The 224,351-nt window shown below is 66.2% G+C and carries 212 protein-coding genes, 1 tRNA gene and 1 pseudogene; 110 read left to right on the forward strand and 104 right to left on the reverse strand.

Annotated features, from left to right (window positions below):
* Positions 1 to 76: 76 nt before the first annotated feature.
* The gene (locus ACZ5BH_RS05145) at positions 77 to 769 is read right to left on the reverse strand and encodes a response regulator transcription factor (protein ID WP_464890844.1); all 693 of its coding nucleotides are present in this window, start codon (positions 767 to 769) and stop codon (positions 77 to 79) included.
* Positions 770 to 928: 159 nt separating this feature from the next.
* On the opposite strand from ACZ5BH_RS05145, the gene ACZ5BH_RS05150 reads away from it, so the two are divergent.
* From ACZ5BH_RS05150 to ACZ5BH_RS05190, 9 genes are all read left to right on the forward strand, one after another.
* Positions 929 to 1,816 (forward strand): TRAP transporter TatT component family protein, encoded by an 888-nt coding sequence (locus ACZ5BH_RS05150; RefSeq protein WP_464890845.1) that lies wholly within the window; start codon positions 929 to 931, stop codon positions 1,814 to 1,816.
* 9 nt (positions 1,817 to 1,825) lie between these two features.
* Complete coding sequence (locus ACZ5BH_RS05155; RefSeq protein ID WP_464890846.1) at positions 1,826 to 2,827, forward strand: TRAP transporter substrate-binding protein; 1,002 nt, start codon at positions 1,826 to 1,828, stop codon at positions 2,825 to 2,827.
* A 13-nt stretch (positions 2,828 to 2,840) separates the two neighbouring features.
* Positions 2,841 to 3,332, forward strand: coding sequence for a TRAP transporter small permease (locus ACZ5BH_RS05160; RefSeq protein ID WP_464890847.1), 492 nt, complete (start codon positions 2,841 to 2,843; stop codon positions 3,330 to 3,332).
* Positions 3,329 to 4,600, forward strand: a complete 1,272-nt coding sequence (locus tag ACZ5BH_RS05165) for a TRAP transporter large permease (RefSeq protein ID WP_464890848.1) — start codon at positions 3,329 to 3,331, stop codon at positions 4,598 to 4,600. Before ACZ5BH_RS05160 ends, ACZ5BH_RS05165 begins: the two co-directional genes overlap by 4 nt.
* Positions 4,601 to 4,677: 77 nt before the next feature.
* A complete protein-coding gene (locus ACZ5BH_RS05170) occupies positions 4,678 to 5,796 on the forward strand; it encodes an OmpA family protein (RefSeq protein WP_464890849.1) in 1,119 nt (372 codons plus the stop codon).
* Positions 5,797 to 5,832: 36 nt separating this feature from the next.
* Positions 5,833 to 6,489, forward strand: a complete 657-nt coding sequence (locus ACZ5BH_RS05175; RefSeq protein WP_464890850.1) for a hypothetical protein — start codon at positions 5,833 to 5,835, stop codon at positions 6,487 to 6,489.
* Complete coding sequence (locus ACZ5BH_RS05180; protein WP_464890851.1) at positions 6,486 to 7,895, forward strand: hypothetical protein; 1,410 nt, start codon at positions 6,486 to 6,488, stop codon at positions 7,893 to 7,895. The genes ACZ5BH_RS05175 and ACZ5BH_RS05180 overlap by 4 nt, the downstream gene beginning before the upstream one ends.
* A gap of 3 nt (positions 7,896 to 7,898) precedes the next feature.
* The gene (locus ACZ5BH_RS05185) at positions 7,899 to 8,303 is read left to right on the forward strand and encodes a hypothetical protein (RefSeq protein WP_464890852.1); all 405 of its coding nucleotides are present in this window, start codon (positions 7,899 to 7,901) and stop codon (positions 8,301 to 8,303) included.
* Positions 8,300 to 9,496, forward strand: coding sequence for a hypothetical protein (locus tag ACZ5BH_RS05190; protein ID WP_464890853.1), 1,197 nt, complete (start codon positions 8,300 to 8,302; stop codon positions 9,494 to 9,496). Before ACZ5BH_RS05185 ends, ACZ5BH_RS05190 begins: the two co-directional genes overlap by 4 nt.
* Before the next feature lie 5 nt (positions 9,497 to 9,501).
* Here ACZ5BH_RS05190 and ACZ5BH_RS05195 read toward each other — a convergent pair whose 3' ends face one another.
* Positions 9,502 to 10,671, reverse strand: coding sequence for a class I SAM-dependent methyltransferase (locus ACZ5BH_RS05195; protein WP_464890854.1), 1,170 nt, complete (start codon positions 10,669 to 10,671; stop codon positions 9,502 to 9,504).
* A gap of 68 nt (positions 10,672 to 10,739) precedes the next feature.
* Here ACZ5BH_RS05195 and ACZ5BH_RS05200 point away from each other — a divergent pair, with 68 nt between their 5' ends.
* Positions 10,740 to 11,474, forward strand: coding sequence for a pteridine reductase (locus ACZ5BH_RS05200; RefSeq protein WP_464890855.1), 735 nt, complete (start codon positions 10,740 to 10,742; stop codon positions 11,472 to 11,474).
* Positions 11,475 to 11,558: 84 nt separating this feature from the next.
* On the opposite strand, the gene ACZ5BH_RS05205 is transcribed toward ACZ5BH_RS05200, so the two are convergent.
* The 3 genes from ACZ5BH_RS05205 to folB all read right to left on the reverse strand — a co-directional run bounded on the left by ACZ5BH_RS05205 (position 11,559) and on the right by folB (position 14,599).
* Positions 11,559 to 13,583, reverse strand: coding sequence for a methyl-accepting chemotaxis protein (locus ACZ5BH_RS05205; protein WP_464890856.1), 2,025 nt, complete (start codon positions 13,581 to 13,583; stop codon positions 11,559 to 11,561).
* A 164-nt stretch (positions 13,584 to 13,747) separates the two neighbouring features.
* Positions 13,748 to 14,239 carry a 2-amino-4-hydroxy-6-hydroxymethyldihydropteridine diphosphokinase gene (folK, locus tag ACZ5BH_RS05210; RefSeq protein ID WP_464890857.1) on the reverse strand — a complete coding sequence of 164 codons (492 nt, stop codon included), beginning with the start codon at positions 14,237 to 14,239 and terminating at the stop codon, positions 13,748 to 13,750.
* A gap of 3 nt (positions 14,240 to 14,242) precedes the next feature.
* Positions 14,243 to 14,599 (reverse strand): dihydroneopterin aldolase, encoded by a 357-nt coding sequence (folB, locus tag ACZ5BH_RS05215; protein ID WP_464890858.1) that lies wholly within the window; start codon positions 14,597 to 14,599, stop codon positions 14,243 to 14,245.
* Between the two features lie 116 nt (positions 14,600 to 14,715).
* Here folB and plsY point away from each other — a divergent pair, with 116 nt between their 5' ends.
* Positions 14,716 to 15,315: a glycerol-3-phosphate 1-O-acyltransferase PlsY gene (gene plsY / locus ACZ5BH_RS05220; RefSeq protein WP_464890859.1), complete on the forward strand. Its 600-nt coding sequence runs from the start codon at positions 14,716 to 14,718 to the stop codon at positions 15,313 to 15,315.
* A 184-nt stretch (positions 15,316 to 15,499) separates the two neighbouring features.
* On the opposite strand, the gene tsaD is transcribed toward plsY, so the two are convergent.
* Positions 15,500 to 16,516 carry a tRNA (adenosine(37)-N6)-threonylcarbamoyltransferase complex transferase subunit TsaD gene (tsaD, locus tag ACZ5BH_RS05225; protein WP_464890860.1) on the reverse strand — a complete coding sequence of 339 codons (1,017 nt, stop codon included), beginning with the start codon at positions 16,514 to 16,516 and terminating at the stop codon, positions 15,500 to 15,502.
* A 118-nt stretch (positions 16,517 to 16,634) separates the two neighbouring features.
* Here tsaD and rpsU point away from each other — a divergent pair, with 118 nt between their 5' ends.
* The 5 genes from rpsU (at position 16,635) to ACZ5BH_RS05250 (ending at position 21,354) form a co-directional block, all read left to right on the forward strand.
* Positions 16,635 to 16,850 carry a 30S ribosomal protein S21 gene (gene rpsU, locus ACZ5BH_RS05230; protein ID WP_464890861.1) on the forward strand — a complete coding sequence of 72 codons (216 nt, stop codon included), beginning with the start codon at positions 16,635 to 16,637 and terminating at the stop codon, positions 16,848 to 16,850.
* A gap of 43 nt (positions 16,851 to 16,893) precedes the next feature.
* Positions 16,894 to 17,340, forward strand: coding sequence for a GatB/YqeY domain-containing protein (locus ACZ5BH_RS05235; protein ID WP_464890862.1), 447 nt, complete (start codon positions 16,894 to 16,896; stop codon positions 17,338 to 17,340).
* 54 nt (positions 17,341 to 17,394) lie between these two features.
* Entirely contained in the window at positions 17,395 to 19,212 is a 1,818-nt protein-coding gene (dnaG, locus tag ACZ5BH_RS05240) for a DNA primase (RefSeq protein ID WP_464890863.1), read from the forward strand.
* Positions 19,213 to 19,373: 161 nt separating this feature from the next.
* Positions 19,374 to 21,197, forward strand: a complete 1,824-nt coding sequence (gene rpoD / locus ACZ5BH_RS05245; protein WP_464890864.1) for an RNA polymerase sigma factor RpoD — start codon at positions 19,374 to 19,376, stop codon at positions 21,195 to 21,197.
* 80 nt (positions 21,198 to 21,277) lie between these two features.
* Positions 21,278 to 21,354, forward strand: a tRNA-Ile gene (locus ACZ5BH_RS05250).
* Between the two features lie 114 nt (positions 21,355 to 21,468).
* Here the strand turns inward: ACZ5BH_RS05250 and ACZ5BH_RS05255 are convergent.
* Positions 21,469 to 22,296 (reverse strand): phosphate/phosphite/phosphonate ABC transporter substrate-binding protein, encoded by an 828-nt coding sequence (locus tag ACZ5BH_RS05255; protein ID WP_464890865.1) that lies wholly within the window; start codon positions 22,294 to 22,296, stop codon positions 21,469 to 21,471.
* A gap of 222 nt (positions 22,297 to 22,518) precedes the next feature.
* On the opposite strand from ACZ5BH_RS05255, the gene ACZ5BH_RS05260 reads away from it, so the two are divergent.
* Positions 22,519 to 24,246 carry a hypothetical protein gene (locus ACZ5BH_RS05260; RefSeq protein WP_464890866.1) on the forward strand — a complete coding sequence of 576 codons (1,728 nt, stop codon included), beginning with the start codon at positions 22,519 to 22,521 and terminating at the stop codon, positions 24,244 to 24,246.
* A gap of 51 nt (positions 24,247 to 24,297) precedes the next feature.
* Here ACZ5BH_RS05260 and ACZ5BH_RS05265 read toward each other — a convergent pair whose 3' ends face one another.
* Entirely contained in the window at positions 24,298 to 26,157 is a 1,860-nt protein-coding gene (locus ACZ5BH_RS05265; protein WP_464890867.1) for a thioredoxin domain-containing protein, read from the reverse strand.
* 115 nt (positions 26,158 to 26,272) lie between these two features.
* On the opposite strand from ACZ5BH_RS05265, the gene ACZ5BH_RS05270 reads away from it, so the two are divergent.
* From ACZ5BH_RS05270 to ACZ5BH_RS05285, 4 genes are all read left to right on the forward strand, one after another.
* Positions 26,273 to 26,842 carry an RNA polymerase sigma factor gene (locus ACZ5BH_RS05270; protein WP_464890868.1) on the forward strand — a complete coding sequence of 190 codons (570 nt, stop codon included), beginning with the start codon at positions 26,273 to 26,275 and terminating at the stop codon, positions 26,840 to 26,842.
* 14 nt (positions 26,843 to 26,856) lie between these two features.
* Positions 26,857 to 27,531, forward strand: a complete 675-nt coding sequence (locus ACZ5BH_RS05275) for an anti-sigma factor family protein (protein ID WP_464890869.1) — start codon at positions 26,857 to 26,859, stop codon at positions 27,529 to 27,531.
* Between the two features lie 45 nt (positions 27,532 to 27,576).
* Positions 27,577 to 28,053, forward strand: a complete 477-nt coding sequence (locus ACZ5BH_RS05280; protein WP_464890870.1) for a hypothetical protein — start codon at positions 27,577 to 27,579, stop codon at positions 28,051 to 28,053.
* Positions 28,054 to 28,340: 287 nt separating this feature from the next.
* Positions 28,341 to 29,648 carry a tetratricopeptide repeat protein gene (locus ACZ5BH_RS05285; RefSeq protein ID WP_464890871.1) on the forward strand — a complete coding sequence of 436 codons (1,308 nt, stop codon included), beginning with the start codon at positions 28,341 to 28,343 and terminating at the stop codon, positions 29,646 to 29,648.
* A 195-nt stretch (positions 29,649 to 29,843) separates the two neighbouring features.
* On the opposite strand, the pseudogene tatC reads toward ACZ5BH_RS05285, so the two are convergent.
* From tatC to hisB, 10 genes and pseudogenes are all read right to left on the reverse strand, one after another.
* Positions 29,844 to 30,602, reverse strand: a pseudogene (gene tatC, locus ACZ5BH_RS05290) (twin-arginine translocase subunit TatC); the annotation flags it as partial.
* Positions 30,583 to 31,092 carry a Sec-independent protein translocase protein TatB gene (gene tatB / locus ACZ5BH_RS05295; RefSeq protein WP_464890872.1) on the reverse strand — a complete coding sequence of 170 codons (510 nt, stop codon included), beginning with the start codon at positions 31,090 to 31,092 and terminating at the stop codon, positions 30,583 to 30,585. The gene tatB and the pseudogene tatC, both read right to left, overlap by 20 nt.
* A gap of 34 nt (positions 31,093 to 31,126) precedes the next feature.
* Positions 31,127 to 31,348, reverse strand: a complete 222-nt coding sequence (gene tatA, locus ACZ5BH_RS05300; protein ID WP_464890873.1) for a Sec-independent protein translocase subunit TatA — start codon at positions 31,346 to 31,348, stop codon at positions 31,127 to 31,129.
* A 35-nt stretch (positions 31,349 to 31,383) separates the two neighbouring features.
* Entirely contained in the window at positions 31,384 to 31,722 is a 339-nt protein-coding gene (locus tag ACZ5BH_RS05305) for a histidine triad nucleotide-binding protein (RefSeq protein WP_464890874.1), read from the reverse strand.
* Complete coding sequence (locus ACZ5BH_RS05310) at positions 31,719 to 32,039, reverse strand: phosphoribosyl-ATP diphosphatase (RefSeq protein ID WP_464890875.1); 321 nt, start codon at positions 32,037 to 32,039, stop codon at positions 31,719 to 31,721. Before ACZ5BH_RS05310 ends, ACZ5BH_RS05305 begins: the two co-directional genes overlap by 4 nt.
* A gap of 181 nt (positions 32,040 to 32,220) precedes the next feature.
* Positions 32,221 to 32,607 carry a phosphoribosyl-AMP cyclohydrolase gene (gene hisI, locus ACZ5BH_RS05315; RefSeq protein ID WP_464890876.1) on the reverse strand — a complete coding sequence of 129 codons (387 nt, stop codon included), beginning with the start codon at positions 32,605 to 32,607 and terminating at the stop codon, positions 32,221 to 32,223.
* Between the two features lie 190 nt (positions 32,608 to 32,797).
* Positions 32,798 to 33,565: an imidazole glycerol phosphate synthase subunit HisF gene (gene hisF / locus ACZ5BH_RS05320; protein ID WP_464890877.1), complete on the reverse strand. Its 768-nt coding sequence runs from the start codon at positions 33,563 to 33,565 to the stop codon at positions 32,798 to 32,800.
* Between the two features lie 170 nt (positions 33,566 to 33,735).
* Positions 33,736 to 34,479, reverse strand: a complete 744-nt coding sequence (gene hisA / locus ACZ5BH_RS05325; protein WP_464890878.1) for a 1-(5-phosphoribosyl)-5-[(5-phosphoribosylamino)methylideneamino]imidazole-4-carboxamide isomerase — start codon at positions 34,477 to 34,479, stop codon at positions 33,736 to 33,738.
* Positions 34,480 to 34,504: 25 nt separating this feature from the next.
* The gene (hisH, locus tag ACZ5BH_RS05330; protein ID WP_464890879.1) at positions 34,505 to 35,155 is read right to left on the reverse strand and encodes an imidazole glycerol phosphate synthase subunit HisH; all 651 of its coding nucleotides are present in this window, start codon (positions 35,153 to 35,155) and stop codon (positions 34,505 to 34,507) included.
* Positions 35,156 to 35,168: 13 nt separating this feature from the next.
* Positions 35,169 to 35,762: an imidazoleglycerol-phosphate dehydratase HisB gene (gene hisB / locus ACZ5BH_RS05335; protein ID WP_464890880.1), complete on the reverse strand. Its 594-nt coding sequence runs from the start codon at positions 35,760 to 35,762 to the stop codon at positions 35,169 to 35,171.
* A 280-nt stretch (positions 35,763 to 36,042) separates the two neighbouring features.
* On the opposite strand from hisB, the gene fnr reads away from it, so the two are divergent.
* The 10 genes from fnr (at position 36,043) to ACZ5BH_RS05385 (ending at position 43,940) form a co-directional block, all read left to right on the forward strand.
* Positions 36,043 to 36,816, forward strand: coding sequence for a fumarate/nitrate reduction transcriptional regulator Fnr (fnr, locus tag ACZ5BH_RS05340; protein WP_464890881.1), 774 nt, complete (start codon positions 36,043 to 36,045; stop codon positions 36,814 to 36,816).
* Positions 36,817 to 37,025: 209 nt separating this feature from the next.
* Entirely contained in the window at positions 37,026 to 38,441 is a 1,416-nt protein-coding gene (ccoN, locus tag ACZ5BH_RS05345; protein WP_464890882.1) for a cytochrome-c oxidase, cbb3-type subunit I, read from the forward strand.
* 13 nt (positions 38,442 to 38,454) lie between these two features.
* The gene (ccoO, locus tag ACZ5BH_RS05350; protein ID WP_464890883.1) at positions 38,455 to 39,081 is read left to right on the forward strand and encodes a cytochrome-c oxidase, cbb3-type subunit II; all 627 of its coding nucleotides are present in this window, start codon (positions 38,455 to 38,457) and stop codon (positions 39,079 to 39,081) included.
* A gap of 2 nt (positions 39,082 to 39,083) precedes the next feature.
* The gene (locus ACZ5BH_RS05355) at positions 39,084 to 39,263 is read left to right on the forward strand and encodes a cbb3-type cytochrome oxidase subunit 3 (protein ID WP_464890884.1); all 180 of its coding nucleotides are present in this window, start codon (positions 39,084 to 39,086) and stop codon (positions 39,261 to 39,263) included.
* Positions 39,256 to 40,146, forward strand: a complete 891-nt coding sequence (gene ccoP / locus ACZ5BH_RS05360; protein WP_464890885.1) for a cytochrome-c oxidase, cbb3-type subunit III — start codon at positions 39,256 to 39,258, stop codon at positions 40,144 to 40,146. Before ACZ5BH_RS05355 ends, ccoP begins: the two co-directional genes overlap by 8 nt.
* Positions 40,147 to 40,206: 60 nt before the next feature.
* The gene (locus ACZ5BH_RS05365; protein ID WP_464890886.1) at positions 40,207 to 40,329 is read left to right on the forward strand and encodes a hypothetical protein; all 123 of its coding nucleotides are present in this window, start codon (positions 40,207 to 40,209) and stop codon (positions 40,327 to 40,329) included.
* A 125-nt stretch (positions 40,330 to 40,454) separates the two neighbouring features.
* On the forward strand, positions 40,455 to 41,858 hold the full coding sequence (gene ccoG / locus ACZ5BH_RS05370; protein ID WP_464890887.1) for a cytochrome c oxidase accessory protein CcoG: 1,404 nt from the start codon (positions 40,455 to 40,457) through the stop codon (positions 41,856 to 41,858).
* Between the two features lie 14 nt (positions 41,859 to 41,872).
* Positions 41,873 to 42,367: a FixH family protein gene (locus tag ACZ5BH_RS05375; RefSeq protein ID WP_464890888.1), complete on the forward strand. Its 495-nt coding sequence runs from the start codon at positions 41,873 to 41,875 to the stop codon at positions 42,365 to 42,367.
* A gap of 172 nt (positions 42,368 to 42,539) precedes the next feature.
* The gene (locus tag ACZ5BH_RS05380) at positions 42,540 to 42,812 is read left to right on the forward strand and encodes a hypothetical protein (RefSeq protein WP_464890889.1); all 273 of its coding nucleotides are present in this window, start codon (positions 42,540 to 42,542) and stop codon (positions 42,810 to 42,812) included.
* A 108-nt stretch (positions 42,813 to 42,920) separates the two neighbouring features.
* Positions 42,921 to 43,940 carry a thioredoxin family protein gene (locus ACZ5BH_RS05385; protein WP_464890890.1) on the forward strand — a complete coding sequence of 340 codons (1,020 nt, stop codon included), beginning with the start codon at positions 42,921 to 42,923 and terminating at the stop codon, positions 43,938 to 43,940.
* A 44-nt stretch (positions 43,941 to 43,984) separates the two neighbouring features.
* Here the strand turns inward: ACZ5BH_RS05385 and rhlB are convergent, their stop codons facing one another.
* Positions 43,985 to 45,304 carry an ATP-dependent RNA helicase RhlB gene (gene rhlB, locus ACZ5BH_RS05390; protein ID WP_464890891.1) on the reverse strand — a complete coding sequence of 440 codons (1,320 nt, stop codon included), beginning with the start codon at positions 45,302 to 45,304 and terminating at the stop codon, positions 43,985 to 43,987.
* Positions 45,305 to 45,417: 113 nt separating this feature from the next.
* On the opposite strand from rhlB, the gene trxA reads away from it, so the two are divergent.
* The 6 genes from trxA (at position 45,418) to ACZ5BH_RS05420 (ending at position 50,226) form a co-directional block, all read left to right on the forward strand.
* Positions 45,418 to 45,744: a thioredoxin TrxA gene (gene trxA, locus ACZ5BH_RS05395; RefSeq protein WP_464890892.1), complete on the forward strand. Its 327-nt coding sequence runs from the start codon at positions 45,418 to 45,420 to the stop codon at positions 45,742 to 45,744.
* A gap of 211 nt (positions 45,745 to 45,955) precedes the next feature.
* Entirely contained in the window at positions 45,956 to 47,212 is a 1,257-nt protein-coding gene (gene rho, locus ACZ5BH_RS05400) for a transcription termination factor Rho (protein ID WP_464890893.1), read from the forward strand.
* A 219-nt stretch (positions 47,213 to 47,431) separates the two neighbouring features.
* Entirely contained in the window at positions 47,432 to 47,767 is a 336-nt protein-coding gene (locus ACZ5BH_RS05405) for a DUF3135 domain-containing protein (RefSeq protein ID WP_464890894.1), read from the forward strand.
* Positions 47,768 to 47,889: 122 nt separating this feature from the next.
* A complete protein-coding gene (gene rpmE / locus ACZ5BH_RS05410; RefSeq protein ID WP_464890895.1) occupies positions 47,890 to 48,096 on the forward strand; it encodes a 50S ribosomal protein L31 in 207 nt (68 codons plus the stop codon).
* A gap of 4 nt (positions 48,097 to 48,100) precedes the next feature.
* Positions 48,101 to 48,892: a thermonuclease family protein gene (locus ACZ5BH_RS05415; RefSeq protein WP_464890896.1), complete on the forward strand. Its 792-nt coding sequence runs from the start codon at positions 48,101 to 48,103 to the stop codon at positions 48,890 to 48,892.
* Between the two features lie 65 nt (positions 48,893 to 48,957).
* Positions 48,958 to 50,226 carry a malic enzyme-like NAD(P)-binding protein gene (locus tag ACZ5BH_RS05420; protein ID WP_464890897.1) on the forward strand — a complete coding sequence of 423 codons (1,269 nt, stop codon included), beginning with the start codon at positions 48,958 to 48,960 and terminating at the stop codon, positions 50,224 to 50,226.
* A gap of 375 nt (positions 50,227 to 50,601) precedes the next feature.
* On the opposite strand, the gene ACZ5BH_RS05425 is transcribed toward ACZ5BH_RS05420, so the two are convergent.
* Positions 50,602 to 51,213: a hypothetical protein gene (locus tag ACZ5BH_RS05425; RefSeq protein ID WP_464890898.1), complete on the reverse strand. Its 612-nt coding sequence runs from the start codon at positions 51,211 to 51,213 to the stop codon at positions 50,602 to 50,604.
* A gap of 163 nt (positions 51,214 to 51,376) precedes the next feature.
* Positions 51,377 to 53,977, reverse strand: a complete 2,601-nt coding sequence (locus tag ACZ5BH_RS05430) for a penicillin-binding protein 1A (RefSeq protein WP_464890899.1) — start codon at positions 53,975 to 53,977, stop codon at positions 51,377 to 51,379.
* A 189-nt stretch (positions 53,978 to 54,166) separates the two neighbouring features.
* Between ACZ5BH_RS05430 and ACZ5BH_RS05435 the strand changes: the two genes are divergently transcribed.
* The 19 genes from ACZ5BH_RS05435 to ACZ5BH_RS05525 all read left to right on the forward strand — a co-directional run bounded on the left by ACZ5BH_RS05435 (position 54,167) and on the right by ACZ5BH_RS05525 (position 76,113).
* Entirely contained in the window at positions 54,167 to 55,237 is a 1,071-nt protein-coding gene (locus tag ACZ5BH_RS05435; RefSeq protein ID WP_464890900.1) for a pilus assembly protein PilM, read from the forward strand.
* Positions 55,237 to 55,800 (forward strand): PilN domain-containing protein, encoded by a 564-nt coding sequence (locus tag ACZ5BH_RS05440; protein WP_464890901.1) that lies wholly within the window; start codon positions 55,237 to 55,239, stop codon positions 55,798 to 55,800. Before ACZ5BH_RS05435 ends, ACZ5BH_RS05440 begins: the two co-directional genes overlap by 1 nt.
* Positions 55,797 to 56,432: a type IV pilus inner membrane component PilO gene (locus ACZ5BH_RS05445; RefSeq protein WP_464890902.1), complete on the forward strand. Its 636-nt coding sequence runs from the start codon at positions 55,797 to 55,799 to the stop codon at positions 56,430 to 56,432. The genes ACZ5BH_RS05440 and ACZ5BH_RS05445 overlap by 4 nt, the downstream gene beginning before the upstream one ends.
* A gap of 17 nt (positions 56,433 to 56,449) precedes the next feature.
* Positions 56,450 to 56,986 (forward strand): pilus assembly protein PilP, encoded by a 537-nt coding sequence (locus tag ACZ5BH_RS05450; RefSeq protein WP_464890903.1) that lies wholly within the window; start codon positions 56,450 to 56,452, stop codon positions 56,984 to 56,986.
* A 21-nt stretch (positions 56,987 to 57,007) separates the two neighbouring features.
* Positions 57,008 to 59,095, forward strand: a complete 2,088-nt coding sequence (gene pilQ, locus ACZ5BH_RS05455) for a type IV pilus secretin PilQ (RefSeq protein ID WP_464890904.1) — start codon at positions 57,008 to 57,010, stop codon at positions 59,093 to 59,095.
* Between the two features lie 51 nt (positions 59,096 to 59,146).
* Positions 59,147 to 59,665 (forward strand): shikimate kinase AroK, encoded by a 519-nt coding sequence (gene aroK / locus ACZ5BH_RS05460; protein ID WP_464890905.1) that lies wholly within the window; start codon positions 59,147 to 59,149, stop codon positions 59,663 to 59,665.
* Positions 59,666 to 59,714: 49 nt separating this feature from the next.
* A complete protein-coding gene (aroB, locus tag ACZ5BH_RS05465) occupies positions 59,715 to 60,821 on the forward strand; it encodes a 3-dehydroquinate synthase (protein WP_464890906.1) in 1,107 nt (368 codons plus the stop codon).
* On the forward strand, positions 60,814 to 61,965 hold the full coding sequence (locus tag ACZ5BH_RS05470) for a deoxyguanosinetriphosphate triphosphohydrolase (RefSeq protein ID WP_464890907.1): 1,152 nt from the start codon (positions 60,814 to 60,816) through the stop codon (positions 61,963 to 61,965). Before aroB ends, ACZ5BH_RS05470 begins: the two co-directional genes overlap by 8 nt.
* 205 nt (positions 61,966 to 62,170) lie before the next feature.
* On the forward strand, positions 62,171 to 62,425 hold the full coding sequence (locus ACZ5BH_RS05475; protein ID WP_464890908.1) for a WGR domain-containing protein: 255 nt from the start codon (positions 62,171 to 62,173) through the stop codon (positions 62,423 to 62,425).
* Positions 62,422 to 64,611, forward strand: a complete 2,190-nt coding sequence (locus ACZ5BH_RS05480) for an SPOR domain-containing protein (RefSeq protein ID WP_464890909.1) — start codon at positions 62,422 to 62,424, stop codon at positions 64,609 to 64,611. Before ACZ5BH_RS05475 ends, ACZ5BH_RS05480 begins: the two co-directional genes overlap by 4 nt.
* Before the next feature lie 102 nt (positions 64,612 to 64,713).
* Positions 64,714 to 65,217, forward strand: a complete 504-nt coding sequence (locus ACZ5BH_RS05485; RefSeq protein WP_464890910.1) for a hypothetical protein — start codon at positions 64,714 to 64,716, stop codon at positions 65,215 to 65,217.
* Between the two features lie 236 nt (positions 65,218 to 65,453).
* Positions 65,454 to 69,923 (forward strand): glutamate synthase large subunit, encoded by a 4,470-nt coding sequence (gene gltB, locus ACZ5BH_RS05490; RefSeq protein WP_464890911.1) that lies wholly within the window; start codon positions 65,454 to 65,456, stop codon positions 69,921 to 69,923.
* Between the two features lie 187 nt (positions 69,924 to 70,110).
* Positions 70,111 to 71,517, forward strand: a complete 1,407-nt coding sequence (locus ACZ5BH_RS05495; protein WP_464890912.1) for an FAD-dependent oxidoreductase — start codon at positions 70,111 to 70,113, stop codon at positions 71,515 to 71,517.
* Positions 71,518 to 71,840: 323 nt separating this feature from the next.
* Positions 71,841 to 72,911, forward strand: coding sequence for a uroporphyrinogen decarboxylase (gene hemE / locus ACZ5BH_RS05500; protein ID WP_464890913.1), 1,071 nt, complete (start codon positions 71,841 to 71,843; stop codon positions 72,909 to 72,911).
* Between the two features lie 377 nt (positions 72,912 to 73,288).
* On the forward strand, positions 73,289 to 73,588 hold the full coding sequence (locus ACZ5BH_RS05505; protein WP_464890914.1) for an FHA domain-containing protein: 300 nt from the start codon (positions 73,289 to 73,291) through the stop codon (positions 73,586 to 73,588).
* Positions 73,589 to 73,661: 73 nt separating this feature from the next.
* Entirely contained in the window at positions 73,662 to 74,483 is an 822-nt protein-coding gene (locus ACZ5BH_RS05510) for a DUF2797 domain-containing protein (RefSeq protein WP_464890915.1), read from the forward strand.
* A 4-nt stretch (positions 74,484 to 74,487) separates the two neighbouring features.
* On the forward strand, positions 74,488 to 75,153 hold the full coding sequence (locus ACZ5BH_RS05515; RefSeq protein WP_464890916.1) for a Crp/Fnr family transcriptional regulator: 666 nt from the start codon (positions 74,488 to 74,490) through the stop codon (positions 75,151 to 75,153).
* An 89-nt stretch (positions 75,154 to 75,242) separates the two neighbouring features.
* The gene (locus ACZ5BH_RS05520) at positions 75,243 to 75,455 is read left to right on the forward strand and encodes a YgaP family membrane protein (protein ID WP_464890917.1); all 213 of its coding nucleotides are present in this window, start codon (positions 75,243 to 75,245) and stop codon (positions 75,453 to 75,455) included.
* A gap of 502 nt (positions 75,456 to 75,957) precedes the next feature.
* Complete coding sequence (locus tag ACZ5BH_RS05525) at positions 75,958 to 76,113, forward strand: DUF3644 domain-containing protein (RefSeq protein WP_464891197.1); 156 nt, start codon at positions 75,958 to 75,960, stop codon at positions 76,111 to 76,113.
* Positions 76,114 to 76,190: 77 nt separating this feature from the next.
* Here ACZ5BH_RS05525 and ACZ5BH_RS05530 read toward each other — a convergent pair whose 3' ends face one another.
* Entirely contained in the window at positions 76,191 to 77,711 is a 1,521-nt protein-coding gene (locus ACZ5BH_RS05530; protein ID WP_464889836.1) for an IS5 family transposase, read from the reverse strand.
* A 48-nt stretch (positions 77,712 to 77,759) separates the two neighbouring features.
* Here ACZ5BH_RS05530 and ACZ5BH_RS05535 point away from each other — a divergent pair, with 48 nt between their 5' ends.
* Positions 77,760 to 78,545, forward strand: a complete 786-nt coding sequence (locus ACZ5BH_RS05535) for a DUF3644 domain-containing protein (RefSeq protein ID WP_464890918.1) — start codon at positions 77,760 to 77,762, stop codon at positions 78,543 to 78,545.
* A gap of 63 nt (positions 78,546 to 78,608) precedes the next feature.
* Positions 78,609 to 79,646 (forward strand): IS481 family transposase, encoded by a 1,038-nt coding sequence (locus ACZ5BH_RS05540; RefSeq protein ID WP_464889278.1) that lies wholly within the window; start codon positions 78,609 to 78,611, stop codon positions 79,644 to 79,646.
* A gap of 327 nt (positions 79,647 to 79,973) precedes the next feature.
* Here the strand turns inward: ACZ5BH_RS05540 and xerC are convergent, their stop codons facing one another.
* The 5 genes from xerC to lptM form a co-directional block, all read right to left on the reverse strand.
* Complete coding sequence (xerC, locus tag ACZ5BH_RS05545) at positions 79,974 to 80,888, reverse strand: tyrosine recombinase XerC (RefSeq protein ID WP_464890919.1); 915 nt, start codon at positions 80,886 to 80,888, stop codon at positions 79,974 to 79,976.
* On the reverse strand, positions 80,885 to 81,601 hold the full coding sequence (locus ACZ5BH_RS05550; protein ID WP_464890920.1) for a DUF484 family protein: 717 nt from the start codon (positions 81,599 to 81,601) through the stop codon (positions 80,885 to 80,887). The genes xerC and ACZ5BH_RS05550 overlap by 4 nt, the downstream gene beginning before the upstream one ends.
* Positions 81,598 to 82,428, reverse strand: coding sequence for a diaminopimelate epimerase (gene dapF, locus ACZ5BH_RS05555; protein WP_464890921.1), 831 nt, complete (start codon positions 82,426 to 82,428; stop codon positions 81,598 to 81,600). The genes ACZ5BH_RS05550 and dapF overlap by 4 nt, the downstream gene beginning before the upstream one ends.
* A gap of 319 nt (positions 82,429 to 82,747) precedes the next feature.
* Positions 82,748 to 83,992 (reverse strand): diaminopimelate decarboxylase, encoded by a 1,245-nt coding sequence (gene lysA / locus ACZ5BH_RS05560; RefSeq protein WP_464890922.1) that lies wholly within the window; start codon positions 83,990 to 83,992, stop codon positions 82,748 to 82,750.
* A 3-nt stretch (positions 83,993 to 83,995) separates the two neighbouring features.
* Positions 83,996 to 84,142: an LPS translocon maturation chaperone LptM gene (gene lptM, locus ACZ5BH_RS05565; RefSeq protein WP_464890923.1), complete on the reverse strand. Its 147-nt coding sequence runs from the start codon at positions 84,140 to 84,142 to the stop codon at positions 83,996 to 83,998.
* A gap of 299 nt (positions 84,143 to 84,441) precedes the next feature.
* Here lptM and ACZ5BH_RS05570 point away from each other — a divergent pair, with 299 nt between their 5' ends.
* From ACZ5BH_RS05570 to ACZ5BH_RS05610, 9 genes are all read left to right on the forward strand, one after another.
* Positions 84,442 to 85,089, forward strand: coding sequence for a hypothetical protein (locus ACZ5BH_RS05570; RefSeq protein ID WP_464890924.1), 648 nt, complete (start codon positions 84,442 to 84,444; stop codon positions 85,087 to 85,089).
* Between the two features lie 31 nt (positions 85,090 to 85,120).
* Positions 85,121 to 87,061: a sensor histidine kinase gene (locus ACZ5BH_RS05575; RefSeq protein ID WP_464890925.1), complete on the forward strand. Its 1,941-nt coding sequence runs from the start codon at positions 85,121 to 85,123 to the stop codon at positions 87,059 to 87,061.
* Positions 87,058 to 88,428 (forward strand): sigma-54-dependent transcriptional regulator, encoded by a 1,371-nt coding sequence (locus ACZ5BH_RS05580; protein ID WP_464890926.1) that lies wholly within the window; start codon positions 87,058 to 87,060, stop codon positions 88,426 to 88,428. The genes ACZ5BH_RS05575 and ACZ5BH_RS05580 overlap by 4 nt, the downstream gene beginning before the upstream one ends.
* Positions 88,429 to 88,435: 7 nt before the next feature.
* Positions 88,436 to 90,178, forward strand: coding sequence for a chloride channel protein (locus tag ACZ5BH_RS05585; protein ID WP_464890927.1), 1,743 nt, complete (start codon positions 88,436 to 88,438; stop codon positions 90,176 to 90,178).
* Positions 90,179 to 90,247: 69 nt separating this feature from the next.
* Positions 90,248 to 90,511, forward strand: a complete 264-nt coding sequence (locus ACZ5BH_RS05590) for a hypothetical protein (RefSeq protein WP_464890928.1) — start codon at positions 90,248 to 90,250, stop codon at positions 90,509 to 90,511.
* 149 nt (positions 90,512 to 90,660) lie between these two features.
* A complete protein-coding gene (gene soxY / locus ACZ5BH_RS05595; RefSeq protein WP_464890123.1) occupies positions 90,661 to 91,125 on the forward strand; it encodes a thiosulfate oxidation carrier protein SoxY in 465 nt (154 codons plus the stop codon).
* Between the two features lie 31 nt (positions 91,126 to 91,156).
* Positions 91,157 to 91,474 carry a thiosulfate oxidation carrier complex protein SoxZ gene (gene soxZ, locus ACZ5BH_RS05600; protein WP_464890929.1) on the forward strand — a complete coding sequence of 106 codons (318 nt, stop codon included), beginning with the start codon at positions 91,157 to 91,159 and terminating at the stop codon, positions 91,472 to 91,474.
* Between the two features lie 103 nt (positions 91,475 to 91,577).
* Positions 91,578 to 91,901, forward strand: coding sequence for an iron donor protein CyaY (gene cyaY / locus ACZ5BH_RS05605; RefSeq protein WP_464890930.1), 324 nt, complete (start codon positions 91,578 to 91,580; stop codon positions 91,899 to 91,901).
* The gene (locus ACZ5BH_RS05610; protein ID WP_464890931.1) at positions 91,898 to 92,557 is read left to right on the forward strand and encodes an alpha/beta hydrolase; all 660 of its coding nucleotides are present in this window, start codon (positions 91,898 to 91,900) and stop codon (positions 92,555 to 92,557) included. The genes cyaY and ACZ5BH_RS05610 overlap by 4 nt, the downstream gene beginning before the upstream one ends.
* A 299-nt stretch (positions 92,558 to 92,856) precedes the next feature.
* On the opposite strand, the gene ACZ5BH_RS05615 is transcribed toward ACZ5BH_RS05610, so the two are convergent.
* Positions 92,857 to 93,462 carry a DUF938 domain-containing protein gene (locus ACZ5BH_RS05615; RefSeq protein ID WP_464890932.1) on the reverse strand — a complete coding sequence of 202 codons (606 nt, stop codon included), beginning with the start codon at positions 93,460 to 93,462 and terminating at the stop codon, positions 92,857 to 92,859.
* A 132-nt stretch (positions 93,463 to 93,594) separates the two neighbouring features.
* On the opposite strand from ACZ5BH_RS05615, the gene ACZ5BH_RS05620 reads away from it, so the two are divergent.
* Both ACZ5BH_RS05620 and ACZ5BH_RS05625 read left to right on the forward strand, forming a co-directional pair.
* Positions 93,595 to 94,653, forward strand: a complete 1,059-nt coding sequence (locus ACZ5BH_RS05620; protein WP_464890933.1) for a c-type cytochrome — start codon at positions 93,595 to 93,597, stop codon at positions 94,651 to 94,653.
* Complete coding sequence (locus tag ACZ5BH_RS05625) at positions 94,650 to 95,093, forward strand: hypothetical protein (protein ID WP_464890934.1); 444 nt, start codon at positions 94,650 to 94,652, stop codon at positions 95,091 to 95,093. The genes ACZ5BH_RS05620 and ACZ5BH_RS05625 overlap by 4 nt, the downstream gene beginning before the upstream one ends.
* Before the next feature lie 6 nt (positions 95,094 to 95,099).
* Here ACZ5BH_RS05625 and ACZ5BH_RS05630 read toward each other — a convergent pair whose 3' ends face one another.
* Positions 95,100 to 97,940: a class I adenylate cyclase gene (locus tag ACZ5BH_RS05630; protein WP_464890935.1), complete on the reverse strand. Its 2,841-nt coding sequence runs from the start codon at positions 97,938 to 97,940 to the stop codon at positions 95,100 to 95,102.
* 150 nt (positions 97,941 to 98,090) lie between these two features.
* On the opposite strand from ACZ5BH_RS05630, the gene ACZ5BH_RS05635 reads away from it, so the two are divergent.
* From ACZ5BH_RS05635 to ACZ5BH_RS05645, 3 genes are read left to right on the forward strand one after another with little or no spacing between them, the layout of a single operon-like run.
* The gene (locus tag ACZ5BH_RS05635) at positions 98,091 to 98,885 is read left to right on the forward strand and encodes a sensor domain-containing diguanylate cyclase (protein WP_464890936.1); all 795 of its coding nucleotides are present in this window, start codon (positions 98,091 to 98,093) and stop codon (positions 98,883 to 98,885) included.
* A 45-nt stretch (positions 98,886 to 98,930) separates the two neighbouring features.
* The gene (locus ACZ5BH_RS05640; protein WP_464890937.1) at positions 98,931 to 99,173 is read left to right on the forward strand and encodes a FitA-like ribbon-helix-helix domain-containing protein; all 243 of its coding nucleotides are present in this window, start codon (positions 98,931 to 98,933) and stop codon (positions 99,171 to 99,173) included.
* Complete coding sequence (locus tag ACZ5BH_RS05645) at positions 99,170 to 99,571, forward strand: type II toxin-antitoxin system VapC family toxin (RefSeq protein WP_464890938.1); 402 nt, start codon at positions 99,170 to 99,172, stop codon at positions 99,569 to 99,571. Before ACZ5BH_RS05640 ends, ACZ5BH_RS05645 begins: the two co-directional genes overlap by 4 nt.
* A gap of 137 nt (positions 99,572 to 99,708) precedes the next feature.
* Here ACZ5BH_RS05645 and argH read toward each other — a convergent pair whose 3' ends face one another.
* A complete protein-coding gene (gene argH / locus ACZ5BH_RS05650) occupies positions 99,709 to 101,118 on the reverse strand; it encodes an argininosuccinate lyase (protein ID WP_464890939.1) in 1,410 nt (469 codons plus the stop codon).
* Positions 101,119 to 101,181: 63 nt separating this feature from the next.
* On the opposite strand from argH, the gene ACZ5BH_RS05655 reads away from it, so the two are divergent.
* The 3 genes from ACZ5BH_RS05655 to ACZ5BH_RS05665 are packed head-to-tail and all read left to right on the forward strand — an operon-like array spanning position 101,182 to position 103,512.
* Complete coding sequence (locus ACZ5BH_RS05655) at positions 101,182 to 102,252, forward strand: sensor histidine kinase (RefSeq protein ID WP_464890940.1); 1,071 nt, start codon at positions 101,182 to 101,184, stop codon at positions 102,250 to 102,252.
* Positions 102,230 to 102,964, forward strand: coding sequence for a LytR/AlgR family response regulator transcription factor (locus ACZ5BH_RS05660; RefSeq protein ID WP_464890941.1), 735 nt, complete (start codon positions 102,230 to 102,232; stop codon positions 102,962 to 102,964). Before ACZ5BH_RS05655 ends, ACZ5BH_RS05660 begins: the two co-directional genes overlap by 23 nt.
* Positions 102,961 to 103,512, forward strand: a complete 552-nt coding sequence (locus ACZ5BH_RS05665) for a DUF1415 domain-containing protein (RefSeq protein WP_464890942.1) — start codon at positions 102,961 to 102,963, stop codon at positions 103,510 to 103,512. The genes ACZ5BH_RS05660 and ACZ5BH_RS05665 overlap by 4 nt, the downstream gene beginning before the upstream one ends.
* Positions 103,513 to 103,803: 291 nt before the next feature.
* On the opposite strand, the gene ACZ5BH_RS05670 is transcribed toward ACZ5BH_RS05665, so the two are convergent.
* The 7 genes from ACZ5BH_RS05670 to ACZ5BH_RS05700 all read right to left on the reverse strand — a co-directional run bounded on the left by ACZ5BH_RS05670 (position 103,804) and on the right by ACZ5BH_RS05700 (position 109,510).
* Positions 103,804 to 104,250 (reverse strand): NfeD family protein, encoded by a 447-nt coding sequence (locus tag ACZ5BH_RS05670; RefSeq protein WP_464890943.1) that lies wholly within the window; start codon positions 104,248 to 104,250, stop codon positions 103,804 to 103,806.
* On the reverse strand, positions 104,247 to 105,170 hold the full coding sequence (locus ACZ5BH_RS05675) for an SPFH domain-containing protein (RefSeq protein ID WP_464890944.1): 924 nt from the start codon (positions 105,168 to 105,170) through the stop codon (positions 104,247 to 104,249). The genes ACZ5BH_RS05670 and ACZ5BH_RS05675 overlap by 4 nt, the downstream gene beginning before the upstream one ends.
* 30 nt (positions 105,171 to 105,200) lie before the next feature.
* On the reverse strand, positions 105,201 to 105,818 hold the full coding sequence (locus ACZ5BH_RS05680) for an ABC-type transport auxiliary lipoprotein family protein (RefSeq protein WP_464891198.1): 618 nt from the start codon (positions 105,816 to 105,818) through the stop codon (positions 105,201 to 105,203).
* Positions 105,818 to 106,711 (reverse strand): MlaD family protein, encoded by an 894-nt coding sequence (locus tag ACZ5BH_RS05685; protein ID WP_464890945.1) that lies wholly within the window; start codon positions 106,709 to 106,711, stop codon positions 105,818 to 105,820. Before ACZ5BH_RS05685 ends, ACZ5BH_RS05680 begins: the two co-directional genes overlap by 1 nt.
* A 4-nt stretch (positions 106,712 to 106,715) precedes the next feature.
* On the reverse strand, positions 106,716 to 107,486 hold the full coding sequence (locus tag ACZ5BH_RS05690; RefSeq protein ID WP_464890946.1) for an ABC transporter ATP-binding protein: 771 nt from the start codon (positions 107,484 to 107,486) through the stop codon (positions 106,716 to 106,718).
* Entirely contained in the window at positions 107,486 to 108,601 is a 1,116-nt protein-coding gene (locus ACZ5BH_RS05695) for an ABC transporter permease (RefSeq protein WP_464890947.1), read from the reverse strand. The genes ACZ5BH_RS05690 and ACZ5BH_RS05695 overlap by 1 nt, the downstream gene beginning before the upstream one ends.
* Positions 108,602 to 109,015: 414 nt before the next feature.
* Positions 109,016 to 109,510, reverse strand: a complete 495-nt coding sequence (locus ACZ5BH_RS05700; RefSeq protein ID WP_464890948.1) for a thioredoxin family protein — start codon at positions 109,508 to 109,510, stop codon at positions 109,016 to 109,018.
* 101 nt (positions 109,511 to 109,611) lie between these two features.
* Between ACZ5BH_RS05700 and hemC the strand changes: the two genes are divergently transcribed.
* From hemC to ACZ5BH_RS05755, 11 genes are all read left to right on the forward strand, one after another.
* The gene (hemC, locus tag ACZ5BH_RS05705) at positions 109,612 to 110,538 is read left to right on the forward strand and encodes a hydroxymethylbilane synthase (protein ID WP_464890949.1); all 927 of its coding nucleotides are present in this window, start codon (positions 109,612 to 109,614) and stop codon (positions 110,536 to 110,538) included.
* Positions 110,528 to 111,274, forward strand: coding sequence for a uroporphyrinogen-III synthase (locus ACZ5BH_RS05710; RefSeq protein ID WP_464890950.1), 747 nt, complete (start codon positions 110,528 to 110,530; stop codon positions 111,272 to 111,274). Before hemC ends, ACZ5BH_RS05710 begins: the two co-directional genes overlap by 11 nt.
* The gene (locus tag ACZ5BH_RS05715) at positions 111,271 to 112,401 is read left to right on the forward strand and encodes a uroporphyrinogen-III C-methyltransferase (RefSeq protein ID WP_464890951.1); all 1,131 of its coding nucleotides are present in this window, start codon (positions 111,271 to 111,273) and stop codon (positions 112,399 to 112,401) included. The genes ACZ5BH_RS05710 and ACZ5BH_RS05715 overlap by 4 nt, the downstream gene beginning before the upstream one ends.
* On the forward strand, positions 112,398 to 113,633 hold the full coding sequence (locus ACZ5BH_RS05720; protein WP_464890952.1) for a heme biosynthesis HemY N-terminal domain-containing protein: 1,236 nt from the start codon (positions 112,398 to 112,400) through the stop codon (positions 113,631 to 113,633). Before ACZ5BH_RS05715 ends, ACZ5BH_RS05720 begins: the two co-directional genes overlap by 4 nt.
* Positions 113,634 to 113,749: 116 nt before the next feature.
* The gene (gene rsmB, locus ACZ5BH_RS05725; RefSeq protein ID WP_464890953.1) at positions 113,750 to 115,051 is read left to right on the forward strand and encodes a 16S rRNA (cytosine(967)-C(5))-methyltransferase RsmB; all 1,302 of its coding nucleotides are present in this window, start codon (positions 113,750 to 113,752) and stop codon (positions 115,049 to 115,051) included.
* On the forward strand, positions 115,023 to 115,604 hold the full coding sequence (locus ACZ5BH_RS05730) for a DUF4390 domain-containing protein (RefSeq protein ID WP_464890954.1): 582 nt from the start codon (positions 115,023 to 115,025) through the stop codon (positions 115,602 to 115,604). The genes rsmB and ACZ5BH_RS05730 overlap by 29 nt, the downstream gene beginning before the upstream one ends.
* Positions 115,586 to 117,820 carry an ATP-binding protein gene (locus ACZ5BH_RS05735; RefSeq protein ID WP_464890955.1) on the forward strand — a complete coding sequence of 745 codons (2,235 nt, stop codon included), beginning with the start codon at positions 115,586 to 115,588 and terminating at the stop codon, positions 117,818 to 117,820. Before ACZ5BH_RS05730 ends, ACZ5BH_RS05735 begins: the two co-directional genes overlap by 19 nt.
* Complete coding sequence (locus tag ACZ5BH_RS05740) at positions 117,807 to 119,213, forward strand: sigma-54-dependent transcriptional regulator (RefSeq protein WP_464890956.1); 1,407 nt, start codon at positions 117,807 to 117,809, stop codon at positions 119,211 to 119,213. Before ACZ5BH_RS05735 ends, ACZ5BH_RS05740 begins: the two co-directional genes overlap by 14 nt.
* Before the next feature lie 74 nt (positions 119,214 to 119,287).
* Positions 119,288 to 120,661 carry a Trk system potassium transporter TrkA gene (trkA, locus tag ACZ5BH_RS05745; protein WP_464890957.1) on the forward strand — a complete coding sequence of 458 codons (1,374 nt, stop codon included), beginning with the start codon at positions 119,288 to 119,290 and terminating at the stop codon, positions 120,659 to 120,661.
* A 139-nt stretch (positions 120,662 to 120,800) separates the two neighbouring features.
* The gene (locus ACZ5BH_RS05750) at positions 120,801 to 122,255 is read left to right on the forward strand and encodes a TrkH family potassium uptake protein (protein ID WP_464890958.1); all 1,455 of its coding nucleotides are present in this window, start codon (positions 120,801 to 120,803) and stop codon (positions 122,253 to 122,255) included.
* 4 nt (positions 122,256 to 122,259) lie between these two features.
* Positions 122,260 to 123,708, forward strand: coding sequence for a TrkH family potassium uptake protein (locus ACZ5BH_RS05755; RefSeq protein ID WP_464890959.1), 1,449 nt, complete (start codon positions 122,260 to 122,262; stop codon positions 123,706 to 123,708).
* Positions 123,709 to 123,865: 157 nt separating this feature from the next.
* Here ACZ5BH_RS05755 and glmS read toward each other — a convergent pair whose 3' ends face one another.
* The 19 genes from glmS to ACZ5BH_RS05850 all read right to left on the reverse strand — a co-directional run bounded on the left by glmS (position 123,866) and on the right by ACZ5BH_RS05850 (position 141,527).
* Positions 123,866 to 125,695, reverse strand: coding sequence for a glutamine--fructose-6-phosphate transaminase (isomerizing) (gene glmS / locus ACZ5BH_RS05760; protein ID WP_464890960.1), 1,830 nt, complete (start codon positions 125,693 to 125,695; stop codon positions 123,866 to 123,868).
* 183 nt (positions 125,696 to 125,878) lie between these two features.
* The gene (glmU, locus tag ACZ5BH_RS05765) at positions 125,879 to 127,225 is read right to left on the reverse strand and encodes a bifunctional UDP-N-acetylglucosamine diphosphorylase/glucosamine-1-phosphate N-acetyltransferase GlmU (protein ID WP_464891199.1); all 1,347 of its coding nucleotides are present in this window, start codon (positions 127,223 to 127,225) and stop codon (positions 125,879 to 125,881) included.
* Positions 127,226 to 127,286: 61 nt separating this feature from the next.
* Positions 127,287 to 127,772 carry an FKBP-type peptidyl-prolyl cis-trans isomerase gene (locus tag ACZ5BH_RS05770; RefSeq protein WP_464890961.1) on the reverse strand — a complete coding sequence of 162 codons (486 nt, stop codon included), beginning with the start codon at positions 127,770 to 127,772 and terminating at the stop codon, positions 127,287 to 127,289.
* A gap of 167 nt (positions 127,773 to 127,939) precedes the next feature.
* Positions 127,940 to 128,371, reverse strand: coding sequence for a F0F1 ATP synthase subunit epsilon (locus ACZ5BH_RS05775; protein WP_464890962.1), 432 nt, complete (start codon positions 128,369 to 128,371; stop codon positions 127,940 to 127,942).
* A 21-nt stretch (positions 128,372 to 128,392) separates the two neighbouring features.
* A complete protein-coding gene (atpD, locus tag ACZ5BH_RS05780; RefSeq protein WP_464890963.1) occupies positions 128,393 to 129,769 on the reverse strand; it encodes a F0F1 ATP synthase subunit beta in 1,377 nt (458 codons plus the stop codon).
* A 44-nt stretch (positions 129,770 to 129,813) separates the two neighbouring features.
* Entirely contained in the window at positions 129,814 to 130,674 is an 861-nt protein-coding gene (atpG, locus tag ACZ5BH_RS05785; protein WP_464890964.1) for a F0F1 ATP synthase subunit gamma, read from the reverse strand.
* Positions 130,675 to 130,724: 50 nt separating this feature from the next.
* On the reverse strand, positions 130,725 to 132,266 hold the full coding sequence (gene atpA / locus ACZ5BH_RS05790; protein WP_464890965.1) for a F0F1 ATP synthase subunit alpha: 1,542 nt from the start codon (positions 132,264 to 132,266) through the stop codon (positions 130,725 to 130,727).
* A gap of 33 nt (positions 132,267 to 132,299) precedes the next feature.
* A complete protein-coding gene (locus tag ACZ5BH_RS05795; RefSeq protein WP_464890966.1) occupies positions 132,300 to 132,836 on the reverse strand; it encodes a F0F1 ATP synthase subunit delta in 537 nt (178 codons plus the stop codon).
* Between the two features lie 12 nt (positions 132,837 to 132,848).
* Positions 132,849 to 133,319 carry a F0F1 ATP synthase subunit B gene (locus ACZ5BH_RS05800; protein ID WP_464890967.1) on the reverse strand — a complete coding sequence of 157 codons (471 nt, stop codon included), beginning with the start codon at positions 133,317 to 133,319 and terminating at the stop codon, positions 132,849 to 132,851.
* Positions 133,320 to 133,362: 43 nt separating this feature from the next.
* Positions 133,363 to 133,599 carry a F0F1 ATP synthase subunit C gene (gene atpE / locus ACZ5BH_RS05805; RefSeq protein ID WP_464890968.1) on the reverse strand — a complete coding sequence of 79 codons (237 nt, stop codon included), beginning with the start codon at positions 133,597 to 133,599 and terminating at the stop codon, positions 133,363 to 133,365.
* 45 nt (positions 133,600 to 133,644) lie between these two features.
* Positions 133,645 to 134,532, reverse strand: coding sequence for a F0F1 ATP synthase subunit A (gene atpB, locus ACZ5BH_RS05810; protein ID WP_464890969.1), 888 nt, complete (start codon positions 134,530 to 134,532; stop codon positions 133,645 to 133,647).
* Positions 134,533 to 134,573: 41 nt separating this feature from the next.
* Positions 134,574 to 134,984 carry an ATP synthase subunit I gene (locus tag ACZ5BH_RS05815; RefSeq protein WP_464890970.1) on the reverse strand — a complete coding sequence of 137 codons (411 nt, stop codon included), beginning with the start codon at positions 134,982 to 134,984 and terminating at the stop codon, positions 134,574 to 134,576.
* 152 nt (positions 134,985 to 135,136) lie between these two features.
* Positions 135,137 to 136,012: a ParB/RepB/Spo0J family partition protein gene (locus ACZ5BH_RS05820; protein ID WP_464890971.1), complete on the reverse strand. Its 876-nt coding sequence runs from the start codon at positions 136,010 to 136,012 to the stop codon at positions 135,137 to 135,139.
* 237 nt (positions 136,013 to 136,249) lie between these two features.
* A complete protein-coding gene (locus ACZ5BH_RS05825) occupies positions 136,250 to 137,044 on the reverse strand; it encodes a ParA family protein (RefSeq protein ID WP_464890972.1) in 795 nt (264 codons plus the stop codon).
* A gap of 19 nt (positions 137,045 to 137,063) precedes the next feature.
* Positions 137,064 to 137,696, reverse strand: a complete 633-nt coding sequence (gene rsmG / locus ACZ5BH_RS05830; RefSeq protein WP_464890973.1) for a 16S rRNA (guanine(527)-N(7))-methyltransferase RsmG — start codon at positions 137,694 to 137,696, stop codon at positions 137,064 to 137,066.
* A gap of 187 nt (positions 137,697 to 137,883) precedes the next feature.
* Positions 137,884 to 138,345 carry a DUF302 domain-containing protein gene (locus tag ACZ5BH_RS05835; protein ID WP_464890974.1) on the reverse strand — a complete coding sequence of 154 codons (462 nt, stop codon included), beginning with the start codon at positions 138,343 to 138,345 and terminating at the stop codon, positions 137,884 to 137,886.
* Positions 138,346 to 138,402: 57 nt separating this feature from the next.
* Entirely contained in the window at positions 138,403 to 140,301 is a 1,899-nt protein-coding gene (gene mnmG / locus ACZ5BH_RS05840; RefSeq protein ID WP_464890975.1) for a tRNA uridine-5-carboxymethylaminomethyl(34) synthesis enzyme MnmG, read from the reverse strand.
* 238 nt (positions 140,302 to 140,539) lie between these two features.
* On the reverse strand, positions 140,540 to 140,959 hold the full coding sequence (locus tag ACZ5BH_RS05845; RefSeq protein ID WP_464890976.1) for a hypothetical protein: 420 nt from the start codon (positions 140,957 to 140,959) through the stop codon (positions 140,540 to 140,542).
* The gene (locus tag ACZ5BH_RS05850; RefSeq protein WP_464890977.1) at positions 140,952 to 141,527 is read right to left on the reverse strand and encodes a nucleotidyltransferase domain-containing protein; all 576 of its coding nucleotides are present in this window, start codon (positions 141,525 to 141,527) and stop codon (positions 140,952 to 140,954) included. Before ACZ5BH_RS05850 ends, ACZ5BH_RS05845 begins: the two co-directional genes overlap by 8 nt.
* Before the next feature lie 141 nt (positions 141,528 to 141,668).
* On the opposite strand from ACZ5BH_RS05850, the gene ACZ5BH_RS05855 reads away from it, so the two are divergent.
* Positions 141,669 to 142,235, forward strand: coding sequence for a chalcone isomerase family protein (locus ACZ5BH_RS05855; RefSeq protein ID WP_464890978.1), 567 nt, complete (start codon positions 141,669 to 141,671; stop codon positions 142,233 to 142,235).
* A 13-nt stretch (positions 142,236 to 142,248) separates the two neighbouring features.
* Here the strand turns inward: ACZ5BH_RS05855 and ACZ5BH_RS05860 are convergent, their stop codons facing one another.
* On the reverse strand, positions 142,249 to 142,494 hold the full coding sequence (locus ACZ5BH_RS05860) for a DUF6316 family protein (protein ID WP_464890979.1): 246 nt from the start codon (positions 142,492 to 142,494) through the stop codon (positions 142,249 to 142,251).
* A 393-nt stretch (positions 142,495 to 142,887) separates the two neighbouring features.
* Positions 142,888 to 144,342: a cardiolipin synthase gene (gene cls, locus ACZ5BH_RS05865; RefSeq protein WP_464890980.1), complete on the reverse strand. Its 1,455-nt coding sequence runs from the start codon at positions 144,340 to 144,342 to the stop codon at positions 142,888 to 142,890.
* A 149-nt stretch (positions 144,343 to 144,491) separates the two neighbouring features.
* On the opposite strand from cls, the gene ACZ5BH_RS05870 reads away from it, so the two are divergent.
* Complete coding sequence (locus tag ACZ5BH_RS05870) at positions 144,492 to 145,769, forward strand: DNA polymerase Y family protein (RefSeq protein ID WP_464890981.1); 1,278 nt, start codon at positions 144,492 to 144,494, stop codon at positions 145,767 to 145,769.
* 225 nt (positions 145,770 to 145,994) lie between these two features.
* On the opposite strand, the gene ACZ5BH_RS05875 is transcribed toward ACZ5BH_RS05870, so the two are convergent.
* From ACZ5BH_RS05875 to ACZ5BH_RS05960, 18 genes are all read right to left on the reverse strand, one after another.
* A complete protein-coding gene (locus ACZ5BH_RS05875) occupies positions 145,995 to 148,232 on the reverse strand; it encodes a hypothetical protein (RefSeq protein WP_464890982.1) in 2,238 nt (745 codons plus the stop codon).
* Positions 148,233 to 148,521: 289 nt separating this feature from the next.
* Positions 148,522 to 151,671, reverse strand: coding sequence for a winged helix-turn-helix domain-containing protein (locus ACZ5BH_RS05880; protein WP_464890983.1), 3,150 nt, complete (start codon positions 151,669 to 151,671; stop codon positions 148,522 to 148,524).
* Positions 151,672 to 151,789: 118 nt separating this feature from the next.
* On the reverse strand, positions 151,790 to 153,190 hold the full coding sequence (ntrC, locus tag ACZ5BH_RS05885) for a nitrogen regulation protein NR(I) (RefSeq protein WP_464890984.1): 1,401 nt from the start codon (positions 153,188 to 153,190) through the stop codon (positions 151,790 to 151,792).
* A 16-nt stretch (positions 153,191 to 153,206) separates the two neighbouring features.
* Positions 153,207 to 154,265, reverse strand: a complete 1,059-nt coding sequence (gene glnL, locus ACZ5BH_RS05890) for a nitrogen regulation protein NR(II) (protein WP_464890985.1) — start codon at positions 154,263 to 154,265, stop codon at positions 153,207 to 153,209.
* Positions 154,266 to 154,738: 473 nt separating this feature from the next.
* Positions 154,739 to 155,326, reverse strand: a complete 588-nt coding sequence (locus ACZ5BH_RS05895; RefSeq protein ID WP_464890986.1) for a DUF4124 domain-containing protein — start codon at positions 155,324 to 155,326, stop codon at positions 154,739 to 154,741.
* 205 nt (positions 155,327 to 155,531) lie between these two features.
* A complete protein-coding gene (gene glnA, locus ACZ5BH_RS05900; protein WP_464890987.1) occupies positions 155,532 to 156,938 on the reverse strand; it encodes a glutamate--ammonia ligase in 1,407 nt (468 codons plus the stop codon).
* 184 nt (positions 156,939 to 157,122) lie between these two features.
* A complete protein-coding gene (locus ACZ5BH_RS05905) occupies positions 157,123 to 158,277 on the reverse strand; it encodes a cation diffusion facilitator family transporter (RefSeq protein ID WP_464890988.1) in 1,155 nt (384 codons plus the stop codon).
* Positions 158,278 to 158,343: 66 nt separating this feature from the next.
* Positions 158,344 to 158,577, reverse strand: coding sequence for a sulfurtransferase TusA family protein (locus ACZ5BH_RS05910; RefSeq protein ID WP_464890989.1), 234 nt, complete (start codon positions 158,575 to 158,577; stop codon positions 158,344 to 158,346).
* On the reverse strand, positions 158,574 to 159,617 hold the full coding sequence (locus ACZ5BH_RS05915; RefSeq protein ID WP_464890990.1) for a tRNA (5-methylaminomethyl-2-thiouridylate)-methyltransferase: 1,044 nt from the start codon (positions 159,615 to 159,617) through the stop codon (positions 158,574 to 158,576). Before ACZ5BH_RS05915 ends, ACZ5BH_RS05910 begins: the two co-directional genes overlap by 4 nt.
* A 75-nt stretch (positions 159,618 to 159,692) precedes the next feature.
* On the reverse strand, positions 159,693 to 160,262 hold the full coding sequence (locus ACZ5BH_RS05920) for a hypothetical protein (RefSeq protein ID WP_464890991.1): 570 nt from the start codon (positions 160,260 to 160,262) through the stop codon (positions 159,693 to 159,695).
* A 139-nt stretch (positions 160,263 to 160,401) separates the two neighbouring features.
* Positions 160,402 to 161,655 (reverse strand): class II fructose-bisphosphate aldolase, encoded by a 1,254-nt coding sequence (locus ACZ5BH_RS05925; RefSeq protein ID WP_464890992.1) that lies wholly within the window; start codon positions 161,653 to 161,655, stop codon positions 160,402 to 160,404.
* A 360-nt stretch (positions 161,656 to 162,015) separates the two neighbouring features.
* The gene (locus ACZ5BH_RS05930) at positions 162,016 to 162,372 is read right to left on the reverse strand and encodes a hypothetical protein (protein WP_464890993.1); all 357 of its coding nucleotides are present in this window, start codon (positions 162,370 to 162,372) and stop codon (positions 162,016 to 162,018) included.
* 49 nt (positions 162,373 to 162,421) lie between these two features.
* Complete coding sequence (locus ACZ5BH_RS05935; protein ID WP_464890994.1) at positions 162,422 to 162,730, reverse strand: hypothetical protein; 309 nt, start codon at positions 162,728 to 162,730, stop codon at positions 162,422 to 162,424.
* The gene (locus ACZ5BH_RS05940) at positions 162,727 to 163,587 is read right to left on the reverse strand and encodes an ion transporter (protein WP_464890995.1); all 861 of its coding nucleotides are present in this window, start codon (positions 163,585 to 163,587) and stop codon (positions 162,727 to 162,729) included. Before ACZ5BH_RS05940 ends, ACZ5BH_RS05935 begins: the two co-directional genes overlap by 4 nt.
* A 12-nt stretch (positions 163,588 to 163,599) precedes the next feature.
* Complete coding sequence (locus ACZ5BH_RS05945) at positions 163,600 to 165,930, reverse strand: nitric oxide reductase activation protein NorD (RefSeq protein WP_464890996.1); 2,331 nt, start codon at positions 165,928 to 165,930, stop codon at positions 163,600 to 163,602.
* Positions 165,931 to 165,980: 50 nt separating this feature from the next.
* Positions 165,981 to 166,790 (reverse strand): CbbQ/NirQ/NorQ domain-containing protein, encoded by an 810-nt coding sequence (locus ACZ5BH_RS05950; RefSeq protein ID WP_464890997.1) that lies wholly within the window; start codon positions 166,788 to 166,790, stop codon positions 165,981 to 165,983.
* 143 nt (positions 166,791 to 166,933) lie between these two features.
* Positions 166,934 to 167,344 (reverse strand): ribulose bisphosphate carboxylase small subunit, encoded by a 411-nt coding sequence (locus ACZ5BH_RS05955; RefSeq protein ID WP_464890998.1) that lies wholly within the window; start codon positions 167,342 to 167,344, stop codon positions 166,934 to 166,936.
* An 87-nt stretch (positions 167,345 to 167,431) separates the two neighbouring features.
* Positions 167,432 to 168,853 (reverse strand): form I ribulose bisphosphate carboxylase large subunit, encoded by a 1,422-nt coding sequence (locus ACZ5BH_RS05960; protein ID WP_464890999.1) that lies wholly within the window; start codon positions 168,851 to 168,853, stop codon positions 167,432 to 167,434.
* A 179-nt stretch (positions 168,854 to 169,032) separates the two neighbouring features.
* On the opposite strand from ACZ5BH_RS05960, the gene ACZ5BH_RS05965 reads away from it, so the two are divergent.
* The 7 genes from ACZ5BH_RS05965 (at position 169,033) to ACZ5BH_RS05995 (ending at position 176,191) form a co-directional block, all read left to right on the forward strand.
* On the forward strand, positions 169,033 to 169,941 hold the full coding sequence (locus ACZ5BH_RS05965) for a LysR family transcriptional regulator (RefSeq protein ID WP_464891000.1): 909 nt from the start codon (positions 169,033 to 169,035) through the stop codon (positions 169,939 to 169,941).
* 60 nt (positions 169,942 to 170,001) lie between these two features.
* Entirely contained in the window at positions 170,002 to 170,928 is a 927-nt protein-coding gene (gene glyQ, locus ACZ5BH_RS05970; RefSeq protein ID WP_464891001.1) for a glycine--tRNA ligase subunit alpha, read from the forward strand.
* Between the two features lies 1 nt (position 170,929).
* Positions 170,930 to 173,005 (forward strand): glycine--tRNA ligase subunit beta, encoded by a 2,076-nt coding sequence (glyS, locus tag ACZ5BH_RS05975; protein ID WP_464891002.1) that lies wholly within the window; start codon positions 170,930 to 170,932, stop codon positions 173,003 to 173,005.
* A 179-nt stretch (positions 173,006 to 173,184) separates the two neighbouring features.
* Positions 173,185 to 173,514, forward strand: a complete 330-nt coding sequence (locus ACZ5BH_RS05980; RefSeq protein ID WP_464891003.1) for a MazG nucleotide pyrophosphohydrolase domain-containing protein — start codon at positions 173,185 to 173,187, stop codon at positions 173,512 to 173,514.
* Between the two features lie 235 nt (positions 173,515 to 173,749).
* Complete coding sequence (gene gmhB / locus ACZ5BH_RS05985) at positions 173,750 to 174,292, forward strand: D-glycero-beta-D-manno-heptose 1,7-bisphosphate 7-phosphatase (protein WP_464891004.1); 543 nt, start codon at positions 173,750 to 173,752, stop codon at positions 174,290 to 174,292.
* Positions 174,289 to 175,005 carry a lysophospholipid acyltransferase family protein gene (locus ACZ5BH_RS05990; protein WP_464891005.1) on the forward strand — a complete coding sequence of 239 codons (717 nt, stop codon included), beginning with the start codon at positions 174,289 to 174,291 and terminating at the stop codon, positions 175,003 to 175,005. Before gmhB ends, ACZ5BH_RS05990 begins: the two co-directional genes overlap by 4 nt.
* A gap of 148 nt (positions 175,006 to 175,153) precedes the next feature.
* Positions 175,154 to 176,191 carry a class 1 fructose-bisphosphatase gene (locus tag ACZ5BH_RS05995; RefSeq protein WP_464891006.1) on the forward strand — a complete coding sequence of 346 codons (1,038 nt, stop codon included), beginning with the start codon at positions 175,154 to 175,156 and terminating at the stop codon, positions 176,189 to 176,191.
* 222 nt (positions 176,192 to 176,413) lie between these two features.
* Here the strand turns inward: ACZ5BH_RS05995 and ACZ5BH_RS06000 are convergent, their stop codons facing one another.
* From ACZ5BH_RS06000 to dnaA, 7 genes are all read right to left on the reverse strand, one after another.
* On the reverse strand, positions 176,414 to 177,379 hold the full coding sequence (locus tag ACZ5BH_RS06000) for a class I SAM-dependent methyltransferase (protein ID WP_464891007.1): 966 nt from the start codon (positions 177,377 to 177,379) through the stop codon (positions 176,414 to 176,416).
* 121 nt (positions 177,380 to 177,500) lie between these two features.
* Positions 177,501 to 177,698 carry a DUF2283 domain-containing protein gene (locus ACZ5BH_RS06005; RefSeq protein ID WP_464891008.1) on the reverse strand — a complete coding sequence of 66 codons (198 nt, stop codon included), beginning with the start codon at positions 177,696 to 177,698 and terminating at the stop codon, positions 177,501 to 177,503.
* A complete protein-coding gene (locus ACZ5BH_RS06010) occupies positions 177,695 to 177,967 on the reverse strand; it encodes a DUF4258 domain-containing protein (protein WP_464891009.1) in 273 nt (90 codons plus the stop codon). Before ACZ5BH_RS06010 ends, ACZ5BH_RS06005 begins: the two co-directional genes overlap by 4 nt.
* A gap of 77 nt (positions 177,968 to 178,044) precedes the next feature.
* On the reverse strand, positions 178,045 to 180,462 hold the full coding sequence (gyrB, locus tag ACZ5BH_RS06015) for a DNA topoisomerase (ATP-hydrolyzing) subunit B (protein WP_464891010.1): 2,418 nt from the start codon (positions 180,460 to 180,462) through the stop codon (positions 178,045 to 178,047).
* Positions 180,463 to 180,489: 27 nt separating this feature from the next.
* A complete protein-coding gene (gene recF, locus ACZ5BH_RS06020; RefSeq protein ID WP_464891011.1) occupies positions 180,490 to 181,569 on the reverse strand; it encodes a DNA replication/repair protein RecF in 1,080 nt (359 codons plus the stop codon).
* Between the two features lie 9 nt (positions 181,570 to 181,578).
* Positions 181,579 to 182,679, reverse strand: coding sequence for a DNA polymerase III subunit beta (gene dnaN, locus ACZ5BH_RS06025; RefSeq protein ID WP_464891012.1), 1,101 nt, complete (start codon positions 182,677 to 182,679; stop codon positions 181,579 to 181,581).
* A 257-nt stretch (positions 182,680 to 182,936) separates the two neighbouring features.
* Positions 182,937 to 184,259 carry a chromosomal replication initiator protein DnaA gene (dnaA, locus tag ACZ5BH_RS06030; protein ID WP_464891013.1) on the reverse strand — a complete coding sequence of 441 codons (1,323 nt, stop codon included), beginning with the start codon at positions 184,257 to 184,259 and terminating at the stop codon, positions 182,937 to 182,939.
* A gap of 337 nt (positions 184,260 to 184,596) precedes the next feature.
* Between dnaA and rpmH the strand changes: the two genes are divergently transcribed.
* The 6 genes from rpmH to ACZ5BH_RS06060 are packed head-to-tail and all read left to right on the forward strand — an operon-like array spanning position 184,597 to position 190,153.
* On the forward strand, positions 184,597 to 184,731 hold the full coding sequence (rpmH, locus tag ACZ5BH_RS06035; RefSeq protein ID WP_464891014.1) for a 50S ribosomal protein L34: 135 nt from the start codon (positions 184,597 to 184,599) through the stop codon (positions 184,729 to 184,731).
* A gap of 2 nt (positions 184,732 to 184,733) precedes the next feature.
* On the forward strand, positions 184,734 to 185,105 hold the full coding sequence (rnpA, locus tag ACZ5BH_RS06040) for a ribonuclease P protein component (RefSeq protein ID WP_464891015.1): 372 nt from the start codon (positions 184,734 to 184,736) through the stop codon (positions 185,103 to 185,105).
* Complete coding sequence (gene yidD / locus ACZ5BH_RS06045) at positions 185,090 to 185,326, forward strand: membrane protein insertion efficiency factor YidD (protein WP_464891016.1); 237 nt, start codon at positions 185,090 to 185,092, stop codon at positions 185,324 to 185,326. The genes rnpA and yidD overlap by 16 nt, the downstream gene beginning before the upstream one ends.
* Positions 185,326 to 187,002, forward strand: a complete 1,677-nt coding sequence (yidC, locus tag ACZ5BH_RS06050) for a membrane protein insertase YidC (protein WP_464891017.1) — start codon at positions 185,326 to 185,328, stop codon at positions 187,000 to 187,002. Before yidD ends, yidC begins: the two co-directional genes overlap by 1 nt.
* Positions 187,003 to 187,033: 31 nt before the next feature.
* Positions 187,034 to 188,386 (forward strand): tRNA uridine-5-carboxymethylaminomethyl(34) synthesis GTPase MnmE, encoded by a 1,353-nt coding sequence (mnmE, locus tag ACZ5BH_RS06055; RefSeq protein WP_464891018.1) that lies wholly within the window; start codon positions 187,034 to 187,036, stop codon positions 188,384 to 188,386.
* 18 nt (positions 188,387 to 188,404) lie between these two features.
* Positions 188,405 to 190,153 (forward strand): hybrid sensor histidine kinase/response regulator, encoded by a 1,749-nt coding sequence (locus tag ACZ5BH_RS06060; protein WP_464891019.1) that lies wholly within the window; start codon positions 188,405 to 188,407, stop codon positions 190,151 to 190,153.
* Here the strand turns inward: ACZ5BH_RS06060 and ACZ5BH_RS06065 are convergent.
* On the reverse strand, positions 190,133 to 190,741 hold the full coding sequence (locus ACZ5BH_RS06065; protein WP_464891020.1) for a response regulator: 609 nt from the start codon (positions 190,739 to 190,741) through the stop codon (positions 190,133 to 190,135). The genes ACZ5BH_RS06060 and ACZ5BH_RS06065 overlap by 21 nt on opposite strands.
* Positions 190,742 to 190,976: 235 nt before the next feature.
* On the opposite strand from ACZ5BH_RS06065, the gene ACZ5BH_RS06070 reads away from it, so the two are divergent.
* A complete protein-coding gene (locus ACZ5BH_RS06070) occupies positions 190,977 to 194,777 on the forward strand; it encodes a LamG-like jellyroll fold domain-containing protein (protein ID WP_464891021.1) in 3,801 nt (1,266 codons plus the stop codon).
* Positions 194,778 to 195,090: 313 nt separating this feature from the next.
* Here ACZ5BH_RS06070 and ACZ5BH_RS06075 read toward each other — a convergent pair whose 3' ends face one another.
* The 3 genes from ACZ5BH_RS06075 to ACZ5BH_RS06085 are packed head-to-tail and all read right to left on the reverse strand — an operon-like array spanning position 195,091 to position 198,966.
* Positions 195,091 to 197,076, reverse strand: a complete 1,986-nt coding sequence (locus ACZ5BH_RS06075; RefSeq protein ID WP_464891022.1) for a transglutaminase TgpA family protein — start codon at positions 197,074 to 197,076, stop codon at positions 195,091 to 195,093.
* On the reverse strand, positions 197,073 to 198,026 hold the full coding sequence (locus ACZ5BH_RS06080) for a DUF58 domain-containing protein (RefSeq protein WP_464891023.1): 954 nt from the start codon (positions 198,024 to 198,026) through the stop codon (positions 197,073 to 197,075). The genes ACZ5BH_RS06075 and ACZ5BH_RS06080 overlap by 4 nt, the downstream gene beginning before the upstream one ends.
* A 4-nt stretch (positions 198,027 to 198,030) precedes the next feature.
* A complete protein-coding gene (locus ACZ5BH_RS06085; RefSeq protein ID WP_464891024.1) occupies positions 198,031 to 198,966 on the reverse strand; it encodes an AAA family ATPase in 936 nt (311 codons plus the stop codon).
* A 62-nt stretch (positions 198,967 to 199,028) separates the two neighbouring features.
* Here ACZ5BH_RS06085 and ACZ5BH_RS06090 point away from each other — a divergent pair, with 62 nt between their 5' ends.
* Complete coding sequence (locus tag ACZ5BH_RS06090) at positions 199,029 to 200,093, forward strand: aminopeptidase (protein WP_464891025.1); 1,065 nt, start codon at positions 199,029 to 199,031, stop codon at positions 200,091 to 200,093.
* 147 nt (positions 200,094 to 200,240) lie between these two features.
* Here the strand turns inward: ACZ5BH_RS06090 and ACZ5BH_RS06095 are convergent, their stop codons facing one another.
* The 11 genes from ACZ5BH_RS06095 to ACZ5BH_RS06145 form a co-directional block, all read right to left on the reverse strand.
* Positions 200,241 to 200,573 carry a DUF5335 domain-containing protein gene (locus ACZ5BH_RS06095; RefSeq protein ID WP_464891026.1) on the reverse strand — a complete coding sequence of 111 codons (333 nt, stop codon included), beginning with the start codon at positions 200,571 to 200,573 and terminating at the stop codon, positions 200,241 to 200,243.
* Between the two features lie 171 nt (positions 200,574 to 200,744).
* Positions 200,745 to 203,456, reverse strand: a complete 2,712-nt coding sequence (locus ACZ5BH_RS06100; RefSeq protein ID WP_464891027.1) for a DUF6701 domain-containing protein — start codon at positions 203,454 to 203,456, stop codon at positions 200,745 to 200,747.
* 1,113 nt (positions 203,457 to 204,569) lie between these two features.
* Complete coding sequence (locus ACZ5BH_RS06105; protein ID WP_464891028.1) at positions 204,570 to 205,040, reverse strand: hypothetical protein; 471 nt, start codon at positions 205,038 to 205,040, stop codon at positions 204,570 to 204,572.
* 160 nt (positions 205,041 to 205,200) lie between these two features.
* A complete protein-coding gene (locus ACZ5BH_RS06110; protein ID WP_464891029.1) occupies positions 205,201 to 205,995 on the reverse strand; it encodes a PilW family protein in 795 nt (264 codons plus the stop codon).
* Positions 205,995 to 206,519, reverse strand: a complete 525-nt coding sequence (locus ACZ5BH_RS06115) for a prepilin-type N-terminal cleavage/methylation domain-containing protein (RefSeq protein ID WP_464891030.1) — start codon at positions 206,517 to 206,519, stop codon at positions 205,995 to 205,997. Before ACZ5BH_RS06115 ends, ACZ5BH_RS06110 begins: the two co-directional genes overlap by 1 nt.
* Positions 206,513 to 206,950, reverse strand: coding sequence for a pilus assembly FimT family protein (locus ACZ5BH_RS06120; protein WP_464891031.1), 438 nt, complete (start codon positions 206,948 to 206,950; stop codon positions 206,513 to 206,515). Before ACZ5BH_RS06120 ends, ACZ5BH_RS06115 begins: the two co-directional genes overlap by 7 nt.
* A gap of 59 nt (positions 206,951 to 207,009) precedes the next feature.
* Complete coding sequence (locus tag ACZ5BH_RS06125) at positions 207,010 to 207,582, reverse strand: pilin (RefSeq protein ID WP_464891032.1); 573 nt, start codon at positions 207,580 to 207,582, stop codon at positions 207,010 to 207,012.
* A complete protein-coding gene (locus ACZ5BH_RS06130; protein WP_464891033.1) occupies positions 207,564 to 208,142 on the reverse strand; it encodes a type II secretion system protein in 579 nt (192 codons plus the stop codon). Before ACZ5BH_RS06130 ends, ACZ5BH_RS06125 begins: the two co-directional genes overlap by 19 nt.
* Positions 208,143 to 208,251: 109 nt before the next feature.
* Positions 208,252 to 209,478 carry a type II secretion system F family protein gene (locus tag ACZ5BH_RS06135; protein ID WP_464891034.1) on the reverse strand — a complete coding sequence of 409 codons (1,227 nt, stop codon included), beginning with the start codon at positions 209,476 to 209,478 and terminating at the stop codon, positions 208,252 to 208,254.
* Positions 209,479 to 209,482: 4 nt separating this feature from the next.
* Positions 209,483 to 211,225, reverse strand: a complete 1,743-nt coding sequence (locus tag ACZ5BH_RS06140; RefSeq protein ID WP_464891035.1) for a GspE/PulE family protein — start codon at positions 211,223 to 211,225, stop codon at positions 209,483 to 209,485.
* A gap of 185 nt (positions 211,226 to 211,410) precedes the next feature.
* Complete coding sequence (locus tag ACZ5BH_RS06145; RefSeq protein WP_464891036.1) at positions 211,411 to 212,376, reverse strand: dihydroorotate dehydrogenase; 966 nt, start codon at positions 212,374 to 212,376, stop codon at positions 211,411 to 211,413.
* Between the two features lie 287 nt (positions 212,377 to 212,663).
* Between ACZ5BH_RS06145 and trmL the strand changes: the two genes are divergently transcribed.
* Together trmL and ACZ5BH_RS06155 are read left to right on the forward strand one after the other, a co-directional pair.
* Positions 212,664 to 213,125, forward strand: coding sequence for a tRNA (uridine(34)/cytosine(34)/5-carboxymethylaminomethyluridine(34)-2'-O)-methyltransferase TrmL (gene trmL / locus ACZ5BH_RS06150; protein ID WP_464891037.1), 462 nt, complete (start codon positions 212,664 to 212,666; stop codon positions 213,123 to 213,125).
* Positions 213,126 to 213,220: 95 nt separating this feature from the next.
* Positions 213,221 to 214,249, forward strand: a complete 1,029-nt coding sequence (locus ACZ5BH_RS06155; protein ID WP_464891200.1) for an IS110 family RNA-guided transposase — start codon at positions 213,221 to 213,223, stop codon at positions 214,247 to 214,249.
* Between the two features lie 658 nt (positions 214,250 to 214,907).
* On the opposite strand, the gene ACZ5BH_RS06160 is transcribed toward ACZ5BH_RS06155, so the two are convergent.
* The 6 genes from ACZ5BH_RS06160 to ACZ5BH_RS06185 all read right to left on the reverse strand — a co-directional run bounded on the left by ACZ5BH_RS06160 (position 214,908) and on the right by ACZ5BH_RS06185 (position 218,044).
* A complete protein-coding gene (locus ACZ5BH_RS06160) occupies positions 214,908 to 215,903 on the reverse strand; it encodes an NAD(P)H-dependent glycerol-3-phosphate dehydrogenase (RefSeq protein WP_464891038.1) in 996 nt (331 codons plus the stop codon).
* Between the two features lie 2 nt (positions 215,904 to 215,905).
* On the reverse strand, positions 215,906 to 216,373 hold the full coding sequence (gene secB, locus ACZ5BH_RS06165; protein ID WP_464891039.1) for a protein-export chaperone SecB: 468 nt from the start codon (positions 216,371 to 216,373) through the stop codon (positions 215,906 to 215,908).
* 84 nt (positions 216,374 to 216,457) lie between these two features.
* Positions 216,458 to 216,892 carry a thioredoxin TrxC gene (trxC, locus tag ACZ5BH_RS06170; RefSeq protein ID WP_464891040.1) on the reverse strand — a complete coding sequence of 145 codons (435 nt, stop codon included), beginning with the start codon at positions 216,890 to 216,892 and terminating at the stop codon, positions 216,458 to 216,460.
* A gap of 7 nt (positions 216,893 to 216,899) precedes the next feature.
* Entirely contained in the window at positions 216,900 to 217,157 is a 258-nt protein-coding gene (grxC, locus tag ACZ5BH_RS06175) for a glutaredoxin 3 (RefSeq protein WP_464891041.1), read from the reverse strand.
* A gap of 36 nt (positions 217,158 to 217,193) precedes the next feature.
* Positions 217,194 to 217,619 (reverse strand): rhodanese-like domain-containing protein, encoded by a 426-nt coding sequence (locus tag ACZ5BH_RS06180; RefSeq protein ID WP_464891042.1) that lies wholly within the window; start codon positions 217,617 to 217,619, stop codon positions 217,194 to 217,196.
* A gap of 98 nt (positions 217,620 to 217,717) precedes the next feature.
* Positions 217,718 to 218,044: an ArsR/SmtB family transcription factor gene (locus tag ACZ5BH_RS06185; protein WP_464891043.1), complete on the reverse strand. Its 327-nt coding sequence runs from the start codon at positions 218,042 to 218,044 to the stop codon at positions 217,718 to 217,720.
* A 250-nt stretch (positions 218,045 to 218,294) separates the two neighbouring features.
* Here ACZ5BH_RS06185 and gpmI point away from each other — a divergent pair, with 250 nt between their 5' ends.
* The 5 genes from gpmI to ACZ5BH_RS06210 all read left to right on the forward strand — a co-directional run bounded on the left by gpmI (position 218,295) and on the right by ACZ5BH_RS06210 (position 224,134).
* On the forward strand, positions 218,295 to 219,896 hold the full coding sequence (gpmI, locus tag ACZ5BH_RS06190) for a 2,3-bisphosphoglycerate-independent phosphoglycerate mutase (protein ID WP_464891044.1): 1,602 nt from the start codon (positions 218,295 to 218,297) through the stop codon (positions 219,894 to 219,896).
* 285 nt (positions 219,897 to 220,181) lie between these two features.
* Positions 220,182 to 221,369: a murein hydrolase activator EnvC family protein gene (locus ACZ5BH_RS06195; RefSeq protein ID WP_464891045.1), complete on the forward strand. Its 1,188-nt coding sequence runs from the start codon at positions 220,182 to 220,184 to the stop codon at positions 221,367 to 221,369.
* A gap of 116 nt (positions 221,370 to 221,485) precedes the next feature.
* Entirely contained in the window at positions 221,486 to 222,814 is a 1,329-nt protein-coding gene (locus tag ACZ5BH_RS06200) for a S41 family peptidase (protein WP_464891046.1), read from the forward strand.
* A 16-nt stretch (positions 222,815 to 222,830) separates the two neighbouring features.
* On the forward strand, positions 222,831 to 223,727 hold the full coding sequence (locus ACZ5BH_RS06205; RefSeq protein ID WP_464891047.1) for a divergent polysaccharide deacetylase family protein: 897 nt from the start codon (positions 222,831 to 222,833) through the stop codon (positions 223,725 to 223,727).
* Complete coding sequence (locus tag ACZ5BH_RS06210; protein ID WP_464891201.1) at positions 223,640 to 224,134, forward strand: DJ-1 family glyoxalase III; 495 nt, start codon at positions 223,640 to 223,642, stop codon at positions 224,132 to 224,134. The genes ACZ5BH_RS06205 and ACZ5BH_RS06210 overlap by 88 nt, the downstream gene beginning before the upstream one ends.
* Positions 224,135 to 224,351: the final 217 nt, after the last annotated feature.

A 224,351-nucleotide genomic window follows, 5' to 3' on the forward strand; every position in this document is an offset into this window, starting at 1 on the left:
TTGCTACTCGCACAGAGCCCTTGAGGCGTACCGGAAGCTGGATCAAGCGTCCAAAATGATCGGGAGTTCGGAACGGCTATCTGGCCACGACCTGTTCCAGGCGATAGCCCTGGTGATAGACGGAAGCCAGGCGCCAGCCCTGTTCCGGCACCAGTTGCAGTTTCTTGCGGATGCGGCTGATGTGGGTGTCGATGGTCCGGGTGTTGACGTCGGCCTCGTAGCCCCAGACCGAGGCCAGGATCTGCTCGCGGGTGAGCAGGCGGCCGAGATTGCGAAACAGGAAATGGGCCAGCTCGAACTCCTTGTCGGTGAGCCGGATCGGTTCGTCGCCGCGGCGGATGCGGCGCGCCGCCACGTCGATATCGTAGGGACCGATGCGCAGCCGCCCGCCGTTCTGGCGGCCAGGCAACCGCCGCGCCACTGCCCCGACCCGCGCCAGCAGGGCCCGCTGGCTGACCGGCTTGACCAGGTAGTCGTCGGCGCCCTGGTTGAGGATCCGCACCATGTCGTCCTCGGTATCCCGGGCGGTGACGAAGATCACGGCGAGGTTGCCCACCGGCTGGCGGCGCAGCCAGTGCAGAAGCTGTTCCCCGTCGAGCCCCGGCATCACCCAGTCGAGCAGCACGATGTCGAAGTTTTGGTTGTCGAGGATGGCGCGCCGGAAGTCCTCCGCCTCGTGAAAGGCCTGGCAGACGTGCCCGGCCTGCTCCAGCCACAGGCAGATCAGGGCCGCCAGTTCCTGGTCATCGTCAACGACTGCGATATTCACGCCTCATCCCGACCCCCGGCAGGGGAAATCCTTCTTCTTGCTTGTTGTTGTGGAGACAGAAAAACATATACCAGAAAGTCCCACCGCCCCCCATAGGTAAATCGTCTGAGGGCCCTGCCGCAGGATGTCCGCTGTCGGGTTTTGGTGCAGAATACGGCCATGGACGCCGCCCGCTCATCAGGATCCCCCCTGCTGTCCCGCCTGCGCTGGCTGTTCGTCCTGCCATTTCTGATCGGCCTGCCCGGCTGCGGTTCGCTGATCGCCCAGGCCACCGGCGACATGGCCGACCAGCTCGGCCAGGCGCTGCTCGATCACGACGATCCGGCCACCGTGGCCAGCGCCCTGCCGGCCTACCTGGTGTTGCTCGACAGCCGCGTGCGCCAGAACCCGGACGATCCGCGCCTGCTGCAGTCGGCCTCGGCCCTCTATGGGGCCTATGCCGGCGTGTTCGTCCATGATCCCGACCGGCGCCGTCGCCTGGCGGCCCGCGCCCTCGACTATGCCCGGCGCGGTGCCTGCCTCTGGCAGGAACGCCTCTGTGATCTGCAGACCCTGCCCTTTGCCGAACTGGCGCCGCGCCTGGCCGCGCTGGTACGGGCCGATTTGCCCGCCCTCTACACCCTGGGCAGCGCCTGGGCCGGCTGGATCGAGGCCAATACCGGCGACTGGACGGTGATCGCCGAGTTGCCGCGGGTCAAGGCCCTGATGCAGCGGGTGATCGAACTGGACGAGGGCTGGCAACACGGCAACGCCCACCTGTATCTGGGCGTGATGGCCTCTCTGGTGCCGCCGGCCATGGGTGGCAAGCCGGAGGAAGCCCGGGCCCACTTCGAGAAGGCCATCGCGCTGTCGGGCGGGCGCAACCTGACGGCCCGGGTGCTCTATGCCCGCTACTATGCGCGGCTGGTCTTCGACCGGAAGCTGTATGAACGGCAACTGCACAGGGTGCTCGAAGCCGATCCGTACGCCCCCGGCCTGACCCTGCTCAACATGCTGGCCCGCCAGCAGGCCCGGCGCCTGCTGGCCGAGGCCGAGGACTATTTCTGAGGAAACGCCATGCGCCCGATCCGGATCCTGCTCGTCCTGGCCCTGCTCCTGCCCCTGGGCCTGACCCACGCGGCCACCTTCAAGATCGCCACCCTCTCGCCCGACGGCTCTTCCTGGATGCAGCAGTTCCGCGCCGCGGCCAAAACCATCCGCGAGCGCACCGGCGGGCGGGTGAAGTTCAAGTTCTACCCGGGCGGGGTGATGGGTGACGACAAGGCGGTGCTGCGCAAGATCCGCGTGCGGCAACTGCAGGGCGGCGCGGTGGCCTCGGGCGCCATCAGCGCCCTGTATCCCGACAGCCAGCTCTACAACCTGCCCATGCTGTTCCGCAACCTTGAGGAAGTGGATGCGGTGCGCGCGAAACTCGACGGGCCCATCCTCGCCGGCCTGGAGAAGCGGGGCTTCGTCAGCTTCGGCATCGCCGAAGGCGGCTTCGCCTACCTGCTCTCGCAGGCGCCCGTCACCACGGTGGCCGAGCTGCGCCGGCACAAGGCCTGGGTGCCGGACATCGATCGCATGTCCCGGGAGGCCATCGAGGCCTTCGACATCCAGCCCATTCCCCTGCCCATGGGCGACGTGCTCACCGCCCTGCAGACCGGCCTGGTGGACACGGTGGCCGCGCCGCCCATCGCCGCGCTGGCCCTGCAATGGCACACCCAGGTGAAATACCTGCTGGATCTGCCGCTGCTCTACAGCTATGCCCTGATGATCATCGACCAGCGCGCCTTCGCTCGCCTCAGCCCCGGTGACCAGGCCATCGTGCGCGAGGTGATGGGCCAGACCTTCCGCGAAATCGATCGCCGCAACCGCCAGGACAACCATCAGGCGCTGACCGCCCTGCGCCAGCAGGGCATCACCTTCCTCACCCCCTCCCCCGAGGCCCGGCGGGAGTGGGAAACCCTGGCCGCCCGGGCCCGCGACCACCTGCGCCGCGCCGAGCACTTCGATCCTGCCCTGATGCGCCTCCTCGAGGACACCCTGGCCGCAGTGCGCCGCGGCGCCGCGCCCTGAACCGGTCATCCCCGTGGCACCCTCCCTGCAACGGCTGCACCGCCTGCTCTGGCGCCTGGAAGGGGCGGTGCTGGTGTCGATTCTCACCGCCACCATCGGCTTCGCCGTCACCCAGGTGCTGCTGCGCAACTTCCTCCACTCGGGGCTGGCCTGGGGCGATCCCCTGGTGCGAATCCTGGTGCTGTGGCTGGGCATGGTGGGCGCCATGATCGCCAGCCGCCGCCATGAACACATCCACATCGACGTGTTCGCCCGCCGCCTGCCCCCGCGCGGGCGGGAAATCGTGCACCGCCTCACCGATCTGTTCACCGCCGCCGTCTGCCTGATCGTGGCCTGGCACGCCGGGGAGCTGGTGCGCATGGAGTTCGCCGACGGCTATCCGGCCTTCGCCGCCGTGCCCGTGTGGCTGACCGAGGCCATCATCCCCTTCGGCTTCACCGTGATGGGCCTGCGCTACGGCCTTTCGGCCCTGCGCGGGCGGCCACCCGCGGAGCCCGTGGCATGATCGGCCTGGCGGTGCTGCTGCTGGTGCTGCTGGCCCTCTCGGGCGCGCCCCTGTTCGCGGTGATCGCCGCCGCCGCCCTGCTCGGCTTCTGGAGCAGCGAGGTGGATCTGTCGGTGATCGCCATCGAGATCTACCGCCTCACCGACACCCCGCTGCTGGTGGCCCTGCCGCTTTTCACCTTCGCCGGCTATCTGCTGGCCGAGAGCCGCACCTCCCATCGCCTGGTGCGCCTGTCGCGCAGCCTGCTGGGCTGGATGCCCGCGGAGCTGGTCACCGTGACCCTGTTCGCCTGCGCCCTGTTCACCGCCTTCACCGGCGCCACCGGCGTGACCATCGTGGCCCTCGGCGCCCTGCTCTACCCGGCCCTGCGCGAGGTGGGCTACGGCGACCGCTTCAGTCTGGGCCTGGTGACCTCCGCCGGCAGCCTGGGCCTGCTGCTGCCGCCCTCCCTGCCGCTGATCCTGTATGCGGTGGTGGTGCAGCAGCTCGACATCGGCGCGCCCTTCTCCCTGGGCCAGCTGTTCGTGGCCGGCATCCTGCCCACCCTGCTGATGCTGTTCCTGCTCGGGATCTGGAGCCTGTGGAGCACCCGCCACGACGTGATTCCCCTGCAGCCCTTCGACCGCCGCGCCGCCTGGGCGGCGCTCAGGGACGCCCGCTGGGAACTGCCCCTGCCGCTGGTGGTGCTGGGCGGGATCTACGGCGGCTGGTTCGCCGTCTCGGAAGCGGCGGCCATGACCGCCCTCTACGTGCTGCTGGTGGAGGTGTTCGTCTACCGCGAGATTCCGCTGCGCGCCCTGCCGCGGATCATGCGCGAGTCGATGATCGTGGTGGGCGGCATCCTGCTGATCCTCGGCGTGTCGCTGGCCTTCACCAACTTCCTGGTGGACGCCGAGGTGCCGGTGAAACTGTTCGAATGGACCCGCGCCCACATCGACGACCGCCTCACCTTCCTGCTCCTGCTCAACCTCGTGCTGCTGATCCTCGGCGCCTTCCTCGACATCTTCTCGGCGCTGGTGATCATGGTGCCCCTGCTGCTGCCAGTGGCCCTCGGCTACGGCATCAGCCCCGTGCACCTGGGGATCATCTTCCTGGCCAACATGCAGCTCGGCTACCTCACCCCGCCGGTGGGCCTGAACCTGTTCATCGCCAGCTACCGCTTCGGCCGCCCGGTGGAAGACATCTACCGCGCCACCTTCCCCTTCCTGCTGGTGCTGCTGGTGGCGGTGCTGCTGATCACCTACCTGCCCCTGCTGTGGTACGGTTGAAGGAGGCTTGCAAAGCCCCTGCGGCAGCCCCATTCCTTGCCGTGCAGGTTGTGGAAAAACAGCAAAGGAGAACCCGCATGCTGCAACGACTGCTCCCGCTCCTGAGCACGCTCCTGTTCCTGCCCCTGACCGCGGCGGCTACCGGCATCGAGGGCGCCGCCGAACGCTATGCCTATCAGCCCGGCGACAAGGTGTTGTTGCAGACCGATCTGCGCCGCTGCCCGGTCGGTGAGCTGCTACCGGAGATGGGGGTGGTGAAAGGGGCCTACGAATGCGCCCGCTTCCAGAACCGGATCTGGATCCGACCCCTGGACATGGGCACGATTCTCTCGCTGGCTTTCCCGAAGACACTGCCGAAAGACTTCAGCCTCGAATTTCCCGTGTGGGTGGCGGCGCAGGGTTGCCCCTACGTGGAATTGCGCCTGCACTCGGCGGATCAGATGCTGCGCATGAACGAGGCCATGGCCTATGCCTATGGCAGCCTGGCCGGCGCCCATCTGGCCTGCGACAAGGCCCGCTTCGGCCTGCGTGACGATCCCGGCCAGCTGCGCTTCGATCTGTCGGCCCCGCTGGCCCGGGAAACCGTCCACCGCATCGCCATCCAGGTGCGTCGCGGCCTGCTGCGTTTTTACGTGGACGGCAAGCGGGTGGCCCAGCGGCCCTTTCATCCCCGCCGGCCCATCGGCGGCCTGAGCCTCTATTTCTATCGCACCTACGGCACGCCAAAACCTTACGCCGAGGCCCCCGCCCTGGTGGGTGATCTGCGCCTCGCCACCTACAGCCAGGCGGAAGCCGTGCCGCAGGCGGAACGGGATCTGATCCGGGATCTCGGCGCGGTGAAGACGCCCGAAGGCCTCAAGATCACCCTCAGTGAAGCCATCCTGTTCGACTTCGGCAAGTGGCAGCTCAAGCCCGCCGCCCAGGCGACCCTAAAGAAACTCGCCCGGCTGGCGAACCTGCGCAAGGGCCGGATCCGCGTCGAGGGACACACGGACGACGTGGGTCCCCCCCGCTTCAACCTGGTGCTCTCGGAGCTGCGGGCCCACGTGGTGGCCCTGGCGCTGGCGCGGCTGGGCGTGGACGCCCGGCGACTGGCCCCCAAGGGCTTCGGTGAAAGCCGCCCGGTGATGCCGAACGACTCCGACGCCCACCGCGCCCGCAACCGGCGGGTGGAGGTAATCCTGGCCCGGCGCTGACTTTATCCCACATCCGGATACGCGAGGCACGCGACCATGAACATCCGCATCGTTCTGCTGCTGCTCGGCCTGCTGGCCGGCACGCCCGGCCTGGCCCTGGAACGCTTCAGTTATTGCGGTGAGCTGCAACTGGCAGAAACCCCGGCCATGCCGATGCCCATGGCCAGCGGTCCCCTGTACGTGGGGCCGCTGGGCGTCACGCCCTTCCCGCCCCGATCCTGCGCCTACGTGCGGCTCGGCAAGCCGGTCGATGGACACTACACTCCCGCCATCGTGGTCTGGTCCGACGTGCCACCGCCGATGCCCTATCACGCCGACATCTATTCCGACGCCCAGCGCATCTGGGGCCACCGGCAGGGACAACCCTCGGCCGGCGATCCGGCCCGCAACCGGGAGATGGAAGTCTATCTCGATGCCGCCGCCGGCACCCCGGTGCTCGAGGCCGTACTCGACGCCCTCGGCCAGGGCCGCGACACGGCGGAGCTGGAACGGGCGCTGCCGGTGGCCATGCCCTTCGCCGGCGGGGAGAGCCTGCGTCTGAAGGTGCACTACCGGCTGTTCGACATTCGCCGCGATGCCCCCTTCCCGGCCGAAGTGCAGCAGCTGATCCGCGAAGCCCGTCGCCAGCACAGCCCCCATACCCCGCAATGGCAGGCCATCCGCATTCCCGTCCGCCGGGTTCCCGGCAAATGATCCGGATCGCGATCCTCGCCATCCTGGTCTGGACGTGGCCGGTGGCGATCCGCGCCGAAGCCCTGCTGGTGCTGGAAAACGTCGCGCGCCTCGATGCCCTGGCCTGCGACGGCCAGACCCTGGCCTTTGCCGTGGCGCCTCCGCCACCCCGCCAGCCAGCCGGCGCGCCACCCCGCTTTGTGGCGGTGACCGCCGGCGCGGCCCGCCAGGCGGCGAGCCTGGTGCTCGGCCTCTGGCGAGGAGGAGACGAACCCGCCTGGCTCGGCGCCCTGCCCGACGATGCCACGCACGGCGGCCACAGCGTATACGCCGCCGCTGCGCTGGCCTTCCAGCACGACAGCCTGTGGGCCCTGGGCGGGCGCAACAGTGACAACGAACCGATCGGCCGCTTCTGGCTGGCACGGATCGATGCGGCCACCGGCAAGATTGTCGATCTGCGCCGGGATCGCGGCCCCGCCGGCGACAGCCTGGCCACCGGCGGGGCCACCCTGTACTTCACCCGCATGGCGCCCCGCGCCGGTGCCAGCGGCGCCGATGGGACCGCCCATCTCGAACGACTCGATGGCTGGCAACTGCCGATCCGCACCGGCCCCGGCAATGCTGCCCCCGCGGTCATCGCCCTGAGCCAATTCTTCTGGCAGAGGCACGGCCTTGCGGCCGCCGACGCAGGGGTATGGGCGGTCGGCACCTTCAGCGGCCGGGTCGGGATCGGTGATCGGACCTTGGACAGTCCCCGGCCCGGCGAGCTGCCCCTGACGGGCACGTTTCCGCCAGGCATGCGCGAGAGCGTGGAACGGATGTTCCGCAGCCAGCCCCTGCCGCCGCTGGCGGCCCTTGCGATCCTCCACGCGAGCAGTGAAGGCCGGTTGCGCTGGGTGGCCAGCGTGGCGCCCGCCGAGGCCCGCTTCGGCGGCGCCGGCGGCCTGGATCTGGCCCGTGTGGAAGGCGGGCCCCTGCTGATCGATGCCCGGGGCCACAGCTATCTGCTCGGCCGCTACCACCTGGCCATCCGCAGCGGTGACCTGCGCCTCGCCCGGGTGGGCGAAGAGCGGGACGGCTGCTTCCTGGCCACCTGGGACGCCGACGGCCGGCCCCGCTGGCTGCGGGATCTGCCCTGTGACGGCAGCGAACTGCTGACCCTCGCCCGCCATGGCGAAGAGCTGGTGGCAGTGAACGCTCATCAGATTCTGCGCCTCTCGGCCCGCACCGGGGAACTGCGCAGCCAGCAGGCCCTGCCTGCCGGCGAAGTGCGCCAGGGCCCCGGCCTCCGCTGGCAGCAGGCCTGCGTGGCGGGCGGACGGCTCTACCTGGGCGGTGTGGCGAGCGGCGAGGTGAGTCTTGCAGGGCGCCGCCTGGGCACGCCGGGATCGGATGCCGTTCTGCTCGCCCTGCCGCTGCAGGACTGACCGATGGCACCGGGCCGGATCCTGCTCCTGGTGCTGCTGCCGCTTTCCCTCTGGGCGGCGTGGCGCATGGCCCCGCTGTTCGGTCCCGGTGCGATCCTGCCCCTCACCGTTCCGCTCCTGGCCTGGGCCGCGCTACGGACCGCCGGCGCGGTGCGCCCGGCCCGCCTCCTCGCCGGGCACCTCGTTGGGCTGCTGGTGGTGACGCTAAGCCTGCAGGGAGCGGGTTACCTGCACCTGCCCCTGCGCCTGCAACTCGTGGCGCTGGTGCTGGCCCTTCCCCTCCTGTTGCTGGCCATGGCCGGCGGCCGGAAGCTGCGCCCGTCTGCCCTGCTGCTGCACTGGCTGACCTGGCAGGCCTTCTACTGGTCGGCGTGGGGGGCGTTGTTGTCACCGGAGGGCATGGCATGAACCACCGCCTCGCGACCGCGCTGGCGATTCTGCTCCTGCTCGCGGGCTGTTCCTGGCCGGTCCCGCCCGGCGCCCGCGTGGAACTGCTGCATCCTCCCGCCGGCAGCATCACGGGACCCGAGGTGATGCTGCTGATCCGGGCCGTGGCCTGGGGGCCGGGCATGGCCGGCGACTGGGGCGACCCGGTGGGCGGCAACCAGCCGGTCTCCAGCGTGGCGATCCATCCCCTGGCCGTGGCGCTCGAGGTCGACGGGAAGCCCTACCGTGACCTGCACGGGGCCAATCTCTACCGCGTGCGTCTCCGCCTGGCGCCCGGGCACCACCGGATCCGGGTTCACGGCGCGGGGCGTGCAGCCGAAACGACGGTGGAGGTGCGGGATCCGCCGCCCCTGGCCTTTGTTCCCGCGCCGCCGGAAGAACCCCTGCCGGCGGCTCTGGAAGACCGTCTGCACAAGGCCCTGGCCGGGCCCGGAGACATCCTGCGCCTGACGCGTGACGGCGATAGCCTGCTGGTGGCGGTGCTCCACGGGCGCTACTGGCGGCTGTGGCGCCTGCCGCTGGCCACCGAGGCACCGCCCGCGGCCCCGGCGCTGCTGGAAGTCGAACCCAACCCCACGATCCCTTTCCCCATTCCACAGGAGAGCCTGGCCATCGCCGCCTGCGGCAACGGTTTCGCCGTCGCTGCCTGGCCGGCGGGTGAAGACGTGCTGCAGATCTGGCGCATCCCCCGGCACGGCGACCTCCGCCAGCAGGCCCGGCTGCCCCTCGCCAGCCTGGCTGCGGCCTTCGTGCAGAAGCAGGGCGCCTTCGATGCGCCCTCGCTGCTGGCCAGCCTGCGCTGCGCCGGGGACTACACGCTGCTGGGGCTGGCGGATCGGGTCCACCTGCGCATCGGCGCCAACGGTCAGTGGCGAGTCACGGATGATGCCGGCCCCCTCCTGCCTCTGCCCGACGGGCGCTGGCTGCTGCTCGACCCGGCCCGGGGCATCCTGCGCGACACCGACAAGGGGCAGGCCGTCGCCCTTCCCCTGCCATCCCGCGAGAGGCAGTGGCGGCTGCAGGAGCCTTTCCTGCCAGGGCGGATCTTCAACCGCCGTCCGCAATGGTCACTGGCACCCGGACAGCCCCCGCGGCTGCAATTCACCAGCCTCTATCCGGAAGACGACGGGGTGTTCACCCTCATCGCCAACTGAACCCCTCACAACAGGTGACGCAGATCCCGCAGGGCGAAACCGGGCTGCGGCGCGTCGAGTGCCTTCGTCAGCAGCATGACCTTGACCGTCTCGCCCATCTCCTGGGGCAGGGTGAGGCGGCGGATCGCATTGGCCGTGGCCAGCTGCTCGCGGGGATCGTCGACGAAGCCGGCCAGTTCCGGCAGGCCGCTGCCGAGCAGGAAGTGGGCCTGGGTGGTGTAACCGGCCACCCTGAAACCGGCGGCCAGGGCGGCGTCGGCGATGGCGGTGAAGTCCACGTGGCAGGTGATGTCCTGCAGGCCGGGGAAGCGAAAGGGATCGGCATGGCGGCGGTGGCGGTAGTGACAGGCCAGGGTGCCTTCGCGCCGTTCGGGATGATAGTACTCGCGCCGGCCGTAGCCGTAGTCGAGCAGCAGCACGGCGCCCTGGCGCAGGCGCGCGCCGAGGGTGGCGATCCAGTCTTCCGCGGTCAGGTTGATCTCGCTCACGTAAGGCTCGGGCAGGCCGGCGGCCGCGATGGCCGCCATGCGCGGCGCGAGGCGCGGATCGCTCAGGGGGCCGCTGCGCCAGGCGAACGCCTCGCCTTCCCGGGCCACCCAGGCTTCGCGGTGCTCGCCGTCCTGCCAGATCACGCGGTGCGCCGGCAGGGCGTCGAGCAGTTCGTTGGCCAGCACCACGCCGGTGAAATCCGCCGGCAAATCCTCCAGCCAGCATACGCGATCGGCCTGTTCCGCCAGGGTCGCCTGCTGGCGGGCGCGCAGCTCGGCGCTGCGCTCGAGGATGGCGTAGCCGGGCGCCATGCCCTGGCGCGCCAGTTCGGCCAGCAGATCGGCGGCCATGCGGCCGCTGCCGGCGCCCACCTCCAGCAGGCCGGCGTCCTCCGGCAGGGCCGAGAGCCAGGGCGCGACGGCCCGCGCCAGGGTGCGCGAGAACAGCGGCGAGATCTCCGGCGCGGTGACGAAATCACCCTCGGCGCCCAGTTTGCGGCTGCCGGCGCTGTAATAGCCCAGCCCCGGCGCGTAGAGCGCCAGCTCCATGAACTGCCGGAAGGGAATGGCGCCGCCGGCCGCCTCGATGGCTTCGGCAAGATGCGCCGTGACGCGCTCGCCGTGCGCCCGGGCGTCCGGATCGGGCGCGGGCAGTTGGCAGTCGGGAAGGGCGGCGGGAGGCGGCATGCGCAGGGGAAGCGGGGTTTGGGGTAAAGTAGCGCCCTTGCGGACACGGCCCGAAGGATAGCACACCCATGCACGAACACCCGACCGTTCTCATCACCGGCGCGGCCCACCGGATCGGCGCCACCACCGCCCGCTTTCTGCATGCGGCGGGCATGAACATCGTCATCCACTACCGCGGCTCGCGCGCGGCGGCCGAAGCCCTGCAGGCCGAACTCGAGGCCCGCCGGCCCGCTTCGGTGGCCCTGGTGCAGGCCGATCTGCACGACACGGGGCTGCTGCCCGCCCTGGTGGAACAGGCCGCCGAAGCCTGGGGGCGGCTGGACGTGCTCATCAACAACGCCTCGAGCTTCTACGCCACCCCCATGGGCAAGGTCACCGAGGCCGAATGGGACGATCTGCTCGGCTCCAACCTCAAGGCGCCCTTCTTTCTCGCCCAGGCGGCGGCCCCCTTCCTGCGCGCGGCCGGCGGCTGCATCGTCAACATCGTGGACATCCATGCCGAGCGGCCGCTGCGCGAATTTCCCGTCTACAGCATCGCCAAGGCGGGCCTGGTGATGCTCACCAAGGCCCTGGCCGCCGAGCTGGGGCCCGAGGTGCGGGTCAACGGCGTGGCCCCCGGCGCCATCCTCTGGCCGGAGCACCTGGACGAGGCCAGGCGGGAGAAGATCGTCTCGCGCACCTTCCTCAAGCGTCAGGGCGCGCCCGAGGACATCGCCCGGGCCATCCGCTACTTCATCCAGGACGCCCCCTACGTGACCGGGCAGATCCTGGCGGTGGACGGGGGGCGGAGCCTCAACAGCTGACAGGGAGGGAGTTGCCGGCATCTCGGGCACAAGCCCGGCCGGCGGCCTCCCGGCCCGTGACGCGGCGAGACAGACACTGGCCGCTCAGATCCGGAACTGGCTGGTGCGCTCGCGCAGGCCGCCGGCAAGTTCCCGCAGGCTTTCGCTGCTGGCCGAGGCGGCGCGGGCTTCCTCGGCCGTGGCTTCGGCGATTTCCCGCACGTTGATCACGTTGCGGTTGATCTCTTCGGCCACGCAGCTCTGCTCTTCGGCGGCGCTGGCGATCTGCTGGGACATGAGGGCGATCTTCTCCACCGCGCCGGTGATGGCCAGCAAGGCCCGACCGGCTTCCTCGGCCTGGGCCACGGTGCGCCGGGAACGCTCGTCACCCTGTTCCATGGCCGCGACGGCGGCGCGGGCGTTCTCCTGCAGGCGCCCGATCATGGCCTGGATCTCCTCGGTGGAACTCTGGGTCCGGCTGGCCAGGGTACGTACTTCGTCAGCCACCACCGCGAATCCCCGGCCCTGCTCGCCGGCCCGCGCCGCCTCGATGGCCGCGTTGAGGGCCAGCAGGTTGGTCTGTTCGGCGATGTCGCGGATCACGTCCAGCACCTTGCCGATCTCGTTGACGTCACTGTCCAGCCGCCGGATCACGTCGCTGGCCGAGACCAGCACTTCCGACAGATCCGCAATCGCCGTCACCGTTTCCTGGACCACCTGCTGTCCCCGTGCGGCTTCGGCTTCCGCCTCGCGGGTGGCCTCGGCGGTGCTCCCGGCATTGCCGGCCACTTCCTGCACGGTGGCCGACATCTCGTTCATGGCCGTGGCCACCTGTTCGATTTCCTGGTTCTGGCGCTCGATGGCCTCGCGGGTGCGGGAGGCGATACCCGCCCCCTCGTCTGCGGCCTGATTCAGGGCATCGCTGGCCGCCACCACGTCGGCAATCATCGCCCGCTGACGTTCGATCATGGCGTTCATGTCCCGGGCAATGACCTGCATCTCGTCCCGCGAATCGATGTGCAGGCGCGACGTCAGATCATGTTCGGCCAGCGCGCCCACCGTCTCCTGCACTCGACCGATGGAGGTGGTCAGGCTGCGCTTGAAGCCCATGAAGAGATAGATGGCCAGCAACAGCAGCACGGCGACGATCACGATCTCGGTGATCATCGCCTGGCGGGCCGCATCGCCCCGCATGAACAGAATGGCAGCCAACTGCCCCGTGGCCGCGTCGACCAGCTCGAGGGAGCGCTGGATGGCCTGCGTGCCCGCCGCAAAGACCGCTTCCGCACTCACCCGGGGCGGCGAGGCCTGCAACAGGCCGCCATCGACCTGGTCGACGAAGCGGTCGATGGCCTCCAGGGCCGACTGGCGATACGCTGCCAGCACCGCGGCATCGCCCGGCGCGGCTTCGGTCAGCATGTCCAGGGCATGATCCACGGCCGCGCGCTCGTCGCGAATGGTCTGAAGATGCGCCCCCAGGCGCAGGGCCGCAGCCGGCGCAAGCGCACCCCGCGCAGCGCCACCGGAGCCCAGTCCGCGGGCCTGGCCAAGGGTCTCGGCAAGGCGGGGGATGTGCTGGCTGACCATTTCCATCAGAAAATGGCTGCCCAGTTGGGGATCGATGAGCAGGCCCGAGCGTTCCACCACGGCCCGCAGCAGCTCCAGAACCTGGCCGATGAGTGCCGTATGTTCAGCGAAAACCCGATCCGCCGGTCCCTGAAAGGCCCGCTTCTGGAGCGCCTGCCAGTCGCGCCGCAGCGACTCGGCCCGGTTCCGGGACAGGGCGCGGCCTTCCTGACGCGACGCCAGCGACACCAGCCGATCCAGATGGCCGGCCACCGATTCGCGCAGGGCCGCGATGCGAGGGGCGAATTCCGCCTTCCCGGAGAGATAGGCGTGGGTCATGCCCCGCACCCTGGCCATTTCCTCATACAGCGGCCGCAGGGCCTGCAGGCTGGTCAGGCCGTCGATTTCGGCCTGGGCGTGCTGGATGTTGCGGGCGTGATCCCGCACATCGTCGACCACCAGATACAGCAACGGGGCCATGAAAATCGCCAGAATCAGCAGAAACTTGTGCGCAAGGCGCAGACGGTCGAGCAGCTTCATGGCCGGGACGAACAGCAGGTTCATGAACAGGGTTCCTCGCAAAGTGGGTGGAGCGGATGAGGCTGGCGGCCACCGGCGAACCGGTTCGGCCTGGCTCTGTTCTCGTCCCGGAAGGGTCAGACTTTAGTAGTAGACGTCGAAAAAGCCGCTCATTCCCCCTCGGGCTGATCCAGATCAACGGGAAGATGTCACCAGGAGAAAGGTATCGGCCAGATCCGCTGGCGGCTCTTGTCGAAATCGGCCCACAGTTCAGCCATGCTGCGGGCCGCGGTGGGATGGCGCAGCGTGGGGGCGATTTCCGCCAGCGGCCAGAGCACGAAGGCGTTTCGGGTGATTTCCTCGCGCGGCAGTTCGGGGCCCGGTTCGGGGCCCTGGACCACGTCGTCGTAGAGGAGCAGATCGAGGTCGAGGGTGCGGGCCGAGAAGCGCGGGCCGCTGCGCACGCGGCCGTTGGCATCCTCGATGCGATGCAGGATGTCGGCCACCTCGGCAATCGGCAAGTCGGTGTCGAGGCCGGCCACCAGGTTCAGGAAGTTGTCGCCGGCGAAGCCCACAGCCTCGCTCTCGTACACGGAAGACAGGGCCAGTTCGCCGAAGTGTTCGCGCAGGGCGGCCACGCCGGCGCGCAGGTGGCGCGGGGCGTCGATGTTGCTGCCGAGACTGATGTACACCCGGGCCACGGTTCAGGCGCGCGTGCCGCGCTCGATGATCACCCCCACGTCCCGCGCACCGCGCACCGCGCCCTGCTTGTTCACCCGCACCCGCACCCAGGGTACACCGAACTCCTCGAGCAGAATCCCGGCCACCCGCTCGGCGAGGGTCTCCACGAGCTGGAACTCGCTCTCGCCGACGAACTGGATCAGCCGCTTGGCCACCGCCTTGTAATTCAGGGTGTCGTCGATGTGATCGGACGCCGCGGCCTTGCGGATGTCGGCGCCCATTTCCAGATCGAAGCTGACCGTCTGCTTGATGCGCCGTTCCCAGTCGAAGATGCCGATGACCGTGTCGATGCGCAGATCGTTGAGGTAGATGATGTCCATGTTTTTCAAGATACAAGAGAAAAGAGAAACGAGACAAGCACGTTTCCTGCCGGCCAGCCGGCTTTTGTCCCCGTTCCGTCTTGCCTCGTTTCTCTTTTCTCTTGTATCTTCCTGCCATGCCCACCCTCGACATCCTTTTGATTCTCGGCGCCTACCTGCTGGGTTCGGTGTCCTCCGCCATCGTGGTCTGCCGGATGATGGGATTGCCCGATCCGCGCCAGGAAGGCTCGGGCAATCCCGGCGCCACCAACGTGTTGCGGGTGGGGGGCAGGAAACCGGCCGCCATCACCCTGGCGGGGGACATGCTCAAGGGCCTTTTGCCGGTGCTGGCCGGCCAGGCGCTGGGCGTCTCGCCACTGGTGCTGGGCCTGACCGGCGCGGCGGCCTTCCTCGGCCACCTGTATCCGGTGTTCTTCGGCTTTCGCGGCGGCAAGGGCGTGGCGACCCTGCTCGGGGTGCTGTTCGGCTTCCACTGGGCGGCGGGCGCCGCCACCGCCGGCACCTGGCTGCTGGTGGCCAAGGGCTTTCGCATCTCCTCCCTCGCCGCCCTCATCGCCACCGCCGTCGCCCCTCTGTACCTCTGGCTCCTGCTCGGCCCCCAGTGGGATCTCATCGGCATCACTGCCGCCATGGTCGTGCTCCTGTTCTGGCGCCACCGCAGCAACATCCAGCGTCTGCTGAGCGGGGAGGAGAGCCTGATCGGGAAGCAGGGCTGAATCTTCTTTCGAGGGGTTCTGGAAAGGAACACGGAGGGCACGGAGAAACGGAGAACACGGAGTGGATGAAGCCGACATGTCGGGCTAAAGCCCGACCTACCGCACAGATTTATTGCAACGATCAGGCTAACTCAAAATCCTCTGTGTTCTCCGTTTCTCCGTGCCCTCCGTGTTCCCTTCCACCTCACCCAACAGGTGTCAGCGATTCCAGATCCCAGCGGGCGCGGGCGGTGAAGGCGGGGCCTTCGTGCTGGCCGGCGGTGAGGCGTTGGCAACCGGCGTAGGCGATCATGGCGCCGTTGTCGGTGCAGAAGTCGAGGCGGGGATAGCGGACGGTGAACCCCTGCTTTGCGGCCAGGGCGTCGAGGCGCTGGCGCAGGCGGCGGTTGGCGGCCACGCCGCCGGCCACCACCAGGGTGGAAAATCCGGTTTGCTCGATGGCGCGGCGGCACTTGATGGCCAGGGTGTCGGCCACCGCCTCCTCGAAGGCACGGGCGATGTCGGCCCTGGCCTGTTCCGAACCGTCGGATGCCTGCAGGGTGTTGAGGGTGAAGGTCTTCAGGCCCGAGAAGCTGAAGTCGAGACCGGGGCGATCGGTCATGGGGCGGGGGAAACGGTAACGCCCCGGATCACCCTGCTCGGCCAGCGCCGCCACCGCCGGGCCGCCGGGGTAACCGAGGCCGAGCATCTTGGCGGTCTTGTCGAAGGCCTCGCCCACGGCATCATCGAGGGTATCGCCGAGCACCCGGTAGCGGCCGATGCCGCCCACGTCCACCAGCATGGTGTGCCCCCCCGAGACCAGCAGGGCCACGAAGGGGAAGGCCGGCGGCGCGGGTTCGAGCAGCGGCGCCAGCAGATGGCCTTCCATGTGGTGCACCGCCACCGCCGGGATCCCCAGACCGAAGGCCAGGCTGCGGCCGATGGCCGCGCCCACCAGCAGGGCGCCGATCAGCCCCGGCCCGGCGGTGTAGGCCACGCCGTCGAGGTCCGCGAGCGTCAGACCGGCCCGGGACATCACTTCCCGCACCAGCGGCAGGGTCTTGCGCACGTGATCCCGCGAAGCCAGCTCGGGCACCACGCCGCCGAACTCGGCATGCAGGGCCACCTGGCTGTAGAGCGCGTCGGCCAGCAGGCCCTGCTCGCTGTCGTAGAGGGCGACGCCGGTCTCGTCGCAGGAGGTCTCGATACCCAGAACGCGCATGCCGGTTTCCTTGAAAATGGCTGAAAAAAACCCATTTGGCCCTTTGCATTTGGCCGGGCAGGGTATTAAACTTGCGCGCCTTGCCCAATTCAACCGTTATTTTTGAGGTGAAGCCTGCATGCCTGCAGTCCGTGTAAGAGAGAACGAACCCTTCGACGTGGCCCTGCGCCGCTTCAAGCGCGCCTGTGAAAAGGCCGGCATCCTCTCCGAAGTCCGCCGCCGCGAGTACTACGAGAAGCCGACCGCCGTGCGCAAGCGCAAGCTGGCTGCCGCCATCAAGCGCCACCAGAAGAAGCTGGCCCGGGAACGCGCCCGCACCCAGCGCCTGTACTGATCGCCCCTTCCGTTCCGCCTTGCTGCGGAACCGGCCAGCCGCCATGAGTCCGCTCCACCAGCGCATCCAGGACGACGTGAAGGCCGCCATGAAGGCCAAGGACAAGGCGCGCCTGGGCGTGCTGCGCCTCGTCACCGCGGCCATCAAGCAGAAGGAAGTGGACGACCGCACCGAGCTGAACGACGATCAGGTGATCGCCGTGCTCGAGAAGATGGTCAAGCAGCGCAAGGATTCCATCGCCCAGTACGAGAAGGCCGGCCGCACCGAACTGGCCGAGCAGGAAGCCTTCGAGATCGGCATCATCCAGGAATACCTCCCCGAACCGCTCACCGAGGCGGAAATTTCGGCTCTCATCGACCAGGCCATCCAGGAAACCGGCGCCGCCGGCATGCAGGACATGGGCAAGGTCATGGGCTGGCTCAAGCCCCGCCTGGCCGGCCGCGCCGACATGGGCCAGGTCAGCCAGACCCTCAAGCAGCGCCTGGGCTAACGCGCGACCCGCGCGCCCCTTTTCTCCTTTCGCCTTTCTCTTGTATCTTGGGCCATGGCCCGCATCCCCCAGTCCTTCATCGACGAACTGATGAACCGCGTCGACATCGTCGAGGTGATCGACGCGCGGGTGCCGCTGAAGAAGGCCGGCCGGGAATACGCCGCCTGCTGTCCCTTCCACAACGAAAAGACTCCCTCCTTCTACGTCAGTCCCGTCAAGCAGTTCTACCACTGCTTCGGCTGCGGCGCCCACGGCACGGCCATCGGCTTCCTGATGGAGTACGACCATCTCGCCTTCCCCGAGGCGGTGGAGGAACTGGCCCGGCAGGCCGGCCTGGAGGTGCCCCGGGAGGGGCGGGAATCCTCCCGCCCCCGGCGCAAGGACGAACCCGATCTCTACGCGCTGCTGGCCCGGGCCGATCGCCAGTACCAGGGCTGGCTGCGTCAGCATCCCGAGGCGAGGCGGGCGGTGGCCTACCTGAAGCAGCGCGGCCTCTCCGGGGAAATCGCCGCCGAATACGGCCTGGGCTTCGCCCCGCCGGGCTGGGACAACCTGCGCCGGGCCCTGGCCGATTCGCCCGACGCGGAAAAGGCGCTGGTCACCGCCGGCATGCTGATCCCGAAGGAGACCGGCGGCGCCTATGACCGCTTCCGGGACCGGATCATGTTTCCGATCCGCGACCGGCGCGGCCGCACGATCGCCTTCGGCGGGCGGATCCTGCCCGATACCAGCGAAAACGACGACAAAAAGCCGGCAAAATACCTGAACTCCCCGGAAACCCCGCTTTTCCACAAGGGCCGGGAACTCTACGGCCTGTACGAGGCCCGCCAGGCGCTGCGCGACATTCCCCGCCTGTTGGTGGTGGAAGGTTACATGGACGTGGTTTCGCTGGCCCAGTTCGGCATCCGCTACGCGGTGGCCACCCTCGGCACCGCCACCACCGCCGAGCATCTGCACCGGCTGTTCCGGGTGGCGCCGGAAGTGGTGTTCTGCTTCGACGGCGACCGGGCCGGCCGGGAAGCGGCGGTGCGGGCGATGGAGAACGCCCTGCCGGTGATGCGCGAGGGCCGCCAGATCCGCTTCATGTTCCTGCCCGAGGGCGAGGATCCGGACACCCGCATCCGGGCCGTGGGCCGCGAGGCCTTCGAGGCGGAAATGGCGAACAGCGCCCCCTTTTCCGAATTTTTCTTTCAACATCTGACCCAGGCGGCCGATACTGCCACCATCGATGGGCGTGCCAAGCTGGTGGATCTGGCCCGGCCCCTGCTGGACCGGATGCCCCCCGGAGTGTTCCGTCACCTGCTGCTGCAGCAGCTCGGGCGGCTGGCCCGGCTCGACCCCGAGGCACTGGAGAGGCTGCTCGCCAGCCCGGACAAGCCGGCCCGGGCCGCCCAGGCGAAGCGCCCCGCGTGGCACAAGGCCGCCCCGGCGCCGCTCAGCCCCGTGCGCGTGGCCCTGATGCGGCTGCTGCACCGGCCGGCGCTGGCCAGCGAGGCGGGCGATCCAGCGCGGTTTGCCGAGCTGGATCTGCCGGGCCTGGATTTGTTGCAGGAAGTCATTGAAATCCTGCAGAAAAACCCCCATCTGAATACCAGCGCCCTGATCGAGCGCTGGCGGGAGAGCCCGCACTTCCCGCACCTCGAGAAACTGGCCCTGTGGCAGCCCGAGGTGGACGATGCCGAAGGCCTGCGGGCCGAGTTCCTCGGTGCCCTGGCCCGGCTCGACCAGCAGCGCCTGGAACACCGCTATGACCGGCTCCTGGCCCGCTCCGAACAGGGGCGCCTGAACGACGAGGAAAAGCAGGAACTAAAGACCCTGTTTGCCACTCTAAACCGTGACAAACGTTTGAATCCCGGTGGTATTTCCGAATAAATCCCCGATTTTCAAGGCATTTTCCAAAAACCCGTCTACACTTGTCCGGTGAGACGGCGGATCGGAAAAAGGTCTTGCCTGTGGTATAATTTTTCGGTTTCACGCCCCACTTCGTGAACTAGAGCACACGACCCGACATGAACCCAGCCAGAAATCACGCAATGGATCAGAACCAGCAGCAATCCCAGCTCAAGCTCTTGATCGCCAAGGGCAAGGAACAGGGCTACCTGACCTACGCCGAAGTCAACGATCATCTGCCGAGCGACATCGTCGATCCGGAACAGATCGAAGACATCGTCTCGATGATCAACGACATGGGCATCCAGGTCTACGAGACCGCGCCCGACGCCGAAACCCTGCTCGAGGCCAATCCCAACGTGGACGAACTGGCGGCCGAGGAAGCCGCCGCCGCCCTGGCCTCGGTGGAGAACGAATTCGGTCGCACCACCGATCCGGTGCGCATGTACATGCGCGACATGGGCGCCGTGGATCTGCTCACCCGCGCCGACGAGATCGAGATCGCCAAGCGCATCGAGGACGGCCTGAACCAGATGCTCTCGTCGCTGGCCATGTTCCCCAACGCCGTGGCTGAACTGATCGGCCTGTACGACGAAGTGGCCGAGGGCAAGCGCAAGCTCACCGATCTGCTCACGGCCTTCATCGATCCCAACGCGCCCGACAACATCCCCACCCCGGCGGAAGTGGCGGCGGCCAATGCCGCCAAGGCCGAGAAGGCCGCCAAGGGCGAGACCGAGGAAGTGGTGGACACCGGCCCCGATCCGGAAGAGGCCGCCGCCCGTTTCGACAAGATCCGCAAGCTGCACAAGCGCCTGGTCAACGCCACCAAGAAGCACGGCCACCGTGACAAGAAGGTGGAGAAGATCCGCCAGGATCTGATCGCCCAGATCATGGAGCTGAAGCTCACCCCCAAGGTGGTGGATCAGCTGGTGGGCAGCATGCGCGATCTGGTGGCCCGCATCCGCCAGCACGAAAAGGTGATCATGGAGCTGTGCGTGGACACCGCCAAGATGCCGCGCAAGGAGTTCATCACCTCCTTCCCCGACAATGAAGCCAACCTGGACTGGCTCGATGAACAGATCGCCTCGGGCGCCAAGTATGCCAAGGTGCTGGCCAAACACCGCGAGGAGATCCTCAAGGCCCAGCAGAAGCTGGCCGAAATCGAGGAATGGTCGGGCATCACCATTGCCGACATCAAGGACATCAACCGCAAGATGTCCATCGGCGAGGCCAAGGCCCGCCGGGCCAAGAAGGAGATGGTGGAAGCCAACCTGCGCCTGGTGATCTCCATCGCCAAGAAATACACCAACCGCGGCCTGCAGTTCCTGGATCTGATCCAGGAGGGCAACATCGGCCTGATGAAGGCGGTGGACAAGTTCGAATACCGCCGCGGCTACAAGTTCTCGACCTATGCCACCTGGTGGATCCGGCAGGCCATCACCCGCTCCATCGCGGATCAGGCCCGCACCATCCGCATCCCGGTGCACATGATCGAGACCATCAACAAGCTCAACCGGATCAGCCGCCAGATGCTGCAGGAGATGGGCCGCGAGCCCACCCCCGAGGAGCTGGCCGAGCGCATGGACATGAGCGAGGAGAAGGTGCGCAAGGTGCTCAAGATCGCCAAGGAGCCCATCTCCATGGAGACCCCCATCGGCGACGACGAGGACTCCCATCTGGGCGACTTCATCGAGGACACCAACGCCGTCTCGCCCATCGACTCGGCCACCGCCGAGGGCCTGCGCGAGGCCACCCAGGAAGTGCTCGAGGGCCTCACCGCCCGCGAGGCCAAGGTGCTGCGCATGCGTTTCGGGATCGACATGAACACCGACCACACCCTCGAGGAAGTGGGCAAGCAGTTCGACGTGACCCGCGAGCGCATCCGCCAGATCGAGGCCAAGGCCCTGCGCAAGCTGCGCCACCCCAGCCGTTCGGATCAGCTGCGCAGCTTCCTGGATCTCGACTGATCCCATCCAGCCCGATCGAAAAAGCCGCTATCCCCCGATAGCGGCTTTTTTCTTGCCAAGCTATAATTTTCGCCGTTGCCGGGCCTATAGCTCAGTTGGTTAGAGCAGGGGACTCATAATCCCTTGGTCCCAGGTTCGAGTCCTGGTGGGCCCACCAGATTCAGGGACGAGTGGCGAGTGGCGAGTGGCGAGGAAAAACCACGATATTCGCCATCTCGAGACGCGCTGACCTATCCCCGCCAAACAGCAGGTATCGGCCGATGCGCCGGCCTCACCAACCAAAGATCACGCCTTCCAGCAAGCGGTTGTAGCCGCGGTATTCCTTGTCCTCGGTCACCACGAAACCCTTGGCCTTGGGGGCGAAGCGTTTGCGAATCGGCTCGACGGCCTGTTTGCCCTCGCTGCGCACGGTGAGCCACTCGCGCAGGGTTTCCCGTTCGGCATCGCTGATCCGGTGACCCGCGACGGTCAGGGCCTGGTTGGGCATGGCCGGCGACGTGTAGAGAATCCGCATCTGCGCCTGCAATGCCGGCTTGACCTTCTTTCGGTAAAAGGCCGAGCGCAACACGAAGGCATCACACTTCCCGTTGTGCAGGCCGGCCTCGAGCACCTTGCCCATGCCGCCCCGGATGCCCTTGATCCGCGGTTGTCGCACCGGATTGTGGTAATGGGCCAGGATGCTGAGGGTGGAAAGATGCGGTGGTGAAATGCCGCAGATGACCCGACCGACCAGATCGTCCGGTCCCTGGATGTTCTCGTTGTCGGCACGGGTCAGCAGCAGGAACCGCAGTTTGCCCGGCAACCTGACCAGCGGATGATGGTCGAGATGGGCGATGCGCCAGGAAACGAAATGGGGGCCATCGAAAACGATGTCCAGGCGGCCTTCGCGCATGTCCTGCTGGTACTTGAACCAGCTCCCCGGATATTCGTAACGCACCGGCCGCCCCAGTGTCCGTGTCAGGAGGGCAGCCAGCGGCGCATACAGTTTCCTGGCCGCTTCGGGCGACTCCCTCGGCGGAGCCGACAGGATCAGATCCGCCGCTCGGGCCACCCCGGCAAGGGTCATGGACATCACCACTACCACCAACATCACGCGCATCATCCATTTCCTCTTCGTTGTCCGAAACCGGCCGTTCCGGGTTTTTGCTCCCCTGACAATGGATAGACGTCCGTGCCGCTGGATTTATTCAAAAACAGGATTGGCCCGCCCCTGCCCTATGCGCTTGGACATACCCCTTGCGCAATGCAAGCCGTGACCCGGTAAATTGTATTCCGCCCGCAAGTCTGCTACTAATGACGCAGATCAGGAGGTATCACGAGCGTGCACAATTCCCCTCGCGCGGGCGACGCCGGACCGGTGTTGCCCAGTCTGCGCGTACCGCCTCACGAACAGGCCCCCCGGCCACGTCCCTATTGGCGGGTGCGGGATCTGCGCCAGTGGCTGCTGGGCCTGCCTCGCGGCGATCTGCCGCGCGCGGTGGAGGAATTCAACAACCGCCTCGAAGCCATCAACAATTCGCGCTATCCGCTTCACGAACGCATCCAGCTGATGGATGCGCTGCGCCCGCCGGCGCGGCAGTTCCTCCTTTCCCTGAAACAGCAGTTGAAGAAGGCGCCGATCCCCCTCGGTCACCGGGATCGCGATGCCTGGCATCTGACCCAGCGGCTGCTTTCGGAAATGGCGGTGGGCTACAAGATCATCACCCGTGAACTGATCCTGCGCGGCCGCCTCAAGGAACACGATGAACTGCAGCTGCGCGAGGCCATCTACGTCAGCATGCAGTACCTCTCGCGGCAACTGGTGGAGGCCTACCTGGTCTATGCGCCGGAACCGGCGGGCGTCTGGCACGAGCTGCATCAGCTCTACCAGTATGCCGAGGAACATGCCCTGCTGATCCTGCCGCTGGACGACCCCTGGCCCGACTTTTCCCTGCCCGGCCACTACACCATCGATCTGGCCTACAAGCGGATCCTGCTGCTGGCCCTGGCGGAGCCCTATCACATGATGCACGGCGAGGCCGACGACATCTACTACCTGCTCTCGGCCTGGACCGGCCTGTGCCACATCCTGCCCGGCCTCAACGCCCCGGCCGAAGGCGAATACGCCGTGGACATGGCCAGCGATCGCGGGCCGCGCTACGTGGCCGAAGCCCTGCCCTGGAAACCGCTGCAGGCCCGGATCATCGATCTGGACGAGGTCAGGAAGCGGCTCGACGTGCACCTGCAGCGGATCCTGCGTTCCAGTCTCGAAACCCTCGATCACGACGGCCAGCAGAGCCTGGTGGAACGCCGCCAGCGCGACATGCTGCTGCGCCTGGCCGAAGCCTGGCACGGGGATCTGCAACGCCGCTCCCCGCGGGAGCCGGTGGCCAAGCAGGTGCGCATGACCACCGGCCTCGGCGCCGCCCATTACCACCTCTCCGGCGGCGCCGACTTCACCCCGGCACTCGACGAACTGCGGCTGCGTTCCAGCACCATCGAACCCACGGTGTTCGCCACCGCCTACGAACAGGCCGTGGAAAAGGACGAATTCCACCTCAAACAGCACTACGACATCCGTCCCTGGTGGCAGCACAACGCCAGCGAACAGGGCGTGGCGCTGACCTGCAACGCCGACTGCGATCGCGGTCATGTCACGGTAGGCGAAGTGGTGGCCTTTCGCGACACGGATCGGCCCGATGCCCGCTGGGAGGTTGGCGTGATCCGCTGGCTGCGCACGGGCAACGACAACAGCCTGGAAATGGGCATCATGAAGCTGGCCAGTTCCGCCGTGCCGGTGGCCGTCAAGGGCGTGCGCGGCGCCGGCAAGGGCACCGATTATTTCCGCAGCCTGCTGATTCCCAAACAGGTCTCGCTCTTCCAGACCCGCTCGATCCTGGTGCCCAGCGCCCTGTACGACGTGCACTCGATCCTGGCCGTGAACATGAAGCAGCGGCTCTTCCACATCCGCCTCGAGCGCCTGCAGCGGGCCACCAACGCCTTCAGCCAGTTTACCTTCGAGGTGCTCGAGCAGGCGCCGGTCGATGCGGACGAGGGACTCGGGATCTGAACCCGGGGCGCCCTCCTGTCTGGCTGACGCCACACCCCCTACACCGTCTTGTTACCGAATACGCCGGCGCACCACGTCGATGTGGGTGGCGTACCAGAAGGGCGAGTCCAGCACCACTGCCTCGCCGGCGCCAAGCAAACGACGCGCCCGTTGTCGACGGGGGCCGGCTTTCCCCGCCAGCGTCGCATCGAGTATCAACGCCGAGGGTGACGGCATGACCCCGTCCGCCAGCACGGGCTCCCCCTGGCCGAACTTCAGCCAGCGCTGCCGGCTCAGGCGCCAGCCGTCGGGCCCAAAGAAGTCACTCCACGCCCGCTCGAGCAGTTTGCGCAGCGGGGCCGCATCCATGTCCGGTTCGACGTGACGCCGCCAGTCGTCCAGCCCCCGGATCACGTAGGCATAATCCTCGATGCCCGCTTCGCCGATCGCGCGGCCACCGGCCCAGGCCCGGATCAGCCGGCCCTCCCGCCACAGATGCGTGAGCAGGAAGTCCCGCAGTCGCCTGCCCGCCAGCCGATACTTTGCGCCCTCGGGCAGCCGGGCAGCCCGGGCCAGCGCCGACAACAACAGGCCGTTCCAGCCACTGATGATCTTGTCGTCCCGCGGCAGGCCGCGCCGGCTGCGGGCTGCAAGCAGCTTGCGGCGGGCCGAATCGCGCAACCGCCCGGCTTTCTGCAGCGACAGGTTCAGCTCCCTGGCAACCGATTCGAGTGGTTCGGCAATCCGCAAGTGGAATCCCGCGGCCAATTCCGATACGCCTTCCAGCCCCCAGTGGGGCCGCACCACGGCCAGCTCCGCCGGCGTGAGCATGCGTTGCAGCGTCTCCATCGACCACAGGTAATATCCCCCCTCGATCCCCTGATCGTCGATGGCGGAGAGACTCGCGGCATAGCCGCCGCCTGGCACCGCAAACGTCTGCAGGACGAAATCCAGCGTCTCGCGCGCCACCTGGCGGTAGCGCGGCACCTCGAACACCTCTGCCGCCTGCAGGTAGAGCCCGGCAAGCAAGGCGTTGTCGTAGAGCATCTTCTCGAAATGGGGGATCTGCCACTGGGGATCGACCGTGTAGCGGAAGAATCCGCCTGAAAGATGATCGCGCAGTCCCTGGCTGGCCAGGCGATCCAGCGTCAGGCGCAGAAAGTCGGCCAGGCGCCCATCCGCCTCGCGTTTCACTTCCGCCAGCAGAACCTGCAACTGGGGCACGGAGGGGAACTTGCTCTGCTCACCGAAGCCACCGGACAGCTCGTCGGCCAGGCTGAGGGCCTGCCCGCGCAGGGCTCGGGCATAACGCATCCCTAGATCCGGGGGCACCGATTCGGGCAGTTCCCTGGGAGGCGGTGCCATCGCCTCACTGGCGTCCCGGGCCAGCGCCGCCAGTTCCTCGCCCCGCGTCTGCCACTGTTTCGCCAGGTCACGCAGCAATCCGGCAAAGCGCTCAGGGGGCAGGTACACGGTGCCGACGAGCGGATGGCCATCCGGGGTGATGAACACGTTGAGCGGCCAGCCGGCCTGGCCCCGGGTCCGTTCGACGAAATCGATCAGGCGCGCGTCCAGCGCCGGTTGCAGCTCCCGGTCCACCTTCACCGGGATGAAATGGCGGTTCAGCAGCGCCGCGATTTGCGGGTCGCGATAACTTTCCCGCTGCATCACGTGACACCAGTGGCAGGAGAAATAGCCGCTGGAGACGAACAGCAGCTTGTTCTGCCGCCTCGCCGCCTGCCAGGCCTCCGGCCCCCAGACCTGCCAGTGCACCGGATCCTGGCCATGCATGGCCAGATAGGGGGAAGGATGGTCGGCCAGCCGGTTGCGCAGCGGAACCTCGGCCCAAAGCACTCCGGCCAGCGCCGTCAGCAGCCAGACGGCCCCCAGAAAGATCGGCAGATGGCGGATTCGGAAACGCCTTTTGACCATGATCGGGTTGTGTCCCTGGAAGGGGGATCGTGAATTGTCTCACGGTTTGGTCCATTTTCCCGCCAGCGGCGCATAATGGGGGAACCTTTTCCCACCGCGGAGCGTGTCAACGGATATGGCTGCCAATTCCCCCCTTCCCTTCCGCCGCCGCGATGCCGACGATTTCGAGCAGCGCGTGGGCCCCCACGTGGACGGTCTGTACCGTCTGGCCTACCGCCTCACCGGCAACCGCCACGATGCCGAGGATCTGGTGCAGGAACTGCTGCTGCGGCTGTTCGACCGCCGGCGCAAGCTGCGCGAGATCGCCGAACTGCGGCCCTGGCTGGCCCGCAGCCTCTACAACCTATATATCGATACCCTGCGTGCCCACCGCCGCACCCCTTTCGCCAGCCTGGATGGCGAAGGCGAAACCCGGCTGGAACACCTGCCGGACACCCACAGCCCCGAGCACGATGATCTCGACGTGTCCTTGCAGGCCGCGCTCGACCGGCTCAACGAGAACCAGCGCAGCCTCATCCTCTTTCACGACGTGGAAGGCTATACCCTTCCCGAGCTGAGCCAGATCCTTGCCCAGCCCATCGGCACCCTCAAGTCCCGCCTGCACCGGGCCCGGGCCCGCCTGCGCGAACTGCTGCGGGAAAAAGCGGTGGAACCTTTTGCGCCCGGACGACGTGTTAACGGGTAAGAGGAGACGACACCATGCACTGCACCGAAGCCCGCAACCTGCTCGACGATCACCTGGACGGCCTGCTGGATCAACCGCACGGCGAGGCCCTGGCGGCGCACCTGCAGAACTGCGCCGACTGCCGGCGCGAGCTGGCCGACCGCCAGGCGCTGCTGGCACGGCTGCGGGAACTGCCCCTGGAAGCGCCGGCCCCCGGCTTTGCCGCCCGCGCCCTGCACCGGACCCGCCAGAAGCATGCCCAGCGCGTCCGCGGCTTCGCCACCGGTTTCGGCAGCGCGGTGGCCGCGGGCCTGGCCCTGTGGGTCGCCGCCGGCTTCTGGCAGCCGGCCGAAGAAGCTTCGACCCCCCACGTCCAGGCCATCACCCTGAATGTCCAGCAACCCCGCACGGTGAATCTGGCCTTCAACGTGCCGGCGCAGGATCGCTACGAACAGGTCCGCTTCCGCCTCATCCTGCCCCCGGGCGTCTCGCTGGCCGGTCGGCCCGGCAAGCGCGAGATCGCCTGGGAGGATCGCCTGGAACCCGGTCGCAACCTGCTCAGCCTGCCGCTGGTGGCCGAGCCTGGCTCCACGGGCGAGCTGATCGCGCAAATCGAGATCCAGGGTGTGAAAAAAACATTCCGGATTCCCGTCCGCACCACCGCCCAGGGGGCCTGGCGCGGACCCGAAAACCCCGCCACGCCTGTCTGAGGCGCGGTGGATCGTCAACCCGTTTCAACCAGAAGGAGTACGACCATGAACAAGCCCCTCGCCCTCTTTTCCGCCATCGCTTTCAGCGCCATGCTCAGCAGCACCGCCTTCGCCTCACCCGACGACATCACCATGGACGTCATCGATCCCACCGCCGATTCGGTGGACGACGTGACCCGACACATCGAACTGCGTGACGAGGATCACCGCAGCGAAACCGCCAACGAACACGCTCAGGACGCCGATCATCGCCAGGACGACGATCACGAGGCAGACGACGACAAGGAAGAGCACAAGGACGACATGGATGACGACAAGAGCGACTCGCGCGACGACATGGACGAAAGCAAGGATGACATGGAGGACAGCAAGGACGACATGGAGGACAGCAAGGACGACATGGAGGACAGCAAGGACGACATGGAGGACAGCAAGGACGACATGGAAGACAGCCGCGACGACATGAACGATGGCAAGGAAGACATGGACGACAACAAGAGCGACGGTCACGACAACAGCTGAGTTCGCCACCAAAACGTGAATCCGGCAGGGCCCGACTTCGGGCACCTGCCGTATAATCGAGGCCCCCGCCCGTTGGCGGGGGCTTTTGTGCTTGCCGGCACGAAATTGCAAACTTCGTTAACAGGCTGTTAACCCGGATATTGCACCACGGCGCCGGATGATGGCGGTCTTTGCAACCGCGCTCGGTTGCGCCGGTTTCATCCTGCGTTCAGGATGACCTGACAGACTGATGCGACCGGCCATCCGGGCCGGAACGACGCCATGGCAACTTCAAGGGAGGAAATACCATGAAACTTCTGTATCGCGGCGGACTGTGGATCACGCTGCTGTTCACACTGGGCACCACGGCGCTGACCGCCGCGCCCGCGGACGACTTCCGCCAGGGCCAGCAGGCCTTTCGCCAGGGGCAGTACGAACAGGCGCTGCACTGGTTCGAGAAGGCCCGCAAGGCCGGCATGAACAATGCCGCCATCCATTACAACCTGGGCGTCACCCATTACCGGCTGGGGCGCTACAGCGAGGCGGAGAAAGCCTTCCTGCGCACGGCCCGCTTCCGCAAGATGGCACCACTGGCCTGGTACAACCTGGGGCTGGTGAAACTTCGGCAGGGGGATCGGAAGGCCGCGGCAGGCTGGTTCCGCAAGGCGAAGGACGCCACCCGCGATCCCAAGCTGCGCACCCTGGCCGAACAGCAATTCAAGGCGGCCAGCCGTTCCCGCTGGCGCGCCTATGCCTATGCCGGCATCGGTTACGACGACAACATCACGCTCACCTCGGACGTGCTGAACCTCCAGACCGGCAAGTCCGACAGCTTCATCGAACTGTTCGCCACCACGCGCGGCATCCTCTCCGGCTCCCTGCGCAATGGCGTCATCCTGCGCGCCAGCGCCTTCGGGGATCTCTATTTCAGCCAGAGCGACTACAACTATACCGAGTTCAATGCCGGTCTCTACAAGAGCCTGCCGCTGGGCCGCTGGAACACCGAGAGCGGTGTGCGCCTGTCCCGCTCGAATTACGGCGGCACGGGCTATCTGCAGATCGCTAGCCTCGACCTGCGCGGCATGCGGCGCCTGAACCGTACCACCCGGCTCGATCTGCGCCTGCGGTTTCGCAGCCTGGATGCCATCGATCCGCGCTTCGACTACTTCAGCGGCAGCAGTTACGATCTGCGCATCGGCGGCCGCTGGCGCACCGGTGCAGACAGCGCGCTCCGGGCCTATTACCAGTACCAGGACAACGACCGCAACGACATCCGCAACGGCGCCGACTTTCGCAGCGTCTCCCCCCAACGGCACCGCCTGCGCCTGACCTGGCGCGGCCGGCTGACCCGGAACTGGAAGATGCACCTGGCGGGGGAATACCGCCTCAGCGACTACAAAGACGAAAACGTTTACTCTGCTGTCCCACGCACCATCCGCCGCAAGGACACGCGCTGGCGCGCCCTGGTCGAGGTCTCGCGGCGGCTCTCGAGCAAAACGGATCTGGTCTTCAGTTACACCTACACCAACAACGACTCGAACCTCACCATCCCCAACGTGGCGGATTACGATTACACCCGCAACGTCCTCCTGGCTTCCGTCCAGGTGGCGTTCTGAGGACGAGGGAAGAGGAAAGAGGAAAGAGGGACCGTCCCGCCTCGACGAACGTTGGTCAAGGTCACTATGCGAGGTCGTTCGGGATGGTCACTCCGGCTTGCCGGGCTTGTCGGCCACGTCGAGGCGCTCTTCTTCGGCAATGGCCTTGTCCAGCTCGTCTTCCATCTCGGCCTCGCTCAGCTCCCGCTCGGCGGCATCCTGTTCGCGGCGGCGCAGCAGCACACGCGAGAAGAACACGCCGATCTCGAACAACAGCCACATGGGCACGGCCAGCAGGGTCTGGGAAATGACGTCGGGCGGCGTCAGTAGCATGCCCACCACGAAGGCGGCGACGATGATGTAGGGCCGCTTGGCGGTGAGGCTTTCGGGGGTGGTGACCCCCGCCAGCACCAGCAGGATGGTGGCGATGGGCACCTCGAAGGCCACGCCGAAGGCGAAGAACAGCTTGAGCACGAAATCCAGATACTGGCTGATGTCCGGCGCCTGCACCACCCCTTCGGGCGTGGTGGTGGCCATGAACCCGAAGACGAGGGGAAACACCACGTAATAGGCGAAGGCCATGCCCAGGTAGAAGAGGAACACGCTGGAGACCAGCAGCGGAAAGGCGATGCGCTTTTCGTGCCGGTACAGTCCCGGCGCGATGAAGGCCCATACCTGGTAGAGGATGAAGGGCATGGCCAGGAAGATGGAGGCCACCAGCGCCAGCTTGAACGGCGTGAGAAAGGGCGAGATTACCCCGGTGGCGATCATGGTCTGCCCTTCGGGCAGCTTGGCCAGCAGGGGCGCAGCCAATAGGTGGTAGAGATCGTTGGCGAAGGAAAACAGGCCGAGAAAGATCACCAGGACCACGATCACCGCGCGCAGCAACCGATCCCGCAGCTCCACCAGATGGGCGAGAAACGGCTGCTCCTGTTCGGGGGCGGGGCTGTCGGGATCAGGACGGCTTGCGTTCATCGTCCTTCGGACTCGTGCTGTCGTCGCTCTCGCCGGCCGCGAGCGGGGGAGCCGGCTCGAAGGGCTCCTCGGCCAGATCGGCGTGACCGGAATCGTTGTCGAAGCCTTCTTCCTCGTCGTCGGCCGCCCTCGGCGCTGTCGTCTCCGCTGCCTGCAGGCGCTCGGCCAGGGCCACCGGATCCTGCCCCGCTTCGGTCGCCGGCGCGGCGGCCGGCGTTGGTTTCGGGCGATCCTCTTCCTCGAGCACGAAGGCGTCAGTGTTCATGATCTGCTTGATCTCGTCGAGCCCGGCGTTGCGCTCCAGGGCCTTGCGCAGCTCTTCCTGGCGCAGCTCGCGGTCGATGTCGGCCTTCACGTTGGTCACGAAGCGGCGCATGCGACCGACCCACATGCCGGCCTTGCGCGCCACTTCCGGCAGGCGCTCGGGCCCGATCACCAGCAGGGCCACCACGGCAATCAGGGTCAGTTCCCAGAAACCGATGTCAAACACGGTCCGGCTCGCGGCTCAGGAAATCAGTGCCGGCTCAGGACTTGTCTTCCTGCTTGACCCGGGCCTCGCCCTCGATGACCTTGTCGGCCGTCTCCAGCTTCTCCGGCTCGGCTTCTTCCTCTTCCTTGACCGCCTTCTTGAAGCCCTTCACGGCGGCGCCCAGATCGGAACCCACGTTGCGCAGGCGCTTGGCGCCGAACAGCAGCAACACGATGACCAGAATGATCAACAACTGCCAGATGCTGATACCACCCATGTTTCTCTCCTCCAGCGGATGCTTCCGCTTGTCGTTCAACCAAAACCCGGCAGCCCTTCGCCGCCGAGCAGATGCATGTGCAGATGAAAGATCACCTGCCCCCCGCCGGGACCGGTATTGATGATGGTGCGATAGCCTTCTTCCAGCCCCTGATCCGCGGCCAGCTTTGCCGTCAGGCGCAGCATGTAGCCCAGCAGTTCATCGTGTTCCGGCGTCACCTCGTTCAGGCTGGCCACATGCGCCCGCGGAATCAGCAACAGGTGCACGGCGGCCTTGGGATTGATGTCCTTGAACACCACCACCCTGTCGTCCTGGTAGACGATATCCGCCGGCACCTCGCCGGCAGCAATCCGACAGAACAGGCAATCGCTCATGTCTTGCTCCGTTGCGCTTTCTCTTCCAGCCCCGAAAGCCCGAAGCGGCGCTGCAGCTCGGCCAGCACATCGTCCGGCCCCAGGCCTTCGCGGGCCAGCAGCACCAGGGTGTGAAACCACAGATCAGCCACCTCGTAGACGATCTGCCGCGGCTCCCCGTCCTTGGCCGCCATCACCGTCTCCGTGGCCTCTTCGCCGATCTTCTTCAGAATCGCATCCAGCCCCTTCGCATACAGCTTCGCCACGTAGGAACTGTCGGGATCGGCCCCCTTGCGCGCTTCGAGCACGGCGGCCAGCTCGGTCAGGACGTCATTCATGGGCCAACGATCCTCCTTGCCGGCGCCACTGCAAAGAACGCAGAGGGCGCAGAGACGCAGAGGGCACAGAGGTTTTTCATTTCGTCTGTGGCCACCCGTTTCATTTCACTGAATCCTCACTATCAACATTCTCTGCGTTCTCTGCGTCTCTGCGCCCTCTGCGTTCCTTCCACCAACCCACTTACTTGTAAATCTCGTTCGGGTCGCGCAGGACCGGCTCCACCTCGACCCACTGGCCGTCGCGCAGTTGGCGGTAGAAGCAGTGGTGGCGGCCGGTGTGGCAGGCGATGCCGCCCTGCTGCTCGACCTGCAACAATACCACATCGTTGTCGCAGTCGAGGCGGATGTCCTTCACCAGCTGCACGTGGCCCGATTCCTCGCCCTTGCGCCACAGCTTCTGCCGCGAGCGGGACCAGTAGATGGCCCGCCCCTCCTGCACCGTCAGCGCCAGCGCCTCGCGGTTCATCCAGGCCAGCATCAGCACCTGCCCGGTGGACGCCTCCTGGGCAATCACCGGCACCAGGCCGTCCTCGGTCCACTTTATTGCATCCAGCCAGTTTTCGCTCATGACGGGTTCCCCTGGAAAAAACACGGAGGGCACGGAGACACGGAGTGCACGGAGTTTTTGGGTGTCATGAGCGCAATGTGGCCATCACGGAAACAGCAGGGCCTCATCAAACCTGAAATACAAACACGCCGTGTCCTCCGTGTCTCCGTGCCCTCCGTGTTCCTTCCACGATAGCCAATCAAGGCCACCGTCACAGCCGCACCTCGATGCCCGCCTCGGCCAGGCGGCGTTTGGCCTGTTCGATGGTGTATTCGCCGAAGTGGAAGATGCTGGCGGCCAGCACGGCGTCGGCGTGGCCTTCGCGGATGCCCTCCACCAGGTGGTCCAGGTTGCCCACGCCGCCGGAGGCGATCACCGGCACGGTGACGGCGTCGGCCACGGCGCGGGTCAGGGCCAGGTCGAAGCCGGCCTTGGTGCCGTCGCGGTCCATGCTGGTGAGCAGGATTTCGCCGGCGCCGTAGTCCACCATGCGCCGCGCCCAGTCGATGGCATCGATGCCGGTGGGCTTGCGGCCGCCGTGGGTGAAGATCTCCCAGCGGGCGGGATCATCACCCACCTGCTTGGCGTCGATGGCCACCACGATGCACTGGGAGCCGAACTTCTGCGCCGCCTCCTGCACGAATTCGGGGCGGTGCACGGCGGCGGTGTTGATGGCCACCTTGTCGGCGCCGGCGTTGAGCATGCGCCGGATGTCCTCGACCTTGCGGATCCCCCCGCCCACGGTGAGGGGAATGAACACCTGTCCGGCCACCTCTTCCACCACGTGCACCATGGTCTCCCGATCCTCGTGGCTGGCGGTGATGTCGAGAAAGGTCAGCTCATCGGCCCCCTGCTCGTCGTAGCGCCGGGCGATCTCCACCGGGTCGCCGGCATCGCGGATGTCCACGAACTGCACGCCCTTGACCACGCGGCCGTTGTCCACGTCGAGACAGGGAATGATGCGTTTTGCCAGAGCCATGATCCGTTTACCCGGCCATCTGCAAATAACGCCAAGGGCGCAGAGGCGCAGAGGACGCCGAGTATTGTGAGGGGAACCCTCTGTTCCGATCATTCGGTGCCGCCATATCCACTTCAGAAAACCTCTGTGTTCTCTGCGTCTCTGCGCCCTCGGCGTTTTTTCCAGTGCGCTCAATCATTGCCCGTCAACTCGTCGGCCAGTTTCTGACCTTCGGCGAAGTCCAGGGTGCCTTCGTAGATGGCCCGCCCGGTAATGGCGCCCATGATGCCCTCGTCGGCCACTTCGCACAGGGCGCGGATGTCGTCGAGGTTGGTGATGCCGCCGGAGGCGATGACCGGGATGTGGATGGCCTGGGCGAGCTTGACGGTGGCCTCCACGTTGACGCCGCTCATCATGCCGTCACGGCCGATGTCGGTGTAGATGATGGCCTCCACGCCGTCGTCCTCGAAATGCTTCGCCATGTCGATGACATCGTGCCGGGAGAGCTTGGACCAGCCGTCGATGGCCACCTTGCCGTCCTTGGCGTCGAGGCCGACGATGATATGGCCCGGAAACTCCAGGCACAGATCGTTGACGAAATGGGGCGCGCTGACCGCCTTGGTGCCGATGATCACGTATTGCACGCCGGCATCCAGATAGGCCTGCACCGTGTCCTCGTCGCGGATCCCGCCGCCGAGCTGGATGGGCAGGTCCGGATAGGCCTCGGCGATGGCCCGCACCACCTCCGCGTTGACCGGCCGGCCCTCGAAGGCGCCGTTGAGATCGACGATGTGCAGGCGCCGGGCGCCGGCCTCCACCCACTGGCCGGCCATGGCCACCGGATCGTCGGAGAAGACCGTGGCCTCGTCCATGCGCCCCTGGCGCAGGCGCACGCACTTGCCGTCCTTGAGGTCGATGGCGGGGATCAGAAGCATGGCGTGTCTCTTCGGTTGTGCGGATTCAGATCGTGCCATTCCAGCGCAGGAAATTGGCATACAGTTGCAGGCCCGCCTGCTGGCTCTTCTCCGGGTGGAACTGCACGGCGAAGACGTTGTCGCGCGCCAGGGCCGAGGCGAAGGGCTGGCCGTACTCGGTGGTCGCGGCCACCAGGGCCGGATCGGCGGGTTCGGCGTAGTAGCTGTGCACGAAGTAGAAGCGGGCGTCCTGGGGGATGTCGGTCCACAGGGGATGAGACCGGGTCTGGTGGACCTGGTTCCAGCCCATGTGGGGGATCTTGAGGCGCTCCCCGCTGGCCGGGTCGCGCAGATCCGGGCCGAAGGGGAGCACCTTGCCCGGCAGCAGGCCCAGGCAGTCGGTGCCCTCGTTCTCGGCGCTCCATTCGAGCATCGCCTGCATGCCCACGCAGACCCCCAGCAGGGGGGTGCCGGCGGCCGCCACCTGGCGCACCGTCTCGTCGAGGCCCAGGCGGCGGATCTCGGCCATGCAGTCACGGATCGCGCCCACGCCCGGCAGCACCACGTGGCTGGCGGCGCGGATGGCGGCGTGCTCGGCGGTCACCTGCACCTGCGCCGCGACCCCGGTGTGCTCCAGGGCCTTGGCGACCGAGTGCAGGTTGCCCATGCCGTAATCGATGACTGCGACCGTGCTCATGCCAGGGCTCGGATCAGAGGCTGCCCTTGGTGGACGGGGTCATCTCGCCCATGCGCGGATCCGGCGCCAGGGCCATGCGCAGCGCCCGGCCGAAGGCCTTGAACACCGTTTCGGCCACGTGATGGGCATTGCGCCCGCGCAGGCTGTCCACGTGCAGGGTCACCCGGGCATGGTTGACGAAGCCCTGGAAGAACTCGGCGAACAGATCCACGTCGAATTCGCCGATCCGGGCCCGCGGAAAATCCACGTTGAACACCAGGCCGGGCCGGCCGGAGAAGTCGAGCACCACCCGGGAGAGGGCCTCGTCCAGGGGCACGTAGGCGTGGCCGTAGCGGGTGATGCCGCGCTTCTCGCCCACGGCCTCGGCGAAGGCCTGGCCCAGGGTGATGCCGATGTCCTCGACCGTGTGGTGGGCGTCGATGTGCAGGTCGCCGCTGGCCTGGATCCAGAGGTCGATCAGGCCATGCCGGGCCACCTGCTCGAGCATGTGCTCGAGAAAGGGCACGCCGGTGTTGAATTCGCACGTGCCCAGCCCGTCGAGGTTGAGGGTGACCTCGACCCGGGTTTCGAGGGTTTCGCGCTGGACCGTGGCCGTGCGCTCAGCCATGGGCGGTTCTCCGGTTGGCGGAAGTCGGAAAGGCCGGTACCCGGACGATGATCAGGGACATCGGCCCGATCCGGCAGACGGGGCATTATAGCCCAAAAGGCCGGCCGGACGCCGAATCGGGCAAATCCTTCCCATTCTCCCCGTCCCGGCCCCGGCCTGCCCTGATACCGATCAAGGGAACGGAAAATTCTGTTTTTACTGGGTCAAATCACGTATAGTTGACAGGGTATCGCCCGGCGTCCCCCCTCCCGCGGACGGAACGAATCGAGAAGGCCGTTGCATGTCCAAGTCCCGCGTCGTCAATCTGGATGAACTCCGCTCCCACTGCCAGAAATGCAGCCTCTACCGGCTGTGCATGCCCATGGGCCTGGAACAGGGGGATCTGGACCGGCTGGACCGCATCATCCACCGCCGCCGGCCGGTGGAAAAGGGCGAATACCTGTACCGGATCGGCGATCCCTTCCAGTCGGTGTTCGCCCTGCGCGCCGGCTCCCTGAAGACCTTCACCACCAATCACGAAGGCCATGAGCAGATCATCGGCTTCCATCTGCCGGGCGAGCTGCTCGGCCTCGACGCCATCGCCGGTCGGGTGCATGTCACTTCTGCCAGGGCCCTGGAGACGGTCAGCGTCTGCGAGCTGCCCTTCGAGCGCCTCGAGGAGCTGAGCCTGCAGATCCCCGGCCTGCAGCGCCACCTGCTGAGCCTGATGAGCGAGGAACTGCAGCACGAGCACTGCCACCTGGCCGTGCTGGCCCGGGCCCCCGTGGAATCCCGCCTGGCCAGCTTCCTCTGCCAGCTCTCGGATCGCTTCCGAGCCCGCGGCTACTCGGCCACCGATTTCAACCTGAGCATGTCCCGCAACGACATCGCCAACCTGCTGGGCATGGCCGTGGAGACCATCAGCCGCCTGTTCAGCCAGTTCCAGGAACAGGGCCTGCTCCAGGTGGAACGCAAGCACGTGCGGATCCTCGACCTGCCGGGCCTGCAGGCCCTGGCCAACCGCTGCAACCCCGACGCCCGCGGCGAATCGGCCCTCAACCGCCAGGAACAGTAGCCGGCCAAACGGCCCGCGCCCCCCGCCCGCCTCGCCCTCGCGCGCGGCAGTATCCGCCGTTTGGCCGGAAGTTCCGTCTGGCCAGAAAAAACTCCCTGATTCTTTGATCTGGATCAAACTGCCGACTAGAGTTAGTCCAGGTCGAGCCGGTAACGTATGGCCGTCAAGCTACCCTCACCCTCCCAATAACAAACCGGAAAGGATGGTCTATGGACACTGCAGACACCTACAACTACAAGGTCGTTCGCCAGTTTGCCGTCATGACGATCGTCTGGGGCATCGTCGGCATGACCGTCGGCGTCTACATCGCGGCGGAACTGGTCTGGCCTCAACTCAACTTCGACATTCCCTGGCTGACCTTCAGCCGCCTGCGGCCGTTGCACACCAACGCGGTGATCTTCGCCTTCGGCGGGTCGGCCCTGTTCGCCACCTCCTATTACGTGGTGCAGCGCACCTGCCAGACCCGGCTGTTCTCCGACGGGCTGGCCGCCTTCACCTTCTGGGGCTGGCAACTGGTGATCGTGCTGGCCGCCGTGACCCTGCCGCTGGGCATCACTTCCTCCAAGGAATATGCCGAGCTGGAATGGCCCATCGATCTGCTGATCACCGTGGTCTGGGTGGCCTACGCCATCGTCTTCTTCGGCACCATCGTCAAGCGCAAGGTCAGTCACATCTACGTGGCCAACTGGTTCTACGGGGCCTTCATCCTGACCATCGCCGTGCTGCACATCTTCAACAACCTGGAATACCCGGTCTCCCTGACCAAGTCCTATTCCATCTACCCCGGGGCCATCGACGCCATGGTCCAGTGGTGGTACGGCCACAACGCGGTGGGCTTCTTCCTGACCGCCGGCTTCCTGGGCATGATGTACTACTTCATTCCCAAGCAGGCCCAGCGGCCGGTCTACTCCTACCGCCTGTCGGTGGTGCACTTCTGGGCCCTGATCTCCACCTATATCTGGGCCGGCCCGCACCATCTGCACTACACCGCCCTGCCCGACTGGGCCCAGTCCCTGGGCATGATCTTCTCCCTGATCCTGCTGGCGCCTTCCTGGGGCGGCATGATCAACGGCATGATGACCCTCTCCGGGGCCTGGCACAAACTGCGTGACGATCCCATCCTCAAGTTCCTGATCGTCTCCCTGTCCTTCTACGGCATGTCCACCTTCGAGGGCCCGATGATGGCCATCAAGACGGTCAACTCCCTGTCCCACTACACCGACTGGACCATCGGTCACGTCCATTCGGGCGCCCTGGGCTGGGTGGGCCTGGTCTCCATCGGCTCCATCTACTTCCTGGTGCCGAAACTGTTCGGCAAGGAGCGGATGTATTCGGTGAAGGCCATGGAGGCCCACTTCTGGATCGCCACCGTGGGCATCGTGCTGTACATCGCCTCCATGTGGATCTCGGGCGTGATGCAGGGCCTGATGTGGCGCGCCGTGAACGACGACGGCACGCTCACCTACAGCTTCGTGGAAAGCCTCAAGGCCATGTATCCCTATTACTTCGTGCGCTTCCTGGGCGGCACCCTGTTCCTTTCGGGCATGTTCATCATGGCCTGGAACGCCTGGAAGACCATCAGTGGCGCCACCCCCGCCACCGCTACCGCCACCCAGAGCGCCTGAAGGAGGAATCACCATGAGTCATGAAGCTGTCGAAAAGAACACCGGCCTGCTGATCCTGTTCATCGTGCTGGTGATCAGCGTGGGCGGGCTGGTGGAAATCGTGCCCCTGTTCTTCATGAAGGACACCACCCAGCCGGTGGAGGGGCTCAAGCCCTATTCGGCCCTGCGCCTGGAGGGCCGGGACATCTACGTCCGCGAAGGCTGCTACGTCTGTCATTCGCAGATGATCCGGCCGTTCCGGGCCGAGACCGAGCGTTACGGCCACTATTCGGTGGCCGGCGAGTTCGTCTATGACCATCCCTTCCAGTGGGGCTCCAAGCGTACCGGCCCCGATCTGGCCCGGGTGGGCGGCCGCTATTCGGACGACTGGCATCGGGTGCACCTGATCAATCCGCGTGACGTGGTGCCCGAGTCCAACATGCCCGGCTTTCCCTGGCTGGCCGAGAACAAGCTGGACGGCAAGCTCACGGCCAGGAAGATGCGGGTGATGAACACCCTGATCAGCGCCACCTGCAACGGCTGCGAGCTGTACAGCGAGGAGGAAATCGCCAAGGCCGCCGACGAGGTCCGGGGCAAGACCGAACTGGACGCCCTGATCGCCTACCTGCAGGGCCTCGGCACCGCCCTGAAGGGGAAATGAGCATGGATCTGAACGACATTCGCGCCTGGTACACCGTGGTGCTGTTCGTGACCTTCATCGGCATCTGGGTCTGGGCCTGGAGCGGCAAGCGCAAGGCCCGCTTCGACGAAGCCGCCCGCCTGCCCCTCGAAGAGCCTGAAGCACCACGCACCGACAAGAACAAAGGAGACCATCATGAGTAGCTTCTGGAGCTGGTTTGTCGCCATTCTCTCGGTCGGCAACATCCTGGCCTGCTATTGGCTGATCAAGTGGGCCAGCAAGCCACGGCCGGGCGAGGCCGCCTCCGGCGAGGTGACCGGCCACAAGTGGGACGAGACCCTGGAGGAATACAACAACCCCCTGCCGCGCTGGTGGCTGTGGATGTTCTATGCCACCATCCTCTTCGGCCTGGTGTACCTGTTCCTCTATCCGGGCCTTGGCAACTACCAGGGATATCTGGGCTGGAGTTCGGCCGGGCAATACGAGAAGGAGGTGGAACAGGCCAAGGCCAAGTACGATCCCATCTTCGCCGCCTTCGCCAGCAAACCCGTCGAGGAACTGGCTAGGGATCCGGCCGCACTCAAGGTGGGCGAGCGGCTGTTCCTCAACTACTGCGCCTCTTGCCATGGCTCCACCGCCAGCGGCGCGCCGGGCTTCCCCAACCTGACCGACAACGACTGGCTGTGGGGCGGCGATCCCCAGACCATCAAGACCACCATCCTCGATGGCCGCACCGGTGCCATGCCGGCCTGGGGTGACGCCCTCGGCGCGGACGGGGTGGACAAGGTGGCCGAGTACGTGCTCAGCCTCAGCGGCCGCAGCCACGATGCCGACAAGGCCGCTGCCGGCAAGGAGATCTTCCAGAACATGTGCGCGGCCTGCCACGGCCCCGACGGCAAGGGCAACCCGGCCCTGGGCGCCCCCAACCTGACCGACAACGTCTGGCTCTATGGCGGCTCGCCCGGCACCATCCGGCAGACCATCACCAAGGGCCGCAACGGCCACATGCCCGCGCACCGCGACTTCCTCGGGGAGAACAAGGTGCACGTGCTGGCCGCCTACGTCTACAGTCTGTCACATCGATGAAACCGGCCGCGGCGGTCTCTCCGCGAGGCCGCCGCGCCCCTGTCGCAAGGAGAATCCTGCATGTTTTTCGACATGATCTTCAGCAGCTGGGCCGGCATACTCACCTTCGGGATCGGGCTTTTCATGCTGGGCATGCTGCTCGTCCTGTTTTATATTTTCTTCATTCGCCCCCCCAGGGACTGAATCCGGGACCGGTCCTGCGGCCGGTATCCCCTCTGCCAGGACGCCACCCCGCCGGGGTGGCGTTTTCGTAACGGCGCAACCGATCTGCGCCACTTCTGACAACCCGCTGTCCCGGACGAGACACCATGAATCGACCCGCCAAACCCGATGCCACCAACGGCGAAACCATCGAGTTCTACGCCAAGCACCAGAAGGTCTATCCCCGCAAGGTCACCGGCCTGTTCGCCACCCTGCGCGTTCTGGGCGTGCTGGTGCTGCTCGGCCTCTATTACCTGGTTCCCTGGTTCCAGTACGACGGCCACCAGGCGGTGCTGTTCGACCTGCCGGCCCGCAAGTTCTACATCTTCGGGCTGGTGTTCTGGCCCCAGGATTTCTTCTACCTGGCGCTGCTGCTGATCATCGCCGCCCTGGCGCTGTTCTTCTTCACCACCCTCGCCGGACGCCTGTGGTGCGGCTACGCCTGCCCCCAGACCGTCTGGACCGAGGTGTTCCTGTGGATCGAGCAATGGCTGGAAGGGGATCGCAACAAGCAGATCAAACTCGACAAGAGCCCCTGGACGGCCCGCAAGATCCGCATCAAGGCCACCAAGCACCTGCTCTGGTTCCTGTTCGCGGCCTGGACCGGCTTCACCTTCGTCGGCTACTTCACGCCCATCACCACCCTCTGGCAGGAGCTGACCACCTTCTCGCTCGGCCCCTGGGAAACCTTCTGGATCCTGTTCTACGGCTTCGCCACCTGGGGCAATGCCGGCTTCCTGCGCGAACAGGTGTGCATCTACATGTGCCCCTACGCCCGCTTCCAGAGCGCCATGTTCGACCGCGACACCCTGATCATCTCCTACGACGAGAAACGGGGCGAACCCCGCGGGCCCCGGCGCAAGGGCGTCGATCCGCGGGAACTCGGGCTCGGCGACTGTGTGGACTGTACCCTCTGCGTACAGGTCTGTCCCACCGGCATCGACATCCGCAATGGCCTGCAGTACCAGTGCATCGGCTGCGCCGCCTGCATCGACGTCTGCGATCAGGTGATGGAAAAGATGAACTACCCCAAGGGCCTCATCCGCTACACCACGGAAAACGCCCTGGAAGGCAAGCCGACCCATATCCTGCGTCCGCGGGTGATCATCTACGGCCTCCTGCTGGCCTTTCTCACCGGCCTGCTGTTCTACAGCATGGCCACCCGCACGCCGCTGCGCATGGACATCATCCGCGATCGCAACGTGCTGTATCAGGAAACCACGGAAGGGCTGGTGGAGAACACCTACATCCTCAAGATCATCAACATGGACGAGAAACCCCATGTCTACCGCCTGCGCGTGGACGGCATCGAGGGCCTGCAACTGGTCATGCGGGAGGCCGGGATCACGGCACCAAGCGGCAAGGTCATCACCATTCCCGTGCGGGTACGGGTGGATCCGGTGAACCTGCACCGCACCAGCTCCGAAATCCGTTTCCACCTGCAGGCGGAAGATGATCCGGAACTTTCCATCACCGAAACCGGTCGATTCCTTGGACCGATGAGCCACTGAGGCAGGAGACCTGCATGCAACCGACCCGCACGCCCTGGTATCGCCAGTTCTGGCCCTGGTTCATCATGGCCTTCCCGGCCAGCGCCGTCGTCGCCGGCATCGCCACCGTGATCATCGCCGTGAAGAACCCCGACGGGCTGGTCGACGACGACTACTACAAGGCCGGGCTGGCCATCAACAAGGTCCTGGCCCGTTCCGAGCAGGCCGCCCGCCTGGGACTGCGGGCGCAGGTGCAGTGGCAGCCGGACGACGCCTCGCTGACGGTGGCGCTGCACGGCCAGGGCACTTGGCCCGACCGCCTGCGCCTGCGCCTGGTCCATCCCACCCGGGCCGGCTTCGACGAGGAAGTGCCGCTGCTGCGCCAGGCCGACGGCCGTTACCGCGGCCTGCTCACCCGCCGCCCGCCCCCCGGCAACTGGCACCTGCGCCTGGAACCGCTCGACGCCGCCTGGCGGCTGAGCGGCCGCGCCCGGCTGCCCGAGACCACCGCCTGGCAGCTTGCACCCTGAGACGGGGCTGCTATAACTTGCAGGGAGTCCGGGCGCAAACGCGTCCGGGGTCGGCGACGGTCACCAAAGCACCGGCACAGGTTGCGGTGATCGTCCACACCACGCCGACAAATACAACGGCATGCCCTGCCCGATCAGGGCCATGCCCCAAGCGAGTCATGGAGATGCCCCAATGTCCCGTACCCCTGCGGCGGTCCCGCGCATCCAGATGGTGGTGGCCATCCTCTGGCCCTCGTTCCTGACCTCGGGCCTGGCCACCATCCTCTTCTTCACCCTGTTCGATCCGGTGCTGCTGGCCAACATGGCCGGCCTGCCCCCGGTGTCCCATCTCGGCGGCTATACCCTCGGCTTCTTCGCCTTCTGGCTGCTGACCGCCCTCACCAGCGCCCTGACCTGCTATTTCCAGCAGCCCTGCCACACCGCCGGCACGGCCGAACCCGGCTGATCCGCGCCTGCCGCCACCGCTCGAATCCGGCGGTCGCCTGCCGGTATAATCCGGGCTGAGCCGACCCTTTCAAGGGGAAAGGGCTGGCCGCTGACCATGGAGGCCGGCATGTGCCTGCGCGCCCTTTTCATCCTGTTTCTCGGTATCACGCTGTGCTGGCCGGCGCTGGGCGCCAGTGATACGGACACGGATCTGATCTTCGACGACACCCCGCTCAGTGAGCCCCTGACCCTCCCGGACTGGTTCAAGGTCAGCTTCCTGGACCTGCCCGAAGATCTCGACGAGGCGGTGGCCGCCGGCAAGCGCGGCCTCATTCTCTATTTCGGTCAGAAACGCTGCCCCTACTGCAAGGCCCATCTGCAGAACAACTGGGGCCAGAAGGACATCGTCGACTACACCCGCAAGCATTTCGACGTGATCGCCATCGACGTGCGCGGGCAGAAAACGGTGATCGGCCTGGACGGCAACGAATACACGGAAAAGGAATTCGCCATCAAGTACAACACCAACTTCACGCCCTCCCTCGTGTTCATCGACCGCCGCGGGCAGATGGTGCTGCGCCTGCGCGGCTACCGTCCCCCCTACCAGTTCCGCGCCGCGCTCGAATACGTGGCCGACGCCCACTACCGCGAGGAGTCCTTTGCCGACTATCTGGCCCGTGCCGAAGGCGCCTTCGGCTACGGCAAGGATGTGCTCAACCAGGAAGACTTCTTCCAGCCGCCGCCCTTCAACCTGGATCGCAGCCGCCTGGCCGGCCAGCGCCCGCTGGTGGTGTTCTTCGAACGGCGCCGCTGTCACGCCTGCGACGTGCTGCACGCCGGCCCCCTGGCCGATCCGCGGATCCGCAAGCAACTGGATCAGCTCGATGCCGTGCAACTGGACATGCGCAGCGACACCCCGGTCATCACCCCCGCCGGCAAACGCACCACCGCCCGGAAGTGGGCCGCAGCGCTGGAGCTGGACTACGCCCCCACGCTGATCTTCTTCGACGAACGGGGGAGGGAGATCATGCGCATCGATTCGGTGGTGTGGTTCTACCGCCTCAACAACGTGCTGACCTACGTCATCGAAAAGGGCTATACCCAGTTTCCCACCTTCCAGGCCTGGCGCCAGCATCACCGGCGGTGATGCTGGCGCCAGGCCTGGAGGGACGAGGGAATGCGGAAAAGCAGTCAACCCTTTCCGGCCTGCGTCCCCGCCTTGCGTCTTGAACGAGAACGGGAACGGCGGCGTTCCCTCGCCCCTCGTCCCTCGCCCCTCGTCCCTGCGCCGCGGCGGCCGCCGCGGCGCCTGCGGGGTTCGAACACCGGCGGCTTGGGCGCCACCAGCAGGTCGGCGTCGATGGCCTCCACCGGGATCTTGTGGCCGATGTAGTCCTCGATCTCCGGCAGGGAGAAGACGTATTCCTCGCAGGCGAAGCTGATGGCGGTGCCGGAGGCACCGGCGCGGGCGGTGCGGCCGATGCGGTGTACGTAGTCTTCCGCATCCTGGGGCAGGTCGAAGTTGATCACGTGGCTCACGGCCGGAATGTGCAGGCCGCGGGCCGCCACGTCGGTGGCCACCATGATGTTCAGCTCGCCGTCGGTGAAGGCCTGCAGCAGGCGCAGCCGCTTCTTCTGCGGCACGTCACCCGAAAGCAGGGCCACGCCGTAGCCGTTGCCCTTCAGATAAGCTTCCAGCCTTTCCGCCACCCGCTTGGTATTGACGAAGATCAGCGCCCGCTCCACCTTCTCCCGCTGCAGCAGGCCCAGCAGCAGGGGGATCTTCTCCTCCTTGGCCGGATAGTACATGCGCTCGACGATCTGCCCGGCAGTGACCTTCTCCGGTTCGATCTTCACCGCCTCGGGATTGTTCATGTGCTCGTAGGCCAGCTCCTGCACCCGCAGGGAGAGGGTGGCCGAAAACAGCAGGTTGAGCCGTTTCTCCGGCTTCGGCATGCGCCGCAGAAGGTAGCGGATGTCCTTGATGAAGCCCAGGTCGAACATCCGGTCGGCCTCGTCGAGCACCATGACCTGGATCCACCTGAGGTCGAAGATCCGCTGCTTGAAGTAGTCGATGAGCCGGCCGGGGGTGCCGATCAGGATGTCCACCCCGGCCTGAAGCTGCTCCCGCTGGGCCTCGTAACCGGTGCCGCCGTAGACCAGCCCGAGCTTCAGGCCGGTGAAACGCCCCAGGGTCTCGGCATCGCGGTGGATCTGCACCGCCAGCTCTCGGGTGGGGGCGAGGATGATGGCCCGCGGCGAGGTGGGCGGACGATTGGCCGGGGCCGGATGCCGCAGCAGGTGCGCGTAGGTGGCGATCAGGAAGGCCGCCGTCTTGCCGGTGCCGGTCTGCGCCTGACCACTCACGTCCTGCCCGGCCAGGGCCAGGGGCAGGGTTTCGGCCTGAATCGGGGTGCAGCGGGAAAAACCCGCGGACTCAATGCCTTGCAACAGTTCGGCGGGAAGATCGAAATCCTGGAAACGGGTATCCGTCAGATGGGCATCGCTCATGGCGGTCTAGAATAACAGATCGCCGCAGGCGATGGGCTTGCAATCCCTTCCCGGTTGGGCTCAAATGTGCGCAAGCGGCCCCGGTTGGCCGGCACAACGTGGGAGACACAACCTTGAGCGATAAAATTGTCCATGTCACTGACGACACCTTCGAAGAAGAAGTCCTCAAAGCCGACATGCCCGTCCTGGTGGACTACTGGGCCGACTGGTGCGGTCCCTGCAAGATGATCGCCCCGATCCTCGACGAAATCGCCGAGGAATACGCCGGCAAGCTGAAAGTCGCCAAGCTCAACATCGACGAGAACCCCAACACGCCGCCCAAGTTCGGCATCCGCGGCATTCCGACCCTGATGCTGTTCAAGAACGGCAACGTGGAGGCCACCAAGGTGGGTGCCGTGTCCAAGTCCCAGCTCGCCGCCTTCATCGACAGCAATCTCTGAACCCCCGCCGGGCGGGCTGGACACCCGCCCGGTCAACTGTTAATCTTCCCCTTACAACCACAAAGATCCCGGCAGGCCCGCCGACTTCCCGGCGCGCTTCCAGACAACCCCAGACCCGAACATTCCTTACCGTCGTCACCGTCCGCGCAGCGTCCGCTGTGCCGGCGTCGAATCCGGCATTACCCACTTTTCCGATCAAAGACCCACACCCATGAACCTGACAGAACTCAAGAAGACTCCGGTCCCGGAACTCATCGAGCTGGCCACCGCCAACGGCATCGAGGGCATGTCCCGCGCCCGCAAGCAGGACATCATCTTCGCCATCCTCAAGGCCCACGCCAAGAGCGGCGAGGACATCTACGGCGACGGGGTACTGGAGATCCTCCAGGACGGCTTCGGCTTCCTGCGCTCCCCCGACAGCTCCTACCTGGCCGGCCCCGACGACATCTACGTCTCGCCCAGCCAGATCCGCCGCTTCAACCTGCGCACCGGGGACACGGTCTCGGGCAAGATCCGGCCGCCCAAGGATTCGGAACGCTACTTCGCCCTGCTCAAGGTCTCGGAGATCAACTTCGAGCCGCCGGAGAACGCCAAGAACAAGGTCCTGTTCGAGAACCTCACGCCGCTGCACCCCACCGAGCGCCTCAAGCTGGAGATCGGCAACGGCTCCACCGAGGACATCACCACCCGGCTCATCGATCTGGTGGCGCCCATCGGCAAGGGCCAGCGCGGCCTCATCGTCTCGCCGCCCAAGGCCGGCAAGACCATGATGCTGCACGACATCGCCCATTCCATCACCCACAACTACCCGGAAGTGCACCTGATCGTGCTGCTCATCGACGAGCGGCCCGAGGAAGTGACCGAGATGGCCCGCTCGGTGCGCGGCGAGGTGGTGGCCTCCACCTTCGACGAACCCGCCTCCCGCCACGTGCAGGTGGCCGAGATGGTGATCGAGAAGGCCAAGCGCCTGGTGGAGCACAAGAAGGACGTGGTGATCCTGCTCGACTCCATCACCCGCCTGGCGCGCGCCTACAACACCGTGATCCCCTCCTCCGGCAAGGTGCTCACCGGCGGCGTGGACGCCAACGCCCTGCACCGGCCCAAGCGCTTCTTCGGCGCGGCGCGCAACATCGAGGAGGGGGGCTCCCTGACCATCCTCGCCACCGCCCTGGTGGAGACCGGCTCGCGCATGGACGACGTGATCTACGAGGAATTCAAGGGCACCGGCAACATGGAGATCCACCTCGACCGGCGCATCGCCGAGAAGCGGATCTACCCGGCCATCAACATCAACCGCTCCGGCACCCGCCGCGAGGAGCTGCTCACCAAGCCCGACGAGCTGCAGATGATGTGGATCCTGCGCAAGGTGGTCCACGACATGGACGAGGTCGCCGCCATGGAATTCATGCTCGACAAGCTCAAGGCCACCAAGACCAACGCCGACTTCTTCGACTCCATGAAGCGGTAACCCGCGCGCATTCAACGCAAAGGCGCGAAGACGCAAAGGGCGCCCCGACAAGAAACACAAATCGCCTTCGCGTTCTTTGCGCCTTCGCGCCTTTGCGTTAGATTTTCTTTTTTATCAAAATCTTACACAAATCTCCCGGACTTTGACTTTCCGGCCGGATCGGCGGATCATTGAAATGTGGCGTTTTGCACGCCATATCTCGTTGACGAGGTATCCGCCATGAGTCAGGCCAAGCCCGCCAGCCGCATCGACTTCGACCAGTGGTCGCAACTGGCGAAGCGCGATCCCGAATCCTTCGAGCGCCAGCGCAGCGCCCTGCTGGACGCCTGCATCGCCCGCGCCTCCCGCAGCCACCAGGATCGCCTGCGCCGCCTGCAGTGGCGCATCGACCGGGTACGGGACACCGCCAGCAACCCCATGGCCGCCTGCGTGGCCATCTCCGACATGATGTGGACCACCTTCCACCAGCTCGGCGAGGCCTATCAGCAACTGGCCGAGGAGCGCCCCGCCCCGCCCCGCCGCAGCGCGCGCATCCTGCCCTTCCGCCGGCCCTGACCGGCGCCGGAAAGCCCTTGCCGCCTGCGGCCGATTTCCGTATGATCGCCGGCCCTGTTGCAAGCGTGTGGTGCCCGGAGAGGCCGGGAGAGCGACACGCCCCCTTGGAGACCTGAGCCATCATGAAAGCCGACATCCATCCCGACTACTGCGAGATCACCGTCACCTGCAGTTGCGGTAACACCTTCCAGACCCGTTCCACCGCCTGCCGCGATCTGAGCATCGAAGTCTGCGCCCAGTGCCATCCGTTCTACACCGGCAAGCAGAAGCTGGTGGACACCGCCGGCCGCGTGGACAAGTTCCGCCAGAAGTACGGCATGAAGAAATAAGGCGATGCCCTGGCGCATCGGCGGAAAAGGGGCGCTGCGGGCGCCCCTTTTCGTTTGCCTGCTGCTGGCCGCCACGGCCTGCACGGGCCGCGGTCACTGCCCGGCGCCCGCCGACGCCCGGCCGGTCGAACTGGCCGAGGTCATCGACGGCGACACCATCCGCCTGGCCGACGGGCGGCACGTGCGTTTCATCGGCCTCAACACCCCCGAACGGGCCCGCGACGGCCGCCCCGCCCAGCCGCTCGCCGAGGCCGCCACCGCCCGCCTGCGCAGCCTGCTCGCGGACGGGCGGCTGCAACTGGAGATCGGCCGGGATCCGACCGATCACTACGGCCGTCTGCTGGCCCATCCCTTCCTGCCCGACGGCACCAACGTCACGGCCCGGTTGCTCGAGGCCGGCCTGGGCTTCCAGGTGGTGGTGCCACCCAATCTGCGCCATGCCGACTGCTATGCCGAGGCCGAGGCCCGGGCCCGGCAGGCCCGCCGCGGCGTCTGGCGCGAGGCCGCCTTCCGGCCCGTGCCGGCGGACCGCCTCGGCCCCGCCGACACCGGCTTCCGCCGCGTCACCGGCACCGTGTCCCGGGTGGGCGAGAGCCGCACCGCCTTCTGGCTGAACCTCGGACCGGGCTTCGCCCTGCGCCTGCCGAAGAAACACCGGCATCATTTTGCCCGCCATCCCCGCGACTTCGCCGGCCGCCGCCTCACCGTGCGCGGCTGGGTCTATTACGTGAAAAACCGCCGCGAACTGCGCATGAACCTCAACCATCCCGGCATGATCGAATCTTCCCAACCCTGAGGCGACTCGTCCCGCCGCCCAGCCACAAGCTACAATCGCCCCGATCACTCACACCCGGAACCATCATGAACGAGCAAACCGACGACACCCTCACCCGCGCCGCCCTGCGCTATCACGCCGAACCCGTCCCGGGCAAGATCGGCACCCTGCTGACCAAGCCCTGCCAGACCCAGGACGATCTCAGCCTGGCCTACACCCCCGGCGTGGCGGCGCCGGTGCGGGCCATCGCTGCGGATCCCGCCAGCGCGGCGCGCTATACCAACAAGTCCAATCTGGTGATGGTGGTCACCGACGGCACCGCCGTGCTCGGCCTCGGCAATACCGGCCCCCTGGCCGCCAAGCCGGTGATGGAAGGCAAGGCCGTGCTGTTCAAGCGCTTCGCCGACGTGGACGCGGTGGACATTGAGGTGGATGCCGAGGACAGCGAAGCCTTCGTCGATACGGTGCGACGCATCGCGCCCGGCTTCGGCGGCATCAACCTGGAAGACATCGCCGCCCCCGCCTGTTTCGAGATCGAGCAGGCCCTCAGCCGGCAGGTCGACATACCGGTATTTCACGACGATCAGCACGGTACGGCCATCATCATCGCCGCCGGCCTGCTCAACGCCCTGGAGATCGCCGGCAAGCCGCTGGCCGCGGCGCACATCGTCTGCGTGGGGGCCGGGGCTGCCGGCATCGCTGCCATGCGCATGCTCCGCCATCTGGGCGCCCGCCGGATCTACCTGGTGGATCGCCGGGGCGTGGTCCATCACGGACGGGATCACGTGAATCCCTGGAAACACGAATTCTCCCGCGAAACCACGCGCCGCACCCTGGCCGATGCGGTGCGCGGCGCCGACGTGTTCATCGGGGTCTCCGGCCCCGACCTGCTCACCCCCGCCATGCTCCAGACCATGGCCGAGCGGCCCATCGTCTTCGCCCTCTCCAATCCCGATCCGGAAATCGATCCGGCCCTGGCCAAAGCCACCCGCGACGACGTGATCCTGGCCACCGGGCGCTCGGACCACCCCAACCAGGTGAACAACGTGCTGGGCTTCCCCTACATCTTCCGCGGCGCGCTGGACGTGCAGGCCACCTGCATCAACATGGCCATGAAGGTGGCCGCGGTGCACGCCCTGGCCGAACTGGCCCACGAACCGGTCCCCTCCGAAGTGCTGGACGCCTACGGTCTCGACCATCTGGAATTCGGCCCCGACTACCTGATTCCCAAGCCCTTCGATCCGCGCCTGAGGGAGAAGGTGGCCGGCGCGGTGGCCGAGGCAGCCATTGACACGGGCGTCGCCCGTGTCAGGGACGGGGGACGAGGGACGAGGAACGAGGACGGGAACGACTAAATACACCTTCCAAATATCCGTCCATGATGCAATGGGTGCACTGAGCCCTGCGGGCCAGGGAGGCGTTTCGTGACCTTCGGCCGCAGGGATGCGGCCGTAGAGCCTACAGGGACGTATTCACGGCGTGTCACGAAATGCCTCCCTGGCCCGCAGGGCGGTGGCGGAGGCGAGATCCCCGTGTGTCTGGTCTGACATTTGGAACTTCCATCCAGACGCGTTCAGAAAGCGCCGTTACACGACTTCGATAGAATTCGGAATCATTGCGGGAAATATCGGAACAGCTCTTTCCTCGGCCCTCGTCCCTGGCTCTGGCATCCTGCTTCGCTCTACCTCCTACATCCCTGTAGTCGTCGGCCCTGTCCCGTGGTCACCTGATCACGCCCCGGCCAGAAGCGCCTCCACCTCTTTCCGATCAGCGCGCTTCATGGGCTTGCCGTCCACGGGACTCAGCGGCGCCTGACGGGAGCCGTCGAGGGGGAAGACCACCACCTCGAGTGGCGTGTCCTCGGCCAGGAAACGGTACAGGGGCAGGGTCTGGTAACGATCGGCGCCGAAGCGCAGGCGCTTCTCGCCGGTTTCGAACGGGATGCCCCGGTCGAGCAGGAACAGATCGATCTCCTCGGGCGTGCCCGCATACAGATGCAGGCTGATCACCGAATGCTCGTCGGCCGTGCCGCGCAACACGCTGCCCACCAGCCGCGGCCGGAAATCGGCGAAGAACCGCATGGCCTCCAGGGCCACCTCGCGCAGATGGCGCAGGGCCCGGGGCTGGCTGTCGGCACGGAAAATCCGCTGGTGGGTGACCAGGGCCAGCTCGATCTCCGCATTGCTGGGCATGTTGCGGGTGTCCATGGCCCCGAGCCGTTCGGCGGCCTTGCGCTTGGCGGCATAGAAATCGCGGGTGCCGGATTCGAGCAGGATGCGCGCGGCCTCCTGGGCGAGACGTTCGCGCATCTGGCGTTCGCGGCCGTGGCGGGCTCCGGTCATTTCTGGACTCCTCTATCGCCGGTAGCGGTTGACAGACCGCTCGATTTGTCCGGCAAGCATCTCGGCGTATTGACCCTGCTTGCCGGCTCCGCTGCGCTTGAGCCGGCCTACACATGCTGCACCGCACACAGGGTGTCGAAAAACGGTGTTTTTCATCACCCTGCTAGAACAGCTCTTCGGTGATGTCGCCCACCGGCGCGCCCGTACTTCCGTCGCTTGCCACCGGGGGTGAGGCCTCCGCCTCGGCCTCGCGGGTCGGCACGTGATCGGCGCGGAAAAATTCGAACAGGGTCTCCGGGCTGTCGGCCCCGGCCAGCTCGCCGGTGCGGGCGTCGATGCGCACCGAGACGATGCCCGGCGGCTGTTCCAGGGGAATTTCCGGCGTGTCGCGCAGCGCCGCCCCCATGTAGCTGATCCACATGGGCAGGGCGGCGCGTGCGCCGGTCTCGTGACTGCCCAGGGGCCGCGGCTCGTCGAAGCCGACCCAGGCGATGGTCACCAGGGCCGGGTTGAATCCGGCGAACCAGGCATCGCGCTGGTCGTTGGTGGTGCCGGTCTTGCCGGCCAGATCCGTACGGCGCAGCACCAGGGCGCGGCGACCGGTGCCGAAGCGGATCACGTCGCGCAGCATGGTGTTCATGATGAAGGCCACCTGGGGCGAGAGCACCCGCGGGGCATATTCGGGCTGGCGGGGCCCCTGCAGCACCTGCTCCCGTTCCTCGGGGGGCATGGCCGCAAGCTGCGCCTCGGCCGCCTCGCGCCGCGCCGCGTCGGCCTCGGCCCGGGCCTTTTGCGCGGCCAGTGCCTCGGGCGAGGGTTCGGGCTCGGACTCGCCCGCCTCGCGCCGGGCCTGCGCGGCTTCCTGCGCCTGGCGGGCCCGCTCCTCCTCGGCATCGGCGCAAGCCGCACAGACCGTGCGCGGACGGGTCAGCATCACCACCTTTCCCTGGCTGTCGAGCACGTGATCGATGAGCCAGGGCGTGATCCGGTAACCGCCGTTGGCGAACACCGCATAGCCGCGGGCCAGTTCCAGGGGCGTCAGCTCGCCACTGCCCAGGGCCAGGGAGAGATCCCGGCGCAGGCTCTCGTTGCGGAAACCGAAACGGCGCACGTAGCGCACCGCATAGCCGATCCCGATGTCGCGCAGCAGGCGGATGGAGACCAGGTTGCGCGACTTGATCAGGGCCTGGCGCAGACGCGTGGGGCCGTAGAAGTGGCCGCTGTAGTTTTCCGGCCGCCAGGTGTCCTCGAGGCCGGGCGCCTCGAACACCACCGGCGCATCGTTGATGATGCTGGCCGCCGTGTAGCCCTTGTCCAGGGCCGCCGTGTAGATGAAGGGCTTGAAGGCCGAGCCGGGCTGGCGCCGCGCCTGGGTGACCCGGTTGAACTTGCTGGCATAGTAGTCGAAACCGCCCACCAGGGCGTCGATGCGCCCGTCCTGCGGCTCCAGGGAGATCAGGGCGCCGGCCACGGTGGGTTTCTTGGCCAGCCAGCTGCAGCCGCGCCCGGCACGGGCCACGTAGACGATGTCGCCCTCGCGCAGGATCTCGTCGGCCCGCGCCGGTTCCGGGCCGAGATGGTTGTCGTCCACGTAGCGGCGGGCCCAGGAGAGCTTCGACCAGGGCAGCCAGGCCACCCGGCCGTCGGCGGTCCAGGCCCAGGCCGCCTGGTCCTCCAGGGCGAAGATCACCGCCGGTTCGAGATTGCCGCTGGGCCGGTAGTCGGCCAGCGCCGCCTCCCAGTGCGCCATGTCGTCGCTGTCGGCCTCGGCCAGCGGCGCCACGTGCCCTTCGACGCCGCGATAGCCGTGACGGCGGTCGTAGGCCAGCAGATCGTTGCGCAGGGCGGCATTGGCGGCCCGCTGGCGGGCCGCGTCGATGGTGGTGTAGACCTGATAGCCCTCGGTGTAGGCGGCGCTGCCGAAGCGGCGGACCATCTCGTTGCGCACCATCTCGGCCACATAGGGCGCTTCCAGGTCCACTTCCTGGCCGTGCACCTCGGCGTGCACCGGATCGGCCAGGGCCGCGCGGTACTCCTCCTCGCTGATGTATCCGAGACTGCGCATGCGGCCCAGCACGTAGTCACGGCGCAGGCGGGCCCGCTCGGGGTTGACCACCGGATTGTAACGGGACGGGGCCTTGGGCAGGCCGGCGATCATGGCCATCTCCGGCAGGCTCAGCTCGTCCGGGCGCTTGCCATAGTAGACCTGGGCGGCAGCGGCAAAGCCGTAGGCCCGCTTGCCCAGGTAGATCTTGTTCAGGTACAGCTCGAGGATCTGGGGCTTGGTGAGTTCGTCCTCGATCTTCAGCGCCAGCAGGATCTCGTTGAGCTTGCGCAGATAGGTCTTCTCGCGGCTGAGGAAGAAGTTGCGGGCCACCTGCATGGTGATGGTGCTGCCGCCCTGGCCCTTGCGTCCGGTGCGGATCAGGTTCAGGGCCGCCCGCAGCAGGCCCTGGTAGTCGACGCCCGGGTGCTCGAAGAAGCGATCGTCCTCGGCAGCCAGAATGGCCTGGATCAGCCGCGGCGGGAATTCCTCATATTTCATGGGGGTTCGCTTCATTTCGCCGAATTCGGCGATCAGCGCCCCTTCGCGGGAATAGACCCGCAGGGGCACCTGCAGTTTCACGTCCCGCAGCGAGTCGATGTCGGGCAGCCGGGGGGTGAGATAGAGCCAGGCCCCGAGCAGACCAAGGGCGCCCAGAAGGGCCAGGGTGAGGGTGACGGCCACCGAAAATGTGACCAGTTTCTTGAAAATGGGCTTCATTTACGTCTTTTGGATAAAGAACCGCGCGGAGGGCTCCGATACTGAAGGAATCGTGAGTATACTGCCTGGGGCGAGTCGACACTATACGAGATATTTGTATTTATTCATTACTTGACCTATAGTTGACTCTAAAACCTAAAGTAGTTATACACCTATTTCACCTAACCCCTAGTCACGCAAAGAGAAAATATGGGCCTGGCCGACCTCTTCAAGCCGAAAAAGCCACCCGTTCTCGGGCTCGACATCAGCTCCACCGCGGTCAAGCTGCTGGAGCTGGGCAAGAGCGGAGACCGCCTGCGGGTCGAGAGCTACGCGGTGGAACCCCTGCCCCCCAATTCGGTGATCGAGAAGAACATCTCGGACGTCGAGGCGGTCGGCGAAGCCATCAAGCGGGCGGTCAAGCGCTCCGGCAGCCGCACCAAATTCGCGGCGGCAGCGGTGGCCGGTTCCGCGGTCATCACCAAGACCGTGTCCATGCCCGCCAACCTCAGCGAGGATGAGCTGGAGCAGCAGATCCAGCTGGAAGCCGATCAATATATTCCCTACCCCCTCGAGGAAGTGAACCTGGACTTCGAGGTGCTCGGCCCCACCGAGAACGACCCGGAACGGGTGGACGTGCTGCTGGCCGCCTCCCGCTCGGAAAACGTGGACGTGCGGGTGGCGGCCATCGAGCTGGCCGGGCTGAAGGCCAAGATCATCGACGTGGAAGCCTACGCCATCGAGAACGCCTTCCAGCTGCTGGCCCCCCAGCTGCCCGAACAGGGCATCGACCAGACCATCGCCGTGGTGGACGTGGGCGCCACCATGACCACCCTCAACGTGATGCACGATCTGAAGAACATCTACACCCGGGAACAGGTGTTCGGCGGCAAGCAGCTCACCGAGGAGATCCAGCGCCGTTACGGCCTCTCCTACGAGGAGGCCGGCATGGCCAAGCGCCAGGGCGGCCTGCCCGACAACTACGTCCCGGAAGTGCTCGAGCCCTTCATGGAGGCCATGGCCCAGCAGGTCAGCCGTTCGTTGCAATTCTTCTTTTCGGCCAACCAGTACAGCAGCGTGGATCACATCGTGCTGGCCGGCGGCAGCGCCATGATTCCCGGCATCGACGAGCTGATCGCCGACAAGCTCGGCGTGCACACCTCCATCGCCAACCCCTTTGCCAACATGACCCTCGCCTCCCGGGTCAAGGCACAGAGCCTGAGTAACGACGCCCCGGCCCTGATGATCGCCTGCGGCCTGGCCCTGAGGAGTTTCGACTGATGGCCCGTATCAACCTGCTCCCCTGGCGCGAAGAACAACGCAAGGAACAGCTCCGGCAGTTTCTCACCATCCTGGGCCTCTCGGCCCTGCTGATGCTGGCGATCATCGCCCTGGTGCACATCCAGATCGCCAACCAGATCCAGAAACAGCAGTCCCGCAACGATTTCCTGAAGAAGGAGATCGTCAAGGTCGAGAAGCAGATCAAGGAAATCGACAACCTGGCCAAGGAACGCAAACGGCTGCTGGCGCGCATGGAGGTCATCGAGCAACTACAGCGCAACCGCCCGGAAATCGTCCATCTGTTCGACGAAATCGCCAAGATCATGCCCGAAGGCACCTATCTGGTCAGCCTCAAGCAGCAGGGCAAGAACCTGATCCTCGAAGGCCGCGCCCAGTCCAACGCCCGGGTCTCGGCGCTGATGCGCAACATCGAGGCCTCGCCCTGGCTGGCCAATCCGCAACTGCAGGTGATCAAGAAGGATCCCAAATCGGATAGCGATGAACGCAGCTTCGTCCTGCGTGCCGTCCAGCTTCGCCAGGCGGAAGAGAAGAAAGCCTCATGAAAGACATCGATCTGAACAACCTGGACTTCAGCAATCTGGGCGCCTGGCCGGTGCCGGTCAAGGCCGGTCTGATCGTGGTGGCCTGCATCCTGATCCTGGTGGCCGGCTACTTCCTCGACATCCAGGGCCAGCTCGACGACCTGGAACGCGCCCGGGCCCAGGAAACCCGCCTGAAAAAGGAATTCGAGCAGAAGCAGTCCAAGGCCGCCAACCTGGACAAGTACAAGGCCCAGCTCGAGGAAATGAAGAAGTCCTTCGGCGCCATGCTGCGCCAGCTGCCGAGCAAGACCGAGGTCGAGGATCTGCTGGTGGACATCTCCCAGACCGGCCTGGCCGCCGGCGTGGAGTTCCAGCTCTTCCAGCCCGGCCAGGAACGCCAGATCGAGTTCTACGCCGAGCTGCCCATCAAGATGAAGATGACCGGCACCTATCACCAGTTCGGGCGCTTCGTCAGCGGCATCGCCGCACTGCCGCGCATCGTCACCCTGCACGACATCAACATCAAGCGTGACAAGAACAACAAGCTGGTGATGGAGGTCACGGCCAAGACCTACCGTTACATGGACGAGGCGGAGATCGCCGCCGCCCGCAAGAAGAAGGCCAAGAAACGCAAAGGCCGCAGACGCAGATAAACCGGTAAAGTACTGATATGGCAGGCAATCGAACCCGCATCCCGCTCGCCCGGCTCCTGCTGCTGGCCGCCCCCCTCCTGGTGGCCGCCTGCAGCGGCACCGAGCATGACGATCTCCGGGCCTGGGTGGACAAGGTCAAGGCCCGGCCGGGCGGCAAGATCAAGCCCATCCCCGAGGTCAAGCCCTACGACACCTTCGTCTACGTGGAAGACGACCGGCGCGATCCCTTCTCGCCCTATTTCGAGGAAGTGCGCCAGCCGCAAGCGAATCCGGGCCTGCGGCCCGACATGAACCGCAAGCGCGAAGCGCTGGAGGAGTTCCCCCTGGACAGCCTCAAGTATGTCGGCACGCTGGAGAAGAAAGGCAAGCTGTGGGCGCTGATCGCTGCCCCGGACAACACGGTCTACCGGGTCCAGGTGGGCAACCACCTGGGCAAGAACTTCGGCGAAATCGTCGAAATCGGCGAGAACCAGATCAAGATCAAGGAAATCATCCCGAACGGTGCCACCGGAGGCTGGGTCGATCGCGAGGCGACCCTCACGCTGGCCGAGTAGGACCTGATGGAGAACACGACAATGAGAACAAACCCTGCTCCCTTCACTCTCTGGCTGCGCAGTCTGATCCACGGCCTGCTCCTGCTCACCCTGCCGGCCGTGGTCTGGGCCAACACCCTGGAGGACATCCAGTTCACCACCCTGCCCGGCGAGCGGGTCCAGATCCGCCTGAAACTGGCCGAAGCGGCGCCGGAACCCTCCACCTTCACCATCGACAACCCGGCCCGTATCGCCCTGGATCTGCCCAACACCCGGTTGGGCCTGAAACAACGCTACAAGGACATCGACGTGGGCGTGGCACGGCGGATCACCGCCGTCGAGGCCGGCGGCCGCACCCGGGTGGTGGTCAACCTGGCCCGGCTCATCGGCTATGAAACCCGGGTACAGGGCAACGAAATCGTCCTCACCCTGACGGACAAGTCGGCCCGCGGCGGCTTCACTGCCGTGGCCGCCAAGGGTACACAGGCGCCCACGCTCTCTGCAGCCGACGTCAACGTGGCCGACATCGACTTCCGGCGCGGCCTCAAGGGCGAGGGCCGGGTCGTGCTCACCCTGGTCGATCCCAACACCCCCATCGACATGAAGAAGCGGGGCAAGCAGCTCATCGTCACCCTCAAGAACAGCAAGCTGCCGGAAAAACTCGAACGCCGGCTCGACGTCACCGACTTCGCCACCCCGGTGCGCACCGTGGACGCCTTCAACCACGGCAACGACGTGCGGCTGGTCATCAGCGCGGCGAACGATTTCGACCACATCGCCTACCAGGCCAACGAGAAGCTGACCATCGACATCAAGCCCAAGCCCAAGAAGGAAGAACTGGTGGGCAAGGAGAAGCGCAAGTTCCCCTACACGGGTGAGCGCCTGTCGCTAAACTTCCAGAACATCGACGTGCGCGCGGTCCTGCAGCTGATCGCCGACTTCACCGGCCTGAACATGGTGGTCTCCGATTCGGTCAGCGGCAACCTGACCCTGCGCCTGAAGAACGTGCCCTGGGATCAGGCCCTGGACATCATCCTCAAGACCAAGGGCCTGGCCAAGCGGGTCTCCGGCAACGTGATGCTGATCGCGCCGGCCGAGGAGATCGCCGCCCAGGAAAAACTGGAACTGGAGGCCGCCAAGCAGGTGGTGGAACTGGCGCCGCTGGTCAACGAGACCATCCAGGTCAACTACGCCAAGGCCGAGGAACTGGCCAAGCTCATCAAATCCAAGGAGCAGGGCCTGCTTTCTGCGCGCGGCTCGGTGACCGTGGATCAGCGCACCAACAAGCTGCTGGTCACCGACACGGCCGATCACATCGACGAAGTGATTGCCCTGGTCAAGGAGCTGGACATTCCCATCCGCCAGGTCCTGATCGAATCGCGGGTGGTGCTGGCCGGCACCACCTTCAGCAAGGAGCTGGGCGTGAAGTTCGGCGTCTCCACCACCAAGGCCGCCAACGGCCAGATCACGACCTCCGGTTCGCTCAACTCGGCCGACAGCTTCAACCAATTCAGCACCACGCCCCAGCTCGACCAGCGCCTGAACGTCAACCTCCCGGCCACCTCCCCGACGGCCGGCCGCATCGGCCTGGCCATCGCCAGGCTGCCCTTCGGCACCCTGCTGGATCTGGAACTGTCCGCCGCCCAGGCCGAGGGCAAGTCGGAGACCATCTCCAGCCCGCGGGTGATCACCGCCAACCAGCAGGAGGCCACCATCGAGACGGGCACCGAGATCCCCTACCAGCAGGCCGCTTCCAGCGGCGCCACCTCCATCTCCTTCAAGAAGGCGGTGCTGAGCCTCAAAGTCACGCCGCAGATCACCCCGGACGAGCGGATCATCATGGATCTGGAGGTCACCAAGGACAAACCGGACTTCTCGCGTGAAGTCCTCGGCGTACCCCCCATCGATACCAACAAGGTCACCAGCCAGGTGCTGGTGGACAACGGCGAGACCATCGTCCTCGGCGGCGTCTACGAGCAATCCAAGACCCAGAACATCAACCGGATCCCCTTCTTCGGCGATCTGCCTCTGGTGGGCGGGCTGTTCCGCAACCGGGCCGAACAAGACAGCAAATCGGAACTGCTGATCTTCATCTCCCCCAAGCTGCTCAAGGAAGAAACTCGCCTCTGAGTTCCGTCAGGCCCATCCGGCGACAACGCCGGATGGGCCGCCTTTCCTGACATGGCCTCACGACCCAACATCTTCCTCGTCGGGCCCATGGGCGCCGGCAAAACCACCATCGGCCGCAAGCTGGCCGAGGCCCTGGGCATGGACTTCGCCGATTCGGATCAGGAAATCGAGACCCGCACCGGGGCTACGATTCCCTGGATCTTCGACGTGGAAGGGGAAGCCGGTTTCCGCAAGCGCGAGAAGGCCGTCATCGACGAGCTGACCCGCCGCCCCAATCTGGTGCTGGCCACCGGCGGCGGCGCCGTGCTGGACCCGGAGAACCGCCGCCATCTGCAGGCCCGCGGCACCGTGATCTACCTCCACGCCAGCCTCGACGAGCTGCTGGCGCGCACCGGCAAGGACCGCAACCGCCCCCTCCTGCAGACCGCCGATCCCCGGGCCCGGCTGGAGGCCCTCCTGCGCGAGCGCGAACCCCTCTACCGCGAAGTGGCCGACATCGTCTTCGAGACCGGTCAGCGGGGCATCCGCCAGGCGGTCCAGGCCCTGCTTCGCCAGTTGCAGGCGCAATGACGCCATTGCCGATATAATTAGGCAACCGCTCCCGCAACCCGGCAAGGCCATGAAGACCCTCACCGTCGACCTCGGCGATCGCAGCTATCCCATCCACATCGGCCAGAACCTGCTCGGCCGCGCCGAACTGATCCGCCCGCACGTGCGCGGCACCCAGGTCCTGATCGTCAGCAACGAGACGGTCGCCCCCCTGTACCTCGACAAGGCCCGCCAGGCCTTCGCCGATTTCGAGATCGAGACGGTGATCCTGCCCGACGGCGAGCAGTACAAGACGCTCGAGACCGTGGATCGGATCTACGATGCCCTGCTGCGCGCCCGCTTCGACCGCCACTGCACCCTGGTGGCCCTCGGGGGCGGGGTGGTGGGCGACATGACCGGCTTCGCCGCCGCCACCTACCAGCGTGGCGTCGACTTCCTCCAGCTTCCCACCACCCTGCTGGCCCAGGTGGACTCCTCGGTGGGCGGCAAGACCGGCGTCAACCATCCCCTGGGCAAGAACATGATCGGCGCCTTCCACCAGCCCCGCTGCGTGGTCATCGACACCGATACCCTCGACACCCTGGAAGATCGCCAGCTCTCGGCGGGCCTGGCGGAGGTAATCAAGTATGGCCTGATCCGCGACGAGGCCTTCGTCACCTGGCTGGAAGCCAACATGGCCCGGCTGCTCGCACGGGAGCCGCAGGCCACCGCCGAGGCCATCGAAACCTCCTGCCGGCACAAGGCCGAAGTGGTGGCCGCCGACGAACGGGAAAGCGGCCAGCGCGCCCTGCTCAACCTCGGCCACACCTTCGGCCATGCCATCGAAACCGGCGCCGGCTACGGCAACTGGCTGCACGGCGAGGCCGTGGGCACCGGCATGTTGATGGCCGCCGATCTCTCCGCCCGGGAAGGCTGGCTGAGCCCGGCCGACGTGGCGCGGGTGGAGCGCCTCATCGCCAGCGCCCGCCTGCCGACCCGGGCCCCGGCCTTCATGGACTACGACCGCTTCATGGAAATCATGGCCGTGGACAAGAAGGTCCGCGCCGGGCGCATCCACCTGGTGCTGCTGCGTGCCCTCGGCGAGGCCTTCGTCACCGACCGGTTCGATCCCGGGCACCTGCGCGAGACCATCGAGGCGCTGCGCGCCGCGGATGCTGCCGACAGCCGTCATGCCTGATCTGGCGCCCTGGGCCGCAAGACCGGAAAGCAGCCGCGGGCGGCACTATCCCGAACCGCCCCCCGAATACCGCAGCGAGTTCCAGCGCGACCGGGATCGCATCGTCCACTCCGCCGCCTTCCGCCGCCTGGAATACAAGACCCAGGTCTTCGTCAACCACGAAGGCGACATGTTCCGCACCCGCCTCACCCACTCCATCGAAGTCGCCCAGATCAGCCGCTCCATCGCCCGCATCCTGCACCTGAACGAGGATCTGGCGGAAACCATCGCCCTGGCCCACGATCTCGGCCACACCCCCTTCGGCCATGCCGGCCAGGACGCCCTCAACGCCTGCATGCGCGACTACGGCGGCTTCGAGCACAACCTGCAATCCCTGCGCGTGGTCGACACCCTCGAGGAACGCTACGCCGACTTTCCCGGCCTCAACCTCACCTTCGAGGCCCGTGAAGGCATCCTCAAGCATTGCTCGCCGCGCCACGCCGAAAGCCTCGGCGAGGTGGGCCGTCGCTTCCTCGACAAGACCCAGCCCTCCCTCGAGGCACAACTGGTCAACCTGGCCGATCAGATCGCCTACAACAACCACGACGTGGACGACGGCCTGCGCTCCGGCCTGATCCAGATGCCGCCGCTGCTGGAGATCACCCTGTTCCGGGAACAGTACGAGGAAGTCACCGCGCGCCATCCCGACCTGCCGCAACGCCGGCTGATCCACGAAATCATCCGCCGGCTCATCAACCTGCAAATCATCGATCTGGTGGAAACCAGCCAGCGCACCATCGAAGCCGCGGCGCCAGCCGATATCGACGCGGTCCGCGCCCATCCCGAACCCCTGATCCGTTTCAGCGAAGCGATGCGCGCCGCCAACCAGGAACTCAAACGGTTCCTGCGCCGGGAGCTCTACCAGCACTACCGGGTCCACCGCATGACCCGCAAGGCCAGCCGCATCCTGCAGGAACTGTTCGATGCCTTCTTCCAGGATCCGAAACTCCTCAAGCCGGAACACCAGGCGCGGATCCGCCAACTGGAAGAACGCGACGGCCAGGCCGGCCGCGCCCGCGCCGTGGCCGACTACATCGCCGGCATGACCGACCGCTACGCCATCGCCGAACACCGGCGGATCTTCGATGCCGGGGAGTTGACGTAAATACAGGGACGAGGGACGAGGAACGAGTGGCGAGGGGAAACAAACAAGAACCGAACCACGGTGACAACATCATGATTGAGTCATCTGTTTTCAAAGCCTTGTTTGCCGAATCCTCCACACATCGCCATTTGCACAGCAGTGTTCACAGCCCCTGCACCAACGCCGTCCCTCGTCACTCGCCACTCGTCCCTCGCCACTAATTCTCATGCGCATCTACCTGCAAATCCCCGCCCTCGACGGCAAGCCGCCGCGCTTCTATCACCTGGCGCTGCAACCGGATCTGCTGGGCGGCTGGAACCTGGTGCGGGAGTGGGGCATGCAGGGATCGCCAGGGCGGGTGAAGAAGGATCACTTCGCGGATCGCGACACGGCCCTGGAAGCGCTGTTGCGGGTGCGTGACACCCAGCTCAAACGCGGTTATAAAGTGGTCTTCATGCAGGGACAGGAAGCGCCGCCATGACCGAATACGATGTCGCGCAGCTCGCCCGGCTCGAACCCGCCTATCAGGAGCGGCTCGGTCTGAACACCGCCCCCTTCCCGCCCACCCACGAAGATCGCTTCCTCTTCCTCGACGCCGAACGCCGCCAGCGGCTGCAGATGCTGCAGCACCTGACCCAGTATTCCAACCTCCTCCTGCTGCTGATCGGCGAACGCGGGATCGGCAAGACCAGCCTGCTGGATCGCTTCGCCGCCGAGGCCCGCCCCGAGTGGGCCCTGTGCCGGATCCAGGCCCACCCGCTGATGGACGCCGACCGCCTGCTGCTGGCCATCGCCGAGGGCTTCGGCCTGCCGGCCCCGCCCCACGACCCGGCCGCCCTGCAGGAGGCCCTGTTCCAGCATCTGCTGAAACTGCGCGAGCAGGATCGCACGCCCATCCTGATCATCGACGATGCCCACGAACTGCCCCGCGACGCCCTGCTCGCCGTGTTCCACCTGGCCGATGCGGAAGCCGCCGAAGGCAACCTGTTGCGCTGCATCCTCGCCTGCGAACCCCAGATCGAAACCATGCTGGAGGATCCGGCCATCGCCGCCCTGCGCGAACGGATCACCCACAGCATCGACGTGCCGCCCCTCGACCGCGACACCCTCGGCGACTACCTGGCCCACCGCCTGGCCGTGGCCGGTCACCAGGGGCCCAGCCCGTTCACCGACAAGGCGCTCGATCAAATCTGGCGCACGGCCCAGGGCAATCCGGCCCGCATCAACGAAGCGGCCCACCTGTGGCTCAGCGACGGGGACACCGAACTCCCGCCGCCCCTGGACGAAGCCGAGGCGGAAGACGATACGCCCTCGGCCTGGCGTTACCGCAGCCGCGGACAGGTGGTGGCCGCCGCCGGCGTGGCGCTGGTTCTGATCACGATCCTGATCTTCCAGGATCGGATCAACGCCCTGTTCGAAGCCTCACCGCCGCCCCGCACGGAAACCCCCGGCACGCCCGAACCGGCCACGCCTGAAACGGCAGGGGCAACCCCGACCGCACCTTCCTCCACCCCCAAACCGGCACCGGCCCCGGCCACCGAAGCGCCGCCCCCGGCACCCGTCAACCCCCTGCCCGAAACCGCATCCACGCCAGCGGCCGAAAGCGCTTCCCCCACCGAACCGCCCGGCGACGTACCGCCACCACCGCCTGCCCCCCGTCTCCTGCGCATCAAGCCCGACACGCTCACCGGCAGCCGTGAACCGGTCACCCTCACCCTGCACGGCGAAGGCTTCACCGCCGACAGCCGGATCGAGCTGATCCGCACGCAAGCGCGCCGCTTCCTGCCACCCGAACGCATCACCTGGATCGACACGCGCACGGCCCGCATCACGTTCGTGCCCGGCATCGACGCCGAGACCGTGCAGGTGCGAGTCCACGGGCCGGGCGATCGGGTGTCCGACGCCGGCACCATTCGGATCAACGCCGCCCCCCGGCCACGCACCACGCCCGGCCCGTCAGCCACCACCGGGGCCCCTGCCAAATCCGCCAAACCCAGGCCACCGGCGCCCGCAAACCTCTGGGACACGGACTGGATCAACAGGCAACCCGCAACGCATTACACCCTGCAACTGCTCGCCACCCGCCAGCGTGACAGCGTGCAACGCTTCGTCCGGCAACATGGGCTCGAGGGCCTGGCCGTGGCCTTCGCCAACCCGCGCAACGGACAGACCTGGTACACGGTGATCGTCGGCAGCTTTCCCGATCGGCAAAGCGCGCAACGCGCCTTCCGCCAACTGCCCGCCAGCGCACAAGAGCGCAAGCCCTGGATTCGCCGCTTCGACGGCATTCAGGCCGCGCTCGCCCACACGCCGACGCGCCCCGTCGAGACACTGCCGCTGCATCGTCCGCCGCCGGCAAACCTCGATCGGCATGATCACCTGTCATGGCTGTGGAACCGTGATCCCAGTCACTATGCCCTGCAACTGCTCGCCGGTCGCGACGAAGCCGGCATCCGCCGTTTCCTGCGTCAGCATCAGCTTCTCGGCAAGGCTGTCTACTATCGCACCCGGCGTGGCGAACAAACCGTTTACGTGATCGTTCAGGGGGATTATCCGAGCCGGCAAGACGCACGCAAGGCGATCACCGAACTGCCTGCGGCCTTGCAGAAACTGCGTCCCTGGCCACGCCGTTTCGCCGACATCCATGCCGAACTCGAAGCGCACTGAAACCGCGTTTCCCACCCCATGGCAAAACCCGCTTGCCCTTGTTTCCATACCGTGAATTAGACGCTATACTCGAACACACCGAACACGCTCAGGGGGAATACCATGGCTGCAAAGAAGAAAACCGCACGTCGCAAGACCGCCACCGCCGCCAAGAAGAAAGCGGCCAAGAAAAAAGTGGCGCGCAAGAAGGTGGCGAAGAAAAAGACCGTCGCCCGCAAGACCGCAACGGCCAAGAAAGCTGCCAAGAAGAAAGCGGCTGCACGCAAGAAGGCTGCCGCGGCCAAGCGCAAGGAACTCGATGCCAAGCGCCGCGCCCTCATCGCCAAACTGCGCGAAGATCTGAAAGCCTCCAAGGAAGCGCTGCGCGAAGCCCGCGCCGCCGCCAAGGAAGAAATCCGCATGGCCCAGGACGCCGCCAAGGCGGAGATCGCCCAGCTCAAGGAACAGCTCAGCCTCCTCGCCAAGCGCGAACAGGCCCTGCTCAAGCTCGGCGAGAAGAAAGCCAAGGCCATCGCCGCCGCCGTCGAGCGCTGGGAGAAGAAACAGGTCGCGGCCATCATGAAGAAGGTCGGCAAGAAGAAGCGCCGGCGCAAGGCCACGGCCTGAGCAAGACGAAAGAACGGCCCTGCGGGGCCGTTCTTGCATTCCAGCCTCCGTCTCTCTCCTTTCCGCCATTCCCGCCTGCCGGGAAGGCAACCCCCCTGTGTGGCCGGCCTGCCTGCCCTGCGAATTGAAGACGCCCGCCGCGGGCTGTATACTGCCACACCATTTTGCCCGGGCTTTTTTTGCGCTCGGTCAGCAAAATCAATCATTTGCAGGCAAAAAAGACGGTTCGACTGACAGTGAGCACACCCAAGATCCCCCACCCCGGCCTGTACCGCCCCGAATTCGAACGGGACAACTGCGGGTTCGGCCTGATCGCCCAGATGGACGGCAAGCCCAGCCACTGGCTGCTGGAAACCGCCATCGGCGCCTTGGCACGCCTGACCCACCGCGGCGCCGTGGCCGCCGACGGCAAGACCGGCGACGGCTGCGGCCTGCTGCTGAAAAAGCCCGACAACTTCCTGCGCGGCGTGGCCGGCGAGCTGGGCATCACCCCTGCCGAACGCTACGCCGCCGGCATGGTGTTCCTGAGCCCCGATCCGCAGAAGGCCACCGCGGCGCGCCAGCGCCTCGAAAAGGAACTGAAGGCCGAAGGCCTGCATCCCGCCGGCTGGCGCAGCGTCCCCGTCGATCCCGAAGCCTGCGGCGAGGAAGCCCTGCGCACCCTGCCCACCATCGAACAGATCTTCGTCGACGCCCCCGCGGACATGGACGAGACGGCCTTCGAACGTCACCTCTACATCGCCCGCCGGCGCACCGAGAAGGCCATCGAGCCCCACGACGACTATTTCTATATCCCCAGCCTCTCCGCGCGGGTCATCTCCTACAAGGGGCTGGTGATGCCGGAGAACCTGCCGATCTTTTACCGGGATCTGGCCGATCCGGCCATGGCCTCGTCACTGGCGGTATTCCACCAGCGCTTCTCCACCAACACCTGGCCCCAGTGGCGCCTGGCCCAGCCCTTCCGCTACCTGGCCCACAACGGCGAGATCAACACCATCCAGGGCAACCGCAACTGGTCGGTGGCGCGCGGCCACAAGTTCGAGACGCCCGAACTGCCCATGGAAGACGTGCGCCCGCTGGTCTCCATGACCGGGTCCGACTCCAACAGCCTCGACAACATGCTCGAGGCCCTGCTGGCCGGCGGCATGGACATCTTCCGCGCCATGCGTCTGCTGATCCCGCCGGCCTGGCAGAACGTGGCCGAGATGGACGCGGATCTGCGCGCCTTCTATGAATACAACTCCATGCACATGGAGCCCTGGGACGGCCCGGCCGGCATCGTGCTCACCGATGGCCGCTATGCCGCCTGCTCCATGGATCGCAACGGCCTGCGCCCGGCCCGCTGGGTGATCACCCGGGATCGTCACATCACCCTGGCCTCGGAGATCGGGGTGTGGGACTACGCCCCCGAAGACGTGGTCATGAAGGGCCGCCTCAAGCCCGGCCAGATGATCGCCGCCGATACCGAGACCGGCGAACTGCTGCTGCCCGAAGACATCGACCAGCGGCTCAAGAACCGCCATCCCTACAAGCAGTGGCTGGCGGAACACGCCATGCGGCTGGAATCGAAGCTGGAGGAGGAATCCTGCGAATCGACCCTCTCGCCGGAGGCCATCGACACCTACCAGAAGCTGTTCCAGGTCACCTATGAGGAACGGGATCAGGTGATCCGCGTGCTGGCCGAGGCCGGCCAGGAGGCGGTCGGTTCCATGGGCGACGACACCCCCTTCCCGGTGCTCTCGCGCAAGATCCGCTCTCCCTACGACAACTTCCGCCAGCAGTTCGCCCAGGTCACCAACCCGCCCATCGATCCCATCCGCGAGCAGGTGGTGATGTCGCTGGAAACCTGCTTCGGCCGCGAGCGCAACATGTTCGAGGAGACTCCGGAACACGCCGCCCGCCTGCTGGTGGACTCGCCGGTGCTCTCCACCTCCAAGTTCAACCAGCTCAAGACGCTGGGCGCGAGCAACCCCGACTATGCCTGCGCCACCATCGCCCTCAACCGCGACGGCGGCACGGATCTGAAAGCGGCCATCGAGGCCATCTGCGACGAGGCGGAAGCCGCCGTGCGCGCCGGCAAGGTGATCCTGATCCTCTCGGATCGCGACATCGCCCCCGACCGCCTGCCGGTGCACGCCCTCTACGCCACCGGCGCCGTGCACCACCGCCTGATCCGCGCCGGGCTGCGCTGCGACGCCAACATCGTGGTGGAAACCGGCACCGCCCGCGATCCCCATCACTTCGCCGTGCTGCTGGGCTATGGCGCCACCGCCATTTACCCCTACCTGGCCTACGAGGTGATCCGCGATCTGATCCGCGACGGCGCCATCGACGACAAGGACGCCTGCACCCTCGACGCCCAGTACCGCAAGGGCATCAACAAGGGCCTGTACAAGATCACCTCCAAGATGGGGATCTCCACCATCTCCAGCTACCGGGGCGCCCAGCTCTTCGAATGCGTGGGGCTCGCCCAGGAAGTGGTGGATCTGTGCTTCGCCGGCACCACCAACCGCGTGGAAGGCAGCCGCTTCGCCGAGCTGGAAGCGGATCTGCGGGCACTCGCCCGCCTGGCCTTCAACCCACGCAAGCCGGTGGAACAGGGCGGTCTGCTCAAGTTCGTCCACGGCGGCGAGGAACACGCCTACAACCCCGACGTGGTGCGCACCCTGCAGGACGCGGTGCAAAGCGGCGACTACGCCAAGTACAAGGAATACGCCGCGCTGGTCAACCAGCGCCCGGTGCTGGCCCTGCGCGACCTGCTGGCCCTGCGTGACGACGTGGCCCCCATTCCCCTCGAGGAGGTCGAACCGGCCGAAGCCATCCTCAAGCGCTTCGACTCGGCGGCCATGAGCCTCGGCGCCCTCTCGCCCGAGGCCCACGAAACCCTCGCCGAAGCCATGAACACCCTCGGCGGGCGCTCCAACTCGGGCGAAGGCGGCGAGGATCCGAAGCGTTACGGCACCATCAAGCGTTCCAAGATCAAGCAGGTGGCCTCGGGCCGCTTCGGCGTCACCCCCGCCTACCTGCGCTCGGCCGAGGTGCTGCAGATCAAGATCGCCCAGGGCGCCAAGCCCGGCGAGGGCGGCCAGCTGCCCGGGCACAAGGTCAACAAACTCATCGCCGAGCTGCGCTACTGCAAACCCGGCGTGCCGCTGATCTCGCCGCCGCCCCACCACGACATCTACTCCATCGAGGATCTGGCCCAGCTCATCTACGATCTCAAGCAGGTCAACCCCGATGCCCTGGTGTCGGTGAAACTGGTGGCCGAGGCCGGCGTGGGCACCATCGCCGCCGGCGTGGCCAAGGCCTATGCCGATCTCATCACCATCTCCGGCTACGACGGCGGCACCGGCGCCAGCCCCCTGACCTCGGTGAAGTATGCCGGTGGCCCCTGGGAGCTGGGCCTGACCGAAACCCACCAACTGCTGCGCGCCAACGATCTGCGCGACAAGGTGCGCCTGCAGACCGACGGCGGCCTCAAGACCGGCCTCGACGTGGTCAAGGCCGCGATCCTCGGCGCCGAGAGCTTCGGCTTCGGCACCGGCCCCATGATCGCCATGGGCTGCAAGTACCTGCGGATCTGCCACCTCAACAACTGCGCCACCGGCGTGGCCACCCAGGACAAGGTCCTGCGCCTGGAACACTACCGCGGCGAAGTGCAGTGGGTGATGAACTACTTCCGCTTCATCGCCGAGGAAGTGCGCGAGCTGCTGGCCAGCCTCGGCTGCCGCAAGCTCACCGATCTGATCGGCCGCACCGATCTGCTGCGCATCCTCGAAGGCAGCACCGACAAGCAGCGCCACCTGAACCTGGAGCCGCTGCTCTCCGACGGCGGCGTGCCGGCCGACAAGCCGCGCCACTGCACGGTGCCGAAGAACGAACCCTTCGACAAGGGCGAGCTGGCCGAGCAGATGGTGCGCGACGCCCTGCCGGCCATCGAGAACAAGACCGGCGGCGAGTTCGCCTATGCGCTGAAGAACATCCACCGCTCCATCGGCGCGCGCCTGTCGGGCGAGATCGCCGCCCGCCACGGCAACACCGGCATGGAAGCGGCACCCATCGTGCTGCGCCTCACCGGCACCGCCGGGCAGAGCTTCGGCGTGTGGAACGCCGGCGGCCTGCACCTGTACCTGGAAGGCGACGCCAACGACTACGTGGGCAAGGGCATGGCCGGCGGCAAGCTGGTGCTGCGTCACCCCGCAGGCGCGGCCTACGATCCAACCACCACCCCGATCATGGGCAACACCTGCCTGTACGGCGCCACCGGCGGCAAGCTGTTCGCCGCCGGCACCGCCGGCGAGCGTTTCGCGGTGCGCAACTCGGGCTGCCACGCGGTGGTCGAGGGCGTGGGCGATCACGGCTGCGAATACATGACCGGCGGCCTGGTCACCGTACTCGGCGCCACCGGCAGCAACTTCGGCGCCGGCATGACCGGCGGTTTCGCCTACGTCTACGATCCCGAACACCGCTTCGCCGAGCGCATCAACGCCGACGTGGAGATCGCCCGCATCGGCACCGAGCAGATGGAAGCCTACCGCAACCACCTGCGCAGCGTGATCGAGGAGTTCGTGCAGGAGACCGGCAGCGCCCGCGGCCAGGCCATACTCGACGACTTCGCCGGCGCCATCGGCGACTTCTGGCTGGTCAAGCCCCGCGCCGCCAGCCTCGAAAGCCTGCTCGAAGACCTGCAGGAACGGGCCGCCTAGCCGCCTGCGAAAGGGCCGAAGGACGAGTGGCGAGGAACGAGGAAAACCCGCCCCCGCCTCGGCCCGGAACCGAATCGAAGCCGGTCTCCTTGTCGAAGCCGGCGAACGCCAACAACCGGAGAAACCGGACGACGCCAGGAACCCGCCGTTCCTCGCCACTCGTCCCTCGCAACTCGCCACTGACATCATGGGAAACAACTTTCAATTCATCCAGGTCCCCCGCGTCGATCCCGACAAGAAGCCGGCCGACGTGCGCAAGAAGGAATTCGCCGAGATCTACGGCCGTTTCGATCCCGAGCGCGCGGCCCAGCAGGCGGATCGCTGCCTGGCCTGCGGCAATCCCTATTGCGAGTGGAAGTGCCCGGTGCACAACTACATCCCCGACTGGCTGAAGCTGATCGCCGAGGGCAACCTGCTGCAGGCCGCCGAGATCTCCCACCGCACCAACTCCCTGCCGGAGATCTGCGGCCGGGTCTGCCCCCAGGACCGACTCTGCGAGGGCGCCTGCACTCTCAACGACGGGTTCGGCGCGGTGACCATCGGCGCCGTGGAAAAATACATCTCCGACAGCGCCTTCGATCAGGGCTGGCGGCCGGATCTCTCCCACGTGCAGGACACCGGCAAGAAGGTGGCCGTGATCGGCGCCGGCCCCGCCGGCCTCGGCTGTGCCGACGTGCTGGTGCGCAACGGCGTCAGGCCGGTGGTCTATGACCGCTACGAGGAGATCGGCGGCCTGCTGACCTTCGGCATCCCCGAGTTCAAGCTGGAGAAAGCGGTCGTGCGCCGCCGCCGCGAAATCCTCGAGGGCATGGGCGTGGAGTTCCGCCTCAACACCGAGGTGGGCAGGGACGTCAGCCTGGACGATCTGCTGGCCGAATACGACGCGGTGTTTCTCGGCACCGGCACCTACACCTTCATGAAGGGCGGCTTCCCCGGCGAGGACAAGCCGGGCGTGTACGAGGCCCTGCCCTACCTCATCTCCAACGTGCGCCGCTGCCTGGGCCTGGAGAAGGATCCGGCCGAGTTCATCGACATGGCCGGCAAGCACGTGGTGGTGCTCGGCGGCGGCGACACGGCCATGGACTGCAACCGCACCGCCATCCGCCAGGGCGCCGCCTCGGTGACCTGCGCCTACCGCCGCGACGAGGCCAACATGCCCGGCTCGCGCCGCGAAGTGGCCAACGCCAAGGAGGAGGGCGTGCAGTTCCTGTGGAACCGCCAGCCGGTGGAGATCGTCGGCGACGACCGGGTGGAAGGCGTGAAGGTGGTCACCACCCGCCTGGGCGAGCCCGACGAGCGCGGCCGCCGCCGCCCCGAACCGGTTCCCGGCTCCGAAGAGATCATCCTCGCCGATGCCGTGATCATCGCCTTCGGCTTCCGTCCCAGCCCCGGCGACTGGCTCGAAGCCGCCGGCATCGACACCGACGAGCGCGGCCGCGTGATCGCCCCGCCGGATCAGAAATTCGCCAAGCAGACCACCAACCCCAAGGTCTTCGCCGGCGGCGACATGGTCCGCGGCTCGGATCTGGTGGTCACCGCCGTCTACGAGGGCCGCGAAGCGGCACAGGGGATCCTCGACTTTCTCGAGGTCTGATTGCGACAGGGAAAATCCAACGCGAAGGCGCAAAGACCGCGAAGAGGAAATTCGATAACCGCCATATTAATCGTCTCAAAATGGTTTTACCGCCCGCCCGTAGGGCGGCTCAAGCGTAGCGGAGCCGCCATGTCGGGATGACAGGATTTTTGCCGGCTTGCAGGTCAGCCTCAGCGTGCCCCTTGGGTATCAGGCCGACATGTCGGGCTAAAGCCCGACCTACCGCGCGGATTTACTGCAACGATCAGGTTAATATGTCGGTGTAGGCGCGATTGAAACAGACCACTCACCAAAGATTGCGCCTTCGCGTTGAAACAACCAACATGACTGAACTGAAAAACGACCGCTTCCTCCGCGCCCTGCTCCGTGAACCGGTGGACGTGACGCCCGTCTGGATGATGCGCCAGGCGGGGCGTTACCTGCCCGAGTATCGCGCCACCCGCGAGAAGGCCGGGGACTTCCTCACCCTGTGCAAGACCCCTGAACTGGCCACCGAGGTCACCCTCCAGCCGCTGGAGCGCTTTCCCCTCGACGCCGCCATCCTGTTCTCGGACATCCTCACCATTCCCGACGCCATGGGCCTGGGCCTGTACTTCGCCGAGGGCGAGGGCCCGCGTTTCGAAAGCCCGGTGCGCAGCGCCGCCGACGTGGCCCGCCTGGGCGTGCCCGACATGCAGCAGGATCTGGGCTACGTGATGGACGCCGTACGCATGATCCGCCAGGCCCTGGACGGCCGGGTGCCGCTGATCGGCTTCTCCGGCAGCCCCTGGACCCTGGCCACCTACATGATCGAGGGCGGCAGCGCCAAGGACTTCGCCAGGGCCAAGGGCATGCTCTACGAGACGCCCGAGACCCTGCACCGGCTGCTCGACGTGCTCGCCCGGGCCGTCACCGACTACCTCAACGCCCAGATCGACGCCGGCGCCCAGGCGGTCATGATCTTCGACACCTGGGGCGGCGTGCTCACCACCCGCGACTACGAAGCCTTCTCGCTGGCCTACATGCGCCGCATCATCACCGGCCTGACCCGCGAACACGAAGGCCGCCGGGTGCCGGTGATCCTCTTCAGCAAGGGCGGCTGCCAGTGGCTCGAGGCCCAGGCCGACAGCGGCGCCGACGCCCTGGGCCTGGACTGGACCCTGGACATCGGCCGCGCCCGCGCCCGGGTCGGCGACCGGGTGGCCCTGCAGGGCAACATGGACCCCTGCGTGCTCTACGCCTCCCCCGAGCGGATCCGCGAGGAAGTGGCCTTCATCCTCGAAAGCTACGGCAAGGGCTCAGGCCACGTCTTCAACCTCGGCCACGGCATCCACCAGCACGTAAACCCCGACCACGCCGCCGCCTTCATCGACGCCGTGCACGAACTCTCCGCGCCCTGGCACCGGGAGGAGTGAACGGCAGCCTCCAGCCGCGCTGAAAAGAAACCCGGGTAACCCTGTAGGAGCGGCGCCTCGCCGCGACCAGCCTCGCCACCCACCACCCATCATCGCGGCTTGCGCCGCTCCTACAGCCAAACATCCGCTTTCGATTGGCCGTTCTGCTTCGGCTTCGCCACCCCACTCTCATCAGGGTCTTTTTTACAAAATTCATCCTTTGGCCTATGGCCATTCCCCCGCCGGTGGCGTAGCCTCGAAGGCAAACGCAGGACCGATTCTCGCCCCCGGATTCGGCCGTCGTACCTGGCACCCATATTGCATCTTTCCCGGCGCTACACGGAAAACCGGATGTAAACGTCACTATCGTGACGGGTAGGAACGACAAGGAGAATCCCATGCCCAGAATCACCGTCTTTCAGGAAACCGATCCCATCGAAACCATCCAGCTCGCCGCCGGCGCGGTGTCCATCGGCCGGGCGCCCGACAATGATCTGCGTCTGGACGACATCACCCTCAGCGCCCACCACGCCCGGATCTACACCTACTTCGACACCTCCTACATCGAAGACGTGGGCAGCACCAACGGCGTGTTCATCAACGGCAAGCGGGTGAAGAAACACCTGATCCACCCCGGCGACGTGGTCCAGCTCGGCAAGACCTGGCTGCGCATCGAGGACGATCCCCGCGCCGCCTGATCCCACCGCCGGACGGCTCCGCCCCCGGCCGTCCGCCCTTTGCCGCACCGCAAACATCCGGTATCCTCGCCGGATGACGCACACCGGCCACCTGCGCAAGCTGCGCACCGCACTCGACGACCCCGTCACCTATCACCTGCCCCTGGACGAGACGGACATCCCGCTCAATCCGCTCATCGGCAGCAAAATCGCCCTTGTCCACGAAGGCGAGATCCACTGCATCGCCTGCGGTCGCAAGACGAACAAGAGCTTCAACCAGGGCTACTGCTATCCCTGCTTCCGGGATCTGCCCGAATGCGACAGCTGCATCGTCAAGCCGGAAAAGTGCCACTACGCCGCGGGCACCTGCCGGGATCCGGCCTGGGGCGAACAACACTGCCTGCAGGATCATATTGTCTACCTGGCCAACTCCTCCGGCCTGAAGGTGGGCATCACCCGCGCCAGCCAGGTGCCCACCCGCTGGATCGATCAGGGCGCCACCCAGGCCCTGCCGGTGTTCCGGGTGGCCGACCGGCTGCTCTCGGGGAAGATCGAGGTGATCCTCAAGCAGCACGTGGCCGATCGCACCGACTGGCGCAAGATGCTCAAGGGCGTGGCCGAGCCCCTCGACCTGCCCGCCCGGCGTGACGCCCTGCTGGCCCGGTGCGCCGCCGAACTCGACGCCCTGGAGGCCGACGAGGGCGAAGGGCGCATCGCGCGGCTGCCCGACGCCGAACCGCTGACCCTCCACTATCCGGTCACGCAGTATCCCGCCAAGGTCGCTTCCCTGAACCTGGACAAGACGCCGGAGATCGCCGGCACCCTGCTCGGCATCAAGGGCCAGTACCTGATCCTCGACAGCGGCGTGCTCAACGTGCGCAAGTTCGCCGGCTACCGCGTCACGCTCAGCGCCTGACGCCATGACGAGTCAGGACTGGCACGACCTGTTCCCCTATTTCACCGCCTCCGGCACAGAACCGGACCGCGACATCGCCCGCGCCGTGCGGGAGATCACCCTCCCCCAGGGCGCCGCGGCCTTTCGCCAGGGCGATGCCTGCGGCCACTATCTGCTGGTGATCGAAGGCTGCATCCGGGTCATCGCCCGCAGCGAATCGGGCCGGGAGATCGTGCTCTACCGGGTGCGCCGCGGCGGCTCCTGCGTGCTCACCACCACCTGCCTGCTCTCCCAGGGCCGCTATCCGGCCGAAGGCATCGCCGAGACGGCGGTGCGGGCCCTGGCCCTGCCGGCGGCCGCCTTCGAGCGCGGCCTGGACAGCTCGCCCGCCTTCCGCCGTTTCGTCTTCGCCGCCTACGGCCAGCGGCTGGCCGAAGTTATCCGGCGCATCGAAGAGCTGCGTTTCGGCAACCTGCGCAGTCGCCTGGCCCGCCACCTGCTCGCTCGCGCCCGGGACGGCCATCTCCACGCCACCCACGCCGAACTGGCCGCCGAACTGGGCAGCGCCCGGGAAGTGATCAGCCGCCAGCTCAAGGAACTGGAACAGCAGGGCTTGATCCGCCTGGGCCGCGGCCACATCCTCCTGCACGACCCGGCCGGCCTGAAAACGCTCGCCGAGGAGGATGTGTGATATGGTCACCGACAAGCCGGAGCCAATACCGGCAGACTGGGATGCAGACAACATCCCGTAACGCCACTGCAAGACAAGGAGGAAGTGCCATGAAAATCAACGAAGGTGGTATCGACCGCACCCTGCGGATCATCGTGGGCATCGCGCTCATCGCCCTGGTCTTCGTCGGCCCCAAGACCCCCTGGGGATGGATCGGCCTGATTCCGCTCATCACCGGCCTGGTGGGGATCTGCCCGCTGTACGCCATTCTGGGCATCAACACCTGCAAGTCCTGCAAGGACGACCCCTCAACCACAAGCTGATCCCGAACGGCGGCCCCCTCAACGGGGGCCGTTGTCCCCCATCCCAATCCCGAGAAACCGGACCACTCCCCACCTTCCACAGCCCCGAATCCACGCAAACCCGCCGCCCCGCATCCGGCCAAATATCGCCACCCATTCCAGATAACCCGTCAACAGATCCTGTCTATGCCGGCTCTGCCAGACCGGCTCACTTCCGAGTCTACGTGTTCACACACCTGCGACAATACGCCCGAGCAACCGGGGAGATACGACAAGTGACTCATCGGAAAAGAATATTGCCCAGAGACAGCATTCCCCCAGGCCTCCACACAACAACACTTGTATGCGCGGTTCATCCTGACTATTCTTGAGGTTGACGGGAATACCCTGCTTCTACCCAAGATCTCCGGAATGGATCTGCCACCATTCCATCAGATCCGGATCTCGATTTTTCCAGCCAATCAACTGTTAGCTGAATATGAAATCGAGATCACGCAACTTAGCAGACAAATCAATTGATGCCATGCTGGCTGCAATTGAGATTTATAACAAACCAAGTTTTGCATATAGGGAGGAGTCATTCTCGATTCTTGCCATAAATTCCTGGGAATTATTGTTAAAAGCTAGAATCTTGCAGCTATCCAATAATAAAGTTAGTTCAATACTTAGGGTTTCCTGAAAAATCGTTATCCCGCTATCGACCCGCTCCCACAGGCGTAGCTCACTCGCGCCTGCGCACCGGAAAGACGATGGTGGTCAGCGTGCCAGGCACGCCACACCTGCCCCTCCTCGGCCCTGTGCGCCAATTCGATGGGCACAGAGCAACGAAATCCAGGCCAAAAAAATCTGCCGCAGGCGTTTCTCCAAGTTCATCACGATGAAGATGATGGCAATGCTCGCCTCGCTGGTGCGTGGCAGCTTGGCCATGATGCGGCCCAGTCCAAAGCGCCGCTTGGCCTGTCCAAATTTCCCCTCAATCGGGATGCGGGCCACTTCGTCCGCATGCCGTTGCCGGGCCTGTTCGCGCAATTCGGCTTCATTGGCCTCCGACGGTTTGGGTCGTCGACCCAGCGGTGGCCCGCTCAGACGGATACCCCGCTCCTTGCAATACGCCCGGTTGGCCCGGGTACGATACAGCTTGTCAACGTGCACCGATTCCGGGTAATGACCAAAGCGCCTGCTGTAGGCTTCCACCTGCGCAATCAGGTCGCCCGATTCATTGTAGGCGTTCCAGTCCAGGCGGTCGAGAAAGGCGAATCCGTCCACCTGACTCACCGACAGCTTGCTTCCGAATTCGGTCGGCGAGGCCGCCTTGCCGCGCACGATCGGCCGAATGTGCGGCTGGCTGATACTGACGATGCGGTCGGCAATCCGCCGGCTGCCATGGTCGTACATCCATTGCTGCTGACGATACAGCTCCCGTATCACCAGCAGGTTTCGATACTGATGGGGGCTCAGCAGCGTCAGCGATGCCTCTTCGCTCAGCGCGTCAATAATCGACAGATTCCGGTTCAGATAGCCCAGTTGACGCCGCAGCGCCTTGCGCCGTGCGCGTCCATTGCGGCGCCCCGATTTGATGAAGGCCACATACGCACGACGCGCTTGGCGACGGTAGGTCCGCGGCTTGCGACGGGTGCCCCTCAGGGGCTCGAACAGCGTATCAATGATTGCTTCGGTCTTCTTCCGCGCTTCGTTGAGCAGGTCAATGTCGGTCGGATAACGAATGTCCGCCGGGGCGCAGGTGGCATCCAGCAGCAGCTTGCCGCGGTTGCCCGGGTGGGATGACGAAGACCTGCCTTGCGAACCGTCTTCGCCTGACGAACCCCCTGTGTCGTCGTCTCCACCCTCATCATCCGCAGCGGTTTCCTCCAGGCTCAGGCCGCCGCTCGCGATGATTTCGTTGAGCCGGTTCAAGTCTTCCAGGGAAAAGCGTCTGCGAAAGTACACGAACATGGAGGGGTCGAACGGCGGCTCGTCGCGGAAACCGTGAAAACCCAGAAAGTATTGCAGGTACGGGTTCTCCCGGATCTGCTCCACCGTCTCTTCGTCGCCAAGTCCCAGTCGCTCCTTGATCAGCAAGGCCCCAAAGGCCATGCGGGCCGGCTTGGCCGGTGCGCCCGCCTTTTCCGAAAACTGTTTCGCGTAAACGGCCTCGACCTCTTCCCACGGCACCAGCTCCGCCAGGCGGACCCACCGGTTTTCTCCGTTCAGCTTGCCGCCAAACGGCAGGTCAAAGTTTTCTAACGTGAGCTGATTGGCAGGGGGCTTGCGGTACATGGCGCTTCTTCCAGGTGCAAGGGTTTTGGCAGGATTCGGTGGGTTTCCTTGCACATTTTAGCGGAAAATTCGTGGTTTCTCTATTCAGATCAATCGGTTAGGTTTTTTCAGGAAGCCCTACTTAAGTATGAAAAACGCAGGAAAGCAGACGGAAAACTTTCTGATAAAAAATACCGGGTGAAGAATAGGTCGGGAACCTATATGTCAATAGGTTTATTCCGCGCAATGGATCTTTTAGAGTCAGAATATGGAGATAAAATCGGGCCTCAAGTACGAAAGAATATAGAGCTCCTGTGTGAGGTGAGAGACAGTGCCGTTCACTTTGTAAATAAAGGTTTTGATTTAAAACTACTTGTACAGCAGTTAGGTACAGCATCTCTTCGTAACTATTTGATCGCTATTCGCCGATGGTTTGCTATTGATCTGTCCAAGTACAATTTTTTTCTAATGCCATTAGCATTTTTCGGTTTGGAGGCTAGTGCGCAAGGAGTTTCGCTAAATGCGGAGGAGAAACGGCTCTCCGAATATCTAAAGCAAGAGACGAACATAGGCGATGGGCAAGACCCTGACGAGTTCAATGTGGCATTAACTGTAAATGTACGTTTTACAAAGTCAAAGGCAGAGGATGCTGAATTGGTTCGGATTTCAAACGATCCGAATGCTACCCCAATAAAATTAACGGAAGAGGATATAAGGGAAAGATACCCATGGGATTACAAGATTCTTACAACAAGACTCCGTAAGCGTTATACAGATTTTAAGGAAAATAAAAAATATCATGACTTACGTGTATTAGTTCAGACCCGATCTGACACCTCACAGTTGAAAAAGTGAGGGTTACCGGTTTTGATGGGGGTGCGAACCCAACCCAATCAAAACACGACGGAGGTAACCCTCATGTTGCATAGTAGCGAACGAATCATCAAACACAAACTCGGCTTGCTGAATCTGGCCGAGGAATTGGGAAACGTCTCTCGAGCCTGCAAGATCATGGGGCTGTCCCGAGATACCTTCTACCGGTATCAGAAAGCGGTCGAGGAAGGCGGAATCGATGCCCTGCTGGAGCCGGACCGTCGGCGCCCGAACCCCAAGAACCGGGTGGCGCCGGAGGTCGAAGAGGCGGTGGTGGCGTATGCCATTGATTTTCCGGCCCATGGCCAGGTCCGAGTCAGCAACGAACTGCGCAAACGGGGGATCTTCGTCTCCCCCACCGGCGTGCGCAGCATCTGGCTGCGCCACGAGCTGGCCAACTTCCGGAGCCGCCTGAAGGCCCTGGAGGCGAAGATGGCCGCCGAAGAAGGGCTGATTCTGACGGAAGCCCAGGTCCAGGCGTTGGAGAAGAAGAAACTCGACGAGGAGAACCACGGCGAGATCGAAACTGCCCATCCCGGCTACCTGGGCTCACAGGATACCTTCTACGTGGGCACCCTCAAGGGGGTAGGCCGTATCTACCAGCAGACCTACGTGGACACCTACGCCAAGGTGGCCCACTGCAAGCTGTACACAACCAAGACGCCGATTACGGCCGCCGACCTGCTGAATGACCGGGTACTGCCCTTCTACGAAGCCCAGGGCCTGCCTGTCCTGCGGGTCCTCACTGACCGGGGTACCGAATACTGCGGCAGGCCCGACACCCATGACTATGAGCTGTTCCTGGCGGTCAATGATATCGACCACACGAAAACCCGGGCCAAATCTCCGCAGACCAACGGGATCTGCGAGCGGTTCCACAAGACCATTCTCCAGGAGTTCTATCAGGTGACCTTCCGGAAGAAACTCTATGAGAATCTGGCATCGCTCCAGGCCGACCTGGATGAATGGCTGGAGTACTACAATACGGAACGAACCCACCAGGGCAAGATGTGTTGTGGGCGTACCCCCATGGCAACGCTGGAGGACGGCAAGAAAATCTGGCAGGAGAAGTTCGTAGGCTGAGCTTGACCTGACAGTCGCCCCCGGAAAAACCGGTAACTGTCAGATCAAGTCTGAACTACTACAACTTACGTAAGTCGCTGGAGTCTAACTCGAAATACTGCAATAAGCGCTTCCTGGATCCAGTCCAAAAAACTGGTATTGGAAAGTGTTTTTATAATCCAAATATCGTAAAAGAATTCGATGCTCACTACACAAAAGCAGCTAACAATTAGCTCCAGTGGACAGCAAAAAGCGCCGCTCGTTCCTCGCTTTGCTTTTTGCTGCCACTGAGCATGGCGTTGCCATCCCAACAACCTTTCACCATTGGCCAGGCGACCGGCACTTGCGTTACGCCGGCTTCCCTCGCTTGCGGGCCCGGGGATGGGCCTGATCGTAGACCTGCGCCAGGTGCTGGAAGTCGAGGTGGGTGTAGATCTGGGTGGTGCCGATGTCGGCGTGGCCGAGCAGTTCCTGCACCGCCCGCAGGTCGCCACTGGACTCGAGCAGGTGGCTGGCGAAGGAGTGGCGCAGCATGTGGGGATGCACGCGGCCCTCGATGCCCTGCTGGCGGGCCCGCTGGCGCAGCCGCTGCTGGACCGCCCGGGGCGAGAGCCGCCGCCCGTCGCGTGACAGGAACAGCGCCGGCTCGCCGCGCCGATCCAGCGCCGGCCGTGCCTGCAGCCAGGCCTCCAGCGCGGCGATGGCCTTGCGGCCCACCGGCACCTCCCGGGTCTTGCGTCCCTTGCCGATGACCCGTACCCGTCCCTGGCGGATGTCGGCCACCGCCGCCTGGTCGAGCGACAGCAGTTCCGCAAGACGCAGCCCCGAGGAGTAGAACAGCTCGAGAATGGCGCGGTCGCGCACGTCCAGCGGCCCGTCGCCGGGGAAGCTCACCAGACGCGCCACCTGCTCCACGTCCAGGGTCCCGGGCAGGGGGCGGGCGGCCTTCGGCGCCTGCACGTCGGCGGCGGGATTGTGATCCACCACGCCCTGACGCAACAGGTGGCGGAACAGGCTGCGCAGGGCCGACAGTTCGCGCTGCAGGCTGCGGCTGCCGAGGCCCCGGCGATGGCGCCGGGCCACGTGGCGGCGCACGGTCTCGGCATCCACCGCCTGCCAGTCGCCGATCCCGTGCTCCTCGCAGAAGGCGGTAAAGCGGTCCAGATCCCGGCGGTAGGCGTCGAGGGTGCGGGGCGAGAGGTGGCGCTCGTCGCGCAGGGCGCGCAGGAAACCGTCGAGCTGGCGCCGGGCCTGCGGGGTCACGGGGCGGCCGGCTCCAGGTGTTTCTTCAGTACCCGGCTGAGGATCTTGCCGAGCTGGGAGAGGAACACGGTGCCCATGTCGGCGCGGAAGCGGTTGCGATCCTGGCTGCCGATGGCCAGCAGGCCGTAGCACTTGCGGCTGCTGGCGCTCTCCACCAGCGGGATCAGCGCGGCGGAGGCGATGTCGTCGGCCGTCTCGGAAAACAGGGCGTCGAGCTGACCCGGCTTGAGAGCGCCGCACACGGGCCGCCGGCCGGCGATCACCTTCTCGAAGGCGCCGAGCACCGGCTCGCTCCAGTCCACCAGCTCCGGCAGGCGGGCCATGGCCGGATGATCGGTGCGGAACAGACGCACCACCACCGCCTCGGCGTCGAAATCGGCCGCCAGGCGGCCCTGCACGATCTGCAGCACCTCTTCCAGCGACGCGGCATCCAGCAGGGCCAGCACCAGGGCGTTGACGTGATTGTTGAGCTCCTCGTTCTTCTGGGCGTTGCGGATCAGCTGCCGGAGCTGGGCGCGCACGTCGTCCCGCTGCGCGCGCAGCACCGCCACCTGGCGCTCCACCAGCGACACGGCCGGACCGGTCTCGTGGGGCAGGATCATGTCGGCCAGCAGATCACGATGGCGTTCGAAGAAGTCGGGATGATCGCGCAGATAGCGCACCACTTCCCGTTCGAAATCGGCCAGCGCCTCGCGACTGTCCTGCATGGTCATAGCTTCATCCTGCCTTCGAACACGCTCACCGCCGGGCCGGTCATCAGCACCGGCTCGCCCTCGCCCGCCCAGCGGATCACCAGTTCCCCGCCCGGCAGACGCACCGTCACCTTATCATCCAGCCACCCCCGCTGGCGACCCGCGACCACTGCGGCACAGGCACCGGTGCCGCAGGCCAGGGTCTCGCCGCTGCCCCGCTCCCAGACCCGCAGGCGAAGGCGACCGCGATCCACCACCTCCATGAAGCCCACGTTGACCCGCTCGGGAAAGCGCGGATGGTTTTCGATGGCCGGCCCCAGCTCGGTCACCGGCGCCGTGTCCACGTCCTCCACCCGCAGCACCGCGTGGGGATTGCCCATGGAGAGGACGCTCACTTCGACCCTACCGCCGTCCACTTCCAGCGAATAGGTTTCGCTGCGCGCCGGTGCGGCAAAGGGAATCTCCGCCGGTTCGAAGCGGGGCGTGCCCATGTCCACCGTCACCTGTCCGTCGGGCTCCACCCGCAGCTCGATGGGCCCGCCCGCCGTGGCCACCCGGATCACGTCCTTGTCGGTCAGCCCCTTCTCGCGCACGAACACCGCGAAACAGCGTGCCCCGTTGCCGCACTGCTCCACCTCGCCACCATCGGCGTTGAAGATCCGGTAGGTGAAATCGAATGCCGGCGAGGGCGGCGGTTCCACCACCAGCAACTGATCGCAGCCGACCCCGAAATGGCGATCGGCGATGAAACGGATCTGCGCCGGCGACAGCTCCACCGGCTCACGGGTGGCATCGATCACCACGAAATCGTTGCCGAGGCCGTGCATCTTGGTGAAGGTCAGCTCCATCGGGTCAGTCTAGCATCGTCCCGGGGGCTTCGACAGGCTGACTGGAAAGGAACACGGAGAACACGGAGACACGGAGGAGGATGGCTCCCTCACCCCATTTGGCTGCACAGTTTGCCCACACGTGTAGGAGCGGCGCAAGCCGCGACAATGCGGTAGCTGGTGACGGGTAGCTGGTAGCAGGGACAATCCTGTTACGTTTTCCCCAGCTAACGCCGCATCGCGGCTCGCGCCGCTCCTACAGGTGGGCCATCCCATCTCATTGCGCAGTGACGCAAAGACGGCTATTCACCGTGCCTTCCGTGTTTCCTTCCACCCCCCTTCAGTCGATCAACTGCTCGCCCGCGAACAGCGATTCGAGGCTTTCGCGCTGGCGCACCACGTGCATGCGGTCGCCGTCGACCATGATTTCGGCGGCGCGGGGGCGGGAGTTGTAGTTGGAACTCATGGTGAAGCCGTAGGCGCCGGCGGAGCGCACGGCGAGCAGGTCGGCCGGCTCGAGGTTCAGCAGGCGCTCCTTGCCCAGGAAGTCGCCGGTCTCGCACACGGGGCCCACCACGTCGTAGAGGCGGCCTTCGCCGCCGCGGGGGGTGACGGGGATGATCTCCTGCCAGGCGTCGTAGAGGGCCGGGCGCATGAGGTCGTTCATGCCGGCATCGACGATGGCGAAATCCTTGTGGGCGGTGTGCTTCAGGTACTCCACCCGGGTCACCAGGATCCCGGCGTTGCCGGCGATGGCCCGGCCGGGCTCGAGAATGACCTGCAGTTGCCGATCCCCCAGCCGTTCGCGCAGGGCGGCGGCATAGTCGGCCGGCGCCGGCGGCTCCTCGCCCTGGTACCGGATCCCCAGGCCGCCGCCCAGGTCCAGGTGGCGGATCTCGATGCCCTTCGCCGCCAGGCGATCGACCAATGCCAGCACCCGGTCGAGGGCGTCGAGGAACGGCGCCAGCTCGGTGAGCTGGGAACCGATGTGGCAGTCGATGCCCTGCACGTCGAGGTGATCCATTTCGGCCGCGCGGGCATAAACCGCCTCCGCCGTGTCCATGTCGATGCCGAACTTGTTCTCCTTGAGGCCGGTGGAGATGTAGGGATGGGTCTTGGCATCCACGTCCGGGTTGACGCGGATCGATACCGGCGCCGTCACGCCCTGCTCCGCCGCCACCCGTTCCAGCCGCTCCAGCTCCGGCTCCGACTCCACGTTGAAGCAGTGAATGCCCGCCGCCAGGGCCCGGCACATCTCGTCGGCCCGCTTGCCCACGCCCGAGAACACCACCTTCGCCGGATCGCCCCCCGCCGCCAGCACCCGCTCCAGCTCCCCCACCGAGACGATGTCGAAGCCGGCCCCGAGCCGCGCCATCACCTGCAGCACGGCCAGATTGGAATTGGCCTTCACCGCATAGCAGATCAGGTGATCGAGCCCCGCCAGGGCCTCGTCGAAGGCCCGGAAATGGCGTTCCAGGGTGGCGCGGGAATAGACGTACAGGGGCGTGCCGTGCAGGGTGGCGATGTCGGCCACCGGCACCTTCTCGGCATGCAGGGTGCCGTTGACGTAAGCGAAGTGATCCATGCCTCAGGAATCCGGTTGCGTGGTGACGACGGCCGCCCGGCCGTCGGGAAGATAGAGCGGCCCCTTCTTGCCACAGCCGGCCAGCAGGCTGGCCGTGCCGAGCACGACCACCACGAGAATCCACAGCAGGAACGACGGGCAGGGACGCATGGGAATTTCTCCGTTGAACAGGCGGCGATTATACCCCGGCACCGGCCAACACGCCTTTGCATGCGCTACACTGATTGCAACAGATGTTCCTGTTTGATCCCCGTAGCCGGTCCGCCCTCGGGGTCGGGGTGCCGTTGCGGGACACGCCGTGAATACATCCCTGTAGGCTCGACGGCCGCATCCCTGCGGCCGACGGTCCCGCAACGGCACCCCGACCCCGAGGGCTACGTGCAAAACTCCGCCGGGTACCGCCGTTCCAACACCATTGCCCCGAAACCAACCAAACAACGCGTATTTCCGTGTCTCTCGATCTCCTCGCCCTGCTCCTTGCCGCCATCGGCCTGTTCCTGTTCGGCTTCGGCATTCGCCGCATCTGGCGCTGGCGCATGGTTTCCGGTGCCGCGGCGGGCGGGGCGGGGATCGTCCTGATCACCCTGGCCATGCTGCTGGCCGCCGTGGCCGGCAACCTGCACACCTGGCAACGCCTCACCCACGAAGCCGCGGTGGCCACCCTGCGCTTCGAGCGCACCGGCGAGCAGACCTTTCGCGCCTATCTCACCACCCCCGACGGGCGCACCCGCCTTTTCGACCTGCGCGGCGACGAATGGCAGCTCGACGCCCGGGTGCTCAAGTGGCACGGCCTGGCCAACCTGTTCGGCCTGGATGCCGGTTTCCAGCTCGAACGGCTGCAGAGCCGCTGGCGGAACCCGGCACGGGCGGCCCGTGAGGCGCCCGACGTGCACGATCTGCGCCCCGCCGGCGGATTCGATCTGTGGGCCTTCGCCCGCCGTCATCCCGGCTGGATCCCGTGGGTGGACGCCGTGTACGGCAGCGCCGTCTATCTGCCCATGGCCCATGGCGCCATCTACACGGTGCACATGACCCAGAGCGGCCTGGTGGCGCGGCCCCAGAACCCGGCGGCAGAGGCGGCGCTGCGCGGCTGGTGAGGCGCCCGCAAGCATCGGGTATCCTGAGCCCATGCGCATCCGCAGCCACATCTTTCTCTGGGTCCTGCTCGCCGCCGTGCTGCCGCTGACGGCCCTGACCCTGGGGATGACCTACTACAGCCAGGCCAGCTACCAGCGGGACGTGGACCGGGAGATCCTCACCCAGCTCGAGCACCTCTCGGGCACCCTCAGCCGGCAACTGGCCGCCGGCCGCGAACTGGCCCTGGGCATCGCCCGCACCCCGGCGGTGCAGGAGGTCCTGCCGCTGCTCGGCGCGCTCGCCGACGGCCGCACGCCGGCGGATCTCGCGCCCCGGCGCGCGGCCCTGAACCGCGACTTCGAAGGCTTTCGCACCCTCGTTCCGGGCGTGTTCGTGCTGCGCCTGCTCGACGCCCAGGGCAACAGCCTGGTCAAGGTGACCCGCCAGCACACCGGCCGCCCGCTGTACGAAAGCCTGGGTGGCCTGCGCTACGTGGAGCAGGAGATCGTCGATCCCGACTTCCTGCGCAGCCTGCGCGAGGCCCCGCCCGACGAGGTCGCGGCCCTGTACCTGCCCCACAACCGCAACGAACTCAACCATTCCTTCCGCCTGCGCGACGCCGTGGTGCCGCTCCATCACCAGGGCCGCTTCGTCGGCGCCGTGGCCCTGACCCTGCTCGGCGATCAGCTCGACAAGATCCTCGATCACACGCCGCGGCTCTACGATGGTGAACTGCTACTGATCGAATCGGACCCGGATCGCCATCCCGACGGCCCCACGGTGCTCTACAGCGACGCCCGCGAGCGGCGCTTCGCCCAGTTGCGCGCCGGCGTCGACTACTTCCAGGCCCCCTGGAAGGACGCCTGGCTCGACCGCCTGGAAGCCCGGCCGGAAGGGGTCTGGCATGACGGCGCGGGACATCTGGTGCACTACACCACTTGGCTGCCCTGGCCCAACCAGCTCACCGAATGGCACCTGGCCCTGCGCAGCGACGCGGCGCTGATGGCCGCGCCCTTCGAGCGCATCCGCCTCGGCATCGCCGCCTTCGCCTCCACCGCCCTGCTCCTGACCCTGCTGCTGTCGGCCCTCGGCGCGCGGCGCATCGCCCGCCCCCTGCGCACCCTGGCCGGGCGCATCGAACGCTTCGCCGACGGCGAGCACCGCCAGCACGTGGCCACCGATCAGCCCATCGACGAAGTGCGCGAACTGGCCCGGGCCTTCAACTACCTGAGCGACACCCTCGACGCGGCCGAAGCCGAGCGCGACCGGGCAAGGCGCATGGCCCTGCAGAGCAACAAGCTGGCCAGCATCGGCCAGATGGCCGCCGGCATCGGCCACGAGCTGAACAACCCCCTCAACAACATCCTCAGCTATGCCCGACTCATCGAACGGGATCTGCAGAGCGCCGACGGCCGCCTCGACCCCGAGACCGTCCGCCAGTTGCAGGCCGACCTGGCCTCCCTGCGCGAGGAGACCCTGCGCGCCTCGCAGATCGTGCAGGGGATCCTCAACTTCGCCCGCCAGGTGCCGCCCACCTACGGCCCCATCGAGGTCTGCCCCTGGCTGGAGAAGACCCTGGCCCTGGTGCGCCAGGCGGCGCGGGCCCGCCACGTGGCGCTGCGCCTCGACTGCACCGCCGACGAACTCGAGGGCGACGCCCACCAGCTCCAGCAGGCCCTGGTGAACCTGCTGCTCAACGCCATCCAGGCCAGCGCCGACGGCGGGGCGGTGACGGTGACGGCCACCGAGCAGGGCGAGCGGCTTATAATCACCGTCCGGGACCGGGGCGAGGGCATCGCCGCCGCCGACCGCGACCGGATCTTCGATCCCTTCTTCACCACCAAGGCGGAGGGCGAAGGCAGCGGGCTCGGCCTGTCCATCAGCCTCGGCATCGTCGAGCGCCACGGCGGCACCCTGCACCTGGACAACCACCCCGAGGGCGGCGCCGAGGCCCGCCTGGAACTGCCCCGCAAGGCCCGCAGGCAAGCATGACCGAACGCCCCCGCATCTTCTTCGTCGACGACGACCCCAAGGCCGGCGAACTGCTGCTGCGCTTCACCCGCGGCGCCCCCTTCGCCGCCGAGGTGTTCCGCGATCCCCGGGAGGCGCTTGCGGCCTTCCGTGAACGGGGCGCCGATCTGGTGGTGAGCGATCTGCGCATGCCGGGCCTGACCGGCATCGAACTGCTGCAGGCAGTGCGCGAGATCGACGCCGATGTGCCCTTTCTGATCATCACCGGTTACGCCAACGTGGACGACGCCATCGAGGCCCTGCGCCTCGGCGCCAGCGACTTCATCAAGAAGCCCTTCGACATGGAGGAGCTGCAACGGCGCATCGAGCACACCCTGGAACACCGCGCCCTGCTGGCCGAGAACCGCCGCCTGCGCGCCGCCCTGGCCGAAACCCGCACCGAACTGCCCGAGGGCATGATCGGCCAGGCGCCCGCCATGGCCGCCATCGCCCGGCGCATCGACAAGATCGCCGACATCCGCTGCCACGTGATCATCGAGGGCGAGTCGGGCACCGGCAAGGAACTGGTGGCCCGCGCCATCCACCAGCGCAGCCACTTCGCCGACACCCCCTTCGTGGTCATCGACTGCGGCGCGCTGAGCGAAACCCTGCTCGAGTCGGAGCTGTTCGGCCACGAAAAGGGCGCCTTCACCGGCGCCACCGAGCGGCGCACCGGCCTGCTCGAGAGCGCCCGCGGCGGCACCGTGTTCCTCGACGAAATCGGCAACATCTCCGAGGCCATGCAGGTCAAGCTGCTGCGGGTGATCCAGGAACAGCAGATCACCCGGGTGGGCGGCAACACCCCCATCGACATCGACGCCCGCTTCATCGTCGCCACCAACCGCAGCCTGGAGACCATGGTGCGGGAGGGCCGCTTCCGCGCCGATCTCTACCACCGCCTCAACGTGGTGCGCTTCGCCCTGCCCCCGCTGCGCGAGCGGCGCGAGGACATCCCCGCCCTGGTGCGCCACTTCGTCGCCCGTTTCGCCCGCCAGTACGGGCGCGACGTGAGCGGCTTCGACGCCGCCTCCATGCGCCGCCTGCTGGCCCACGACTGGCCCGGCAACGTGCGCGAGCTGCAGAACCTGGTGGAGCGCCACGTGGCCCTGGCCGACGGCCCGCGCCTGCACCTGGAGGAACTGGACGATCTGCGCCAGAACGCCGACCCGACCGCCATCGACGCCGATCTACCCACCCTCGATGAACTCGAACGGCGTTACATCGAAAAGGTCCTCGCCCGCTTCTGCGACAACCGCGGCAAGACCGCCGAGACCCTCGGCATCAGCCCCTCCACCCTCTACCGCAAGCTGCAGGCCTGGCAGGCCCGGGACGCGGAAGAGGCCGAATGACGGCGTCATGAGCCGCCTGCAACGCGCCTTCGCCCGCCGCCTGCACCACTTCCGGGTGGCGCTGGCCCGGCCCGATGCCATCCTCGCCCTGTCGCTGCTCGGCATCGTGGCCGGGGTGCTGGCCGCGGCCACCATCATCGCCCTGCGCCTGCTGGTGGAGTGGGGCCAGCGCCGGCTGCTGCCCGGCGTGCCGCCCGAACACTACGAACAGCTCGACCCGCTGCTGCGCCTGCTGGTGCCCCTCGGCGGCGGCGTGCTGATCGCCCTGCTGTTCCGGCTCACCCCGACCGACAGCCACCGGGTCGGGGTCACCCACATCCTCGAACGGCTGGCCTACCACCAGGGCCGCCTGCCCTGGCGCAACGCCCTGGTGCAGTTCGTCGGCGGCGCCATCAGCATGATCAGCGGCCACTCGGTGGGCCGCGAAGGCCCCAGCGCCCACCTGGGCACCGCCTCCTCCAACCTGCCCGCCCAGGCCCTGGCGCTGCCCAGCAACAGCCTGCGGGTGCTGGCCGCCTGCGGGGCCGCCGCCGGCATCGCCGCCTCCTTCAACACGCCGCTGGCCGGCGCCGCCTTCGCCATGGAAGTGCTGTTGCTGGAATACACGGTGGCCGGCTTCGCGCCGGTGATCCTGGCCACGGTGAGCGCCACCACCCTGACCCGCGCCGTGTTCGGCAGCGATCTGGCCTTTGCCGTGCCGCCCCTGACCCTCGGCCATCTCACCGAGCTGCCCTGGATCTTCCTCGGCGGACTGCTCGCCGGGCTGGTGGGGGCAGGCTTCAATGCCCTGTTCCGCACCGTGGCCCGCGAGGGCGGCCGCCTGCCCGAATGGCTGCGCCCGCTGCTCGGCGCCCTGCTGGTGGGGCTGTGCGGCCTGGCCATGCCCGAGGTGCTCGGCATCGGCGACGACACGGTGGACCGGCTGCTGCACGGCGAAAACCTGCTGTGGACCTCGCTGCTGGCCCTGCTGGGGCTGAAGATCCTGGCCACCACCGGCGGCATCGGCCTCGGCCTGCCCGGCGGCGCCATCGGCCCCATCCTGTTCATCGGCGCCACCTTCGGCGCCCTGTTCGGCGTGATCGGCGCCGCCCTGGGCTTCAACGAGACCGCCTCCATCGGCCTGTACGCCATGATCGGCATGGGCGCCATGATGGCCTGCACCCTGCAGGCGCCCATGGCCGGCCTCATCGCCATCCTCGAGCTGACCGGCAATCCCAGCTTCATCCTGCCCGGCATGCTGGCGGTGGTCACCGCCACCATCACCGCCGGCCACGTGGGCCGCCGCGAATCCCTGTTCATGGGCCTGCTGCGCAGCTGGGGCATGGACTACCGCAACGATCCGATCAGCCAGTCCCTGCGGCGGGTGGGGGTGGCCAGCGTCATGGATCGCCGGATTGCGGTCCTGCCCCGCGAAGCGACGGCCGAAGCGGTGGACAAGGTCCTCGCCGAGGCGCCCCTGTGGGTTCTGGTCCGCGATGAAAAACAGCCCGACACCCTGCTGCCGGCGGTGGATCTGGCCCGGGCACGCAAGGAGGCCCCCGATACCGAAACCTACGATCTGCTGGCCATCCCTGCGGATCGCCGCCAGGGCGCGGCCATCGATCTGGGTGCCAGCCTGCTCGAAGCCCAGCAACGCCTGGCCGAGAGCGGTGCCGATTTGCTGTACGTGATCAGCCAGACCGTGCCGGGCGTACCCCGGGTGTACGGCACCCTCTCCCGCGACGACATCGAGCGCGCCTACCGCCTGTGAGCCGCCCACGGCTTGCAATCGGCCCCCGCCAACCCCACTACCGGAATACCCATCAGAGGAGGCTGATCCATGGAACCCGACGACAAGCTGGAATCCCTGCTCGGCGATCTGAAACAGTACCGGGACGAGCTGCGGGTGCAGATGCACCTGGCCAAGGCCGAACTGCGCGACGAGTTCGAGGCGCTGGAAACGCAGTGGGAAAAGCTCCAGCCGCGCTTCGAGGCCGCCGCAAGGGACGCCGCCGAGGCCGGCAGGGAGGCCCTGGATTCGCTGACCGAGGCCGGCGAAGCCCTCCTGAAGGGCTTCAAGCGGATCCGCGACGACCTCAAGTGACTCCCGTTTTGCACGATCCATCGTGCAAATTGCACGATGCAAGGGCCTTATTGCGTTTCCAGTTCTGCGTAAGCCATTGATTTATCAATTCCTCCAAACTGGCCCGTTCCTTGCCATGGAAGCGGGACAACCGTTAAGGAGGAACCCACATGCAACGCAGAACTTTCCTGAAAGGCTCGCTGGCCGGCACCGCCGTGGCCGTGGCCGTGGGCGCCGGCCTGCTGACTCCGCGCGCCGTACTCGCCGCCTGGCCCAAGAGCGCCTTCGAGGCCAAGAAGATCGATGACGCCCTGGCCAAGCTGTTCGGCGCCGCCGACAACACCCCCAGCGACAAGATCGCCATCAAGGCCCCCGACATCGCCGAGAACGGCGCCGTGGTCCCCGTCTCCGTCAAGGCCAGCCTCGACGGCGTCGAGTCCATCGCCATCCTCGCCGCCAAGAACGCCAACCCCCTGACCTCCAGCTTCACCCTCGGCAACGGCGCCCTGCCCCAGGTCTCCACCCGCATCAAGATGGGCAAGACCTCCGACGTCATCGCCGTGGTCAAGGCCGGCGGCAAGGTCTATTCCGCCCGCAAGAACGTCAAGGTCACCATCGGTGGTTGCGGTGGCTGAGGCCACGCTTTAACGAAGAGGATTCAACACAATGGCTAGCAAAACCATCAAGCTCCGCGCCCGCGCCAAGGGGGACACGGTCACCGTCAAGTGCCTCATCAAGCACCCCATGGAGACCGGCCTGCGCAAGGACAAGAAGACCGGCAAGGTCATCCCCGCCCACTTCATCCAGGAAGTCGTCGCCAAGCACAACGGCAGCACCGTGCTCACCGCCGACTGGGGCCCCGCCGTCTCCAAGAACCCCTACCTGTCCTTCGCCTTCACCGGCGGCAAGCCCGGCGACACCGTCTCCATCAGCTGGGTCGACAACACCGGCGACAAGGACAGCGCCGAAGCCAAGATCAAGTAAGTCTGACTCCCGCAATCCCTGCGGTCCCGGCGAAGGTGCTCCCCGGCACCTTCGCTTTTTTTTGCCTTGGCGTAGAATGGCGCTCGTCAATCAGGAGGGAAAAATGGACGAATCGGAATTCCACGACCGGGTCGATGATCTGCTGCTGGCCCTGGAGGACGCCGTCGAGGAGAGCGGCGCCGACATCGACTACGAAACCGCCGGCGGCATCCTCACCCTGCGCTTCGCCGACGGCAGCCAGATCATCGTCAACCGGCAGACCCCGGTGCGCCAAGTCTGGGTGGCCACCCGCAGCGGCGGCTTCCACTTCGACTACGACGAGTCCGGCGAGCGCTGGGTACGCGAAGGCGACGGCAAGGAGCTGTTCGCCGCCCTGAGCGAATGGTGCAGCGAACAGGCCGGCGAGACGGTGACCCTCGAGCCGTGAGCGAAGCGCTGCTGCCCGCCGTGGAGATCGGCCCGGCCGACGCCGAGGCCAGCGTCATCTGGCTGCACGGCCTCGGCGCCGACGGTCACGACTTCGAGCCGGTGGTGGCGGAACTGGGCCTTGCCGGCGTGCGCTTCGTCCTGCCCCACGCCCCGCCGCGCCCCGTCACCATCAACAACGGCTACGTGATGCCGGCCTGGTACGACATCCTGGGCATGGACTTCACCGCCGCGGAAGACGCGGCGGGCATCGAACAGTCACGGCAGCGCATCGAGGCCCTGATCGCCCGCGAACGGTCGCGGGGCGTGGCGGCCGGGCGCCTCGTCCTGGCCGGCTTCTCCCAGGGTGGCGCCATCGCCCTGCACACCGGCCTGCGCCATCCCGAACCCCTGGCCGGGATCCTGGCCCTCTCCACCTACCTGCCCCTGGCCGATCGCCTGGCCGACGAGCGCCATCCGGCCAACGCCGACACCCCCATCTTCATGGCCCACGGCCTGCACGACCCGGTGGTGCCCCTGCCCCTCGCCGCAGCCAGCCGCCAGCGCCTCGACGCCCTCGGCTATCGCATCGAATGGCACACCTACCCCATGGAACACAGCGTCTGCCCCGAAGAGATCGCCGACCTCCGCGCGTGGCTGATGCAGGTGCTGGGGTAGCTGTGGTCGTGCTCGGTGGAAGGAACACGGAGTTTGTTTGAGATGAGGCGCTGGTACGCTTTGGTTGCGATGTGCACTTGCCTGTAGGAGCGGCGCGAGCCGCGATTCTGCAATCGCAGGGAACAGGTTGCGGATAACGCCACTCGGACAAGGTTCAGGCGGCAACACGATCTGCGTATCGCGGCTTGCGCCGCTCCTACAGATGGATCACCTCGCCTCACTGGGCAATGACTCAAGCCCACACACTCTCGGTGTCTCCGTGCCCTCCGTGTTGTTTGCAGTCCACCCGAAAACATTCCTCACCGCTCGATGACGCGACACTTCTGCCAGACCACGAGCTTGTTGTCGGCCGGCATGTCGTGCAGGGCGATGCGCAGGAGGTCGTGTTCGCTGGCCAGGGTGTCCAGATCCTCGAGGTTGCGCACACCCATGCCGGGGTCGCGCGCCTTCAGCCAGGCGTCGAAGCGGCGGTTGCTCTCGGCGGTGTATTCGCCGCCGATGTTGAAGGGGCCGTAGAGCAGGAAGCGGCCTTGGGGCGGGAGCAGGCGGCCGATGCCGGCGAACATCCGTTCGACCACGGGCCAGTGCATGATGTGCACGGTGTTGGCGGAGAACACCGTGTCCACCTCGCGCACCGGCCAGGCCTCGCGCGTCACGTCCAGTTCCAGCGGGCCCTGGAGGTTGGGCAGATCGGCCTCGGCCAGCCAGGCGCGGATCCCGGGGTGGTTTTCGGCCACGTCGCTGGCCAGCCAGGTGAGATGGGGGAAGGCGGCGGCGAAGTACACGGCGTGCTGGCCGGTGCCGCTGCCGATCTCCAGCACCCGCCGCGATTCGGGCAGGTACTGTTCGAGCACGTCGCGGATGGGCCGCTTGTTCTGCTCGCAGGCTTCGGAACAGGGTTTCATGGCTTTTCCCGTCGGATCCACGCCGGAAGCGGCCTGGATCGGTCAAATATTAGCGTTGTTTGATATTCGTCAATGGCCCTCGGCCCGCAGGCAGTTTACAATCAATCCAACCCGAACCGAGGATCGAGATCGATGCGCGCCATTCGCCTGCTGTTGCTTCTCCTGCTGTTGCCACTGGCCGGCGTCGTGCTTGCGAAGGACGCCGAACTCGAACGGGGCGAGGCCCTGTTCCGCCAGCACTGCGCCGCCTGCCACGGCTACGACGGCAATGGCGGCGTGGGCGTGCCGCTGGCCCTGCCCGACTTCCAGTACTCGGTGACCAACCGGTTCCTCGAGACCACCATCCGCATGGGCCGGCCGGGCCGGATCATGCCGGCCTTCAAGAGCCTCAGCGATGCCGACGTCAAGGCCATCGTGAAATACGTGCGCCGCTGGGCGCCGGGCAAGCCCTACCGCTATCCGGTGGAGCCGGTGCGCGGCGATCGCGAGCACGGCAAACAGCTCTACGCCAAATACTGCGCCGCCTGCCACGGCCCCAACGGCGAGGGCGGCAAGGGCACCGGCGTGACCTTCTCCCGACCGCGGGATCTGCCCATCATCCCGCCGGCCCTGAACAATCCCGGCTTCCTGGCCGCCGCCTCGGATCAGTTCATCAAGGCCACCCTGATGAACGGCCGCGAGGGCACGCCCATGGTCTCCTTCCTCAAGCAGGGCCTCTCGGAGCAGGACATCAACGATCTGGTGGTCTTCGTGCGCTCCTTCGAGGACAACCCGCTGCCGGTGCACCAGCAGCCCATCGAGACCGATCAGGCCACCATCGTCTACGATTCGGAATACGATTTCCAGACCACCATCAACAATCTCAAGGACGCGGCGGTCGGCAACAACTTCATCATCATTCGCGAACAGAAACTGGAGACCGGCTTCGTGCCGCCCGGCCAGGAGAACCCGAAGCAGCACATCATCTATTTCTGCAACTTCGGCTTCCTGAACAAGGCGCTGGCCATCGATCCGCGGGTGGGCCTGTTCCTGCCCTGCCGGGTGACGGTGGTGGAGAAGGAGGGCAAGGTCAAGGTCTATGCCATCAATCCCACCCGTCTCTCGCGGCTGTTCAACAACGTGGAGCTGAACCGGCTGTGTCATGAGATGAACGACACCTACGTCTCCATCATCGAGGACGCCACCCTATGATCCGCAAGCCCCTGTTCCTGCTTCTGCTGTGGCTGCTGGCCGCGCCGGCCCTGGCCGAGGATCTGCTCATGGCCCGCATTCCCATGACCTTCCCCGAGGCCATGCTCAAGCTGCAGAACGTGCTCAAGGCCCACGGCCAGACCCTCTCCCGGGTGCAGCGGGTCGACATCGGCCTGACCTCCAAGGGCTACAAGACCGACAAGTACCGTGTGGTGTTCTTCGGCCGCCTGGACGAGATCCGCGAGGTGAGCGAGAAATACCCCATGCTCATCCCCTACGTGCCGCACAAGATCGCCATCTTCGCCGAAGAGGACGAAACCCTGATCGTGGCCGCCAACCCCGAGCGCCTGTTCCCGGAGAAGGATCCGGCCCTGCAGAAGTTCGTGCGCACCTGGAAGGCCGATCTCGAGGCCATCTTCCACGACATGCGGGAAGAGTAAGGCGCCTCAGACGAGTTCCGCCAGGGCCGCCTGCAGGCGGCTTTCGATGCGCTGCTTGCACTCGAGATAGCGCACGGTCTGCACGTGGCCGCCGTCCTCGGCGAGGAGGCGGGGGGCGAGATCCACGTCGGTGACGTGGATGGGATAGGCTTCGCCGTCGCGGCGCAGGGCGAGGATGTGGCGGGCCACGGCCCGGAACAGATCCGCGCCGTGCTCGAGGCTGGAGAACTCCTGCTCGCCGCACACCAGGGTGTAGCTCGGCTCCCCGTCGATGCGATCCACGATGGCCTGCAGGCGCAGGTAGGGGGCCGAGCGCAGAAAGGCATTGAGGCTGTGCTGGACCACGGTGCGCCGGCCCTCGCTGTCGCGCTCGATGCGGTAGAAGTGCACCGCCTCCACCCCGACCTCCGCCGCCGGGCCGTCCGCGCCGCGCAGCCGCGGCAGGGTGGCGTCGAAGAACTCCCGGTACTGGCGCACCAGGCTGACCACGTCGTAGAGGGGATGGGTCTGCTCGGCCAGGCTGCCCCGTTCGTCCACCACCCACACCTGCACGCTGTCGCCACGGCGCTCGTAGAAGCACTGCACCCAGCCGGGCCGGTCGTGGCGGTAGATCAGGGGCAGGATCTGATCGGCCGGGGTCTCCTCGTCGAACACGGTGGGGGCATGCCGGGCCCGGGGCCGGCCCAGCCAGGCCTTCAATTCATCCAGTTCGCCGGGGTTGGCGTAGCGCAGTTCGCCATCGGCCTGCCAGAGCACGAAGTAGTCCCATTCGATGCCGAGCACGAAGCGGGTGCCGGGCACGGCCCGCGTGCGGTCGAAGACCGCATACAGGGTGGCGAAGAGGGCTTCGATGCGCCGGGCGATGGCCGGGCCGCGGTAGGTGGAATGGCACACGGCGTTCAGCGGCGGCGGCCGCCGGCCATCGGGCGGCGCCCAGCGCATGAAATCCTGCAGGCACTGCATCAGCCCCTCCGCCCCGCTGTAGCGGAAGGTGAGCACCTGCTGCCAGCTTGTCACCAGCACCTGGTCGAGGCTCAGGGCCAGGTTCTCGAGCCGCCCGCCGTACTTGAGCGCGTCGGTGCGGCTGGAGGTGAGGTGCTCGCCGCGCCGGGTGTGCGTGGCGAAGGGATCCAGACCCAGATCGATCACCGTGAGCACGGCGCGGATCCGCTCCGCTCGGCGCAGATCCTCGGTGCGCGCCGGCTGGGGCTGGCCGTCGGGGAAGATCCGGCACAGGTGATCGACGATCTGCAGCAGCTCCCGCTCGCTCAGATCCGTGCCGGAGGAATACAGGGCGATGACGGTGCGCCGGTCGATGATCCGGTTGAAGTGGCACCAGGCCAGCAGGGCCATCAGGCTGTAGTCCCGCTTCAGGGGGGCGTGCAGGCCCACGTCGGCGGGCGGGACCACGCCGGAGAAGACCATCCAGTGCCGCCGGCCGTCCTCCCGGGTCAGCTCGTGAAAGCTCACGTGGCTCTCGTGCAGATCCGGCGTGATGCCCTGGTAGACGATGTCGATCTTGCCGGCCTTGCGTTCGAAGGCGGCGTACAGCTTGCGCCCCAGCACCGTGAGATCCCCGGCGCGGATGGCGTGGCCCTCGCTCTTGGTGCGGGCGAACAGGGAGAGATAGCGGTAGGTCTGGGTGAACTCGCGGATCAGCTCGCGGCGTTCGGCGAGCACCGCTTCCAGTTTCCACTGCGCACGGGTATCCAGCCGCACCAGTTGCGAGGGATGCCAGCCCCAGCCATCCACCCGCGCCTGCAGCAGGTCCCGCCGCCAGCCGCCACCGCGTGCCTCGCTCAGCTTCAGGCCCACCTTGAAGTAGAAGCTGCGCCGGGCCAGTGCCAGGCGCTCCGGCTGGCCGGCGCGGGTCAGGTAGTCCTCCACCTTGTCGAGCATCATCAGGTAGGGGTCGAGCTTGTCGATGTCCGCCTCGCCGGCATACACCGCCTGCTTGAAGCGCAGGCCGAGCAGATCGGCGCGGGGATACTCGGTGGCGTAGGCCTCCATGAGGAGGATCTTCAGCAGCGACTTGTAGGGCGCATGGATCGACTTGTACAGCAGCCACAGGGTGGCGCCGTAGAACTCGTCGGCGCGCACCCGGTTGAGTCCGCCCAGATCGATGTGCTCGCGGGCGTGGACCAGGCGCTTGCGCTTGATGTCGGCGGCCACCGTGTCGTAATCGGCCTCGTCCTCGGGCGGCACCAGCCACCACAGGGGCGTGCGTCCGGCCAGCAGCACCGAGGTGCGGTAGAACTCGTCCAGCAGCAGGTAGTGCAGGGCCGAGCCGGTGTTCTCGGGGCCGAGGGGGCCGTGGTCGCCGGCGCGGAAGGCGGCCGGGTCCACCAGGAACAGGTTGGCCTCCACGCCCTGGCCGCGGGCCCACTGCTCGATGGCGGCCGCCTTCACCTCCAGGCGCTTGACCTGCTCGGGGGCCAGATCCTCGGCGTGGCAGATCCAGATGTCGAAGTCCGAGCCTTCGGAGAAGGCGATGGTGCCGGTGCTGCCCATCATGAACAGCGACTGGATCTCGAAGCGCCGGTAGGCCCGCTTGCGCCAGGCGAAACTGCGGAACCGGCGGCGCGCGCTGCGCAGCACCCCGGCCGCGGGCGAGAAGTCCGGCAGCCCGGCGGGGGTGTCCCTGTCCACGTAGCCCGGCAGGGCCGGGTGGTTGACGTGGAACAGCAGCGGCAGCAGGTCGAGAAACTCCCGTTCCGGCGTGCGCAGATCGGCCCGTGCCCGGCGCAGGCGCTGGCGGTTCAGCTCGACGAAGCGGGCCTTGATGGCCCGGAAATCGTGCTCCCGGGCGTCCTCGAGGCGAGGGGTGTGGCGGACGAAACGGCTCATGGTCATGGAAATATCGGCCAGCGGGGCCAAAACTCCACCATGAAAAAGTGGCGAGGGACGAGGGACGAGGACCGAGGGGAGCGGGGAAGGCCTTGCGCTGGAGGGCGGGGGCGGGGTAGTTTTGGTGGCCCCCCGGACGAGAAGGCCGTCATGCTCGAAACCCTGGATACCGACACCTGCCGCGAGCTGCTCGCCGCCTGCCCCCTGGGCCTGCTGCTGATCGATCCCGAGGGGCGCGTGGAATGGATGAACGACCGCCTGCGGGAGTGGCTGGGCGATGCCGCCACCGTGATCCAGGGGCACGGCGCCGAGGCCGCCCCCGAGGGCCTTGCGGCCCTGTGGGACGACGAACCCTCGGTGGCGATTCCGCCCCACGGCGAACAGGCGGAGACCCGCTGGCTGCTCGGCCACACCCACCGCCTCGCCGACGGCCGCCGGCTGCAGTATTTCAGCGATGCCAGCCCCATGAAACAGCTGCTGGCCGAGCGTGACGACCTGCTCGCCGAGCTGGACGAGCTGACGGTGACCGACCCCGACACCGGCATGCCCAACCGCCGGGCCCTGTCGGCCCAGCTGGCCACCGAGGTGGCCCGCAGCCGGCGCTACGGCAACCCCCTGTCCGCCATCGTCATGCGCCTGGAAGGCCTGGAAGGCTCGGCCGAGGCCATCCGCCAGGTGCTCGTGGCCATCCGCAACCTGCTCAACGAACAGCGCCGCTGGGCCGACACCATCGGCCGCCTGGACGAGGACGAGTTCCTCTTCATCCTGCCCGAAACCGGCCTCGAGGCCGCCCGCCACGTGGCCACCATGACCCGCGAACGGCTGGACAGGCTGGCAACCGAGAACCCCGCGATGAAAGTAAGCGCCCGCTTCGGTGTGAGCGAATGGCGCAAGGGCGACGACGTGGGGCTGATGATGCAACGGGCGCGGGAGGAGCTGGACTGAGCAGGTCCTCTTGAAAAACCACCGAATTGCCACCAGAATGGTGGCATGGCTTCCATCACCATCAAGAACATTCCCGACGATCTCTATGCGCGGCTCAAGCAGGCCGCCAGGGCCCATCACCGTTCCGTGAACGGGGAGCTGATCCACTGTCTCGAATCGGTCCTCAAACCGGAAAATGTTCCACCGGCGGAACAGCTTTCCCGGCTGCGACGCCTGCGTGAAGGCATCCCGGAAGAGGGCATCACGCCCGAATCGATTCGCCAGGCCATCGATCAGGGTCGGGCGTGATCGTCGCCGATACCAATCTCATCGCCTGTCTGGCCCTGCCCACCGTCTGGACCGAATCCGCCGAACGGCTTTTCGCCCGCGATCCCGAATGGGTGGCGCCACTCCTGTGGCGCAGCGAGTTCCGCAACGTGCTGGCGCAGCACCTGCGCAAGGGCCTCCTGCGTTACGAACAGGCGCTGGCGCTTCAGGAAGAAATGGAATCCCTGTTCCGTGGCCGGGAGTACGAGGTGACTTCGCTCGACGTGCTGACCCTGGTCAACGAAAGCGACTGTTCCGCCTACGACTGCGAGTTCGTGGCCCTGGCCCGGCATCTGGGGGTGCCGCTGGTGACGGGGGATCGCAGGCTGGTACGCTGCTTCCCGGAAACGGTCCGGCATCTGGAATCCGCTGCTGGATAGCAAAACGGCAGCACCGCGGCGCTCGAGCCACCCTGCGCGCACCGCCGCAGGTCGGCCTGAAGGCCGACAAGGGTTTTGTGCCGATCCATGTCGGCCTGAAGGCCGACCTACCTGGCGCGCCTTGTCGTTGAAGCCCTTCAGCGGGCCAGGGGGAAGTCTTCGAGCCGCCGGCGGGCCCGTTCGATGGCGGCGCGGACCTGTTTGGGGGCGGTGCCGCCGAGGTGGTCGCGGGCGGATACGGAGCCTTCCAGGGTGAGCACGTCGTACACGTCCTCGTCGATGGCGTCCGAGAAGCGGCGCAGTTCCTCGAGGGGCATCTCCGAGAGATCCCGGCCCGTGTCGAGGCCGAGGCGCACGGCCTTGCCGACGATCTCGTGGGCGTCGCGGAAGGGCACGCCCTTGCGCACCAGGTAGTCGGCCAGGTCGGTGGCGGTGGAGAAGCCGCGGCGGGCGGCTTCGCGCATCTGCTCACGCCTGACCACGATCTGCGGCATCATGTCGGCGAACAGGCGCAGGCAGCCCTTGACGTTGTCGAGGGTGTCGAACAGGGGCTCCTTGTCTTCCTGGTTGTCCTTGTTGTAGGCCAGCGGCTGGCTCTTCATCAGGGTCAGCAGGCCCATCAGGTGGCCGTAGATCCGGCCGGTCTTGCCGCGCACCAGCTCGGGCACGTCGGGGTTCTTCTTCTGCGGCATGATGGAGGAGCCGGTGCAGAAACTGTCGCCCAGATCCACGAAGTCGAACTGCGCCGAACTCCACAGCACCAGCTCCTCGGAGAAGCGGGAGAGGTGCATCATCAGGGTGGCGCAGGCGGCCAGCAGGTCGATGGCGAAGTCGCGATCGGAGACGGCATCCAGCGAGTTTTCGCAGATGGCCTCGAAGCCCAGTTCGCGGGCGGTGAACTCGCGGTCGATGGGATAGGTGGTGCCGGCCAGGGCGGCGGCGCCCAGGGGCATGACGTTGACCCGCCGGTGGGCGTCGCGCAGGCGGTCCTGATCCCGCATCAGCATCTCGCACCAGGCCAGCATGTGATGGCCGAAGGTCACCGGCTGGGCGGTCTGCAGGTGGGTGAAGCCGGGCATGATGGTCTCGGCCTCGCGCTCGGCCAGCCCCAGCAGGCCTTCCTGCAGGCGGCGTAGCTCGCGGGCCAGCTCGCGGATCTCGTCGCGCAGATAGAGACGGATGTCGGTGGCCACCTGGTCGTTGCGCGAGCGGCCGGTGTGGAGCTTCTTGCCCACCTCGCCGATCCGCTCGGTCAGGCGCGCCTCGATGTTCATGTGCACGTCCTCGAGGGCCGTGGACCAGGTGAACTCGCCCCGCTCGATCTCGCCGCGGATGGCCTCCAGGCCCGCGACGATCTGCCGGCATTCCTCCTCGCTGAGCACCCCCACGTGGGCCAGCATCCGCGCATGGGCGATGGAGCCGGCGATGTCGTGCCGGTAGAGGCGGCGGTCGAAGCCCACCGAGGCGGTGAAGGCCTCGACGAAGGCATCGGTGGGGGCGGTGAAGCGGCCCGCCCAGGGCTTGTCGATGGAGTGCTCTTCGCTCATGCAAGGGATACCGGATGGGGAAAACCGGCGGCAAGTATACCGGTTTTGGGCAATAATGCCCTCATGGCCCTGCTGCCCAAGCCCCGCCAATGCCCGGATCTGTTCCTGCCGGACCTGTGCGCCATGCGCGCGGTGTTCAACGTGATCCTGATCGCCGAGCTGGCGGCCTTCGTGCTGGCCCTGGCGCCGCTGGAGATCGGCGCCGCCGAACGCTGGGAACGCCTGGGCATGATCTCCCTGTTCGTGCAGTGGTGCGCGCTGCTGAGCTGCCTGGCTCTGTGCCTGGCCCGCCCCTGGCTGTGCCGGCTGGACAACCGCCGCGCCGGCTTCATCGCCTACGGCCTGGTGCTGGTGGTCGTGGCGATCGTCACCGAACTGGCCTACTGGCTGGTCCACGCCCCGGCCTATGCCCTGGATCTCGACTGGCACTGGCGCTTTCTCGGCCGCAACCTGCTGATCGCCGCCCTGCTGACCGGGCCGGTGCTGCGCTATTTCTACGTCCAGCATCAGTGGCGGATGCGCCTCGAGGCCGAGAACGCGGCCCGCCTGCAGGCCCTGCAGTCGCGCATCCGGCCCCACTTCCTGTTCAACAGCATGAACACCATCGCCTCCCTGGTGCACGGCGATCCGGACCGGGCCGAGGCGGCGGTGGAGGATCTGGCGGATCTGTTCCGCGCCTCCCTGAGCGACAGCCGCCAGCGCATCCCCCTGCGCGACGAGCTGCAGCTGTGCCGCCGCTACCTGGCCATGGAGGCCCTGCGCCTGGGCGAGCGCCTGCAGGTGGAATGGCGGCTTGACGATCTGCCCGACGACGCCCTGCTACCGCCCCTGCTGCTGCAGCCGCTGCTGGAGAACGCCGTCTACCACGGCATCGAACCCCTGCCCGAGGGCGGGCGGATCACCATCGAGGGGCGCCTGGAAAACGGCCGGGTGCGGATCCGGGTGCACAACCCCTGTGCGCGCGGCGGCCACGCACGCCAGGGCAACCGCCTGGCCCTGGACAACATCCGCGAGCGGCTGCGCGCCCTGCACGGCGAGCGCGGCAGCCTGACCGTCGACGCCGGTGAAACCGGCTACACTGTGGAACTGGGCTTCCCCTACCAGAGCGAAGATGAAGATCCTGATCGTCGATGACGAAGCGCCCGCCCGCCTGCGGCTGCGCAGCATGCTCGAACGGCTTCCCGATACCGCGGTGATCGGCGAGGCCCACAACGGCCTGGCGGCGGTGGAGGCCTGCCGCCGCCGGCTGCCCGACGTGGTGCTGCTGGACATCCGCATGCCGGGCATGGACGGGCTGGAAGCGGCCGGCCACCTGGCCCGCCTCGATCCGCCGCCGGCCATCATCTTCACCACCGCCTACGACGACTACGCCCTGGCCGCCTTCCGCAGCCACGCCGTGGACTACCTGCTCAAGCCGGTGCGCCGGGAACAGCTCGAGACCGCCCTGCAGGCCGCGCGCCGCCCCAACCGGGCCCAGCTCGAGGCCCTGGCGGACGCGGCGCACGGCGACGGCGAGCCCGGCCACATCAGCGCCCGGGTGCACGGCAACATCGTGCTGGTGCCGGTGCCCGAGATCCGCTACTTCCAGGCCGAGCACAAGTACGTGACCGTGGGCCACGCCGACGGCGAAGTGCTGATCGAGGACTCGCTGGTGCAACTGGAGAAGCGCTTCGGCGAGCGCTTCCTGCGCATCCACCGCAACGCCCTGGTGGCCCGCCAGTATCTGCAGGCTCTGGAAAAGCAGGCCGACGGCCGCTGCCACGTGCGCCTGGCCGGCGTGGACAAGACCCTGGAGGTGAGCCGCCGCCACCTGCCCACGGTGCGCCGGATCATGAAGGAAGGATGAACGACGCGGCCGCCATCGACGCCATGCGCGCCTGGGTGGAGACCGTGGTGGTGGGCGAGAACTTCTGCCCCTTCGCCCGGGGCGTGCTCGCAGGCGAACGTCTGCGCTACGCGGTGGCCGACGGCAGCGATGCGGAAGCGGTGCTGCAGACCCTGGTGGCCGAATGCCGGCATCTCGATGCCCACCCCGGCACCGAGACCACCCTGCTGCTGGTCCCGCGGGGCTTCGACGACTTCGACGCCTTTCTCGATCTCACCGCCCTGGCCGACGATCTGCTCGAAACCCTGGGTCATGCCGGCACCTACCAGCTCGCCCACTTCCATCCCCGCTACCGCTTCGCCGACTCCCTGCCCGACGATCCGGCCGACTACACCAACCGCGCCCCCGTGCCCGCCCTGCACCTGCTGCGCGAAGCCAGCCTGGCCCGGGCCGTGGACGCCCACCCCGATCCGCAGGGGATCCCGCAACGCAACGTGGCGCATGCCCGCCGTCTCGGCCTCGAACACCTGCGCGGCCTGCTCGCACGCTGCCGTGGAGAGGAAAAGTAGGCCGGCTCCAGCGCAGCGGAGCCGGCGTGCTGGCCAAGCCTTCCGTGTCGCGTCGGCTCCGCTGCGCTTGAGCCGACCTACCCGACGGGGATCCTTGGTGAATTTGGCACATTCCCCTGTAGGAGGAGCGGCGCAAGCCGCGAATCATGCAGGGACGAGTGGCGAGGGACGAGGGCCGAGGAAAAACGTGGTTGGTTGGCTTCGACAACCTCGGCCCTCGCCACTCGTCCCTCGGCCCTGTTCTTCGCGGCTTGCGCCGCTCCTACAGGGACGTGCCAGCCGCCATCCCGTTCATTCCCCCTCGGCCGCTTCCACGCGCAGCACGGTGCCGTCCACGCCGGTGACCAACACCGTGCTGCCGGCGGGCAGGTCCGGGCCTTCGATGCGCCAGCGGGTGTCGTCCACCCGCAGGTGGCCGACGCCGTTGACGATGGGATCGTCGAGGGTGAAGCGCCGGCCCACGTACTGTTCGCCGCGGCGGTTGAGGGCGGGCTGATCGGTGCGCACCGGGCGGCGCTTCTCGTACAGCTTCCAGGCGACGATGTTCACCACCGAATCCACGGCGAAGACGATGATCTGGTATTCGATGGGCATGGCCGGCCACAGCCAGACCAGCAGGCCGACGAATCCCGCGGCCACGCCCATCCACAGGAAGAAGGTGCCGGGCACGAACATCTCGAGGATCAGCAGCACCAGGCCGCCGATCCACCAGTGCCAGAAATCCGCAACGAAACTCATGCGCCCTTGCCCGCCTGGGCCATGGCCTGCTTGGCCAGTTCGGCGATGCCGCCGATGGCGCCGACGATCCCGGAGGATTCGAGCGGCATGAACACCAGCTTCTCGTTGGGCGCCGAGGCGATCTGCTGCAGGGCATCCACATACTTCTGGGCCACGAAGTAGTTGATGGCGTTCACGTCACCCTCGGCGATGGCCCGGGAGACCATGGCGGTGGCCTTGGCTTCGGCCTCGGCCAGCCGTTCGCGGGCCTCGGCCTCGCGGAAGGCGGCCTCCTTTTCCCCTTCGGCGGTGAGGATGGCGGCCTGTTTCTCGCCCTCGGCCTTGAGGATCTCGGCCTGGCGTTCGCCCTCGGCCTCGAGGATGGCGGCGCGCTTGTCCCGCTCGGCCTTCATCTGCCGGGCCATGGCGTCCACCAGATCCCGCGGCGGGGTGATGTCCTTGATCTCGATGCGCGTGACCTTCACGCCCCAGGGCGTGGTGGCCTCGTCCACCACCGACAGCAGCCGGGCGTTGATGGCATCGCGCTGGGAGAGCAGCTCGTCCAGATCCATCGAGCCCATCACGGTGCGGATGTTGGTCATGGTCAGGTTCAGGATCGCCACCTCCAGCCGATTGACTTCGTAGGCGGCCTTGGCCGCGTCGAGCACCTGGTAGAAGACCACGCCGTCCACCTGGACCATGGCGTTGTCCTTGGTGATCACTTCCTGGGAGGGTACGTCGAGCACCTGCTCCATCATGTTCATCTTGGCGCCGACCCGATCGATCACCGGGATGATGAAGTTCAGACCGGGCCGCAGAGTGCGGATGTAGCGGCCGAACCGTTCCACCGTGTATTCCATGCCCTGGGGCACCGACTTGACCCCGAGGAACACGATGACCAGCAGCAGCGCCGCAAGGGCGATGGCGAATTGCAGAAACATGGCAGCTCCTTGTGCGTTGAGGGTTGTCCGTCAGTGATCTTCGTCGTCGCGCGCCAGCGCGGCCTCCACCCCTTCGGCGAGATCCCGGGTCACCGCGGCAAAAGCCCGATCGAAGGCCGCGGTGATGGCCTGCAGGCGCCGCTCGGCGGCCGCGGCCTCCGCGGTGGCGCGGATCACCGTCTCGCGCCGGGGCGCCACTTCGTCCAGGCGCTGAAGCACGGCGTGGAGGCGCACGCGGACCCGCGGAGCGGCGTCCTGGCGGGCCGTGGCAGCCTGGAAGTCGAGCAGTTCCAGGCGCAGCTGGTAGTTGATCCCGCCGGGGACCGGGGCATCGCTCACGTGGCGGAAGGCGCCGCTGCGGCTGAAAGCGCGGATGAGCTGCTGCTGCACGTAGGCCGGCAGGGGGGCGGGCCAGCGGGCGTTGGCGATGCGGTCGAGGCGGTGGCCTGGCAGTTCGAGGACGATGGCCTCGGAGGCGATTTCCGGGGCCACGTAGGCCATGTGCACCACCAGATGCACGGGCCGCCGGGCGGCCGCCGGCGGCAGGGCCGGCACCTGGAGGCGGCAGGTGGTGGTCGGCGGCAGTTCCGCGCTCGGCAGGGAGCAGCCCGCGAGGCCGGCGGCCAGCAGCAGGACGCCCAGGCGCATCACGGGGCGATCTCCACGCCGTGCGGCCGGGGCCGGGTGATGAGCAGCGCGGGATTCTCTTCCAGCTTGCGGGTCAGGCGCCGCAGGGCGCCCACCAGGGCGCGGCCTTCTTCCAGCAGACGCGCCATGTTCTGGGTGCTGTTGCCGAGCGTGGCGTTGAGCGCGGCGCTGTTGTGGGCGTACAGGGCCTCGGTGCGGCGGGTCATGGCTTCCAGTTCCGCGCTCACCTGGTTGAGGCGTTTCAGCACGGCCACCAGATCCGGGCGCACCTCGTGCGCGGCGCGGGCGTATTCGGCGAAGGTGGCATCGACCTGCCTGACCAGTCCCGGCAGTTCATGGCTGGTGACGGCCAGTTCGCGCATCAGGGTGGTAAAGTTGTTGAGGTTCTGATCGTTGAGCAGATCGGTGGCGCGATCCACCAGCTCTTCGGCGGCATCGAAGAGATCGGGCAGGGAGCGGGCCAGTTTTTCCAGATCCGAGTCGGCGGCCCGGATGCGCGGCAGTTCGCCCGGCGGCGGCGGGGGCAGCGGTTCGCGGCCCGGCCCTTCCTTGCGCAGTTCCACGAAGGAGATGCCGGTGATGCCCTGCAGTTGCAGCTTGGCGATGGTGTTGCCGTAGATGGGCACCTCCTTCTTCACTTCGATGATCACGCTCACTTCCCGGGGCTGGTCGGGCACCAGGTGGATGTTCACCACCTTGCCCACCTTGACCCCCAGATAGCGGACCTCGCCGCCCACGTCGAGGCCGGCCACCGAGCCGGTGAAGCGGACTTCGTAGCGCTGCGTCTCGGCGGTGGCCTGGCGGCCGCTGATGATGGCGACGAACAGCACCAGCAGGCCCACGGCCAGCACCACGAAGGCCCCCACGGCAATGTAGTAGCCTTCCTTCTCCATCGCTTCAGCCCGCCTCCCCGCGCGCGGCTCGCGCCCGCGCGCCATGAAAGTAACGGTGGATCCAGGGATGGGCACTGGCCAGCATCTCCTGCAGGTTGCCCACCTGAAGCCGCCTGTCCACCAGGACCGCGATACGATCACAGATATTGAACAGGGTGTCCAGATCGTGGGTGATCATCACCACGGTGAGGCCGAGGTTGTCGCGCAGATACGCCAGCAGCTGGTCGAATTCGCTGGCGGCGATGGGATCGAGGCCGGCGGTGGGTTCATCGAGAAACAGCAGCACCGGATCGAGCGCCAGGGCGCGGGCCAGGGCGGCGCGCTTGATCATGCCGCCGGACAGTTCGGCGGGATACTTGTTTGCCGCTTCCGGCCCCAGGCCCACCATGCGGATCTTCAGCCGCGCGAGGGCCTCGCGCCGGGCCGGGTCCAGGGCCAGGTATTCGTGCATGGGCAGCAGGATGTTGTCGAGCACGCTCAGGGAGGAGAACAGGGCGCCGCTCTGGAACAGCACGCCCCAGCGTTTCTGGATGGCGAGGAAACGGCGCCGGTCCATGCGCGTGATGTCCTCGCCCTCGATCTCGATGGTGCCGGCGGTGGGCTTGCGCAGGCCGATGATGCAGCGCAGCAGCACCGACTTGCCGCTGCCCGAGCCGCCCACCAGCCCCAGGATCTCGCCGCGACGCACGTCCAGATCCAGCCCGTCGTGCACCACCTGATCGCCGAAGCGGTTCACCAGCCCGCGCACCCGGATGAGGACGTCGGTCGTGACCATCAGAAGTCCAGCCAGGAGAAGACGATGGAGAACAGGGCGTCGGCCAGGATCACCATGAAGATGGACTGCACCACCGCATTGGTGGTCTGGCGGCCCACGCTCTCGGCCGAACCGGCGACCTGCAGGCCGCGCATGGTGCCGATGAAGCCGATCAGGAAGGCGAACACCGGGGCCTTGATCACGCCCACCAGGAAGGTGTTGAGCCCCACCGCCTCCACCGCGCGCAGATAGTACTGCTGCAGGGTCATGTCGAGGGTGAACACCGCCAGCAGCGCCCCGCCCAGCAGGCCCATCAGATCCGCCAGCACCGTGAGCAGGGGCAGCACGAGGATCAGGGCGATGACCCGCGGCACCACCAGGATCTCGTAGGGCTCGAAGCCCATGGTGCGCAGGGCGTCCACCTCCTCGTTGATCTTCATGAACCCGATCTGCGCGGCAAACGCGCTGCCGGAACGGCCGGCAACCATGATCGCGGTCAGCAACACGCCCATCTCGCGCAACTGGGAGATGGCCACCAGATCCACCGTGTACACGGTGGCGCCGAAGCGGGCGAGCTGCGACGCCCCCTGGTAGGCCAGAACGATGCTGATCAGAAAGGCGATGAGGGCCACGATGGGGATGGCATGGATCCCCGTCTCGTACATGTGGTGGGAGATGTCCCGCAGGCGCAGGCGCCGGGGGCGCGCCAGCACCCGCAACAGGTGCACCACCAGACGGCCGAGATAGGCCAGGGTGGCCTGGATCTGGCGGCGCTCGCCCACCACCGTGCGCCCCAGCAGCAGCAGAAAGCGCCGCAGCAGGGATTCGGCCGGCGGCGCCGGGGACGGGGTCTCGGGCGGCAGCGCCGCGAGGAAACGGAAGTGGCGGGTCCGGAAGCCGGTCAGCTGCACCGGGTGGCCGGCGGCCTCCAGGCGGGCCTGCAGATCCCGCAGCAGCCAGGCGCCGGTGAGATCGAGCCGCCCCAGCCGCCCGGGCCGGATCACCACCGGCCGCCCCGGCGGCAGGGACAGCCCGGCCAGGGCCGCCTCCATCTGCGCGGCCCGCTCCACGCTCCAGTCGCCGTCGAGCTGCAGCTCGACGGCCTCCCCGGCGCTCTCTACGCGTACTGCGGTCAAGCGGTATCCCCGTCCGGCGGCCGGCAGGCCGCAACGGGATCGACTATAGCAGAGTCGGGGTAGCGGGTGGCTGGGGGTGGGTGGCTAGGAAAAGCCGGGGTCTTTTCGACCAGCCCTGTGCTGCCGCCATCGATGGGCGCCGTGAATTCCGGGTTACACGCCTGGCGCAGGTACAGAGCCCTTGGGGTCGGGGAGACGTTTCGTGACCGTCGGCCGCAGGGACGATGTCCAGGACGGACAAGTGTCGCGAGAGGGCAGGATGCCCGAAGCGACTGCGGCCGTCGAGCCTACAGGGACGTATTCACGGCGTGTCACGAAATGTCTCTCCGACCCCAAGGGCGTATCGGTTGCTGAACCAATAGCCAAACGTGTCACGGATGTCGGAGCGGCTGTTTGTCGCGGCTTGCGCCGCGCCTACCGGGCCGTGCCCCGGAAGGCGAGCTTGCGCAGGCGGGTGCGGGCCTGGTCGATGGCCTCGTCGAGGTAACCGCCGTAGAAGTCCACGGTGGTGATGCCCACCAGGCGGGGCGCCAGTTCGTGGCCGTCGGGGTCGAGGAACACCACGGTGGGCGAGAGGGTGGCGTCGTAGCGCTGGGCCACGTCCAGGGCGCTGCGGGTGTGGCCGTCGAAGTCGGTGATGGGGGTCTCGTCGGCTTCCACCTCGGCCATGATCACCTTGTCGGCATAGTCGCCCGAACGCAGCATGGGCTTGAGGAACTCCTCGCGCACGATCATGCAGTAGGGGCAGTGGGCCGAGGAGAACATCACCAGCAGCGGCAGACCGCGCGCCCGGGCCTGATCGCCCAGGGCCTGCAGATCCGTGGCCTGGGGCAGGCGCACGGCGGGCAGCTCGGCCGCCTGCAGGGGCAGGCTCAGCAACAGCAGCAGGGCGAAGAGGTGACGGATCATGGCGACGGGGGTGGCTCCGAATTGGTGTATTATAGCCTTCGATACGGGGGACGCCCGGCGGTTCCCCTTTATTCCCCACCATCCCCGGCGGCCCGAACACCATGACCGACACCCTGCGCATCGCCACCCGCAAGAGCCAGCTCGCCCTGTGGCAGGCCGAATACGTCCGGGCCCGGCTCATCGAACTGCATCCCGATCTCGAGGTGGAGCTGGTCACCTTCACCACCCAGGGCGACAAGATCCTCGACACCCCCCTGGCCAAGGTGGGCGGCAAGGGCCTGTTCGTCAAGGAGCTGGAGAACGCCATGCTGCGCGGTGAGGCCGACATCGCCGTGCATTCCATGAAGGACGTGCCGGTGGAGCTGCCCGAGGGCCTACACCTGGCCGTGATCTGCCCGCGCGAGGATCCCCGCGACGCCTTCGTCTCCAATCATTACGAGACGCTCGAGGATCTGCCCGAGGGGGCGCGCCTGGGCACCTCCAGCCTGCGCCGCCAGTGCCAGCTCGCCGCCCTGCGCCCGGATCTGGACATCATCAGCCTGCGCGGGAACGTCAACACCCGCCTGCAGAAGCTCGACGACAACGACTACGACGCCATCATCCTTGCCGCCGCGGGCCTCCTCCGCCTGGAGTTCGCCGATCGCATCCGCGAATACCTCTCCCCCGAGGTCTGCCTGCCGGCCATCGGCCAGGGCGCGGTGGGCATCGAATGCCGCGAGGACGACGACTGGGTACACGAAATCATCGCGCCCCTGGCCGATCCCGACACGACCCTGTGCGTGCGCGCCGAGCGGGCCTTCAACCAGCGCCTGCAGGGCGGCTGCCAGGTGCCCATCGGCGGCTACGCCATCCTCGATCACGGCGTGATCCTGCTGCGGGGCATGGTGGGCGCGGTGGACGGCTCGGAACTGGTGCACGGCGAGATTGCCGGCCCGCCCGAGGACGCCGAATACCTGGGCCGGGTACTGGCCGAGGATCTGCTCTCCCGCGGCGCCGACCGCCTGCTGGAGGCGCTGCATGCCGAATGAGCCGGCAGGCTGCCGCCTGCTGGTGACCCGGCCCGCCGCACAGGCCGCGCCCCTCGCCCGACGCCTGCGCGAGGCGGGGCACCGGCCCGTGCTCCTGCCCCTGCTCGAGATCCGCCCCCTGGACACGCCGCCCCCCGTCCTGGCCCCCGGCAGCCTGCTGATCTTCGTCAGCCCCAGCGCCGTGCGCCACGGCCTGCCCCGCCTCCTGCCCATACCGGAAGGCGTGCAACTGGCCGCGATTGGCCGGGGCACCGCGCGGGCCATCGAGACGGCCCTCGGCCGCCCGCCCGACATCCTCCCGGCCAGCCGCTTCGACTCGGCCGGCCTGCTGGCCGAGCCGGCCCTGCAGGCGGTGGCCGGGCAGCCGGTGCTCATCGTGCGCGGTCGGGGCGGCCGGGAGGAGCTGGCCACGGGCCTGCGCGAACGGGGCGCCAGGGTGGACTATCTGGAAGTCTACGAACGGCGGCGCAACGCGGCGGCCGCCGCGCTGGCGCGCCTGCTCGACGAGAAGGCCCTCGACGCGGTGCTCGCCACCTCCGGGGAGATCCTCGAGGCCCTGCTGGACCAGGTCAGGGGCGAGCGGCGCGACCGCCTGCTGGCCCTACCCCTGGTGGTGATCCATCCCCGCCAGGCGGCCCTGGCGCAAAATCTGGGCTTCGCGCGCATCATTTCCGCCACCTCGGGCAGCGATGAGGCTATCATTGAGGCCCTGCAACGCCTGGAATCCGCCCCATGAGCGAAACGCCCGCCGAAATCCCGGCCCCGGAGAACGCCGGCGACACCGAAACCGCCGCGCAGACGCCCGAATCCGCCGCCCGCAAGCCGGCCGGCCAGGCCGGCAGCGCCCGCGCGGCCCTGCTGATCGGCGGCCTGGCCCTGCTGCTGGCCCTGGGCGGGATCGGCGGCGCCTGGCAACTGTACCGCCAGCAGCAGGCCGTGGAGGCACGCCTGGCCGGGCTCGAGCGCCGCACCACGGGCGATCTGACGGCGCTGAAAGCGACCCTCGACGGCCTGCGCGAACAGAACGGCCGCCTCGAGGAACGGCTGGCCAGCCTGGGCCGGGAACAGCAGGATCTGGCCGGGGCCCTGCAAGAGCTGCTGCGCCGCAACACCCACCTGCAGCAGACCTGGCTGGTGGCCGAAGCCCGTTACCTCATCCGCCTGGCCGGCCAGCGACTGGCGCTGGCCCGCGATCCCGCCACCGCCATCGCCGCCCTCGAGGCCGCCGACGCGCGGCTGAAGGACGTGGCCGATCCGGCCATCCTGCCGGTACGCAAGGCCCTGGCCGAGGACATCGACGCCCTGCAGAAGGTGTCCATGCCCGACGTCACCGGCCTGGCCCTGCGCCTCGGCGCGCTGATCCGCGACGTGGATCACCTCCGGCTGCTGCGCGTGCGCGAGGAAACGAAGACCCGATCCGACGCGGCCGGCACGGACGCCAGCGAAACCCCGGCCCCGGTGAAGGACTGGCGCGAGCTGCCCGCCGCCCTGTGGCGCGACATGCAGAAGCTGATCGTGATCCGGCGCCACGACGGCCCGGTCAAACCGCTGCTGACGCCGGAGCAGCACTTCTTCCTGGTGCAGAACCTCAAGCTGCAGCTCGAACAGGCCCGCCTGGCCCTGCTGCAGGGCAACGCCGATCTGTGGCGCGACAGCCTCGACACCGCCCGGCAGTGGCTCGAGGCCTGGTTCGACCCGGCCGATCCGGCCACCGCCCACCTGGCGAACCGCCTGGGCGAACTGGCCGGCATCGACATCGCTCCCGCCCTGCCCGCCCCCACCCGCAGCCACGAGGCGATCAGCCGCTACGTGGCCGAACACGGCATGGCAACGGCCGCGCCGGACGCAGGAGCCGGCGCGTGAGACTGCTGTTCGGCTTCCTGGCGATCCTTCTGGTGGGCGTGGTGGCCGGCCTGCTGGCCTACGAGGATCCGGGCTACGTGCTGATCGGCCGCGGCAACCTGACCATCGAGACCACCCTGTCGCTGTTCCTCGTGCTGCTGCTGGCGGCCTTCGCCGCCGGCTACGCCCTGGTGCGGCTGATCGTGCGCACCTGGACGCTGCCCGAGCGCCTGCGCCACTGGCGCGCCGAGCGCCGCCGCCGGCGGGCCCGGCGCAGCCTGCGCCAGGGCCTCATCGAGCTGGCCGAGGGCCACTGGCGCAAGGCCGAGCGGATCCTGGTGCGCCACGCCCGCGACAGCAGCACCCCGCTGCTCAACTATCTTTCCGCCGCGCGCGCCGCCCAGAAACAGGACGCCCCGGAACGCCGCGATCACTACCTGGCCGAAGCCCTCAAGTCCATGCCCGACGCCGACGTGGCGGTGGAACTGACCCAGGCCGAGCTGCAACTGGCCCACGGCCAGCTCGAACAGGCCCTGGCCACCCTCGAGCACCTGCGCGCCATGGTGCCCAATCACGCCCACGTCCTGCTGCTGCTCGCCCAGGTCCACGAGCGCCTGCAGAGCTGGGAGGATCTGCGCAAGCTGCTGCCCCTGCTGCGCAAGCACAAGGTACTCGAAGAGAAGGACTGGCAGGCGCTGGCGGTACGCACCTGGCGCGCCCTGCTGGCCCGGCAGGCCGAAACCGGCGACGCGGCCGCCCTGCAGGCCTTCTGGAAGACCGTGCCGAAGGAGCTGCGCGGCGACCGGCAACTGCTGACCGACTACATCCGTGCCCTGATGCAGCTGGGCGAGGACGACAGCGCCGAGCCCCTGCTGCGCGAGGGCCTGCGCCAGCACTGGGATCCCGAGTGGGTGCGGCTCTACGGCGAGCTGCACACCCGCCACCCCGAGCGGCAACTGGCGGTGGCCGAGGAATGGCTCAAGGGCCACGAGAACAATGCCATGCTGCTCCTCACCCTGGGCCGGATCTGCCTGCGCAACCAGCTCTGGGGCAAGGCCCGCAGCTACCTGGAGGCCAGCCTCGGCAGCCAGCCCCTGCCCGAGACCTGGCGCGAACTGGGCCTGCTGCTGGAGCGCCTGGACGAACCCGAAGCCGCGGCCGAGGCCTTCAAGCAGGGCCTGCTGCTGGCCACCGGCGGCGAATCCGGCGAGGCGCCCACCGCGCCCGCGCAGCCGGCCCGCCTGGCTTCGTGATCCGCGCCCGCCGCGCCTTTGCAGGGCACCGCCGCCCGGCCCCGAAAGCCCATGCAACGCCTTGATTTTTCTGGCACGATCCCCAGATCCCATTCGATTCCGGAAACGCTCCCGCCATGTCCCGTCTCGCCGCCGTCAAGGCGCTCGCCCTGCTGATTCGCGAACGGCGCAGTCTCACCGACGCGCTGGCCGTCTCGCTCGCCACCGAGACCGAGCCCCGCGAGCGGGCCCTGGCCCGGGCGCTGGCCTATGGGGTGGTGCGCGACTGGTACCGGCTGGAGGCCCTGGCCGGGGCGCTGCTGGACAGGCCGCTGCGGGCGAAGGATGCCGACGTGCGGGCCGCGCTGCTCACCGGACTGCACCAGATCCTGGCCATGCGGGTGCCCGATCACGCCGCGGTGGACGAGACCGTGCGCCTGGCCGGCCGCCTCGGCAAGCCCTGGGCGCGGGGCCTGCTCAACGCCCTGCTGCGGCGCTTCCTGCGCGAACGGGCGGCGCTGCTGGCCCGGGTGGAGCAGGATCGGAACGTCGCCACCGGCCATCCGGCCTGGCTGCGCGAGCGCCTGTGCTCGGCCTGGCCGGAACAATGCACCGGGGTGATGGCGGCCAATCTGCGCCAGGCCCCCATGACCCTGCGGGTGGACGGCAGCCGCCTGACCCGCGAGGAATACCGCGAACAGCTCGCCGCCGCGCACCTTGCGGCCCGTCCGGCCACGCACACCGACGGCGGCCTGATCCTCGCCGCGCCGGTCGACGTGGGGGCGCTGCCCGGCTTCGAGCGCGGCCTGGTCTCGGTGCAGGACGCCGCCGCCCAGCTGGCCGCGCCGCTGCTCGATCCCCGGCCGGGCGAGCGGCTACTGGACGCCTGCGCCGCGCCCGGCGGCAAGACCCTGCACCTGCTGGAACGCCAACCGAAACTCGGCGAACTGGTGGCGCTGGACGCCGATCCCGAACGCCTGGACAAGGTGCGGGAAAACCTGGCGCGGGCCGGCCGCGAGGCCACCTGCCTCGCTGGTGACGCCGCCGAACCGGACAGCTGGTGGGACGGCCGGCCCTTCGACCGCATCCTGCTCGACGCCCCCTGCTCGGCCAGCGGGGTGATCCGCCGCCATCCCGACATCCGCCTGCTGCGGCGCGACGCCGACATTCCGGCCCTGGCCGCCACCCAGGCCCGCCTGCTCGACGCCCTCTGGCCCCTGCTGCGGCCAGGCGGTATGCTGCTGTATGCGACCTGTTCGGTCCTGCCCGAAGAGAACGACCGGCAGATCGCCGGCTTCCTCGAACGCACGCCCGGCGCGCGGGAAGCGCCCATCCACGCGGACTGGGGCCGGCCCCGCCCGGTCGGCCGCCAGATCCTGCCGGGAGACGACGATATGGACGGTTTCTACTATGCCTGTCTGCGCAAGCCGGCCAACTGATCGCCGCCGCTTCTGGGCGGCGCTGCTGCTGCTCGGCTGCCTGGCCCTGCCGGCCCAGGCCGCGGAACACGACTTCGTGGTCAAGTCCATCGAGACCGCCCTCGAGGACGGCGTCTACCGCCTCGATGCCCGCATCGACTACCGCTTCTCCGAGGCCGCCCTGAACGCCCTCAAGAACGGCGTGCCGCTGCTGATCCAGCTCGACATCCAGGTGCGCGAGCAGCGCTGGTACTGGGACCGGACCCTGGCCGAGCTGCAGCAGGGCTACCTGCTGCTGTATCACGCCCTTTCGGGCACCTTCATCATCCACAACCTCAACAGCGGCACCCAGGAGCACTATCGCAACCTCGCCACGGCCCTCGACGCCCTGGGCCACGTGCGCAACCTGCCGCTGATCGACGCCAAGCTGCTGGAAGCGGGCAAGGACTACGCGGTGCGCCTGCGCGCCCACCTGGACATCGAGTCCCTGCCGGCGCCCATGCGGCCCATGGCCTACATCTCCGCCGACTGGGATCTCGACTCGGGCTGGTACACATGGCCGCTCACCCGCTGATCCGCCGCCTGTTCACCGGCAGCGCGCCCATCGTCGCGCTGTTCGTGCTGCTGCTCGTCTCCCTGTGGCTGATGAGCGACGCCACCCACAACTCGACCCTGTTCGGCCAGCTCTACACCCTGCTGCTGGGCGTCAACCTGCTGGCCATCGCCCTGTTCATCGTCCTCATCGGCCGCAGCGTCTGGCACCTGCTGCTGCAATACCGCCGCCAGGTGGCCGGCTCCCGCCTCACCGCGCGGCTGGTGGTGATGTTCGTGATTCTGTCGGTCACGCCGGTCTCGGCGGTGTACCTGTTCTCGCTGGACTTCATCAAGCGCGGCATCGACTCCTGGTTCGACGTGCGGGTGGAGAACGCCCTGAACGACGCCCTGGAACTGAGCCAGGCCGCCCTCGGCGTGCGCATGAACGAGCTGCTGCGCGACACCCGGGCCATGGCCCCGGCCCTGCGCGAGGTGGAGGGCGAGATGGCCGCCCTCACCCTCAACGATCTGCGCACCCGCAGCGAGGCCTACGAGCTGACCCTGTTCAGCCTCAAGGGCGACATCGTCGCCGCCAGCTACGGCGAGGCCGAACGCCTGCTGCCCATGCGCCTGGACACCGTCAGCCAGATGCTGGTGCGCCAGGGCAAGACCGACGTGGAGCTGGTGCCGGTGCAGGGCACCGGGCTGTTCATCCGCGTGGCGGTGCCGGTCCCGCCCGGCGGGCCCGGCGGCCAGCCGCGCATCCTCCAGGCGCTGTATCCGGTGCCGGCGCGCCTCAACGAACTGGCCGCCTCGGTGCAGTCGGCCTTCGGCCGCTACCGGGAGGTGGCCTATCTGCGCGTGCCGCTCAAGTACAGCTTCATTCTCACCCTGTCGCTGGTGCTGCTGCTGTCGATCCTGATGGCCATCTGGGCCGCCTTCTTCGCCGCCCGCCGGCTGGTGGCGCCCATCTCGGATCTGGTGGAAGGCACCCGCGCGGTGGCCGCCGGCGACTACGAGAAGCGCCTGCCCCTGCCGGGGCGCGACGAGCTGGGCTTCCTGGTGCGCTCCTTCAACGAAATGACCCACCGCATCGCCCAGGCCCGCAACCAGGCCCGCGCCAGCCAGCAGCGCGCCGAGGCCCAGCACGCCTATCTGGAAACCGTGCTGGCCAACCTCTCCTCGGGGGTGATCACCCTCGACGCCGGTCATCGGCTGCGCACCTGCAACCGCGCCGCCAGCCAGATCCTCGACCTCGATCTGGACCGCCAGCAGGGCCAGGCCCTCGCCGCCCTGGGCGAGGCGCAGCCGCGCCTGCAACCGTTGCTCGAGAGCCTCGAGGAAGCCCTGCAGGAACCCTTCGCCGACTGGCAGGAGGAGATCACCCTGTTCGGTCCCGGCGGGCGGCAGGTGCTCATGTGCCGGATCACCGCCCTGCCCGACCAGGCCGGCCACGTGGTGGTGTTCGACGACATCACCGCCCTGATCCAGGCCCAGCGCAATGCCGCCTGGGGCGAAGTGGCCCGGCGCCTGGCCCACGAGATCAAGAATCCGCTCACCCCCATCCAGCTCTCCGCCGAGCGCCTGCGCCACAAGTACCTGCACAAGATGGCACCGGAGGACGCCGGGGTGCTGGATCGGGCCACCCACACCATCGTGCAGCAGGTGGAAACCCTCAAGGGCATGGTCAAGGCCTTCTCCGACTATGCGCGCATGCCGGCCCTGGAACTCGAGGAGGTGGATCTCAACGCCCTGATCCGCGAAGTGCGCGAGCTGTACCGGGGCGGCGACATGCGCACCCGCATCCGCCTGGAACTGGACGCGGCCGCGCCCCACCTCGAGGCCGACGTGGGCCGCCTGCGCCAGCTGCTGACCAACCTGCTGAAGAACGCCCTGGAGGCCGTGGACTACGGCGAAGGCGAGATCACCATCAGCACCCGCTGCGCCGAGGAACACGCCTGCCGCTACGTGGAGCTGAAGGTGGAGGACAACGGCCCCGGCATCCCCGAGGAAATGCTGACCCAGCTCTTCGAGCCCTACGTCACCAGCAAGCCCCGCGGCTCCGGCCTGGGGCTCGCCATCGTGAAGAAGATCGTCGAGGAACACGGCGGCATGCTGCTGGCCCGCAACCGGCCCGAAGGCGGCGCCTGCATCCTGATCCGCCTGCCCGTGATCGGCGCCGCCGCGCTCGCCGAAACCGACGCCCCACCATCCCGAGAGACCCGTGATGATGACGACGACCATGCCGCAGCCTGAATCACCCGACAAACCGCTCCTGGCCAGCGCCCCCTACCTGCTGGTGGTGGACGACGAGCCGGACATCCGCAGCCTGCTCAAGGAGATCCTCGAAGACGAGGGCTACGAAGTGGCCGTGGCCGAGAACGGCGAGGCCGCCCGCCAGGCACACCGGGCCAGGCGGCCCGATCTGGTGCTGCTCGACATCTGGATGCCCGACGTGGACGGCATCACCCTGCTCAAGGAGTGGGCCGAGGACAGCGGCCTGCCGATGCCGGTGATCATGATGTCCGGCCACGGCACGGTGGAGACCGCCGTGGAGGCCACGCGCCTGGGCGCCTACGACTACATCGAAAAGCCCCTGTCGCTGGCCAAGCTGCTTTTGACCATCGAGCACGCCCTGGAGGCCGACCGCCTGCAGCGCGAGAACCAGGGCCTGCGCCGCCATCACATCGTGCCCGGCGAGCCGCCCGGCAGGAGCGCCACCATGCAGCGCCTGCGCGAGCAGCTCAAGCGCATCGCCGAACACGACAGCTGGGTGCTGCTGACCTCCGAGCCGGGCTGCGCCATCGACGTGGCGGCCCGCTACCTGCACGCCCACAGCGCCCAGAAGGACCGCCCCTTCATCGAGGTCAACGTGGCCGCCCTCAGCCCCGAGACCTCGGCCCGGGAGCTGTTCGGTTACGAGGACGGCGAACAGGTGCACTACGGCCTGCTGGAACAGGCCAACGGCGGCACCCTGCTGCTGCACGACGTGGCCGACATGGATCTGGCCACCCAGGGCAAGCTGTTCTCGGCGCTCAACTCGGGCAGCTTCCAGCGCACCGGCTCCGACACCACGGTCAACCTGCGCATGCGGATCATCGCCGGCTCCCACCATGATCTGGCCGCCTGCGTGGACGAGGGGCGGTTCCGCAAGGATCTCTACTTCCTGCTCAACGTGGTGCCGGTGCACCTGCCGCCGCTGCGCGAACACCGCGAGGACGTGCCGGAACTGCTCTCCTGGTTCACCAACCAGTACGTGGAGCACGAAAACCTGCCCTACCGCCGCTTCAGCACCGCGGCCCAGAACCGCCTGCGCAACCACCACTGGCCCGGCAACCTGCGCGAGCTGATGAACCTGGTCCAGCGCCTGCTGATCGTGGGCAGCGGCGACGAGATCAGCCTCGAGGAAGTGGAAGCGGCCCTCGGCAGCAGCCGGCCGGCGCGCCCGGTGCCGGCCGGCGAGGGCCGCATCCACTACGAACTGCCCCTGCGCGAGGCCCGCGAACAGTTCGAACGCGACTACCTCATCCACCAGCTGCGCGAAAACGGCGGCTCGGTGGGCAAGGTGGCCAAGATCATCGGCCTGGAACGCACCCACCTCTACCGCAAGCTGCGCAACCTCGGGATCGATCCCAAGAACCTTGGGTAGCGGGTGACGGGCAGCTACCCGCCACCCGCGACCTGTCATATACTCCGCGCCATGACCCGCGGCGGACAGCAGCCATGAAAATCCTGATCCTCGGTGCCGGCCAGGTGGGCAGTTCCCTGGCCGAGAACCTGGCCTCCGAGGCCAACGACATCACCATCGTCGATCGCAACGAGCAGGTGCTGGATCAGCTCCGCGAACGCCTCGATCTGCGCACCATCACCGGGCGCGGCTCCCATCCCGACGTGCTGCGCGCCGCCGGCGCCGAGGACGCCGACATGCTGGTGGCGGTCACCGACTCGGACGAGACCAACATGATCGCCTGCCAGGTGGCCTACACCATCTTCCACACCCCCACCAAGATCGCCCGGGTGCGGGCCGTCGAATACCTCAGCTACGACAAGCTGTTCGCCCCCGAGGCCCTGCCCATCGATTTCCTGATCAGCCCCGAGCAGATCATCACCGAATACATCCAGCGCCTGATCGAGCACCCGGGCGCCCTGCAGGTGCTCGACTTTGCCGACGGCAAGGTGCAACTGGTGGGGGTCAAGGCCTACTATGGCGGGCCGCTGGTGGGCCACGAGCTGCGCACCCTGCGCGAGCACATCCCCGGCGTGGACATGCGGGTGGCCGCCATCTACCGCCGCGACCGGGCGATCCTGCCCGAGGGCCACACGGTCATCGAACCGGGCGACGAGGTCTTCTTCATCGCCGCCAGCCGCGACATCATGAAGGTGATGGCCGAGCTGCGCCGCCTCGACAAGCCCTACCGGCGGATCCTGATCGTCGGGGGCGGCAACATCGGCAAGCGCGTGGCGCGGGCGCTGGAGCGGCGTTACCAGGTCAAGCTCATCGATCACAACTTCGAACGCACCCGGGCCCTGTCCAACGAACTGGATCGCACCATCGTCCTGCACGGCGATGCCGCCGACGAGGAACTGCTGCTCGAGGAGAACATCGACAAGACCGACGTGTTCTGCGCCCTGACCAACGACGACGAGGCCAACATCCTCTCGGCCATGCTCGCCAAGCGGCTCGGCGCGCGCAAGGTCATGAGCCTGATCAACCGCGCCGCCTACGTGGATCTGATCGAAAGCGGCGACATCGACATCGCCATCTCGCCCCAGCAGGCCACCATCGGCAGCCTGCTCACCCACATCCGCCGCGGCGACGTGGTCAAGGTCTACTCCCTGCGGCGCGGCGCTGCCGAAGCCATCGAGGCCATCGCCCACGGCGACCGCAACACCTCCAAGGTGGTCGGCCGCCGCATCGAGGAACTCAAACTCCCCCAAGGCACCACCATCGGCGCCATCGTCCGCGGCCAGGACGTGATCATCGCCCACCACGACACCGTCATCGAGTCCGAAGACCACGTCATCCTGTTTCTGGTGGACAAGTCGAAGATCCGCGAGGTGGAAAAGCTGTTTCAGGTGGGAATCACGTTTATCTAGTGACGAGGGACGAGGGACGAGTGGCGAGGTGAAATGCAATATGCTCTTTTCAGACGAACAAATACTAACGCAAACGGATCCGGTTTCCGACAATCCTGTTTTCCTCGTCCCTCGGCCCTCGGCCCTCGGCACTGCCTGAATGCAGCTCCTCGTCATCCAGCGCATTCTCGGCATTCTGCTGATGATCTTCAGCAGCACGCTGGTGCCGCCGATGGTCGTGTCGGTGATTTATGCCGACGGGGCGTTGGAGCCGTTCTTCTGGGCCTTTGCCGTGACCCTGATCACCGGCATCGTGCTGTGGCTGCCGGTCAAGTCCCAGCGCCGGGAGCTGCGTCTGCGTGACGGCTTTCTGGTGGTGGTGCTGTTCTGGACGGTGCTCGGCAGTTTCGGCGCGCTGCCGCTGCTGCTTTCCGAACAGCTCGACATCCGGCCCATCGACGCCTTCTTCGAATCCATCTCCGGGCTGACCACCACCGGCGCGACGGTGCTCACCGGCCTCGATCACCTGCCCAAAGCCATCCTCTACTATCGCCAGCAGTTGCAGTGGCTGGGCGGCATGGGGATCATCGTGCTGGCGGTGGCCATCATGCCCATGCTCGGCATCGGCGGCATGCAGCTCTACAAGGCCGAGACCCCCGGTCCGGTGAAGGACACCAAGCTCACCCCCCGGATCACCGAATCGGCCAAGGCCCTGTGGTACATCTATCTCACCCTGACCGTGGCCTGCATGCTGGCCTACCGGGTCGCCGGCATGGACTGGTTCGACGCCCTGGCGCACAGCTTCTCCACCGTGGCCATCGGCGGCTATTCCACCCACGACGCCAGCATGGGCTACTTCATTGCCACGCCGGCGGTGGAAGTGGTGGCCATCGTCTTCATGTTTCTCTCGGCCATCAATTTCTCGCTGCACTTCGTGGCCTGGCGCCACCGCAGCCTGCGCGGCTATCTCCAGGATTCCGAGTTCCGGGCCTATGTCTCCATCCTGCTCGTGGTGGGCGTCATCACCTCGGTCTATCTCTATCACCAGGGCGTGTTCGACACGCCGGGACAGACCCTGATCAACAGCATCTTCCAGACCGTTTCCATCGGCACCACGACCGGCTTCACCACCCACCAGTACCATCTGTGGCCCGGCTTTCTGCCCGCCCTGCTGCTGTTCACCAGCTTCATCGGCGGCTGCGCCGGCTCCACCGCCGGGGGCCTGAAGGTGATCCGCTTCGTGATGCTGCTCAAGCAGGGACGGCGCGAGGTGATGCGGGTCATCCATCCCCATGCCGTGGTGCCCATCAAGCTCGGCGGCCACCCGGTCTCCAACCGCATCCTCGACGCGGTGTGGGGCTTCTTCGCCGCCTACGTGGGCCTGTTCTCCATCATGCTGCTGCTGTTGATGTTCGACGGCATGGATCAGATCACCGCCTTCTCGGCGGTGGCCGCGTGCATGAACAACCTCGGGCCGGGGCTCGGCGAGGTGGGCAACAACTACGCCGGGATCAGCGACTTCGCCAAGGGCCTGCTGAGCTTCGCCATGCTCCTGGGCCGCCTGGAAATCTTCACCCTTCTGGTGTTGCTGACGCCGGCCTTCTGGCGCACCTGAGCCGATGCGCCGCCTGCGCCTCATCCAGCGACTGATCGGGCTGTTCACCCTGCTCTACAGCCTCACCCTGCTGCCGCCGCTGCTGCTTTCGCTGCTGTACCGCGACCAGGCGCATCTCACCTTCCTGCTGTGCCTGGCCCTCACGGCCGTGATCGGCTTCGTGCTGTGGTGGCCGGTGCGCCGTTTCCGGCGCGAACCGAAAACCCGCGACGGCTTCATCATCGTGGCCCTGTTCTGGGTCGTGCTCGCCCTGCTCAGTTCCCTGCCCTTCCAGCTCGGCACCCATCTGAGCCTGACCAACGCCTTCTTCGAATCGGTTTCGGCCTTCACCACCACCGGCGCCACGGTGATCACCGGGCTCGACCGCCTGCCGCCGTCGATCCTCTTCTACCGCCAGCAACTCCAGTGGTTCGGCGGCATGGGCGTGATCGTGCTGGCCGTGGCCATCCTGCCCATGCTCGGCATCGGCGGCCTGCAGCTCTACAAGGCGGAAACGCCGGGCCCCTTCAAGGAAGAGAAGATCCTGCCCCGCCTGGCCCAGACCGCCCGTTCCTTCTGGCTCATCTACCTGGGCCTGACCATCGCCTGCGCGCTGGCCTACTGGCTGGCCGGCATGAGCCTGTTCGACGCCGTCGCCCACAGCCTCAGCACCATCTCCACCGGCGGCTTCTCCACCCACGATGCCAGCCTGGCCTGGTTCGACTCGCCACTCATCGAGGCCATCGCCATCCTCTTCATGGCCCTGGGGGGCATCAACTTCAGCATCCACTTCATCGCCCTGCTGCGCCGGCGGCCGCTTGTCTACCTGACGGACATCGAAGTGCGGACCTACCTGATCTACATGAGTGTGGCCGCCCTGCTGATCGCCGGCGAACTCTATCGCACCCACTACCACGACGACTTCGCCTCGGCCCTGCGCTACAGCCTGTTCCAGACCGTCTCGGTCATCACCAGTACCGGTTTCGTCACCGAAGACTTCTCCCGCTGGCCCGACTTCGTTCCGGTGCTGCTGTTCTTCCTCAGTTTCGTCGGCGGCTGTGCCGGCTCCACGGCCGGCGGCATGAAGGTGATCCGCTTCCTGCTCATGGTCAAGCAAAGCCCGCGCCTCGTCATGCAACTCGTCCATCCCCGCCTGGTCCGCCCCATCAAGCTCGGCAGGCGGGTGGTGCCGCAACGGGTCGTCGAAGCGGTGTGGGGCTTCTTCTCCCTGTACATCGCCACCTTCGCCGTGATCATGCTGCTGCTGATGGCCACCGGCCTCGATCAGATCACCGCCTTCTCCGCCGTGGCCACCAGCATGAACAACATGGGCCCCGGCCTCGGCGCCGTGGCCAGCAATTTCCAGGGCATCTCCGACACCGCCAAGTGGCTGCTGGCCCTGGCCATGCTCATGGGCCGGCTGGAGATCTTCACCGTGCTGGTGCTGCTGACGCCGGAATTCTGGCGAACCTGAGACGAGAACGCGATTTCAACACAAAGGCGCAGTCCGTAGGGCGACTCAAGCGTAGCGGAGCCGCCATCTCGGGATGACACGATTTTTGCCGGCGCCGCTGCGCTTGAGCCGGCCTACAGCCACTGGCGACAAGAGCAGGTGTGGCAACCGGGCGCCGCTATTCGACGGTCACGGACTTGGCCAGGTTGCGGGGCTGATCCACGTCGGTGCCCTTGATCAGGGCCACGTGGTAGGCCAGCAGTTGCAGGGGAATGGTGTAGATGATGGGGGAGACGGCCTTGTCCACCGGGGCCACGGTGAGCACGGTCATGCCCTCGGCCGGTTCGATGCCCGATTCGCTGTCGGCGAACACGAACAGTTCGCCGCCCCGGGCGCGCACTTCCTGCAGATTGCCCTTGAGCTTGTCCAGCAGTTCGTCGTTGGGGGCCACGGCCACGATGGGGGTCTTCTCGTCCACCAGGGCCAGGGGGCCGTGCTTGAGTTCGCCCGCCGGGTAGCCCTCGGCGTGAATGTAGGAGATCTCCTTGAGCTTGAGCGCGCCTTCCAGGGCCACGGGGAAGTGGGGGCCGCGGCCGAGGAACAGGGCGTTGTGGCGATCCCCGAAGCGCGCGGCCAGGGCGGCGATCTCGCCGTCCAGCTCCAGCACCCGCTCGATGGCGCCGGGCAGTTCGCGCAACTGGCGCACGATGTTGGCCTCGGTCTCGGGCGCCATGCCCCGGCGCCGGCCCATGGCGGTGATCAGCAACAGCAGGGCCACCAGCTGGGTGGTGAAGGCCTTGGTGGAAGCCACACCAATCTCGGGGCCGGCGCGGGTCATCAGCACCAGATCCGACTCCCGCACCAGCGAACTCTCGGGCACGTTGCAGATGGCCAGGGTGTGGGCGTAGCCCATGCCCTTCGCCGCCCGCAGGGCGGCCAGGGTGTCGGCCGTCTCACCCGACTGGGAAATGGTGAGGAACAGGGTATCGGGCAGGGCCACCGGCTGGCGGTAGCGAAACTCGGAGGCCACTTCCACCTGGCAGGGGATCCCGGCCAGGGCTTCGAATCCGTAGCGGGCCACCAGCCCCGCATGATAGCTGGTGCCGCAGGCAACGATCTGGATGGCCTTCACCTTGTCGAGAATCGCGCTCGCGCCCGGGCCGAAGGCCGCCTCCAGCACCGTGCTCTCGCCCAGGCGGCCTTCCAAGGTCTCGGCAATGGCCGTCGGCTGCTCGTGGATCTCCTTGAGCATGTAGTGGCGGTATTCGCCCAGCTCCACCGCGTCGGCGGAGAGCTGGCTCTCCTTCACCGGGCGCGTCACTTCCTTGCCCTCGGCGTCGTGGATCCGCAGCCCGTCCACCGTCAGCTCGGCGATGTCACCCTCTTCCAGGAAGATGAACTGCGACGTCTCGCTGAGCAGGGCGGCCACGTCGGAGGCAATGTAGTGGCCGTCCGCGCCGATGCCGATCACCAGCGGACTGCCGCGCCGGGCGGCGATCAGCCGCTGCGGCTCGTCCGGGCAGATCACGCCGAGGGCGTAGGCCCCTTCCAGCTCGGCCACGGTGCGGCGCACCGCTTCCAGCAGATCGTTCCCCGCTTCCAGGTGATGACAGATCTGGTGCACCACCACTTCCGTGTCGGTCTCGGAGGTGAAGCGGAAACGCGCCTCCTGCCCGGCCTTCAGGGCCTCGAAGTTCTCGATGATTCCGTTGTGCACCACCGCCACGCGGTTGTTGCACACGTGGGGATGGGCATTGGCCTCGCTGGGCACGCCGTGGGTGGCCCAGCGGGTATGGGCGATGCCGATGTTTCCGGCGGCCGGCTGCCGTTGCAGCGCCGCTTCCAGCGCGGCGATCTTGCCCGGCGTGCGCACCCGCCGGATCGTGCCGTCGTCCGCCAGCACGGCCACCCCCGCCGAGTCATAGCCCCGGTATTCCAGCCGCCGCAACCCCTCCACCAGGGTGGCGGTGACGTCTTTTCTGGCAATGGCGCCGACGATGCCGCACATGATCAGGGACGAGGGACGAGGGACGAGGGACGAGGGGAAGGGTTCATGGGATTACAGGAATTCGTTGTGTTTCGTTTCATGTGTATAGCTTACCGAGCTTGCCGACGGGTGTAACTATGCAAAAAATTCTGGATGGATCAATACATCACTGTCGGGCTGAAGCCCGACCTACGGTGCACACAACTATCCCTCGCCACTCGTCCCTCGTCCCTCGTCCCTCTTCCTGGATCTTTTCCAGCCCGGGATGGACTTCTGTTTCGTCCGGCTCAGGGTGAGCTGGCCGGGCGGGGCGTCGTTCGTCAGGGTGGTGCCGGCGCCGAGGGTGGCGTGCGCGCCGACGGTGACGGGGGCGACGAGCTGGGTGTCGGAGCCGATGAAGGCGCCGTCGCCGATCACGGTGCGGTGCTTGTTGGCGCCGTCGTAGTTGCAGGTGATGGTGCCGGCGCCGATGTTGACGCCGGCGCCCATGTCGGTGTCGCCGATGTAGCTCAGGTGGTTGACCTTGCTGCCCTCGCCGATCCGGCTGTTCTTCACTTCCACGAAGTTGCCGATCCGCGCATCGCGCGCCAGATCGGTGCCGGGACGCAGGCGGGCGAAGGGACCGATCTGGGCCTGCGGGCCGATGGTCGCATCCTCGATGACGCTATAGGGGCGGATCTGCGTGCCGGGGCCGATCTCGGCATCGCGGATCACGCAGCCGGCGCCGATGGTCACGTCGTCGCCGATCTCCACCCGGCCTTCGAGGATCACGTTGACGTCGATGAACACGTCCTGCCCCGTGCTCACCTCTCCGCGCACGTCGAGGCGGGCGGGATCGGCCAGGGTCACGCCGGCGTCCATCAGCCGAACGGCCTGGGCCTGCTGGTAGTGGCGCTCCAGTTCCGCGAGCTGCCGGCGGCTGTTGACCCCCAGCACCTCGAACAGGTCGTCGGGCGTGACGGTGGCCACCTCGAGGTCCTCGGCCACGGCCATGGCGATGGTGTCGGTCAGGTAGAACTCGCCCTGGGCGTTGGCGTTCTCGAGGCGGCCCAGCCAGCGGCGCAGATCCGCGGCGCGGGCGCAGAGGATCCCGGTATTCACCTCGCGGATGGCCTGCTCCTCCACGGTGGCGTCCTTCTGCTCGACGATCCGCGCCACCCGGCCCGACTCGTCACGCACGATGCGCCCGTAACCGGTGGGGTCGTCGAGGCGCACGGTGAGCAGGGCGAAGCCGGTGCGCGCTGCCTGGGCGACCAGGTCGGCGAGGGTCTCGGCCCGCACCAGCGGCACGTCGCCGTAGAGCACCAGCACGAGGTCCTCGTCGGGCAGGGCCGGCATGGCCTGCTCGACGGCATGGCCGGTGCCGAGCCGTTCGGCCTGCTCCACCCACTGCACGTCGGCGGCGGCCAGGGCCTTCGGCACCTGCTCGCCACCGTGGCCGTAGACCACGAGAATGCGCGACGGCGCCAGGGCCCGCGCGGTGTCGAGTACGTGGGCCAGCAGGGGCCGGCCGGCCAGGGGATGCAGCACCTTGGGCCGCTTCGATTTCATGCGCGTGCCCTGGCCGGCGGCCAGGATCACGACGGAGAGGGCGCTGGCCGTGCTCACGGGATCAGTTGAGGGTCGTGCTGCCGGCCTCGGCGAGGCCGAGCCGTTCCATGGGCGTGGCATCGCGGATGTCGAGGATCCGCACCTTGTAGGTGAGGGTCTTGCCGGCGAAGGGATGGTTGCCGTCCAGGTGCACCTGGCCGTTTTCGACCCGCACCACGGTCATGGTGAGGGATTCGCCGCGATCGTTGTGGAACACGGCCTGGGCGCCGATCTGGCGGTACTGCGGGGGGACGTTCTCGATCCTGTCGCTGAAGGTCTTGGCCGGATCGCGCTCGCCGAAGCCCTCCTCGGGCGGCAGGGTGACTTCCACCTCGTCGCCGATCCCCTTGCCTTCGAGGGCCTTCTCGATGAGGGGAAACATGGGGCTGTCGGCGGCGCCGTGCACGTAGCTGACCGGCACGTCGGACTGCTCGCACAGGCCCGATTCGTCCCGGATCACGTAGGTCAGGGTCACGACCTTGTCCTTCTCGACCCGCTTTTCGCTCATGAGCGCTTCATATCCTGCAAAGAAGAAAGGGCAGTATATCAACTGCCCTTGCTGCAATCACTATGACCAAAGAACGGTCCGAGGTGCCGGCTCCGCTGCGCTTGAGCCGGTCTGCGCAGGCCACGCCGTGCGTGAGATGTGACGAACGCAGATCCTCGGCCCTTCTGTCAGCGGGCGATCTTCTTCTTGCGCAGGTTCTGGATGGCCCGGAGCTGGGCGAGGGCCTGGGCCAGCTTGGCCTGGGCGGCAGCGACTTCTTCCTCGCTGAGCTGTTCCTGCAGGGCTTCCTCGGCGGCCTTCTTGGCCTCCAGGGCGGCGGCTTCGTCCAGATCCCGGGCGCGCACGGCGGTGTCGGAGAGCACGGTCACCACGTGGGGCTGGACCTCGAGGATGCCGCCGGAGACGTAGATGGACTCTTCTTCCTGACTGCCCTCGCGCACGAAGCGCACCTCGCCGGGCTTGAGGGGCGTGAGGAGCTGGGTGTGGCGGGGATGGATCCCCACCTCTCCCATCTGCGCCGGGGCGATCACGACCTCGACGGTGCCGGAGAAGATCTCCTGCTCGGCACTCACGATGTCCAGATGCATGGTCATGGCCATGATAGGGTCTCCTTCGCCCGCTTAGAGCGACTTTGCCTTTTCCACGGCCTCGTCGATGGTGCCGACCATGTAGAAGGCCTGCTCGGGCAGGTCGTCGTACTCGCCCTCGACGATGCCCTTGAAGCCGGCAATGGTGTCCTTGAGGGGCACGTACTTGCCGGGCGCACCGGTGAAGACCTCGGCCACGAAGAAGGGCTGGGAGAGGAAGCGCTGGATCTTGCGCGCCCGGGCCACGATGAGCTTGTCCTCTTCCGAGAGCTCGTCCATGCCGAGAATGGCGATGATGTCCTTGAGCTCCTTGTAGCGCTGCAGGGTGCCCTGCACGGCGCGGGCCACGTTGTAGTGTTCCTCGCCGATCACCAGCGGGTCGAGCTGGCGGGAGCTGGAGTCCAGCGGATCCACGGCGGGGTAGATGCCCAGCTCGGCGATCTGGCGCGAGAGCACCACGGTGGCATCCAGGTGGGCGAAGGTGGTCGCCGGCGACGGGTCGGTGAGGTCGTCGGCGGGCACGTACACCGCCTGGATGGAGGTGATGGAGCCGGTCTTGGTGGAGGTGATCCGCTCCTGCAGGGCGCCCATTTCCTCGGCCAGGGTCGGCTGGTAACCCACGGCGGAGGGCATGCGGCCGAGCAGAGCCGAGACCTCGGTGCCGGCCAGGGTGTAACGGTAGATGTTGTCGATGAACAGCAGCACGTCGCGGCCTTCGTCACGGAAGGCTTCGGCCATGGTCAGGCCGGTGAGGGCCACGCGCAGGCGGTTGCCGGGCGGCTCGTTCATCTGGCCGTAGACCAGCGAAACCTTGTCGAGAACGTTGGACTCCTGCATCTCGTGGTAGAAGTCGTTGCCCTCACGGGTCCGCTCGCCCACCCCGGCGAATACCGAGTAGCCGCTGTGCTCGATGGCGATGTTGCGGATGAGCTCCATCATGTTCACGGTCTTGCCCACGCCGGCGCCGCCGAACAGGCCCACCTTGCCGCCCTTGGCGAAGGGGCAGACCAGGTCGATCACCTTGATGCCGGTCTCCAGCAGTTCGGTGGCCGGAGAGAGTTCCTCGTAGGCCGGGGCCTTGCGGTGGATGGGCATGCGCTTGTCTTCGCCGATGGGCCCCTTCTCGTCGATGGGCCGGCCCAGCACGTCCATGATCCGGCCGAGGGTCTTGGTGCCCACCGGCACCGAGATGGGCGCGCCGGTGTTGGAGACACGCATCTCGCGCTTCAGACCGTCGGAGCTGCCCATGGCAATTGTGCGCACCACGCCGTCGCCGAGCTGCTGCTGCACCTCCAGGGTCAGGCCGGCGTCGTCGACCACCAGGGCGTCGTAGATTTTCGGCATCTGCTCGCGCGGGAACTCCACGTCGATCACCGCGCCGATGATTTGAACGATTTTTCCGGAACTCATTGGCTCTTCCTCAAATTTTCAGTCGATTCTGTACGGGGCGGTGCTCAGACCGCGGCGGCGCCGGCGACGATTTCCGACAGCTCTTGGGTGATGGCCGCCTGGCGGGCCTTGTTGTAGGCCAGCTGCAGTTCGTCGATCAGGCTGCCCGCGTTGTCGGAGGCGCTCTTCATGGCCACCATGCGCGCGGCCATTTCACAGGCGATGTTCTCGACCACCCCCTGATAGACCAGGGACTCGATGAAGCGCATCATCAGGCCATCGACCACGGCCTTGGCATCGGGCTCGTAGATGTAGTCCCAGTGATGCTTCAGCTCGGCGTCGTAGTCCTCGTGGGGAATGGGCAGAAGCTGTTCGATGACCGGCTTCTGGGTCATGGTGTTGACGAATTCGTTGTACACCAGGTACAGGCGATCCAGCTCGCCGGCATCGTAGGCGTCGAGCATCACCTTGATGGTGCCGATCAGATCGGTCAGCGCCGGGGCATCGCCGAGATGGGTGGCCTGGGCCTTCACCGAACCGAGATTGCGGAAGAACACCGTGGCCTTCTGACCAATGGTGCACAGGGCGATGCTGGCGCCCTGGCTCTGCCATTGACCGATGTCCTTGAGCAGGTCCCGGAACAGGTTGTTGTTCAGGCCGCCACACAGGCCGCGATCCGAGGAGATCACGATGTAACCGATGTTCTTCGGCTCGCGATCCAGCAGGTACGGATGCTTGTACTCGGGATGGGCCTGGGCCAGATGGTGGATCACGTTGCGCATCTTCTGCGCGTAGGGCCGCGAGGCCGCCATGCGATCCTGGGCCTTGCGCATCTTGGAGGCGGCCACCATCTCCATGGCACGCGTGATCTTCTGGGTATTCTTGATACTCTTGATCTGCGTGCGAATCTCTTTACCGCTTGCCATGTCTGTTCACCTTCGATTGCGTCCCCGCCGGGGGCGGGGACGGTCAGCCCTTACCAGGTGCTGGTGGCCTTGAACTTCTCGATCGCGGCGATCATCTTCGCCTCGATCTCGTCGTTGAAGTCGCCGGTGCGGTTGATTTCCTCGAGCAGCTCGGCTTCGTTGGACTTCAGATAGGCCTGCAGGGCCTCTTCGAAGTCCACCACCTTGCTCACTTCCACGTCGTCCAGGTAGCCCTTGTTGGCGGCCAGCAGCGAGAAGGCCTGCTGGGCCACGCTCATGGGGCTGTACTGCTTCTGCTTCATCAGCTCGGTGACGCGCTGGCCGCGCTCGATCTGCTTGCGGGTGGACTCGTCCAGATCCGAGGCGAACTGGGCGAAAGCCGCCAGCTCCCGATACTGGGCCAGGTCCAGGCGCACGCCGCCGCCGAGCTTCTTGATGATCTTGGTCTGGGCGGCGCCGCCCACACGGGAGACCGAGAGGCCGGCGTTGATGGCCGGGCGGATGCCGGCGTTGAACAAATCGGTCTCGAGGAAGATCTGGCCGTCGGTGATGGAGATCACGTTGGTCGGCACGAAGGCGGACACGTCGCCGGCCTGGGTCTCGATGATCGGCAGGGCGGTCAGCGAACCGGTCTTGCCCTTCACCTCGCCGTTGGTCATCTTCTCCACGTATTCGGCATTGACCCGCGCGGCGCGCTCCAGCAGGCGCGAATGCAGGTAGAACACGTCACCGGGATAGGCTTCACGGCCCGGCGGGCGACGCAGCAGCAGGGATACCTGGCGGTAGGCCCAGGCCTGCTTGGTGAGATCGTCGTAGATGATCAGGGCATCCTGGCCGCGGTCGCGGTAGTACTCGCCCATGGCGCAACCGGCGTAGGGGGCGATGAACTGCATGGCCGCGGCGTCGGAGGCGGTGGCGGCGACGATGATGGTGTGCTCCAGGGCCCCGTGCTCTTCCAGCTTGCGCACCACGTTGGCGATGCTCGAGGCCTTCTGGCCGATGGCCACGTAGATACAGGTGATCCCCGTTCCCTTCTGGTTGATGATGGCGTCCACGGCCACCGCGGTCTTGCCGGTCTGGCGGTCGCCGATGATCAGCTCGCGCTGGCCGCGGCCGATGGGCACCATGGCGTCCACCGCCTTGAGGCCAGTCTGCACCGGCTGATCCACCGACTGGCGGGCAATCACGCCGGGTGCGATCTTCTCGATGGGCGAGGTTTCGCTGTATTCGATGGGGCCCTTGCCGTCGATGGGGTTGCCGAGGGCATCCACCACCCGGCCCTTGAGGCCGTCACCCACCGGCACTTCGAGGATGCGGCCGGTGCACTTGACCGTGTCCCCTTCGGTGATGTGCTCGTAGGCGCCCAGCACCACCGCGCCCACGGAGCCGGTTTCGAGGTTGAGGGCCATGCCGTAGGTGTTGCCGGGGAACTCGATCATCTCCCCCTGCATCACGTCGGCCATGCCATGGATGCGGACGATACCGTCGGTGATGCTCACCACGGTGCCCTCGTTGCGGGCCTCGGTCACGGCTTCGAAATTCTCGACCCGCTTCTTGATCAGTTCACTGATTTCGGAAGGATTCAGTTGCATTGTCTTCGATTCCTGTAATTGGATCGCTTGCGCTCAGTGCATCAGCGTATTCGCCAGCTGCTCGAGCCGACCGGTTATGGAGGCGTCGATCACCAGATCCCCGGCGCGCACCAGCACACCGCCGATCAGCGACTCGTCGATCTTCACGCGCAGGTTCACTTCCCGCCCCAGGCGCCGCTTGAGGGCCGCGGCCAGCTGTTCCTGCAGCCCGGCATCCAGCGGGAACGCGGAGATCACCTCCACGTCCACCGTGCCTTCGGCCTCGGCGCGGCGCGCTTCGTACAAATCGGCAATCTGCGGTGCCACCTCCAGGCGCTTGTTCTCGATCAGCAGGCGCACGAGGTTGCGCCCCTGTTCATCGAGACCGTCACCGCAGATCTCGAGAAACAGCGCCTCGAGCCTGCTGCGCTCGAACTCGGGGTTGCCGATGAGCTGCCGCATGGTGGGATCTGCCGCCACCACGGCGATGAGCTGCAGCATGCCGGACCACTTCGCCAGCTCGCCCTGTTCGCGGGCGAGCTGGAAGATGGCGTTGGCATAGGGACGGGCAAGGGTGCTTTTTTCTGCCATGCTTGCCGCCCCTTACAGTTGCGCAACCAGATCTTTGAGCAGTGCCTCGTTGGCCTTTTCGTCGATCTCTTTCCGGATGAGCTTGCTGGCGCCGGCCACGGCCAGGGTGGCCACTTCCTTGCGCAGCTGCTCCCGCGCACGGTTGGCTTCCTGTTCGATTTCGGCATTGGCCGCCGCCAGGATGCGTTCACTCTCGGCCCGCGCCTGTTCCTTGGCCTCGTCGACGATCTCGCCGGCCCGCTTGTGGGCCAGGTTGATGATCTCCTGGGCCTGCTGCTTGGCTTCGTGCAGCTCCTCGGTGGCGCGCTTGCGGGCGAGCTCCATCTCGTGCTCGCCACGCTCGGCGGCGGCGAGACCGTCGGCGATCTTCTTCTTGCGCTCTTCGAGCGCGTTCATGATCGGCGGCCACACGAACTTCATGCAGAACCACACGAACACGATGAAGGTGATCGTCTGCCCAATCAGGGTAAGGTTGATATTCATGCTCGAACCTGTCTACGTTGTTCGGGTGAAACGTTTCTCCGGGTTACGCCACCGCGAAGAGCACGTACAGGGCGATACCGACAGCGATCATCGGCACCGCGTCCACCAGACCCATGACGATGAAGAACTGGGTGCGCAGCATGGGGATCAGTTCCGGCTGGCGGGCAGCGCCTTCCAGGAAACGGCCGCCGAGGATGCCGATGCCCACGGCCGCGCCGAGCGCGCCCAGGCCCATCATCAGGGCGCCGGCGATGTAGAGCAGAGCTTGTGCAAGTTCCATGGTCTTCTCCTGTATTTCTGTATTAAAAGTGGAAAGATTGAAGAATCAGTGTTCGTGATGCGCCATGTCCAGATACACGATGGTCAGGGTCATGAAGATGAACGCCTGCAGCGTGATGATCAGGATGTGGAAGATGGCCCAGCCCAGTTGCAGCAGGCCGCCGAAGATCCCCATGCCGATCCCGGCGCTGAACATCAGCGCGATCAGGATGAAGATCATCTCCCCGGCGTACATGTTGCCGAACAGTCGCAGGGAGAGAGAGATGGGCTTGGAGATCAGGGACACGAACTCCAGCACGAAATTGATCGGAATGAACAGGGCCTGGATCAGCGGGTTCTTCGCCTGGAAGGGCTGCAGGGTCAGCTCACCGGTGAAGCCGCCGATGCCCTTGATCCTGATGCTGTAGTAGAGCACCAGGAAGAACACCGCGAAGGCCATGCCGAAGGTGGCGTTGGGATCGGTGGAGGGCACCACCTTGAAATAGACATGGTGGGGATCCATGCCGAACAGGTTCGAGCCGATGAGGGCCGCCAGTTGGGGCAGCCAGTCCACCGGCACCAGATCCATCAGGTTCATCAGGAAGATCCAGACGAAGATGGTCAGCGACAGGGGGGCCACCAGGCTGTTCTTCGCCGTGAAGGAGCCGCGCACCGAACTGTCGATGAACTCGACGATCCATTCGGCGAAGTTGACCACGCCGCTGGGCACGCCGGCATCGGCCTTCTTCGCCGCACGCCGGAACAGCCACAGGAACAGCAGGCCCAGCGTGATGGACCAGAACATGGTGTCCACGTGGATGGCCATGAAACCCATTTCCTTCGCCTCGGCGGCGCTATGGGCGAATCCCCAGGTTCCGTCGGGATGCTTGCCGAACGTCCAGTTCTGCAGATGGTGCTTGATGTAATCCGTCGATGACAGCGCTTCACTAGACATGATGACTCAATCCAAATTTTCAGAAATTCGGGTCGTGCCGTTCAGCGGGCCCGTTGCGGGCGACCGAAGACGAAGCCGGCCGTGGCCACCACGAAACCGATGAGCAGGGCCGGGCCGTGCAGCCGCAGCATCCCCAGCCCCAGCACCAGCAGGGCCAGGACGACGACGAAACGCAGGGCAGCGCTCTGGTAGAAACCGGCGGCACCGGCCATCTCGCCACGGGCCAGGGCGGCATCGTCTGACCGGCCGGTGACCCTCTGCAGCCGCCACGCGGCGGCCAGGGTTCCGGCCAGGCTGGCCGCGCCGCCATACAGCAGCGCCAGCACGAAATCGTTCCCTTGCAGCGGGAAGGCGACCCCGGCCGCGAGGGCCACCAGGATCGCTTGAATCAGGAGCAACCGGTTGCGGGTGCGGCGGAAGGCGAGGTCTTGCAGACTCCGGCTGGCGGACATGGACGCAGCCCTCCCACAGGCCCATCGATTGCAGGGGCGCGAAGTATAGCGGCCCCACCCTACAGGGTCAATGATGAGGGCATAAAGGAATTTTTAACCGATTTTAGATGGCAGATGCCGGCAGAATCAATGGAATATCAATATATTAGAATCTACTTGATATGGTGCAGGATGCCATCCAGCTCATCCACGCTGTTGTACTGGATGATCAGTTTTCCCTTGCCCTTTGGCGAATGCTGGATCTGCACCTTCGCGCCGAGCTTCTCCGACAGATCCTCGGCGAAGCGCTGGATGTCCGGATCGACTTTCGGCGCCGGCTTTTTTTCCGCCGGCTTGAGCAGGCGCCGCACCAGCTGTTCGGTTTCGCGCACCGACAGGCCGCGCTTCGCCACCTCCTCGGCGGCGCGGATCTGGGCCGGCCCCTCGAGGGACAGCAGGGCCCGGGCGTGGCCCATTTCCAGCCGGCCTTCCTCGAGCATCTGCTTGACCTTCGGCTCCAGGCTGAGCAGGCGCAGCAGGTTGGAGACAGCGGCACGGGAGCGGCCCACGGCCTCGGCGGTCTCCTGGTGGGTGAGGCCGAACTCCTCGATCAGGCGATGCAGGGCCGCGGCTTCCTCGATGGGGTTGAGTTCCTCGCGCTGGATGTTCTCGATCAGGCCCATGGCCATGGCGGCCTGATCCGGCACATCGCGCACCACCGCGGGGATCTCGTGCAGGCCGGCGAGCTGGGCCGCGCGCCAGCGCCGCTCGCCGGCGATCAGCTCGTACTCGCCTCCGCCCTCGGGCAGGGGCCGAACCACCACCGGCTGGACCACGCCCTGGGCGCGGATGGAGTCGGCCAGCTCCTGCAACGCCTCCTCGGCGATCTCGTGGCGGGGCTGGAAGCGGCCCTTGCGGATCCGATCCACCGGCAGGTTGCGCAGATCGCCCTCGGCGGCCGACTCCGACGCCGTTTCCCCGGCCTTTTCCGCCGGAATACCGAGCAACTGGTCCAGGCCGCGGCCCAGACCCCGTTTCTTGCTTGCCATGGCTAATGTTTTCCCCAAGATGTCGAAATGAAACCTGAACCCGGGAACCAGACCATCGAGTGCGCACGGCGCCCTCGAGGCCGGGCGCTGAATCATCAAGCGTCTCTTGACCTAAATTTGCCGATCCCGCCCTGTAGGAGCGGCGCACGCCGCGAAAGGAAGTGCGTTTTCGCGGCGTGCGCCGCTCCTACCATAACCCCTTCGAGTCGAAACAATTCCGAGGCATTCATCAACCCGTCAGACGGCGGAACCTGCCAGATTGATGAATTCCTCGTCCTTGCGCAGGATCTCGCCGGCCAGGGCCAGGTAGGCGAGCGCCCCGCGGGACTTGCGATCGTAGCGGATCACCGGCATGCCGTGGCTGGGTGCCTCGGCCAGGCGCACGTTGCGCGGGATCACGGTGCGATAGACCTTGTCGGGGAAGTGCACGATGAGCTGGCCCGAGACGTCGTTGGCCAGGTTGTTGCGCGGGTCGAACATGGTGCGCAGCACCCCCTCCACCCGCAGTTCGGGATTCACGGTGCTGCGGATCCGCTCCACCGTATTGAGCAGCGCCGAAAGGCCCTCGAGGGCGTAGTATTCGCACTGCATGGGAATCATCACCGACTGGGCCGCCACCAGGGCGTTGACGGTGAGCATGTTGAGCGAGGGCGGGCAGTCGACCAGGATGTAGTCGTAGTCCTCGCGCACCGGGGCCAGCGCCTGACGCAGGCGATCCTGGCGATCCGGCAGTTCCATCAGGGCCACTTCGGCGGCGGTCAGCTCGCCGTTGGCCGGCAGCACGTCGTAGCCGGCCTCTTCCGGGCTCTGGCGCACGGCGGCGAAGTCGGCCTCGCCCAGCAGCAGCTCGCAGGTGGTCAGCTCCAGGGCATTCTTGTCCAGCCCGCTGCCCATGGTGGCGTTGCCCTGCGGATCCATGTCCACCAGCAGCACGCGGCGTTTCGTGGCCGCGAAGGAGGCCGCCAGGTTGATGCAGGTGGTGGTCTTGCCCACCCCGCCCTTCTGGTTGGCGATGGCGATGATGCGACCCATGTTCGTGTCCTCGTGCGTGTCAGCTTGCGGCCCGCACCACCAGCAGGTGGCGCTCGGCGTCCAGGCCCGGGATTTCGAGCCGGTGCACGGCCTCGATGGCCCAGTCCGCCGGCAGGGCCGTCGCTTCCGCTTCCGGATAGACGCCCTTCATGAACAGGAAGCGCCCGTCCGGGGCCAGCAGGTGCGCGGCCTGGCCGATCAGCTCGGCCATGCCGGAAAAGGCGCGGCTGACGATGCTCTCGAAAGGCTGTGCCGGCCGGAAATCCGCCACCCTGCACTGTACCACATCCACGTTGCCCAGCCGAAGTTCCGCCACCGCCTGGATCAGGAAGCGCACCTTCTTGCCGTTGCTGTCGAGCAGGGTGAAATGCCGCGCCGGCGCCGCCAGGGCCAGCGGAATCCCCGGCAGGCCGGCCCCGCTGCCCACGTCCAGCACCCGCTCGCCCACCAGATACGGCCGCACCGCCAGCGAATCGAGCAGATGCCGCACCACCATCTGCGCCGGCTGGCGCACCGCGGTCAGGTTGTAGGCCCGGTTCCACTTCGCCAGCAGGGCCACGTAATCCAACAGTGCCGCCTGGACGTCCAGCGGGATGTCCAGGTGCAGGGCAGCGAGGCCGTCGGCGAGTTTCTGTGCAAGATTTTCGGGCATGGGTTCAGACGCCACTGCAAATGACGCAGAGGGTGCAGAGACGCAGAGGACGCCGAGTTTTTCTGTTGATTACGGCCATCTTTCTCCTTATCAGAGCGCTTCATCGCCACAAAAAATGCTGGCCACTATCCAGCTTCTCCATGCTCTCTGCGTCTCTGCGCCCTCTGCGTTCCTTCCACCGGCCCGGCTATTTGCCAACGGCAATGTCGGTCAGCCTGTCGAGGGCGCCGCGCATCTTCGCCACGACGGCGGCGCGATCTTCGATGTCGTGGCGTTCGGCGAGGTAGCCGGGATCATTGTAGCCAAGCCAGACCCGGCCCTTTTCGTCCTGCCAGGCCAGGGCCTTCATGGGCAGGTCGATGCCGGCGGTCTGTTTGGAGGTGAAGAAGTGGCTGCCGAGCTTCGGGTTGCCGAACACCAGCAGTTCGGTGGGCCGCAGTTCGATGCCGGCGGCCCGGGCCCTGGCGGCGTGATCCCAGCGCAGGGCGATGGTGATGCCCTTCTTCTTCAGGGCCGATTCCAGGCGATCCAGGGTCTGTTTCACGCTGTAGGGGCTGCGCTTTACGATCAGGCCCTCCACGTCTTCGTCTGCCTGGACGGGCGGCAGGGCAAACAGCAGGGCGGCGGCGAGGATCAGCAGTAGTTTCATGGCAAACCTTCCTTGTGTCGTGTCTGACGTTGGGGCGGGTCCCGCAAGGGGAAGACGTCAGCCGGTGCGTTTCTGTTCCATCCGGCCCCGGTGCTTCTTCAGGTGCACCAGCAGCAGCGAAATGGCCGCCGGGGTCACGCCGGGAATGCGCGCGGCCTCGCCGAGGGTGGCGGGGCGGCGGCGCTGCAGCTTCTCCAGCACTTCGGCGGAGAGGCCGCGCACGCCGCTGAAATCGAAATCCTCGGGTACCGGGGTGCCGGCATGGCGCCGGGTGCGCTCGATCTCTTCCCGCTGGCGGTCAATGTACCCTGCGTAGCGGGCCTGGATCTCGACCTGTTCGGCCACTTTCGCATCCGCCACCGCCGCGCCGGCGCCGGGCAGGCCCATCAGGGCGGCGTAGTCCACGCCGGGGCGGCGCAGCAGCTCCAGCAGGCTCGCCTCGCGGGACAGGGGCTGGCCGAGCACGGCCGTGGCCGCCTCCGGCGGTACGTCCTCCGGACGCAGGCGGGTGGCGGCGAGGCGCGCGGTTTCCCGCTCGATGGCCTCGCGCTTTTCACAGAAGGCCGCCCAGCGGGCGTCGTCCACCAGCCCCAGTTCGCGGCCCTTTTCGGTCAGGCGCAGATCGGCGTTGTCCTCGCGCAGCAGCAGACGGTATTCGGCACGGCTGGTGAACATGCGGTAGGGCTCGCTGGTGCCGAGGGTGATGAGATCGTCGATCAGCACGCCGATGTAGGCCTCGTCGCGCCCCGGCGTCCAGGGGGCCTCGCCGCGGGCGGCGCGGGCCGCGTTGAGGCCGGCGATGAGCCCCTGGGCGGCCGCCTCCTCGTAGCCGGTGGTGCCGTTGATCTGGCCGGCGAAGAACAGGCTCGCCAGGTGGCGCGTCTCCAGCGAGGGTTTCAGATCCCGCGGGTCGAAGAAGTCGTATTCGATGGCGTAGCCGGGGCGGGTGATGTGGGCGTTCTCGAAGCCGCGGATACTGCGCACGAACTCGAGCTGCACGTCGAAGGGCAGGCTGGTGGAGATGCCGTTGGGATAGACCTCGCGGGTGTTCAGCCCTTCGGGCTCGACGAAGATCTGGTGCGACTCGCGTTCGGCGAAGCGCACCACCTTGTCCTCGATGGAGGGACAGTAGCGCGGCCCCACGCCCTCGATGACACCGCTATACATGGGCGAACGGTCCAGGCCGCCACGGATGATCTCGTGGGTGCGCGCCGTGGTGTGGGTGATGTGACAGGGAACCTGTTCCGGGTGCTCGTCGGGCGAGCCGAGGAAGGAGAACACCGGCACCGGCGTGTCGCCCGGCTGGGGCTCGAGCCTGCGCCAGTCGATGCTGGCCCCATCGATGCGCGGAGGGGTGCCGGTCTTGAGCCGTTCGACCCGGAAGGGCAGCTCGCGCAGGCGCGCGGCCAGGGCGTTGGCCGGCGGATCGCCGGCCCGCCCGCCCTCGTGGGAGGCCAGCCCCACGTGGATCCGCCCGCCGAGGAAGGTGCCCACGGTGAGCACCACCGCCCGGGCCCGGAAGGTGATTCCGAGCTGGGTAATCACGCCGGTGACCCGGTCGCCTTCCACCACCAGATCCTCCACCGCCTGCTGGAAGAGGGTGAGATTCGGCTCACGCTCCAGCGCCTCGCGCACCGCCTGGCGGTAGAGCTGGCGGTCGGCCTGGGCGCGGGTGGCGCGCACCGCCGGCCCCTTGGAGGCATTGAGGATCCGGAACTGGATCCCGGCCCGGTCGGTGGCCCGCGCCATCAGCCCGCCGAGGGCGTCGATCTCCCTGACCAGGTGCCCCTTGCCAATCCCGCCGATGGCCGGGTTGCAGCTCATCTGGCCGAGGGTGTCGAGGTTATGCGTCAAAAGCAGTGTGCGCGCGCCGCTCCGGGCTGCGGCCAGGGCCGCCTCGGTGCCGGCATGGCCGCCGCCGACCACGATGACGTCGAAGGTATCCGCGTAGATCATGCGCCAGGGGAATCCTTGGGGGAGAGGGCGGGTATTGTACGGGGATGGTTACATTTTCGCCAACCCGGAAGCCCCTGCGCCCGGGCCCCTGGGGCAGCGGGAAGAAATACAAGCGCTGCTGCCTGCATTGACCGGACAGGAAAGGATCGCCCGGACAGCAGGGGTGTTGACAGGCAGTTGAAAAACACCGTTTTTCGACAGCCTGTCAGGGACAAACCTGTCACATCAATTGGGCCGCTCAATCACCGGCAAGCGCCTTGACCCACGCTGCCACCTGACGAGCGACACGCAAGGTGGCAGCGACCAGTTGTTCGTCCACATCCATATACCCTTCGTATTCGGCCAGGTTGCGCTTGCGGTGAGCCTGATCGAGCACGCGCCACTGCTCAACAGGCAGATCCACCGTATGCCGGAGACACTGGAACACCAGGTAACGGGACTCCGAACGAAAGCCCCGAAGTCGCAACGCTGCAAGCGCCAGGGCATGGGCCGCGTTGTAGGCCAGATCGAAACGGCTTTCGAGACTGAGTTCCGGACGTTCCGCGTCGTCCAGCCGACGCAGGCCTGAATGTACCAGGCCCTGAATTTCAGCTTCTGCCGGCGGCTCGGTCTTGAGCTGACCGATACGGACCAGGTTTTCGAGCTGCTGGTCACCCATTTTCGGCTCCTGTCAGCACGATATGGTCACCCGACAGCACACGGCAAAGAAACGGGTTGCCGCGCTCTTTCCGGTCTTCGAATTCGTTCAATGTATACAGAGTGGGGTTGATCTTGCGGCCCAGGGCTTCCTCCACGGGCGCAAGCACATGGTACACCTCCTCCAATGTGACACCATCGGCAACGATCAGCAGATCGATGTCACTGGCGGCCGTATCCACTCCCCTGGCGACAGAGCCATAGATCGTGGCAAACCGGATGCGGTCTGCCAACGGCTCCAGGGATTCGCGGATCGGTTCGGCCAGGCCCACGGTCTTTCTCACCAGGCCGCACAGCTCCCTGAACACCGGTGATTCAGGGTTTGCCTGGTAGTGCTTCTGATTGCCGATGCGCTTGACGGTCACCAGGCCGCTCTCGGCAAGGCGCCTGAGTTCGCGCTGGACGGCGCCGGAACCGGCGCCGATGCGGTCGATCAGCTCGGAGGTGTAGAAACTGCGCCCGGGCTCGCCGAACAACAGTGCCAGGACCCGTTGCTGGGTCTTGGTAAACAGGGCATCAGCCAGACTCATGGGCGCAGGGTTGTCTGCGGCCCCCTTGCGGCGTGTTGACCGTGAGTGCCTGGCTGTTGACAAATTACCCATAACGAGCAGTATAGTACCCACAGTGGGTAATCCACAAGCCGTCACCACCATCATACGGAGGGGATCGCCATGATTCGCCGCTTGCCGCTGCTGTTCGCCTTGCTGCTCGCTCTGCCGTCACAGGCGCGGGAGGTGGCCGGGGTTGCGTTGCCCGAAACAGTCACGCTGCGCGGCGACGCCACGCCGCTGGTGCTCAACGGGGCCGGGGTGCGGCGCAAGTTCTTCTTCAAGATCTACGTGGGCGCGCTGTATCTGCCCGGGCCGGTGTCCACGCCCGAAGGCGTGTTCGCCGCGGCGGGGCCGAAGCGGGTGAGGATGGTCTTTCTCTACGACGAGGTGGCGCGGGAGAAGCTGATCAGGGGCTGGAACGAGGGTTTCGAGGCCAATCAGCCGGAAGCGGCCCTGGCCGGGCTGCGCGCCCGGCTGGATCGCTTCAATGGGCTGTTTCCGGACGTGAAACGGGGCGACGTGATCGATCTCGACTACCTGCCGGACCACGGAACGCAGGTCTGGATCAACGGCAGGCTGGCCGGCACCATCGAGGGGGCCGACTTCAACCGGGCACTGCTGGCGGTGTGGCTGGGCGAGGCACCGGCCGATGCGGATCTGCGCGAGGCGCTGCTCGGGGGGAAATGATCGCCGCCCCGGCTCACCAGCGCGTGGCCAGGGCGGGGTGACGGCCGAAGCGGCGCTCACGGCGTTGCCGCTGGACCTCGAGCTGCTCGGTCAGAAACCGCTCCAGCGCGGCTTCCGCCTCCGCCCGGCTGGCGAAGGGGCCCTGATCGGGGCCGCGCCGCACGGCGAAGTACCACTGCCCGTTCTCGCAATGAAACCGATCCGACCGAAACGGCGGATAGGGGGGATTGCGTTCCGGCTGGCTGTCTTTGCCTGTCATGCCTGTTCCTCCTCTTTCCCTGTCTTTTCCGTCATTCCTTCGATTCCAGCATAGATCACGGCACGCCCGCTGCCTGTCGGCGCGTGCGGAAAGCGGTGTAGGACAAGGATTACGGTAACGAACAGGCGGTTCGCTTCTGCCAGTTCCCGAACGCCCTTGGCCATTGATCCAACATCAGGCACGCCCTGGAGGTTGGGGGACGCGTTTCGTGACACGCCGTGAATACGTCCCTGTAGGCGCGACGGCCGCATCCCTGCGGCCGACGGTCACGAAACGCGTCCCCCAACCTCCAGGGCTCCATGCTCACATAAAACCATGACAAACATCCCGGGCTGCCATGCCGGCTCCGCTGCGCTTGAGCCGGCCTGCATGGACGGGACGGCTACCCGCCACTCACAACACGGGCGCAAACAGCCTTGCCACCCGGGCGCCGAGGCGGAAGAGCCAGGGGCGATGTTCGAATTCGCGCATGTCGAGTTCGCGGCACTGGCGGAAATCCGCCTCCAGCATGGCCTGCGTGTCGCGCACGAAGGCGGCGTCGGCGAACAGCAGGAAGATCTCGAAGTTGAGGCGGATCGAGCGGTTGTCGAGATTCGCCGTGCCCACGCCGGCCAGGGTGTCGTCCATCAGGAACACCTTCTGGTGCAGGAAGCCCCGGCGATAGCGGAAGATCCGGATCCCCACCGGCAGGGTTTCCTCCAGGTAGGCGAAGCTCGCCATGTACACCAGGCGGTGATCGGCCTTCTCGGGAATCATCAGGCGCACGTCCACCCCGCGCAGGGCGGCGAGTTGCAGGGCGCTGACGATGGTGTCGTCGGGCACGAAGTAGGGGCTGACGATCCACAGGCGCTTGCGGGCCATGTGGATGATCTCGGTGAACATCAGGCCGCAGGTCTCCAGATCGTCGGCCGGACCGCTGGGCAGCACCAACACCCGCTGGTTCTCCGGCCGGGGCGCCACGTCCCAGGCCAGCGCCGGGATCTCTCCGGTCATGGCATGCCAGTCCTCCAGGAAGGCGAGCTGGATCCCCAGCACGGCAGGGCCGTGGATTTCCACGTGGGTGTCGCGCCAGGGGCTGAGGTCGGGATCCCGGCCCAGGTATTCGTCGCCCACGTTGTGGCCGCCCACCCAGGCGGACAGGCCGTCGGCCACCACGATCTTGCGGTGATTGCGGAAGTTGAGCTGATAGCGGTGGGGATGACGCCGGGTGCGGCCGTGAAAGGCCTGCACTGCGATGCCCGCCTGGCGCAGACGGGCCAGGTAGGCCTCGGGCAGATCGAAACTGCCGATGGCATCGTACATGAAGTGGATCCGCACCCCGGCCTGCGCCCGGGTGATCAGCCGCGCCTGCAGTTCACGGCCGATTTCGTCGTCGTGAACGATATAGAACTGCACCAGCAGGTAGTCCTGCGCCGCTGCGATGCCGGCGAAGATGGCTTCGAAGGTCGCCTCGCCGTCGATCAGCAGCCGGCCCCGGTTGCCCACGGTGAAGGGCATGGCCGCCAGTTCCTCGAATACCGACAGATCCCGCGCCCGGCCGCGGAACTCCGCCTTCAGCGCCGGCAGGTGCCGCGCCGCCACCGACCGGGCCAGCGCCTGCAGGGGCTGGCGCCCGGCCCGGCGGGCGCGCACGTAGCCGACGAACTTGCGCTCGCCGAAGACGAAATACACCGGCAGCCCCAGCACCGGAAACATCACCAGGAACAGCGACCAGGCGATGGCCCCCTGGGGGGTGCGCGCATTGAGCAGGGCCACCACCGCCATCACCAGCCCGGTGAGGTGCAGCACGGTCACCAGCACCGCGAGCACCGGCGAAAGCTGGGCGAGATAGAAGTCCAGTTCCGTCATTGACGGCCATCATCGCGCCAAAACCGGCGAGCCACAAGCGGCTTGATCGTTCTCTCAAGGTTCTCTATTATGGAGAACGTAAGGAGAACGACAGTTCGGCCTCCTTTCTTCGATGCGAGTACTCACCAACCATACATTCCCCTGAACCCATGAGTCCGTCCCGTTTCTGGAAACGTGCCATCGTGCTCCTGGACATGAACGCCTTCTTCGCCGGCATCGAGCAGCGCGACGATCCGAACCTGCGCGGCCGGCCCGTGGCCATCACCAACGGCACCACCGGCACCTGCATCATCACCTGCTCCTACGAGGCACGGGCGCACGGGGTGCATACCGGCATGCGCCTGCGCGAGGCCCTGGAACGCTGCCCGGATCTGATCCAGCGCCCGGCCCGGCCCGAGCGCTATGCCGAGGTGTCCCGCGCCATCATGCAGGCCCTGCACGACGTGTGTCCCGACGTGGAGATCTTCTCGGTGGACGAGGCCTTCGTGGACGTGACCCGCTGCCAGAAACTGCACGGCCCGCCGGAGCGCATCGCCCGGCTGCTCAAGGCGGCGGCCATGGCCGCCTCCGGCGTGCCCTGCTCGGTGGGGCTCTCCGGCGACAAGACCACCGCCAAGTACGCCGCCAAGCTGCGCAAGCCCGACGGCTTCACGGTGATTCCGCCCTGGGAGGCCCGGGCCGCGCTGCGCGAGGTGCCAGTGACCGAATTGTGCGGCATCAACAGGGGAATCGGCGACTTCCTCGCCGCCCGTGGCGTGATCACCTGTGGCGACATGGCCCGCCTGCCCATCGGCGAACTGGCGCGGCGCTTCGGCAATCCGGGGCGGCGGGTCTGGCTGATGTGCCAGGGGCTCGACAGCGAGCCGGTGCGCACCGACGTGCCGCCGCCGAAGAGCATCGGTCACGGCAAGGTGATGCCGCCGGACACCCGCGATCCGCGGGTGCTGCGGGTGTTTCTGCTGCACATGAGCGAGAAGGTGGGCGCGCGCCTGCGCCGCCACGCCATGCTGGCACAGACCTTCTTCATCGGCCTGGCCACCCGCGACAGCTGGCTGGCCGATCACTACCGCAGCGAAGCGCCCACCGACGACGGCCGGCGGATCTACCGCCTCGCCCGCCGCCTGCTGCACGACCAGTGGCGCGGCCAGGGCATCTTCCAGGTGCAGATCCGCGCCCTCGATCCCCGCCCCGCCGACGGCCAGCTCGGCCTCTTCGACACCCCTGCCCATGGCCCCGGCAACGCCGTGATGGACGCCATCAACGCCCGCTACGGCGAATTCACCCTCGCCCCCGCCACCCTGCTCCGGCGCTCCGACATGCCCAATGTAATCGCCCCCTCATGGAAACCGTTCGGGCACCGGGAGACGATTCTGCATGGTTTCGTTCAGGGTCGGAGTAGGGAACACGAGGGTAAACACATGACTTAAACTTTCGCGAGACTTACACTGCGCAGGAACCAATTTTGAGTGAATTGCATGTTCGTCAAAGAATAGCTTTCGCAGGGCATGACTCCTTGGCCTTGTGTGGAGTAACTTTTAGCACATATATCTGTAACATGAAACTCTGCGTGGCCCATGCCACGCAGAGTTATCATCAAGGTCAGAGCGCATCACGCTTTGGCATTTTTCAATAAAGTTTTCCTCGCGATTCCATCAATTTACAAGCCCACCAGCTGGAACAACCCATTTCATAGGCAATGGGTTAGCGTCATCTCCAGGCTGCGGCGTCTCTTCATTGTTGCGACTTGAAACATCCCCAAATACAGCAATCCCCACACTTGCTTGAGTAACAGACCATGTTGTCGACAAATCCATTTCGACTCTATCCGGGTATTGACCAAAAACGGTAACGTGTAGCGAATCGCTGACTCCTGTTGTAGAAACACTGCACGAGGCAGAACCTACAACACAATCAAGTTCCCATCCACTTGTTGATTCAAAAAAACCAGGATACCCACTAATACCAATCACCCTAGCATTTGAGATATTTCCATTATCCCCACCAACATACATAGAGACAGCAATTGACGATGCATTTAGATAATCCACATCGAATGCCCTTGACAATGTTGCATTCTGATCTGGTGTTTTAGCGATGGGTGACCAGAGCCTGTTGGCCAACTCATGAATCGGCCTTAGATATTCATTATACCATGCATAGTCCATCTGATGATGCCATAGATAGGAATTCATGACCGTCAATTGCTCATTGAAACCATTATAAAATTGCCAGTCAACCTTCCACAGATCCGCAGTATTTACAGGACCAGACAAAATCGCACCTGAAGCATACAGACCAGAATATAATTGAACAGCAAACCATGCGAGCAAACCTCTCCGTGCAAAGCTTTTTGTAACAAGCCAATGCTCAGGCGAGAAATCATATTCACCAGGCGGCAATAATGTCCCGATAGGCAGAGCATGATAATTCCATGCCCCAGAACCCGCTGTCAATATAGCAAGATGGTGTTCAGGGTGCGGATCTTTCGTGACGAACCTCATCACACCATCAGCACTAATACTTGCTTCTATGGATAGATCCAGGGCCTCACCGAAACGCACATCAAAAAAACCGGGCCTTGAAAACAATGATTCAGCATTCCACGACCAAGAAGCAATACCGTTAGCAACCGTTACTGTCGAGCCAAGTGGATAAACTGCTTGCTGAAGGCCTTGCTCTACCAACCCAAGATCCACTGTAGCGCCAGTATATACCTCTAACACAAAAGCGTCAGATATCGAAGCTGATGCTGGAGGAACAGCAGAAGCTGGCACAGTTACATTCACAACCTTTGTAATGCCAGACAAATCCTGACCTTGCGGACCAATTGCCTTGATTTTGTAAAAATATTTTTTGCCAGGATCAAGACTGACATGCAGATAACCTGCACCATATATATTATCGGCCAGCAGCGTTGAGGCTGTCTCATCAGGATAAACTGAATAATATATCCGATAACGTTCCACCGATCCTTCCCAATTCAACATTACCACACCTGAAGAAGTTGCTACTGCGCTCACATTTATTATATCTCCAGCAGAAAGATAAACTTGATCTGAAAGACTCGCCAGACATGACGCTCCGGTTTTATCAAAAGCACATCCTGCGGAATTCATAATATTTGAAACAAGCTCAAGTTTTTCTGATCCAGTGCTCAATGCTGCTGCCGTCGTCATGAATGAGGTGCATGAATAAGCTGCACCCATAACCCCAAGAGGAGAAAGCACTCCAGTTGAGACAGCAGCGACGGAGGCAACACAGCCTACGCCATTCAATACAAGGCCGGCCATTTGCATGGCCCACAAATCCCATGTTGTATAAACAGCATTATTATTCGTAGCGGCAACCAATAGTCCATTTCCTTGACCACTAACAGTAGGTGACGAATTTTGATTCAATTGTTTAAATAAGCCTTGAATTTCAATCAGGACTTTTGGGTCTAGCTGGGACGTTGCGGAAACAAGAACGTTGTTTCTTGAATCCACAATCTCGATTTGAACATCACTGTCTGATTGGTAAGTTAGGTTGATTCTGGATCCATCATGGCCTTTTATCGTTACAACCCTTCCACTTGAGTCAAACAGATATTCAACGTAATCACCTCCTTCAGTCATATGACCAATTCCATTGATCTTAAATTCACCAGTATTCGGTTCTTTTTTTTCGAGTATCCCAACAAGTTCTTTTTTTCCATCTACCCAATAAATATTTGACAGCCGCGAGTCCGATACCCCTATTTGTTCATTGACCGCTGCATATTTAATCGCCTGTTTAGAATCTGTATTCACAGATTGCGAGCCACCACCGCACGCTGCGAGAACAAAAACCGCAGTGATGCCAAAGACTGCAAACAGCCCCTTGCCAATTTCGTTCATCTTATCTTTGAGCATTTTATAGCCCTCATACATAACGTTGAAAATCTCACGTGGCCTTTGTAGTACGAACAGTCAGAGCCACAGGCTGTCGAAATACGATGTTTCGCAACATCTCGGCAAAGACTGCTGGTTTTACTTCAGGCTGGCAAATTACTTTCATACAAAATTCTTACACCGCCGGTCTGCAATGCCTCCTATAACAAAAGAAATATCGTTGTCATCGCAAAACGCCGTCCGGTCCAAGGGTCGAAAACCGGTCGGGAACGATGGCGTCAGCGGGGTGATCCGGCGGTTCGGTTGCGTGTCATTCGGAATGGAGATCTACGCCCAACACGTTGCTGGCGTGGCGCAGGAGGGATTCGGCGCGGGCCGTGAGGCCGCGGTCGCAGCAGCGGCGGTAGAGGGCGCGGAGGATTGCCGGGGAGCGGGGCTGGAGGCGGAGGGCGGTGTCGAGGTGGTGCATGGCTTCGTCGGGCCTGCCGGCGGCCTCGAGGAGATCGGCGAGGGTGCAGGCGCCCCCGGCGTGAAGCTCGGCCAGGCCGGCGCGGTGGGCGTCGATGTCGGACAGGGCCTGTTCGTCTGCCGCGAAGGGGCCGTGGTAGCGGGCAAGACCTGCCTCGAGGGATTCGGTGGCGCGCCAGGCATGGCCGTTGCGCGCCGCTTCGAGGCCGGTGCGGATCCTTTCGGCAAACTCATCCGCATCCAGGATGACCGCCTGCAGGGAGAGGATGCCGTTGCGCAGCGGCACATGCCCGGCGGCGTCGGCGCCGAGCGACTTGCGCAGTTTCGTTCGCAGCCGTGCCAGGGTCGTGTCGAGGGCGCGCCGGGCCTTGTCCTCCGGGGAATCCGGCCACAGACTGGCCAGGATTTCGTTCACCGGCAGGACGTGTCTGGGCGTCATTGCCAGCAGGATCAGGATCTGCCGTTCGCGGGCGGTGAAGGCGTCACCCGACAGGCTTGCCGTCTCTCCAAAACCCAGGCGCACGCCGCCGAGCAGATCGAGATGCAGGCGACGGCGGATCTGCCCCTCCTCGACGGCCATGTCCCAGTGGCTGGCCAGCAGGCGGCGCGTCACGGACGGCGCCCATCCCTCCGTGACCGCCCGTTCGAACAGGGGCAGGAGCAGGTCGTTTTGCCAGTCGGCGCAGGCACGCATGCCGTGGCGCTCGATCAGCTCGGCAAAGGCCTCGAAGCACCGTTGCGCGGCCGCGCGATCTCCCCGGTCCAGGGCCAGCAGGGCCTGATACAGGCGCCCCGCTGCCAGGACCTGGGGTTTGGCAATCCGCTCGGCAAGGGTCACGGCCTCTTCGAGCAGCGCCGATGCGGTCTCCCCGTCTCCGGTCAGCAGGCAGGCCACCGCGTGACTGATGTGGTTGTAGCCGGCCTGGTGCGGATCGCCCACCCGCAGGTGAAGGCGGCAGGCCTTGCGGGCGGTTTCCATGCCCTGTTCGCGGTTTCCGTTGTGCAGCCGGGCGATGGCCAGCCTGTCCAGCAGCAAACCGCGCAGGAGTTCCGATTTTGCGACGAGCGGGTGGTTCAGGGCTTCCTGCAACAGGGCACAGGCATCGGAAGATCGGCCGAGGGCGTCCAGGGCTTCGGCGCGCCACTTGACGATGAAGGCCATCACCGCCTCGCCCTCCCGGGGCGCCTGGGCGGCCGCCCTGTCGAGCCAGGCGAGGAGCGTGCGGTATTCCCCCTGCAGCTGGTACCAGTTCAGGAAGGCCGCCAGCGCCATCTGGCGCGTGGACGCGGTGACGAAGGGGCTGGCCAGATCCCGCCAGAGCCGTTCCAGGTCGTCCTGCACCACGGCGTACTGGCCGAGCATCATCTTCTGCAGCGCCAGGAAGTAGCGCAGTCGCACGGCGACATTGACCATGCCCGCCTGCTCGGCCACGCCCAGGGCGCGCAGGAGGTGCCGACGCGCGACATCGTGTTCGGCCCGTATCATCAGGTTGGCGATACCGAGATAGGCGTCGATCTTGGCCAGGGCATAGGGCTCCATCGCGGACCCCTGCCGTGCGTAAAGCGCCTCTGCCCGCTCGAGCAGGCGCAGGCTCGCCAGCGGCTGGCCCAGCAACAGGCCGTGGTAATGGACGCGCTGGACCAGGGCCAGCAACTCGCCATGGGGATTCTCTTCGCGCCGGAACTGCGCCTCGGCGGCCTGAAGCCACCTGTCGCTCTCGGCCCGCGACATTTCCAGCTGTGCCGATCCGTGCAGCAGCAACAGCCAGGCACTGGAACGCAGCAGCGGTTCGGGAAGCCGGGAAGTGACCTCGAGGATGGCCTGATAACGGCCACGCCGCAGCTCGCGCATGCCCGCTTCGAGCAGCGTGCGCGCAGCCAGCTCGGCCTGCTCCGCCTCCAGGAAACGCTGCGCGGCCATGAGACCGTCGCCCTGCGCGGCCAGGCAGTGACCCGCCAGCACGCAGGCCGCCCTTCTGGCCTCCCGGTCCCCGGCGTCCAGCCGGCTGGCGAGCCAGGTTGCAAACAGGGGATGCAGACTCCAGGGCGTGTTCCGATCGTTGCCTTCCGCGCAACGCCGGGCCACGCCGGCCTGCGCCAGCGTTTCCAGTTCCGCCTGCCAGTGTGGCCAGGCGATCTGCCGGCCGGCCTCCGCCGGCGTGAATTCGTCCACCAGCGCCAGACCCGGCAGCCTGCCCTGCAGCCCTGGCGGAAGACTCTCGAAGAGCTTGCCGAAGATCTCCGTGGCGAGCTGTTCGATGGAATCGGCGCGATCGAGTCGTGCCAGCGGATCCCGACCTGCGTGGGAGAGCATCGCCAGGGCCAGCGGCCAGCCGTGAAGTTTCTCCTGCAGGGCCGCAAGGCGTTCGGCTGACAGGTGCTGGCCACGGGCCAGGCGAAACCAGGCGTGCACTTCCGCGTCTGAGAAGCGCAGGGCGGCTTCATCGAATTCCTGCGCCTTCGTGCGCCAGGGCACGTTCAGCGCCGCCAGGTCGATACGGCTGGTGACGATCAGCATGGCCCGCGGGGGCAGTGCCTCCACCATGACGGCGACGAAGCGCAGGGCGGCCCGGCGGCCACGCGCGTGGTGCAGATCGTCCAGCACCAGCAGCCAGCCTTCGGGGAACAGCTCGCCGAGGCGCGCCACGATGTCCCGCAGGCGGCGCAACAGGGCTTCGGTGTCGCCCTGGGCATCGGCCAGCTCGGCCTCGCAGCGGCGGATGACGGCATCCGGCACCATGGCGTGAAGCGATCGCAACCAGGCCCAGGCCAGCCGGGCGGGATCGTCGGGGGATTGCGGCATGCGCCACCAGGCAACCGGCCGTTCCTCCGAATCCGCATACTGCCGGGCGAGGATCGACTTGCCCATGCCGGCCGGCGCGCACAGGGCAACCACCGGAAACTGCCGGAACGCGCCGCGGATGGCGCCGGTGAGACGGGGACGCTCGAGAACGGAACCACGGGGCCTGCCCGTGCGCGCAATATCAGCCAAGACAACCAGACTCCTTTTCTCTGCTCGGCAGCACGGCTGTTTCCACACTCACTTTGCCTGCATTATGCCGCCAAGGCAAGTGGGGGAAAGCCGCCACACCTCGATTCGCGATTGAACCTCAGACGTCGTCCAGGCCCAGTTCCCTGATCTTGCGGGTGAGGGTGTTGCGGCCCCAGCCGAGGAGGCGGGCGGCGTCCTGGCGGCGGCCGCCGGCCTGTTGCAGGGCGGTGCGGATCAGGGTCTTCTCGAAGGCGGGGAGGGCCTTGTCGAGGAGTTCGGTTTCGCCGCCGGCGAGCTGGCGGGCGGCCCACTGCTGGAGGGCTTCGACCCAGTCGCCGGCCGGGCGCTGGCGGCTGCCGTCCTGCGCCAGCTCGGGGGGGAGGTCGTCGAGGTGGATGGTCTGGCCCGGCGCCATGACCGTGAGCCAGCGGCAGGTGTTCTCGAGCTGGCGGACGTTGCCGGGCCAGTCGAGGCGGGAGAGGTATTCGGCGGTCTCGGCATCGAGGGTCTTGGGATCGGTGTCCAGTTCCTCGGCGGCGCGGCGCAGGAAGTGGCGGGCCAGCAGGGGGATGTCCTCGCGCCGCTCGCGCAGGGCGGGGAGGTGGATCCGGATCACGTTGAGGCGGTGGAACAGATCCTCGCGAAACTCGCCGGCGGCGACCCGTTCTTCCAGGTTCTGGTGGGTGGCGGCGATGATCCGCACGTCCACCTTGATGGGCTGGTGGCCGCCCACCCGGTAGAACTCGCCGGAGGCCAGCACCCGCAGCAGGCGGGTCTGCAGCTCGGCGGGCATGTCGCCGATTTCGTCGAGGAACAGGGTGCCGCCGTCGGCCTGCTCGAAGCGGCCCTGGCGGGTGCTGTTGGCGCCGGTGAAGGCGCCCTTCTCGTGGCCGAAGAGTTCCGATTCCAGCAGATCCCGGGGAATCGCGGCCATGTTGAGGGCGATGAAGGGCTTGCCGGCCCGCGGACTGTGGCGGTGCAGGGCGTGGGCCACCAGCTCCTTGCCGGTGCCCGATTCGCCGTTGATGAGCACGGTGATGTTGGAGCGCGAGAGGCGGCCGATGGCGCGAAACACCTCCTGCATGGAGGGCGCCTCGCCGATGATCTCCATCGACACCTGCTCGGCGCTCTCCGGTGCGCGGTGCAGCTCGCGGTGGTGCTTGATGGCGCGCCGCGCCAGTTCCACCGCCTCGTCCACGTCGAAGGGCTTGGGCAGGTATTCGAAGGCGCCGCCCTGGTAGGCGGAGACGGCAGCGTCGAGATCCGAGTGGGCGGTGATGATGATCACGGGCAGATCCGCATGGGCGGCATGGATCCGTTCCAGCAGTTCCAGCCCGTCGATGCCGGGCATGCGAATGTCGCTGATGATGGTGTCCGGCTGTTCGCGGTGCAGGGCGTCGAGCACCGACTCGGCATCTTCGAAGCTGCGCACGGCCATGTCGGCCTGGCGGAAGGCCTTCTCCAGCACCCAGCGGATCGAGCGGTCGTCGTCCACGACCCAGACCTGTTCCTTGCTCATGACTTGCGTTCCTGGTTCATTGAATTGGTAGCAACAGGGTGAACACGGTGCGCCCCGGCACCGAGTGCAGGGTGATCGCCCCTTCGTGCTGCTGCACGATGTTCTGGGCGATGGACAGGCCGAGGCCGGTCCCGTCGGCTCGCCCGGTCACCATGGGAAAGAAGATCCGCTCCTGCATCTCTTCGGGGATCCCGGGACCGTTGTCGATCACCTCGATGCGCGCCGCCAGGGCATGGCGCTGCCGGCCGATGGTGCACATGCGCTCGATCCGGGTGCGCAGGGTGATGCGGCCGGTTTCGTCGTCCACCGCCTGGCGGGCGTTGCGCACGATGTTGAGCAGCGCCTGCACCAGTTGATCGGCATCGCCCAGCACCTCGGGGATGCTGGGATCGTAGTCGCGCTCGAGGCGCACGCCGCCACGCTCCTCGGCCTGCATGAGGCGCAGCACCCGTTCCAGCACGGCATGGATGTTCAGGGACGCCATGCGCGGCAGGCGCACGGGGCCGAGCATGCGATCCATGAGGGTCTGCAGGCGGTCGGCCTCGTCGATGATGACCTGCGTGTATTCCTTCAGTTCCTCGCTGTCGAGCTGGCGTTCCAGCAGCTGCGCCGCGCCGCGCAGGCCGCCGAGGGGGTTCTTCACCTCGTGGGCCAGGCCGCGCAGGATCTCGCGGGTGGTGCGTTCCTGGGCCAGCTTGCCCTCTTCGCGGGCGATCTGCAGCAGGCGGTTGACCGGATGCAGTTCCAGCAGCAGCTCCTGCGGCTGGCCCGGATCCAGCAGCGGCAGGGCCGTGAGGTCGAACATGGCCCGCGGCTGGTTGCCCAGGCCCAGCGCCACTTCGTGGCGGGTCAGGGGGTGCTGCTCCTCGAGCACGCCCCGTATCTGCCGGGCCAGGCCTTCCTCTTCGTCGATCAGGGCGTGGAACGGCTGCCCGAGCAGATGCCGGGCGCTGACGGAAAACAGGTTCTCGCCGGCCGGGTTGATGTATTCCAGCCGCAGCCGCCCGTCGAACAGCAGCAGGGCGGTGGCCATGCCGTCGAGCACCCGCCCCTGCACCGATTTGTCATCGCTCATGACAGCCACCATGGCCTGGGTTGTGCAAAAACCAAACCAAACCCGCAAGGACGTTCGAAGACGCATGGGGTTTCCGGGTTATCAAAAAATATTGTCAATATAAACAACAGGTTGGGAATGGGCGGCGGTCGGCCAAAAGCTGGCGACGGGTGGAAAAGGGCGATATGTGGGCAAACAGGATAACCGATGGGCGGATTATTTGCACCAAATTGGTGCAAACTGGGTGGCGTGTCGGGCTGAAGCCCGCTCGGCATGATCTCGGGTTAAATGAAAGTTCCAAATACCGGATCAGTCAGACGGGGGTATCTGATACCAACATCGCCCTGCGGGACAGGGAGCCGTTTCGTGACGCGCCGTGAATACATCCCTGTAGGCTCTACGGCCGCATCCCTGCGGCCGAAGGTCACGAAACGGCTCCCTGTCCCGCAGGGCTCAGTGCACACGACGCACCATGGTCTGATATTTGGAACTTCTTATTGGGGCAGGCCGGTCGGGGTGGAGGGGGTCTGGCCGAGGGGGACCGGGCCGCCGGCGTAGCGCAGGAGATGGAAGGTGATGACGGGGGTGCGCTTGACCACCTTGCCGTCGGCGTCGAGAATTTCCGCCTGCAGGGTGTGGGTGCCGCGATCCACGTTGCGCAGGATCAGGGTGAGGCCGCCGGCGCCTTCGATGGGATTGCCGTCGAGCTTCCAGCGCAGCCGGTCGCCTTCGACGATGCCGGGCTCGAGGGCGAGCTGGGCGGTCAGGTTGCCGGCGTTGCTGCGGATGGCTTCGTCGTCCTTCGGCCGCAGGATCTCGAAACGGGTATAGGCCGCAGCGTGTTCCTCGGCCTGCTTGCGGGCGGCGGCCTTGCGATCGGCGGTGGTTTCCGCCGCCTTGAAGCCGGAGGGCTTGGGCATGGTGATGATCGTGCCCCTGGGGACGTTCATCAGTTCGCCGCCTTCGATGGGCTTGTCGCTGTATTCGACGGTGCCGTCGGGATGGACCTTCTTGTAAACCTTTTCCTGTGCCGCGAGGGACAGGGAAAGGCTCAGGGACAGCAGCAGGATCAGGATGCGCATGCCCCGAGAATAGACGAATCGCTGTGGCAGGACAACCGAAAGGAGAATCGCCGGTTCCGGAACACCGACATGCGGGCGTTGCCGGCTCCGCTGCGCTTGCGCCAGCCTGCATCATGGCTTTTTCAGAACGCGGAAAGGGGGTCGCACAGACGAAAACGCCCCCGCAAATGCGGGGGCGTTTTCTCTTGCGCTGACGGACCGTCGATCAGAGCGAGTAGTACATGTCGAACTCGACGGGATGGGTGGTCATGCGCAGGCGCGTGACTTCTTCCATCTTGAGTTCGATGTAGGCGTCGATCATGTCGTCGGTGAACACGCCGCCGGCGGTGAGGAAGGCGCGATCCTTGTCCAGGTTCTCCAGGGCCTCTTCCAGCGAGGAGCAGACGGTGGGGATGTCCTTGAGCTCTTCCGGCGGCAGCTCGTAGAGATCCTTGTCGGCGGCATCGCCCGGGTGGATCTTGTTCTGGATGCCGTCGAGGCCGGCCATGAGCATGGCCGAGAAGGACAGGTACGGGTTGCCGGTGGGATCCGGGAAGCGCACCTCGATGCGTCGGGCCTTCGGGTTGGAGACGTAGGGGATGCGGATGGAGGCGGAGCGGTTGCGGGCCGAGTAGGCCAGCAGCACGGGGGCCTCGAAGCCGGGCACCAGACGCTTGTAGGAGTTGGTGGAGGCGTTGGTCAGGGCGTTGAGGGCCTTGGCGTGCTTGATGATGCCGCCGATGTAGTACAGGGCCAGCTCGGAGAGGCCGCCGTACTGATCGCCCGAGAACAGGTTCTGCCCGTCCTTGGCCAGCGACTGGTGCACGTGCATGCCGTTGCCGTTGTCACCCACCAGCGGCTTGGGCATGAAGGTGGCGGTCTTGCCGTAGATGTGCGCGACGTTGTGCACGCAGTACTTGAGGATCTGGTTCCAGTCGGCGCGGCGCACCAGGGTGTTGAACTGGGTGCCGATCTCGCACTGGCCGGCGGTGGCCACTTCGTGGTGATGCACCTCGCAGACCACGCCCATCTCTTCCATGGCCAGGACCATGGCGGCGCGCATGTCGTTCAGGGAGTCGACCGGGGGCACCGGGAAGTAGCCGCCCTTGGGACCGGGACGGTGGCCGATGTTGCCGTCTTCGTAGACCTTTTCCGAGTTCCAGTCGGCCTCTTCCGAGTCCACCTTGTAGAAGGCGCCGCTCATGTCGGCCCCCCAGCGCACGTCGTCGAGGACGAAGAACTCGGGCTCGGGACCGAAGTAGGCGGTATCGGCGATGCCGGTGGACTTCAGGTAGGCCTCGGCGCGCTTGGCCAGGGAGCGGGGATCGCGCTCGTAGCCCTGGCCGGTGGCCGGCTCGATCACGTCACAGGTGAGGATCAGGGTCGGCTCGTCGGTGAAGGGATCCATCACGGCGGTTTCGGCATCGGGCATCAGGATCATGTCCGACTCGTTGATGCCCTTCCAGCCGGCGATGGAGGAACCGTCGAACATCTTGCCGTCGGTGAACAGATCGGCGTCCACGGTGTGCGCCGGCACCGAGACGTGTTGCTCCTTGCCCTTGGTGTCGGTGAAACGGAAGTCGACGAACTTGACTCCGTTGTCCTTGATCATCTTCAGAACGTTGTCAGACATGTGAGCCTCTCCAGAGATTGAAAAGTGTGGCTAGCGTGAAAAAACCGATGCCCACCTGGTGCATGAAACATGCCACAAGGCAAGCGATTGTTTTCAAAAGGAAAGCGTGACATTCCCCCGAAACTGACGGTCTTGGTGCACCAGAATGGAACACCTCTGTTATTGTTTGCACCAAAACAGTGCTTCATTGAAAGCACAGATCCACCCGCGAAACACAGCGTTCCGGGACCGCGGCCTCGCGGAACCGCCGTGCCAGTGCCTCGGCCGAAGTCTCGGCCAGCGTTTCCACGGGCAGGTGCAGAATCACCTGGATGTGCCCTTCCAGATAGTGCAGGGTCACGTCCAGGATCTGCCGGGCCGCCTCGATCTCCTGCCAGTGGCGCAGCAGACGCTCCAGCAGTTCGCTGCGCAGCGGCAGATCCGGAGGCGAGGGTACCGCTTCGTCGTCCTCCGGGTCAATGTGCACCATGACATCGGTCACCTCGTCGATCTCGGCGATCACCCGCCGGCGCACCGTCTCGCTGACGTAATGGCCCTCCGACACCGAGATGGTGGGCGAGACCTGGATGTGCACGTCCACCAGGGCCTCGCCGCCCATGCGCCGGCTGCGCAGGATGTGCAGGGAGATGACCCCGTCCACGTCGAGGATCGCCTTGCGGATGGCCTCCACCCGCTCCGGCTCCAGGGCCGTGTCCACCAGTTCGCGCACCGCGTTCCAGGCCAGATCCCAGCCGATCTTCGCGATCATCAGGCCCACGCCGATGGCCGCGAGGCCATCCAGGTACCAGTAGCCGGCCATGGCCCCGCCGACGCCGAACAGCACCACCACGGAGGACAGGGCGTCGGAACGGTGGTGCCAGGCATTGGCCTTGAGCATGGGCGAGTTGTGACGCTCGGCCACGAACACGGTATATCGGTAGAGGATCTCCTTCGACAGCACCGACAGCCCGGCCACCACCAGCGCCGCGGCCCCCGGCAGGGCATGGGGCTCGCCCTCCACCAGCCGGTAAACCGCGTCCAGGGCGATGCCCACCGCCAGGCCCATCAGGGCGATGCCCAGCGCCACGGTGGCGATGGTCTCGAATCGGCCGTGGCCGTAGGGGTGATCCTCGTCGGCGTCCTGATGGGCATGCCGGGCGGCATACAGCACCACCGCGTCGGTGACCAGATCCGAGAGGGAGTGGATGCCGTCGGCGATCAGCGACTGGGAGTGGGCCAGGAAGCCCACCACGATCTTCACCACGGCCAGCAGGAAGTCCACCACCGCGCCGATGACGGTGATCCGCACCGTCTCGTCGTGGCGGTGCTGGCGGGCGGTTTTTTCGGGGGAATCGGTCATGTGATCATTGATTTTCGCGGCTCGCGCTGCTCCTGCAGGCGTTTTCTTCTTTCCTTCCGGGGCCGGTCATCCCTCGCCGACGGTGATGGTGATGAGGATCTCGTCGCCCTGCTCCTCGATCGACTCGACACTGTGGCCGTTGATCCGGCACCAGGCGGGGATGTCGTTCTTCACGCCGGGATCGGTGGCGATGATGCGTAGGCGCTGGCCGGGCTGCATATGCTCGACGGCGTCCTGGGTGCGGATCACCGGCAGGGGGCAGAGCAGGCGGCGGGCGTCGAGTTCGCGGGTTTCGCTCATACGTGCCAGGCCGGATCGATGTCGTTGGGATGCAGGGGTTCCACCTCGAGGCGGCGGGGCTCGCCGCCGGGGGGCGTCACTTCCAGCGCCACTTGGGGGGCGCTGCGGCCCTGGCCGTAGCGGGCCGCGATGCGGGCGGCCAGTTCGATGTCGTCGTCATTCACCTCGCCGTCGATCAGCACCAGCGGACCGCCGTGGCTGACGGTCTTCAGGCTGGTGAACTGCTTGCGGTAGCCCTCCAGGAACTTTCCCTCACCCTCGTCGCGGGCGATGATCAGCTTGAAGTGAGGCCGCGGGCGCAGGTGGCGGCCCACCTTGAGCAGCATGATGTCGTCCAGATCGTAGTCGCGGCTGGAGCGGTGCTGCCACATGTCCACCAGCTTGTCGGCGTAGGCCTTGTCGGTGAGGAAGCAGCAGCCGCCGGCAGGCGTGGCCCAGTCGCGAAAGCCGAACTGCTCGGCCAGGGCCATCTGCGGCTTGCGGGTGCGGCCGGAAAAGTCGTAGAGCTTGTCCCGATCCACCCAGCCCTCGCGCTCAGGCAGGGTGGGCGGCAGATGCTTGGCGCACAGCGGACGCAGCAGCAGATCGCCCGCGCCCGATTCGCGGGCCACCACCGGCATGGTGTCCTTGCGCTGCGACATGGGCCGCTGGCCGACCACCTCGCCGGTGATGATGAAGTCGAAGCCGTGTTCCCGGATCCATTCGTGGGCCTTGCGCACCATGAAGCCCTTGCAGTCGAGGCAGGGGTTCATGTTCTGGCCGTAGCCGTGTTTGGGGTTGAGCAGCACGTCCTTGTACTCCTCGATCACGTCGACGATGTGCAGCTTGATACCGAGCTGCTCGGCCACCCACAGGGCGTTGTTGCGCTTCGGCCGCTGCCGGTCCTTGCTGCGAATGGCGTGGGTGTGGCCCTCCACGCAGAAGCCGGTGAAGAAGTTGATCCCCTCCACATGGATGCCCTGCTCCATGATCACCTTCGCGGCGAGCATGGAGTCGAGCCCCCCGGAGATGAGGGCGATGGCCTTGCGCGGTTCGGACATGGAAAAAACCGGTGGAATTCAGGGGATTGGGGACCGGTCAGGATACCATAATCGGGGGGCTTCCACCCCACCCAATCAGTGCCTCAGGCGGGGATTGCCGGAGAGGGGTTCGGCGCCGGTGTGGCGGGCGAGTTCGGTGCGGGCGCTGCGGCTTCCGGTGTCGGTCCAGAGGTCGTGGGCCTGGAGGGGGGAGAGGCCGACGGGTTGGCCGCCGACGCTGCGGATGGCCTGGAGGATGTCCATGGCGGAGACGAATTCCTCGGCCAGGCGTTCGAACAGGCGGGCCAGTTCGTTCAGGCCGTCGGCCAGGCTGTGATAGGCGCTGCGGCCCAGATCCACGTAGTAGCTGACCCGCACCCGGCGCCGTTCGGCCCGTTCCGGGAACAGGCCCGAGTAGAGCAGGCACTGATCGCCCACGTCACGCAGGGATTCGCTGCGCTGGCGGGCCTGCTGGTGGAAGGATTCGAGGAAGTCGAGGGCGAGGATGCGGCTGGCCATGTCGGGCCGGCGCAGCCAGCGCATGAGGGTGAAGACCAGATAGCTCTCCAGCTCTTCGTCGAGCCGCACGCCGGCATGTTTCTCGGCCTCGGCCACCAGCGACTGCCACTGGGCCACGTCGCCGGTCGGTTCCAGGATTTCGCTCATGATGCACCTTCCCGGGATGACTGCCTTCTCCGATCCTGATCATCGTCTCCGCGCAGCGGAAACTTGAATCGGCCGCTTCGATCAAACACCAATCGGGCCTGGCAGGCAAGCCCCGGGAGTGCCAGAACCCGCTTTCAAATCAGTACTTTGGCGATTCTCCCCCGGCCGGGAGCAGGGTCAGGGCCAGCTCGCCTTCCGGCTCGCCCGGCAGCGGCGCGTCGATGGAGCGGCAGTTCACCGACAGCTGTTCGCCGAGGCGGGACTGCAGATAGCGGCGGCGGAAGGCCTTCCAGTCGGGATGTTCGGGGAAGGATTCGGCCGCCGCCTCGCTGGTGAAGCGCACCCGCAGCAGATGGCGATAGCGCCCCGCCGCCTCCACGATGTCGCCGGCGAAGGTCTCGCGCACCCCCGGCAGGCCATCGAGCACCTGGCGGGCGCGCAGCAGCAGGGCCCGGCGCTCGGCAGCCTCGAGACCGGGGGTCTCGAACAGCAGCAGGTATTCGACGGGGCTCTGGGGGCGGCAGCGGGAGAGCACTTCGGCGGCCCGCCCGGCGGTGCCCCACAGGCGCAGGCAGCGGATCACTTCCTCGCGGATGGCTTCCTTCACGCCGCGCTTGAGATCGGTGAAGCTGCCGTCCCTGGCCTGCTTCATGCGCGCGCGCATGGTCTGGGCGGCCACGTCGGAGAGGGCGGTGAAGTAGTTGATCTTGGCCACGCCCGCGGCGGTGAGGCGGCGGAACTGATCTTCGTTCAGGCCGCTGCCGCCGTGGATCACGAGGGGCACGTCCACCAGCTTGCGGATCTGCTTGAGGCGGGGGAAGTCGAGCCGCGCGCGCTGTTTCGCCCGGCCCTGCACGGTGCCGATGGACACGGCCAGGAAGTCCACCCCGGTACGCTCCACGAACACCCTGGCCTCGGAAGGCACGGTGAGGGCGGTTTCGCCCGGGTGCTGTTCGGCGCCTTCGCCTTCCTCGCCGCCCACGTAGCCCACTTCGCCCACCACCGGCAGGCCGCAGGCATGGGCGATGGCCACCGCCTCGCGGGTGGCCTTGATGTTGTCGGGCAGGCTGAGATCGCTGGCGTCGATCATCACGCCGTTGACCCCGAGGCGGATGGCGCGGATCACCGAGTCGAGGCTGCGCCCGTGATCGAGCTGCACGGCCACCGGCACGCTGGCGCGGCGGGCGGCGGCTTCCACCGCCGGCAGCATGAGCTCGAAGTCGTAATGGGCGAAATGGGGTTCGGCGATGGAGAGGATCACCGGCGCCCGGCACTGCTCCGCCGCCTCGATCACCGCCTCGAGAAAATCGAGGCTCACCAGATCGAAGGCGCCGACCGCGTAGCTGTTTTCATAGGCGTGGTACAGCATGTCCCGCATGTCGACCAGAGCCATCGTTTCTTCCTCATGTAGTGGTCCGTGCGCCGGGCGCGGATCGTTTTATCAGGTTATTAATCGTCTCAAAATTGTTTTTACGACCCTCCCCGTAGGGCGGCTCAAGCGCAGCGGAGCCGCCATGGCAGGATGACACGCTTTTTGCCGGTTCCGCTGCGCTTGAGCCGGCCTACGCCCGCTCCAGACCGGTGCCGTTTGCGTCAGCACAATTTTGAGACGTTTACGTTTAATAGTTCGGTGCGCTGCTGCGCGAGCGCACCCTACGCAACGGGGGCAACGACGATTTTTCCATCCAACAACCTCTCTGCCCTCTGCGTCTCTGCGATCTCTGCCTTGTTTGCAGGGATCCAGCGTGAAACGTCACCGTGCCCGCAGCCGCCGCGCCAGCTCTTCCGCCATCGCCGTCAGGGCCCGGGCGCGATAGCGGCTGGCGGCGAAATGATAGTAGTTGAGCTTGCAGGGCACCGGCGTGTGCAGGGCCGTGCGATGCCGATCCTCGAACTCCACCCAGGCGAGGATCGGCAGATCGTTCTGCCGCGCATTGGCGCAGATCAGCGCCTGCGCCTCCACGATCATCACCACGCCGGCCTGTTCCGGCAGGGGGATGCGGATCGGCAGGCGCAGGTGCAGGCGCGCCCGGCGCCACAGGTTGTACAGGGGCGCATCGAGGCGATCGGCCCGCTGGGCATAGTACGGGACTTCATCCAGCCGGCTCATCTGCCCTCCTCCCCTTGCCTTGTGCGCCCTTGCGGTGCCCGCGGCGGGCTCAGTCGTCCTCGGCGAACACGCTGGCCGGATCCCAGCCCTGTTCGCGGGCCCGGGCCCAGGCCTCGGCCTGGATCCGTTCATGCCGTTCGCGCAGATCCGGCGGCAGGTTGGCCACCCGGAAGCCGTAATTCGCCCACTGGTCCTGCACCTGCTCCCAGAGCCTTTCGATGCGCTCCGGCGTCCAGCCCTTGCAGGTCTCGCTTTCCGGAATGAGACCGAACACCCAGGCGTCTCGGATGATCTTGCCCGTGTCGGTCATGCCGCCATAGTGATCGGCGTCGATGCCGGGATAGGGTTTTCTGCTCATCCTTCCTCCCTCCGCTGCAGTTGGGCGCGCAACTGGCCGATTTCGGCCCGCAGCGCCTGAATGTCGGCGTGCAGGTGCCTTTCCACTTCGACCCCCACCGTGGCCACCCGTTCCTCGATCTGTTCGTGCTCGGCATGGGCGTAGCGCTGGGTGGCGTCGACGATGATGGCGATGAACAGGTTGAGCATGGTGAAGGTGGCCACCAGGATGAAGGGAATGAAGAAGGCCCAGGCCCAGGGATGGCTCTCCATCACCGGCCGCACGATGCCCATGGACCAGCTTTCCAGGGTCATGATCTGGAACAGGGTGTACAGCGACTTGCCGATGCTGCCGAACCATTCGGGATAGCCCTCCGCGAACAGGTTGGTGGCGATCACCGCGAACACATAGAAGAAGATCAGCAGCACCAGGACGATGGAACCCAGCCCCGGCACGGCGGCCAGCAGGGCGCCCACCACCCGCCGCATGCTGGGCACGGTGGACAGCAGGCGCAGCACCCGCAGGACGCGTAGGGCCCGCAGCACGGCCAGGGGCCCGGTGGCGGGCACCAGGGCGATGCCGACCACCAGGAAGTCGAATACGCTCCACGGGTCGCGCCAGAAGGCCAGCCGGTGCACCATGAGCCGCGCGGCGATCTCGAACACGAACACGGCCAGGATCGCCCGATCCAGCCCGCGGATCCAGCCTCCGGCGGCCTCCATGGCCGCCGGCCAGGTCTCCAGCCCCAGCAACACCGCATTGATCAGGATCAGCGCGATGATGCCGCGCTGGAATGCCGGCTGCTCAATCAGGCGCGCCAGGCCGCCGGTGACGCTGCCCGGGGATGGCTGCCGGTGTCCTTCGTCCCTCTCCGACATGCGCGGGACGGCTCAGCGGGTGAGGCTGGCGAACAGGGTCGGCAGCTTCTCCGGCAGCCGGTTCACGTTGTCGATGATGGTGTAGTTGTTGGCCCCGAAGATCCGCGACACGTAGCGATCGGCTTCCGGATCCAGGGTCAGGCAATAGCTGAGGATGCCGTTGCGCTGCAGTTCCTCGGTGGCCTTCTTGGCGTCCCAGCGCAGATACTGGGGGTCGCGCTCGTCGATGTCGGCCGGCTCGCCGTCGGTGACGATGAGCAGCAGCTTGTGCTTTTCGGGGCGCTGCATCAGGTGATGACCGGCGTGGCGCATGGCCGCGCCCATGCGGGTGGACAGGCCGCCCTTCATGCCGGCCAGGCGGCTCTTGACGTCTTCGTCCAGCGGCTGGTCGAAATCCTTGAAGCGGTAGTACTGCACGTCGTGGCGGCCGTCGGAGGCGAAGCCGTGCACGGCGAAGGGATCGCCGATCCCCTGGATGGCGGTGGAGACCAGGGCGCAGGCCTCGCGGGTCAGTTCCAGCACGGTCTTGTCGGAGCCGCGCACGGTCTCGTTGGTGGACTCGGACAGATCGAGCAGGATCAGCACCGCCAGGTCCCGGCGGTTGATCACCGAGCGCATGGTGATCCGCATGTCGGGCTGCAGGCCGATGCGCAGGTTGACCATGGCGTCCACCGCGGCGTTGATGTCCAGTTCGTCGCCGTCCTCCAGCTTGCGCTGGCGGGAGACGCCCTGGGGCCGCAGGCGGTCGATGATCTGCTTGATGCGGTGGGTGATGCCCTTGTTCTCGGTGAGCACCTTGTCGATGATCTCGGGATCGCCGCGGCCCTGGCGGCGTTCGAACACGGTCACCCAGGAGGGGCGGTGGAGCTGCACCTGGTAGTCCCACTCCGGGTAGTGGAAGGGATCGGAGATGGGCTCCTTGCCTTCCATCTCGTTGTAGGAGACGCCTTCGTCCTCGTAGGGAAACAGCTCGGAGGAGAGGACCCAGATTTCCTGGGCGTCGTCGCCGGCGGTTTCCACGTCCACCTCGTTGACGAACTCCATGAGCGAGACGTGCTTGCGCACCTGGCGCTGGCTGGCCGGCAGGTAGGCCGTGCCCTGATCCCAGGAGAACTCCTCGGCCGACCAGATGAAACGGTTGTCGTCGCGGTAGGGGATGGCCAGCGATTCGAGGATCCGCAGGCTGGGCATCTCGCGCCGGGCGGTGAGCACGTTGAACAGATCCAGCCCCAGGTTGACGCTGAACATCGTGTCGTCGCGGTTGGCGGCGATGTTGGCGTGGAAGTTTTCCACGATGGCGTCGAGGGCCTCGTCGCCGATCCGGGTTTGCGGATCCAGCAGGGCCAGGGCCACCTTCTCCAGCAGCTGCATGCTGGGGTGTTCGTACTGGCGTTCCTCGCCCACGGTCATCAGGCGCCGCCAGAGGGTGCGCATGCCGGGGAAGTCGCTCACCGCGCAGTATTCCACGCGGGCGTCCTCAAAGAAGCCGATCATGTACTGCTGGGCCGGGGAGAGGGCCTCGGCGTTGACCGGCTCGGCGGTGTAGACCATGTGTGCGGCCATGTGCGCGGCCATGGCGCGGTACAGATCGAGGCCGGAGATGTCTTCCAGATCGTCCACCGCGTCGGGCAGGTGCATGGCATGGCCCTCGATGAAGGGCTTGAAGCCGGCGAAGTCGGCGGCGGTGGGGCGCAGGAAGAAGTCGCGGCCCCAGAAGGCGCGCAGGTAGAAGTTGAGCTTGCGCTGGTTGTCGATGAACAGGGTGCCGCGCCGCTCCTGCTGCAGGACCGCCTTGGAGTCCTCGCTTTCGAGGCCGAAATAGGCGGCCTGCTTGGGCAGATCGCGGCGGTAGGCGTCGGCGCCGAAGTCCACCCAGCGGCGCAGGCCGGAGAGGGTGAGCTTGGAGAGCAGTTCGTCGATCACGCCCAGCATGGGCCGCAGGCCGCGCGGGGCCCGCGCCGACAGGCGGTGCAGCAGTTGCAGGTAGGCGCGCAGCAGATCCGGGTCGCCCAGGCGGCGGGCCACGGTGGGCAGGGTCTGCAGGGTGAGCACCAGCACTTCGCCGGAGACCATCGAGGCCAGCTTGAGGATGGCCGAGGCGGTGTCGCGCAGGATGTCCTCGCCGCACTCCTTGACCACCACCGGCATTTCGTCGAGCCAGGTGACCACCAGCGCCGGGCCCTTGCCCAGGCTGACCATGCCCTTGGCCCCGTTGAGCCAGTCCTGCAGGCCCTGGGGCGACATGACCCGCGCCGCCTCGTGGAAGGTGGCGTCGAGGGTGTCGGCCAGCTCGGGGGCGGCGGCGATCAGCTCGTCGCGGTACTCGTCGAGGGAAACGCTCATGCTGCAGACCTCACATCGATGGCCCGTGGCCGGGCGGGGAAACGTCCGTCTCAGCCGAAGAAGGTGTTGACGGCCGCTTCCAGGGTGTCGCGCATGTCGGGATCGTCGGTGATCGGCTCCACCAGCGCCATCTGGCAGGCGGCGTTGGCCGGAATGCCCTTGGCGATGAGCTGGCCGGCGTAGATCAGCAGGCGGGTGGACATGCCCTCGTCGAGGCCGTGCCCCTTGAGGTTGCGCGAACGCTGGGCGATCTGCACCAGCTTGCCGGCCACGTCCTTTTCCACCCCGGCTTCGTGGGCGATGATTTCCGCTTCCACTTCGGTGTCGGGATACTCGAAGCTCATGGCGCCGAAGCGCTGCTTGGTGGACTGCTTCAGATCCTTCATCATCGACTGGTAGCCGGGGTTGTAGGAGATGACGATCTGGAAGTCGGGGTGGGCCTTGACCAGCTCGCCCTTCTTCTCCAGCGGCAGTTCACGCCGGTGGTCGGTGAGCGGGTGGATGACCACGGTGGTGTCCTGGCGGGCTTCCACCACCTCGTCGAGATAGCAGATGGCGCCCATGCGCGCGGCGATGGTCAGCGGACCGTCCTGCCAGCGGGTGCCATTGATGTCGAGCAGGAAACGCCCGACCAGATCGGAGGCGGTCATGTCCTCGTTGCAGGCCACGGTGATGAGCGGCTTGCCCAGCTTCCAGGCCATGTACTCCACGAACCGCGACTTGCCGCAGCCGGTGGGGCCCTTGAGCATCACCGGCATGCGCACGGCGTAGGCCGCTTCGTAGCGCTCCACCTCGTCGGCCACGGGCCGGTAGTACGGCTCCTCGGTGATCAGGAAGTCTTCACGCTTGACATCGCTCATGACGAAAATCCTCGTGCCGGTTGATTCGGATGGGTCCGGCAAACTTGCCGGATCAGCGCCGCCCGCTGGCGGCGCTCATCGAGCAAGTCTGCGCTTCGGGCGGGCTGCCGGAGCAGCCCGCCCTCCGCACTGGCAGACGTGCCTCAGTGGCCGAAGCCCTTGACGACGGCGGCCAGCTCGATCATCTCGAGCTTCTTGTCGTCGATGGGGGCCACGTAGACCACCATGTTGGCGCCCTGGGTCTGCTTGTAGTTGTCATAGCCGATCAGGCGCACGTGATGGCCGGGGTTGGCCTTCTTGCACAGCTCGATCTCTTCCAGGATGCGATCCACGTCGGTCTCGCCGAACATGGGCAGCTTCCACATGTACCAGTAGTGGCTGGAAGCGAACTCGGGCTCGGTGTGCTCGATGGCCGGGTTCCAGCCCTGGTCCACGATGTACTGCACCTGCTTGCGGATCTGCTCCTCGGTCATGGCGGGCAGATAGGAGAAGGTGCCGTACTTGCGGCTCTTCGGGTCGGAGACCCGGGACGAATAGTCCTGAACTTCACTCATTGTCGGTTTCCTCTTCGATGATTCAGTGGGCGTGGCACCGTGGCCTGCATTCGCATCGCAGGCCACGGGCACCCGTTCGCGCAAGGCTTACTTGTGCGAGACGTCCAGCTTGTCGACGGTGTCGAACTCGAACTTGATTTCCTTCCAGGTTTCCATCGCCATCTTCAGCTCGGGGCTGTGCTTGGCGGCGTTGGTGAGAATGTCCTTGCTCTCCTTCTCGAGTTCGCGGCCTTCGTTGCGGGCCTGCACGCAGGCTTCCAGGGCGACGCGGTTGGCCGCCGCACCCGCGGCGTTGCCCCACGGGTGGCCGAGGGTACCGCCACCGAACTGCAGCACGGAGTCGTCACCGAAGATGGAGACCAGTGCCGGCATGTGCCAGACGTGGATGCCGCCGGAGGCGACGGGCATGACGCCGGGCATGCGGCCCCAGTCCTGATCGAAGAAGATGCCGCGGCTGCGGTCTTCCTTGATGTAACCGTCCCGCATCAGGTCGATCCAGCCCAGGGTGGCTTCACGGTCGCCTTCCAGCTTGCCGACGACGGTGCCGGAGTGCAGGTGGTCACCGCCCATGGCGCGCAGCATCTTGGCCAGAACGCGGAAGTTGATGCCGTGGCGCGGGTTGCGGTCGATCACGCCGTGCATGGCGCGGTGGACGTGCAGCAGCAGGCCGTTGTCGCGGCACCACTGGGAGAGGCTCTGGTGGGCGGCCCAGCCCAGGGTCAGGTAGTCGGACATGATGATCGGCGTGCCGATTTCCTTGGCGAATTCGGCGCGCTTGAACATCTCCTCGACGGTGGGCGCGGTCACGTTCAGGTAATGACCCTTGCGCTCGCCGGTCTCGGCCTCGGCCTTTTCGATGGCTTCCTGACAGAACAGGAAGCGATCCCGCCAGCGCATGAACGGCTGGGAGTTGACGTTCTCGTCGTCCTTGGTGAAGTCCAGACCGCCACGCAGGCACTCGTACACGGCGCGGCCGTAGTTCTTGGCCGACAGGCCCAGCTTGGGCTTGATGGTGCAGCCCAGCAGCGGGCGGCCGTACTTGTCCATCTTGTCCCGCTCGACCTGGATGCCGTGAGGCGGCCCCGGGCAGGTGGTGACGAACCACAGCGGGAAGCGCACGTCTTCCAGCCGCAGGGCACGCACGGCCTTGAAGCCGAACACGTTGCCGACGATGGAGGTGAACATGTTGACGATGGAACCTTCCTCGAACAGGCCCATCGGATAGGCGATGAAGGCGTAGAAGGCTTCGTCGTCGCCGGGCACGTCCTCGATGGCGTAGGCGCGGCCCTTGTAGTAGTCCAGATCGGTCAGCAGGTCGGTCCACACGGTGGTCCAGGTACCGGTCGAAGACTCGGCGGCCACGGCGGCAGCGGCCTCTTCGCGGGGTACGCCCGGCTGCGGGGTGATCTTGAAGCAGGCAAGAACATCGCTGTCTACCGGGGTGTATTCCGGCATCCAGTACGTTTCGCGGTACTCCTTCACGCCCGCCTGGTAAGTTTTTTCTGCCATGGATAGCATCCTCACATTGGTTGAGATTGCGGCAAGCCGGCGCGGGGCCGGCCTCCCTCTTGCTCGCACCCGCCAGGGTGGCCCGGCGGATAGTGACAGGAACTATAGTCGGGAAAGATGACAAACAAAAATTAATCCTTGTTATAATTTGCATATACAAACGTAAATACCCGGATTTCATGCACCTGACCCTGCAACAGCTCCGCCTCTTCGCCTCCGTGGTCCGCCACGGCAGCTACACCCGTGCCGCCGAGGAGATGCACCTGACCCAACCGGCCGTCTCCATCCAGATCAGGCGCCTCGAGGACCAGGCCGGCACCCCCCTGCTCGAACAGGTGGGCAAGAAGGTCTTTCCCACCGCCGCCGGCAGGGTGGTGTTCGAGGCGGCCAACGACGTCCTCGGCCGTCTTGCGGCGCTGGACGACGACATGGAGCAGCTCAAGGGCGAGGTGCGCGGCCCGCTGCAACTGGCGGTGGTGACCACCGGCAAGTACTTCATGCCCCATCTGCTCGGCCACTTCCTGCAGCAGTATCCGGGGGTGGAGCCGCACCTGAAGTTCACCAACCGGGCCCGGGTGGTGGAGCGTCTGATGAACAACGAGGACGATTTCGTGGTGATGGGCCAGATCCCCGACGACAGGCACCTGGTCAGCTACCCCTTCCTGGAGAATATCCTCGGCTTCGTGGCGCCGCCGGATCATCCGCTGGTCGGCCGCCAGGGCCTGAGCCTGGCCGAGGTGATGCAGGAACGCTTCATCGGCCGCGAACCCGGTTCCGGCACCCGCCTGGCGGTGGAGCGGGTGCTGCAGGAGCAGGGCATCGACGCCGAACCCTACATGGAGCTGGGCAGTTCCGAGGCCATCAAGCAGGCGGTGCTGGCGGGCATCGGCATCGCCGTGATCTCCCTGCACAGCGTGCGCCTGGAGCAGGCCGCCGGGAAGCTGGCGGTGCTGGACGTGGAAGGCTTTCCGGTCAAGCGCCGCTGGTACGCGGTGCACCAGAAGGGCAAGCGCCTGTCGCTCACCGCCCGCACCTTCCTCGACTTCATCCTCGCCGAGAGCCACCGGGTGCTGGCCGACGAAGCCTGAGACGGCGCCCGCCACGCCCGGTATAATGCCGCCCTTTCCAGTCAACCGACGGGCACGGCCTTGAGCGAAACCCCAGCAAAACCCGACGTCGCCACCTTCCAGGGGCTGATCCTGGCCCTGCAGCAGTACTGGGCCGAAAAGGGCTGCGTGATCCTGCAGCCCTACGACATGGAGATGGGCGCCGGCACCTTCCACACCGCCACCTACATCCGCGCCATCGGCCCCGAGCCCTGGGCCGCGGCCTACGTGCAGCCCTCGCGGCGGCCCACCGACGGGCGCTACGGCGAAAACCCCAACCGCCTGCAGCACTACTACCAGTTCCAGGTGGTCATCAAGCCCTCGCCGCTGGACATTCAGGAACTCTACCTCGACTCCCTCAGGCGGCTGGGCATCGATCCCCTGGTGCACGACATCCGCTTCGTCGAGGACAACTGGGAGTCGCCCACCCTCGGCGCCTGGGGCCTGGGCTGGGAGGTCTGGCTCAACGGCATGGAGGTGACCCAGTTCACCTACTTCCAGCAGGTGGGCGGGCTGGACTGCCGCCCGGTCACCGGCGAGATCACCTATGGCCTGGAGCGGATCGCCATGTACCTGCAGGGGGTGGACAGCGTCTTCGATCTGGTCTGGTCCGACGGGCCGCTGGGCCGGGTCACCTACGGCGACGTCTATCACCAGAACGAGGTGGAACAGTCGGCCTACAACTTCGAACACGCCGACGTGGACTTCCTGTTCACGCTGTTCGATCACTGCGAGGCCGAGAGCCGCAAGCTGATCGCCGCCGAACTGCCGCTGCCGGCCTACGAGCAGGTGCTGCGGGCCTCCCACACCTTCAACCTGCTCGACGCCCGCCACGCCATCTCGGTCACCGAGCGCCAGCGCTACATCCTGCGGGTGCGCGACCTGGCCCGGGCGGTGGCCGAAAGCTATTACGCGGCCCGCGAGGCCCTGGGCTTCCCCATGCTGAAGACGAATGCCAAGGAGGCCTGACGTGAGCGCGAACAAGCACGATCTGCTGATCGAGATCGGCACCGAGGAGCTGCCGCCGAAGGCCCTGGGCCGCCTTTGTGCCGCCTTCACCGATCATTTCACCCGCGCCCTGCGCGAAGCCGATCTCGACTTCGCCGGGGCCCGCGCTTTCGCTGCGCCACGCCGCCTGGCCATCCTGGTGCGCGATCTCGACGCCGCCACCCCCGACAAGGTGGTGGAGAAGCGCGGCCCGGCCCTCAAGGCCGCCTTTGACGACGAGGGCTGCCCCACCAGGGCCGCCGAAGGCTTCGCCCGCTCCTGCGGGGTGGCCGTGGAGGATCTGGAAAAGCTCGAGACCGACAAGGGCAGCTGGCTGGTCTGGCGCAGCGAACAGAAGGGCCAGCCCGTCACCGCCCTGGTGCCGGCCATGGTCCAGGCCGCCCTCGACGCCCTGCCCATCCCCAAGCGCATGCGCTGGGGCAGCCTCGAGACCCAGTTCGTGCGGCCGGTGCACTGGGTGGTGATGCTCTACGGCGAACAGGTGATCGACGGCGAGATCCTCGGCATTCGCGCCGGTCGCGCCACCCGCGGCCACCGCTTCCACGCCCCGCAGGCCATCGACATCCCGGTTCCGGCCGACTACGAGCCACTGCTGGAGAGCGAGGGCAAGGTGATTGCCGACTTCGAACGCCGCCGCGAGATGATCCGCGCCCAGGTGGAGGCCGAGGCCCTGAAGCTCGGCGGGCGCGCCGTGATCGATGCCGATCTGCTCGACGAGGTGACCGCCATGGTCGAATGGCCCGTGGCGGTGGCCGGCGCCTTCGAGGAACGGTTCCTGGCCGTGCCCCAGGAGGCCCTCGTCTCCACCATGAGCGCCAACCAGAAATACTTCCATCTGGTGGACGAAGCCGGCACCCTGCTGCCGCACTTCGTCACCATCGCCAACATCGAGAGCCGTGATCCTGCGGTGATCCGCGACGGCAACGAGCGCGTCATCCGGCCCCGTTTCGCCGACGCCGAGTTCTTCTGGAACCAGGATCGCAAGACCCCGCTCATCGACCGCCTGCCCCGGCTCAAGCAGGTGGTGTTCCAGCGCAGGCTCGGCACCCTCTACGACAAGGCCATGCGCCTGACCCGCCTCGCGGCTCACATCGCCGCCGAGATCGGCGGCGACCGCGACAGGGCCATCCGCGCCGCCGAGCTGTGCAAGTGCGATCTCATGACCGAGATGGTGGGCGAGTTTCCGGATCTGCAGGGGATCATCGGCCGCTACTACGCCCTGCACGACGGCGAGGACATTGATGTGGCCGCCGCCATCGATCAGCACTACCGGCCCCGCTTCGCCGGCGACGATCTGCCGGAGAACCCCACCGCCCGCGCTCTGGCCCTGGCCGACCGGATCGACACCCTGCTCGGGATCTTCGCCATCGGCCAGACACCGACCGGCGACAAGGATCCCTACGCCCTGCGCCGCGCCGCCCTCGGCGTGCTGCGCATTCTCATCGAGACGAATCTGGATCTCGATCTGGCCGAACTGCTCACCGCTGCCGCCTCCGGCTTTCCCGCCGTCGTCGAAGCCGAAGCGGCCCGCGACCAGGTGCTCGATTTCATACTCGACCGCCTGCGCGCCTACTACGCCGATCGCGGCATCCGCCCCGACGTCCTCGATGCGGTGATGGCCTTGAAAATCACCCGCCCGCGGGACATCGACCGCCGGGTCCACGCCGTCACCGGCTTCCGCCAGCTCCCCGAGGCGGAAAGCCTGGCCGCCGCCAACAAGCGGATCGGCAACATCCTCAGGAAGGTGGAAGGCAAACGGCCCGAAAAGGTGGATCCGGAACGCTTCACGGACGACGCAGAAAAGGCCCTGTTCGAGGCTTTCACCGCCCTCGAAGCCGACGTGAAGGCCGCCATTGACGCCGGCGACTATACCGACGCCCTGGAAAAACTCGCCACCCTGCGCAAACCGGTGGACCGCTTCTTCGACGAGGTAATGGTGATGGCCGACGACCCGGCCCTGCGCGAAAACCGCATCGCCCTGCTGAACCACCTGCACAGGCTGTTCCTGCAGGTGGCCGACATCGCGAAACTGCAATGAAAACAGGGCCGAGTGGCGAGGGCCGAGGGCCGAGGAACAACGCGGTTGGTTGGCTTCGATAACCTCGGCCCTCGCCACTCGTCCCTCGGCCCTGTTCATCGCAGGGCATCCCCTTCACAATGACAAATACACCCCTGAATGATACAACCCAAAACCCCGGCAAATTGAAACAAACCGCGATGAACAAGGATTCCTACCAGGCCATGCTCGACGCCGTGCAGGCCTTTCACGACAAGCACGACTTCAGGAACACCGGCGGCGAGGAGCTGGTCTATCGCATCGCCCTGATGAGCGAGGAGCTGGGCGAGATCGCCGCCTGCGTGACCAAGGGCAAGAGCAGGGAAAAACTGGCCGAGGAAGTGGCCGATCTCTTCATCCTGCTCATCGGCACCGCCATCTCCGCCGACTTCGACCTCAAGGAAGCCTTCTGGGCCAAGATGGACAAGATCATGCAACGTGAAGCGAAAATGGTGAACGGGCGGATCCGGGTGTCGGAGTTCCGGGAGTGATTCATTCCTTGCAGAAGCGAAAACCCCGAGCGCTGTTCAACCCCGTAGGAGCGGCGCTCTCGCCGCGATCATGCAGTTGCTGGCGGCAGTTAGCGGGTGGCTGGGAACAGCGGGGTTTTCCCAACCACCCGTCCCCAGCTACCCGCTACCGACCAATCGCGGCGAGGGCGCCGCGCCTACATGATCGATCCACCTTTGCGTTCTTCGCGCCTTTGCGTTTGATTTTTCAAACCCCATGAAACTGATCATTCTCGACCGCGACGGCGTCATCAACCAGGATTCGGACGACTACATCAAGTCACCGGAGGAGTTCGTGCCCCTGCCCGGCTCGCTTGAGGCCATCGCCCGGCTGAAGCAGGCAGGCTGGACGGTGGCGGTGGCCACCAACCAGTCGGGTATAGGGCGCGGGTATTACGACGAGGCCACGCTGGCGGCCATGCACGCGAAACTGGAGAAGCTGCTCGCCGAGCACGGCGGGGCAGTGGACTACATCGCCTGGTGCCCGCACACGCCCGACGACGGCTGCGACTGTCGCAAGCCGCGCACCGGGCTCTACGAGCGGATCGCTGCCCGTTTCGGCGTCAGCCTGGAAGGTGTCCCGGTGATCGGCGACTCCTTCCGGGATCTGCAGGCGGCCCTGGCGGTGGGCGCCCGGCCGATCCTGGTGCGCACCGGCAAGGGCGAACGCACCCTGGCCGCGCATGCCGCCGACCTCGAGGGGATCCCCGTGCATGCGGATCTGGCCGCCGCCGTCACCGCCCTGCTGAACGAGGCATGAGCATGCAGGCCCTGCGTTGCACCCTCTTCCACCTGTTCATGGCCACCCTCACGGTGATCGTGGCCCTCTTCTCGGTGCTGCTGATCGTGTTTCCGCTGCGCACGCGGATCCGGATCATCCGGATCTACGGCGTGATCAACGTCTACATGCTGCGCTGGCTGTGCGGGGTGCGCTGGACCATCGAGGGCCGCGAGAACATCCCCGAGGGGCCGGCCATCATCTTCTCCAAGCATCAGTCCACCTGGGAGACCATGGCCCTGCAACTGGTGTTCCCGCCCCAGACCTTCGTGGTCAAGCGCGAGCTGATGTGGATTCCCTTCTTCGGCTGGGGGCTGGCGGTGATGCGGCCCATCGCCATCGATCGCAAGGCCGGCCGGCGGGCCGTGGAGCAGGTGGTGGAACAGGGGCTCGACCGCCTGCGGCGCGGGATCTGGGTGGTGATCTTTCCCGAGGGCACTCGCGTGCCGCCGGGCAAGCGGATCCGTTACCGGATCGGCGGTGCCATCCTCGCCGCCGAGAGCGGCCGGCCCGTGGTGCCGGTGGCCCACAACGCCGGCGAGTTCTGGCGCAAGGGCCAGTTCGTGCTGCGCCCCGGCACCATCCGCATGGTCATCGGCCCGCCCATTCCCACCGCGGGCCGCAAGCCGGAGGACATCCTCGCCGATGCCGAGAACTGGATCGAATCGACCATGGAAAAAATCGCTCACGCCTGAGTTTTCCCACCTGTTCCCGGCCGTTCGCCGCAAATCCTCGAAAAAACCCGGAAAATCACCGATTTTTTGACCGTTTCCAGTTTCAGTGTTTGCTGATATACTGCGCGGCCCTTTTCCCCTGCCAGCCAAGAAAAACCGAGGATTTCCCATGCACGACGGCCGCATCACCATCACCCAGTTCATCATCGAGGAACAGCGCCACATCGAGAACGCCACCGGCGACTTCACCTCGCTGCTCAACGACATCGTCACCGCCTGCAAGGTGATCTCCAACCTGGTCAACCACGGCGCGCTGGTCGGGGTGCTGGGCGCCGCCGGCACCGAGAACGTGCAGGGCGAGGATCAGAAGAAGCTGGACGTGATCTCCAACGACGTGTTCCTGCGCTCCAACGAATGGGCCGGCCACCTGGCGGCCATGGCCTCCGAGGAAATGGAGGAGGTCTATCCCATCCCTGCCAAGTATCCGCGCGGCAAGTACCTGCTGACCTTCGATCCGCTGGACGGCTCCTCCAACATCGACGTGAATGTGTCAGTGGGCACCATCTTCTCCATCCTGCGCTGCCCCGGCGAGTGCAAGACCCATCCCTCCGCCGAGGCCTTCCTGCAGCCGGGCACCGAACAGGTCTGCGCCGGCTATGCGCTCTACGGGCCCTCCACCATGCTGGTGCTGACCACCGGCAACGGCGTCAACGGCTTCACCCTGGATCAGAACATTGGCGAGTTCGTCCTCACGCACCCCGACATGACCATCCCGGAAGACACCAGTGAATTCGCCATCAACGCCTCCAACATGCGTTTCTGGGAGCCGCCGGTGAAGCGCTACGTGGACGAGTGCCTGGCCGGCAGCGAAGGCCCGCGCGGCCGCGACTTCAACATGCGCTGGATCGCCTCCATGGTGGCCGAAGTGCACCGCATTCTCACCCGCGGCGGGATCTTCATGTATCCGCTGGACGAAAAGATGAAGGGCAAGGGCCTCGAAGGCAAGCTGCGCCTGATGTACGAAGCCAACCCCATGTCCTTCATCATCGAACAGGCCGGCGGCGCCAGCTCCACCGGCCGCCAGCGGATCATGGAAATCCAGCCCAGTGACCTCCACCAGCGCGTGCCGGTGATCCTCGGCTCGAAGAACGAGGTTGACCGGGTCGTCCGCTACCACACCGAAATGGACACCGACGCGGCGGCCTGATCCCGACACACTGTCGCAAAAACCGGCTTGCCGGTCTTTTTGCACGGGTTGGTGGAAGGAACGCAGAGGGCGCAGAGACGCAGAGGGCACGGAGGCTTGTGAGTATGCCTGTAACAGCCAGCAGAATCTTGCTGGGCGTTTTCAGCCGGTCGCGCAATAATTAAATTTTGCTCTGCGAACTCTGCGTCTCTGCGCCCTCTGCGTTATTTCCACCCAACTACACTACTTCCCCACTCGCAGGAAGAGGTTGATCCCCTCCGGCTCCCGTTCCACGCGTACCTGCGCCGGTTCCGCGCCGGCCTTGAGGGCAAGATCGGTCAGGTGTTCGGCGCTGCGGTGGTTGAGGAACCAGTGGCCTAATTCCATGTAGGGCCGGGAGGGGTTGTGATCGCCGAAATTGCCGACGATCACTTCACCGCCCCGGCGGATGAGGCGCAGCAGGCGGGTGAGCAGGCGCACGAACAGGCGGTCGCTGAGGTAGTCGAAGAGGCCGGCCGACCAGACCACGTCATAGGTTTCGCTGGCGGCGAAGCGCAGGGCGTTGGCGTGGATGAAGCGCACCCGGCCAGGGGCGAGGTCGGCGATGACCCGCTTCGCATGCGCGAGGGCGCGGGCGTCCTGATCCAGACAGTCCACTTCGATGCCTTCCGGCCTGCGCGCGAGGAGTTCCCGCACGTCCCGTCCGGGGCCGCTGCCCACGTCCAGGATCCGCAGTGAACCGTTCGCCCTGTGCAGGGCCAGCATGGTGTCGATGAAGTAGCGCTTGCGGTTGCGCACCGACTGGCAAGCGGGTCGGGCGTGGGCATAGGCGTCCCAGCGCGCCAGGGCCGGGTCCGGCGAGGTCCATCCCGTGTACATGCGGTCGATCAGCTCGAAGTCGCCGGCATAACCGTGGGGACGGGAGATCACGAATCCCTGCAGGGTATCGGTGGTGAGAAACAGCTCCGGCCATGCCCTCCATACTGAGGGTAAGTCCTCACTCTTATAGAATCCCCTGGCTATCCATTCATCCAGCGCCGAGAACCAGCCATCCAGCCGGGGATAGTCCGGCTCTTCCGGGCCGCCCTTGGCCAGCATCTCCTGCATGAACTCCGCCACCACCTCGGGCAGGGGCGGAAAGTCGGATCTTCTCTCGACGGCCTTCCCGTTTCCGGCCGGGACGGGTATCGCAAGCGGTGGCATGCGCATGGCGTTTCCTCCTCGTTTTCGCCGCAGGTGTCCACGAACCCGGCGGAGAGCGTCCCCGTCGGGCCGACACCTGTATTCATAGGCGAAAACTCAGAGAAAAAACCGGAACAGGGTGGAAAAATCAGCCTTCCGCGGCCAGTGTGACCGATCCCGGATCCTCTACACGCTTGGAGGCATCCATCACTTCGATGGAGAGCAGATTTCCGAGATCGTCGTAATCAAGAATGATGCCCGGTTTGTTTTCATCGCTTTCGGCAACCGGTCCTTCCCTGAAGATCACGGTGAGAATGTCGTTTTTGCTGTCGTAGTTGATCTTCACGGCAACCTCCAGTATTTGCCGATTTTACTGCTGCGATAGGCCGTCACGACGATATTCCCTTCATCGGCCGTATCCACGAAAACGCGAATCACGTACGTCCTCCCTTCTGGAGGCAATGTTAGCAATGACTGCCGGATTTCTCTCCCGGGACGGACGGAAATGATCTGATCGGGGGAACTGGCGACTTGCCGCACCAGCCTTTCGTCGAGTCCTCGGCGAACCATCTGCTTCCGGGCATGGTCACTGAGCGTAACGCGAACATTTTTCATGACGCCTTCCCTGGCTGGTCACGAGTTGTCAGATGTAAACAAGTTATTGAAAATAATGTATTTTTGGTTTTTTCAATTCAGACGTCCAGATTCGAGGCGTTGAGGGCGTTGGCCTCGATGAACTCCCGGCGGGGTTCGACGTGATCGCCCATCAGGGTGGTGAAGATCTCGTCGGCGGCCACGGCGTCCTCGATCTGCACCTGCAGCAGGCGGCGGGTTTCGGGGTTGAGGGTGGTCTCCCAGAGCTGTTCCGGGTTCATCTCGCCGAGACCCTTGTAGCGCTGGATGTGCTGGCCGCGCTTGGCCTCTTCCATGATCCAGTCCATGAGCTGGCCGAAGGAGGCAATCTCCAGGCGGCGCTCGCCACGCCGGACCCAGGCGCCCTCCCCAAGCAGGCCGTCGAGCTGTTCGCCCAGGGTACGGATGGCCGCGTATTCGCCCGATTCGAAGAAGTCCCGATCCATATCGCGGGTGGAGGTGATGCCGTGACGGGTCAGACTGATGGTGGCGATCCAGTTGTCGGTCTCGCCGCTGCGCTCACGCACCGCCACGTGGATTTTCTCGCGAAGTTCGTCGCTCTCCAGACGCCGGACCAGCTCGTCGAACCAGGCCTGCACCTGCTGCCAGTCGTCCAGGGCGCCGTCGTCCAGGGGCGGCATGGCGATCATCTTCTCCAGCAGGCGGGCCGGGAATCGCCGGGACAGGCGCTCGATGGATTCGCCCACCAGCACGTACTGCCGGGCCAGGGTCTCGAGCGCCTGGCCGCTCATGGCGGGGGCGTCGGCGGTCACGTGCAGCTCGGTGCCGTCCAGGGCCATCTGCAGCAGGTACTGGTTGAGTTCGGCGTCGTCCTTCACGTAACGCTCCTGCTTGCCCTTCTTCACCTTGTACAGCGGCGGCTGGGCGATGTAGACATAGCCGTTTTCGATCAGCTCGGGCATCTGCCGGTAGAAGAAGGTCAGCAGCAGGGTGCGGATGTGGGAGCCGTCCACGTCCGCATCGGTCATGATGATGATGCGGTGGTAGCGCAGCTTGTCGAGATTGAACTCTTCCCGGCCGATGCCGCAGCCCAGGGCGGTGATCAGAGTGCCCACCTCGGCGGACGAGAGCATCTTGTCGAAGCGGGCCTTTTCCACGTTGAGGATCTTGCCCTTCAGCGGCAGGATGGCCTGGGTGCGCCGATCCCGGCCCTGCTTGGCCGAACCGCCGGCCGAGTCGCCCTCCACCAGAAACAGCTCGGACCGGGCCGGGTCCTTTTCCTGGCAATCGGCCAGCTTGCCGGGCAGGCCGGCCACGTCCAGCGCGCCCTTGCGGCGGGTCATCTCGCGGGCCTTGCGGGCCGCCTCGCGGGCGCGGGCCGCTTCGATGATCTTGGCGGTGATGGCCTTGGCGTCGTTGGGCTGCTCGAGCAGGAAATCCCCGAACTTCTCGGCCACCACCGACTCCACGATGCCCTTGACCTCCGAGGAGACCAGCTTGTCCTTGGTCTGGGAAGAGAACTTGGGATCCGGCACCTTGACCGAGAGCACGGCCACCAGCCCTTCCCGGGCGTCGTCGCCGGTGGGGTTGATCTTGTGCTTCTTCGTCAGGCCCTGCTTCTCGATGTAGCTGTTCAGGGTGCGGGTCAGGGCGGCGCGGAAACCGGCCAGATGAGTGCCCCCGTCCTTCTGGGGAATGTTGTTGGTGAAGCAGAAGATGTTCTCCTGGTAGGAGTCGTTCCACTGCATGGCCACCTCAACGCCCACGCCGTCCTTCTCGGTATTCACGTAGAAGACGTGCTCGTGCAGAGGCGTCTTGTTGCGGTTCAGGTGCTCGACGAAGGCGCGGATGCCGCCCTCGTACATGAAGCGATCCTGCTTGTCGTCCCGTTCGTCGGTGAGGGTGATACACACGCCCGAGTTGAGGAACGACAGCTCGCGCAGGCGCCGGGCCAGGATGTCGTAGTGGAATTCGGTGTCGCCGAAGATCTCCGGGCTGGGCTTGAAGCGGATCTCGGTGCCGGTGCCCTCGGTCTCCCCCACCACGGCCAGCTCGCCCTGGGGTTCCCCGAGCCGGTATTCCTGCTGGTATTTCCTGCCGCCACGGCGAATGGTGAGACGAAGATACTCGGACAGGGCATTGACCACCGACACGCCCACGCCATGCAGGCCGCCCGAGACCTTGTAGGAGTTGTCGTCGAACTTCCCGCCGGCATGGAGGACGGTCATGATCACTTCGGCAGCGGAACGGCCCTCCTCCTCGTGGTAGTCCACGGGAATCCCGCGGCCGTCGTCGCGCACGGTGACGGAGCCGTCGGAATGGATGCTCACCTCGATGTTGCGACAATGACCGGCCAGGGCCTCGTCGATGGAGTTGTCCACCACCTCGAAGACCATGTGGTGCAGGCCGGTGCCGTCGTCGGTGTCGCCGATGTACATGCCGGGACGCTTGCGGACCGCGTCCAGCCCCTTGAGGACCTTGATGCTGGAAGAATCGTAACTGCCTGAATCGCTCATGAATTCGCTCCGTGAAGTGGTGAAAAATTATACCACTTCCGCGATTTTCCCGTGTTCCACGTGGAACACCCGACGCTCCTGCCAGGGCGAGACGTCGATCAGTTCCGGGTCCGTGGCCGTGACGAATGTCTGGGCACCCGTCTCGGCAAGCAGTTCGAGCAGAACCCGGCGGTGTTCCCGATCCAGCTCCGCGGCCAGGTCGTCGACCAGGAAGATCGGCTGCTTGTGCTGGAATCTGGCGAGATGGCCTGCCTGGGCGATGCGCATGGCGGCCACCAGCATCTTGAGCTGTCCGCGCGAGAAGACCTCCTGAACCGGTTTTCCCTCGACCAGACAGACCAGATCGGCGCGCTGCGGGCCGACGGTGGTGGTGCCACGTTGTCGATCCCTCTCCTGGGCAGCGTCCAGCGCTTCCTCTAGCGTCGTCTCCTGCCGCCAGCCCTGGCGATAGTGCAGTTGTGGAGAGAAACCGAGAAGACGCCGACAGACCTGGGAGACCGAGTCTCGCAACGATTCCACATATTCCTGGCGAAGACGGGTGATCCGCTCACCGTTTTCGATCAGGGCCTGGTCCCAGATCCGGATTCGTTCGGGCTGCTCACCACAACGAAGAGCGGCATTGCGCTGTTTCAGGGCCCGGGAGAAGGCCTGCCATGAACCGTGGAAGGCCTGTTCCACGTGAAACAGCCCCCAGTCGATAAATTTTCGCCGCTGCGACGGGCCTTGTTCCAGGAGGGCCCCACTCTCAGGGGTCAGAAGCTGGAGAGGCAAAAGATTGGCAATGCGGGATATCTGGTGAACGTCCTGCTGATCGAGACGGATGCGGGTGTGTTGCGCACAGCGTCGGATGCCGATTCGATGCAGGATCGAGCCGCCAACTTCCCCCACTTCACCCGTGACCTGCAGACATTCGCTGGCATGGTTGATGACACTGCCGATGCGCTGGGTGCGAAAGGATCGGGCCTGGCCGAACAGATGGATGGCTTCGAGAAGGCTGGTCTTGCCGCTGGCGTTGGCACCGCTGATCAGGTTGACGCCACTGACCGGCTGGATTTGGACGTCCCGGAGGTTGCGCACCCCCTGCACGTCCATCCGGTTGATGATCATGCGTTCGGATCAGAGGCGCATGGGCATGATGACGTACTGGCAGGCATTCTGATCCGCGCCTTCGACCAGGCAGCTGTGGTTGGGATCGGTGAACTTGACGCGCACCTGATCCGAATCGATGGCGGCCAGGGCGTCGATGAAATAGGAGACGTTGAAGCCGATTTCGAAGGGTTCGCCCTGGTAGTCCACCTGCATCTCTTCGACCGCTTCTTCCTGCTCCGGATTGTGCACGGTGGCCCGCAGTTGATCCCCTTCGAGTTGCAGACGCATGCCGCGGTACTTTTCGTTGGAGAGCACCGAGGCGCGGGAGAAGGATTCGTGCAACGCCTGGCGTGAACAGGTGAGGATCTTGTCCGGGTTCTGGGGGATGACCTGCTGATAGTCGGGGAACTTGCCGTCGATCAGCTTGGAGGTGAAGGTCACGTCGGGCAGATCAATGGCGATGTGATTGTCGCCGAGGCTGATCCGGATCGACGTGTCGGTGTCGTCGAGCAGCCGGGAGAGCTCCGCCACCCCCTTACGGGGAACGATGATCTGCCGGGTTTCGCCCACCGGCAGGCTGATCCCGGCATCGCACTTGGCCAGGCGATGGCCATCTGTGGCCACCGCCCGCAGGTGATCCGGTGCGAACTCGAGCATCAGGCCGTTGAGGTAGTAGCGCACGTCCTGCTGGGCCATGGAGAACTGGGTGCGATCGATGAGGTTGCGCAGATCCTTCTGGCTGAGGGTGATCTCCAGCGGCGAAGTGATCGGCTCGATGTTGGGAAACTCGTTGGCCGGCAGGGTGCTGAGGGAGAAGCGGCTGCGGCCGGAACGGATCAGGGCCTTGCCGTCTTCCACTTTCAGCTCGAGGCTGGCGCCTTCCGGGAGCGCCTTGCAGATGTCGAGAAACTTGCGGGCCGGCAGGGTGATCTCGCCTTCCTCGGCATTTTCGATGGGAATGCGGGCATTGATCTCCACTTCGAGATCCGTGCCGGTGAGCTGCAGATGGTTGTTGCGCAGGCTAAGCAGCACATTGGACAGCACCGGCAGGGTGTGGCGGCGTTCGACGACGCTGCTGGTGATCTGCAGGGGCCGGAGGAGATCTTCGCGCTGAATGGTGAGCTTCATGGATGTCCTGTCCGCTGATAATAGAAAATGTTTATATTTCAAAACCTGCTGTTGTTACAAGCCCGGTCCTGTCCGGTGGAAAAGTCATTTTCCAACATGTTTTTCAATGTCTTACACGTCTTCTCAGGCTGTTGGCAAGTACCGGTTCGAAGGTCGAGCAAGCTGTGGACAACCTGGGGAGTTTCCGCAGGCGTAATTCACGCACAGTTTATCCACAGATCTGTACCGTTCTTGTCCACAGGATGTCTGGCAGTCTGTCAGGTGCTGAGGATCCTCACCAGGTTCGCATAGTCCTCGTTGGTACGCGGATCGCTCTCGCGCAGTTCCTCCACCTTGCGGCAGGCATGGATCACCGTGGTGTGATCCCGGCCGCCGAAGGCGTCGCCGATCTCGGGCAGGCTGTGGCTGGTCAGTTCCTTGCACAGGGCCATGGCTAGTTGCCGGGGCCGGGTGATGGAACGCGTGCGCCGCTTGGAATGCAGATCGGCGACCCGGATCTTGTAATACTCGGCCACGGTCTTCTGGATGTTCTCGATGGTAACCAGTTTGTCGGATATGGCCAACAGATCCCGCAGGGCCTCGCGGGCGAAGTCGAGGGTGATGGGTTTGCCGGTGAACTGGGCGTTGGCGATCACCCGGCGCAGCGCCCCTTCCAGTTCGCGTATGTTGGAGCGGATGCGCTTGGCGATGAAGAAGGCCACCTCGTCGGGCAGATCGATGCCGGAGAGCTGGGCCTTCTTCTTCATGATCGCCACCCGGGTCTCCAGCTCCGGCGGTTCGATGGCCACCGGCAGGCCCCAGCCGAAACGGGACTTGAGCCGCTCCTCCAGGCCGTCCACCTCCTTGGGATAGCGATCGCAGGTCATGATCACCTGCTGCTGGCCTTCCATGAGGGCATTGAAGGTGTGGAAGAACTCTTCCTGGGAGCGTTCCTTGCCGGCGAAGAACTGGATGTCGTCGATCAGCAGGGCATCGACCGAGCGGTAGAAGCGCTTGAACTCGTTGATGGTGTTGTGCTGCAGGGCCTTGACCATCTCGGCCACGAAACGCTCCGAATGCAGATAGACCACGTTGGCGTCGGGCTGGTGTTCGAGGATCAGGTTGCCCACGGCATGCATGAGGTGGGTCTTGCCCAGCCCCACGCCGCCGTAAATCAGCAAGGGGTTGTAGCCCTTGCCCGGATTCTCCGCCACCTGCATGGCGGCGGCCCGGCCGAGCTGGTTGGACTTGCCTTCGACGAAGGTCTCGAAGGTGAAGTTGGGATTGAGCGTGCCGTTGTGGCGCGGCCCGCGCGAGGTCGACTTTCCAGAAGCCTGGGCCGGGTTTTCCGTGGCAATCGTCTGACTGCCAACTTCGAGACGGATCGGCACCTTTTCGCCGACGATGTCGGCAAGAATCTCCCTGATCCGCTCAAGAAAATTGTCGGTGATCCAGTCTCTGACGAACTGGTTGGGCGCCAGCAGGCGCAGCCCTTCCGAGGTTTTCTGGGCCTGCAGGGGCCGGATCCAGGTGTTGTACTGCTGTGCGTTGAGTTCGCCTTCCAGGCGATCGAGGCACTGATCCCATAGTGACACGGTCACGAAACGGCTACCCCCGGAAAAAGAAGTGACGACTGGCGGACTGCGCAGGCGGTACCCCGGCCGCACGGCCAGCCGGGCCGTTCAGTGTATACCGGCAGGAAAAAGTTATCCACATCCACTGGTTCCCTTTCTTGGGATGCAGTGACGCCGGTGTTTTTGGTGGCTTGTAATGCCTGACTCGTGCGGTCTGGCAGGAAGCCGCGGAAGCGGTACCAGACGGGGCCTTGCGGGGTGCGGCGGCTTGACAGCCGGGCCTGCTGGCAGTATCGTTGCCGCCCTTTTTCCAGCCGGTCGTCTCGCGCGTCCGGGCACCTCAGTCTCGCAACGGATCCCGATCATGAAAAGAACGTTCCAGCCCAGCAATCTGAAGCGCAAGCGCAACCACGGTTTCCGCGCCCGCATGCGCACCCGCGCCGGTCGCGCCATCATCAGCGCCCGCCGCGCCCGGGGCCGCAAGCGCCTCAGCGCCTGAGCTTGTCTCCGGCGGAGCGCGACCGGCGCCTGACCCGTCAGCGGCGACTGCGGCAGGCGGGTGAGTTCCGGCGGGTATTCGAGGAGCCGATCAGGGTGCACTCCGCCAGTTTCACGGTTCTGGCTCGCCACAGTGGCAGATCGGAACCCCGCCTCGGCCTGGCCATCGCCAAGCGCCAGATCCGCAAGGCCAGCGCCCGCAACCGCATCAAGCGCCTGATCCGCGAGAGCTTCCGTCACCACCTGCCCGGGCTGGCAGGCCTGGATCTCGTGGTCATGGCCAGAACCGGCGCACAAACGAAGGAAAATGCCGCGATTTTCCGTGAACTGGAAGAATTGTGGCGGAAACTGAGCAAGCGATGCGAACCATCCTGATCACCGTCATCAAGGCCTATCGCTATCTCCTGAGCCCCTTCCTGGGCAACAACTGCCGCTTTCATCCCTCCTGTTCCGAATATGCCGAGACGGCCATCCGCCGGTTCGGCCCCCTGCGCGGGAGCTGGCTTGGACTGCGACGCATCGCCCGCTGCCACCCCTGGCACGAGGGCGGAATCGACCCCGTTCCCGAAAAAACCGAAAAACCTCAAGGTTGCTGATGGACACCCAAAGACTCCTGCTCGTCGTCGCCCTCGGCCTGATTCTGTTCATGATCTGGGATGCCTGGGAAAAGTACCAGAATCCCCCGCCGCCGCAGACCGAGATCGTGGCCGGCAATCCCGCGCACGAAACCGGCGTGCCCGCCGCCGGCGAGGCCGAAGTGCCGCAGGCGCCCGCGGCCGGCGCGACGGCCAGGGCAGCGGCCGCTCCGCGCATCGGGGTGCTGCAATACGGCGATCGCATCGAGGTCAGGACCGACGTCTATCATGCGGTGATCGATTCCTTCGGCGGTGATCTGCGGATCGTGGACCTGCTCCGGTATCCGGTTTCGGTGGACGAGCCGGACAAGCCCTTCCGGCTCATGAACGACACCCTCCCCCACCTGTTCGTCGCCCAGTCCGGCTTCGCCCGCCGCGCCGGGGCGGCGGACGGTGCGCTGGTGGCCGCCCCCACCCATGCCACCCGCTTCGAGGTGAAAAAGACCCGCTACGAACTGCCCGAGGGCCAGGAAGCCCTGGACGTGGAGCTGTTCTGGGTGAGCCCCGACGGCGTGCGCTTCAGCAAGCGCTATACCTTCCGCCGCGGCCAGTACGCCATCGACGTCCGTTACCGGGTGGAGAATCCGGTCGACCGCCCCTGGCGGGGTTTCTACTACCAGCAGTTGCAGCGCAGCGGTGAAACCGTCAAGGCCGGCATCGGGCATACCTATACCTATACGGGCGGGGTGATCTACGACGCCGAGGACAAGTACCAGAAGATCTCCTTCGACAAGATGGCCGAAACGCCGGTCAACAAGACCGTCACCGGCGGCTGGATCGCCATGATCCAGCACTACTTCCTGGGCGCGTGGGTGCCGCCCCAGGATGCCCGGCTGAACATCTACAGCCTGTCCCTGCCCGAAAACCGCTTCGTGCTCGGTACCAAGATGCTGGAAGAGACGGTGGTCGCACCCGGCGAGACCCGTGAGCTGGTCAATCGCCTGTACGTGGGGCCGAAGCTGCAGCACGTGCTGGAGAAGATCGCCCCCGGCCTCGAGTTGACCGTGGACTACGGCATCCTCACCATCATCGCCAAGCCCATCTTCTGGCTGCTGGAGAAGATCCACGCCGTGATCGGCAACTGGGGCTGGGCCATCGTGATCCTCACCCTGCTGCTGAAACTGGCCTTCTACAAGCTCTCCGAGACCAGCTACAAGTCCATGGCCCACATGCGCAAGGTGCAGCCGCGCTTGGTGGCCATCAAGGAACGCTACGGCGACGACCGGCAGAAGCTCAACCAGGCCATGATGGAGCTGTACAAGAAGGAGAAGATCAATCCGCTCGGCGGCTGCCTGCCGATCCTGGTACAGATCCCGGTGTTCATCGCCCTCTACTGGGTGCTGCTCGAATCGGTGGAGCTGCGCCAGGCGCCGTGGATCCTCTGGATCAAGGATCTCTCCACCCGGGATCCCTATTTCGTGCTGCCGCTGCTGATGGGCGCCACCATGTTCATCCAGCAGAAGCTCAATCCGGCGCCGGTGGATCCCATCCAGGCCAAGGTGATGACCTTCCTGCCCATCGTCTTCACCTTCTTCTTCCTGTTCTTCCCCTCGGGGCTGGTGCTCTACTGGGTGGTCAACAACACCCTGTCCATCGTCCAGCAGTGGTACATCACCAACAAGGTGATCAAGGACTGATCCCGGCGGCGGGCATCCCTGCCGCAAGCTCGTGAGCGCACGCACCGACACCATCGCCGCCATCGCCACCCCCCCCGGCCGGGGCGGGGTCGGCATCGTGCGCGTCTCCGGCCCGGGCAGCCGGGCGATCGCCGCGGCCATGCTGGGGCGCGTGCCCGCGCCCCGGCACGCCGAGTTCCTGCCCTTTCGAAACCCCGCGGGCGAAATCCTCGACGAGGGGATCGCCCTGTTCTTCGCCGCCCCCCGTTCCTTCACCGGCGAAGACGTGCTGGAGCTGCAGGGCCACGGCGGCCCGGTGGTGCTGGATCGGATCCTGCAGGCCACCCTGGAGCTGGGCGCCCGCCCGGCGCGCCCCGGCGAGTTCACGGAGCGGGCCTTTCTCAACGACAGGATCGATCTCGCCCAGGCCGAGGCCATCGCCGATCTCATCGAGGCCGGTTCCGAGCAGGCTGCGCGCAGCGCCATGAGATCCCTTCAGGGCGTGTTCTCCGAGTGGGTGCACGGCACCGTGGAAGCCCTCACCGAGTTGCGCATGTACGTGGAGGCGGCCATCGATTTCCCGGAGGAAGAGATCGACTTCCTGGCCGACGAGCGGATCGACGAGCAGATCCGCCACCTGCTCGGCGAGTTCGACCGGGTGCAGGCCAGCGCCCGTCAGGGTCGCCTGCTGCGCGAGGGCATGCGCATCGTTCTCGCCGGCCAGCCCAACACCGGCAAGTCCAGCCTGCTCAACGCCCTGGCCGGGCGCGAGTCGGCCATCGTCACCGACATTCCCGGCACCACCCGCGACGTCCTGCGCGAGGAGATCCACATCGACGGCCTGCCCCTGCACGTGCTCGACACCGCCGGGCTGCGCGAGAGCCGCGATCCGGTGGAGCGCGAAGGGATCCGCCGCACCCGCGAGGCCCTGGCCGAGGCCGACTGCATCCTGCTGCTGCTCGACGACCGCACCGGCCTGACCGAGGCCGACCGCGAAATCCTCGCCAGCCTGCCCGAGGGTCCGGCCCGCCTGCAGGTGCGCAACAAGATCGACCTCACCGGCGCGGAGCCCGGCTGGATCGAGACGCAGGACGGCCCGGTGCTGCGCCTCTCGGCCAGAACCGGCGCCGGCCTGTCACTGCTGCGCGACGCGCTCAAGGTCCAGGTGGGCTACCAGGGCCAGAGCGAGGGCGTGTTCATGGCCCGCCGCCGTCACCTCGACGCCCTGGCCCGGGCCCGCGGCCATATCGAGACAGGCTGGCAGCGCCTGCGGGAGGAGCGTGCCGGCGAACTGCTGGCCGAGGAACTGCGCCTGGCCCAGCAGGCCCTCGGCGAGATCACGGGCGAAGTGACGGCCGACGACCTGCTCGGCAGGATCTTCTCGAGCTTCTGCATCGGCAAGTGAACGCAAGGGGAATCCGGCATGATTCAGACCAGGCGCTACGACAATGTCATCGGTCATGAACAGATCCGGATCCTGTTCGAACAGTCCCGTTTCGTGTTCATGGGGATCGTGTTCGTCATGCTCGTGGTGCTGTTGTTCATGTGGGAGCGGGCAGACAGGGATCTGCTGCTCGGCTGGGCGACCGCGAACCTGGGACTGACCATTGCCCGGGTGGTGATGGTCAGAAGGTTCCACCGTCTGAAACCGCAGGGCCGGCGCATCGTGGCCTGGGGCCTGTTGTTTGCCCTGACGTCGACACTCTCCGGTCTGCTCTGGGGTTCCATTGCGGTGTTTCTCATGCAGCCGGATCAGTACGATTCCGTGTTGCTGATCACCCTCGTTCTGGCCGGGATGTCGGCCGGTGCGCTGGTCCCGCTGTCGTCTTTCCTGCCGGCCTACGTGGGCTTCTCCAGCATGGCCATGTTGCCACTGGCGCTGGTCATGTTCCTGAGCGACACCAACGTGCTGTTGTACGCGGGTTATCTGGTGCTGGCCTTTCTTGGCGTCAATCTCGGCTATGCGGTCAACGTGAATCGCAATCTGGCCGCCTCGATTCGCCTGCGGTTCGAAAACCTCCACCTGCTGGAAGATCTGCGCGCCGAGAAGGAACGGGCGGAGAAGGCTAACACCGACAAGTCGCGATTTCTGGCCGCAACCAGTCATGATCTCCGGCAGCCCCTGCACGCCATGGATCTGTATCTGGGGGCGCTGGAGAATCTGCTGTCGGACGAAGACCAGCTTGCCCTGCTTGGAAAGTCCCGCACCGCGAGTTCGGCATTGAACGGCCTGCTGACCGCCCTGATGGACATTTCCAGACTGGATGCCGGGGAGGTCAGCATCAACCGGGAAGTGGTCAACATCCGTTCGCTGCTCGAGAACATCGCGGAGGAATTCGCGGAACTGGCCGGAAAGGCAAGGATCGTCATCTCGGTCGAGGCCCCGGCGCTGCTTGCGGACAGCGATCCCGTCATGCTGAACCGCCTGTTGCGCAACCTGATCAGCAATGCCTGCAAGCACAGCGAGGCGAGCCGGATCACCCTGCGTGCCGAGGAACGGGGGGAAGCGGTCGAGCTCACCATTCGGGACGATGGCAAGGGGATCCCCTTCGCCGAGCAGGAAAAGGTGTTCTCCGAGTTCTACCAGCTGAACAATCCGGAACGGGACCGGAACAAGGGCCTGGGCCTTGGCCTGGCCATCGTCAGACGGCTGGCGGATCTGCTGCAACACGATCTGACGCTGCTCAGCAAACCGGGGGAGGGATGCTGTTTCAGAGTGTGTCTGCCGGGGATTCTCGACCGCCATGGCAACATGGAAACTGCCGAGCAGAAGACCGTGGTGGCGGACATCAGCGGCCTGTTCGTGATCCTGATCGAGGACGAAGCCGGGGTCCGGGATGCCATGCGGGTGTTGTTGAGACAGTGGGGTTGCGAATTGCTGGTGGTGGACGGGGTGGAGTCCCTGCAGGAAGCGTTGCAGGCCGCCGCTTACCCGCAACCGGACCTGGTGATCAGCGATTACCGTCTGCGGCGCAATACCACCGGCCTGCAGGCGGTAGAAGCCGTGCACGGCCACTTCTCGGCCGCGGTGCCGGCCATCATCATCAGCGGAGATACGGGCGAGAAGGTGGAAAGCCGGGTGCAGGCTGCCGGTCATGCCCTGTTGCACAAACCGGTGCCGGCCGCGCTCCTGCGGCAGGCCATCGCCAGCTCAGCCGTTGTCGAGGCCTAGCAGCTTGCGCGCCCGGATGCCGGCCTGCATCCGGTTGTCCACGTCGAGGATGCGCAGGATTTTCGACACGTACTGTTTTACCGTCCCTTCCGAGAGGTGCATCTGCCGGGCGATGTCCCGGTTGCTCAGCCCCCTGGCCAGCAGGCTCAGCAGGTGCAACTGCCGCTCGGTGAATTCGGGCTGCTGCGTGAATTGCCGCGCCGCGGCGGGGGGGACGTGGCGTCCCCCGGCGAGCACCTTGCGCGCGGCGTCGAGTATGGTGTCTCCCTCCGAGGACTTCGTCACGTAGCCCCGGGCGCCTGCCTCCAGGCAGCAGCGGATGGTCAGCGGTGATTCGTCGGCGGAAACCACGATGAAGGGCGTGGCCGGGTGGCGGGCGCAGAGCTGCCTGATGCTGCTGGCCCCGCGCATCCCCGGCATGCCGAGATCGAGCATCACCAGATCGAATTCTCCCTCCCGCTCCAGCAGTTCCTTCACCCTGTCGAGTCCGTCGGCGAGGGAAATCCGGATGTCGTCGCCGATCTGCTGCAGCCACACCGCCATGCTGTCGCGAAAGAGTCCGTGATCGTCTGCGATGAGAAATTTCATGAGCCGGGCATCGTGCCTGTTCCTGAACGGGAAGCGGACGGCCTGCGTGCCCGTCCTGGCCCGACATGGAGACCGAGGGTGGCACCTCTGACCAATGGCAGAGGCGATTGTTGACTTTGGTGAATTCTTCTGCCGTTTCCTGACAAATAGACTATCGGGCAGAAGATGGCCCCTTGTCAATCCGGATGCCGCGAGAGGCCGCGAAGAACAAGCAATAAAAACCAGGAGAGATGCCATGAACGTGTTTTCCATGCGGTTTTCCCGCGCGCTGATCGCCGGGTTCCTGTCCACCTCGCTGATGGCGGGCTGTGGCGGCGGAACGCCGACGGCCACCGTGACCGCCTCGGCGGCAACGTCTTCGGCCAGCGCCAATTCCAAGACGGTGACCACCACCCTCGATACGGCGATCGACATCACCATCAGGGCGCGATCCGATGCCGGTCCCGGCCAGCGTTTTCAGATTCTCGGCCAGCCGGCCAACGGGGTGCTGACGGGGCCGATGAGCGGCGAGACGATCACCGTGCGCTATGCCCCGAACCCCGGCTTCTCCGGCCAGGACGGCTTCGATTTCCAGGTCACCGATGGCGATGGCAATGCGGCCAACGGCACGGTGACCATTGTGGTGCTGGCCCAGTCCGATCCGCAGACGGATTCGGACGGTGACGGCCTGACCGATCTCGAGGAGATGAATGTCTACGGCACCAACCCGCGGATCGCGGATACGGACGGTGACACGCTGAGCGATTTCCAGGAAGTGGTGGATCTGGCCTTCGACGCCCAGAGCAACAACTATCGCTTCAACCCGCTGATTGCCGACTTGCCGAAACTGCGGGTGGAGATCGTCGATCTGCCCGACGTGAACATCAACTACACCACGACCGCCGGCACGGTGCGCAGTTTCAGCTCCAGCCAGACGGCGACGGACACCACCGTGACCACCACGACGCGCGGCGGGCAGCAATCCTATACCCTGGAGGTGCGTGAAAAGGAAAAGATTGACGCCGGTGGGGCGGCGGGCGGGGCCTATGCCGGCGCACAGGCCGGCATCGCTACCGGTATGCCCTTCAGCGTGGTCGGCCCCAAGGCAAGTGCCGCGGCGGGTGCGGGTGCCGGTTATGTCAACTATTCCGCCACCAAGGACACCAAGCAGACCCAGTCCTCATCCTATTACTGGAGCGAATCGCAGCAGCGGACCAACACTCTGACGCGCACCGAATCGGAGCAGTTCGCCACGAGCAGCAGCGTGACCCAGACCGGCGCGCGGCTGAGCACGGCGATCCGCGTCTTCAACGACGGCAACGTGCCCTACCGGCTCACCGGGCTGTCGCTGGTGGGGAGCTACCTGCAGGCCGGTGACCTGTGGCGCCACGTGGGCACGCTGAATTTCGATGGCGGCGGGGGCAGCTTTCCGGGAATCACCCTCGAGGCAGGAACGGGCAGCGGGGTGATGGTGTTCAGCAACGACGGGCTGGATGTGGGCACGGGCAACAGCATTCTGGCGTCCACGGGGCTGGACGTGGACGTGAGCACGGCCGAATTGGTGCGCGCGGACGGCACGCCTTTCGCCTTCAACCAGATCAACCTGGACGGGCGCACGGCGAAGATCATTGTCGACTATGCCGGAGTTCGGCCCACGGAAACCTACCAGGTGGCCGTGGTGACCGATGACAGCCGCTCGTACAAGACGCTCGCGGAAATCCTGGAGATGCTGAAGATCACCTACATGGCCGACGCCGGCAAGGTGATTCAGGTGCGCGACGTGAGCGCCTCCTCGGCACAGGAGTCCTTCTGGATGGCCCTGCACGTGACCAGCGACGGCCTCACCACCCGCGAGGCGATCTACGACACGCAGGGCCCGACCGCCGCTTATCCCGAGGCGGCGAAGTTCAACCAGGCCGTCATCGGAACGCTGCGAATCCGGCCCGGGGACGTGCTGATCCTGGGTTACATCGACGATGGGGACGGCGACGGCGTGTTGCGCAATACGGAGATCGCCCTGGGCACCGATCCCGCCAACCCCGACTCGGACGGTGACGGCATCCTGGACGGCGACGAGCTGGCCGGCTGGGACGTGGCGATCACCGATGGGGATCAGCCGATCAGGAACAGCATCGGCAACGGCAAGGCCACAGACTGGCCCGGGGCGAACACCGGCAGCCTGTTTCCCTTCGCCGGCGATCTGGACGAGGTGCGCTTCTGGGCCGTGGCGCGCTCCGCCGCGGACATCCAGGGCGCCATGAGCCAGCCGCTGGCTTCTCCCTACCCCGCCAGCCTGAAGGCCTACTGGCCGATGGACAGCGTTAGTGACGGTGCCGGCAACATGCCGTTCTCCGGCACCGACGGGGTGGGGCCGGACGTGACTTCCAACGGCAACGATCTTGCGGTGCGCTACATCACAGGAACGGGCATCGCGAGCAGCATCGTGATTGCCCATCCTTCCAACACTACCGAGAGTGTCTTTGGTTCCTATTATCAACTCGATGGCGTCGACGACATGCTGAGCGTGCCGGACGCCACCTTCATGCTCCCCGACAGCATCACGCTGGAGGCCCGGTTCCGCACGACCGGTTCCGGCGTGATCTTCGCGTACGGCAAGGAATATGAATGGTGGTACACGCCGGCCGTCTATGTGGGCACCGACGGGTATCTCTACGGGCTGATCTGGGGGGACAACACCCGGCCGATGCAATCATCGGTGATGGTCAACGACGGAAACTGGCACCATGTGGCGCTGGTCTATGACGACAGCGCCCGGACACAGACGCTGTATCTCGACGGCAACGTGGTTGGCTCGCTGGATGGGGATCGCGTCAAGATCGTCGCCAGCACGTACCGCGCCACGAGCAACCCGCTGCTTGCCGACAGCGACGGAGACGGCATCGACGATGCCGCCGAACGGATCAATCGCTCCGATGCCCGGCGTGCGGACACCGACAAGGACTGGGTGACCGACGACGTGGATGCCCGGCCCTTCCAGCCGATGAACCTGGATGTCAGCAACATGACCTCGACGGCGCCGGTACCGACAACCAACGAGAACACGCAGATCAGCTTCGATGTGCCCAATCCCGGCGCGGCGGACGGGGTGAGCGACTACGCCGTGGTGCTGCTGGAGCAGATCGCATCGCCGGGCCAGGCCCTGCCCCTGCGCGCCCTGCCGGCGGACGGCGCCTCGCCGGCGCTCAATTCCAGCCTGGCCTGTGATGGCGTAACGAACTGCTGGCAGGTGGTCAGCAACAGCTATGATTCGCAGCTCTCGCCCATCGTGCCGGGCCGGCGCTTCACCTCGCAAGACCGTCCGGTGCCGGCCGACGGGGATGAGCGCAGCTATCGCGTGCTGGTGCGCGTGAACGGCAAGTGGCACATGTCCGCCGAGTCGGCGAGCCAGTATCTCGGCAGTTCCGTCAAGGTCACGGTCAAGGCCATCAGCCTGATCACGGACGTGTGCTACGAAGGCAATTACACTTGCGAGTATGCCTGGGACATGATCCTGAACAGGGGAACGAACGGCAGCTGGCAGAACCTGCTGTACAAGCGGTATGACAACAATCCCTGGGCGGAGACGGGGGGCGGCAAGGTGCTGGCCGCCGATCCCGGATCCGAGCGTTCCATCGTCATTCCGGCTACCGCCGGGTCCTGCTTCAACATCCAGTCCATCCTGACCGAGATGGATGGCAGCACGGTCTACAAGCGCAGGCCATACGTCGCCACCTTCTGTTACGACGACGGCTGGGGATCCCAGGACAGGGACGATACCTCGAAGATCGTGGGCATCTATGAAACCTGGGCCAATGATCGTCCGCCGTCCGTGGAAAAAAGTTCCTATGTGGCATACAAGGGTGCCCGCTATCGCGGCCACATCCAGGGTCTTGCGCCTTCGAACGGCAGTTCCACGGGAGTCGGCTTCACCGGCAGTTTCGACTATTTCAGTCCCATGCTCTGGAGCAAGGGTGGATACGGGCAATATCGCAAGTCTGGCTGGCACGAGATCAGCGCCCGCTTCCGCTACAAGGTGACCATCGAACCGGCGCCGTGACGGGGGATGGCGAAAAAGCCGGGGATCCCTGTGATGGCTGTCACAGTTTTAGGGTGACAGAATTGGCACAAGCCCCATCGTGAGTTAGGCTTTTGAACACAGGGAGGGATTCGGTTCAGGGATGAACCCGCGAAGTTTCGGGCCATCCCCCGGCCTGGCAGACGGCGCCGCGATGCGTGAGCATCCCGGCGCCGTTGTCGTTTCAGGCACGGAAGAACGGCAAGACGCGGCAGTCGGCGGTGTCGGGCCGAAGCCCGACCCACATGATGTCGGACAGGAACAATCCGTGTGCCCGGGGAATCCGGAGCGGTGATCAGAAACGGCGGATGCGGTGGCGCAGTTCCCGCCGCAATGCAGGGGCGTCGCTCCTGGCATAGCGCAAAATCAGGTAGCGGTCGGTGATCCGGTGGATGGCCTCGGCCCGGGCGGGAAGATGGCGGGCGGCGCGCGCGGCGAAGGCCCGTGGCGTCTCGCCGGGGCGGGGGTGGAGGCCGTGGCGGGCCAGGCGGCGGCAGAAGCGTTGCCACAGGCGCCGGTCCGGATCTTCCCGGCGCCGCGCCTGCCACCACAGGCCGGCCAGCAGGAGGGCGATGCCCGCCGCGGCGAGGCCGCCGAGCAGCGCGGCCAGCTCTCGCCAGTCGGTGGGGTCGAGGCCGAACCGCCGGAACAGGGCCGTCTGGCGGCTGCGATCGTAGCCCAGCACCCACTGGTTCCAGCGGTTGTTGAGCATGTCCCAGGCGAAGCCCGCCTGCTTCAGGGTGCGCCACAGCCAGCCGCGGGCCTGGCGGGCCGGATCCGCCGCGCCGCGCTGGTCGCGCAGGCGCGCCGGGGTTTCCAGGATCCGCTCGGGTGGAATGACCGCGGTGGGATCGAAGCGGGTCCAACCCTGGCCGGGCAGCCAGGCCTCCACCCAGGCGTGGGCGTCGGACTGGCGCACGATCAGGTAGTCGTCGAGGGGATTGGGCTCGCCGCCCTGGTAGCCGGTGACCAACCGAGCGGGGATCCCGGCCAGGCGCAGCAGCACGGCGAAGGCGGAGGCGTAGTGCTCGCAGTAGCCGGTGCGGGTGTCGAACAGGAAGCCGTCCACCGGATCGCCGTCGATGGTCGGCGGCTGACGGGAATAGTAGAAGGGCTGGCGGCGGAAGTGGGTCAGCAGGGCGTCGATCAGCGCCCCGTCGCCGGGATGGCGGGCGCGCAGCTCGCGAACCCAGGCCCGGGCGCGGGGCGCGGCGGCTTCGGGCACGTCGAGCCAGGCCGGGCCGGGAGGCGTGTCCGCATCCAGCCGGTAGCGCAGGGCCGAGATCCCCTGGTAGCGGATCCGTTCGCGCACCGGCCGGGGCGCGGCGATTTGGCGATCGGCGGTGATGACGGCATCCACCGGCACGGAGAGGGGCGCCTCGAGGAAGAACAGCCAGCGGCGCTGGTGGGGCTCGAGGGTCACCGTGTAGACGATGGGCCGGCTCAGGGTGCGCAGTTCCAGGGCGACGGCCTCGATGGCCGGCGCCGGATGGCGGGGCGCGTACCAGGTACGGCCGTCGTAGCGGGCGTGCACCGGGCCGCGCCAGTAGAGCCGGGCCGGGGGCGGGATGCCGCGTTCGAAGCGCACCCGGAAGGCCACCGAGTCGTCGTCGGCAAGCTGGCTGATCCGGCCGGGCGAGAGGGTGTCGGAGAGCCCGGTGCGGGCCGCGGCGCCCTCGTCGGGCATGCCCCACAGGGGCGAATCGGGCCGCGGGAAGACCAGGAACAGGAGGATCGCCAGCGGCGCCGACTGCAGCAGCAGGCGCGCGGCGTGCCGCAGATCGGGGCGGACGGGGGCGCTTCCCTCCCCTTCCGCGTGGCGGGCGTAGTGCACCTGGGTGGCGAGCAGGACGCCCAGGGTGGCCAGCATCCACAGGCTGTAGATCAGCGACTGGTGGAACAGGAAGCCGACCACCAGCAGGAAGTTGGCCAGGAACAGGACCACGAACACGTCGCGCCGGCGGTGCATCTCCAGCAGCTTGGCCACCACCAGGAACAGCAGCAGGGCGCTGCCGGCCTCGCGGCCCACCAGGGTGTGATGGGTGAGGAACAGCCCGCCGATCACGGCGATCACCAGCAGGCTCAGGCGCAGGCGTCCGGGCAGGCGCAGCAGGCCGGCATCGTGGGCCAGGCGCCACAGCAGCAGCGCCACGATCACCAGCCCCAGCCAGCCGGGCAGTTCGGGCAGCAGCGGGCCGACGAGCATGGCCAGCCCCAGCAGCAGGAGCCGGGCGTGGCGGGGAACCCGGCCGAGCAGGCGCTGAAGCGGCAGGGTGTTCATGGGCGGTGCAGGGCCAGGCGTTCCAGGCAGCGGTGGCGGTGGGCCTCTCCCCGCCCCGCCGGGATCTCCACCCCGGGCAGGCGCAGGGCGTAGCGCAGCCCCCGGGCTTCGGCATCGAGGAGCTGGCGGGTCAGAAGGCGCAGGCGGGCCTCCCCGTCGGCCGGGGCCAGGGCCGCCCAGTCGAGGCGGATCTCGTCGCTGCGCTGGGCGTGGAAGGTCTTGACCACCAGGCCGCTCTGGCGGGCCGAAACCTTCCAGTGCACGTGATGCAGGGAATCGCCCCGCCGGTAGTCGCGCAGGCCGGCGAAGTCGTCGCGGCCGCTGACGGCGGCGCTGCCCGCGCCGGGCCCGGCATGGCCCTCGGGCGGGGCCGGCGCCCGCTCCGCCGGCGCGGGCCAGATCAGATAGTGGGCCCGGGGATGGACGATTGTCCAGGCGCGAAAGAGGCTCAAGGGATAGCGAGTGCTTACCTCGAAGGCCGGCACGGGGTGCCTGCCGCGGCCGGTGGGGGGCAGTTCGAGCCGGGCCACGGTCTGTCCCCCGCCGGCGGTCAGGCGCACGGGGTGCCTGCGGCCGCGCAGATCCAGCTCTAGGGCCGGGCGCGGGGGGCCGGGGTTGTCGATGATCACGGCCAGCTGCGGCGTCTGCCCGGCGAACACCGGCGCGGCGGGCTGGACGCGGATGGTCAGGCCGTGCAGGTTGCGCCAGGTGTGGACGATGCCGGTGACGGCGACGCTGGCCAGCAGGAAGGTGAAGGCGAAGGCCAGGCCGTTGCCGTAGTTGATGGCCCCGGTGAGCATCAGGGCCAGCACCCCCAGGAAGCCGAACCCGCTGCGGGTGGGCAGGATGTAGACGTTGCCGGCGCGGGTCCGGTGCGGGCCGGCGGCCGGCCCCAGGCCGCGGAAGAAGCGGCGCGGGGAGAAGCGCTGGCGCAGGGTCAGGGCGGCCATGATCTCAGGGCACGGGGATCTCGAGCAGTTCCCGGGCCAGGTGTTCGGCGCCTTCCCGGCTGTCGTCGGCGGGCCGCAGGCGGTGGGTGACCACGGCCGGCAGCACCGCCTGGATGTCGTCCGGCAGCAGGTGATCCCGCCCCTCCAGCAGGGTCCAGGCCTTGCCGGCCTGCAGCAGCGCCAGTCCGGCCCGGGGCGAGAGCCCCACCGCGATCCCCGGCAGTTCGCGGCTGGCGGCGATCAGCGCCTGCAGGTAGTCGAGCAGGGCGCCGGAGACGTGGATGCCGTCCACCCGTTCCTGCAGGGCCAGCAGCGTGGGGGCGTCCAGCACCGGTTCGATGCCCTCGAGGAGCCGCCGGCGATCCCGCCCGGCCAGCAGCTCCCGTTCTGCCGCGGCGTCGGGGTAGCCGAGGCGCAGGCGCATCAGGAAGCGGTCGAGCTGGGATTCGGGCAGCGGGAAGGTGCCCACCTGCTGTAGCGGATTCTGGGTGGCGATGACGAAGAAGGGCTCGGGCAGCGGGCGGGTCTCCCCCTCCAGGCTCACCTGGCGCTCCGCCATGGCCTCCAGCAGGGCGCTCTGGGTGCGGGGCGTGGCGCGGTTGACCTCGTCGGCCAGCAGGACCTGGCTGAAGACGGGCCCCGGATGGAAGACGAAGCGCTGCGCCTCCTGTTCGTAGACCGACACGCCGAGGATGTCGGCCGGCAGCAGATCCGAGGTGAACTGCACGCGGGTGAAGCCCAGGCCCAGCACCCGCGCCAGGGTATGGGCCAGAGTGGTCTTGCCCACGCCGGGCAGATCCTCGATCAGCAGATGCCCCCGGGCCAGCAGGGTGGCCAGCGAAAGGCGCAGTACCCGGGGCTTGCCGAGGATGATCTCCCCGGCCCGGGAGAGGACCGTGTCGAGAAGCGGCCTGGGATGCTGGCGGTGTGGCTTGTCCATGCGCGGGTTCGGTTGCGGGCTTCGGGGATGGTACTGTATCGGCAGCCATCGGGGGAGGATGAATGACCGCTTTTGCGTTCCGGGCGAAAGGCCTCTGGCTGCTGCTTGCGGCGGTGCTGCTGGGCGGCTGTTCGACCCTGGGCTATTACGCGCAGCTCGTTGCGGGCCAGGCGGAGCTGCTCAACCGCGCCCGCCCGCTTTCCGAGGCGCTGGCCGATCCTGCCCTGAAACCGGCGACCCGCGAGGCCCTGCTGGACCTGGCCGGAGCCCGGCGCTTCGCCAGCCGCCACCTGGGCCTGCCCGATGACGGCAGTTACCGCGATTACGCCGATCTGGGCCGGCCCTACGCGGTGTGGAACGTGATCGCCACCGGGCCCTTCTCGCTCACGCCGCGCCGCTGGTGCTTTCCCGTGACCGGCTGCGTCCCCTACCGCGGGTATTTCCGCGAAGCGCAGGCACGGGAACTAGCCGGGAAGCTGGCCGCCGAGGGCCAGGACGTCTACGTGGCCGGCGCGCGTGCCTATTCCACCCTGGGCTGGTTCGACGATCCCCTGCTGAACACCATGCTCTACCGGGATCGCGCCCTGCGGGCGGAAATCCTGTTTCACGAACTGGCCCACCGCCGCCTCTACGTGGTGGACGACGGCGCCTTCAACGAAGCGTTCGCCAGTTTCGTGGCCCAGGAAGGCACGCGCCGATGGTTGCGGCACAGCGGCGCCGCCCCGGCCTTGCAGGCGGCCTACCGCAAGCGCGTGAAATGGCGGCGCGAGTTCACCGCCCTGCTCCGCCGGGCCCGGGCGCGCCTTGCGGCCGTGTATGCGCGGGAACTGCCCGAGGCGGCCATGCGCGAGGCCAAGCGCGCCGAATTCCGGCGCCTGCGCGAGGAATACGCCGCCTGGCGAAAACGCGCGGGCACCGCTGCCTGGGATGCGTGGATGGCCCAGGACCTGAACAACGCCCACCTGGCGCTGGTGGGCACCTACCGGGATCTGGTGCCCGGCTTCGCCCGCCTGCTGGCGCGGTGCGGCAACGATCTGGCTCGCTTCCATCGCGCGGTGGAACGCCTGGCCGGAATGGACGCCGAAAAGCGACGCGATTGCCTGGAAAATGGCAGATGTTCCATGTAGGAGCGGCGCAAGCCGCGAACCATGCAGGCACAAGTGGCGAGGGCCGAGGAAAAACGTGGTTGATTGGCTTCGATAGCCTCGTCCCTCGCCACTCGTCCCTCGGCCCTGTTCATCGCGGCTTGCGCCGCTCCTACCCCGGGTGGTGCATTACCCGGCCGGCAGGGCCAGCGGCGTGCGCAGGCGCACGATGTGCTGGTGGCCGTCGCCGTCCTTTATGTCGATCCAGTGCAGGCCGTCCACATTGTCCTCGACCACGATCTCCGCGGGCTTCTGCACCAGGTGTTCGGCGCCCTCCACGGCCACGGAGACCACGTCGTCCTTGGGATCGTAGCTGATCCCGATCAGCGGCACCCATTCGGTTTCGATCTGATCGCCCAGGTCGAGCCCGGCCACCTCGATTTCCACCAGTTCGGCGCCGAGGTGTTTCGCCACGTTGTCGAGATAGGTCTCCCACTGATTCCTGTCCAGCGTGCGTGCCATGGTCTTCTCCTTGGGTTGGGAAGCGAAAGATTGGGGATGCAGGAGATGTGGGGGTGGCAGCGGGTGTTTCAAGAGTGTTTGTTCGCGGCTTGCGCCGCTCCTACAGGATTAATCCGACATATCAGGATCAACTCCTGCTCCTGTAGGAGCGGCGCAAGCCGCGACAGATCCTCAGTCGAACCGCTCCCGCCAGTAGATGATCCGATCGTCCCCCCGGTAGATCCCGAAGGTGGCGCGGGCAGTCGGGTCGTCGGGGGCGCCGTCGCCGTTCCAGTCGAAGCGCAGCCAGTTGTCGACGGTGGCGTTCACGTCCACGCTGCCGGTGAAGTTCTGGCCGGGCGCCTTGAGCCAGAGATTGAAGGAGGCGTTCACCGGTGGTTCCGTGAACTGCTCGGTGACGGGCCCCGGGAGTTGCGAGGGATCGGAGCAGTTGGCGCTTCCGCTTTCGCCGTCGTCGTCGCGGATGCAGGTCTCGCCGGCGTTGGCGCCGGTGCCGACGCTGAGGGTGCCATCCACCTTGCTCAGGGTCAGGGTGGCCAGGCTGCAGGTGTCGCTGGGGAAGTCGACGAAGGCGCTGCCGTCATAGTGCTCGACGCGCATGGGCACGGCCAGATCCAGCAGCTCGGAGCCGAAGGCGTTGGCCATGCGCACCCGCCCGCTGTGGATGTCGGTGGCCGGTTCCTGGTGGCCGAGGGAGCTGATCCCGTCGCTGTCGGTGGCGCGCAGGGTCAGGGTGGCCGGGGCGGTGAGGGGCGACGGGAAGGTGTAGGTCACGTCGCTGCGGGTGCCGATCCCGGCGCCGAAGCTGGCGGCGGGGATCAGGTTGTTGGTGAAGTTGGTGGTGTCGCCCGCATCGGAGATGGTGGTGTCGAAGGCGAAGCCCAGGGCCGCGGCATAGTTGCCGGTGATGTTGCCGGCGCTGTTGTAGGCCGTGGCGGTGACCACAAAGGGTTGGCCGGAGTAGGTGAAGTTCCCGGCGTCACAGCCGTTGACCCGTGAGACGTCGAACCAGGCCGGGGTGAAGCGTCCGATGTTGGGGCTGGTGTTGCTGGCGGCATCGCCGATCGTCGTCTCCCCCAGCCAGGGCGTGCCGAGCTGGGCGGTGAAGGAGAAGACCCCCACTTCGCTGACCGACTGGTTGGTGATGGTGGTCTGGCCGTTGTCGGCAGCGGTGATGGCGGTGTTGGTGACGGCGATGCTGCCCGGGCTGCCCGCGGCGGGGGCCACCAGGTTGTGCTGGATGCCGATGTTGTCGTGGGCGAAGTTGGGCGTCACCGTGCCATCGGCGCAGGCGGCGCGCACCGTCAGGTTGAAGGCGTCACCGGCGGCGCGGAACACCGAGCAGGTGGCATCGCCGCTGGGGCAGTCGGCATTGAGATCCGGGCTCTGGACCACGAAGCGGGCGGGTTTGGTCACGAAGTCGGCGCTGCCGGTCATCACCAGCCCGCTCTCGGCGCCGCTGCCGGTGAACTGGCTGTTGAGGGACAGGCGACCGGCATCCGGGTATTGCACGGTGACGGTGGCCTCGCCATTGGCGTCGAAGGCCAGTGGCACGGCCGTGCCGGGGGAGGCGGTGGGCAGCAGCGTGTCGGCGCTGCCGTTGTTGAGGGTGAGCTGCCGCGTGCCGGTGGCCGGATCCACGTAGGTGGTCCAGAAGTTCACGTCGGCGGTGCGGTTGGCGAAGGCCGGCACGCAGCGCTGGCTGGTCAGATCCTTGCGCACCGCGGCGATGGTGACGGGGGCCGACACGGCGCAGGACGTCTGGGTCGGAATGCTGTAGACGAAGCCGCTGTCGTAAAAGGTCAGATCGCAGCTCGCGCCGCTGGTGGCGGTGTTCAGGCATTCGGTGGCGGCGGCGGGCAGCGGGGTGGAACTGCTGATCCCCAGCGTCACCGTGCCCGGCGTGGTGTGGCGCAATTCGAAGGTGCCAACGCCGCCGCTGAAAGACTGGGTGTCGCCGCCCACCCAGCCGGTGGGGCTGAGCGTGACCGACACCGGATCGGTGTAGAGGGTGTTGCAGCCCGGATCGGCGCAGGCGCGAATGGTCACCGCCTCGGGCTGGCAGGTCAGCGCGGTGCCGTCGTGCTCGATGCGGAAGTGATTCAGTGTGCCGCAGGGGTGGGTGGCGTTCATGTCGGCCTGGATCTGGGCCTGGCTGAGAACGAAATCGTAGATCCGGACTTCGTCGATGGATCCGTCGGCGGAGTTGCGCGTGGCGCCGGAGACCAGATAGCTGCTCCGGTTGTCGCCCAGGTAGAGGGTGGTCACGTCGCCGAGTTGGCCGTTGCTGTTGATGCCTTCGTCTTCATCGAGAGAACCGTTTACATAGATGGCCATGCGATCGGCTGGCAGATCCCAGGTGACGGTGATATAGACCCATTCATCCGCGGCACGGTTGAGCGTGCCGGTCTCCACCTGGAAATCGTTGTCGGCAGTATCTTCCAACGCGAAGCGCAGGCGGCCGTTGTTGCGCAACACGAGAAAGAAATACTTGTTATTGGATAAAGGGCCGAAAATGGGGTTGTTGAGGCGGTCGTCGGAAGCGTCGAAGAGTTGGCGGTCTCCCCCGCCGATCCACGCCTGGTTACTCTTGTACCAGAAACTGATGGTGCCCCGGTTGCCGACGTCGTTGACGTCGATGCCCGTATCCACCGCGTCCTGCGGGGTTACGGTATCGTTGAAGGGAAATTCCCCATAGCCGCAGGTGCCGGGATTGCCGGGAATGGCCGGGCTGACGTTGTTGGTGGTCGCGCTTCCCGCGGCGGTGCCGTTGTGGTTGTTGCCGCTGCTGTCGCGAACCTCGCCGGGTGTGCCGTTCCAGGCGGATTCGTCCATCATGTAGTAGGCAAAGGCACCGGGCGGGGTGTAGGGCGCGATGCACACGTCGTCTACGTGCCAGTAGTCTAAATCGGGGCCAGAGCCAGTGGTTTGACGAATTCGCAGGCGGAAACCAGGGTGATAGGCATTTGTGGCCAACAAATAGCTTCGGTCAAATATTTGGCCCTGATTGCCTCTGCCAGTGAAGGTTTCGAGTTCCACCCAGGTATTGTTGTTGGTAAGATATTCAAGGACAAGATTCTCGTTTCCATCCGGGTCTTCGCTAAAACTGTCACTTCCGCGCCTTATCCAGATATTCAAGGAGAGATTGGTTTGTCCAGTGAGATCCACAGGGCGACTTGTGACATCGACGGTATCCCAACGAGTATAGAGAGCTCGTGATCCGGAATTGGCGGTATAGGTTCCTGTGCCGGCATCACCCCCATTGGCAGTTATAACCCAGTTGTATCCAAGACCGGAGCGTTCAAAATCGTCACCGAACAATCCATTGGCGCAATTGGCTGGGAGAGTGGCCGACGGAGCCGTTTCTGTGAGGGTAATGTCGTCAATATGCCAGTAGTCCCAATTGTCGCCATCGCCATCGGTTTGTACGATCCGAATTTGAAAAGCCGCATGAAAGGCATTGAAGGGTAGCCCGAAAACGGGCTGAAAAATTTCGCCGGGTGTGCCGTTGCCGGCATAGCGGCCCAGTTGATACCAGATACCGTCATCGCCCAGATATTGCACCAGCAAATCCTCACCACGGTCTGGATCATCACTGAAGTCGTCATCACCACGGCGGATCCAAAGCGTCAAATCAGCTGCAGGAACCGCAGAGAGATCAATGACACGACTGGTGACCTGGACCTGGCCCCAGCGGGTATAGAGTGACCGGGAGGGACTGTTGGCCGTGTCACTGCCAATGCCGGCATCCCCGCCGTTGGCCGACACGCTCCAGTCGGGACCGAGACTGTTGCGTTCGAAATCGTCACTGAAGAGGATGTCGCCGGGGGCGGCCCGGGTCAGGGGGGAGGCAAGCAGGGCGATCAGCAGCAGGCCAGCCTGCCACAGGAGCCGATATGGGACGGGGTGTGCCGATTGTCGGGCGGGGCGGCTCATGCTTTTTTATTACGTCATTTCCGGGCCGGAGGTTGCGGTTTTCCGATGAACGGTAGCCATTCACGGACCTTTCACCATCACCTCGATACGCCGCCGTGCGGTGCTGCTGCTGTTGCCGAAGCGGCATTCGCCTTCGCTGGTGAGGGTGTAGTAGTCGTGACCGTCCACAGTGCGGCCGCTGCAGGTGACGCTGGCGGTGCAGCCTTCGAGGCCCGGTGCCGTGAAGGCGGGGTTCACGTTCAGGGCGTTGCAGCCGGCCACGCCGATGCTGCCGCCGGAAAGGGGCAGCACGGCGGTCAGGGCGATCTGGGCGCCGCTCTCGGCGGCGTAGAAGGCGCGAATCGACTGGATTTCCGAGGCCACCGATTCCTGGCCCGTGCGGGTGAGCGCCACCATGGCCGCGCCGATCAGGGCCAGCACGGTAATGATGAAGATGGCCAGAGGCAGGCCGAAACCGGATTGGCGCTTATTAAGCGTCTCATAATTGTTCTGACCAGAATTTACAGGTCCTATCCTGTAGGAGCGGCGCAAGCCGCGAAGGGATCCGTTTTCGCGGCTTGCGCCGCTCCTACATTGAACCATTTGTGTCAAAACCATTTTGAGACGATTAATATTTGGTGCGCTGCTGCGCGAGCGCACCCTGCGGGTGGGCGCGTTCCCTCCGAAACCGATGCGGGAGGTTTGGGGTGATTCACGGCGCATTGCGGATCTGCACCTCCTGTCTGAGCCGCACCCACTCCCCCTCCTCTATGAAACGGAAATCGAGGGTGACGACACCGGCACGGGTCAGGCTGCCCGGATCCCAGGCAAAAGGCACGACGGCGGCGCCGCCGTCCACCAGTTGCAGGTGCTCGGCGAGCAGCGACGGGGTGGCCGCGGGTGGGGCGGCGGGGAGGGCGGTGAAGCCGTAGCCCGTGTAGCGCTCCAGCCGGCCGCTGGCGCCGTCGATGCAGAAGCTGACCGGCGCGCCGGTGAGGAAGAAGCGGCGGCGCGACGAGTCGTGGGCGAAGGTGTGGGCGCCGGCCAGGCGCACTTCGCCGGCAGCGGCATTGGAGGCCGGATCGTAGGCGGCCACCGGCCCCGGATTGGCCGCGGCGTAGAGCGGTGCGGTGGCGTAGGGATAGACCACCACGTAACGGTTGCCGGCCGGCGGCGGCGCGTAGGGAACGGCGTTGAAGGCGCTAAGGCTACCCTGGGGCGCTAGGTCTTCCAGATAGGCGCTGGCGCTGTCCACAGGGATGAACTCGATGCAGGCCACGCCGGCATCGGTCGCCAGGCGGATGCTGTTGGGCAGGGCGTTGCGCAGCTCGCGCACCACCCGCTCGGTGGCGGCGCGGGCGGTGGCGGTGAGGCGGTCGCGGCGCACCGTGTCGGTGTAGGCCTGCATGCCGTGCACGATGTAGATGGCCGTGCCGGCGCTGACGATGCCCAGGATCAGGATCACCACGATCAGCTCGACGAGACTGAAACCTCTGGCCCGGCGCATCAGAAGTTCCCCCGGTAGAAGCTCACGGGAATGGCATTGCCGAGCGGCGTGGTGACGGTCAGGGTCACCCGCTTGGCGAGGCGATCGGAGGCCAGGCCCAGCTCGCTGCCGGCATAGACCACGCTCACCTGCACCCGGTAACCGTCGTAACCGGGGAAGGGATTGCCCGCCACGTCCACCGGCGGGCTGTCGTCCAGGCCGTGATAGTCGTCCACGTCGTCGAAGGTGGCGCGGGTCTCGCCTTCGGGGCCGAGCACGTTCGAACAGGGTTGCGCGCCGGGATCGCTGCTGTCGCAGCGCGGCACCCCGCCCTGCCCCGTGTTCTCGTCGTAGCGGCGGGTGGCGATCTCGTCCAGATAGGCCTGGGCAATCTCCAGGGCCCGGGTCTGGATCAGGGCCTGTGGCGCCTGGGTCACGGTGCGGTTGATCACCAGCACCACCCCGGTCACGGCCAGCCCCACCACCACGATGAAGACGATCAGCTCCACCAGGGTGAATCCGCGCTGTCGGTCCGGCCTCAGCATCGGCGGGCATACCCCGTGGTCTCGATGCACACGCTGCCGGCGCCGGCAACGGCGATGGTGGTGGCCGGGGCGTTGCCCAGCCCGTCGTAACCGACCGTGACCGAGGCAACGGTGACGCCGGCGGGCAGGGCAAAACGCAACACCTGCAGCGTGCCGTCGGTGTATTCGATGCGCACTTCATGGGTCGTATTATTGGTCACCAGCTGCACCCCGGCGCCGGTGCCCTGGTTCATGGCCAGCTGCTGCGCCCGCCGCGCCGCCATCAGGATCGTATCCCGCGCCGTGATCGCCTCGCTGGCGCCGGGGCCGATGAAGCGCGGCAGGGCATAGGCGGCCAGGATGCCGACGATGAGCAGCACAACGATCAGCTCCACCAGGGTGAAGCCGCCGATGGCGTGACTCGATTCCGGAAATGTACGGTCACCCATCATGAGAAAGGGCGGCCGCAGCCGCCCTTAGCATAGAAATGATTTCTTCATTACAGCTGCATTTAGCAATCGGTTGTTACAACCGAGACGGGTTCTAAATTATTGGGAGTATAAGAGACATAACAGTTGGAACCGGTTGTAATACCCTTCGGGTAATATCGCAAAGCATCAGTGGTGCCTGGGCTATTCGCGTAATCCACGGTATATTCAGCAGGATCGGGCATCATCCTGCCGATTCCAGTGTTCGTGGATTCAGGACGTCCTCCAAAACCGCGATTATTGACTTCATCGAGCACGTCCACAGTTGTGGATCCATCCGGAAGCGTGATAATGGTTGCGCTGGTATTGCCGTTGACGAGATATTGTGAACGCGCGAGCGCGGCGGCGCCACGCAGCCCGCCGGCGACGCCCTGCATGCTGGCGATGCGCGCGTCTTTGGTCACGTCGATGAACTTGGGCAGGGCGGTGGCGGCCAGCAGGCCGAGGATGACGATGACCACCACCAGTTCGATGAGGGTGAAGCCTTGTTGCCGGTTTTGCATGTCGTTTGCCTCTTTCAATGTTGTTGTCGGAATTCCGTCGCCCGGGAAATCTGCCCCGGAAACGTGTTGAATCCTCAGGGTTTTGTCGTCCATGCCGGTATATCGACCGGTTTCGCCCGCCACTTGAATTTTTCTTGTGCGGCCAGGCGCAGGCCCACCAGCGCGTCGCGGCCCGGGTCGAAGCGCTGGTTGCCGTTGCGATCCTCGTACACCGGTTTGAGGCGCCAGCGGATCCGTTTCGGGCCCGGCAGGGGGGTGTCGAATTCCCGTTCGTTGAACACCCGGTACACCAGGAGCCCCTGCCGGCGATCGAAGTACCAGTGGCCGCCCTCGATGCCGGCCGGATCCGGCCTCTCCAGCGCGCCGAGGTAGCTCTTCGGCGGGTCGGCCAGCAGATCCATGGGGTTGGCGCCGATCCATTTCACCAGTTCCGGAATCGTGTCGCGGGCCACGTGGGCGGCGATCTCCATGGCCAGGGCGCTCTTGAGCGTGCCGATGGTCTGCTGCACCTGGGCCCGCTCCGCCTGCACCGCCAGCTTCATCAGCCGATCGGCGGCGAAGACGAACAGCACGCTGATGATGCCGATCACCACGATCAGCTCGAACAGCGTGAAGCCTCCGTGCCGGCGGGATTGGCGATTTCCAGAACGCACAATGATTTATAGCCGTTTGTTGAGGTGATGTCTATATCTGGATATACGAAATTGGTATTAGATCGGTGCCGTCCGTGCGAAAACCCGCCCCGCTCGTCGGCGGGAGGGCCTACTGCGGCCCCTTGACCACCTGGGCCAGGTCCCACATGGGCAGGAACACGCCCAGGGCCAGGATCAGCACCATCACACCGATGACGATGATCAGGATGGGCTCGATGGCCGCGGAGAGGTTCTTGAGCTGGTAGTCCACCTCGCGGTCGTAGAACTCGGCCACGTTCTCGAGCATCTCGTCCACCGCGCCGGTCTCCTCGCCCACCGCGATCATCTGCAGCACCAGCGGGGTGAACATGCCGGTGCCGGCGGCGGTGCGGGTGAGGGATTCGCCCAGTTCGATGCCGCCGCGCATGCGCAGGATGTGCTGCTCCACCCAGGTGTTGTCCACCGCCCGGCTGACCACGGTGATGCCCTGCAGCAGGGGCACGCCCGAGCGCAGGGTCATGGCGAAGGCGCTGGCGAAGCGGGCCATCAGGCTCTCGTGCAGGATCCGCCCGATGATGGGCAGGCGCAGCTTGAAGCGGTCCCAGATGCGGCGGCCGGCCGGGGTCTTCACGTACTGGCGCAGGGCCAGGAGCGCGGCGGCGCCGCCGCCCAGGAGCCACCACTTCCAGGCGATCATGAAGTTGGAGACGGTGAGCAGAAGCTGGGTCTGCCAGGGCAGTTCGGCTTGGAACTTCTCGAAGATCCGGGCGAAGGTGGGGATCACGAAGAGGTTGATGATGATCATCGCCACCACGATGGCGGTGATCACGAACAGGGGATAGCGCAGGGCCGACTTGATGCGGTCGCGGGTGTCCTTCTCCCGTTCCAGGTAGAAGGCGAGGCGCAGCAGGGCGTCGTCGAGGCGGCCGGTCTGCTCGCCCACGCGCACCAGGCTGACGAACAGATCGTTGAACACGTCGGGGTGACGGGACAGGGCGGTGGCCAGATCGTGGCCGCTTTCCAGATCCACCACCACCTCGCGCAGCAGGCGGGCGAAGGCCGGGTTGTCGATGTTGTCGGCCAGGCCCTGCAGGGCGCGGATGATGGGCACCCCGGCCCGCAGCAGGGTGTGGAGCTGGCGGGCGAACTGGATGAGGTCGGTCAGCCCCGGCCTGCGTTCGCGCAGGCGGCGCAGGAAGGCGCCGGCCTCGGCGGGCGGCGGGGCTTCGCGGATGTCCACGGGGATGATGCCGGCGTTCTGCAGCTCGGCGGCCAGGGCCTCGGCGCTGGCCGCTTCCACCTGGCCGCTGACGGCCTCGCCGCGGCGGTCGCGCCCTCGGTAGGCGTACCAGGCCACGGGCTCAGTCTCCGGCCCCGGCCAGCAGATCGGCCACGTCTTCCTCCACCGTGCCGGTGATCCGCATCACTTCGTCGATGGTGGTGACGCCGGATTCGGCCAGCTCCAGGGCCTGGTGCCAGAAGGGCCGGAAGCCGGGGCTCTCCTTTGCCAGCACGGCGAAGCGGGCGGTGTCCTCGCGGCGCAGGGCGTCGGCCATGGCCTCGTCCAGCTCGAGGAACTCGAACACCCCCACCCGGCCGCTGTAGCCGGTGTTGTTGCAGTGGGAGCAGCCGATGCCTTTGTGGAAGGTGCCGAATTCGCGCTCGCCGGCCAGGGCGTGCAGCCAGGCCCGTTCCTGGGCGTCGGGGGTGTGGAGCATCTTGCAGCTTTCGCAGATCCGGCGCACCAGGCGCTGGGCCAGCACGGCGCGCAGGGCGGTGGCCACCAGGTAGCCCTCGGCGCCCATGTCCAGCAGGCGGTTGACGGTGGCGATGGCGTCGTTGGTGTGCAGGGTGGAGAGCACCAGGTGGCCGGTGATGGAGGCGCGCAGGCCGATGGTGGTGGTTTCCTGGTCGCGCATCTCGCCCACCATCACGATGTCCGGGTCCTGGCGCAGGGCGGTGCGCAGCACGCGGGCGAAGGTCAGCTCGATCTGCGGATTGACCTGCACCTGGTTGATGCGCGGCAGACGGTATTCCACCGGGTCCTCGACGGTGATGATCTTCTTCTCCGGCTGGTTGAGCTCGGAGAGGGCGGCGTAGAGGGTGGTGGTCTTGCCCGAGCCGGTGGGGCCGGTGACCAGCACCATGCCGTGCGGTCGGTGGATGTTGCGCCGGAAGTGGTGCAGCAGGCCGGCGTCCATGCCCAGGTGCTCCAGGGCCAGCAGGCCCGAGGACTGATCCAGCAGGCGCATGACCACCGATTCGCCGTACTGGATGGGCATGGTGGACAGGCGCACGTCGATGGAGTGGTTGCGCACGCGGATGTTGAAGCGCCCGTCCTGGGGCACGCGGCGCTCGGAGATGTTGAGGCCGGCCATCAGCTTGAGGCGCGAGACCAGGGCGGTGGCGATGCGCTTCTCCTTCATCACCTGTTCCTGCAACACCCCGTCCACCCGCTGGCGGATGCGCAGCACGCTCTCGTCCGGCTCGATGTGGATGTCGGAGGCGCCGATCTGCACCGCGTCCTCGAACAGGCTCTGCAGCAGCTTGACGATGGGCGCGTTGGCCACGTCCTCGGTCTGCACCAGGCGTTCCAGATCGATGTCCGATTCGCCCAGTTCCTCGCCCAGTTCCTCGGCCAGGGAGGTGATCTCCTCGGTGCGCCGGTAGACCTTGTCGATGGCCGAGAGCAGATCCGCCTCGCGCACCACGGCGGGCTGGATGTGGCGCCTGAGCTGGCGGGAGAGTTCGTCGTAGGCGAAGATGTCGGTGGGATCGGCCATGCCCACCAGCAGGCTGCCGTCGGGGTTCTGCTTGAGGGCGATGACCCGGTAGCGGCGGGCCATGGTCTCGGGGATCAGGCGCACCGTGTCCGGGTCGTAATGATAGTGGCGCAGATCCACGAGGGGCACGCGCAACTGCTCGGAGAGCACTTCCAGCAGGCGGTCCTCGGTGACGTAGCCCAGATCCACCAGGGTGCGGCCCAGCTTCTGGCCGCTCTGCTTCTGGGTGGCGAGGGCCTGCATGAGCTGCTCGTTGGTGATCACGCCGCTTTCCACCAGCAGATCACCGAGGCGGACTTTCCTGCGCGGTGCTGTCGCCATGTCTATGTCAGCCAATCAGTCATTGCGGTGGTTGTTCTGACCGAAATTTGCAGATCCTCTCCCGCAGGAGCGGCGCAAGCCGCGATGAAAGGCGTTTTCGCGGCTTGCGCCGCTCCTGCGAAAAACCGTGTCAAAACCATTTTAAGACATAAATATCGGCGCAACGGGGCGTGCCTTTACTTTTTTCAGCAGCCACAGGCCCGGCGCTCGTTGAGCACCAGCGAGCCGGTGAGCTGGGCCACGTTGCTCATTTCGTGGCGGCGCAGGTAGTCGGCGATGCCGGCGTTGATCTTCGGGCAGATCAGCGGATCGTAGAACAGCGCGGTGCCCACCCCCACCGCCGAGGCGCCGGCGATCAGGAACTCGATGGCGTCCTCGGCCGAGCTGATGCCGCCCTGGCCGATGATGGGCACGGCGTGGGGGTGCGCCACCTGCCAGACCTGGTGGGTCTTGAGCAGGGCCACCGGCTTGATGGCCGGGCCCGAGAGGCCACCCTGGTTGTTGCCGATCACGGGGCTGCGCGATTCGATGTCGATGGCCATGCCCATCAGGGTGTTGATCACCGCGAAGGCGTCGGTGCCGGCCTCGATGCAGCGGCGGGCGTTCTCGGCGATGTCGGTCTGGTTGGGCGAGAGCTTGGTGATGAGCGGCTTTTCGGTCACCTCGCGGCAGGCCTCCACCACCCGCGCCGACATGTCGGGATCGTTGCCGAAGGCCACCCCGCCCTCCTTCACGTTGGGGCAGGAGATGTTGATCTCCATGGCGTCGATGGGCGAGTCGTCGAAGCGCCGGGCCACTTCGCGGTATTCCTCCACGGTGGAGCCGGAGATGTTGGCGATGAAGCGGGTCTCGGCGAAGTCGAGCTGCGGCAGGATCTCGTTCACCACCACGTCCACCCCGGGATTCTGCAGGCCGATGGCGTTGAGCATGCCCATGGGGGTTTCGAATACCCGGTGGGGGGGATTGCCCGGACGTGGCTCGAGAGTGGTGCCCTTGAGGCAGATCGCGCCCACGTCGGTGTTGGAGAAGCCGGCCACCCGGGTGTATTCCTCGCCGAAGCCCACGCAGCCGGAGAGCAGCACGATGGGCGAGGCGAAATCCAGGCCGCAAAACTCGGTGCGCAGGAGGGATTCGTCTTCGGGGGTGATCATGGGGTGTGAAGATACAAGAGACAGGATGCAAGAGCAAAGGGAAGCGGAATACCCCATTTAGGGGTTTGCAAAAAATGTGGTCCGCCCTCAAGGCCGGAGGGGTGTTTCGTGACCTTCGGCCGCAGGGATGCGGCCGTAGAGCCTACAGGGATGTATTCACGGCGGGTCACGAAACACCCCTCCGGCCTTGAGGGCTCAGTGCATGGCTCGTGCGTGGGTCGATAATTTCGGAGGTTGGTCATCCGGCCAGGCTTTCGTTGCGCCGCGTTTACCTTTAGGCTGGCGCCATGTTTCATCTGGTGCTTTTCCAGCCCGAAATCCCGGCCAATACCGGCAACATCATCCGGCTGTGCGCCAATACGGGCGCGCGCCTGCACCTGATCCGTCCGCTGGGGTTCGAGATGGACGACCGGCGACTGCGCCGGGCAGGGCTCGACTATCACGAATACGCCGAGGTGGCCGTGCACGATACCCTCGAGGCCTTCATGGCCGGGGTGAAGCCGCGGCGGCTGTTCGGGCTCTCCACCCGCGGCCGGCGCAGCCTGTTCGAGGCGGCCTTCGAGCCCGGCGACGCTTTCCTGCTCGGCCCCGAGACCCGTGGTCTGCCGGCATCGATCCGCGATGCGTTGGGCGACGACCTGCTGCGCCTGCCCATGAAACCCGAAAGCCGCAGCCTCAACCTCGCCAACACCGCGGCGGTGGTGATCTACGAGGCCTGGCGGCAGAACGGTTTTGGCACCCGCCCGTAGGGCGATGAGATGGTCTCCTCCCCCCCTTAAAAACGGCGTCACGATGCGCCAAGATGGAAGCACTTCACCATCCATCGAAGAAGGAGGAGGAGACCATGAGCAAGATTACGACGGTTGGACTGGATTTGGCAAAGCACGTGTTTCACGTGGTGTGCTGCGACGAGCGGGGCAAGGTGGTGCGCAAGCGGATGCTGAGGCGAGGGCAGGTGCTGGCGTATTTTGCGAACCTGGAGCCGGTCCTGGTGGGGATGGAAGCCTGCGCGAGCGCCCACTACTGGGCGCGGGAGCTGCAGGCACTGGGCCACGAGGTGAAGCTGATTCCGCCGCAGTACGTGAAGCCGTTTGTGCGGGGGAACAAGCACGATTACAACGACGCGCTGGCGATAGCCGAAGCGGTGGTGCGGCCGGAAATGCGGTTTGTGTCGGTGAAGACACCGGAGCAGCAGGACATCCAGGCGCTGCACCGTCTGCGCGAGCGCTGTCTTGCGGACCGCACGGCGCTGGTCAACCAGATACGGGGTCTGCTGGGGGAATACGGGATTGTTCTGCCCAAGGGGGTGAATACGCTGCGGCGTCGCCTGCCGGAGGTGCTGTCGGAGGCGGAGAATGGCCTGAGCGAGTGGTTTCGGCAGCTGTTGTGGGAGAGTTACCGGCGGTTTCAGGAGCTGGACGCGCACATTGCGTTTTACACCCGGGAACTGGAAGGCTACAGCCGCCGGAACGAGGCGGTGAAGCGGCTGCGGGCGATCCCGGGTTACGGGCCGGTGGTGGCGCCGGTTTTCTACAGCCAGATCGGCGACGGCCGGGCCTGGCGGCGGGGACGGGATGTGTCCGCATCCCTGGGTCTGGTGCCCCGCCAACACAGTAGCGGAGGGAAGGAACGGCTGCAGGGGATCAGCAAGCGGGGAGACGGCTATCTGCGCAGTCTGCTGGTGCATGGAGCGCGGTCGGTGGTGAAGGCGGCGGCGGGGAAGGATGACCGGCTCAGCCGCTGGATCAACCGGATCCGGGCGGAGCGCGGCTACAACAAGGCGGTGGTGGCGCTGGCCAACAAGATGGCCCGGATGGGGTGGGCGGTATTGAGGAACAAGACGGAATACCGGGCGGATTACCGCCCGGTCTGAAGGCGGGCAGGGCCCGCGAGGAACGATTTGGAGAGTTAGCCTGCCGACGATTGCGAAGACGCTGTGGCGAGCGATGACAAACAGGTCAGACCGGCGTATCGAAAACCTGCTTGAGCCGTAGGCTGGGACAAGCCGCTAGGGCGATTAGGACGATACGCGCAGATCTCATCGAGGCCAGAGGCGCAAAAAGCCTCACAAACAGGCCGGATATACGAGCGCAATCCTGTCCCTGTCGAAGTTTGGTACAACGTCTTGCAAAACGGGAGGAGACCATATACGGCTCAAGCGCAGGGGACCTGCCGCTTGCCGCGGATTGTCGGCTCCGCTGCGCTTGAGCCGACCTACGTTTGTTGGGGTTGCGCTTCCGGCCTGTAGGGCGGGTCAAGCGTAGCGGACCCGCCGCTTGCCGGTGGATTGTCGGCTCCGCTGCGCTTGAGCCGACCTACGCTTGTTGGGGTTGCGCTTCCGGCCTGTAGGGCGGGTCAAGCGTAGCGGACCCGCCGCTTGCCGGTGGATTGTCGGCTCCGCTGCGCTTGAGCCGACCTACGCTTGTTGGGGTTGCGCTTCCGGTCTGTAGGGCGGGTCAAGCATAGCGGACCCGCCGTTTGCTGGCGGATTGTCGACTCCGCTGCGCTTGAGCCGACCTACACCCGAGTTTTCAGTCGAACTCCGGCCGCACCGCCCGTTCCATCAGGTCATGCAGGGCCTGCTGGGGGGTGTGGCCCTGATGGACGATGAGCCAGACCTGTTCGGTGATGGGCATTTCCACGCCCAGTTCCTTCGCCAGTTCGTGGACTTCGCGGCAGGTGCCGATGCCCTCCACCACCTGGCCGATTTCCCGCACCGTCGCGTCGATGTCCTTGCCCTGGCCGAGGGCCAGACCGAGGCGGCGGTTGCGGGACTGATCGTCGGTGCAGGTGAGGACCAGATCGCCCAGGCCGGTGAGGCCGGTGAAGGTGGCGTCGCGGGCGCCGAGGGCGCGACCGAGGCGCTGCATCTCGGCCAGGCCGCGGGCGATGAGGGCGGCGCGGGCGTTGGCGCCGAAGCCCATGCCGTCGGCGGTGCCGGCGGCGATGGCCATGACGTTCTTTACCGCGCCGCCGATCTCCACGCCGACGATGTCGTCGCCGGTGTAGGCGCGGAAGTGATCGTTGTGCAGGGCGCGGGCCAGTTCCAGGGCGAAGTCGGGGTCGCTGGCCGCCACGGTGACGGCGCCGGGCAGCTTGCGGGCCACTTCCCGGGCGAAGGTGGGGCCGGAGACGACCGCCATGGGGATGGCCTCGCCCAGCTCTTCGCGCACCACCTGGTGCAGCAGCTTGCGGGTTTCGGGCTCCAGGCCCTTGGTGCCCCAGGCGATCCGGTGGCCGGGATGGACGGCGCCGCGCAGCCGGTGCAGGGTTTCGCGGAAGGCGTGGCTGGGCACCACCACCAGAATCACGTCGGCGGCGGCCACCGCGCCTTCCAGATCCGCGGTGACGTGCAGCTTGTCGGGAAAGCGGATGCCGGGCAGGTAGCGTTCGTTGCGCCGTTCGCGCTCGAGGGTTTCGGCGGCGTCCGGGCGGTGGGCCCAGAGCAGCGTCGCGTGGCCGTTGCCGGCCAGGAGCATGGCCAGGGCGGTGCCCCAGGAGCCGGCGCCGAGGACCGCGAAGCGCATGGTCAGTGGGCGGGCGCGGGCTGCTCGCCTTCCGGCTGTTGCTGCTGGGCGAGGTGCTGGGCGTAGAGGGCGTCGAAGTTGACCGGCGCCAGCAGCAGCGGCGGGAAGCCGCCCTTGGTCACCAGGTCGGAGATGGCCTCGCGGGCGTAGGGAAACAGGATGTTGGGGCAGTAGCTGCCGAGCATGTGGCCCATCTGCTGATCGTCGAAACCGCTGAGGTTGAAGATCCCGCACTGGTGCACTTCCACGAGGAAGGCGGTCTTGTCCTGGTTTTTTACCGTCACGGTGAGGGCCAGATCCACGTGGAAGACCCCTTCCTCGAGCGGATTGGCCTGGGTGTTGAGATCCAGGTTCACCTCCGGCTGCCATTCGCCGGTGAAGATACCGGGCGCGTTGGGGGATTCGAAGGAGAGATCGCGGATGTAGATCTTCTGGATGGCGAATTGCTGTTCGGTTTGTTGTTCAGTCATTTTGGTTCTGGGAGAAGTGAAAGAAGAAAGATACAAGGGGAATGGTACCCCTTTTCTCTTTCCTCTTTCATCCTTTCTCTGCCGTCAGTTGAATTGACGGGCCCAGCGCAGGAGATTCTGCAGATCCATGGCGCCGGCCATGCGGCCCAGCTCCTGGCCCTTTTTGAACACCGCCAGGGTGGGGATGGAGCGGATGCCGAAGCGGGCGGCAAGCTGCTGTTCCTGTTCGGTGTTGACCTTGGCCAGGCGCATGTGCGGTTCGAGCTGGGCGGCGGCCTGCTGGAACACCGGCGCCATCATGCGGCAGGGGCCGCACCAGGGCGCCCAGAAGTCCACCAGCACGGGGAGGTCGCTCTTGTTCACGTGGGCGTCGAAATTGCCGGCGTGCAGCTCCAGGGGCTTGCCGGTGAACAGGGGTCGGCCGCACTTGCCGCACTTGCCGCCGGCGCCCAGCTTCTCCTGCGGCACGCGGTTGACGCTGTCGCAATGAGGGCAGACCACGTGCAGGGCTTGGCTCATGTCGGTTTCACTCCAGTCCGAGTTTGCGATCCAGTTCGCCGCGGGCCTCCAGGGCGAAGAGATCGTCGCAGCCGCCCACGTGCTCGTCGCCGATGAAGATCTGCGGCACCGAGGTGCGCTGCGCGCGCTGTTCCATTTCGGCCCGGCGGTCGGGTTGTTCGTCGATGCGGATGTCGGTGTAGGGCACGTTCTTGCTCTCCAGCAGCATGCGGGCGCGCACGCAGTAGGGGCAGAACTTGGTGCTGTACATGACCACGTCGGGCATGGCGGACTCCTTGCAACGTCGGGGTTCGGAAATCGGCTACTTGCGGGTCAGGGGCAGACTGGCGTTCTGCCAGGCCATGATCCCGCCGCTGAGGTTGTAGACCTTCTCGAAGCCGTGCTTCTTCAGCACCCCGGCCGCATGCGCCGAGCGGCTGCCCGATCGACATACCAGGATGATGGGGCGCTGTTTGTCCTTTTCAAGCTCGCCGAGGCGCTTGGCCAGGGCCGACTGGGGGATGTGCCGGGCGTCGAGGATGTGGCCCGACTGGTATTCGTTGGCCTCGCGCACGTCGAGCACCAGGGCGTTCTCGTGGTTGATGAGGTTGACCGCCTCGGCCGGATCCACGGGCGTGTAGCCCTTGAGGCGGGCGCCGAACAGGTTGAAAAACAGCATCACCAGGGTGACGGCCAGGGCCGCGAACAGCAGCAGGTTCTGGCTGACGAAGGTCAGGAAGTCTTGCACGGGAACTCCTTGGGGAAAGCGGGGAATGTTCGGGGCGCCTGGGCGCGGCGGCATTGTAGCAGGCTGGCGGCGGGGCGCCAGCCTGCGGATGGGATGGTTCAGTCCTGCTCGGGCGGGTTGCAGAACACTTCGCGCATCATGCTGATCAGGCGCAGGGTGCGGGCGTCGCCAACCCGGTAGTAGACCCGGTTGGCGTCCTTGCGCGAATCGAGGATGCCCTTGTCGCGCAGGATGGCCAGATGCTGGGAGATGTTGCTCTGGGAGGTGCCCACGTGCTCGACGATGTCCTGCACGCTGATCTCCCGATCCCCGAGGGTGCAGAGGATCTTCAGCCGCAGCGGGTGGGACATGGCCTTGAGGGAGCGGGAGGCGCGGTCGATGTCCTCGTCGCGGGTCAGCAGGGTGGTCGGTTCGGAGAGATTCATCATGTTCCTGCCCTGTGCGTGCTCGTTCCGGTTGAGCGGGGGTGGTCACCGGGGACGGGGGTGACCCGTGGAGTGCCTTTTATCATTAAAACATTATACAATTATCTGCCATTTGAGAAGGGCCAGGGCGCTTTTCCCCACGAATATTGCAAGTTTGGCTTCGAATCCCTGCCGGCAGCGGGGATTCGGGGTATAATTTGGAACGAGTCCAAATATTGATACCGCGCCGCACGGACACCATTCAATAGACATGTCAGACACAGCCCGCATCAAGCCCATGGTCCTGGTGATCCTCGATGGCTGGGGATATTCGGAGGCCACGGACTACAACGCCATCGCCGCCGCCCGCAAGCCGGTCTGGGATCGGCTGTGGGCCGATTATCCCCACACGCTCATTCAGGGTTCCGGCGCCTCCGTGGGCCTGCCCTCCGAGCAGATGGGCAACTCGGAAGTGGGCCATCTGAACCTGGGCGCCGGCCGCGTGGTTTACCAGGAATACACCCGGGTCACCCGCTCCATCAAGACCGGCTCCTTCTTCACCAACCAGACCCTGGTGGACGCGGTGGATCTGGCGAAGGAGTCGGGCAAGGCGGTGCACATCCTCGGCCTGCTCTCCCCCGGCGGGGTGCACAGCCACGAGAACCACATCCACGCCATGGTGGAGCTGGCCGTGCGCCGGGGCGCCGAGCGGGTCTATCTGCACGCCTTCCTCGACGGGCGCGACACGCCCCCGCAAAGCGCCGAGGCCTCCCTGCGCAAGATGCAGGCGAAGTTCGACGACCTGGGCGGCGGCCGCTTCGCCTCCATGATCGGCCGCTACTACGCCATGGATCGGGATCACCGCTGGCCGCGGATCGAAAGGGCCTACGATCTCATCACCCTCGGCGAGGGCGAGTTCACCGCGCCCGATCCCCTCACCGGCCTGCAGGCGGCCTATGAACGGGGCGAGACCGACGAGTTCGTGAAGGCCACCGCCATCGTGCCCGAAGGCAGCCAGCCGGTGCGGGTGGAGGACGGCGACGTGATCGTGTTCATGAACTTCCGCTCCGACCGGGCGCGGCAGATCACCCGGCCCTTCATCGAGCCCGACTTCGACTGTTTCGCGCGCAAGGCCTGGCCGCGGCTCGGCCAGTTCGTGAGCCTGACCGAGTACAACAGCCAGTACGACATTCCCGTGGCCTATCCGCCGGAACGGCTGAAGAACGTCTTCGGCGAGTACATCTCGGGACTGGGCATGCACCAGCTGCGCATCGCCGAAACCGAGAAGTACGCCCACGTGACCTTCTTCTTCAACGGCGGCCGCGAGGAACCCTTCGAGTTCGAGGATCGCATCCTCATCGACTCGCCCGACGTGGCCACCTACGACCAGCAGCCGGAGATGTCCGCCGGCGAGGTGACCGACAAGCTGGTGGCCGCCATCGAGGCCGATCGCTACGAAGTGATCATCGTCAACTACGCCAACCCCGACATGGTCGGCCACACCGGCAACTACGAGGCGACCGTGCAGGCCATCGAATACCTGGACGGCTGTCTCGGCCGCCTGGTGGACACGGTGCGCGCGCACGGCGGCGAGCTGCTGATCACTGCCGATCACGGCAACGCCGAGCAGATGCGCGACCCGGACACCGGCCAGCCCCACACCGCCCATACCAGCAACCCCGTGCCCCTCATCTACGTGGGCCGGGATCTGGCCCTCAAGCAGAACGGCGGCGCCCTGTCCGACATCGCCCCCACCATGCTGGAGCTGATGGGCCTGCCCCAGCCGGTGGAGATGAACGGCCACAGCCTGATCGATCACGGCGAGGAAGAAGGCGCCGAGCCGGCCCCCGCGGTCACCCGCCAGGCGAGCTGATCCCCCGCTTGGGACGTGGGGATGCAGGAGCGGCGCAAGCCGCGATGAACAGGGCCGAGGTACGAGTGGCGAGGGTTTTCGCGATCGGGAAACCATGCCGTTACTCGGCCCTTTTCCCTCGCCACTCGTCCCTGCCAGGTCGCGGCTTGCGCCGCTCCTACACAGCGTTGCCCCGGCGTACCGCAACAATGCGGTGGTGTGTCGCGGAGGACGGGTAGCTGGGTAAGGCATTGGGGTATCTTCGCTACCCGCCACCGTTTTGTACCCTGTCCGCTCTGACGTATCATGGCCGCCATCGTGCTGCCCCGTTTCCTGATCCTGTTGCTGTTCACCGCGCTGGCCCTGCCGGCGACGGCCGCGCCTGCCCTGAGCGAGAGCGAACGGCAGGCCAAGGCCCGCGAACTGGAACGGTTGCAGCAGCGGCTCGAGGCCCTGCGGGCCGAGCGGGATGCGGTGCGCAGCCGCTTCGATCGGGATCAGAAGGCCCTGCGCGAGGTGGAGCGGCGGATCGGCCGCACCGTGCGCGAACTCAAGGCGCTGGAGCGGAAGCTGCGGACCCGGCGCAGGAAGTTGCGGGAACTGCGCCGCGAGGAAGGCGCGCTGCAGGGCAAGCTGGCCACCCAGCGCGAACTGCTGGCCCGCCAGGTCCGCGCCGCCTGGATGATCGGCCGTCAGGAATACCTCAAGCTGCTGCTCAATCAGGAAGACCCGGCCCGCCTCGGCCGGGTGGTGGTCTATTACCGCTATTTCAACGCCGCCCGCCAGAAGCGCATCGACGCGGTGCGCGACACCCTGGACGCGCTGGCGCGGATCGCCGGGCAGGTGCGCGAGGAAACGGCCCGCCTCGAGACCCTGCGCCAGCGCACCCTGGAACGCCAGCAGGCCCTGCGCGCGGATCGGCGCCAGCGCCGCAAGGTGGTGGCCCGCCTGCAGGCCGAGCTGCGCAACCGCGAGCAGGCCATCGCCCACCTGCAGGAAAACGAGCGGCAGCTGCGCGCGGTGCTCGAGGCCATCGAGTCCAGCCTCACCGATCTGCTGGCCGACACGGGCATGGAACGGCCCTTCGCCAGCCGCCGCGGCAAGCTCCCCTGGCCGGTCAAGGGCAAGGTGCAGAAGCTCTACGGCAAGGCCCGCCAGCGCAGCGATCTGAAATGGAACGGGGTGCGGATCCTGGCCCGCGAGGGGCGCACCGTGCGGGCCATCGCCCGCGGGCGGGTGGCCTACGCCGACTGGCTGCGCGGTTACGGCCTGCTGCTGATCCTCGATCACGGCGACGGTTACATGAGCCTGTACGGCCAGAACCAGAGTCTGTTCAAGGAAGTGGGCGACTGGGTCGAAGCGGGCGAGCCCATCGCCACGGTCGGACGCAGCGGCGGCCAGGCGCAAAGCGCCCTGTATTTCGAAATCCGTCACAACGGCAAGCCCACCAATCCGCTGCGCTGGTGCAGCGGCGCGGCGCTGGCCCGCCGCTGAGGTCGGCGTCCCTCGCCACCCGTTGCCGTCTGCTGTAATATCACGCGATTGGCGACCGCATGGTGTGGTCGAACCCAAGGAAACGGTCCCGCCGGGGCCACAGGAGAGACCCGGACATGAATCTGCTGACCCGCAACCTTCTCATTCTGCTCGTCGGCCTGCTGCTGGGCGTGTCCCTGGCGCTGACCCATGGCGTGCTGGCCGAGCGGCCCGCGCGCAGCCATGCCGCCGCCGGCCTGCCCCTGGACATGGTGCGCACCCTGAGCGAGGTGTTCGGCAAGATCAAGGCCAACTACGTGGACGAGGTGGACGACAAGACCCTCCTCGAAAACGCCATCCGCGGCATGGTCACCGGGCTCGATCCCCACTCCTCCTATCTCGATCGCAAGGACTTCGAAGAGCTGCGGGTGGGCACCACCGGCGAGTTCGGCGGCCTGGGGATCGTGGTTGGCATGGAGGACGGCTTCGTCAAGGTCATCTCGCCCATCGACGACACCCCCGCGCAGCGGGCCGGCGTGCAGGCCGGGGATCTGATCATCCGTCTGGATGACACGCCGGTGAAGGGCCTGACCCTGGATCAGGCCGTGAACATCATGCGCGGCAAGCCCGGCACGAAGATCACCCTGACCATCGTTCGCGAGGGCGAGGAGAAGCCGCTCAAGATCACCCTCACCCGGGCCAAGATCCGGGTCAAGAGCGTCAAGTCGAAGGTGCTCGAAGACGGTTACGACTACGTGCGCATCTCCCAGTTCCAGGAACGCACCGCGGCCGATCTGCGCAAGGCCATCCGCAAGCTGCGCAAGGAGAACGGCGGCAAGCTCAAGGGCCTGGTGCTGGATCTGCGCAACAATCCCGGCGGCCTGCTCGACGCGGCGGTGGCCGTCTCCGACGTGTTCCTCGAGGAAGGCGTGATCGTCTCGGTGAAGGGCCGCACCGACGACAACAAGCTGGTCCGCTCCGCCCGCGCGGGCGATCTGATCGACGGGGCGCCGATCGTGGTGCTGGTCAACGAAGGCTCCGCCTCGGCCTCGGAGATCGTCGCCGGCGCCCTGCAGGATCACCGGCGCGCCATCATCATGGGCCAGCGCACCTTCGGCAAGGGCTCGGTGCAGACCGTGATCCCGCTGGGCAACGACACCGCCCTGAAGCTGACCACGGCGCGCTACTACACCCCCTCGGGCCGCTCCATCCAGGCCGAGGGCATCGAGCCGGACATCGTGCTCGACAACCTGCAGATCAAGGAGCGGGAAGAGCGCTTCAAGCCGCTCACCGAGGCCGATCTGTCCGGCCACCTGGCCAATCCCAACGGCAAGGGCAAGAAGGAAAAGGGCAAGCCGAAGTCAAAGGTCAAGGGCAACGGCAAGAAGCTGGTGACCGAGGATTATCCGGTCTACGAGGCGCTCATCGTCCTCAAGGGGCTTAACCTGCTGAAGGCGGGCAAGTAGGGCGGATTGCCGGGCGATGCGCAAGGCGCTGGCCCTGCTGCTCGGCTTGCTGGCCGCCTTCACCGCCGGCAGCGCCCAGGCCCGGCCGCTCGTGGCCCTGATCATCGACGATCTGGGCTGGCGGGCCGCCGACGGCGAACGGGCCGTGCGCCTGCCCGGCGCGGTGACCATGGCCATCCTTCCCCATGCGCCCCATTCCCGCAGCCTGGCCGAGACGGCCCATCGCCTGGGCAAGGAGATCATGCTCCATCTGCCCATGGAGGCAGCCGGCGGGAACCGGCTCGGGCCCGGGGCGCTCACCGAGGCCCAGGCGGAGAAGGACTTCAAGCGCACCGTTCTCGCCGGCCTTGCGTCGGTGCCCCACGTGCGCGGCCTCAACAACCACATGGGCAGCCGGCTTACCGCCGATCCCCTGCGCATGCGCTGGCTGATGCAGACCCTGATGTTTCGCAGCGATCTCTATTTCGTCGACAGCCGCACCACCGCCGCCACCGTGGCCGAACGGGAAGCGCGGCGCCGCGCCCTTCCCGCCACCCATCGCGACGTGTTCATCGACTACCAGGACGACACGGCGATCATCGATACCCAGCTTGAAAAACTGATCGACCGGGCCCAGAGCAAGGGCAGCGCCCTCGGCATCGGCCATCCCCTGCCGAAGACCCTGGCCGCCCTGGAGCGCTGGCTGCCTTCCCTGCAGGGACGGGGGGTGGAACTGGTGCCCGTTTCGCGCCTCGTTGCCTGGCGACAGAACCAAAGGAGGAATCCCACATGGCAAGCGTCCTCGTCCCCCTCGCTGAAGGTTGCGAAGAACTCGAAGCGGTCACCATCGTCGATCTCCTGCGCCGGGCCGGCATCGAGGTCGTCACCGCCGGCCTTGCCGACGGCCCCGTGCGCTGCAGCCGTGGCACGGTGATCGTGCCCGACACCACGCTCGATGCGGTGATCGATCGCGACTTCGACATGCTGGTGCTGCCCGGCGGCCTGCCCGGCGCCGACCACCTGGAGGCCGATCCGCGGATCCGCGCGCTGTTGCAGAAGATGGCCGACGGCGGCCGCTGGACCGGCGCCATCTGCGCCGCGCCCAAGGTGCTCGCCAGCGCCGGCCTGCTCGACGGCCGTCACGCCACCTCCTACCCCGGCAGCCTCGAAGGCAAGCCGGTGAAGGATCTGATCTACGAGGAAAAACCGGTGGTGGTGGACGGCAAGGTGGTCACCTCCCGCGGCCCCGGCACGGCCATGGACTTCGCCCTCACCCTCATCGAACTGCTCGCCGGCAAGGCCAGGCGCGACGAGGTGGAAGGGGCGCTGATGCGGCCCTGAAGGTTGGCGCGTGAAATGCCGGTCGCGGCTTGCGCCGCTCCTACATGGCGCGTCTTCACATTGAACCCCCCTACCCCGACGCCACCGGAATGATCTGCTCGGGATCGGCCGGTTCCGTAGGGCGGCTCAAGCACAGCGGAGCCGCCATGGCAGGATGGCACGATTATCGCCGGCTCCGCTGCGCTTGAGCCGGCCTGCGCACGCTCCTACGCGTACG

The organism is Thioprofundum lithotrophicum (assembly GCF_055387065.1).

Excerpts from the sequence above, each read along its gene's own strand:
- ACZ5BH_RS05150 (WP_464890845.1), top strand. The coding sequence starts at position 929 with ATGGACGCCGCCCGCTCATCAGGATCCCCCCTGCTGTCCCGCCTGCGC.
- ACZ5BH_RS05155 (WP_464890846.1), top strand. The coding sequence starts at position 1,826 with ATGCGCCCGATCCGGATCCTGCTCGTCCTGGCCCTGCTCCTGCCCCTG.
- ACZ5BH_RS05165 (WP_464890848.1), top strand. The coding sequence starts at position 3,329 with ATGATCGGCCTGGCGGTGCTGCTGCTGGTGCTGCTGGCCCTCTCGGGC.
- ACZ5BH_RS05170 (WP_464890849.1), top strand. The coding sequence starts at position 4,678 with ATGCTGCAACGACTGCTCCCGCTCCTGAGCACGCTCCTGTTCCTGCCC.
- ACZ5BH_RS05175 (WP_464890850.1), top strand. The coding sequence starts at position 5,833 with ATGAACATCCGCATCGTTCTGCTGCTGCTCGGCCTGCTGGCCGGCACG.
- ACZ5BH_RS05180 (WP_464890851.1), top strand. The coding sequence starts at position 6,486 with ATGATCCGGATCGCGATCCTCGCCATCCTGGTCTGGACGTGGCCGGTG.
- ACZ5BH_RS05185 (WP_464890852.1), top strand. The coding sequence starts at position 7,899 with ATGGCACCGGGCCGGATCCTGCTCCTGGTGCTGCTGCCGCTTTCCCTC.
- ACZ5BH_RS05190 (WP_464890853.1), top strand. The coding sequence starts at position 8,300 with ATGAACCACCGCCTCGCGACCGCGCTGGCGATTCTGCTCCTGCTCGCG.
- ACZ5BH_RS05195 (WP_464890854.1), bottom strand. The coding sequence starts at position 10,671 with ATGCCGCCTCCCGCCGCCCTTCCCGACTGCCAACTGCCCGCGCCCGAT.
- ACZ5BH_RS05200 (WP_464890855.1), top strand. The coding sequence starts at position 10,740 with ATGCACGAACACCCGACCGTTCTCATCACCGGCGCGGCCCACCGGATC.
- ACZ5BH_RS05205 (WP_464890856.1), bottom strand. The coding sequence starts at position 13,583 with ATGAACCTGCTGTTCGTCCCGGCCATGAAGCTGCTCGACCGTCTGCGC.
- folB (WP_464890858.1), bottom strand. The coding sequence starts at position 14,599 with ATGGACATCATCTACCTCAACGATCTGCGCATCGACACGGTCATCGGC.
- plsY (WP_464890859.1), top strand. The coding sequence starts at position 14,716 with ATGCCCACCCTCGACATCCTTTTGATTCTCGGCGCCTACCTGCTGGGT.
- tsaD (WP_464890860.1), bottom strand. The coding sequence starts at position 16,516 with ATGCGCGTTCTGGGTATCGAGACCTCCTGCGACGAGACCGGCGTCGCC.
- rpsU (WP_464890861.1), top strand. The coding sequence starts at position 16,635 with ATGCCTGCAGTCCGTGTAAGAGAGAACGAACCCTTCGACGTGGCCCTG.
- ACZ5BH_RS05235 (WP_464890862.1), top strand. The coding sequence starts at position 16,894 with ATGAGTCCGCTCCACCAGCGCATCCAGGACGACGTGAAGGCCGCCATG.
- dnaG (WP_464890863.1), top strand. The coding sequence starts at position 17,395 with ATGGCCCGCATCCCCCAGTCCTTCATCGACGAACTGATGAACCGCGTC.
- rpoD (WP_464890864.1), top strand. The coding sequence starts at position 19,374 with ATGGATCAGAACCAGCAGCAATCCCAGCTCAAGCTCTTGATCGCCAAG.
- ACZ5BH_RS05255 (WP_464890865.1), bottom strand. The coding sequence starts at position 22,296 with ATGCGCGTGATGTTGGTGGTAGTGGTGATGTCCATGACCCTTGCCGGG.
- ACZ5BH_RS05265 (WP_464890867.1), bottom strand. The coding sequence starts at position 26,157 with ATGGTCAAAAGGCGTTTCCGAATCCGCCATCTGCCGATCTTTCTGGGG.
- ACZ5BH_RS05270 (WP_464890868.1), top strand. The coding sequence starts at position 26,273 with ATGGCTGCCAATTCCCCCCTTCCCTTCCGCCGCCGCGATGCCGACGAT.
- ACZ5BH_RS05275 (WP_464890869.1), top strand. The coding sequence starts at position 26,857 with ATGCACTGCACCGAAGCCCGCAACCTGCTCGACGATCACCTGGACGGC.
- ACZ5BH_RS05280 (WP_464890870.1), top strand. The coding sequence starts at position 27,577 with ATGAACAAGCCCCTCGCCCTCTTTTCCGCCATCGCTTTCAGCGCCATG.
- ACZ5BH_RS05285 (WP_464890871.1), top strand. The coding sequence starts at position 28,341 with ATGAAACTTCTGTATCGCGGCGGACTGTGGATCACGCTGCTGTTCACA.
- tatA (WP_464890873.1), bottom strand. The coding sequence starts at position 31,348 with ATGGGTGGTATCAGCATCTGGCAGTTGTTGATCATTCTGGTCATCGTG.
- ACZ5BH_RS05305 (WP_464890874.1), bottom strand. The coding sequence starts at position 31,722 with ATGAGCGATTGCCTGTTCTGTCGGATTGCTGCCGGCGAGGTGCCGGCG.
- ACZ5BH_RS05310 (WP_464890875.1), bottom strand. The coding sequence starts at position 32,039 with ATGAATGACGTCCTGACCGAGCTGGCCGCCGTGCTCGAAGCGCGCAAG.
- hisI (WP_464890876.1), bottom strand. The coding sequence starts at position 32,607 with ATGAGCGAAAACTGGCTGGATGCAATAAAGTGGACCGAGGACGGCCTG.
- hisF (WP_464890877.1), bottom strand. The coding sequence starts at position 33,565 with ATGGCTCTGGCAAAACGCATCATTCCCTGTCTCGACGTGGACAACGGC.
- hisA (WP_464890878.1), bottom strand. The coding sequence starts at position 34,479 with ATGCTTCTGATCCCCGCCATCGACCTCAAGGACGGCAAGTGCGTGCGC.
- hisH (WP_464890879.1), bottom strand. The coding sequence starts at position 35,155 with ATGAGCACGGTCGCAGTCATCGATTACGGCATGGGCAACCTGCACTCG.
- hisB (WP_464890880.1), bottom strand. The coding sequence starts at position 35,762 with ATGGCTGAGCGCACGGCCACGGTCCAGCGCGAAACCCTCGAAACCCGG.
- fnr (WP_464890881.1), top strand. The coding sequence starts at position 36,043 with ATGTCCAAGTCCCGCGTCGTCAATCTGGATGAACTCCGCTCCCACTGC.
- ccoN (WP_464890882.1), top strand. The coding sequence starts at position 37,026 with ATGGACACTGCAGACACCTACAACTACAAGGTCGTTCGCCAGTTTGCC.
- ccoO (WP_464890883.1), top strand. The coding sequence starts at position 38,455 with ATGAGTCATGAAGCTGTCGAAAAGAACACCGGCCTGCTGATCCTGTTC.
- ACZ5BH_RS05355 (WP_464890884.1), top strand. The coding sequence starts at position 39,084 with ATGGATCTGAACGACATTCGCGCCTGGTACACCGTGGTGCTGTTCGTG.
- ccoP (WP_464890885.1), top strand. The coding sequence starts at position 39,256 with ATGAGTAGCTTCTGGAGCTGGTTTGTCGCCATTCTCTCGGTCGGCAAC.
- ACZ5BH_RS05365 (WP_464890886.1), top strand. The coding sequence starts at position 40,207 with ATGTTTTTCGACATGATCTTCAGCAGCTGGGCCGGCATACTCACCTTC.
- ccoG (WP_464890887.1), top strand. The coding sequence starts at position 40,455 with ATGAATCGACCCGCCAAACCCGATGCCACCAACGGCGAAACCATCGAG.
- ACZ5BH_RS05375 (WP_464890888.1), top strand. The coding sequence starts at position 41,873 with ATGCAACCGACCCGCACGCCCTGGTATCGCCAGTTCTGGCCCTGGTTC.
- ACZ5BH_RS05380 (WP_464890889.1), top strand. The coding sequence starts at position 42,540 with ATGTCCCGTACCCCTGCGGCGGTCCCGCGCATCCAGATGGTGGTGGCC.
- ACZ5BH_RS05385 (WP_464890890.1), top strand. The coding sequence starts at position 42,921 with ATGTGCCTGCGCGCCCTTTTCATCCTGTTTCTCGGTATCACGCTGTGC.
- rhlB (WP_464890891.1), bottom strand. The coding sequence starts at position 45,304 with ATGAGCGATGCCCATCTGACGGATACCCGTTTCCAGGATTTCGATCTT.
- rho (WP_464890893.1), top strand. The coding sequence starts at position 45,956 with ATGAACCTGACAGAACTCAAGAAGACTCCGGTCCCGGAACTCATCGAG.
- ACZ5BH_RS05405 (WP_464890894.1), top strand. The coding sequence starts at position 47,432 with ATGAGTCAGGCCAAGCCCGCCAGCCGCATCGACTTCGACCAGTGGTCG.
- rpmE (WP_464890895.1), top strand. The coding sequence starts at position 47,890 with ATGAAAGCCGACATCCATCCCGACTACTGCGAGATCACCGTCACCTGC.
- ACZ5BH_RS05415 (WP_464890896.1), top strand. The coding sequence starts at position 48,101 with ATGCCCTGGCGCATCGGCGGAAAAGGGGCGCTGCGGGCGCCCCTTTTC.
- ACZ5BH_RS05420 (WP_464890897.1), top strand. The coding sequence starts at position 48,958 with ATGAACGAGCAAACCGACGACACCCTCACCCGCGCCGCCCTGCGCTAT.
- ACZ5BH_RS05425 (WP_464890898.1), bottom strand. The coding sequence starts at position 51,213 with ATGACCGGAGCCCGCCACGGCCGCGAACGCCAGATGCGCGAACGTCTC.
- ACZ5BH_RS05430 (WP_464890899.1), bottom strand. The coding sequence starts at position 53,977 with ATGAAGCCCATTTTCAAGAAACTGGTCACATTTTCGGTGGCCGTCACC.
- ACZ5BH_RS05435 (WP_464890900.1), top strand. The coding sequence starts at position 54,167 with ATGGGCCTGGCCGACCTCTTCAAGCCGAAAAAGCCACCCGTTCTCGGG.
- ACZ5BH_RS05440 (WP_464890901.1), top strand. The coding sequence starts at position 55,237 with ATGGCCCGTATCAACCTGCTCCCCTGGCGCGAAGAACAACGCAAGGAA.
- ACZ5BH_RS05445 (WP_464890902.1), top strand. The coding sequence starts at position 55,797 with ATGAAAGACATCGATCTGAACAACCTGGACTTCAGCAATCTGGGCGCC.
- ACZ5BH_RS05450 (WP_464890903.1), top strand. The coding sequence starts at position 56,450 with ATGGCAGGCAATCGAACCCGCATCCCGCTCGCCCGGCTCCTGCTGCTG.
- pilQ (WP_464890904.1), top strand. The coding sequence starts at position 57,008 with ATGAGAACAAACCCTGCTCCCTTCACTCTCTGGCTGCGCAGTCTGATC.
- aroK (WP_464890905.1), top strand. The coding sequence starts at position 59,147 with ATGGCCTCACGACCCAACATCTTCCTCGTCGGGCCCATGGGCGCCGGC.
- aroB (WP_464890906.1), top strand. The coding sequence starts at position 59,715 with ATGAAGACCCTCACCGTCGACCTCGGCGATCGCAGCTATCCCATCCAC.
- ACZ5BH_RS05470 (WP_464890907.1), top strand. The coding sequence starts at position 60,814 with ATGCCTGATCTGGCGCCCTGGGCCGCAAGACCGGAAAGCAGCCGCGGG.
- ACZ5BH_RS05475 (WP_464890908.1), top strand. The coding sequence starts at position 62,171 with ATGCGCATCTACCTGCAAATCCCCGCCCTCGACGGCAAGCCGCCGCGC.
- ACZ5BH_RS05480 (WP_464890909.1), top strand. The coding sequence starts at position 62,422 with ATGACCGAATACGATGTCGCGCAGCTCGCCCGGCTCGAACCCGCCTAT.
- ACZ5BH_RS05485 (WP_464890910.1), top strand. The coding sequence starts at position 64,714 with ATGGCTGCAAAGAAGAAAACCGCACGTCGCAAGACCGCCACCGCCGCC.
- ACZ5BH_RS05495 (WP_464890912.1), top strand. The coding sequence starts at position 70,111 with ATGGGAAACAACTTTCAATTCATCCAGGTCCCCCGCGTCGATCCCGAC.
- hemE (WP_464890913.1), top strand. The coding sequence starts at position 71,841 with ATGACTGAACTGAAAAACGACCGCTTCCTCCGCGCCCTGCTCCGTGAA.
- ACZ5BH_RS05505 (WP_464890914.1), top strand. The coding sequence starts at position 73,289 with ATGCCCAGAATCACCGTCTTTCAGGAAACCGATCCCATCGAAACCATC.
- ACZ5BH_RS05510 (WP_464890915.1), top strand. The coding sequence starts at position 73,662 with ATGACGCACACCGGCCACCTGCGCAAGCTGCGCACCGCACTCGACGAC.
- ACZ5BH_RS05515 (WP_464890916.1), top strand. The coding sequence starts at position 74,488 with ATGACGAGTCAGGACTGGCACGACCTGTTCCCCTATTTCACCGCCTCC.
- ACZ5BH_RS05520 (WP_464890917.1), top strand. The coding sequence starts at position 75,243 with ATGAAAATCAACGAAGGTGGTATCGACCGCACCCTGCGGATCATCGTG.
- ACZ5BH_RS05525 (WP_464891197.1), top strand. The coding sequence starts at position 75,958 with ATGCTGGCTGCAATTGAGATTTATAACAAACCAAGTTTTGCATATAGG.
- ACZ5BH_RS05530 (WP_464889836.1), bottom strand. The coding sequence starts at position 77,711 with ATGTACCGCAAGCCCCCTGCCAATCAGCTCACGTTAGAAAACTTTGAC.
- ACZ5BH_RS05540 (WP_464889278.1), top strand. The coding sequence starts at position 78,609 with ATGTTGCATAGTAGCGAACGAATCATCAAACACAAACTCGGCTTGCTG.
- ACZ5BH_RS05550 (WP_464890920.1), bottom strand. The coding sequence starts at position 81,601 with ATGACCATGCAGGACAGTCGCGAGGCGCTGGCCGATTTCGAACGGGAA.
- dapF (WP_464890921.1), bottom strand. The coding sequence starts at position 82,428 with ATGGAGCTGACCTTCACCAAGATGCACGGCCTCGGCAACGATTTCGTG.
- lysA (WP_464890922.1), bottom strand. The coding sequence starts at position 83,992 with ATGGATCACTTCGCTTACGTCAACGGCACCCTGCATGCCGAGAAGGTG.
- lptM (WP_464890923.1), bottom strand. The coding sequence starts at position 84,142 with ATGCGTCCCTGCCCGTCGTTCCTGCTGTGGATTCTCGTGGTGGTCGTG.
- ACZ5BH_RS05575 (WP_464890925.1), top strand. The coding sequence starts at position 85,121 with ATGCGCATCCGCAGCCACATCTTTCTCTGGGTCCTGCTCGCCGCCGTG.
- ACZ5BH_RS05580 (WP_464890926.1), top strand. The coding sequence starts at position 87,058 with ATGACCGAACGCCCCCGCATCTTCTTCGTCGACGACGACCCCAAGGCC.
- ACZ5BH_RS05585 (WP_464890927.1), top strand. The coding sequence starts at position 88,436 with ATGAGCCGCCTGCAACGCGCCTTCGCCCGCCGCCTGCACCACTTCCGG.
- ACZ5BH_RS05590 (WP_464890928.1), top strand. The coding sequence starts at position 90,248 with ATGGAACCCGACGACAAGCTGGAATCCCTGCTCGGCGATCTGAAACAG.
- soxY (WP_464890123.1), top strand. The coding sequence starts at position 90,661 with ATGCAACGCAGAACTTTCCTGAAAGGCTCGCTGGCCGGCACCGCCGTG.
- soxZ (WP_464890929.1), top strand. The coding sequence starts at position 91,157 with ATGGCTAGCAAAACCATCAAGCTCCGCGCCCGCGCCAAGGGGGACACG.
- cyaY (WP_464890930.1), top strand. The coding sequence starts at position 91,578 with ATGGACGAATCGGAATTCCACGACCGGGTCGATGATCTGCTGCTGGCC.
- ACZ5BH_RS05615 (WP_464890932.1), bottom strand. The coding sequence starts at position 93,462 with ATGAAACCCTGTTCCGAAGCCTGCGAGCAGAACAAGCGGCCCATCCGC.
- ACZ5BH_RS05620 (WP_464890933.1), top strand. The coding sequence starts at position 93,595 with ATGCGCGCCATTCGCCTGCTGTTGCTTCTCCTGCTGTTGCCACTGGCC.
- ACZ5BH_RS05625 (WP_464890934.1), top strand. The coding sequence starts at position 94,650 with ATGATCCGCAAGCCCCTGTTCCTGCTTCTGCTGTGGCTGCTGGCCGCG.
- ACZ5BH_RS05630 (WP_464890935.1), bottom strand. The coding sequence starts at position 97,940 with ATGAGCCGTTTCGTCCGCCACACCCCTCGCCTCGAGGACGCCCGGGAG.
- ACZ5BH_RS05635 (WP_464890936.1), top strand. The coding sequence starts at position 98,091 with ATGCTCGAAACCCTGGATACCGACACCTGCCGCGAGCTGCTCGCCGCC.
- ACZ5BH_RS05640 (WP_464890937.1), top strand. The coding sequence starts at position 98,931 with ATGGCTTCCATCACCATCAAGAACATTCCCGACGATCTCTATGCGCGG.
- argH (WP_464890939.1), bottom strand. The coding sequence starts at position 101,118 with ATGAGCGAAGAGCACTCCATCGACAAGCCCTGGGCGGGCCGCTTCACC.
- ACZ5BH_RS05655 (WP_464890940.1), top strand. The coding sequence starts at position 101,182 with ATGGCCCTGCTGCCCAAGCCCCGCCAATGCCCGGATCTGTTCCTGCCG.
- ACZ5BH_RS05660 (WP_464890941.1), top strand. The coding sequence starts at position 102,230 with ATGAAGATCCTGATCGTCGATGACGAAGCGCCCGCCCGCCTGCGGCTG.
- ACZ5BH_RS05665 (WP_464890942.1), top strand. The coding sequence starts at position 102,961 with ATGAACGACGCGGCCGCCATCGACGCCATGCGCGCCTGGGTGGAGACC.
- ACZ5BH_RS05670 (WP_464890943.1), bottom strand. The coding sequence starts at position 104,250 with ATGAGTTTCGTTGCGGATTTCTGGCACTGGTGGATCGGCGGCCTGGTG.
- ACZ5BH_RS05675 (WP_464890944.1), bottom strand. The coding sequence starts at position 105,170 with ATGTTTCTGCAATTCGCCATCGCCCTTGCGGCGCTGCTGCTGGTCATC.
- ACZ5BH_RS05680 (WP_464891198.1), bottom strand. The coding sequence starts at position 105,818 with ATGCGCCTGGGCGTCCTGCTGCTGGCCGCCGGCCTCGCGGGCTGCTCC.
- ACZ5BH_RS05685 (WP_464890945.1), bottom strand. The coding sequence starts at position 106,711 with ATGGAGAAGGAAGGCTACTACATTGCCGTGGGGGCCTTCGTGGTGCTG.
- ACZ5BH_RS05690 (WP_464890946.1), bottom strand. The coding sequence starts at position 107,486 with ATGGTCACGACCGACGTCCTCATCCGGGTGCGCGGGCTGGTGAACCGC.
- ACZ5BH_RS05700 (WP_464890948.1), bottom strand. The coding sequence starts at position 109,510 with ATGATCCGTCACCTCTTCGCCCTGCTGCTGTTGCTGAGCCTGCCCCTG.
- hemC (WP_464890949.1), top strand. The coding sequence starts at position 109,612 with ATGACCGACACCCTGCGCATCGCCACCCGCAAGAGCCAGCTCGCCCTG.
- ACZ5BH_RS05710 (WP_464890950.1), top strand. The coding sequence starts at position 110,528 with ATGCCGAATGAGCCGGCAGGCTGCCGCCTGCTGGTGACCCGGCCCGCC.
- ACZ5BH_RS05715 (WP_464890951.1), top strand. The coding sequence starts at position 111,271 with ATGAGCGAAACGCCCGCCGAAATCCCGGCCCCGGAGAACGCCGGCGAC.
- rsmB (WP_464890953.1), top strand. The coding sequence starts at position 113,750 with ATGTCCCGTCTCGCCGCCGTCAAGGCGCTCGCCCTGCTGATTCGCGAA.
- ACZ5BH_RS05730 (WP_464890954.1), top strand. The coding sequence starts at position 115,023 with ATGCCTGTCTGCGCAAGCCGGCCAACTGATCGCCGCCGCTTCTGGGCG.
- ACZ5BH_RS05735 (WP_464890955.1), top strand. The coding sequence starts at position 115,586 with ATGGCCGCTCACCCGCTGATCCGCCGCCTGTTCACCGGCAGCGCGCCC.
- ACZ5BH_RS05740 (WP_464890956.1), top strand. The coding sequence starts at position 117,807 with ATGCCGCAGCCTGAATCACCCGACAAACCGCTCCTGGCCAGCGCCCCC.
- trkA (WP_464890957.1), top strand. The coding sequence starts at position 119,288 with ATGAAAATCCTGATCCTCGGTGCCGGCCAGGTGGGCAGTTCCCTGGCC.
- ACZ5BH_RS05750 (WP_464890958.1), top strand. The coding sequence starts at position 120,801 with ATGCAGCTCCTCGTCATCCAGCGCATTCTCGGCATTCTGCTGATGATC.
- ACZ5BH_RS05755 (WP_464890959.1), top strand. The coding sequence starts at position 122,260 with ATGCGCCGCCTGCGCCTCATCCAGCGACTGATCGGGCTGTTCACCCTG.
- glmS (WP_464890960.1), bottom strand. The coding sequence starts at position 125,695 with ATGTGCGGCATCGTCGGCGCCATTGCCAGAAAAGACGTCACCGCCACC.
- glmU (WP_464891199.1), bottom strand. The coding sequence starts at position 127,225 with ATGAAATCGAAGCGGCCCAAGGTGCTGCATCCCCTGGCCGGCCGGCCC.
- ACZ5BH_RS05770 (WP_464890961.1), bottom strand. The coding sequence starts at position 127,772 with ATGAGCGAAAAGCGGGTCGAGAAGGACAAGGTCGTGACCCTGACCTAC.
- ACZ5BH_RS05775 (WP_464890962.1), bottom strand. The coding sequence starts at position 128,371 with ATGGCCATGACCATGCATCTGGACATCGTGAGTGCCGAGCAGGAGATC.
- atpD (WP_464890963.1), bottom strand. The coding sequence starts at position 129,769 with ATGAGTTCCGGAAAAATCGTTCAAATCATCGGCGCGGTGATCGACGTG.
- atpG (WP_464890964.1), bottom strand. The coding sequence starts at position 130,674 with ATGGCAAGCGGTAAAGAGATTCGCACGCAGATCAAGAGTATCAAGAAT.
- atpA (WP_464890965.1), bottom strand. The coding sequence starts at position 132,266 with ATGCAACTGAATCCTTCCGAAATCAGTGAACTGATCAAGAAGCGGGTC.
- ACZ5BH_RS05795 (WP_464890966.1), bottom strand. The coding sequence starts at position 132,836 with ATGGCAGAAAAAAGCACCCTTGCCCGTCCCTATGCCAACGCCATCTTC.
- ACZ5BH_RS05800 (WP_464890967.1), bottom strand. The coding sequence starts at position 133,319 with ATGAATATCAACCTTACCCTGATTGGGCAGACGATCACCTTCATCGTG.
- atpE (WP_464890968.1), bottom strand. The coding sequence starts at position 133,599 with ATGGAACTTGCACAAGCTCTGCTCTACATCGCCGGCGCCCTGATGATG.
- atpB (WP_464890969.1), bottom strand. The coding sequence starts at position 134,532 with ATGTCTAGTGAAGCGCTGTCATCGACGGATTACATCAAGCACCATCTG.
- ACZ5BH_RS05815 (WP_464890970.1), bottom strand. The coding sequence starts at position 134,984 with ATGTCCGCCAGCCGGAGTCTGCAAGACCTCGCCTTCCGCCGCACCCGC.
- ACZ5BH_RS05820 (WP_464890971.1), bottom strand. The coding sequence starts at position 136,012 with ATGGCAAGCAAGAAACGGGGTCTGGGCCGCGGCCTGGACCAGTTGCTC.
- ACZ5BH_RS05825 (WP_464890972.1), bottom strand. The coding sequence starts at position 137,044 with ATGGGTCGCATCATCGCCATCGCCAACCAGAAGGGCGGGGTGGGCAAG.
- rsmG (WP_464890973.1), bottom strand. The coding sequence starts at position 137,696 with ATGCCCGAAAATCTTGCACAGAAACTCGCCGACGGCCTCGCTGCCCTG.
- ACZ5BH_RS05835 (WP_464890974.1), bottom strand. The coding sequence starts at position 138,345 with ATGAAACTACTGCTGATCCTCGCCGCCGCCCTGCTGTTTGCCCTGCCG.
- mnmG (WP_464890975.1), bottom strand. The coding sequence starts at position 140,301 with ATGATCTACGCGGATACCTTCGACGTCATCGTGGTCGGCGGCGGCCAT.
- ACZ5BH_RS05845 (WP_464890976.1), bottom strand. The coding sequence starts at position 140,959 with ATGGGTGACCAGCAGCTCGAAAACCTGGTCCGTATCGGTCAGCTCAAG.
- ACZ5BH_RS05850 (WP_464890977.1), bottom strand. The coding sequence starts at position 141,527 with ATGAGTCTGGCTGATGCCCTGTTTACCAAGACCCAGCAACGGGTCCTG.
- ACZ5BH_RS05855 (WP_464890978.1), top strand. The coding sequence starts at position 141,669 with ATGATTCGCCGCTTGCCGCTGCTGTTCGCCTTGCTGCTCGCTCTGCCG.
- ACZ5BH_RS05860 (WP_464890979.1), bottom strand. The coding sequence starts at position 142,494 with ATGACAGGCAAAGACAGCCAGCCGGAACGCAATCCCCCCTATCCGCCG.
- cls (WP_464890980.1), bottom strand. The coding sequence starts at position 144,342 with ATGACGGAACTGGACTTCTATCTCGCCCAGCTTTCGCCGGTGCTCGCG.
- ACZ5BH_RS05870 (WP_464890981.1), top strand. The coding sequence starts at position 144,492 with ATGAGTCCGTCCCGTTTCTGGAAACGTGCCATCGTGCTCCTGGACATG.
- ACZ5BH_RS05875 (WP_464890982.1), bottom strand. The coding sequence starts at position 148,232 with ATGCTCAAAGATAAGATGAACGAAATTGGCAAGGGGCTGTTTGCAGTC.
- ntrC (WP_464890984.1), bottom strand. The coding sequence starts at position 153,190 with ATGAGCAAGGAACAGGTCTGGGTCGTGGACGACGACCGCTCGATCCGC.
- glnL (WP_464890985.1), bottom strand. The coding sequence starts at position 154,265 with ATGAGCGATGACAAATCGGTGCAGGGGCGGGTGCTCGACGGCATGGCC.
- ACZ5BH_RS05895 (WP_464890986.1), bottom strand. The coding sequence starts at position 155,326 with ATGCGCATCCTGATCCTGCTGCTGTCCCTGAGCCTTTCCCTGTCCCTC.
- glnA (WP_464890987.1), bottom strand. The coding sequence starts at position 156,938 with ATGTCTGACAACGTTCTGAAGATGATCAAGGACAACGGAGTCAAGTTC.
- ACZ5BH_RS05905 (WP_464890988.1), bottom strand. The coding sequence starts at position 158,277 with ATGACCGATTCCCCCGAAAAAACCGCCCGCCAGCACCGCCACGACGAG.
- ACZ5BH_RS05910 (WP_464890989.1), bottom strand. The coding sequence starts at position 158,577 with ATGAGCGAAACCCGCGAACTCGACGCCCGCCGCCTGCTCTGCCCCCTG.
- ACZ5BH_RS05915 (WP_464890990.1), bottom strand. The coding sequence starts at position 159,617 with ATGTCCGAACCGCGCAAGGCCATCGCCCTCATCTCCGGGGGGCTCGAC.
- ACZ5BH_RS05920 (WP_464890991.1), bottom strand. The coding sequence starts at position 160,262 with ATGAGCGAAATCCTGGAACCGACCGGCGACGTGGCCCAGTGGCAGTCG.
- ACZ5BH_RS05925 (WP_464890992.1), bottom strand. The coding sequence starts at position 161,655 with ATGGCTCTGGTCGACATGCGGGACATGCTGTACCACGCCTATGAAAAC.
- ACZ5BH_RS05930 (WP_464890993.1), bottom strand. The coding sequence starts at position 162,372 with ATGAGCCGGCTGGATGAAGTCCCGTACTATGCCCAGCGGGCCGATCGC.
- ACZ5BH_RS05935 (WP_464890994.1), bottom strand. The coding sequence starts at position 162,730 with ATGAGCAGAAAACCCTATCCCGGCATCGACGCCGATCACTATGGCGGC.
- ACZ5BH_RS05940 (WP_464890995.1), bottom strand. The coding sequence starts at position 163,587 with ATGTCGGAGAGGGACGAAGGACACCGGCAGCCATCCCCGGGCAGCGTC.
- ACZ5BH_RS05945 (WP_464890996.1), bottom strand. The coding sequence starts at position 165,930 with ATGAGCGTTTCCCTCGACGAGTACCGCGACGAGCTGATCGCCGCCGCC.
- ACZ5BH_RS05950 (WP_464890997.1), bottom strand. The coding sequence starts at position 166,790 with ATGAGCGATGTCAAGCGTGAAGACTTCCTGATCACCGAGGAGCCGTAC.
- ACZ5BH_RS05955 (WP_464890998.1), bottom strand. The coding sequence starts at position 167,344 with ATGAGTGAAGTTCAGGACTATTCGTCCCGGGTCTCCGACCCGAAGAGC.
- ACZ5BH_RS05960 (WP_464890999.1), bottom strand. The coding sequence starts at position 168,853 with ATGGCAGAAAAAACTTACCAGGCGGGCGTGAAGGAGTACCGCGAAACG.
- ACZ5BH_RS05965 (WP_464891000.1), top strand. The coding sequence starts at position 169,033 with ATGCACCTGACCCTGCAACAGCTCCGCCTCTTCGCCTCCGTGGTCCGC.
- ACZ5BH_RS05980 (WP_464891003.1), top strand. The coding sequence starts at position 173,185 with ATGAACAAGGATTCCTACCAGGCCATGCTCGACGCCGTGCAGGCCTTT.
- gmhB (WP_464891004.1), top strand. The coding sequence starts at position 173,750 with ATGAAACTGATCATTCTCGACCGCGACGGCGTCATCAACCAGGATTCG.
- ACZ5BH_RS05990 (WP_464891005.1), top strand. The coding sequence starts at position 174,289 with ATGAGCATGCAGGCCCTGCGTTGCACCCTCTTCCACCTGTTCATGGCC.
- ACZ5BH_RS05995 (WP_464891006.1), top strand. The coding sequence starts at position 175,154 with ATGCACGACGGCCGCATCACCATCACCCAGTTCATCATCGAGGAACAG.
- ACZ5BH_RS06000 (WP_464891007.1), bottom strand. The coding sequence starts at position 177,379 with ATGCGCATGCCACCGCTTGCGATACCCGTCCCGGCCGGAAACGGGAAG.
- ACZ5BH_RS06010 (WP_464891009.1), bottom strand. The coding sequence starts at position 177,967 with ATGAAAAATGTTCGCGTTACGCTCAGTGACCATGCCCGGAAGCAGATG.
- gyrB (WP_464891010.1), bottom strand. The coding sequence starts at position 180,462 with ATGAGCGATTCAGGCAGTTACGATTCTTCCAGCATCAAGGTCCTCAAG.
- recF (WP_464891011.1), bottom strand. The coding sequence starts at position 181,569 with ATGATCATCAACCGGATGGACGTGCAGGGGGTGCGCAACCTCCGGGAC.
- dnaN (WP_464891012.1), bottom strand. The coding sequence starts at position 182,679 with ATGAAGCTCACCATTCAGCGCGAAGATCTCCTCCGGCCCCTGCAGATC.
- rpmH (WP_464891014.1), top strand. The coding sequence starts at position 184,597 with ATGAAAAGAACGTTCCAGCCCAGCAATCTGAAGCGCAAGCGCAACCAC.
- yidD (WP_464891016.1), top strand. The coding sequence starts at position 185,090 with ATGCGAACCATCCTGATCACCGTCATCAAGGCCTATCGCTATCTCCTG.
- yidC (WP_464891017.1), top strand. The coding sequence starts at position 185,326 with ATGGACACCCAAAGACTCCTGCTCGTCGTCGCCCTCGGCCTGATTCTG.
- ACZ5BH_RS06060 (WP_464891019.1), top strand. The coding sequence starts at position 188,405 with ATGATTCAGACCAGGCGCTACGACAATGTCATCGGTCATGAACAGATC.
- ACZ5BH_RS06065 (WP_464891020.1), bottom strand. The coding sequence starts at position 190,741 with ATGAAATTTCTCATCGCAGACGATCACGGACTCTTTCGCGACAGCATG.
- ACZ5BH_RS06070 (WP_464891021.1), top strand. The coding sequence starts at position 190,977 with ATGAACGTGTTTTCCATGCGGTTTTCCCGCGCGCTGATCGCCGGGTTC.
- ACZ5BH_RS06075 (WP_464891022.1), bottom strand. The coding sequence starts at position 197,076 with ATGAACACCCTGCCGCTTCAGCGCCTGCTCGGCCGGGTTCCCCGCCAC.
- ACZ5BH_RS06080 (WP_464891023.1), bottom strand. The coding sequence starts at position 198,026 with ATGGCCGCCCTGACCCTGCGCCAGCGCTTCTCCCCGCGCCGCTTCTTC.
- ACZ5BH_RS06085 (WP_464891024.1), bottom strand. The coding sequence starts at position 198,966 with ATGGACAAGCCACACCGCCAGCATCCCAGGCCGCTTCTCGACACGGTC.
- ACZ5BH_RS06090 (WP_464891025.1), top strand. The coding sequence starts at position 199,029 with ATGACCGCTTTTGCGTTCCGGGCGAAAGGCCTCTGGCTGCTGCTTGCG.
- ACZ5BH_RS06095 (WP_464891026.1), bottom strand. The coding sequence starts at position 200,573 with ATGGCACGCACGCTGGACAGGAATCAGTGGGAGACCTATCTCGACAAC.
- ACZ5BH_RS06110 (WP_464891029.1), bottom strand. The coding sequence starts at position 205,995 with ATGCGCCGGGCCAGAGGTTTCAGTCTCGTCGAGCTGATCGTGGTGATC.
- ACZ5BH_RS06115 (WP_464891030.1), bottom strand. The coding sequence starts at position 206,519 with ATGCTGAGGCCGGACCGACAGCGCGGATTCACCCTGGTGGAGCTGATC.
- ACZ5BH_RS06120 (WP_464891031.1), bottom strand. The coding sequence starts at position 206,950 with ATGATGGGTGACCGTACATTTCCGGAATCGAGTCACGCCATCGGCGGC.
- ACZ5BH_RS06125 (WP_464891032.1), bottom strand. The coding sequence starts at position 207,582 with ATGGACGACAAAACCCTGAGGATTCAACACGTTTCCGGGGCAGATTTC.
- ACZ5BH_RS06140 (WP_464891035.1), bottom strand. The coding sequence starts at position 211,225 with ATGGCGACAGCACCGCGCAGGAAAGTCCGCCTCGGTGATCTGCTGGTG.
- ACZ5BH_RS06145 (WP_464891036.1), bottom strand. The coding sequence starts at position 212,376 with ATGATCACCCCCGAAGACGAATCCCTCCTGCGCACCGAGTTTTGCGGC.
- trmL (WP_464891037.1), top strand. The coding sequence starts at position 212,664 with ATGTTTCATCTGGTGCTTTTCCAGCCCGAAATCCCGGCCAATACCGGC.
- ACZ5BH_RS06155 (WP_464891200.1), top strand. The coding sequence starts at position 213,221 with ATGAGCAAGATTACGACGGTTGGACTGGATTTGGCAAAGCACGTGTTT.
- ACZ5BH_RS06160 (WP_464891038.1), bottom strand. The coding sequence starts at position 215,903 with ATGCGCTTCGCGGTCCTCGGCGCCGGCTCCTGGGGCACCGCCCTGGCC.
- secB (WP_464891039.1), bottom strand. The coding sequence starts at position 216,373 with ATGACTGAACAACAAACCGAACAGCAATTCGCCATCCAGAAGATCTAC.
- trxC (WP_464891040.1), bottom strand. The coding sequence starts at position 216,892 with ATGAGCCAAGCCCTGCACGTGGTCTGCCCTCATTGCGACAGCGTCAAC.
- grxC (WP_464891041.1), bottom strand. The coding sequence starts at position 217,157 with ATGCCCGACGTGGTCATGTACAGCACCAAGTTCTGCCCCTACTGCGTG.
- ACZ5BH_RS06185 (WP_464891043.1), bottom strand. The coding sequence starts at position 218,044 with ATGAATCTCTCCGAACCGACCACCCTGCTGACCCGCGACGAGGACATC.
- gpmI (WP_464891044.1), top strand. The coding sequence starts at position 218,295 with ATGTCAGACACAGCCCGCATCAAGCCCATGGTCCTGGTGATCCTCGAT.
- ACZ5BH_RS06195 (WP_464891045.1), top strand. The coding sequence starts at position 220,182 with ATGGCCGCCATCGTGCTGCCCCGTTTCCTGATCCTGTTGCTGTTCACC.
- ACZ5BH_RS06200 (WP_464891046.1), top strand. The coding sequence starts at position 221,486 with ATGAATCTGCTGACCCGCAACCTTCTCATTCTGCTCGTCGGCCTGCTG.
- ACZ5BH_RS06205 (WP_464891047.1), top strand. The coding sequence starts at position 222,831 with ATGCGCAAGGCGCTGGCCCTGCTGCTCGGCTTGCTGGCCGCCTTCACC.